We start from the raw sequence: 224,912 nt of genomic DNA, 5'->3' as shown, positions 1-224,912 counted from the left end.
GGCTTCCACAGCGGATCCTTGAGGGTGGGGTCGTCCTGGTTGGGGAACAGCTTGTTCAGGTCGACCGTGGTGCCCGCTGCGGCCACCGCCCAGCGGGACGGCATCAGGAACGAGAACTGGTTGACGCCGACCGCGCCGTTCAGCGTGAAGAGGCAGCCGGTGAAGACGACCTGGATGATCGCGAACATCACCAGGAGCGGCATGGTCTTCTCGGCGGTCTTCACCAGCGAGGAGATGACCAGGCCGAACATCATCGAGGTGAAGCCGAGCGCCATGATCGGCAGTGCGAGTTCCAGCTTCACGGACGAGCCGAGGATCAGGCCCTCCTTGGGCACCTCGCGCACACCGAAGCCGATGGCCGCGATGAGGGCGCCCTGCAGCGCGGTGATCACGCCGAGGACGATCACCTTGGACATCAGGTAGGCCGAGCGGGACAGGCCCGTGGCCCGTTCCCGTTCGTAGATGACCCGTTCCTTGATCAGCTCACGCACCGAGTTGGCGGCACCGGCGAAGCAGGCGCCGACGGCGAGGATGAGCAGGATCGTGGAGGCGTTGCCGTTCGGGCCCTTGGGGCCGGGGTTGAGGCCGTCGTCCGAGCTGATCAGCGTGGAGACGATGCCGAGGACCGCCGGCAGGATCACCATCAGGGCGAGGAAGCCCTTGTCGGAGACGATCACCGAGACATAGCGGCGGGTCAGCGTCAACAGCTGCGAGCCCCAGCCCTGCGGCTTCGGCGGGCGCATCTCGCGCGGCGGCGGCATGTGCACCGACTGCGCGGCGACGGCGTCGATGTCCGCGGCGTACATCTGGTAGTGCTGCGAGCCCTTCCAGCGGCCCGCCCAGTCGTAGTCGCGGTAGTTCTCGAACGCCGAGAAGACGTCGGCCCAGGTGCTGTAGCCGAAGAAGTTGAGCGCTTCCTCCGGCGGACCGAAGTAGGCGACGGACCCGCCCGGCGCCATGACCAGGAGCTTGTCGCAGATCGCGAGCTCGGCCACGGAGTGCGTGACGACGAGGACTGTACGGCCGTCGTCGGCGAGGCCTCGCAGGAGCTGCATCACGTCACGGTCCATGCCCGGGTCGAGGCCGGAAGTCGGCTCGTCCAGGAAGATCAGCGACGGCTTGGTCAGCAGCTCCAGGGCGACGGAGACGCGCTTGCGCTGGCCACCGGAGAGAGAAGTGACCTTCTTTTCCTTGTGGATGTCCAGCTTGAGCTCGCGCAGCACCTCGTCGACCCGGGCCGCGCGCTCGGAGGCGGCGGTGTCACCGGGGAAGCGGAGCTTGGCCGCGTACGTGAGGGCCTTACGGACAGTCAGCTCCTTGTGCAGGATGTCGTCCTGCGGGACCAGACCGATGCGCTGGCGGAGCTCGGCGAACTGCTTGTACAGATTTCGGTTGTCGTAGAGCACGTCGCCCTGGTTGGCGGGCCGGTAGCCGGTGAGCGCCTTGAGCAGGGTGGACTTGCCGGAGCCTGACGGGCCGATGACCGCGATCAGCGACTTCTCAGGGACGCCGAAGGAGACGTCCTTGAGGATGTCCTTGCCGCCGTCGACCGTCACCGTGAGGTGGCGGGCCGAGAAGGAGACCTCGCCGGTGTCGACGAACTCCTCGAGCTGGCCGCCGACCAGGCGGAAGGTCGAGTGGCCGACGCCCACGATGTCGTTCGGACCGAGAACCGCGGCACCGGACTTCGCGAGCGGCATGCCGTTGACGTACGTGCCGTTGTGCGAGCCAAGGTCACGGATCTCGAAGCGGCCGTCGGGCGTCGCGTGGAACTCGGCGTGGTGGCGGGAGACCTGCAGGTCGGAGACGACCAGCTCGTTCTCCAGGGCACGGCCGATGCGCATGACGCGGCCGAGCGCCAGCTGGTGGAACGTGGTCGGGCTGCGGTCGCCGTAGACCGGCGGGGCCCCCGCGGCACCGCCGGCGACGGGTGACTTCTGCACGGGCTGCGGGGCCGGGCGCTGCTGCTGCGGCGGCACCTGCTGGGCCACCGGCTGCTGCGGGACCTGCTGCTGCCCGGCCTGCGGCCAGGCCTGCTGCTGCGGCTGCTGCTGCTGGGGCCAGCCGGGCGCGCCCTGCTGGCCGGCGTGCGGCTGCTGCGGTGCGTGCTGGGGCGGGGCCTGCTGGGCCCCCGCCTGCGGTGCCTGCTGGGCGACGGCGGCAGCGGCGGCGCCGCTGAGCTTCACCCGCGGGCCGTCGGTGGCATTGCCGAGGTGCACGGCGGAGCCGGGGCCGATCTCCATGTGGTGGATCCGCTGGCCCTGCACGAACGTGCCGTTCGTGGAGCCGTGGTCCTCGATGACCCAACTGCGGCCGCCCCAGCTGATGGTGGCGTGCCGCCACGAGACCCGCGCGTCGTCGATCACCACATCACCCCCGGGATCGCGCCCGAGGGTGTACGACCTGGACGGATCAAGCGTCCAGGTCCGTCCATTCAATTCCAGTACGAGTTCCGGCACTCCATGCCCCACTACGTTGTCCCCCGAGCTAGCCCCCATGCATGGGGAGTCTAGGGATGTCGAACATCGTGGGGAACTATTTCAGGCTCAGCCCCCTGTCCGAAAGTCGGGCCTTGTGAAGAGTGCGTACGCGCCCTGGTGCACGCCCCGTTGACTGCCTTGAAACCGCCCCGGAGAGTGGTAAGCGCCCATGAGTGCATACGGATCATGCGCGAACGGGACAATGCGTCACGGATCGGGGGATCCAGATGGAGACGGGCAATACCGGGTCAACTCAGGGCGTTCGGTGGGGGGATGTGCTGCTCTCCGCCATCGCCGCGGTGAGCTGGGCCCTGATCGGCATGGCGGGCGTCGCGGCGCTCGGCCTGCATCTGCTCGGGGCGGACGCGGCGGCGGACCTCGGGCCGATGACGGCTGCCGCGGTGGTGCTCGGCGCGGGCGGCTCCGTCACCCCGTCCGGCGATGTCTCGGCGTTCGGCCTGGAGGGGGCCGAGGCCACGACCGCGATCGATGTGGCACCGCTGGGTGTCGGCCTGGTCGGCGCGCTGTTGCTCGCGTGGTTCTTCCTGCGTTCCCTGCGCGGGGCCGGCGTGGTGATCGCTCCAGCCGAACTGGCCGCACGCGTGGGGTCGGTGGTGACGCTGTTCCTCGCGATGCTGTGGGGGCTCGCCTGGGCCGGTCACGACCTCATCACGATTGACGGCGCCTCGCTCGGGCTCGACCAACTGCCGGGCGGTGGCGGCCTTCCGGACGACATCAAGGACAAACTGCCCGGCGGGCTCGGCGACATCGGAGGACTGCTTCCGGACAAGATCGCCGACTTGGCGGACGCCGAGGCGAAGGTCGGCTTCACCGTCGACACCGGGGCCTCGCTGGCGGGCGGGGCGCTCTGGGTGATCGGGGTGCTGCTCATCGCGCTGCTCGCCTCGCGCCGGACACCGCTGCCGCGGGCGCTCGACGGGCTGCACCGGATGGTCAGGCCCGCGGCATCGGCGCTGCTGACGGTGGTCCTGGTGGCGGTGGCGGCGGGGCTGGCGGCGGCCGCGTACGCGATGATCGGCGACGACCATCCGAAGCGGATAGCGGGAGCCGCCCTGCTCGGAGCGCCCAACGGCGTGTGGCTCGGCATTCCGCTCGGCCTGCTCGTGCCGTTCGACGGCGAGGCGAGCGGTGAGCTGGCGAAGCTGCTGCCCGATCCGATCGACGAGCTGCTTGCGCTCTCGGCCGACAAGCCCGTGACCCTCGGGCGGCTCGCGGAGCTGGACGGACGGGTGTGGCTGCTCGGCGCCGCGGTCGCGATGATGATGCTGTTCGCGGGGGTGCTGACTGCGGTGCGTACGCCGCTCGTACGGGACATGAGCGTGCTCGGCTTCGCGGGGCGGTGTGCGCTGCGGCTGGGCGCGGTGACCGCGCTCGCGTTGCCGCTCATGGTGTGGCTGACCGGGGTATCGGCCGATGCCTCGCTCTCCGTGCTCGGCTTCGACGCCTTCGGGGCGGGGATCGAGCTGCACGGGCAGGCCGGGATGGCGCTGCTGCTCGGGGCGGCGTGGGGTGCGGGGGCGGGGGCCTTGGGGGCGCTGCTCGCCCGGGCTTCGGGGGCCGCGGGTGGGCGGGCGTCGAAGCTTGCGGTGGGGGCGGGGGCCGAGGGGACCGTCCTCCGGTCGCAGGAGGCTTCGGGTGCTGCGCAGCCGGGGCGGCAGGCGGGGCCCTATGATCCGGCGCCGCCCTCTTATCGGCCTCCTAGGGAGGAGACCAATCCCTATTTGCGGCCTTTGGGCGATCGGTCTTCGGGTGAACGGCCTTCAGGCGATGTGTACAGCGCGCCCACTGTGGTGGGGCCGGTGGCTCCGCCTCCTACGCCGCCACCGCCTCGGTCGCGGTCGCGGGAAGGTGGGAGCGAGTGGCCGGTGCCGCCTCCTCCGCCGCCTCCGCCTGACCGGCCGCCGCCTCCGCCTCGTAAGGGGCCGCGGGGTCGGGGCTGAGGCTTCTTTTCTCCCCGCCCCGCCCCTTCCCGAAAGTCCTGCGGACGGCCTGGGGCTTCGCCCCTAGACCCCCGAATCGGCCTTCGGCCTCTGTCCTCAAACGCCGGACGGGCTGATTTGAAGGGAAGCGCGGAGCGTCCGGCACGCGGGACAGGTCGTCGAACGTTCATCTGTGCCCGATACGGTGGGGGCACCATGAGCGCATCTCAGCCCCCTCAGCATGCCGATGTCCCCACTCTTCTCGTAAAGATCTTCGGTAAGGACCGGCCCGGCATCACCGCCGGGCTCTTCGACACCCTCGCCGCCTTCTCCGTGGACGTAGTGGACCTGGAGCAGGTGGTCACGCGGGGGCGCATGGTGTTGTGCGCGCTCGTCACCGCGCCGCCCGCCGGGTACGAGGGCGAGCTGCGGGCCACCGTGCACAGCTGGGCCGAATCCCTGAAGCTGCAGGCCGAGGTCATGTCCGGCATAGGGGACAACAGGCCGCGTGGCGAAGGCCGTTCGCACGTCACCGTGCTCGGGCATCCACTCACCGCCGAGTCGACCGCCGCGATCGCCGCCTGCATCACCGGGACCGGCGGCAACATCGACCGGATCTTCCGGCTCGCCAAGTACCCGGTCACCGCGGTCGAGTTCACCGTGTCCGGTGCGGAGACCGAGCCGCTGCGCACCGCGCTGGCCACGGAGGCCGCCGCCCGTGGCGTCGATGTCGCCGTGGTCTCGGCCGGGCTGCACCGGCGTGCCCAGCGGCTGATCGTCATGGATGTCGACTCGACCCTGATCCAGGACGAGGTCATCGAGCTGTTCGCCGCCCATGCCGGCTGCGAGGACAAGGTCGCCGAGGTGACCGCGGCGGCGATGCGCGGAGAGCTGGACTTCGAGCAGTCGCTGCACGCGCGCGTGGCGCTGCTCGAAGGGCTCGACGCCTCGGTGGTCGACAAGGTCCGCAGCGAGGTGCGGCTCACGCCCGGCGCCCGCACCCTGATCCGTACGCTGAAGCGCCTCGGCTACCAAGTGGGCGTCGTCTCGGGCGGGTTCACGCAGGTCACGGACGATCTGATGGAGCGGCTCGGGCTGGACTTCGCCCATGCCAACACCCTGGAGATCGTGAACGGCAAGCTCACCGGCAAGGTCACCGGCGACATCGTCGACCGCGCGGGCAAGGCCCGTCTCCTGCGCCGCTTCGCGGACGAGGCGGGGGTGCCGCTGGAGCAGACGGTCGCGATCGGCGACGGCGCCAATGACCTCGACATGCTGAACGCGGCCGGTCTCGGGGTCGCCTTCAACGCCAAGCCGGTGGTGCGCGAGGCCGCGCACACCGCAGTGAACTTCCCCTTCCTGGACACCGTGTTGTATCTGCTCGGCGTCACGCGCGAAGAGGTCGAGCTGGCGGACACGCACAGCGACTGACCGGCCGCCGCTGTCGTACGTAAGGAGGGTCCCGGTGCCGCTGCGGCGCCGGGACCCTCCGTCGCGTACAAGGTGGATGAACCAGATGAACTACTCGTGCGGAGCCCAGAAGTCGAAGAGGGTGGCCACTCCCGGCTCCAGCCCCTTCCAGGAGCCGGCGAACGACAGCATCGCGATCGCCGACGTCGGGAAGCCGCGCCGTTCCATCCGGGTCTGCGCGTCGCCCTCGGCGCTGCCCGCGAGGACGTCGGCGAGGCCCTGCATGCCGGGGTTGTGGCCGATGAGGAGGACGTCGGAGACGTCGTCCTGAGTTTCGTTGAGCACGGCGATCAGCTCGCCCGGCGAGGCCTCGTACAGCCGCTCGTCATAGACGGTGCGCGGGCGCTCGGGCAGTTCCTGGACGGCCAGCTTCCAGGTCTCGCGGGTGCGCTCCGCGGTGGAGCAGAGGGCCAGATCGAAGGCGATGCCGGAAGCAGCCAGTCTGCGCCCTGCGACGGGAGCATCCTTGCGGCCGCGCTCGGCGAGCGGTCGCTCGTGGTCGGACACCTGGGGCCAGTCGGCCTTCGCATGCCTCAGTAGGACGATTCTGCGGGGTGCTTCGACACTCATGCGTTCCAGCTTCGCATGAAACGCGCCAACGGGCGCAAGGAGTTGACGGGGTCTGCCCCTATGGGTGACCGGTGGGTGGCCAGTCGTTCGAGCGCTCCCGAAAACGGCCGACGAGGCAGCGGTCAGACAGGCTCTCAGGGAGCCTGGAACAGCAGGGATTCCTGTACGCGGTCGAAGAAGTCCGCCACCCCGGGGTGACCGCTCGCGGCCTGTGCCTCGGCCGGGTTGAGGATCAGCATGAGGAGCACCACGAAGGCGATCGTGGGCAGCGCGACCGCCCACCACGGCAGCTTGACCTCTACGCTGCCTCGCGACTGCTCCGGGGACCGGGTGTGCGTGCGGGCCGGCATGGTCGCCTCCGTGGCGTTTCGAGAGCGGGGCACCGCGAGAGTTCGCGGTACTTCTCGAACGTACGGAATCGGCGGCCCTCAACCCATCCGGAGATCCACCCACTTACCCCTGACACTGACCCCCTAGGGGATGGGGGGCTAACCCCACCATCGCCGAAGACGGACCGGTCAGCGGCGGGCGTCAGGGTGAGGCGATGGACGCGACGATGCCGATGATCACGGTGATGGCCAGCATCGCGCCGAGCACGATCATCAGCTTCTTCTGGCCGTTCTGGGGGTTCGGGTCAAGCACAGGCATGCGGTCAGTCTCGCACCCTTTGCCCGCTGTGCGACCCGGGGGGTCAATTGGCCCCGCGGGCAGCGCACTCGTCCTCGATCGTGCGGTTGCGGCCGGCCAGGACGCCGACCACGATCTGCGGCACCAGGATGGCGCCCATCAGCGCGATGGGCAGCGTCCAGCCGCCGCTGTGCTGGTAGAGCACGCCGACGAGGAGCGGGCCCGGGATCGACAGCAGATAGCCGGTGCTCTGCGCGAAGGCGGACAGCTTGACCACGCCGGTCCCGGTCCTGGAGCGCATGCCGACCATCGTGAGGGCGAGCGGGAACGAACAGTTGGAGACGCCGAGCAGCAGCGCCCACACCCACGCGCCGCCGGCCGGCGCGAGGTAGAGCCCCGCATAGCCGATCAGCCCGCACACGCCGAGCGCCGCGGCGATCGGGCCCTGGTGCTTCATCCGCGCGGCCATGCGCGGGATGACGAAGGACAGAGGTACGCCCACCGCCATGGTCACGGCGAGCAGCACGCCCGCGGTGGACGGGGACACCCCGGCGTCGCGGAAGATCTGCGGCATCCAGCCCATCGTGATGTACGCGCCCGTGGCCTGGAGCCCGAAGTAGACGGCGAGCGCCCACGCGGTACGGCTGCGGGTGATGCGCAGCCCGTCGGTCGCCGCGGCGGCGGTCGGGGCGGCGCTCGCGGTGGGGCCCGCACCCCGGTCGCGTACGAGCGGAATCCACGGCAGTACGGCGGCCACGGCGAGCACCGCCCACACCGCGAGCCCGGTCTCCCACTTGCCGCCGAGGGCGTCCGTGAGCGGCACCGTGACGGCGGCCGCGGCGGAGGTGCCGAGGGCGAGGGCCATCGAGTAGAGGCCGGTCATCGAGCCGACCCGGTCCGGGAACCAGCGCTTGACGATCACCGGCATCAGGACGTTGCTGACCGCGATGCCCATCAGCGCGAGCGCGCTGGCCGCCAGGAATCCGGCCGTGCCGCCCATGAAGGGCCGGATCAGCAGGCCCGCGGTGATCGCGACCATGCCGGCGCAGACCACGGCGGCCGGGCCGAAGCGGCGTGCGAGGCGGGGCGCCATCACGCCGAACGCGGCGAAGCACAACGGCGGTACGGAGGTGAGCAGTCCGGCGACGCTGCCGCTCATGCCGAGCCCGTCGCGGACCTCTTCGAGGAGGGCGCCGAGGCTGGTGATGGCGGGGCGCAGATTGAGGGCGGCCAGGACGATCCCGACGACGACCAGGCGCGTCAGCCACGCGCGCGTGGCGGGCGGTTCGACCGCGGCGCCTGCGCTTGACGCGTGTATCCGGGGCGGGGTGGTTGTCTGGAGTTCCTCACTGGCCATGGGCACCATCATAGAATCATGGGATGATTGGTTGTCCAGTCGGTCGCGAAGTCGAGCCCGTTCCTGTTCCGAACCGTTGAAGGAAGCCCATGGCCCTCACGTCCCCCCGGCGCTCCGCCCTTGCCGACCAGGTCATCGCCGAGCTGCGGAATCAGATCACTTCCGGCGAGTGGCCGGTCGGCACCCGCATTCCCACGGAGCCGGAGCTGGTCGAGCAGCTGGGCGTCGCGCGCAACACCGTGCGTGAGGCGGTGCGGGCACTCGCGCACAACGGGCTCCTGGACATCCGGCAGGGCTCGGGCACATACGTCGTGGCGACCAGTGAGCTGGCCGGTGTGATGCACCGCCGGTTCGCCGACGCCGACCCCCGGCACATCGCGGAGCTGCGCTCGACGCTGGAGTCCAGGGCGGCGCAGCTGGCGGCCGAGCGGCGCACCGAGCGCGAGCTGAAGCAGTTGGACGCGCTGCTCGTACGGCGCGAGGAGGCCTGGACGGCCCGGGAACGGGACGCCTTCATCGAGGCCGATGCCACCTTCCACCTGGCGGTGGTCGCGGCGGCGCACAACGACGTCCTCACGGAGCTCTACGCGGACCTGGGCGACGTCCTGCGGGCGTGGCTGCGGGACGACGTGGACGAGGAGCTCAGCCCCGAGACGCACATGGACCACGGGCGGCTCGTCGACGCGATCCGCGACGGCGACGCGGCGGCGGCCGCGGCCGAGGCGGGCGGCTATCCGTTCATGTGCCGGCCCGAGCTCTTCACGTAGTTCGGGCCGAGGGAAGTCGGGCCAAGGGCGGTCGGCCGGGGACGGGTCAGACCGGGCTGTGGCTCACCCAGACCGTGCCGATCTCCTTCCAGCACCGGCCGCTGAGGCGCACGGTCATCGACGGGCCGACCTCGACGTCCTTCGCGTCCGAGTCGATGTCCCACCACTGCTCGCACTCCACGTGCAGCCGGACCCGGTCCGTCTCCGGGTATGGGTTGTGGCAGTACGCGACCACCTGCGAGCCCGACACATCGGTGCGGCACACCGCGCCGAAGGGCCGGGGAGCGGGATCGGGCGCCACGCGCGCGTGGCGGTGGGTGACCGCCGCGGAGGCCTGCGGAGCGGTGTCGTACGGGAGGACCGCGAGCAGGAACAGACCGCCGGCCAGCATCGGGGCGAACCGCCGTGTCCTGCGCACCTGGGACCTCCTCGGCCGTACTGCGGCAAGGCGGAAGTCGGCCGCCGCGGCTGCACCACAAGGGGGGAACTGGCTTCCAGGATGCGCAGTTTGAGCTGTGCCTGCCCGGCCAGGGGGCCGAATGGGCGACTGCAGACAATCACCCTCCACGGTCCGCAACCATCAATTGAGAACCCCGACGGCGACCAGCCAGGTCCGCGAGAGCGGCGCCGGTTTAGGCGCAAAAAGCAGCCGCCCCGGTCCCCCGCGAGATGCGGGGAACCGGGGCGTCGGCCGCGTAGAACTACAGGCGCTCAGGCACCCACGGCGTGCAGACCGCCGTCGACGTGGATGATCTCGCCGGTGGTCTTCGGGAACCAGTCCGACAGGAGCGCCACGACGCCCTTGCCCGCGGGCTCCGGGTCGGCGAGGTCCCACTCCAGCGGGGAGCGGTTGTCCCACACCGACGCGAGCTCCGAGAAGCCCGGGATGGACTTCGCGGCCATCGAGCCGATCGGGCCCGCCGAGATGAGGTTGCAGCGGATGTTCTGCTTGCCCAGGTCACGGGCCATGTAGCGGGAGGTCGCCTCGAGGGCGGCCTTGGCCGGGCCCATCCAGTCGTACTGCGGCCAGGCGTACTGCGCGTCGAAGGTGAGGCCGACGACCGAGCCGCCCTCGTTCATCAGCGGCAGGCAGGCCATGGTCAGCGACTTCAGGGAGAACGCCGAGATGTGCATGGCCGTGGCGACGGACTCGAACGGCGTGTTCAGGAAGTTGCCGCCGAGCGCGTCCTGCGGGGCGAAGCCGATGGAGTGGACGACGCCGTCCAGGCCGCCGAGCTCGTCACGGACCAGGCCTTCGAGGCGGGCGAGGTGCTCGTCGTTGGAGACGTCCAGCTCGATGACCTTGGCAGGCTTGGGCAGCTTCTTGGCGATGCGCTCGGTGAGCGTGGGCCGCGGGAAGGCGGTGAGGATGATCTCCGCGCCCTGCTCCTGCGCCAGCTTGGCGGTGTGGAAGGCGATGGACGACTCCATGAGCACACCGCTGATCAGGATGCGCTTGCCGTCGAGAATTCCGCTCATGGTTGTCAGTGACCCATGCCCAATCCGCCGTCAACGGGGATGACGGCACCAGTGATGTACGAAGCGTTGTCGGAGGCGAGGAACTGGACCGCCGCGGCGATCTCCTCCGGCTGCGCATAACGGCCGAGCGGCACCTGGGACACGATGGCCTTCTGCTGCTCGTCCGTGAGCGCCTTGGTCATGTCGGTGTCGACAAAACCGGGCGCGACTACGTTGAAAGTGATGTTCCGCGACCCGAGCTCACGGGCAAGGGAACGCGCGAAGCCGACCAGGCCCGCCTTGGAGGCGGCGTAGTTGGCCTGGCCCGCGGAGCCGAGCAGACCGACCACCGAGGAGATCAGCACGACGCGGCCCTTCTTGGCGCGCAGCATGCCGCGGTTGGCGCGCTTCACGACACGGAAGGCGCCGGTGAGGTTGGTGTCGAGGACGGACGTGAAGTCGTCCTCGGACATGCGCATCAGGAGCTGGTCCTTGGTGACACCCGCATTGGCGACCAGGACCTCGACGGGACCGTGCTTGTCCTCGATCTCCTTGTAGGCCTGCTCCACCTGCTCGGTGTCGGTGATGTCGCACTTGACGGCCAGGAGCCCTGCTTTTTCGAGCTCAGCGGGGTCACCCGAGCGGTACGTGATCGCGACCTTGTCGCCGGTTTCGGCGAAAGCGCGGGCGATGGCGAGGCCGATGCCCCGGTTTCCTCCGGTGACGAGAACCGAGCGGCTCAACGGATCACCCTTTCGATGTGCGGTCAGGTATCTCGAAAACCTATCGGTACCGGGCCGCTGTCGGAGAATCGGGCACCGACAGTGGGACCGAGCAGTCACTGTCGGGTCCCTACAGAAAGCTCTGGCCCCGGCCCCCCTGCCCGCGACATGATCGACCCTGATCAGGTCGCTTTCCGGAAAGCCGACTGAGCCGACAGGAGACATCTGTGCCTCATTCCATCGACGAAGCCTTCACGGCGTTGCCCCTGCGGGCCCTCGCCGACGCGGCGCTGGCCCGCGCGCGGGCGCTGGGCGCCGACCACGCGGACTTCCGCTTCGAGCGGGTACGCAGCGCGGCCTGGCGGCTGCGGGACGCGCGGCCCTCCGGGTCGTCCGACACCACGGATCTGGGGTACGCGGTCCGGGTGGTGCACGGCGGGACCTGGGGGTTCGCCTCCGGGGTCGATCTGACGATGGACGCCGCGGCGAAGGTCGCGAGCCAGGCCGTGGCGATGGCCAAGCTGTCGGCCCAGGTGATCGCGGCGGCCGGGTCCGACGAGCGGGTGGAGCTCGCGGCCGAGCCCGCGCATGCGGACAAGACCTGGATCTCGGCGTACGAGATCAATCCCTTCGAGGTGCCGGACGAGGAGAAGACCGGGCTGCTGAGCGAGTGGAGCTCGCGGCTGCTCGGGGCCGACGGGGTCGCGCATGTCGACGCCTCGCTCCTGACGGTGCAGGAGAACAAGTTCTACGCGGACACCTCGGGCACCGTCACCACGCAGCAGCGGGTCCGCCTTCACCCGCAGCTCACCGCGGTCGCCGTGGACGCGACCACCGGCGAGTTCGACTCGATGCGGACCATCGCGCCGCCGGTCGGCCGGGGCTGGGAGTACCTGACCGGGTCGGTGTGGGACTGGGACGCGGAGCTCGCGCAGATCCCCGACTTCCTGGCCGAGAAGATGCGGGCGCCGAGCGTCGAGGCGGGGGCGTACGACCTGGTCGTCGACCCGTCCAACCTGTGGCTGACCATCCACGAGTCGATCGGGCACGCCACCGAGCTGGACCGGGCCCTCGGCTACGAGGCGGCGTACGCGGGCACCTCCTTCGCGACGTTCGACCAGCTCGGGAAGCTCAAGTACGGCTCCGAGATCATGAACGTCACCGGTGACCGCACCGCCGAGCACGGCCTCGCGACCGTCGGGTACGACGACGAGGGCGTCGAGGGCCAGTCCTGGGACCTGGTGAAGGACGGCACCCTGGTCGGCTATCAGCTGGACCGGCGCATCGCGAAGCTCACCGGCTTCGAGCGCTCCAACGGCTGCGCCTTCGCCGACTCCCCCGGCCATGTGCCCGTGCAGCGGATGGCGAACGTGTCGCTGCAGCCGGCGCCCGACGGCCCTTCGACGGACGAGCTGATCTCCGGGGTCGACCGCGGCATCTACGTCGTCGGCGACCGCTCGTGGTCGATCGACATGCAGCGCTACAACTTCCAGTTCACCGGCCAGCGCTTCTTCAAGATCGAGAACGGCCGGCTCGCCGGGCAGCTGCGCGACGTGGCGTACCAGGCGACGACCACGGACTTCTGGGGCTCGATGGCGGCGGTCGGCGGTCCGGAGACGTACGTCCTCGGTGGCGCGTTCAACTGCGGCAAGGCCCAGCCCGGGCAGGTCGCCGCGGTCTCGCACGGCTGCCCGTCCGCGCTCTTCCAGGGCGTCAACATTCTCAACACCACGCAGGAGGCCGGGCGATGAGCTCTCGTACACCCAAGCCGCACGAGATCGTCGAGCGTGCCCTCGAGCTGTCGCAGGCCGACGGGTGCGTCGTCATCGCGGACGAGGAGTCGACCGCCAATCTGCGCTGGGCGGGCAATGCGCTCACCACGAACGGCGTCACGCGCGGGCGCACGCTGACCGTGATCGCGACGGTCGACGGCAAGGAGGGCACCGCTTCCGGCGTCGTGTCCCGCTCCGCCGTCACCACGGACGACCTGGAGTCCCTGGTACGCGCCGCCGAGGCGGCCGCCCGGGGTGCCGAGCCCGCCGAGGACGCGCAGCCGCTGGCCACGGGGGTAGCCGCGGCGCCGGACTTCACGGACGCGCCCGCCGAGACCTCGTCCGCCGTCTTCGCGGACTTCGCCCCGGCGCTCGGCGAGGCCTTCGCCCGCGCACGCGACGGTGGGCGTGAGCTGTACGGCTTCGCCAACCACGAGATGACTTCCAGTTATCTCGGTACGTCGACGGGTCTGCGGCTCCGTCATGACCAGCCCAACGGCACGCTCGAGATCAACGCCAAGTCGCCGGACCGCAAGCGTTCGGCCTGGGCGGGCCGGTCCACGCGGGACTTCAAGGACGTGGACCCGGCGGCCCTGGACGCGGAGCTGGCGACGCGGCTGGGCTGGGCCGAGCGGCGGATCGACCTGCCGGCCGGGCGGTACGAGACGCTGCTGCCGCCGACCGCGGTGGCGGACCTGCTGATCTACCAGTACCGGTCGGCCTCGGCCCGGGACGCCGCCGAGGGGCGGACCGTCTTCAGCAAGCCGGGCGGTGGCACCAAGGTCGGCGACAAGCTGTCCGAGCTGCCGCTCACCCTGCGCAGCGACCCGAACGAGCCGGGCCTGGAGTCCGCGCCGTTCGTGCTCGCGCACTCCTCGGGCGGCGACTCCTCGGTCTTCGACAACGGCCTGCCGCTGACCCCGACGGACTGGATCCGGAACGGTGAGCTGGCCCACCTGATCACGTCCCGGCACAGCGCGAACCTGACCGGGCTCCCGGTCGCGCCCGCCCTGGACAACCTGATCCTGGAGGGCGGCGGCGAGCGGTCCCTGGAGGAGATGGTCGCGCACACCGAGCGCGGGCTGCTGCTCACCTGCCTCTGGTACATCCGCGAGGTCGACCCGGCGACGCTGCTCCTCACGGGGCTCACCCGGGACGGCGTCTACCTGGTCGAGAACGGCCAAGTGGTCGGCGAGGTCAACAACTTCCGGTTCAACGAGTCGCCGGTCGACCTGCTGAGCCGGGCCACCGAGGCGGGCCGCACGGAGAAGACGCTGCCGCGTGAGTGGGGCGACTACTTCACGCGGGCCGCGATGCCCGCGCTGCGCATCCCCGATTTCAATATGAGTTCGGTCAGCCAGGGCGTATAACCTCGTAGTCGGCTGCCCGCACGCAGTCACCAAGATCACCCAAGGAGATACGAGAACCGTGACGGACATCGTCGACGAGCTGAAGTGGCGCGGCCTTTTCGCCCAGTCCACTGATGAAGACGCACTGCGCAAGGCGCTCGCAGACGGTCCCGTCACGTATTACTGCGGCTTCGACCCGACCGCGGCGAGCCTGCACGTGGGTCACCTCGTGCAGGTCCTCACCCTGCGCCGGCTGCAGCAGGCCGGGCACAAGCCGCTCGCCCTCGTGGGCGGCGCGACCGGCCAGATCGGCGACCCCCGGCCGACCGCCGAGCGCACCTTGAACGACCCGGCGGTCATCGCCGAGTGGGTGGGCCGGCTTCGGGCGCAGATCGAACCGTTCCTGTCCTTCGAGGGCGAGAACGCCGCGCAGATGGTGAACAACCTGGACTGGACCGCGGGCATGTCCGCGATCGAGTTCCTGCGCGACATCGGCAAGCACTTCCGGGTCAACAAGATGCTCACCAAGGACTCGGTGGCCCGTCGCCTCGAGTCCCAGGAGGGCATCAGCTACACGGAGTTCAGCTACCAGCTCCTGCAGGGCATGGACTTCCTGGAGCTGTACCGGCGCTACGGCTGTGTCATCCAGCAGGGCGGCTCCGACCAGTGGGGCAACCTGACGGCGGGCATCGACCTGATCCACCGGATGCACCCGGAAGCCGTCGTGCACTGCTACTCGACGCCGCTGATGGTCAAGTCCGACGGCACCAAGTTCGGCAAGTCCGAGGGCGGCGCCATCTGGCTCGACCCGGAGATGACGACGCCGTACGCGTTCTACCAGTTCTGGCTGAACACGGACGACCGCGACATCTCGACGTACATGCGCATCCTCAGCTTCAAGTCCCGCGAGGAGCTGGAGGAGCTGGAGAAGCTCACCGAGGAGCGTCCTCAGGCCCGCTCGGCCCAGCGTGCGCTCGCCGAGGAGCTGACCGCCCTGGTGCACGGCGCCGACCAGTGCGCGGCGGTCATCGCCGCGTCGAAGGCGCTGTTCGGTCAGGGCGAGCTCGGTGACCTGGACGAGGCGACACTGGCGGCCGCCCTGTCCGAGCTGCCGCACGCGAAGGTGAGCGAGCTCGGAACCGTGGTGGACCTCCTCGCGGAGGTCGGCCTGGTGGCGAGCAAGTCGGCCGCGCGGCGCACGGTGAAGGAGGGCGGGGCGTACGTGAACAACGTGAAGGTCGCCGCCGAGGACGCCGTCGCCACCGGCGAGGAACTGCTGCACGGGCGCTGGCTGGTGCTGCGGCGCGGCAAGAAGAACCTGGCGGCGATCGAGGTCGTCGCGGGCTGATCACACGCATCGCATGCCGAAGGGGGCCGGTCACCATCGACCGGCCCCCTTCGGCGTACGCGCTGTCAGGTCATCTCGCGTTTGTTGCCCCGCACCATCTTGTAGACCAGGTCGCCGAGGAACACGAGCACCACCGCCGCGGCGATCTGCAGCGCGTGCCGACCCCAGTCGATGCCCTTGGTCTCGTCGATCCCGAAGGACGCGGCCAGCGAGTTGCCGGCGACGCCACCGATGATGCCGAGCACGGTGGTCAGCCACAGCGGCATGTGCTGCTTGCCGGGCAGGATCGCTTTCGCGAGCAGACCCAGCACAAAACCAACAATGATCGCCCACAACCAGCCCATGGCTGCCTCCTCGTACGGCTCGGGTGAGCAGTTAGGGCCAGTCTCTGTCCATCCGCCATACGGCGCATGTCGGGCACCGCCATACGCGGTACGGCGCAGGCCGTACGCGCAGGTGGGACGTGCCCCGGTCTCGTAGACGACGCAGGCCCGGCGTAACGTGTAAAGCGTTCGGGCCGGGGAGCGCCCGATACACAGGCGGGGCGGTGGATTGTGATGCGGAAGCAGCGCGCAGGCAGCCAAGCGGAGGTCTTCCGGATCACCGGGGCCAGGCAGGGGCTCACGGACGATGTCCGGGGCAGACAGCGCCGCTATGTGATTTCGATGTCGGTACGCACCCTCTCGGTGATCCTCGCCGCGACGCTGTGGAACGTCGAACGGCACGTCGCGATTGTCGCGCTCGTCCTCGGCGTGCTCCTCCCCTACGTCTCCGTGGTGATCGCCAACGCGGGCCGGGAGAACGTGCCTTCACTGCCGTCCACCTTCGTGCCCGCCCCCGGGCGGGCCATGCTCCCGCCGCCGGCGCGGCCGGCTCCGGCGGAATCCTCGGCGGAAGCGCCCTTCGTGGACGGTGCTGATCAGCGGCGGGACGGGAGCTGACCTGCACCGGTCTGCAAAGCTCAAGAAAAGCTCAGATCAATCATGTAGTTCCGGTGCCGGGCACCGGGTCCCCCGTGACATACTTCGTACGCGCTCCGCATCCCCCGTCGGAGCGACGGACCGACGCCGGGCAGCTCCCCCCGTGGCTGCTCGGCGTCGCCTTTTCTCCGGCCGGTTCCGGGCCGTTTGTGAGTGCGTTTTCCGGTCGGTTTGTGAGCGCGTTTAGGGTTGAGCCGTGAACCTTCCCGGCATGTCCCCCGAGTCCCCCGCCACCGCGCAGTGCTCCGCCAAGGGCTGCCGCACCGAAGCGGTGTGGGTCCTTGCCTGGAACAACCCGAAGCTGCACACGCCGGACCGGCGCAAGACCTGGCTGGCGTGCGAGGAACACCGCGAGCATCTCTCGCAGTTCCTGGGCGTACGCGGCTTCCTGAAGGACGTCGTGCCCTTGGCCGAATGGGATGCGGCGCAGGGCGCGAGCTAGCCGGGCAGTCGGCCGCGAGCCGGCCGAACGGCCGGCCTGCGGCCGCGGACTAGGGCGTGTCCGGCGGATCTTCGCGGAAGAGCCCGCGGCGTCTGGTGCGTGCTCTCGGCGTGCGCCCGGATCGCCCTCGTACTGGACGTACTTGGGTGATTCGGGCGTGCGGCGAGAGTGCGTGCCAGGCGTCGTGGGCCCGCGAAGATCCGCCGGACAGGCCCTAGCCGCCGATCGCCGACATCGGGCGGGCGGGCTGCAGGAACGACGGGTCGTCGAGGCCCGAGCCGGCCTTCTTGCCCCACATCGCCAGCTTCCAGAGCCGGGCGATCTCCTCGTCCGTGGAGTCCTCGGCCCGCAGCGCGGCCCGCAGGTCGGTCTCCTCGGTGGCGAACAGGCAGGTGCGGACCTGTCCGTCGGCGGTGAGCCGGGTGCGGTCGCAGGCGGCGCAGAACGGGCGGGTCACGGAGGCGATGACGCCCACCGTGTGCGGGCCGCCGTCCACCACCCAGCGCTCGGCCGGGGCGGAGCCGCGCTCGTCCTGGCCCTCCTCGGTGAGCGTGAAGCGGGTGCGCAGCGACTGCAGGATGTCACCGGCGGTGATCATGCCGTCGCGCTTCCAGCCGTGCTGGGCGTCCAGGGGCATCTGCTCGATGAACCGGAGCTCGTAGTCGTGCTCCACGGCCCAGGCCAGCAGGTCCGGGGCCTCGTCGGCGTTCAACCCCGGCATCAGTACGGCATTGACCTTGACCGGGGTGAGGCCGGCCTCACGGGCCGCGGCCATGCCGTCCAGGACGTCCTGGTGGCGGTCACGGCGGGTGAGGGTCTTGAAGACGTCCGGCCGCAGCGTGTCCAGGGAGACATTGACCCGGTCCAGGCCCGCGGCCTTCAGGGCCTGCGCGGTGCGCTTGAGGCCGATGCCATTGGTCGTCAGCGACATCTTGGGGCGGGGTTCGAGGGCCGCGCAGCGCTCGACGATCCCGACCAGGCCGGGCCTCAACAGCGGTTCGCCGCCGGTGAAGCGGACCTCGGTGATCCCGAGTTGGGTGACGGCGATGCGGACGAGCCGCACGATCTCGTCGTCGGTGAGCAGATCGGGCTTGGCCAGCCACTGCAGGCCCTCTTCGGGCATGCAGTACGTGCACCGCAGATTGCACCGGTCCGTCAGTGAAACCCGCAGGTCAGTGGCGACTCGGCCATAGGTGTCGATGAGCACGAGGCCCCCTCCCCGGTATGTGAGCGTCCGGATCAATACACATTCGAGACTACGTGACGCCACTGACAACGACAGCGCCCGATTCCCACGAGGAGCGGCGCGGCCGTGTCGTAGGGACCTACGACACGGCCGCGACCTGCGGTTCTGCCGATTCTCAGTGTGCTCCGGTACCCGTGAGCGAACGGACCTCAAGCTCCGCGTACTTCCCGGTATCGGGCTTCTCCTTCGACAGGACGGTGCCGAGCCAGCCGAGCAGGAAGCCCAGCGGGATGGAGATGAGGCCCGGGTTCTCCAGCGGGAACCAGTGGAAGTCGACGCCCTTGAACATGGACGTCTTCGGGTTTCCGGAGACGACCGGCGAGAACAGGACCAGGAACACCGAGGCGAACAGACCGCCGTAGATCGACCACAGCGCGCCCTGGGTGGTGAAGCGCTTCCAGAAGAGGCTGTAGAGGATCGTCGGCAGGTTGGCCGACGCGGCGACCGCGAAGGCCAGGGCCACCAGGCCCGCCACGTTCAGGTCGCGGGCGAAGATGCCGAGCACGATGGCCGCGCCGCCGATGAGGACGGTGGCGAGGCGGGCCGCGCGTACCTCTTCCTTCTCGGTGGCCTGCCCCTTGCGGATGACATTGGCGTAGATGTCGTGTGCGAAGGACGAGGACGAGGCCAGCGTCAGACCCGCCACGACGGCCAGGATGGTGGCGAAGGCGACCGCCGAGATCACGGCGAGCAGGATCGCGCCCCAGGCCGAGTCGGGTCCGCCGATCTCCAGGGCGAGCAGCGGGGCCGCCGTGTTGCCCGCCGGGTTGGACGCGGTGATCTTCTCCGGGCCGACGAGGGCCGCAGCGCCGAAGCCGAGGGCGATCGTCATCAGGTAGAAGGCGCCGATGATGCCGATCGCCCAGTTCACCGACTTACGCGCGGCCTTGGCGGTCGGCACGGTGTAGAAGCGGATCAGGATGTGCGGCAGGCCCGCGGTGCCCAGGACCAGGGCGATGCCGAGCGAGATGAAGTCCAGCTTGTGGGTGGCGTCGGCGCCGTACTTGAGGCCCGGTTCGAGGAACTTGGAGGGCGCGCTGCTCTTTTCGGCGGCCTGGCCGAGCAGGTCCGAGATGTTGAAGTTGAACTTCAGCAGTACCAGGAAGGTGATCAGGATGGTGCCCGCGATGAGCAGGACCGCCTTGACCATCTGCACCCAGGTGGTGCCCTTCATGCCGCCGATGGAGACGTACACGATCATCAGCACGCCGACGGCGGCCACGACCGCGATCTTCCCGGCGTCATTGGTGATCCCGAGGAGCAGCGAGACGAGGACGCCCGCGCCCGCCATCTGCGCGAGCAGATAGAAGATGGACACCACGATGGTGGAGGTGCCCGCGGCGGTGCGCACCGGACGCTGGCGCATGCGGTAGGCGAGGACGTCGCCCATCGTGTAGCGCCCGGAGTTGCGCAGCGGTTCGGCGACCAGGAGCAGCGCGACCAGCCAGGCCACCAGGAAGCCGATCGAGTACAGGAAGCCGTCGTAGCCGAAGAGCGCGATGGAGCCCGCGATGCCGAGGAACGACGCGGCGGACATGTAGTCGCCGGAGACCGCGAGGCCGTTCTGGAAGGCCGAGAACTGGCGGCCGCCCGCGTAGAAGTCGGCGGCGTCCTTGGTCTGGCGGCCGGCCCAGATCGTGATGATCAGGGTGGCCACCACGAAGAGCGCGAACAGCGAGATGATCAGCGGCCGGTGCTCGGTGGTCTCGGACGCCGCGAGGAGGACGTGCTGGCTCATGCTTCGGCCTCCATACGGGACTTGATCGCCTCGGCCTTGGGGTCGAGCTTGGCCGCGGCGTGCCGCGAGTAGAGCCAGGCGATGAGGAACGTCGTGACGAACTGCAGGATGCCGAAGACGAAGGCGACGTTGATGTTGCCGAACAGCTTCGTGCCCATGAAGCCGCCCGCGTAGTTGGACAGCAGCACGTACAGCAGGTACCAGGTGATGAACGCGATGGTCAGCGGGAAGGCGAAGGAGCGGTGCGCACGGCGCAGTTCGCCGAATTCAGGGCTCTCCTGCACCTCGAGGAACGCTTCCGTCGACGGCATCGCTCGAGCGCCGTCGGAACCGCCCTTCGACGGGGGTGGTACATCGGTGGCCACGGAATCTCCTAGGGACACAGGTGTGGCGGTGTTTGACATGCGACCTCACAGTGACGGGGATCACGTGAGTCGGGGTGATGCTAGGCCCTCGGGTACGTGATCCAACAGGGGGCTGATGCTTGCTTCTCCCCCTTGCAACCGCACGGCGGCGCGCACGTTCCGCCCAACGCCCCACCTTTTAGCCGGAAGTCATTGCCGGTCAGGGATCTTCAGCGCTAGTTTCGGCGGGAACTTGGCAGCATGTCCGCGAAGTTCCGCGACGTTCCGCCCGGGCACGACTTGTGTTCGGGCCCTTTTGGTTTTTTTACGGATGAAGTTGGAGATCCCATGACTCATCTGCGCTCCAGACACCGTCGCCTCGCCGCGCCGGTCGGTCTGGCGCTGGCTCTGTCGACGGCCGCCCTGGGTCTGCTCCCGGGCGCCGCGAACGCCGCTCCGCAGCAGGCCGCACCGGCCTCCGCTGCCGCGGCCGCCGAGGGCACGTTCGTCTACGCGGTCAACACCAAGACGGACCACAAGACGCTCCAGGCCGTGAAGAAGGCGATAGCCAAGGCCGACGGCTCCATAGTGGCCGCGTACGACCGAATAGGCGTGATCATCGTCAAGTCGGCGAACCCGTCGTTCGGCCCGCAGCTGCGCGCCGTCAAGGGTGTGCAGTCCGCGGGTGCGACCCACACCGCGCCGCTGAAGGCGGCGGGCACCACCGAGGTCGGCGCGCCCCAGATGGTGGACGCGCCGGCCGTGAGCACCAAGTCGGCCGCGGGCGACGCCGAGCCGATGGAAGCCGACCAGTGGGACCTGCGGGCGATCGGTGCCGACAAGGCAGCGAAGATCAACCCGGGCAGTTCCAAGGTCACCGTCGGCGTGATCGACACCGGTGTCGACGACACCCACCCGGACCTGGCGCCCAACTTCTCGGCGGCGCAGTCCGCCAACTGCGTGGGCGGCACGCCGGACACCTCCCCGGGGGCCTGGCGTCCGTACACCGTGGAGGACTACCACGGCACCCACGTGGCGGGCGAGATCGCGGCGGCGCGCAACAACATCGGCGTCGCCGGTGTGGCACCCGGCGTGAAGGTTGCCGGGATCAAGGTGAGCGACCCGAAGGACGGCCTCTTCTACCCGGAGAGCGTGGTCTGCGCCTTCGTGTTCGCGGCCGACAAGGGCATCGAGATCACCAACAACAGCTACTACGTGGACCCGTGGCTGTACAACTGCCTCGACGACCCGGACCAGAAGGCCATCGTCGACGCGGTCAACAGGGCCCAGCTGTACGCCAAGAGCAAGGGCACTCTGAACCTCGCCTCGGCGGGCAACTCCAACCACGACCTCGACTCGGACGCGATCGTGGACGACTCGAGCCCGGACGACGTCGAGACGCCCGTCACGCGGACGATCGACCCGCACAAGTGCTTCGACGTCCCGACCCAGCTGCCGGGTGTCGTCACGGTGAGCGCGACGGGCGTCAAGGGCGCCAAGTCGTACTACTCGACGTACGGGAACGGTGTCATCGACATCGCGGCCCCGGGCGGCGACAAGTACCAGATCCCGGACACCCCGTCGAAGAACGGGCGGATCCTGTCCACCATGCCGGAGGGCAAGTACGGCTACCTGCAGGGCACTTCGATGGCGTCCCCGCACGCCGCCGGTGTGGCCGCGCTGCTGAAGTCCACGTACCCGAAGGCCAGCCCGGCCATGCTGCAGGCGCTGCTCAAGGCGCAGGCGGACAACCCCGGTTGCCCGACCGAGCCGTACGACGGTGACGGCGACGGCGTCGTGGACGCGTGGTGCAAGGGCGGCAAGCGGATCAACGGCTTCTACGGCTTCGGTGTCGTGAACGCCCTGGACGCGGTCCGCAAGTAACGCAATGGCACGATGCACGGGCCGCCCTGTCCAGCGAGGGGCGGCCCGTGTTCGTCTTCCCGAGTCCCGTCCGAAGCCCTGCCCGAAGTCCTGTCCGAAGTCCTGTCCGGGGGAATCAGCATGTACCGCGACCCGTCCTGGGATCCGCTGCCCGTCCGGGGACCCGGTCGGCTGTGGCTCCAGTTCCTGCTCACCACGGTGTACGCGCCGGTGCACTGGGCCCTGTTCACGGTCCTCCTGCTGGCGGTCGTCGCGCTGGGCTTCGTGCTCGAACTGATCAGCTGGATACCCGGCGTGGAGGCGGGCCTGATGAAGCTGATCGACCTGCTGTTCAAGGTCTGCCCGCCGTGGCCGCGCTGGTTCGTGACCCTGCCGGAGCTGCGGCACGAGGGGGACACCGCGTTCTACCGGGCGCGCGTCGACCATCGACTGACGGCGTCCAAGCAGGCCGCCGACCCCAAGACCAGGGAAATCGACGTACCGCTGCGCAAGTACCGCGCGGTGGGCGCGGGTTACGTGGCGCACGCGGCCGCCGCGCACGGCTGGGAGCTGCACCCGGACACGCCGTACGACATACGGCGTGAGGTGAAGCTGCTCCGCCCGCCCCAGTGCGCGAGGCAGCCGGTCCAGGGTGCAGGCTAGGCGCATGAATCTTGTGAACTCCCGTGCCGCGGCGCCGATCTGGGCCGCGTTGGGTGGCGATCCCGCCCTGCTGTCCCGGGTGACGTACGACGGCCCGCAGGGCCTGCTGCCGTCCCGGCTCCCCGTACTCGAGGCGGCACGCGCGTGCGTGACGGTCTGCTCGCTGGCGGCCGCCGAGTTCGCGGCCGACGGGGGCCCGGTGCCGGGGGTCCGGGTCGACGACGGAGCCGTCGCCACGGCCTTCGTCAGCGAGCGGCATCTGCGCGTGGACGGGCGCGCGCCCGAGAACTTCGCCCCCTTGTCGCGCTTTTGGCGCACGGCCGACGGCTGGGTGCGTACGCATGCCAACTACCCGCACCACCGGGCGGCGTTGCTCGCCGCGCTCGGCGTTCCCGAGACCGAGGTCGAGGCGGAGCTGGCCCGGCGCCCGGCGCTCGCGGTGGAGGACGCGGTGTACGCCGCCGGAGGCCTGGCCGTCGCGCTGCGCACGCCCGAGGAGTGGGCCGCGCACGAGCAGGGCGCGGTGGTCGCCGCCCGGCCCCTGCTGGCCGTGGACCGGCTCGACGAAGGGCCGGCACGCGCGCGTGGCGGCCGTTTTCGCGTGCTCGACCTCACGCGCGTGCTCGCGGGCCCGGTCGCGACCCGCACGCTCGCCCTGCTCGGGGCCGATGTGCTGCGCATCGACGCGCCCGGTCTGCCCGAGCTCGCCGACCAGCACGCGGACACCGGCTTCGGGAAGCGGTCGACCCTGCTCGATCTGGGCCGGCCGGCCGACCACGCCACCTTCGAGGAGCTCCTGGCCGGCGCCGATGTCGTCGTCACCGGCTACCGTCCGGGCGCGCTCGACCGCTTCGGCCTCTCCCCCGAGGCGCTGGCCGAGCGCCGGCCCGGTCTGGTGGTCGCCCAGGTGTCGGCGTGGGGCGAGGAGGGGCCGTGGGCCGGGCGCCGGGGCTTCGACAGCCTGGTGCAGGTGGCCACGGGCATCGCGGCGACCGAAGGGGACATCGCAGGTGACAGCGACCGGCCCGGCGCGCTGCCCGCGCAGGCGCTCGATCACGGGACCGGCTATCTGGTGGCGGCGGCCGTGCTGCGGGCCCTCACCGAGCAACGCGCCCAGGGCGGCACCCGGCACATCGGCGCCGCGCTCGCCCGGACCGCGCACTGGCTGACCGGGCTGGACCGCGAGGGCACGGCGTCCACGGCGTCCACGGCGTCCACGGCAACGTACGACCCGGAGAAGTACCTGACGGACACGGACAGCCCGCTCGGGCGGCTGCGTCACGCGCTGCCGCCCGTGGCCTTCGAGGGCGGGCCCGGGAACTGGTCGACCCCGCCCGGCCGGTGGGGCTCGGATCGCCCGCAATGGCGCGCGTAGGGAGCGTCTGAGCATGCAGAGGGAGCAGGTGCACCTCTCATGACCGCGCACTCGGTCATACGTCGCCGAAATGCAGCACACATGCGTCTTCGAGTCGTCCCAGTGGACGGCCGAGGCTTGCTGGACCTGTCCATTCCGGTCAAGCTCGGTCAATGAGCGTATCCCGCCCATCTGTTGCGAGTTCACCGGACGCCCCTGACGGCGCCAGGCGGGCCGCTCTGTGGCGGGCGTCGGCCGTCCTGGTGCTGATCCTGGCGGCCGCGCTCGTGCCGCTCCTCGGGCCGTCGACAGCCCTCGACGGCACGGGCGAGGTGGCCGCCCCCGGCGTCGGTCTGATCACGCTGCTGCGGACCGTGACGTTCGGGGCGCTGTGCGTCCTGGTGGGCCAGGCGGCCGGCGGATGGCTGGCCCGGCGGGTGCCGGACGCGCCGGCGCAGCGGCCGGCCGGCTGGGCTCTCGTCGCGGCCTGCGCGGGGGCCGCCGCGGCCGTGGGGCTCGCGCTCATCGTGGCCAACGGCAACTGGGTGCCGGACGGCCTCGCCGAGATCCGCCCGGGCCGGCTCTACCAGACGACCGACGGACGGCTCGCGCTCCTCGAGATCAATGCGTTCATCGCCGCCGGGTTCTGCGCCCAGTCACGCCGCCCGGGCACCGCCGCGCTCCCGCTCGCCGCGGTCATCGTCGCCGAGGCGCTGCGGGCCCATCCCGCGGTCGGCCCCGAGGAGGACCCGCTGGTCGGCAGCGTGCTGACCCTGGTCCATCTGACCTGCGCCGCGCTGTGGGCCGGAGGGCTGCTCCAGGTGCTGCGCACGATGTGGGTATGGCGGCCCTGGCCCGATGCGGCCGCCGCGCTGCTTGGCCGCTACGCGCGCGTGGCCGCGCTTCTGTTCGCGGCGATCACCGCGTCCGGCATCTGCTCGACGTTGCGGAAGCTGCCGCTCGAATCGGTGTTCACGACCGCCTATGGCCGTGTACTTGTCGCCAAACTGCTGCTCGTCGCCGTCGTCGCGGCGCTCGCGCTGATCTCGCGGATCCGGCTGCGCCGGGTGCGCGAGGGCGCCCCGTGGGCCGCGCTGGTGCCGGCGCGCGCCGAGGTCGTGGCCCTGGGTGTGGTCGTCGCGGTGTCGGCCCTGCTCACGGCCGTGCCCGCACCGATCTGGTGGGCACGGCCGCTGTGGGGCTGAGCCCCACTCGATGTCAGGGCTTGACCAGGACCTTGAGCGCGGTGCGCTCGTCCATCGCCTTGTAGCCGTCCGGCACTCCGTCGAGCCCGACGGTCAGGTCGAAGACGGGCGAGGGGTCGAGGCGGCCGTCGAGCACGTCGGGCAGCAGCTCCGGAATGTACGTCCGCACCGGGGCGACGCCGCCGCGCAGCGCGATGTTCCGGTCGAACATGACGCTCAGGTCGAGCCCGGTGCCGCTGCCGTGCGGGACGCCGACGAAGCCGATGGCGCCGCCGTCGCGCGTGATGTTCACGGCCGTCCGCATGGACTGCTCGGTGCCGACCGCCTCGATGACGGAGTGGCAGCCCTGCCCGCCGGTGAGCTCCCGGATCGCGGCCTCGGCGGCCTCTCCGCGCTCGGCGACCACGTCGGTGGCACCGAAGCGCTTGGCGATGTCCGTACGCACCTCATGGCGGCCGAGCGCGATGATCCGCTCTGCGCCCAGTCGCCGGGCCGCGAGAACGCCGCACAGACCCACCGCACCGTCACCGACGACCGCGACCGTCTTGCCCTTGCCGGCGCCCGCGCCGAGCGCCGCGTGGTGCCCGGTGCCCATGACGTCGGAGAGCGCGAGCAGCGCGGTCAGCAGGTGGTCGTCGCCCGCGGCATCGGCCGGGAGCTTCACCAGGGTTCCGTCGGCGTGCGGCACTCGCACCGCCTCGCCCTGGCCGCCGTCGTGCCCGACCGAGCCCCAGAACCCGCCGTGCACACAGGAGGTGGTCAGCCCCTCCGTGCAGTAGTCGCACGTGCCGTCCGACCACATGAAGGGCGCCACGACCAGGTCACCGGCCTTGAGCCCGCCGACCTCCGAGCCGGTCTCCTCGACGATGCCGAGGAACTCGTGCCCGATCCGCTGCCCCTTCTCGCGGGCCGCCTCGCCGCGGTACGCCCACAGGTCGCTGCCGCAGATGCAGGCACGCAGGACGCGCAGGACGGCGTCGGTGGGCTGCTGGATCTTCGGGTCCGGCACGTCCTCCACGCGCATGTCGAAGGGGGCGTGGATGGTGGTGGCGCGCATGACAGAGGTTTCCTCAGCAGGTCAGACGGTGGTACGCCCTTCACCGTACGCCTGCTCGGCGGGCTCGCACGCCAGGGCCGAGCCCCGCACCCCGTGGGCGAGGAGCACCTGCGCGGCCACGTACGTGAGCATGATCCAGAAATCCGGCCGGGGCAGCTGCGGCCACTCGGCGATCCCGGTGGCGATGAGGGTGTCCGAGAGCAGGAAGAGCGCCCCGCCGATCCCTCCCACGAGCCCGACCCGCAGGGAGCGGAACGCCATCGTGGTGAGCAGCAGGCTGTACCCGGCGACGGGGACGCGCAGCTCCGCCGGCAGGTCGGACCAGAGCAGCGCCACGGTGCCGACGAGCGCGACGGCGTACGCGGCCCCGAAAAGCCCTGCACGCGCGCGTGCCTGCCCATGGCGGGCGAAAAGCACCAGATAGCAGACGTGCCCGGCCGCGAACGACCCCATCCCGGCCAGGAACGCCGGATCGGCGTCGAAGAGCAGCAGGGTGTCCCCGCCCCAGCCGAACAGCAGGGCAACGACCAGGAGTCGGGGCCCGCCGCGCACGGCGACGTACGCGGCGAGCAGCGGCATCAGCAGTGGCTTGCAGAGGGTGTGACCGAGGTCGGCGCCGGCGAGCAGCGAGCCGAGGTCCCCGACGGCGGCGAGGCCGAAGGCGGCGAGGAGCAGTCGTTCGGTGCGGGTCACGCCGCGCCTTCGGTCACGGGGTCCGGCGCCCGGTCCTGCGCCTCCGCCTGCACCGGCAGCGCCGGCTTCGGCGACCAGCCGGGCCCGCGGAAGACCCGACCCGCCCGCTCGCGCCAACTCTCCGCCGCCTTCAGGTCCTTGGCGATGGCGACGTACTCGTGGGTGGCGACCTTGATCGGGTTGTACGTCTCGATGTTCTTGGTGAGCCCGAAGACGGGCCGCTCGACCTCGGGCACGAAGGACCGGAACAGGCGGTCCCAGACGATGAGGATGCCTCCGAAGTTGCGGTCCAGATAGCCGCCCTGCGAGGCGTGGTGCACCCGGTGGTGCGAGGGGGTGTTGAAGACGAACTCGAAGGCGCGCGGCAGCTTGTCGATGCGCTCGGTGTGGATCCAGAACTGGTACACGAGGTTCGCCGAGGAGCAGAACGCGAGCGCGGCCGGGTGCACGCCGAGCGCGATCAGCGGGACGTAGAACGGCCAGACCGTGAGGCTCGTCCAGGGCTGCCGCAGTGCGGTGGAGAGGTTGAACTTCCGGCTGGAGTGGTGCACGACGTGGCAGGCCCACAGGATCCGGATGACGTGGTGTCCGCGGTGCGACCAGTAGTAGAAGAAGTCCTGCGCGAGCAGCATCAGCGGGATCGTCCACCACAGGACGGGCACGCTCAGCGGTGTCAGCTCGTAGATCGCGGTGTAGATCGCGACGATCGGGATCTTCCACAGCAGATCGAAGGCGAGACTGCCGAGCCCCATGCCGATGCTGGTGGCGGCGTCCTTGGTCTCGTACCCGGCGGCATCCTCGTCGGGATGCAGGCGCACGCTCACGATCTCTATGACGGTGAGCAGCACGAATGCGGGTATCGACCACAGCACTACATCGGGCAGATTCGGCGGCATGCGTGCACCGTAGGCGCGATTCGCGGTCGCGGCTAGACGTTGTTACCGACAAGTATTACCCGGGGTACGGGGGGTGATCCTTGTCGATCTCCGCCAATGGCCATGGGGCGTCAGTCCCCGTACGTGCGCATCACCTCGCTCAGCCGTGCGTCCAGGTCGGCCAGGGCGATGATCTCGGCGAGCACTTGCGTGGGGACCGAGTCGGGGTCGCGGAGGATGGCGAGGAAGAGATGCTCCACGCCTACGTAGCCGTGGCCGAGGTCGGCGGCGATGCGGGACGCCTCGGCGACCACTCGCTCATATCGCGGCGTCGGTACGGGAGTTGCGGGTACGGGAGTTCGGTCGTCCGGCATACGATTCAGGGTCCATGGATGGGCGCGCCGGGAGGAACACCCTTGCAGGGACTCGAAGTTGCGCTGGCCAAGCTGGCGGGGTCGGTGGTGTCGGCGGTGGCCAAGTCGCTGCTCGCCCCTCGGGCGGGGGCGGGGCTCGTGCGGGATCCGGTGCGGCGTGCGCCGGGGCCTCGCGGTCGGCGGGCGGCCTCGGCCGAGGTGGATGCCGGGCGGCTGGTGAAGGTGCTGGCGGGGCGGCTGGCTCACGGGTACTCGGGGCTGCCCGAGCACGAGCGGCTTGCGGCGGTCGCGGCGGTGGGGGATGCGTTTGCCTCGGCGGGGTCCATTGATGTCTCGCGTGTGTTTGCGGTGGACCTTGATCCGGGGCGCTTGCGGGGTGAACTGCGTTCGGTTGATGCGGGGTTGAGCGAGCGGGGGCAAGCCCTTTACGAGGAGCTGTTGCTGTTGTGCTGCGCGCACGCGGTGGAACAGGTGACCGCGGATCCGTCGTTTGCGGGGCGGGCGGTGGTGGAGCAGGCTCGGCGGGTGGGGCGTACGCAGGAGCTGCTGGAGGGGCTGCGGAGGTCGACGCCCGATGCCGTGGCGCTGGACTTCGAGCAGCGGTACGCGGACTTCGTCGCGCAGACTCATGGGCGGCTTGAGCTGTTCGGGCTGACGCTCGGCGGGCGGGCGCGGGCCGAGTGGTCGCTGGATACGGCGTACATCAGCCTGGGGGTGAGCAGCGAGCGGGACAGCCCCGGCCTGGAGGGCGGCCTCGAATCACCGCGCGCCATACCGACGATGACCAGGATCGAGGAGGCCTTCGCCGACTCCGAGCGGCTGCTGCTGCATGGCGGGGCAGGCTCAGGCAAGAGCACCCTCGTGCAGTGGCTCGCTCTGAACGCCGCGCGCCGAAGCTTCGGCCCCGAACTGGCAGACTTGAACCGGTACGTCCCCTTCGTCCTGCAGCTCCGCTCGTTCACCGCGTCCGCCGATCTCCCCATGCCGGAGGGGTTTCTGCGGGCAGCCGGAGTTCCGCTGCACGGCTCCGCACCCGGCGGGTGGGCCGAGGAACTGCTGGCCAACGGGCGGGCGTTGGTCCTCATCGACGGTGTCGACGAAGTGCCGATGCGACTGCGGAGCCGTACGGAGAAATGGCTCAGATCTCTCATCGCGGCCTTTCCCCGGGCCCGTTATGTCGTCACCACCAGGCCGGCCGCAGTGCCCGAAGGCTGGCTGTCCGGCGAGGGATTCGTGGCGCACTCGCTGCTGCCCATGGAGCGCGACGACATCCGGGCCTTCATCGGACGCTGGCACGACGCCGCGCGCCAGGAGTGCGCCGTCGAGCGGGAACAGGAACTGCTCGACACGTACGAGGCCGCCCTGGGCCAGGCGGTGGCCACCCGCCAGGACCTGGGGCGATTGGCCACCAATCCGCTGATGTGCGCGCTGCTGTGCGCCCTGAACCGTGACCGGCGCATGCAGCTGCCACGGGCGCGCAAGGAGCTGTACGACGCGGCCCTGGACATGCTGCTCGTACGCCGCGATACCGAGCGTGAGATCACCGCTGTGGAAGGCGTCTCACTGACCCGAGAGGAGCAGACGGCGCTGCTGCAGCGGCTCGCGTACTGGCTGATCCGCAACGGACAAGTGCAGGCCTCGCGTGCGGAGGCCGTCGAGATGATCGATGAGTGGCTCGATGCGATGCCGCAGGTGCGGGCGCAGGGCGACGCGGAGCAGGTTTTCGCCCACCTGCTGATCCGCAGCGGCCTGCTGCGCGAACCGGCACCAGGTGCCGTGCACTTCGTACACCGGACGTTCCAGGACTATCTGGGCGCCAAGGCGGCGGTCGAAGCCCGCGACTTCGGGGTCCTGGTGCGGAACGCGCACGACGACTCGTGGGACGACGTCGTACGGATGGCTGTCGGGCACGCGCGCGTGGAGGAGCGGTCACGGTTGCTGCGGCAGTTGTTGCGACGGGCGGACAAGACGCAGCGGTGGCGGCATCGGCTGGTGTTGCTTGCCGCGGCCAGCCTGGAGCACGCGCCGGAGCTGGACCCCAAGGTGCGGGCCGAAGTTGAGGATCGAACCGAGGAGTTGGTGCCGCCGCGCTCCCTGGCGGAAGCGGATCAGCTGGCAGCTGTCGGCGAGCTGGTGCTGGAACTGCTGCCAGGCCCGGACGACCTCGACGAGTTCTCGGCCGAGGCGGTGGTCAAGACCGCCGGGCTGATCGGCGGGGATGCAGGACTCGCGGTGATCTCCCGGTACCGGCAGGACGAGCGGCATCGGGTGGCTAGGCAAGTGTCGTGGGCCTGGGGGGAGTTCGAAGCCGACTCATATGCGCGGGACGTGCTGGCCGCCGGCAATTGGACGGACACGTACCTACATGTACGAACCGCACAGCAGTTGCGGGCGCTGCGGTTCACACCGCAGGTCAAGTGGGTGCAGGTGAGCGGGGACCACACGGACCTGACGCCGATGCGACCGCTGCGAGAGCTGGATGCACTGGCTCTGGCGAACAACTCCGCACTCACCGGCCTCGGGCCACTGGCTGGTCTCGCCCCGCTGCGGTCGGTCTCCCTCCTCGGGTGCTCCGCCCTGCGCGACCTGTCCCCGCTGGCCGCGAGTGAGGTCAAGCATCTGAGCCTCGTCGCGCTGGAGCCGGAGCTCTCGTTGGCACCCCTGTTGGACATGCGGTCCCTGCGGTCCGTGGGCCTCAACTACCCGGCTCCGGTACGCAGCGTCGGCGAGCTCCCGTTCGGTCCGGACCTCAGTCGCCTGTCGCTCTACTCGGGCACACAGCACATCGCGCTCGAAGGGATCGCAAGCTGGGCGCAGTTGGGCCGGCTGTCGGTCTCCGGACCGTTACAGAACTCTCAGCTCGGCCTGGTGCCCGAGACGATGCCTCTCACATTCCTGCGCATCCAGTACGCGACCTCAGACCTGGGCCGCCTCGGCAATCTCAGTTCCCACCTCAAGGAACTCGACCTGTGGCGCTGCGAGATCCCGCACGGCCTCGGTCCGTTGCGGGACTGGCCAGCTCTGGCAAGCGTGTGGATCGCGGAGTGCACGCAGGCCGGAGAACCCGTCGACCTGAGCCCCTTGGCAGGCCTGGATCACATCACCGTCAACCTGTCGGGCGAGGCTCCCGTGCTCGGCGAAGACCTACTCCCCGCCCACCGCCTCATCAGACGCTGAGCCCCCTCACACCCCCACCGCCCCCAACAAAGCCCCCACCCCATAAGTAACAGCCATGGCCAACGCACCCCCCACCACATTCCGCACCACCGCCCCCCGCACCGGCGACTGCCCGAGCCGCGCACTCACCCACCCCGTGATCACCAGCGCGACCAGCACGGAGACCACCGTCACCGGCACCCGCCACCCCGCCCCCGGCAGCACCATCGCCAGCAACGGCAGCAGCGCCCCCGCCGTGAAGGCCAGGAACGACGCCCATGCCGCGTGCCACGGGTTCATCAGCTCGTCCGGGTTGATGCCCAGCTCCACGCGCGCGTGCGCACGAAGGGCGTCCTTCTCCGTGAGCTGCTGAGCCGCCTCCCGGGCCACCGAAGCGCTCAGCCCCCGCGCCTCCAACAGCCCGGCCAGTTCGTCCAGTTCGGCATCCGGCTGCTCCCGGAGCTCGCGCCGCTCCAGCGCCAGCGCCGCCTTCTCCGAGGCCCGCTGCGTCGAGACCGACACGTACTCCCCCGCCGCCATCGACATCGAGCCGGCCAGCAGACCCGCGAGCCCGGCCGTCAGGAGCGTGCCCCGGTCCCCCGTCGCGCCCGCCACACCGACGACGAGGCCCGCCGTGGAGACGATGCCGTCGTTGGCCCCGAGCACCGCCGCTCGCAGCCAGTTCAGGCGCGTACTCATGTCTCCGTCGTGGGCCTCGCCGCCGTGCGGTGCGGTCTGATCTCCGTCGTGGGCCTCGCCGCCGTGCGGTGCAGTCTCAGTCACGCGGGGAGGGTCTCACGCGAGCCCCTCCCCGCCCGGGCATCGACTCACCAGACGCGTACCTTCCCGCCCCGCGCGAACACCGGCGACGTGGCGTCCTCGGGGGCCTTCTCCAGCGGCTCCGATAGCTCCGCCACCGTGGGACCGACCTTCGCGGCCAGGGTGTCCAAGTAGGCCAGGTCGAAGCCGTAGACCCGCGCCGTGTTGCCGCCCACCATCGCCGCGATCTCCGCAGGCGGCAGCCCTGCGTACGCGATGCGCAGGCCTTCGCGCGAGTACGGGTACGTTCCCTCGTCGTGCGGGTAGTCGCTGCCCCACATGATCTTGTCGAGGCCGATCCGGTCGCGCAGCGGCACCTCGTGCGGGCGCATGAAGCTGGCGCCGACGTAGCAGTTGTCCTGCCAGACCGCCGACGGCCCCTTGCCCATCGACTCCGCGAGCCCGGCGCCGAACTTGGACTCCGCCGTCCCGGCCCGCTTCGACGCGGCCGCGACCAGGCGCCCGTGGTAGTAGTCCAGCATGTCGAGCACGCCCGGGATCCAGCCGGAACCCTGCTCGGTCAGCACGAACTTGAGGGAGGGGTGGCGGCGGAAGGCGCCGCCGAAGATCAGGTGCCAGAGGGCCCGGTGCGAGAACCAGGTGGTCTCCACCATGAAGACCGCGCGTGCGGCCGGTTCGTCACCGAGGGGCGGGGAGGCGGAGCCCGCGTGGTGGTTGACCGGGACGCCGAGCTCCGCGCAGGTCGCCCAGATGCGGTCGTACGTCGCCGAGTACAGCTCCGGCAGACCCGAGCCCGGCGGCGTACCGGGCAGCAGCAACCCGCCCGTCAGGCCCGCCTCATGGGCCCAGCGGATCTCCTTCACGGCCTCGTCGACGTCGTTGAGGAGGATCTGGAAGACGCCCGCACGGCGCCCGGGCGCGGCCGCGCAGAAGTCGGCGAGCCAGCGGTTGTGCGCGCGCAGCCCCGCCCACCGCTGCTCGAACTCCTCGCTGGTCGGGGCCGGGGCCATCAGGGACGCGGTGGGGAAGAAGGGCGGGATGGTGTTGGGGAACACCACCTCCGCGACGATGCCGTCCTCCTCCAGCTCGGCGATGCGGCGGTCCGAGTTCCAGTTCTTGTCGGCCGTGTCGGCGAGCAGGTCCTCGTACGGATTGACGTACGTGGCCGCCCACGCCTCGAACGCGTCGTGGTGCTTGGACTCCAAGTAGGGCTTGTAGTCGAGGAGATCGGCCCCGGCGTGGCAGTCGGCGGAGACGACCGTGTAGCGGTCGCCGGGCTCCTTCGGCGCGAAGGGCTGTGTCATGGGTTCACCCCCAGGTCGGCAGCAGGCGCCGGGCCCATCACCGGGAAGTCGTTGTCCGTCAGCCAGTGCCGGCCCACCTCGCGCGAGCGCGCCCAGGACGCCTCGACGGCCGCCTGGTCGTCGCTCTGGCCGAGGTCGGCCGGGGTCGGGCCGATGCGGCGGGCGAGCGGGGCCAGCGCCTCGGTGTCGAAGCCGAACACGTCGGCGGCCGCGAGGCCGAGCATGCGGCGAGTCTCGGCGACCGGGATGTCATGGAAGGTTTTCCGCAACCACGCGCGCGTGTCGGGCCAAGTGCCTTCCGGGTGCGGGAAGTCGGAGCCCCACAGGATGTTGTCGACGCCTATCTCGTAGCGCTGGGCGAGCTCGCGGCGCTTGGTATTGGTCGCGCAGATGAAGATCTGGCGGTCCAGGTACTCGCTCGGCGGCCGCTTCAGCTCGGCGAACGGCGAGAGCTTCTTGCCGCCGTGCGCGCCCAGGTAGAGGCGGTCCATGAACCACAGGAGGTTCGGCAGCCACCAGCAACCCGACTCCGCGACCCCGAACTTGAGCCCCGGGTGGCGCTCGAAGACGCCGGACCAGAGCAGGAAGTGCAGCGGGCGGGCCGGCCACCAGGTGACCTCGGAGACGTAGATGCCGAGGTGGTCGCCGTACTCGTGGCGCGGGGCCGCGCCCGAGTGCGTGACCATCGGCATCCCGGTCTCGGCGGCGGCCGCCCAGATCGGGTCGTAACGCCGGTCGTGGTAGGGCGCCTTGTCGACCCACATGGACGGCACCATCAGGGCGCCGAGGCCGGACTCCTTGGCCCGGTGGATCTCCGCGACCACGCGGTCGACCTCGCCCGTGATGGGCAACAGGGCGACTCCGCAGTGCCGTTCGGGGTTCTGGCCGACGAACTCCGCCAGCCAGCGGTTGTGCGCCTGCGCGCCCGCCATGCCCAGCTCGGGGTCCTGGTCGCCGGAGAGCCCGAGGCCGACGCCGAAGGGCGCGGCGGTCTGGCTGTCGACGGCGTCGGCGTCCGGGAAGACGACCTCGGCGGCCACCCCGTCGCCGTCCAGCTCCTTGAGCCGCTGGGCCACGTCCCAGCCGCCCTTGAGGCCCTCCTCGTTGTCGCTGAACCACTTGTCGGCGAAGGCCTCGTTGCGTACGCCGAGCCGCGTCATCTCCTCGCGACGCCGGTCGCGGCCCGCGAGGAACTCGTCGAAGTCCCGGTGGAAGCGGGAGTCCAGATAGGGCCGGTACTCCTCGGTGGGCAGCCCGGCGTGGCAGTCCGAGGAGATGATCAGGTACGGGTCCTGCGCATTGCGTACGTCTTCAGTCATGGCGGCTCCTCAGTCCAGGATGAAGCTCTCGAGGTACCCGGGATTGGCGCGGTCGAGCATCGACTGCGACCTGGCCTTGATCTGCCGGTCGCTGTGCTCGCTGTCGGGCAGCAGCCAGAAGCGGTCCGCGCGGATGCCCTCGGCGACGAAGTCCGCGACCTCCTCGACCGGCGTGAACTGCACCTCCTGCCCCGCCTCCTTCATCGCGGCCTCCCACTTGTCGAGGCTGCGGTAGGGGGTCTTGCGGGGACGTTCCTTCGCGTACCGGTCGGGCCGGTTGCGGTGCGACTCCCACAGGCCGGTACGGAGCATGTGCGGGCCCGGGAACAGCACGGACGCGCCCACGCGCGCGTGCTCCGCCTTGAGATGCGCGTACAGCGACTCGGTCATCGTCACCACCGCCGCCTTGGTGACGGCGTACACGGAAGCGGTCGGCAGTGGTGCGATCCCGCCGTCCCCGGACGAGGTGTTGACGACGTGCCCCCGCTCACCGCTCGCGATCATGCGCGGCAGGAACGCCTGGATGCCGTGGAAGACGCCCCATACGTTGACGGAGAAGGCCCACTTCCAATCGTTCGGCTCGTGCTCCCACATGCGGCCCTCGGCACCGGATCCGACACCGGCGTTGTTGCACAGCACATGCACACCGCCGTACGTCTCGTACGCGGCGTCGGCAAGCGCCATGACGGAGTCCCGGTCGGAAACGTCGACCACGCGCGCGTGCACGTCGGCGCCGTCCTCGCGGAGCTCGGCCGCCGCCTTCTCCAGGGCGCCCTCCTCGACATCGGCGAGGACGACCTTCAGCCCGTCCGCCGCGAACCGCCGCGCCATCGCGAGCCCGATGCCGCTGGCCGCCCCCGTGACGACGGCCACCTGGCCTGCTTTGAGCTCCATTACGCGCTGCCCTCCGGGGGTCCGTCGAGGATCTGCTGCGGGTCGTCGTAGCGCTGGTGGATGTACGGCAACAGGGCCTGGGCGCTGACCCGTTCGACGACCTTGCCCTGCTGGTCGGTGGTCTTCTCGCCGATGGTGAGCTCGACGAGGGTGCGTACCGGGAGATCGGCCACGGGATCGAACATCGACTCCCGAAGGACCACATCGCCGGTGATCTTCTCCAGCTTGCGCACCTTCTCGTTGCGTACGCAGTGCACCAGGACCGGATCCGCGTCGAAGCCCGAACCGTCCACCGCGGGAAGGAACTTGAAGTAGAAGTCGGTCTTCTGCTTCGGCTCCGGCGGCTCCAGCACCTCGCTCACCGCGCCCCGCACCTCGACGAAGGCGATGCCGTGCCGGGCCAGGGCGGCGCGCACCACCAGGCCGTTGCGCTCGACGGTGACCTCGCCCAGCTTCTTCGGCTCGCCGAACACCTCGCGGCCGCCGATCAGGGCCCGCTCGTGGGTCATCGGCATGACGAGGGGGTACCAGCCCTCGACGCCGTTGTGCTCCGCGGCCACCGCGACCGAGCCCGCGCCGAGCGGGTAGCCCGGCAGGTCGACCTTGCTGATGTTGGCCCGCACCAGGGGCCGCCCGGTGGGCTTGAGAGGCGGCGGGAGCACCGCGGCCACCGCGTCCGGATCGCTCTCCCAGACGGCGACGACGCCCGTGGACCAGATGTCCGGAAGCTTGGAGTTCTTGGTGCGCGCCGCATTGATTTCCGCCTCGGTGCGGGCGCCGTACCGTACACGTGCCATGACGTACCACCCTTCGTTCGCTGCGTCGGGGGTCGGTTCTGTAACACAGTTACACGGGCTCCGATGAAGGGTAAAGAGCCGTGCACGGAACGGAATCGGCAACGGAGCAGACAGCCGTCGAGGGGGCACGATGTCCAAGCAGGCACGCGCAGCACTGACCCGCGAAGAAGTCCTGGACACCGCCGCGAACCTCGTCAAGCAGCACGGCCCCGCCGCCCTGACCATGCGCAAGCTGGCCGCCGAGCTCGGCACCGCGGTCACCTCGATCTACTGGCACGTCGGCAACCGCGAATCACTTCTGGACGCCCTGGTGGACCGCACCCTCGACGACCTCGGCGCGATCAGACCGGTCGGCCGTACGCCCGCACACCGCATCGTCTCCGTCGCCCGCACCCTGCGCCGCCAGCTGCGCGAGCACCCCTACCTGGTGGCGATGGTCCATGAACGCGGCCTCACCGAGCGCATGTTCCAGCCGGCCCGGCAGGCCCTGGTGCACGAGGTGCACGCGGCAGGCCTGCGCGGCGCCCGGGCGGCCGAGGTCGTACGGGCCGTCCTGTTCCAGGTGGTCGGGTTCGTACTGGTCGAACGCAACCGGGAACGGGCGCCGGTACAGCGGCCGGGCGAGGAGGAGTTGTGGGACGTGAAGACCGCCGAACACGACCCGGCACTCGCGCGCGCACTGGCGACGCCGCCACAGCCGGACAAGCTGTTCACGGCGTCCGTACGCGCCCTCGTCGAGGGCCTGCTCGCGGACTGAGGTCCGCGGCGGTCCAGAAGTCCGGAAGTTCCAGAAGTCCACAGAGGTTCCGCGGTCGGCGTCCTGGCGTCGTATGTGACCTGCCCCCGGGCCGAGTTGACATCGCCCGGCCCAGCGGGGTAACGACGCCCGCGCCGGGCCGCCCCGGAACCGGCCCGTGTGTCCGCGCTGTCAGTCCCGGGTCGTATCCTCAGTGACCATGCTCGAAGACCGCACGACCGCAGCGCCATGGCCGGCCGCGTATCCGTCGGGGTACGCGGTCGTCGACGTGGAGACCACCGGCCTCGCCCGCGACGACCGGATAGTGTCCGCTGCCGTCTACCGGCTCGACGCCCGCGGTGAGGTCGAGGACCACTGGTACACGCTGGTCAACCCCGAGCGCGACCCCGGCCCGGTCTGGATCCACGGCCTGACGAGCGACGTCCTCGAGAGTGCCCCGCTCTTCCCGGAGATCGCCGAGGAGTTCGCGTCCCGGCTCGACGGCCGCGTCCTGGTCGCGCACAACGCGGTCTTCGACTGGTCGATGATCGCCAGAGAATACGCGCGCGCGGAGCGCACCGCCCCGGTCCGCCAGCGCCTGTGCACCATCGCGCTCTCCAAGGAGCTGCGGCTCCCGCTGCCCAACCACAAGCTGGAGTCCCTCGCCGCGCACTTCGGCGTCGTACAGCAGCGCGCGCACCACGCGCTCGACGACGCGCGCGTGCTCGCCGAGGCCTTCAGGCCCAGCCTGCACGCGGCGGCGGACACCGGCCTCAGGCTCCCGCTCCTGGAGTGCCTCCCACTGACCGAGTGGAACCGGAGCCCCAGCTCCCCGGGCATCGGCCGGCAGTCCTCGTACGGCCAGTCGTCGTACGGCCAGGGCAGCTGGCGACCCTCGCGCAAGCGGCCGCCGTGCCCCTACCCCAACCCCGGGCGGTACGAGGACGGCAAGCCCCTCCAGCAGGGCATGCGGGTCGCCTTCTCGGGTGACACCTCCGTCGACCGCGAGCTGCTGGAGGACCGGGCGGTCGAGGCGGGGCTGCACGTCGCGACGAGTGTGTCGAGGCTCACCAGCCTGCTCGTCACCAATGATCCGGACTCGAGCACGTCCAAGGTCGTCAAGGCCCAGTCGTTCGGCACCCCCGTGCTGGACGAGGCGGCCTTCGGTCAGCTGCTGCGGGATGTGGCCCCGGCGTCAGCCGGCTGACCGACGTGCCCCCCCGGCGTCAGACGGGTGATTTGTCGGGCCGCGCCCCGCATGCCGCGCGCGTGCGGGCACGGCCGCGTCCCACCCTGTGGCGCATGGCAAGTTGCGAGGTCTGCGGAAACGACTACGGCATGTCCTTCGAGGTGCACGCGCAGGGCGCGGTGCACGTCTTCGACTGCTTCTCCTGCGCCATTCACCGCATGGCGCCCATCTGCGAGCACTGCCGGTGCCGGATCATCGGCCAGGGCGTCGAGGTCGACCAGCAGTGGTACTGCGGCGCCCACTGCGCCCGGTCGGAGGGGAAGGTGGGCATCGTCGACAAGGTGTGAGCACCCCTTGCCGCCCGGCTGAGGCGACCCCCGGACCTTTCACCCCATGGCCGAGTTGTACGGTCATGGGGTGTACCGCTTCCTGTTGTCCCGGCAGTGGGTCCTCGTCACCCTCCTCGCCCTCGTCCTCATCCCCGTGATGATCGAGCTGGGCTTCTGGCAGCTGCACCGCCACGAGCACCGCGTCGCGCAGAACTCCCTGATCGCCGACAACCTCGAGGCCGACCCCGTGCCCGCCGAGCAGCTGACGAAGCCGGGCCACACCGTGCCGCGGGCCGAGTACTGGCGCCGGGTCACCGCGACGGGGACGTACGACACCGCACACGAAGTCGTCGTACGCCGCCGCACCAACGGCGACGACCAGGTCGGCTTCCACGTCCTGACCCCGCTGGTCCTCGACGACGGCAAGGTCCTGCTCGTCAACCGCGGCTGGGTCGCGTCGAGTGGCGACCAGAAGGCCTTCCCCAAGGTCCCGGCCCCGCCGCAGGGCAAGGTCACGATCACCGGCCGGCTGATGGCCGACGAGACCAGCGGCGCCAGCGGCATCAAGGACCTCAAGGGCCTGCCCGACCGCCAGGTCATGCTGATCAACAGCGCCCAGCAGGCCGAGCTCATCGGCAAGCAGGTCCTCGGCGGCTACGCCGAACTCACCGCCCCCGAGCCGCCGTCCGGCAAACCCGAACCGATCGGCGCCCCCGACCACGATTCGATCGGCCCGCACATGGCGTACGCGATCCAGTGGTGGCTGTTCTGCGCGGGCGTCCCGGTCGGCTGGGTGGTCCTGGTCCGCCGTGAGCTGCGCGAGCGCCGCGAGCGCGCCGCCGCCGACGCCCCGTCTCAGGAGCCGGCCTCGGCCGCCGTCTGACCGGACCCCCTGCACGGGCTCGCCCCGGCCGGGGCGGACGCGGCAGGATGGGGCCATGGATCTTGGATTGAAGGACCGCGTCTACGTCGTCACCGGAGCCACCCGTGGTCTCGGCCACGCCACGGCCGAGGCGCTGGTCGCCGACGGCGCGAAGGTGATCATCACGGGGCGCGAGGAGAAGTCCGCCGCCGAGGCGGCCGCCGCGCTCGGCGAGAACGCGGTGGGGGTCGCCGCCGACAACGCCGACCCGGCCGCCGCGGCCCGCCTGATCGAGACCGCGCGCTCCCGCTTCGGCCGCTTCGACGGGGTGCTGATCAGCGTCGGCGGGCCTGCGCCCGGCTCTGCCGCGAGCAACACGGACGAGCAGTGGCAGTCGGCGTTCGAGTCGGTGTTCCTCGGGGCGGTGCGGCTTGCGCGGACGGCGGCGGCGTCGCTCGGCGAAGGCGGGGTGATCGCGCTCGTCCTGTCCGGTTCGGTGTACGAGCCGATCGCTGGGCTCACGATCTCCAACGGCCTGCGGCCGGGGCTTGCCGGTTTTGCGAAGTCCCTTGCGGACGAGGTGGGTCCGCGGGGCATCCGCGTGCTGGGGGTGCTGCCGGGGCGGATCGGTACGGATCGGATGCGCCAGCTCGACGGGCTCTCGCCCGACCCCGAGGCCGCCCGTGCGGCGAACGAGGCGAAGATCCCTCTTCGCCGCTATGGGACTCCGTCGGAGTTCGGCCGCACGGCTGCGTTCCTGCTGTCGCCGGCCGCGTCCTACATCACGGGCGTGATGGTGCCGGTGGACGGCGGGGCTCGGCGCGGGTTCTGACCTTCTTTTCCCCACCCCGCCCCTTCCCGAAAGACTGCCGTCGGCTTCAAAGAAAGTCCTCAAGCGCCGGACGGGCTGATAAATCAGCCCGTCCGGCGCTTGAGGACTTTCGGGAAGGGGCGGGGTGGGGAAAAAATCAGTTCACCCGAGCCGCCCGATGCCGAACCGCCCGCATCCGCACCTCCGCCGGCAACCGCTCCAGCCCAGCAGAGTCCCGCGCCTGCGCCACCGCTTCGGCGCTGACGCGGTACAGCACATCCGCAGGCTCCGCATGAGCCTCGAGCCACAGGCTCACTCCGGCCTCGGGGGCACTGCGCCTACCCGTGAGCGCGACCTGGGCCCGCCGGACCCCGTCCAGCCCCTCGGCCTCCCCGGCCAGCACCCCCTCCAGCGCAGACCCGCGCAGCAACGCCCCCTGCCCGTCCCCGCTGTCCACAAGCACCTCCGCCAGCCGCCCCCGCCGAACCTGCGCCACCACCCACCACACCGCGAGCAACAGCACCGCCCCGAGCACCGCGAACACCACCGGCCACCACCAGCCGCGCCCACTCAGGCTCGCCCGGTCCGCAGCGCTGAGCAGCACATCGCCCTGCCCGTCCCACGCCCACCAGGACGGCACCGCCACCCCGAGCCCGGCCGCGAGCGCCGCCCCGCCGAGGACGACCAGCGCGAGGCCCAACAGACCGAGCAGGACCCGGTTCACATACGTCAGCATCAGCTCAGCCCCTCTTCCCGGGCCGGGACACCCGCACCGACAGGCCCGGCGCCTGCGCCAGACCCAGCCCGCGGATGCCCTCGCCGAGCGTCGCGTCCAAGTCGGCGCGTACGTCGTCGAGTTGACGGAAGTGCGCCACCGCCCGTACGTCGACCGAGTGGCGCCGCATCCGGACGCGTACCGACTGCACCCCGGACACCTCCATCGCCCGGTCCCGCAGCACGAGCGCGGCCGCCCCGGTGTCCAGCCAGGCCCGCACCTCGGGGTCGCCGGCCCGCATCGCGAGGAAGGACCGCCGGCCCGGCGTGGCCGCGAGAACGAGCAGCCACACACCAAGGGCCACGGCGGCGCCCGCGCCGAGCAGCACCCAGACGTCGTCGAGCGGTCGCGCGGCGAGCGTCCGCGCCAGCTCGCGCCGCCAGTCCACCGCGGTCCGGTGGGCACGTACGGCGGCGAAGTCGTACAGCAGCAGCCCCGCCGCGCCCGCGCCGAGAACCCCGACCACCGCGGCGGGCACGCGGCGCACGGACCACATCCACGGCCCCGAACCGTCCTCGTCCGGCGTGGGCACCGGCTTGTAGGACGCCGCCGACGCCGACTGGTCGAGCTCGCTCGGGGCCGCCCTCTCGCCCTTCTCGTCCTTCTCCAGGACGGGCAGCCGCTGGGTGCCGCCCCCTTGGAAACCCTCGTCACCTTCGTTCATCGTGCCCTCCCCTGTGCCGCCGCGCGCGACCGCGCCGAGTACAGACGCTCCACGCGGACCGTCACCTCGGGCACCGCCATCCCCGCCAACGCCCTTACCCGCTGGACGACTTGGCGACGCACGGCACCGCACTGGCGACCGATGTCGCCGGGGTAGCCGAGTTCGAGCCGGATGCGGACCCGGGCGGTGTCATGGTGCACCGTGACGGTGGCCTGCGGAAGCTCTGCGCCCGAGGGCAGCTCGACGGCCTCGCGCGCGGCCCGTGCCGCGATCTTCGCGACGACCCGGTCGGCGATGCGGGTCGCCCCGCGTTCGCCCGGCTCGACGGGCGCCGCGCCCATCATCGTCGCCGGTCGCCGCGCGGCTTGAACAGGTCACCGGGCTCGAGGTCGCCCTCGGCATACCGCCCGACCAGAAATCCGATCGCGCCGAGCGCCGCCACCAGGAGAAACGCCCCGAACCCGCCGAAGTACGCGGCGAATCCGAGCGCCATGCCCGCCATCAGGCCGACCACCGCCATGCTCATCGCGGGCTCCTCACTGCAGTCGTCCCTGCTCTTCTTCCTCTTCGTCGGGGAGCTTCACATCGCCGACCGCGATGTTCACCTCGACGACTTCGAGGCCCGTCATGCGCTCGACTGCCGCGATGACGTTCTCCCGTACGGCCTTGGCGACGTCGGCGATGGAGACGCCGTAGTCGACGACGATCTCCAGGTCGAGCGCCGTCTGCACCTCGCCGACCTCGGCCTTCACACCTCTGGCCACGGCCTTGGCGGAGCCGGGCACCCGGTCGCGGACGGCGCCGAAGGTGCGCGCGATGCCGCTGCCCATGGCATGCACACCGAGCACGTCACGGGCGGCCAGCCCGGCGATCTTCTCCACGACTCCGTCGGAGATGGTGGTACGCCCCCGGGTGGCGGGGTCCCCGCCACCGCGCCTGGTCGGGCCGCTCTTCGCCAACTCCGTTCCGGACAAGCTCTGTTCGGCTGTCTCGGTCATCGCATTCGCCCCCATCGAGGTGAGTTGCGCTCCTGTGACCACAGTAAGTGCGGTTGCCCGGCAGCGCGCCGGGCCGGATACGGGGCAGTCTGGAGAGATGACGGCTGACGGGTGGGTGCGGGAGGTACGCCGAAGTCTCGGCCTCGGCCGGCTTCTTCCGCTGGGCGACGCGCGGGACGGCGCATGGATCACGGAACACGCGGCCCGCGCGGTGCTGTCCGCCGCCGCTTCAGGGGTACGCGGCGTACGGCTGGGTCCCCTTCGCCTCGGCCTGGCCGACCCGGCAGAGACGGGCGAGCCCGCGGTGCCCCCGCCGCCGAGCGCCTTGCCGCCGGGGGCGCTGCGCATCGAGGCTGACTTCGAAGCGATCGCGACGACTCCGTTGCCGACCACGGCGGACCGGTTGCGCGCGCAGCTGTGGGAGTGCGCAACGACCCAACTCGGGCTCGCGGTCAGTGCAGTTGACCTGCGCGTGACGGGGCTCCTCGACCACGAGCCCGAACCCGACGACGTACAGCGGAAGCCACCCGCGTCGGCCGGCCGCGCACCGAGGCCCGGCACCGACGAGGCAAGAGCGGCAGCGGCCGCGCGGTCCGTACTCGGGGTGGCGGGCCTGACGGAGGATCTGGGTCGTGCGGTGCACATCGAGCAGCGCGACACCCCGCCCGGAGCGGCCGCGCTCGCCGGACGCCATGTCCGCATCGAGCTGGCCGTCCGGACCGGGTATCGCGCTGTGGATGTTGCCCTGTCAGTACGCCGCGAGGTGTCGCGGGAACTGCCCGGGCTGCCGAGCGTGGCGGTGCTCGTCACGCGCATCGGGCCCTGATTCAGCCCGAGCCCGTCCGACATGCGGAAATCGAGGCCCAGCCTCAGTCGCCAAGCCCCGCAAGATCCCGCAGCCGCCGCGCCTGAGCGGAACGTTCGGCCACGCGCTGCTCCTCGTACGACCGTCCCGAGGCACCCTGAAGCAGCGCCTTGGTCTCGATCACGGCATCGCGCGGCGCGGCAAGGAGCGCGCCGGCCAAGTCCCGTGCGGCGGCGTCGAGTTCGGCGCCGGGCACGACGAGGTTGGCCAGCCCGATACGCTCGGCCTCCGCCCCGTGGACGAAGCGTCCGGTGGCGCAGATCTCGAGCGCGCGGGCATAGCCGACGAGGCTCACCAGCGGATGCGTACCCGTCAGATCGGGCACGAGCCCGAGGCTCGTCTCGCGCATGGCGAATTGCACGTCGTCGGCCGCCACGCGCAGGTCGCAGGCGAGCGCGAGCTGGAAGCCCGCACCGATCGCATGCCCTTGAACTGCGGCGATGGAGACGATGTCGCTGCGCCGCCACCAGGTGAATGCCTCCTGGTACTCGGCGATGACCGCGTCGAGGTCGGCGTCATTGCCGCGGGCCAGGTCGAGGAAGGACGGCTCTCCCTCGAAGCCCTCGGGCGTGAACGCCTGGCGGTCGAGCCCCGCGGAGAAGGACTTGCCCTCACCGCGCAGCAGCACGACGCGGACGCTGCCCGGCAGTGACCGACCCGCTTCCGCCAACGCCCGCCAGAGTGCAGGACTTTGAGCATTGCGCTTGGCCGGGTTGGTCAGGGTCACCGTGGCGATCGCGTCGTCGACGGTGAGCCGAACGCCGTCCTTGTCGAATACGTCCGTTACCTCAGGTACAGCCATGGGGCGCCTCCGGTGGCACTGCAGCCGCTATTAAGTGACTGCACAGTAACCACCCGGCCGATCATGGGATCGACCGGGTGGCCACCATCGAAGACGGTGAGCCGCCCGATCAGCCGGCGGCGGCCTTCTTGCCCCGCGTGGCCCCACCGCGACCGCGCAGTGTGACACCGGATTCGCTGAGCATCCGGTGGACGAATCCATACGAGCGGCCGGTCGATTCGGCCAGCGCTCGGATGCTCGCACCGGAGTCGTACTGCTTCTTCAGGTCTGCCGCGAGCTTGTCGCGCGCGGCGCCGGTTACCCGGCTGCCCTTCTTCAGAGTCTCGGCCACCCGTGCCTCCTCATGGGAAGTGCGCTCTGGACTTCTCATGATCACCCCTCAGGGGCTTCCTGGCCACCCATTCGGCAAGGTCCGTCCCACAAGGTTTGCGGCCGAATGGGCGGTCATCACGAGCGGAATCTCTGCTTCCGCTGACCTCTGAACGTACGACCGAACGGGTTCATCGACTAAGGGCCAGGTCAGCGCCCGAACGGGACGCGTCAAGGGCGCACAGCCGATACAGCCCCAGATTCCGTGTACGACACACCCTGGTACGAGGCGCTCTCACTCAGATGAAGGATCACCCATAAGGCGAATGATCCATACGGAGTTGATCAGGCCTCGACCAGGGCCGGGAATCCTCTGCAGGGGCAAAGGATCAGGGCGGAGGATCAGGCGAGTGCGACGAGATCCGCGTAATCCGGACCCCACAGGTCCTCCACACCGTCCGGCAGCAGAATGATCCGCTCCGGCTGCAGCGCCTCGACGGCGCCCTCGTCGTGCGTGACGAGGACGACCGCTCCCTTATAGGTACGCAGCGCGCCGAGGATTTCTTCCCGGCTGGCCGGGTCGAGGTTGTTGGTGGGCTCGTCGAGGAGCAGCACGTTCGCCGACGAGACGACGAGGGTCGCGAGCGCGAGCCGGGTCTTCTCGCCGCCGGACAGGACGCCGGCGGGCTTGTCGACGTCGTCGCCGGAGAACAGGAACGAACCGAGCGTCTTGCGTACGGCGACGAGATCCAGGTCGGGCGCGGCGGAGCGCATGTTCTCCAGGACCGTGCGCTCCGGGTCGAGGGTCTCGTGCTCCTGTGCGTAGTAGCCGAGCTTGAGGCCGTGGCCCTCGATGACCTCGCCCGTGTCGGGCTTCTCGGCGCCGCCGAGGAGCTTCAACAGGGTGGTCTTTCCGGCGCCGTTGAGTCCGAGGATGACGACCCTCGAACCCTTGTCGATGGCCAGGTCGACATCGGTGAAGATCTCGAGCGAGCCGTACGACTTCGACAGGCCCTCGGCCATGAGCGGTGTCTTGCCGCAGGGCGAGGGGTCCGGGAAGCGGAGCTTGGCGACCTTGTCGCTGACGCGCACCGCGTCGAGTCCGGCGAGCAGCCGGTCGGCCCGCTTGGCCATGTTCTGCGCGGCCACGGTCTTGGTGGCCTTGGCACGCATCTTGTCGGCCTGCGAGTTGAGGGCCGCGGCCTTCTTCTCGGCGTTCTGCCGCTCGCGCTTGCGGCGCTTCTCGTCGGCCTCGCGCTGCTGCTGGTAGAGCTTCCAGCCCATGTTGTAGACGTCGATCTGGGCGCGGTTGGCATCCAGGTAGAACACCTTGTTGACGACGGTCTCGACGAGCTCGACATCGTGGGAGATCACGATGAAGCCGCCGCGGTACGTCTTCAGGTACTCGCGCAGCCAGACGATGGAGTCGGCGTCGAGGTGGTTGGTGGGCTCGTCGAGGAGCAGGGTGTCGGCGTCCGAGAACAGGATCCGGGCGAGCTCGACGCGGCGGCGCTGACCGCCGGAGAGGGTATGCAGCGGCTGGCCGAGCACGCGGTCGGGCAGGCCGAGCGCGGCGGCGATGGTGGCGGCCTCGGCCTCGGCGGCGTACCCGCCCTTGGTGAGGAACTCCGTCTCCTGGCGCTCGTACTGCTTCATCGCCTTTTCGCGGGTGCCGCCCTGGCCGTTGGCGATGCGCTCTTCGTTCTCACGCATCTTGCGGATCAGGGTGTCCAGGCCGCGGGCGGACAGGATGCGGTCGCGGGCGAGCACGTCCAGGTCGCCGGTGCGCGGGTCCTGCGGGAGATAGCCGACCTCACCGGAGCGGGTGATGGTGCCGCCGGCCGGGGTGCCCTCGCCGGCCAGGCACTTGGTGAGGGTGGTCTTTCCCGCGCCGTTGCGGCCGACCAGGCCGATGCGGTCGCCCTTGGCGATACGGAAAGAGGCGTTCTCGATGAGGATGCGGGCTCCGGCGCGCAGCTCGATGCCGGTTGCGGTGATCACGGTCAGACTCCAGGCAGAGGGGGGAGGGACGGCGGACGGGGTCAGGCGGTGTCGTCGCCGTCTAATGCGCGAGGAGAATGGCCATGGGGCCAATTCTAACGGGGGTACGCAACCCGTTTGTTCTGGGCTGATCCGTGCGGACTGCCGCCGGGGACCGCTAACGCGGGCGGGTCGCGGCGCCGGGCAGGGCGTTGCCCAGGGGCTTGCGGTGCGGGGTGATGTGGCCGAGGCCGTCCACGGCGACCAGGTCTCCGGGCCAGGCGGCCTTCGGGCCGGTGCAGGGCTGGGCGACGATCAGGGCGTGGCCGTGGCGGACGGCCCTGGCCGGCTCGAAGGCGCAGCCGCGGCGGGCGGGCAGCACCCAGCGCAGGTCGCCGTCGGCGGTGCGGTAGGCGGAGATCCGGTGGGGCGTGACGACGGCGATCATGTGCGCGTCGCGGTCCAGGTGCCGGAGCACGCCGGTGCCCGCGCGGGCGGCGGGCGTGGCCAGCCAGGCCCGGCCGGCCGGGATGGCGCGGTGCCAGCGCACGGCGCTGCCGTCGGCGCGGACCGTGTCGGTGACCAGGCCGTCGTCCCAGAGCGTGAGGGCGTGTCCGGGGGCCGGAAGCAGGGCGAGCGGGCGGCGGTCCTCGCGGGTGTAGGTCCAGCTCGGACGGCCGGTGGCGGGGTCGTACGCCTCGACGGCCGCTCCCCTCTTACGCAGCCGGGGTTCGGGCCGGCCGTCGCCCGCGCGCGCGTGGGCCTCTTGATCGGGCACGCGCGCGTGCGCCGCGTCGTCGTCCACGCGCGCGTAGGACGTGAGGTGGTCGCCGTACGGGGCGGGGCGCGCCTCGTGGGCGGCGGTCGCGAGCGGGAGTGCCAGCAGGGCCACGGCCACCGGCAGCATCAGGCGGCCGCGGCGGCGCGGCGGCCGCGGGGGGCGCGACGGGCGGGTGGGCCCCGGGACACCGGGGGGTCGCACCCCGGTCATCTCGATCGACGACAGTGCCGTCACCTTGCCCCCCCTTTCCACACTTCTTCGGCGCTTGCGGGCATTGGGCCCCCGGATCAGGCGCAGAGCGTAGCGGCGGCCCGCGCGGCGGGCGGCGCGGGCGGGGACGACACGGCGGAGGAGGCCGAGGCCGTTCCCCCGTTCAGCCCTCCGCCCCACGCCACGCGTCAAGGGGCAAAGCAGGATGAAGTGGCCGATACTCGGCGGAAGGGCGGCGGGCCGTCGCCCGGGATGTGGAGCAGAGGGTGGTGCGCCCATGCAGTTCGACGACGACGCCAATCTGGACACGTCCGAGGTCCAGGACGTCCGGGGCAGCCGGATTCCCGGCGGCAGGGCGACCATCGGCGGTGGCCTGGCGGGCATCATCGCGCTGTTCATGGGGCTCTTCTTCGGCGTCGGGCCGGAGAACCTGGGCCTGACGTCCGGCAACGACCAGCCTGCGACGTCCGCGTCGAGCGCGGCGCAGGTCCAGCAGACCTGCAAGACCGGGCAGGACGCGAACACCAAGGAGGATTGCCGCCTGGTCGCGGTGGTCAACAGCGTCCAGGACTTCTGGCGGGCGGAGTTCCCGCGCCGCAACGGCCGCTACACCGACGCGCAGACGGTGTTCTTCACCAACCGCGTGGGCACCGCGTGCGGCACGGCCACCTCGGCGGTCGGCCCCTTCTACTGCCCCGGCGACCAGAAGGTCTACATCGACCTGGGGTTCTTCAACGAGCTGCGGACGAAGTTCGGCTCCAGCGGCGGCCCCTTCGCACAGGCCTACGTCGTGGCACACGAGTACGGCCACCACGTACAGGACCTGATGGGCACGCTGAAGCGCTCCCAGGACGGCCGCACCGGCGAGAACAGCAACGCCGTGAAGGTGGAACTCCAGGCGGACTGCTACGCCGGGGTGTGGGCCCACCACGCGACGACGACGCCCGATCCGGCGACCGGCAGGCCGCTGATCACCCAGCTCACCGAGACCGACATCCGGGACGGCCTGGACGCGGCGGCCGCGGTGGGCGACGACCGGATCCAGGAGAAGTTCCAGGGCCGGGTCACCCCCGAATCCTGGACGCACGGCTCGGCCCAGCAGCGGCAGCAGTGGTTCTACCAGGGCTATCGCTCGGGCGACATGGCGCAGTGCAACACCTTCCGGTGAGCGCTCGGCCGGGATTGTCAGACCCTGCTGCAAGACTGTGCCGCAGGTCACAATCCGCTGGCCGGATCCTGGAAGGGGAGAGCGTCATGGCACAGACACCGAGCATCACCCCGACACTGCTGTACGCGGACGCCAAGGCCGCGATTCTGCAGCTCACGGAGGCCTTCGGGTTCACCGAGATCGCGGTGTACGAGGGTGAGGGCGGCCTGGTCGAGCACGCCGAGCTGTCGTACGGGAACGGCATGGTGATGGTGGGCTCCAAGGGCCGCGGCGGGGCCTTCGCCAAGGCGATGGCGGACGCGGGGCCCGCGGGCCTCTTCGTGCACGTGGACGATGTGGACGCACACCACAAGCAGGCCGTCGAGCACGGCGTGGAGATTCTGATGCCCCCGACGGATCAGGACTACGGGGCGCGGGACTACATGACGCGGGACATCGAGGGCAATGTGTGGAGCTTCGGGACGTACGCCCCGGCGGTGGGCGGCTAGCGCCGGCCACGGGACGGGGGCACGGCGGCGGGCCCCGTCGGCAGGGCTCGTCGGTGGTGCCCGTACCGCTGTGCGGGACACCGGGGTTGACCGTCGCCCCGGCGGACGGCGGGGCGCCCGGGAAAGCGCGGCACACCCCTCCGTTTGGGCTTTCGCGGCAGAAGCGGCAAGACTGCCCTCGTGACGTCCCGTACCCCGCGCGACTCCAGGCTCCGACTCGTCCGCCCGCGCACGCTCACCGCCGCCCCCCGCGCGGTGGCGAAGCCGCGCCGACCTGCCCCCCGGCCCCCGGAGGGCACCCCCGCGCCCGCGGTCCTGGCCGGCCTGGCACGGAGCTGTCTCGCGGGGGCCGCGCGGATCGCCCGCTGGGCCGATGCGGTGGGCGTCCGCGACATCACGCTGCGCCCCGGACCGGGCGGCATCCTGTCCGCGGCCACCTCCGAACAGGCCGCCGCCGACCTGGACTTGACGCTCAAGGAGGTACGTACCGACTGGGACACCGCCCGGCTCGCCGGCCTCGTCGAGGTGCACGACAGCGCCGCCCGCCCCGGCTGGCGGCTGCGTGCCTGGGACCGGGACGACTCCGCCGTGCTGCGCGGCTGGGTCGCGCTGTTCGACGCCTGGTCGCTTGTGCATCCCGCGCCGGTCGCGCTGGCCCCGGCGTCGATCGCCGAAGTCGTCGAGGCCGTGCCCCAGTTGCTGTCCTTCCTGCAGCTGTCGGCCGGGCCGGTGCCCGTGCCCCAGCTTCTGGACCTCCTGGAGCAGCGGGTCACCGAACTGCGGGACGAGCGCTGCGAGATCCCGTACGGCCCGCAGCCCGAGCCGGTCGATCCCGCCCTGCCGCTGCTGCCGTTCCTGGAGTGGGCCCTCGACGGCCTCGCCGCCGTCGGCGCGCTGACCCTCGGCGAGGGCCAGGCGACCCTCACCCCGCTGGGCAGCTGGGCGGTCTGGGTGAAGCTCGAGCAGATCATCGTCGCCGCGCAGAGCCCCGCCGGGAACATCGAGCAGTCCGCCGACGGCATGCTCCGCGGCTGCGCCCGGCTCCGGCCGAACGCGGCCCGTGCCGAGTACCGGGCCTGGCTCGCCGCCCGGCCGGTCGGCAGCGCCGTCTCCGAGCTCCTCGACACCGCGCGCGGCGACGACGCGCTCCTGCGCGGCCTGGCCTTCGAGGCGCTGCGGGTCGTCGGCGCCCCCGCCGAGCCCGACGTCAGGGTGGCCCTGCACGAGCCGTCGCTGCGGCCCTATGCGCTGATGTGGCTCGCCGAGCACGAGGGTGCGGATCCCGAGGACGTGCACGCCGTGCTGACCCGGGCCGAGTCGACCTGGCTGTGGGTGGACACGGCCGCGGCGGTCGCCGACCACGGTGAGGCCCAACTCCTCGTCCGGCACCTGGAGTCCGCGGTCCAGCCGACGGTTCCGGCGCTGCTCCAGGAGGTGCGCTCGGTGGGGCATCCCCGGACCGTGCAGGTCCTGGTCGCGCTGGCCGCGGCCCATCCGGATCCGGCCCTTGCGAAGGCCGTGCGGCGGGCGGCGTTCCAGGTCCACACGGGAGGTTAGGGCGTGTCCGGCGGATCTTCGCGGAAGAGCCCGCGGCGTCTGGTGCGTGCTCTCGGCGTGCGCCCGGATCGCCCTCGTACTGGACGTACTTGGGTGATTCGGGCGTGCGGCGAGCGTGCGTGCCAGGCGTCGTGGGCCCGCGAAGATCCGCCGGACAGGCCCTAGGGCCTGGGTTGTCGGCGGCCGGACCTGAGCAGCTACATCAGCGGGGTGAGGAAGCGGCGGAGGGTTTCCTCGTACGTTGCCGGGTCGGCGTTCCACATTGCCGCGTGCGGGGCCTCCGGGACCGTGTGCAGGGTGACCAGGTCGGGGCGGGCCGCGGCCAGTTGGCGGGAACGGGTCCAGGGTGCGAGGGCGTCGTCCGGGCCGTGGAAGATCAGGGTCGGGACCTTCAGGGAGTCCGGGTCCGCCGCCTGGGCCATGCGGTCGCCGCGCAGGCCGGCGCGGCCCTGGGCGGCGCGTACCGCCAGCGGGAGCAGGGCCGTGGGGGTGCGGCGGGCCGCGGCGAGCGCCCGGAGCGTGGCCTCCCAGTCGAGTACCGGCGAGTCCAGGACGAGGCCGCTGATCCGGTCCCGCAGTGCGGAGTTCGCGGCGGCGTGCAGCGCCATCGAGGCGCCGGTGGACCAGCCGTGCAGGACCACGTTCTCGGCGCCGTACCGGATCGCGTAGCGGATCGCCGCGTCCAGGTCGCGCCACTCCGTCTCGCCGAGGTGGCCGAGGCCGTCCGGGGAGCGCGGGGCGCCGAGGTCGCCGCGGTAGGCGAGGTCGAGGACCGGGAAGCGCTGGGCGTGCAGGAAGTCCATGACGACCATGGGGTGCTCGCGGGTCGTGCCCAGGCCGTGGACCGTGATCACCCAGGTGTCGCGGATGCCCGGCACGAACCAGGCCGGCAGGCCGCCCAGTTCACCGGGGATGTCCACGTCGGCGTGGTCGAGGCCGAGGGCGTCGCGGGGGTTGCCGAGGTGGACCTGGGGGGTGAGCCAGACCCGGTCGCCGGCGGTGAGGGTGCCGTGGGTGACCCCTTCGAGGCGGCGTACCACCGTGTCCGCGGCGTGCGGGGCGCTCTCGATGACGGGGCCGACGACGGCGTGGCAGCCGTCGCCGCTCAGGCCGTAGACGCCTGGGCGCTGGGAGGCCAGGGAGCGGGTGAGGGTGATCTGGCCCGCGGCCGTGGCGTGCACGGTGAGGGCCGGGTCGCTGGGGAGCGGGCGGCCCGGGGGCGTCTTGAGCGCGGCGTCGCTGGCGAACCTTCCGGCGGCGATCGCGGCCGCGCCGGCGCCGAGGACGGCGGAGAGGGCGGCGGCTGTTGCGGTGGCGGGGCGCACGGGTTCAGTTTCGTGGGCTTTGGGCCTACCGGCCAGTGGGCGGGGGCGTTTGGGCGCACGGGTTCGGTCGGGCCCTGCCTTGCGAGCATCCCGCGCCCGCTTGGCCGGGGCCCGCGTCTATCGGCATCCGGCGCCGACTGGACCCGGGCCCCGATCTACCGGCGTCCGGCACCTCCGGGCTGTGCCCACCCGTGCCGCCCTGCGGCACGCCTGCCCACAGCAGGAACAGGGTGCGGGTGGGCAAGGGCCTGCGGAACGCCTGCCCATAGCGGAAGCGGAACGGCAGCGCGCACCCCTACCTCTGCCCATACCCCCGCAGCCTCTCCCCCGCCTCCCCCAACTCCCCCTCCGACAGCACCCTCGGTGTCAGGCCCGGTACCGAGTGGGACATGAGCCAGACGCGGCACATCCATTCCAGTTGGGCCGTGCGGTCGTAGGCCGTGGGCAGGGTGTCGGCGTAGGTGATCGTGCCGTGGTTCTGGAGAAGGCAGGCCGTGCGGTCGAGCAGAGCGTTGCGTACGTTCTCGGCCAATTCGGGGGTTCCGTACAGGGCATAAGGGGCCACTCGGACGGGGCCGCCGAGGGCCGCTGCCATGTAGTGGATCGGGGGCAGCTCGTCCACCAGCGTCGATACCGCCGTGGCGTGGGCCGCGTGGGTGTGGACCACGGCGCCGGCGGAGGTGGTGCGGTAGATCTCCAGGTGCAGGGGCAGCTCGCTGGTGGGCTTCAGCGTGCCGATGAGCTGGTTGCCCTCCAGGTCGACGGCGACCGCGTCGTCCGGACCGAGGCGGTCGTACGGCACTCCGCTCGGAGTGGCCAGAATCAGACCGTCGGACCCCCCGGTCCGCACCGACACATTGCCCGACGTGCCGACGACAAGGCCGTCCGTCACCGTCCTGCGGGCCGTCGCGACCAGCTCGTCCCACGCCCGCCGCATGTCCTCATCCATGGCAACCATGGCCGCGATCCTGCCAGCGGGCAGCCGCCGGGGCACTGTAGTGCGGAGCGTAGGAGTCCGTAAGGCCGCATATGGGGATAGATACTCCCGTACCGATGATTGGCTGGAGATCGATGGGCATCAGCGGGCATGACGTGAGCTTCCGGTAATCTCGGGGAGATTTGTCATGCACGTCGCCATCCGGGGGGAAATATGGCTCGTGATCACAAACCGTCCCACCGTCGCTTCCACCTCAGCAGGCGCCGCGCCCTCGCGGCTACCGCCACGGTCGCGGCGCTGATCCTGGGGGAAATCGCCCTCGCCGAGATCCCGGCGCACGCGGCGGGCAAGCCGCGGGGGCACGACGTCTCCTCGCACCAGAAGAACGTCAACTGGCAGAAGGCCAAGAGCAAGGGCGCGCGGTTCGTCTACGTGAAGGCCACCGAGTCGAACTGGTACAAGAGCCCCTACTTCTCGCAGCAGTACAACGGCTCGCGCAACGCGGGCATCATCCGGGGCGCGTACCACTTCGCCGTGCCGAGCGAGTCGTCCGGCAAGTCGCAGGCCGCCTACTTCCTGAGGAACGGCGGCAGGTGGTCGCGCGACGGGTGGACGCTGCCGCCCGCGCTCGACATCGAGTACAACCCGTACAGCTCGAAGAAGTGCTACGGACTGAGCAAGTCCGAGATGGTCGGCTGGGTCGCGTCCTTCAGCAACGAGATCAAGCGGCAGACCGGCCGCCGGCCCGTGATCTACACCAACACGAACTGGTGGAAGCGGTGCACCGGGAACTACGCGGGCTTCGGTGACAATCACGCGCTGTGGCTGGCCCGCTACGGCTCCTCGCCCGGCGAGCTGCCGAAAGGCTGGGGCTACCTGACCTTCTGGCAGTACGACAACGGCAGCGGCCGGCTGCCGGGTGATCAGAATCTCTTCAACGGGTCGATGACCCAGCTCAAGCGGTTCGCCCGGGGCTAGACCGGGGGGCGGATCGCCGGGATCCCCGGGCGGGTGCCGCCGCTTTCGAACCGAAGGGAGAGGCGGCCTCCCGCTTTGGGACACCACACCGCCCGCCCCAGTTCATCTTCCGTTCACTCAGGTTGCTTACGTTCGTCCAGCCACTGACATCGAGCGATTGCCTGGGTAAATGGAACACATAACGCTGCTGCTCGCGATTGTGATCGTGACAGCTCTCGTGTTCGATTTCACGAACGGTTTCCACGACACCGCCAACGCGATGGCGACGACCATCTCGACCGGCGCACTCAAGCCCAAGACCGCGGTGGCCATGTCCGCGGTGCTGAACCTCGTCGGAGCATTCCTGTCCGTCGAAGTCGCCAAGACGATCTCCAGCGGTCTGGTGAGTGAAGACGGCATCAAGCCCGAAGTCATCCTTGCGGCGCTCGTCGGCGCCATCCTGTGGAATCTGCTGACCTGGCTGGTCGGCCTTCCCTCCAGCTCCTCGCACGCCCTCATGGGCGGTCTGATCGGCGCCACGGTCGCGTCCATCGGCTTCTCCGGTGTCAACGGCGGTGTCGTCGTCACCAAGGTGCTGATCCCCGCGCTCGCCGCTCCGCTGGTCGCCGGTCTCGCCGCGTACCTGGCCTCCCGGCTGACGTACAAGCTCGGCAAGAACATCACCGCGAAGTCCTCCGCGAAGGGCTACCGCGGCGGCCAGATCGCCTCTGCCGGCCTCGTCTCGCTCGCGCACGGCACCAACGACGCGCAGAAGACGATGGGCATCATCACCCTCGCCCTGGTCGCCGGCGGCGCGCTCGCGCCCGGCTCCAACCCGCCGGTCTGGGTCATCGTCTCGGCCGGTCTGGCCATCGCGATGGGCACCTACCTCGGCGGCTGGCGCATCATCCGCACCATGGGCAAGGGCCTCACCGATCTGCAGCCGCAGCAGGGCTTCGCCGCCCAGACCTCGGCCGCCTCGGTCATCCTGGCCTCGTCGAACCTCGGCTTCTCCCTCTCCACCACGCACTCCTGCTCGGGTGCCGTGATGGGCGCGGGCCTCGGCCGCAAGGGCGGCGTGGTGCGCTGGTCGACCGCGACCCGGATGTTCGTCGCGTGGGGTCTGACCCTGCCGGCCGCCGGTCTGGTCGCCGCGGGCGCCGAGTTCGTGGCCCGGCAGGGCGACTGGGGCATCGCGGCCGTCGCGGTCTTCCTGGTCGCGTCCTGTGCCGCGATCTGGTTCATCTCGCGCCGCCAGGTCGTCGACCACACCAACGTCGTGAACGACGAGATCACGGATGTCGCCGAGGCCGAGCCCGCGGGCGTCGTGACCACCGCGATCGCCGCGGTCACCCCGCCGCCGGCCGGTATGGCCGCCGCCACCGTCGAGACGTCCGAGGACGTCAAGACGACCATCCCGGCCCCCACCGCCCCCGCCGTCGCGGATCCCGCGCGCCCGGCTACGGCGACGGTCTGAGCCCCCGGGCTCGGAGAGTAAGGACAGCAGCATGAACATCGACTGGGCAGCTCTCGGCTCCGTCTTCGGCGTCAGCCTTCTGGCGACCGTCTCCCTGGTGGCCCTGTTCACCCTGGGCATCCTCGGTCTCTCCAAGCAGGAGGAGGCCGCGGCTTCCGGCGGCTCCGCGGCGCTCGCGCGCTCGGGGGCGTACGCCTGCTTCGCACTGTGCGCGGCGGCGGTCTCGTACGGAATCTTCCTGATCGTCACCTGACGGCGGCGATCGACGGATTCGTCACCTGACGGTACGGATCCGGAGCACCGCGACGCGAGCGGCGTCCGGCGACTTTCCGAGGTCGCCGGGCGCCGCTCTCGTGTGTCCTCGTGTGGGCCTCGGCACACTCTTTAGCCGCAGGTCAAAGCCGAGTTGACGGGCCTCGCGGAGCGTGGTGGACTTCCGGAGCCAATTACGGCGGCAGCAGAGGAAGCCGGTGCGAATCCGGCGCGGTCCCGCCACTGTCACCGGGGGTTCACTCCCCCGGAAGCCAGGAACTCTCTCCGCCGGTCACGTCGAACCAGGGCGCGGACCCTGAGTGAGGACATTCGCCATGCGCGGCTGCCGTTCAGCTGTCCCTGTGCCCCTGCGGGCACCCAGTGCGTCAAGTGCTTCCTGTTTCAGGGTCCTTCGAGGCGTAGCGGCGGGCTGAACCGTGCCTGCCGATCGCGACTTCGCGTACGGCGCCGCCGCCGGACTGTTCGGCGACCTGCTGCTCGGCGATCCCCGCCGTGGGCATCCGGTCGCCGCTTTCGGGCGCGCGGCGGGCGCCGTCGAGCGGGTGCTGTGGCGTGACCACCGTGGGTGGGGCGCGCTGCACACCGCTGTGTGCGTGGGGGGTGCCGTGGGCGCCGCCGCGCTGGTTTCGCATGCCGTACGTGCCTCTCGTCGCGCCTCTTTCGCGCTGACGGCCGCCGCCACCTGGGCGGTGGTCGGCGGGACTTCGCTCGGCCGGGAGGCGCGGGCCATCGGGGGCGCGCTGGCCGCGGGTGACGTGGACGTGGCGCGGGAGCGGCTGCCCCATCTGTGCGGGCGGGACCCGCAGGCCCTGGACGAGGACGGGATCGCGCGCGCGGTCGTGGAGTCCGTGGCCGAGAACACCTCCGACGCCGTGGTCGGGGCGCTCGTGTGGGGAGCTGTCGGCGGGGTGCCGGGGCTTGTCGGGTTCCGGGCCGTGAACACCCTCGACGCGATGGTCGGGCACAAGTCGGTCAAGTACCGCCGCTACGGCTGGGCTTCGGCCCGGCTCGACGACGTGGCCGGCTGGCCTGGGGCCCGTCTGACGGCGGCGCTCGCGGTGGTCGCGGGCGGGGACCGGCGCGGTGCGGCCAAGGCCTGGCGCGAGGACGCGGACCGGCATCCGAGCCCCAACGCGGGCCCCGTGGAGGCGGCCTTCGCGGGCGCGCTCGGGGTGCGGCTCGGCGGGACCCTGTCGTACGGCGGACGCGTCGAGCACCGGCCGGTGCTCAACCCGGCCGGGCGCAAAGTGGGGGTCGACGACATCGAGCGGGCCGTGCGGCTTTCGCGGCGGGTGAGTTGGGGGGCGCTCGCCGTGTGTGCGGCGGCGCGGATCCTCGTACGGAAGAAGAGGTGCAGGTCATGAGCGGTGGACTGTTGGTGGCCGGGACCACCTCCGATGCCGGGAAGAGCGTCGTCACGGCCGGGATCTGCCGCTGGCTGGTCCGCCGTGGCGTGAAGGTCGCGCCCTTCAAGGCGCAGAACATGTCGCTGAATTCGTTCGTCACGCGCGAGGGCGCCGAGATCGGCCGTGCCCAGGCCATGCAGGCGCAGGCCGCCCGCGTCGAGCCGACCGCGCTGATGAACCCGGTGCTGCTCAAGCCGGGCAGCGACCGCTCCAGCCAGGTCGTCCTGATGGGCAAGCCGGTGGGCGAGATGAGCGCGCGCGGCTATCACGGGGGACGCCAAGAGGCGTTGCTCGGGACGGTCGTGGACTGTCTTGAGCAGTTGCGGGGCAGCTATGACGCGGTGATCTGCGAGGGGGCGGGCAGTCCGGCCGAGATCAATCTGCGGCGTACGGACATCGTGAACATGGGCATCGCGCGGGCCGCGCGGTTCCCCGTCGTCGTGGTCGGCGACATCGACCGGGGCGGGGTCTTCGCGTCCTTCTTCGGTACGACGGCGCTGCTCAGCGCGGAGGACCAGGCGCTGGTGGCCGGGTACTTGGTGAACAAGTTCCGGGGCGATGTGTCCCTCCTGGAACCCGGCCTCGACATGCTGGAGAACCTCACCGGGCGGCGTACGTACGGTGTGCTGCCCTTCGCGCACGGGCTCGGCATCGACGAGGAGGACGGGCTCCGGGTGTCGTTGCGCGGCACCGTGCGGGAGTCGGTCGTGGCTCCCCCGGTCGGCGAGGACGTGCTGCGGGTCGCCGTGTGCGCGGTGCCGCTGATGTCCAACTTCACCGATGTGGACGCGCTCGCCGCCGAGCCGGGTGTGGTCGTACGTTTCGTCGACCGCGCCGAGGAACTGGTGGACGCGGACCTGGTGATCGTGCCGGGGACGCGCGGGACGGTGAAGGCGCTTCAGTGGCTGCGCGAGCGCGGGCTCGCGGACGCGCTGGCCCGGCGGGCCGCCGAGGGGCGTCCGGTGCTCGGCATCTGCGGCGGCTTCCAGGTGCTCGGCGAGCACATCGAGGACGACGTCGAGTCGCGCGCGGGCGCCGTGGACGGGCTCGGACTGCTGCCCGTACGCGTCCGGTTCGCGCGCGAGAAGACCCTGGAGCGGCCCGTGGGCGAGGCCCTGGGCGAGCCCGTCGAGGGGTACGAGATCCATCACGGCGTCGCCGAAGTCCTCGGCGGCGAGAGCTTCTTGGACGGTTGCCGCGTCGGCGCTGTGTGGGGCACGCACTGGCACGGGTCGCTGGAGAGCGACGCGTTCCGGCGGGCCTTCCTGCGCGAGGTCGCGGCCGCCGCGGGGCGGCGCTTCGTGCCGGCCCCGGACACGTCGTTCGGCGCGCTGCGCGAGGAGCAGCTCGACCGGCTCGGCGACCTGATCGAAGAACACGCGGATACGGATGCGCTTTTGCGCCTGATCGAGACCGGCGCACCCGCCGGCCTCCCGTTCATTGCTCCGGGGGCACCTTCATGACCGTCCTGCTTCTGTCCACCGCCGACACGGATCTGCTCGCGGCGCGCGCCTCGGGCGCCGCGTACCGCATCGGCAACCCCACCCGGGTCGATGTCACCGGTGAACTGCCGGGCCTGATCGAGGGTGCGGACATAGCCGTCGTACGCCTCCTCGGCGGCAAGCGCGCCTGGGAGGACGGGCTCGCCGCGCTCAAGAAGTCCGGCATCCCGACCGTGCTGCTCGGCGGCGAGTCCGTGCCGGACGCGGAGCTGATGGCCGAGTCGACCGTGCACGCCGGGTCCGTGGCCGAGGCGCTGCGGTACCTGGTGGAGGGCGGCGCCGGGAACCTCCGGGAGCTGGCGAAGTTCCTCACCGAGGACGTACTGCGCCCCGGAGTGTCCGACGGCGACCGGCGCAGCGCCGAGCCCCTGAAGATGCCCGAGTTCGGGGTGCACGGGGACCGGGCGGCCGACCCTTCGCGGCCGACCGTGGGCGTGCTGTTCTACCGGGCGCACGAGCTGTCCGGGAACACCTCCTTCGTGGACACCCTGTGCGACGCGATCGAGGCGCGCGGCGTCAACGCCCTTCCCGTGTACTGCGGTTCACTGCGGGGCGCCGACCCGGCGCTGTACGAGCTGATCGGGCAGGCCGACACGCTCATCGCCACCGTCCTCGCGGCCGGCGGGGCGCATGCCTCGGAGGCTTCGGCCGGCGGTGCCGAGGAGGCCTGGGACATCGGGGCCCTGGCCGACCTCAACATCCCTGTCCTGCAAGGGCTTTGCCTGACCTCCTCGCGCAGCGCCTGGGACGCGTCGGATGCCGCGCTCTCCCCCATGGACGCGGCGATGCAGGTCGCGATCCCCGAGTTCGACGGGCGCCTGATCACTGTCCCGTTCTCCTTCAAGGAGCAGGGCCCGGACGACGTCCCGGTGTACATCGCCGACCCCGAGCGGGCCGCGCGGGTCGCCGGAATCGCCGTGCGGCACGCCCTGTTGAAGCACAAGCCGAACGCCGAGAAGAAGCTGGCTCTCGTCTTCACCGCGTACCCGACCAAGCACTCACGGGTCGGCAACGCGGTGGGGCTCGACACCCCGGCGTCGGCGGTGCGGGTCCTGGACGCGCTGCGGGACGCGGGCTACGTCGTCGAGGGCCACCCCGCCGAGGGCGACGAGCTGATCCACCGCCTCATCGCCGCCGGTGGCCACGACGTCGAATGGCTCACCGAGGAGCAGCTGGCCGCCGCCCCGGCGCGGGTGCCGCTCGCGGACTACCGGGCCTGGTTCGACAAGCTCGACCCGGAGCTGCGGGACGGGATGCTGGAGGCGTGGGGCGAGCCTCCGGGCCAGCTGTACGTCGACGGCGACGAAATCGTCCTCGCCTCCCTGCAGTTCGGGAACGTCGTCGTGATGATCCAGCCGCCGCGCGGCTTCGGCGAGAACCCGATCGCGATCTACCACGACCCGGACATGCCGCCGTCGCACCACTACATGGCGGCGTACAGGTGGCTGGAGAATTCCTTCGGCGCCGACGCCGTCGTGCACATGGGCAAGCACGGCACGATGGAGTGGCTGCCGGGCAAGGGGCTCGGGCTCAGCGGGGGCTGCGCGCCCGATGCGGTCCTGGGTGAGCTGCCGCTGATCTATCCCTTCATCGTCAACGACCCCGGCGAGGGCACCCAGGCCAAGCGCCGCGGGCACGCCACGGTGGTCGACCATCTGGTGCCGCCGATGGCGCGGGCGGACACGTACGGGGATCTGGCGAAGCTGGAGCAGCTGCTCGACGAGTACGCGCTGGTCAGCGACCTGGACCCGACGAAGGCGCCGGCGGTGCGGGCGCAGATCTGGACGCTGGTCAAGGCCGCCGAGCTCCATCACGACCTGCATGTCGACGAGCAGCCGGACGACACCGCCTTCGACGAGTTCGTCATGCACATCGACGGCTATCTGTGCGAGATCAAGGACGTGCAGATCCGCGACGGTCTGCATGTGCTGGGTGGCGGGCCGGAGGGTGAGCCTCGGGTAAACCTGGTGCTTGCCGTCCTGCGGGCCTCGCAGGTGTGGGGCGGTACCGCGAACGCGCTGCCGGGGCTGCGGGCCGCGCTCGCCGAGCACTTCGGGCTCGACGAGAAGGAGCTGCTCGGGGAGCCGGGGGCTGCGGTCAAGGTCGCCGACGGGCTGACCGCTCTGGTGGACGGGCCCGCCCGGACCGCCTCCGATGCGATCGATCTGCTTGAGCTGCTGTGCCGGCGCCTTGCCGAGGGCATGGAGGCTCGGGAGTGGGCGCTGGAGGCGGTGCGTCCCCTCGTACGGGAAGTGCTCGGCGTCGAACTGCCGCCCGCCGTGGCCGTGTTGGGGTTCGCCTGCGAGGAGGTCGTGCCCCGGCTCGCGCGTACCACCGATGAGATCGGGCACATCCTGCGGGCGTTGGACGGCGGGTACGTTCCGGCGGGTCCGTCCGGGTCGCCGACCCGTGGGCTCGTGAATGTGCTGCCTACCGGGCGCAACTTCTACTCCGTCGACCCCAAGGCCATTCCCTCACGGCTGAGTTGGGAGGTCGGGCAGGCGCTCGCCGACTCGCTGGTGGGCAGGTATCTGACCGACACCGGGGAGTACCCGAAGTCGGTCGGGCTGACCGTGTGGGGCACCTCGGCCATGCGTACGCAGGGCGACGACATCGCGGAGATCCTGGCGCTCCTCGGGTGCCGGCCGGTGTGGGACGACGCGTCGCGGCGGGTCACCGGGTTCGAGATCGTGCCGGCCGCCGAGCTCGGGCGGCCGCGCATCGATGTGACCGTGCGTATCTCCGGGTTCTTCCGGGATGCGTTCCCGCATGTGGTCGGGCTGATCGACGACGCCGTGCGGGCGGTCGCGGAGCTCGACGAGGATGCCGACGTCAACTACGTGCGGGCGCACGCCGATGAGGACACCGCCACGCACGGCGACCGGCGCCGGGCCACCTCCCGGATCTTCGGGTCCAAGCCGGGGGCGTACGGGGCCGGGCTGCTGCCGTTGATCGACGCACGCAACTGGCGTTCCGACGCGGATCTCGCCGAGGTGTACGCGGTGTGGGGCGGCTATGCGTACGGCCGTGGGCTCGACGGGCGGGCTGCTCGCGGGGACATGGAGACCGCGTTCCGGCGCATCGCCGTCGCCGCGAAGAACGTCGATACGCGCGAGCACGATCTCGTCGATGCCGACGACTACTTCCAGTACCACGGGGGGATGGTCGCGATGGTGCGGCATCTGACCGGGGAGTCGCCCGAGGCGTACGTGGGTGACAGTGCCGTGCCGGAGCAGGTCAAGACGCGGACGCTCGGGGAAGAGACCCACCGGGTGTTCCGGGCCCGTGTCGTCAATCCTCGGTGGATGGCGGCGATGCGGCGGCATGGGTACAAGGGGGCGTTCGAGATGGCCGCGACGGTGGACTATCTGTTCGGGTACGACGCCACCGCGGGTGTGGTGGATGACTGGATGTACGAGAAGCTCTCGGCCGAGTACGTGTTCTCCGAGGAGAACCGGGAGTTCATGCAGAAGTCCAACCCGTGGGCCTTGCGGGGGATTTCCGAGCGGCTGCTCGAGGCGGCTGAGCGGGGGCTTTGGGCTTCGCCGGACGAGGCGACGCTTGAGCGGTTGCGGGCGACGTATCTGGAGCTCGAGGGTGATCTGGAGGGGGACGCGTGAGCGCCGTTGCGCCTGCGGCGGGCTTTCTTCCCCACCCCGCCCCTTCCCGAAATCCTGCGGAGCTTTCCGCCCTCCGGGCGGGTCCTCAAACGCCGGACGGGCTGAATGATGCCCACTGCCCGCACCCGCAAGTGGAGGCCTTCGTATGACCACGCCCTATCCCTTCACCGCTCTCGTCGGCCAGGACGACCTGCGGCTTGCACTGCTGCTCAACGCCGTCTCCCCCGCCGTCGGCGGCGTGCTCGTGCGTGGTGAGAAGGGGACCGCCAAGTCCACTGCCGTACGCGCCCTTTCCGCCCTGCTGCCCGAGGTGGACGTCGTCTCCGGGTGCAGGTTCTCCTGTGATCCGGGGGCGCCCGATCCGCAGTGCCCGGACGGGCCGCACGAGGTCGTGGGGCAGAACTCGCGGGCCGCGCGCATGGTCGAGTTGCCCGTCGGGGCCTCCGAGGACCGGCTCGTCGGGGCGCTCGACATCGAGCGGGCGCTCGCCGAGGGGGTCAAGGCCTTCGAGCCCGGGCTGCTCGCCGACGCGCATCGCGGGATCCTGTACGTCGACGAGGTCAATCTGCTGCACGACCATCTGGTCGACCTGCTGCTCGACGCCGCCGCCATGGGCGCCTCGTACGTGGAGCGCGAAGGCGTGTCCGTACGGCATGCCGCGCGGTTCCTGCTCGTCGGGACCATGAATCCCGAAGAGGGCGAGCTGCGGCCGCAGTTGCTCGACCGGTTCGGGCTGACCGTCGAGGTGGCGGCCTCGCGCGAGCCCGATCAGCGGGTCGAGGTCGTGCGCCGGCGGCTCGCCTATGACGACCGGCCGGAGGAGTTCGCCGCCCGGTGGGAGGCCGACGAGCAGGCGGTGCGGGCGCGGATCGTGGCCGCTCGAGCGCTGCTGCCGCAGGTGCGCCTCGGCGACGGTGCGCTGCGACAGATCGCCGCGACGTGTGCCGCGTTCGAGGTGGACGGCATGCGTGCCGACATCGTCATGGCGAGGACCGCCACGGCGCTCGCCGCCTGGGCCGGGCGCAGTGATGTCATCGCCGAAGATGTGCGGCAGGCCGCGCTGCTCGCCCTTCCGCATCGGCGGCGGCGTAATCCCTTTGATGCTCCGGGACTTGACGAGGACAAGCTCGACGACACCCTGGAGGAGTTCGCGGGCGAGGACGAGGACCCCGACCCCGATCCGGACGGTCCCGGTGGTGGGCAGCCGCCGCAGGACGGGCCGCCCGACGACTCCCCCGCCGAAGGCGGTGCGGGGGACGACGGGGACGTACAGCCCGAACCGTCCGACGAACAGGGCGCTGCCCAGGCTCCCTCCGGGCCCGGCGAGCAGCAGGCCGTGAGTGCCGGCGAGCCCTTTCGTGCGAAGACGCTGAGCGTTCCCGGTCTGGGTGAGGGTGCCGCCGGGCGGCGGTCCCGGGCCCGCACCGAGCACGGGCGGACCACCGGGTCCAGGCGACCCCAAGGGGCCCTCACCAAGCTGCACTTGGCGGCGACCGTGCAGGCCGCCGCGCCGCATCAGCGGGCGCGGGGGCGGTCCGGGCGGGGGCTCGTCATACGCCGGGACGATCTGCGGCAGGCGACGCGGGAGGGGCGCGAGGGAAATCTCGTCCTCTTCGTCGTGGACGCCTCCGGGTCGATGGCGGCCCGGCAGCGGATGAGTGCCGTCAAGGGTGCCGTGCTTTCGCTGTTGCTGGATGCCTATCAGCGGCGGGACAAGGTGGGGCTCGTGACCTTCCGGGGGGCGGGGGCCGATGTCGCGCTGCCGCCCACGTCGTCCGTGGACGCGGCCGCCGCCCGGCTCGAATCGCTGCCGACGGGTGGGCGTACGCCGGTCGCGGCGGGGCTGCTCAAGGCTCATGAGGTGCTGCGGATCGAGCGCTTGCGGGACCCCGCCCGGCGTCCGCTGGTCGTGGTCGTCACCGACGGGCGGGCCACCGGCGGGGTCGAGCCGGTCGCCCAGGCCGCGCGTGCGGCGGGGCTTTTCGCCGCCGAGGGCATCGCGTCCGTGACCGTCGACTGCGAGTCGGGGCCCGTACGGCTCGGGCTCGCGGGGCAGCTCGCGCAGGGGCTCGGCGGGAGCGTCGTCACGCTGGACGAGCTGCGGGCGGATGCGATTGCCGGACTCGTCCGGGACGTACAGGGAACTCATCAAAGCCAGAGGAAGCAGAGGGCCGCCTGATGCCCCAGGGACAGCCGACCGTCGTACCCGAGGACGGTCTCACCACCCGCCAGCGCCGCAACCGGCCGCTGGTCGTCGTGCACACCGGCATCGGCAAGGGCAAGTCGACGGCCGCGTTCGGGCTCGCGCTGCGCGCCTGGAACCAGGGGTGGCCGATCGGGGTGTTCCAGTTCGTCAAGTCCGCCAAGTGGAAGGTCGGCGAGGAGCGCGCGCTGCGGGTCCTCGGGGACTCCGGCGAGGGCGGGACCGTCGACTGGCACAAGATGGGCGAGGGCTGGTCGTGGGTGCAGCGGGACGCGCAGCTCGACAACGAGGAGAAGGCGCGGGAGGGCTGGGAGCAGGTCAAGCGGGACCTGGCCGCCGAGACGTATCAGCTGTACGTGCTGGATGAGTTCGCCTATCCGATGCACTGGGGGTGGGTCGACACCGAGGAGGTCGTGTCCGTCCTGCGGGACCGGCCCGGGCAGCAGCATGTCGTCATCACCGGGCGCAACGCCCCGGCGGGGCTTGTGGAGTTCGCCGATCTGGTGACGGACATGGGCAAGGTCAAGCACCCGATGGACGCGGGGCAGAAGGGGCAGCGGGGCATCGAATGGTGACCGCCGTCCCCCGATTGGTGATTGCCGCCCCCTCCTCGGGCAGCGGCAAGACCACCGTGGCCACGGGCCTGATGGCCGCCTTCGCGGAGGCCGGGCTTGCCGTGTCTCCGCACAAGGTGGGGCCCGACTACATCGATCCGGGCTATCACGCGCTGGCGTGCGGCCGTCCCGGGCGGAATCTGGATGCGTATCTGTGCGGGCCGGAGCTGGTTGCTCCGCTCTTCGCGCATGGTTCTTCCGGGTGTGACCTTGCGGTCGTCGAGGGTGTGATGGGGCTGTTCGACGGGGCGTCGGGGCAGGGGGAGTTGGCGTCCACGGCGCAGGTCTCGAAGTTGCTGCGGGCGCCGGTGGTGCTGGTCGTCGACGCGTCTTCGCAGTCGCGGTCCGTGGCGGCGCTTGTGCATGGGTTTGCGTCTTGGGATCCGGAGGTGCGGATCGGCGGGGTGATCCTCAACAAGGTCGGGTCCGACCGGCATGAGGAGTTGTTGCGGGAGGCTCTGGACTCGTCCGGGGTTCCCGTGCTCGGCACTCTGCGTCGGCTACGTCAAGTCCGTACGCCCTCACGGCACTTGGGGCTTGTGCCGGTTGCCGAGCGGCAGGCGGAGGCGGTGGACGCGGTCCGTGCGCTGGCCGAGCAGGTGCGCCAGGGGTGCGACCTGGAAGCGCTGCTTGCGCTGGCGCGGAGTGCGCCGTCGTTGGACGTCTCGCCGTGGTCGCCGGGCTTTTCCCCCACCCCGCCCCTTCCCGAAAGGCTGCCGCCGGCTTCAAAGATGTCCTCAATCGCCGGACGGGCTGATGAATCAGCCCGTCCGGCGATTGAGGACACAGCTCCGCAGGATTTCGGGAAGGGGCGGGGAGGGGAAATCGTCGTTGCCCTGGCCGCCGGCCCCGCCTTCACCTTCTCCTACGCCGAGCACGCCGAAATGCTCACGGCGGCCGGGGCCGAAGTCGTGCCGTTCGACCCGCTCAGGGACGAGCAACTTCCCGACGGGACCGCGGGGTTGGTCATCGGTGGCGGGTTCCCGGAGGTCTACGCCCCGGAGCTGTCCGCCAACGAACCCCTGCGCGAGGCAGTCGCGAAGCTCGCGCAGAGCGGCGCCCCCGTGGCGGCGGAGTGCGCCGGGCTTCTCTATCTCGCGCGCTCCCTGGACGGGAAGCCGATGTGCGGTGTGCTGGACGCGGACGCGCACATGTCGGAGCGGCTGACCCTCGGCTATCGCGAGGCCGTCGCCCTCTCCGACAGCGTGCTCGCACAGGCGGGGACCCGGGTGCGCGGGCACGAGTTCCATCGGACCGTCCTCGAGCCGGGCGCGGGCAGCATGCCCGCGTGGGGGCTTCACCAGCCGGAGAAGCGTGTCGAGGGCTACGTACAGGACGGTGTGCATGCGAGCTATCTGCACACGCATTGGGCGGCCGTGCCCGACACCGCCCGCAGGTTCGTCGAAAGGTGCAGGACGTCATGAGCGGCAGCAGCAAGCTGATAGGTGTCGGAGTCGGCCCGGGCGACCCGGAGTTGGTGACCGTCAAGGGCGTCAACGCGCTGCGTGACGCCGAGGTCGTCGTCGTGCCTGTGATGGACACCGGCGAGCGCGGGCGGGCCGAGGCGACCGTGCTGCACTACGTCCCGCAGGACAAGGTCGTACGCGTCGTCTTCGCGCTCAACGAGCGGTCCGACCGGGCCCGCCGCGAGGCCGCCTGGGACGCCGCCGGCGGGCGCGTGGCCGAGCTGCTGCGGGCGCACGGCAGCGTGGCGTTCGCGACGATCGGGGACCCCAATGTGTACTCGACGTTCACCTATCTCGCGCAGACCATCGGGGAGTTGCTGCCGGGGACGGTCGTCGAGACCGTGCCGGGCATCACCGCGATGCAGGATCTCGCCGCCCGCAGTGGCGCCGTACTCACGGAGGGCACCGAGCCGCTGACGCTGGTGCCGGTGACGGCCGGGGCTGCCGTCCTCAAGGACGCGCTCGACGGGCCGGGCACGGTCGTCGCGTACAAGTTCGGGCGGCTCGCGCACGAGGTCGCCGCCGCGCTGCGGGAGACCGGGCGGGCCGAGGGTGCCGTGTGGGGGTCGGCGCTCGGGCTGCCCGAGGAGTCCATCCGGCCGGCCGGTGAGCTCGGCGAGGAGCCGCTGCCGTATCTGTCGACGCTCATCGCGCCCGCGCGCCGTGACGGCGGCCGCGGCGGCAAGCTGTGACCGGGCCGGGCGCCGCGGGCTCAGCCCGCGATGCCGACCACCACCCAGATGAAGCCCACTCCGGCGGCCGTGCACAGCAGGGTCGAGCGGGCCGGGTGGTCGTGGTGGGCCTCGGGCAGGATCTCGGCGGCCGCGAGATAGAGCAGGGCGCCGCCGAAGAAGCCGAGATAACTGCCGAGCAGTTCCTCCGGCAGGGTGAAGAGGAGGGTCGAGGCGGCGCCGATCACCGGGGCCGCGGCGTCGGCGAAGAGCATCATCAGGGCCTTCTTGCGCTCGTTCCCGTACAGGCTCGTGATCGTGTACGTGTTGAAGCCGTCCGCGAAGTCATGGGTGATGACGGCGAGCGCGACGGTCAGTCCCATGGCGCCGCCCGCCTGGAAGGCCGCGCCGATCGCGATGCCGTCCATCAGGCTGTGCCCGACCATGGCCGCGGCCGCGGTGAGTCCCACCTGCGGCACCCGCTCGTCGGAGCCGTGCCCCGCCTGACGTACCGCGAGCAGTCGCTCCAGGACGTGCGCCGCCAGGAAGCCGCCCACGAACAAAAGCAGCGCCTGCGGCACCCCGAACACCTCGTCGCCCGCCGCGTGCAGCGCCTCGGGCAGCAGGTCGAGGCCCACGACGCCGAGCATCAGCCCGCCCGCGAGGCCGAGCACCAAGTGGCGGCGGTCGGTGACGCGCTGCGCCGTCCACCCGCCGACCAGCGTCATCAGGAACGCGCCGAGCGCGACGAACACCGCCATGGGCTCTTGCTAGCCGATTGACCTGCCGTCCGCACATTCAAGATCCACCCGTTTGAGCTGCTGTACGACCGAGAGGACCCCATCCCATGGCCGATGCCACGACCGGCAAGGTGACCATCGTCGGCGCCGGACCCGGCGCCGCCGACCTGCTGACCTTCCGCGCCGCGCGCGCCATCGCGGACGCCGACATCGTGATCTGGGCGGCCAGCCTGGTGCAGGCCGAGGTCCTTGAGCACGCGAGGGAAGGGGCCGAGATCCTGGACTCCGCCACGATGTCGCTCGAGGACGTCATGGCCGTGTACGAGCGGGCTCAGGCGGAAGCCCTGCGGGTGGCCAGGATCCACTCCGGCGACCCGGCGCTGTGGGGCGGCACCCAGGAGCAGGTCGACCGGTGTGCGGAGCTCGGCATCGAGGTGGAGATCATTCCGGGTGTCTCGGCGTTCTCGGCCGTCGCCGCCCTCGCCCAGCGCGAGCTGACCATCCCCGAGGTCGCGCAGTCCGTGATCCTGACGCGCCTGGGCGGCGGCAAGACGCCGATGCCGCCCGGCGAGGAGGTCCGCGAGTTCGCCAAGCACGGCACGACGATGGCGCTCTTCCTGTCCGCCGCACGCTCCGGGCAGCTGGCCCGTGAGCTGCTCGAGGGCGGCTATCCGACGTCGACGCCCGTCGTGGTCGCGTACCAGGCGACCTGGCCGGAGGAGCTGCTCGTGCGCTGCACGGTCGGCACGCTGGAGGAGACGGTGAAGGAGCACAAGCTCTGGAAGCACACCCTCTTCCTGGTCGGCCCGGCCCTCGGCGCCTCCGGGACGCGTTCGCACCTGTACCACCCGGGGCACTTCCACGGCTTCCGCAAGGCCGATCCCGAGGCCCGCAAGTCGCTGCGCAGTCAAGGCGCGAAGCCATGACCGGCCTGACCGGCATGACCGGCGTCACGAGCATCAGTGTCGTCGGTACGGGGACGGGGGCGCCCCTCGAACCGGCCGCCCTGCGCCTCCTCGACGCCGCCACGCTCGTGGTGGGCGGGCGGCGGCATCTGGACGCGGCCGCGCAGCTGTGCACGCGGGTGGAGCAGGTCGAGCAGGTCGTACTCGGGCCGCTCGCCCCGGCGTTGGAGACGATCGCCAAGCATCTGGCCGCAGCTGCTTCCGGGGATTGCGGGCATTCCGGCGATCCCGGCGATTCCGGCGATTCCGAGGAGCGGGCGCGAGTGGTCGTGCTCGCCTCCGGGGATCCCGGGTTCTTCGGGATCGTGCGGGCGCTGGCGGAGCGTTTCGGTGCGGACGCGCTGGACGTACGTCCCGGAGTGTCGTCCGTCGCCACCGCGTTCGCGCGGGCCGGGCTGCCCTGGGACGACGCCGTCGTGGTGAGCGCGCACGGCCGTGAGCTGCGTACGGCCGTCAACGTATGCCGTGCGCATCCGAAGACCGCGATCCTGACCGGTCCCGGGGCCGGGCCCGCGGAGCTCGGTGCGGAGTTGGTGCACCGGGCCGCGAACCGGACGCTGGTCGTGGCCAGTTCGCTCGGCGATCCGGAGCACGAGCGGATCGAGCGGGTGACCCCCGCGCAGGCCGCAGAGCGCGACTGGGGCCCCGCGGTCAGTGTGGTCCTCTGCCTGGACGAGGCGAGGACCCTCTCGCCGGTACGTACCGTCGCCGGGCCGCGGCCCACTCCTGGGCGGTGGGCCCTGGACGAGGACGAGTTCGGGCATCGCGACTCGATGATCACCAAGTTCGAGGTGCGGGCGCTGGCGCTGGCCCGGCTCGGACCCCGGCTCGGGGACTTCGTGTGGGACGTGGGCGCCGGGAGCGGGTCGGTGGCCGTGGAGTGTGCGCGGTTCGGGGCGGCCGTCGTGGCCGTGGAGAAGACCGGCGACGGGATCGAGCGGATCCGCGCCAACGCGGCCGCTCATGGGGTCGATGTGCGGACCGTGCACGGGTCGGCGCCGACGGTGCTGTCCCATCTCGCGGATCCGGACGCGGTGTTCATCGGCGGTGGGGGCGCCGAGCTGCCCTCGATCGTGAAGGTGTGCGCCCGGCGGGCGCGCCGGACCGTGGTGGTGGCGCTGGCCGCGCTGGACCGGGTGCCGGCGGTGCGGGGCGCTCTCGCGGAGGCGGGGTTCTTGTGTGACGGGGTGCTGCTGCAGTCTTCGCGGCTGGCGCCCTTGCCGGGGGATGTGACGCGGCTCGCCGCGACCAATCCGGTGTTCGTGTTGTGGGGCGATCGCCCCACAACTCCCTTGCAAGAAGGAGCAGTTGAGTGATCGGCCTCATCTCCGCCACCGCGGCGGGTGCGCGTGCGCGGGCTCGGCTCGTGGCGGCTTGGCCCGGCCGGGTCAAGGCGTACGACGGGCCCGTCGGGGATGCCGTGCGGCTTGCCTTCGGCGAGTGTTCGCAGGTGGTGTGCTTCTTGGCCACCGGGGCGACGGTTCGGCTCGTCGCGCCGCTGCTCTCGGACAAGGCTTCCGATCCCGGTGTCGTCTGCGTCGACGAGGGCGGGCGGTTTGCGGTTGCCCTGCTGGGCGGGCATGGGGGTGGGGCCAATGCGCTGGCCCTGGCCGTCGCGGATGTGCTGGGGGCGCAGGCCGTGGTGACCACGGCGACGGACTCCGTCGGTACGGCTGGGCTGGACATGCTCGGGCTGCCGGTCGAGGGGGATGTGGCTGGGGTCGGGCGGGCCATCCTGGACGGGTCGGAGGTGGTCCTGGACGCCGAGGCGTCCTGGCCTCTGCCACCGTTGGCGCCGAACGTACGGCATGCGGCACCTTCGCCTGCGCCCACCCTCCCCCAGGGCGCACGGGAGCCCGGGGGCGTCGGGGTGCCGCGCATCAGGGTCACCGATCAGGTCGTCCCCCTCGCCGACCGTGAAGTCGTCCTCCGCCCGCCCTCCCTCGTGGTCGGCGTGGGCGCCAGCAAGAATGCCCCCGTCGAGGAAGTGCTCGGGCTCGTCCGGGGGGCGTTGGCTGATGCGGGGCTCTCCTCCGCCTCCGTCGCCGAGATCGCCACCGTCGAGGCCAAGGCCGAGGAGCCCGGGATCGTGGCGGCCGCCGAGGCCTTCGGTGTGCCCCTCGTGACGTACGCCGCCGAGGAGTTGGCGGGTGTCGACGTGCCGAATCCGTCCGGTGCTCCTCTCGCAGCCGTGGGTACGCCCTCCGTCGCCGAGGCCGCTGCGCTCGCGCGAGGCGGCGAACTCATCGTCCCCAAGCGGAAGTCGGCCCCCGAAGGCCGGGCCGCCATGGCCACCTGTGCCGTCGTGCGGCGGGCCCCGCGTGGCCGCCTTGCCGTGGTCGGGCTCGGTCCGGGTGCGAGGGATCTGCTCACGCCCCGCGCCAAGGACGAGCTGCGCCGGGCCTCGGTGCTCGTCGGGCTCGATCAGTACGTGGACCAGATCCGGGACCTGCTCCGGCCGGGCACGAGGATCCTGGAGTCCGGCCTGGGCGCCGAGGAGGAGCGGGCCCGTACCGCCGTCGCCGAGGCCGCCAAGGGGCAGGCCGTCGCGCTCATCGGCTCCGGGGACGCGGGCGTGTACGCCATGGCCTCGCCCGCCCTTGCCGAGGCAAGCGACGACATCGACGTCGTCGGGGTGCCCGGCGTGACCGCCGCGCTCGCCGCCGGGGCCATCCTCGGGGCACCCCTCGGCCATGACCACGTGTCGATCAGTCTCTCCGACCTGCACACCCCGTGGGAGGTCATCGAGCGCCGGGTCAGGGCCGCGGCCGAGGCGGACATCGTCGTGACGTTCTACAACCCGCGCAGCCGCGGCCGCGACTGGCAGCTGCCCAAGGCCCTCGGCATCCTCGCCGAGCACCGCGAGCCCGGCACTCCCGTCGGAGTCGTACGCAACGCCTCGCGCCCTGACGAGAGTTCACGGGTCGCGACGCTCGGCACGCTGGACCCGGCCATCGTCGACATGATGACCGTCGTCACGGTCGGCAACACCGCGACCCGGAACATCGCCGGCCGCATGGTGACCCCGCGCGGCTACCGCTGGCAGCACGGCGAGACGGGCCGCGAGACCCCCGAGGAGTCGGCGTGAACCGCATCGTCCACCCCATCGAGCAGGAGTCCTTCCGCCGGCTCCGCACCCGCCTGGACACCTCCCACTTCGCGCCCATGACGAGGGCGGTCGTGGAGCGGGTCATCCATTCCGCGGCCGACCTGGAATACGCGGACGATCTCGTGACCGACGAGGACTCCCTCGTACGCGGCCACAAGGCGCTGCACGCCGGCGCCCCCGTCGTGGTCGATGTCGAGATGGTCGCCGCGGGCATCACCAGGCGCGAGACCGTCTGTCACCTCAAGGACGCCAAGTCCGGCCCTGGGCTGACCCGTTCGGCACACGCGATCCGGCTCGCGTACGAGCAGGTCGGGCCCGGAGCGCTCTGGGTGATCGGCTGTGCGCCGACCGCCCTGGAGGAACTGCTCACCCTCGATGCCGAGCCCGCGCTCGTCATCGGCCTGCCGGTCGGCTTCGTCGGCGCCGCCGAGTCGAAGCTGGCGCTGCGCGAGAGCGGACTGCCCGCCGTCAGCAACGTATCCGAGAAGGGCGGCTCCGCCGTCGCCGCGGCGGCGCTCAACGCCCTGCTGTACCACCCCACTTCCGAGGAGAACGCGTGACCACCGCACCGGCCCTGTTGATCGCAGGCCACGGCACCAGGGACGAGGCGGGCGCCGAGGCCTTCCGGGACTTCGTCCGTACGTTGGGTGAGCGTCACCCCGAACTGCCCGTCGCGGGCGGCTTCATCGAGCTGTCGCCGCCGCCGCTGGGCGAGGCCGTGGCCGAGCTGGTGGAGCGGGGCGTGACGCGGTTCGCCGCGGTGCCGCTGATGCTGGTGTCGGCGGGGCACGCCAAGGGCGACATCCCGGCGGCGCTGACCCGCGAGAAGGAGCGGCACCCGGGGATCTCGTACACCTACGGCCGCCCCCTTGGCCCGCACCCGAGCCTGCTGAAGGTCCTTGAGCGGCGGCTCGACGAGGCGCTCGGCGAGAGCGTCCGCTCGCCCGAGGACCGGGCCGACGTCACGGTCCTGCTGGTGGGGCGCGGCTCGACCGACCCGGACGCCAACGCCGAAGTACACAAGGCGGCAAGGCTGTTGTGGGAGGGGCGTGGGTACGCGGGCGTCGAGACCGCGTTCGTGTCGCTCGCGGCGCCGGACGTGCCGAGCGGGCTCGACCGGTGCGTGAAGCTCGGGGCCAAGCGTGTCGTCGTCCTGCCGTACTTCCTGTTCACCGGGATCCTGCCGGACCGCGTACGGCAGCAGACCGAGGGCTGGGCGTCCGCGCACCCGGAGGTCGAGGTGCGGTCGGCGAACGTCATCGGCCCCGAGCCGGAGCTCCTGGACCTGGTGATGGAGCGCTACCGGGAGGCGGTCAAGGGCGATCTGCGGATGAACTGCGACTCGTGCGTGTACCGCATCGCGCTGCCCGGCTTCGAGGACAAGGTGGGCCTGCCGCAGCAGCCGCACTTCCACCCGGACGACGACGGGCACGACCACGGACACGGACACGGACACGGCGGGCACGGTCACCACGGACACCACCACGGCGGTCATGCACACGCACACTGAACCGGCCGGGGCCCCTCAGGCGCATGACCTGCGCCACCACGGGGACGCCGAAGTCCGGGGCACCGGCGCGGCGTTGACCGATCTCGCGGTCAACGTCCGCGCGGACACTCCCCCGCCCTGGCTGCGCGAGCACATCGCCGCCTCGCTGACCTCCCTCGCCGCCTACCCGGACGGCCGGGCGGCGCGGGCGGCGGTGGCGCGGCGACACGGGCTCGCGCCGGAGCGGGTGCTGCTCACGGCGGGGGCGGCGGAGGCGTTCGTGCTCATCGCGCGGGCGGTGCGGGCGCGGCGGCCCGTGGTCGTGCATCCGCAGTTCACCGAGCCGGAGGCGGCGCTGCGGGACGCGGGGCACGAGGTCGGGCGGGTGCTGCTGTGCGCCGAGGACGGCTTCCGGCTCGACCCGAAGGCCGTGCCCGAGGACGCCGATCTGGTCGTCATCGGCAATCCGACCAACCCGACGTCGGTGCTGCATCCGGCCGCCCTCATCGCCGAACTCGCCCGCCCCGGGCGGGTGTTGGTGGTCGACGAGGCCTTCATGGACGCGGTGCCGGGCGAGTGCGAGGCGTTGGCCGGGCGGGTGGACGTGCCGGGTCTGGTGGTGCTGCGGAGCCTCACCAAGACGTGGGGGCTTGCGGGGCTGCGAATCGGATACGTTCTCGCCGCCCCGGAGATGATCGCCACCCTTGAGCGGGCCCAGCCGTTGTGGCCGGTGTCGACTCCGGCGCTCGCGGCGGCCGAGGCGTGCATGACGCCGCGCGCCCTCGCGGAGGCGGGGCATGCGGCGCATCGGGTGGCCGCCGACCGGGCCCATCTCCTCGCCGGGCTCGCGGAGTTCGACGAGGTGACTGCCGTGGCGGACGCGGCGGGCCCGTTCGTGCTGATCCGGCTGCGCCGCGCGGACGACGTACGGGAACGGCTGCGCCGGCTCGGGTTCGCGGCACGGCGCGGCGACACGTTTCCGGGCCTCGGCCCCGAGTGGCTGCGGCTCGCGGTGCGGGACCGGGCGACCACGGGGCGGTTTCTGCAGGCCCTCGACCAGGCGCTGTGCCTGACGAGCCGCTGAGCGCCCGCCTCCCGGTGCGGCTCAGCCGGTGACGATGGCGCCCTTCAGCGGCACCAGCGCAAGGGCGATGTCGGCGATGGTGGCCTGGTCCACTCCGCAGTCGGCGAGGGCGACCGCGAGGTGGCCGACGACCCGGTCGAAGTCGCCCTCGGTGATGTCGAGTTCGGCGTGGGCGTCGCCCATGGCGCGTCCGTCGTAGGACGTGGTGGCACCGAGGGCGTGGCCGATGAAGCTGCGCTGGTGCGCCTTGAGCGCGGCGAAGTCGGTGTCGGCGAAGTAGCGGGCCAACTGCTCGTCCGCGAGGACCCGTTGGTAGAAGACGTCCACCACCGCGGCGACGGCGGGCTCACCGCCGATGCGCTCGAAGATGCTCAGCTTGTCCATGGGGCCGAAGATAACTGCTGAATCCCTCATTCAGAACACACATACGAAACGTATGTACGAGGGGGAGGCGGCACAGGGATTTCCGCCTCCCCCTCGCGTTCATGAGCCGGGCATCAGCCCCGGCTGCGGCCCCGCGCCAGCATCAGCGCCCCGCCGCCCGCCGCGAGCAGCACCACGGCGCCGCCCGCGAGGTACGGCGTCATGGAGTTGCCGCCGGTCTCGGCGAGGTTCTGCTCGGCGGCGGGCACCGCACCCCCCTGGGGCTTGACCACGGGCTCCTTCTTCGGCGGCGCGGCGGGCGACTCGCAGGTGGCGCCGGCGAGCGTGACGGTGCCCTCGACCTCGGCGACGTTCAGCTTCAACGGGTTGATGGACACCTTGAGTTCGAGCGCGGCGGCCGCGGCCGTGCGCGAGGTGGTGTGGGTCTTGGACAGGTCGAGGCGGACCTCGCCGACGCCGGGGACCTCGACCCGGGTCGTGCCGCCGGTGGAGAGCGTGACCTTCTTGCCGAGGACGGTCACGGCACCGAGCAGGTTGGACTCGGCGACGGGCCGCTTGCCCGCCTCGCAGACCGCCTTGGAGGTGACCTTCTCGACCTCGATGACGGAGAGCAGGGGCAGGCCGGGCACATGGACCTTGGCGTGCGCGAGGTTGCTGTAGCCCTCCGCCCGGTGCTTGTCGACGGTGGCCTTCGCGGTGGCGACGTCGGCCCGCAGCAGGCTGAACGGGCGGCCCTGGTCGACCCCGTCGAGCTTGACGGTCAGGGCGGTCCGCTCCGAACTCCTGGGCGCCTGCACCTCGTTGAGCGAGGCGTTCAGGGGGACCTGGACGGTCTTGTTGAGCAGGGAGACGTCGAGCCCGGCGCGGAGCACGACCGCGCTCGCCTTGCCCTCGCCGTGGCCGCCCGTGGCATGGGCGGAGCCGGCGCCGAGCAGTACCGCGGGCCCTGCGGCCATGGCCGTCGCGGCCGCGGCGGTCACGAGGCGGCGTGCGGGCATGCGGCGTGCGGGCATGCGGAAGGTGTTGCTGTTCATGGTGGTGGGACCCCCACTGGAGACAGAACGCGTGGAACGCGAAACGCGTGAGACGCGAAGAACACAGGACAGGTGAAGACACGAGTCGCCGACACCCCGCACGGGGACATGTGCGGGCGCCGACGATCTCGACACCGGGAAGTTTTACGCACAGAGAGTGAACTGGCAGCTTCACGGCGTGAGTTCACCCCAACGTGGGGTTTCCGCCCTCGCATTCGAATCTTTCGGCACGGGTGTTCCCTCACGTCACCCGAGCCACCGCTTCTGTCCGAATGCGCCGGTTGACCTCACCGGAGCACGGAAATTCCTGAACAACGAGCCGGCACCCTCTGGCGTTACGCTCCGTCAACCCGAGGCCCCTCGGGTCGAACCATGCACCGCCTCAGGCGAGTTGGTTGTACACCTCGTCCGGGTCCTGCTGGGCCTCGTACCGGAAGTGCAGCCGCACCACCTGACCCCGGAAGGTCCGCCTGGAGTCCGCGAGGAAGCGGGGCATGCCCCACTCCTGGGCGATGACCGCGAGGGTCTCCGCACCTTCGTAGAGGACCCAGGTGGCCCGGCCGCCCGCGATCGAGGCGAGGTAGCGGTGGGTACGTACGTCGGAGAGGAAACCGGCGAGCGTCAACTCGCCGTCGCTCTCGATCACTTGCTCATGCGGGGCGTCGGCGTCGTCACCCATGGCGACGCTGTCCCGGGTCAGTACGAGTCTCATCAGCCGACGACCCTACCGTTGAGGACGATGCGCCGGGGGTCCGCAAGGACGCGCACATCGGCGCGCGGATCGGCGTCGTACACCACCAGGTCGGCCGGTGCGCCCTCCTCCAAGCCGTGCCGTCCGAGCCACTGCCTGGCCCCCCAGGTGGTGGCCGAGAGGGCGTCCAGGGCGGGGATCCCGGCCTTGGTCAGCTCGGCGACCTCCGCCGCCGCGAGGCCGTGGGCGAGGGCGCCGCCCGCGTCCGTGCCGACGAAGACCGGGACGCCCGCGTCGAAGGCCGCACGGACGGTGTCGTAACGGCGGTCGTACAGGCGGCGCATGTGGTCGGCCCAGATCGGGAACTTGGCGTCCCCGGCCTCGGCGAGCCTGGGGAAGGTCTGGATGTTCACGAGGGTCGGCACGATCGCCACGCCCCGCTCGGCGAAGAGCGGGATGGTGTCCTCGGTCAGGCCGGTCGCGTGCTCGACGCAGTCGATGCCCGCCTCCACCAGGTCCCGCAGCGAGTTCTCGGCGAAGCAGTGCGCGGTGACCCGGACGCCGAGGCGGTGCGCCTCGGCGATGGCGGCCTCGACCTCGGCGCGCGGCCAGCACGCGGAGAGGTCCCCGGTGCCGCGGTCGATCCAGTCGCCGACGAGCTTGACCCAGCCGTCGCCGCGCCGCGCCTCCTGGGCGACGTACGCGACGAGGTCCTCGGGCTCGATCTCGTACGCGTAGTTGCGGATGTAACGGCGGGTGCGGGCGATGTGCCGCCCGGCCCTGATGATCTTCGGCAGGTCCTCGCGGTCGTCGATCCAGCGGGTGTCGGAGGGCGAGCCCGCGTCGCGCAGGAGCAGGGTGCCGGCCTCCCGGTCGGTGAGCGCCTGCTTCTCGGCGACATCGGGCGCGACCGGGCCGTGCTGGTCGAGCCCCACATGGCAGTGCGCGTCGACCAGGCCGGGCAGCGCCCAGCCCTCGACGGTCGTCACGTCGCGGGTGCCTGCGGGCCGCTCGTACGAGATCCGTCCCCCGATCACCCACAGTTTGTCCCGTACGTCCTCGGGCCCGACGAGGACCCGCCCCTTCACCCGCAGCACGCCCTGATCGCTCATGTGACGAAGCGTAGAACCCTCTGGGTACGCTCGTGGGTGCAGCCCACAACCATCTCGCCGGTACCACGCACGAGTACCTCGCAAGTGAAGAGAGCACCGCCGTGACGCACCCCTTCCTCGACCTGCCCCCGATGACCGCCGCGCAGTTCGCCGCGATCGAGGACCGGGTGGCCCGGCTGCTCGCCACCGAGCAGGACGTCGTGATCATGCAGGGCGAGGCGCTGCTCCCCCTGGAGGGCTGCATCCGCTCGGCCGCCCGGCCGGGGACGGTGGCCCTGAACCTGATCACCGGGCCGTACGGGCAGACCTTCGGCAACTGGCTGCGGGACTGCGGCGCCGAGGTGATCGACCTCGCCGTGCCGTTCCACACGGCGGTCACCGCCGCGCAGGTCGAGGAGGCCTTCGCGGCCCGCCCGGACATCGACTTCGTCTCCCTGGTGCACGCGGAGGCCGCGACCGGCAACACCAACCCGGTCGCGGAGATCGGTGCGGTCGTACGCACCCACGGCGCACTCTTCTACCTGGACGCGGTCGCCTCGGTGGGCGCCGAGCCGCTGCTGCCCGACGCGTGGGGCGTGGACCTGTGCGTGATCGGGGCGCAGAAGGCGATGGGCGGTCCGGCCGGGGTGTCGGCCGCGCTGGTGAGCGAGCGGGCCTGGCAGCGGTTCGCGGACAGCCCGCAGGCGCCGCGCCGTTCCTACCTCTCGCTCCTGGACTGGAAGGAGCGCTGGGTCGACGGCGGCCGCAAGGCGCTGCCGCACGCCCCGGCGCAGCTGGAGATGCTCGCCCTCGACGCCTGCCTGGAGCGGATCGAGGCCGATGGCCTGGATGCCGTGATGGCGCGGCACGCGAGCGCCGCCGCGGCGACGCGGGCCGGGGCGGTGGCGCTGGGCAAGGGACTCGAGCCGTATGTGTACGAGGAGGCGGACGCGGCACCGGTCGCGACGACCCTGCGCACCCCGGCGGGCATCGATGCGTCCGAGCTCGTGGCCAAGGCCCTGAGCGGGCATCCCGGACTGCCGCTGGTGGCGGGCGGGGGCGCGCTGGCCAAGGAAATGATCCGGGTGAATCACTACGGGCCCGACGCGAGCCTCGAGGTCGTGCGGGACAGCCTCGCGGCCCTTGCCGCCGCCCTCGACGCCACGGCGTAAGACCATGGCGTAATTCCATAAAGAATTCGTTAAACGGGAAGCTGCTTTATCGAGCAGCTTCCCGTTTGGCTTCTGCCCGGTTTCCCGGAACCTAAACGCAAAGATTCTGCGAACGCCAAACGCCTAATTCGGGCAGATCTCGACGGAGTTACGAGTCTGTGACCGACCCCACATCGCGCCCACTTCATCCCGTAATTCCCGGACAGATCGGCGCTTTTCAGAGGCGGCTCGCGCGGGCGCACACCCCCGCGGGATAACACAACGAGTGCGTTCGCGTAACCCCATCCCGCGATGCAATTTTGATTTTTGCTCTGTAAATTCAATCCGCATGACCGCTGGACAAGCAGAATTGCTTCTGGACATCCCGAAGGTGGAGGACGGAGCCGCGCTGTGGCGCATTGCGCGTGACTCGAAGACCCTCGATCTGAACTCTTCGTACAGCTATCTCCTGTGGTGCCGTGACTTCGCCGGCACCTCAGTGGTGGCACGCGACGAGCAGGGCGAGCCGGTCGGGTTCATCACCGGCTACATCCGACCCGAGCGCCCGCAGACGCTCCTGGTCTGGCAGGTGGCCGTGGACTCCGAGTACCGCGGCCGGGGCCTCGCCGGCTCCATGCTCGACGGGCTCGCGCAGCGGGTCGGCATCACGCACGGCCTGCGGACGATCGAGACCACGATCACCCCGGGCAACACCGCCTCCGAGCGTCTGTTCACCTCGTTCGCCGAACGGCACGGCGCCCCCTGCGCCCGCGAAGTCCTGTTCGGCGTCGAAGACTTCCCCGACGGCGCGGCACACGACCCCGAAGTGCTGTACCGCATCGGCCCCCTGACCTCCCCCGCTGCCTGAGGAGTTTGCTGTGACCATCACCCAGCCTGATCTGAGCGTCTTCGAGACCCTTGAGTCGGAGGTGCGCAGCTACTGCCGCGGTTGGCCCACCGTCTTCGACCGTGCGCAGGGCTCCCGCATGTACGACGAGGACGGTCACGAGTACCTCGACTTCTTCGCCGGCGCCGGTTCGCTCAACTACGGACACAACAACCCGGTCCTCAAACGCGCGCTGATCGACTACATCGAGCGGGACGGCGTCACGCACGGCCTGGACATGTCGACCACGGCCAAGCGGGCGTTCCTGGAGTCCTTCCAGAACTCGATCCTGCGCCCGCGCGACCTGCCGTACAAGGTCATGTTCCCGGGCCCGACGGGCACCAACGCCGTCGAGTCGGCGCTGAAGCTGGCCCGCAAGGTCAAGGGCCGCGAGTCGATCGTGTCCTTCACCAACGCCTTCCACGGCATGTCGCTCGGCTCGCTCGCCGTGACCGGCAACGCCTTCAAGCGGGCCGGCGCGGGCATCCCCCTGGTGCACGGCACGCCGATGCCGTTCGACAACTACCTCGACGGGCAGACCCCCGACTTCATCTGGTTCGAGCGGCTGTTGGAGGACTCCGGCTCCGGCCTGAACCAGCCCGCCGCGGTGATCGTCGAGACGGTGCAGGGCGAGGGCGGCATCAACGTCGCGCGCGTCGAGTGGCTGCGCCAGCTCGCCGATGTCTGCAAGCGCTGGGACATGCTGCTCATCGTCGACGACATCCAGATGGGCTGCGGCCGTACCGGTGCGTTCTTCTCCTTCGAGGAGGCGGGCATCGTGCCGGACATCGTCACCGTCTCGAAGTCGATCAGCGGCTACGGACTGCCCATGTCGCTCTGCCTGTTCAAGCCGGAGCTCGACATCTGGGAGCCGGGCGAACACAACGGCACCTTCCGCGGCAACAACCCCGCGTTCGTGACCGCGGCCGCCGCGATCGAGGCCTACTGGGCCGACGGCCAGATGGAGAAGCAGACCCTCGCCCGTGGCGAGCAGGTCGAGGCCGCCCTCAAGGCGATCCGCGCCGAGCACCCCGAGGCGTCCAAGGAGTACCGGGGCCGCGGCCTGGTCTGGGGCCTGGAGTTCCACGAGAAGGACCGCGCGAACCGCATCGCGGCCCGGGCCTTCGAGCTCGGTCTGCTGATCGAGACCTCCGGCCCGGAGAGCGAGGTCGTCAAGATGCTGCCCGCCCTCACCATCACGCCCGAGGAGCTGGACGAGGGTCTTCGGATCCTCGCCCGCGCGGTGCGCGAAACCGCCTGAGGCTTCGGGCCACCGCACCGCCCGAGGCCCCGCGCCACCGCCGGGCCGGGGCCCGCACACCCCGGCCCGGCACCGCAAGACACGTAAGAGGAAGGGAACCAACTCACCGTGATCGTCCGTTCGTTCAAGGACATAGAAGGCACCGACCGGCACGTCAAGGCGGCGTCCGGCACCTGGGAGAGCAAGCGCATCGTGCTCGCCAAGGAGCGGGTCGGCTTCTCGCTGCACGAGACCGTGCTCTACGCGGGCACCGAGACCTCGATGTGGTACGCGAACCACATCGAGGCCGTCGTCTGCACCGAGGGCGAGGCCGAGCTGACCAATGACGAGACCGGCGAGAAGCACACCATCACGCCGGGCGTCATGTACCTCCTGGACGGGCACGAGAAGCACACCATGCGGATCAAGCAGGACTTCCGCTGTCTGTGCGTCTTCAACCCGCCCGTCACGGGACGCGAGGACCACGACGAGAACGGCGTATACCCGCTGCTGACCGAACCCGAGCCCGAAACTGCTGCCAAGGAGGCCTGAGCCATGGCGACCGCCACCCGCACCGACCTGTACCCGACCCGGGGCGCTGCAGAGGTGTTCACGGACCGCAAGGACCCCGTGGTGTGGTCCGCGCCGGATGCCCAAGGCCCCTTCTCCACGCAGGAGTTGGCCGGATTCGAGCGCGACGGCTTCGCCGCGGTCGAGCAGCTCATCACGCCCGAGGAAGTGGGCACGTACCACGCGGAGCTGGAGCGGCTGATCAACGACCCCGCGATGCGGGCGAACGAGCGCTCCATCGTGGAGCCGCGCTCCCAGGAGATCCGCTCGATCTTCGAAGTGCACAGGATCAGCGAGCTGTTCGGCAGGCTCGCCGCCGACCCGCGCGTGGTGGGCCGGGCCCGGCAGATCCTCGGCTCGGACGTGTACGTCCACCAGTCGCGGATCAATGTGAAGCCGGGCTTCGGCGCCTCGGGGTTCTACTGGCACTCCGACTTCGAGACCTGGCACGCGGAGGACGGGCTTGCGAACATGCGGACCGTGTCCGTGTCGATCGCGCTCACCCGGAACTACGACACCAACGGCGGGCTCATGATCATGCCCGGGTCGCACAAGCGGTTCCTGGGCTGTGAGGGCGCGACGCCGAAGGACAACTACAAGAGGTCGCTGCAGATGCAGGACGCGGGGATCCCTTCGGACGAGGCGCTCAAGTCGCTGGCGTCGCAGCACGGGATCCGGCTGTTCACCGGCGAGGCGGGCGCGGCGACCTGGTTCGACTGCAACGCGATGCACGGGTCGGGGGACAACATCACCCCGTATCCGCGGTCGAACTTCTTCCTCGTGTTCAACAGCGTGGAGAACGCCGCGGTGGAGCCCTTCGCGGCGCCGATCCGGCGGCCCGAGTACATCGGGGCGCGGGACTTCACCCCCGTCGGCTGAGTCTGCGGCTGCGCCTTTCCGTAACGGAACGGGCTTCCGCGACGGAACGGGCGGCGTCCTTGGTCTGGCTCACAGCCAGGCCAAGGACGCCGCCCGTTCCAGTACGCCCTGACCTGCGTCGGGGTCGCCGGCGAGGCCGCGCGGTACGTCGGCCGGGGCGTACCGGCCGCCGATCAGGAGACAGAAGTCGACCGGGTCCAGGACGAGTTCGGCGGCCACCGGGTCGGCCTCCGAGCCGAGCACCCACTGGGTCTCGCCGCCCGCGCCGGACACCGTGAGCAGGACGGGCGGGGCGGTGCTGCCGAGGGCGAGGTCGAGGATGCGTACGGCGAGCGTCACCAGCTGCCACAACTGGGGGTCGGGCGGCGGCGGTACGGACCGTCCCAGTGCCCGGCCGATGTCGTCGGTGTGCACCCAGGTCTCGAAGGCCCGCACCAGATAGTGCTCGGCGACGGGCATGCGCACGCCGAGCAACGTCGCGGCGGGCGCGGCGAGTTGCGGGTCCAGGGCTTCCGGGGCGGCGAGCAGCCGGGCGGTCCGTTCCTGCCAGGTGGCGACGGTGGCCCCGGGGGCGCGCCGGTGCTCATGGGCGATCACTTCACCGGTGCGCGCCGCCCAGGCGTCCTGCCAGGGCGCATCGCCCCGCACGACGGAGCGGGGCTTGCACGGGGGCAGGCCCAGGTGCAGGCCGAGGGGTTCGTCGGCGGCGACGAGGTGGGCGAGGGTGGCGTGAACGTCCCAGTCGTGGACGACAGGGGTGCTCCAGGGACCCTCCTCCCCCAACTCCCGCAACAGGGCCAGCAGTCCGGACACGGCGGCGGCGTAGGGCGCGGCATGGGGGGCGACCCGGGGTGTGGCGGGGCGGGAGCGTAGGGCGGTGGCGAGGATGCTTGCGACAGGGGTGGTCCGGGTCGGGTCGACCGGCATGGCGTGCGCACCTTCCCCGGAATCGGCGGCCCCCGGCACCCCCGATGCCTGCGGCTCACCGTCCAACAGCCTTACGGCTTCCCGCAATTGATCGGCCTCCGCAGCGCACCGCTCGCACTCCGCCAGGTGTGCGAGGAGGCGGGGCTCGTCCGTCGGCAGGGTCGCGCCGAGGGTCCAGGCCGCGATGAGGTCGCGTACGCCCTCGTGGTCCACCGTCATCAGGCTCCCTTCTCCACCGACTCCGACGCCGACGAGTCCGGCGGCTCTGCAAGGAGTTCGGCCAGTCGGCGCAGGGCGGATCGCAGTCGGGTCTTGGCAGTTCCCTCGGGGATGCCAAGCTCGGTCGCGACCTCACGATAGGTTCGGCCGCCGAAGTAGGCCAAGTGCACCGCCTCCCGCTGGGGCAGCGGGAGTTCGGCGACGGCGCAGTGCAGCAGGAACGCCCGCTCCATGTCGAGGACGACCTCGTCCGGCGCGGGACCGGGCGCCGGGATGGCGTACAGCGCGTCCTCGTCCGTGTGCGCCGCCTTGCGGTGCCGCTCCTCGCTGCGCACCCAGTCCACGGCCCGCCGGTGGGCCAGCATGGACAGCCAGGTGCGCAGCGTGCCGCGGCCCGTGTCGAAGGCGTAGGGCCTCGACCACAGATGGGCGAAGACCTCCTGCGCGACCTCCTCGGCGGCGCCCGGCGAGCGCGTCACCCGCAGGGCCACCCGCCGGACCAGACCGCCGTAGGTGCCGTACGCCTCGGCCAGGGCGGACTCGTCCCCGTACACCAGACGCCGGTGCAGTTCGGCGTCCGGGGGTGCGTTGCTGAGCTCCACCGGCACCACCCCTCAGTGGTGCATTCCTAGCGCTCCGCCGCGCCCCGCGCCAGGGGTTGAGAGCCTGTCTTTGAACCCCCGCCTGCGCCCCGACGCCCGGCACGCACCCTCACCGCACGGCGCCCCAGGACAGGTGGCTCCTTCCCCAAGCTCTCGACTTCGCTCGAGCAGGGGAGACCCCATTCATGACCTGCGACGCCGCACGCCGATCGCACGCACCGACCGCCGCTACGCCCGCGCTCCGCGCCGACGACAGGGGTTCAAAGACAGGCTCTCAGCGGGATGCGTCCGCGAGAACCCCGAGTAGCCGGTCGACGTCCGCCGCCGTGTTGTAGACATGGAACGCGGCCCTCAAGTTCCCTGCCCGGTTGGAGAGTTCGAGCCCGGCGCGGCTCAGCTCCGGCTGGAGTCGGCCGAGTCCGGGCACGGAGACGATCGGGGATCCGGGCGACGGGACCGGCGTGATGCCGAGGTCCGCGAGCCCCGCGCGGTAGCGGTCCGCGAGGGCCACGTCGTGTTCCCGTACGGCGGCCGCGCCAAGCTGCTCGATGAGCGCGAGACCGTGCCGCGCGGCGACGTAGGAGAAGAGGCTGGGGCTGATGTCGAAGCGGCGGGCGGAACGGGCGAAGTCCTGGACCGGGCCGTAGCAGCTGTCCCAGGGGTTCTCGCCGGCCACCCAGCCCGACAGCAACGGATTGAGCCCGGCGAAGAGTTCGGGGTCCTCGGGGGCGATGAAGAACGCGATGCCGCGCGGGCAGAGCAGCCACTTGTAGGTCACGGCCACGGTGTAGTCGGCGTCCGTCACCGGCAGCCAGCCGGCGGACTGCGAGGCGTCCACGAGCGTACGGGCGCCGTGCCTGCGCGCCGCCTCCCGGATCGCGGCCAGGTCCGCGATGCGGCCGTCCGCGGACTGGGCGGCGCTGACCGCGACCAGGGCGGTGTCCGGACGCACCTCGTCGGCGAGGGATTCCAGGGGCGCGGTGCGGATCTTCAGGTCGCGCCGCATGTGGAAGGGATTGACCAGGGAGGCGAAGTCGGCCTCGGCGAGCAGGACTTCGGCGCCCTCGGGCAGCGCGGCGGCGATCAGCGCGGTGTACTCGGTGATCGAGGAACCGGCCGCGACCCGCTCCACCGGGACCCCGGCGATCCGGGCGAAGGCGGCCCGGCAGGCCTCCACGTCGGCGAACATGTCCGTCGGGCGACCGGCGGCCGCAGCCGCGACCGCCTCCTGCAGGGCGCGTACCCCGGACTGCGGCAGCAGCCCGAAGCTCGCGGTGTTCAGATGCGTCGTCTGCGGCGCGAAGGCGCCCTCGGGGAGAGAGTCCATGCGCCCACTGTGCGGCAACCGCCAACTATCCGTCTATTGCATAAAGTTGGCGGTTACCGCTAAGCGATGCTTATACGTCGCCCTTGACCTGCGGTACCTCACAGCCGTCCGGCCCACAGGTCTCCCCGTCGCCGAGCGTCTGCAGCGGCGCCCGGTCGCCCCACGCCTGCTGGAGGGCCTGGGTGAAGACCTCGGCGGGCTGCCCGCCGGAGACCCCGTACTTGCGGTCGAGGACGAAGAACGGCACGCCGGTGGCGCCCAGTTCGGCGGCCTCCCGCTCGTCGGCCCGTACGTCGTCGGCGTACGCGGACTCGTCGGCGAGCACCGCCCGCGCCTCGGCCTCGTCGAGCCCGGCCTCGACGGCCAGCGTCACGAGGACCTCGGGGTCGAAGACGGACCGCTCCTCGGCGAAGTTCGCGCGGTAGGCGAGGGAAAGCAGCTCGTCCTGCCTGCCGCGGGCCTTGGCCAGGTGCAGCAGGCGGTGGATGTCGAAGGTGTTGCCGTGGTCGCGGCCCTCGGTGCGGTAGCCGAGCCCCTCGGCGCGCGCGTTGGACGCGACGTGCTCCTCCATCGCCGTGGCCTCCTCGACGGTGCGCCCGTACTTCTTGGCCAGCATTTCGATCACCGGTGCGGTGTCGCCCTTGGCGCGGTTCGGGTCGAGCTCGAAGGAGCGGTGGACGACCTCGACCTGCTCGCCGTGGGCGAAGGCCGCCAGGCCCTCCTCGAAGCGGGCCTTGCCGATGTAGCACCACGGGCAGGCGATGTCGCTCCAGATCTCGACGCGCATATCAGGGCTTCTTTCCGGGTCGGTCCAGGTCGGACGGGGTGCGGGCGGTGGTTTCCGCCCTCTGTTCAATGGTTGTTCTGCGGTCAACCAAAAATCGGGGCCAGACATTCCGCCCGGCTGGTGCTGGCCGGATCGCGCCCTGTCCGCCCCTCCCCCCGGGCCCCACGATGACCCCATGACCGCAGGCGAGGACACTTCCCAGGCGCCGCCTCCGGGCTTCGAGGCTCTCGACGCCCTGCAGCGCGACCCGTACCCGCGCTACGCACAGGCCCGCGACGCGCAGGGGCTCACCTTCGTGCCCGAGCTGGACGCGTGGCTGGTGACCCGGTACGCGGAGGTACGGGAGGTGCTGCGCCGCCCGGAGGACTTCTCGTCGGCCAATGTGCTGCGCCCCGACGTGCTGCCCGCGCCGGAGGCGATGGCGGTGCTCGCCGAGGGCGTCCGGGGCGGCCCCGTCGTCGTCACCTCGGACGGCCGGGTCCACCAGGACCTGCGGGCGCCGCTGGTGCGCGGGCTGTCCGCGGCGCGGGTCGCGCAGACGGTGCCGTTCGTACGGGAGCGGGCCGAGGCCCTGATCGACGGCTTCGCGGGGCGTGGCCGGGCCGAGCTGATGGCGGACTTCGCGCGGCCGCTGCCCGGCGAGGTGATCGGCCGCATGCTGGGGCTCGCGGGGGACGCGCTGACGGTCGCGCTGCACGGCAGCCTCCGCGCCGAGCAGTTGCTCTTCCGCCCGCTGCCGGTGGCCGAGCAGGTGCGGGCGGCACGGGACGTGGTGGCGATGCAACGGGCCCTCGCCGCTCATGCGGTACGCCCCCGGGCTCGCGCGGGAACCGACCTGACGGCGGAGACCCTGCGGGGCCTCGTACCGGACGGCGGGGAATCGGGGGCGCGGCCGGACGGCGGGAAGTCGGGGGCAGAACCGTTCGCCGGGGAACGGGATGCGCGGCCGGGCAGCAGGGAGGCAGGAGCGGAACCGTTCGCCGGGGAACCGGGAGCTGAACCGGACAGCTGGGAATCGGGTGCGGAACCGAGCGGCGGCGGGTCGGGCGCGGTGCCGGACGGCGGGGAGTCGGGCGCGGTACCGGACGGCAGGAAGTTGGTCGGTGAGCGGCTCGGCCAGGTCGTCTCGAATCTGCAGAACCTCCTGATCGCCGGCCACCTCACCACCACCGCGCTGATCGGCACGGTCCTGCACCGGCTGCTCCTGGACCGCGAGGGCTGGGAACTCCTGTGTGCCAAGCCGGAGTTGATCCCCGCCGCGATCGAGGAGGCGGCCCGCTGGGGCGCGCCCGTGCAGGGGTTCCGCCGGATCACCACCCGCCCGGTCACCCTGGGCCGCACCGAACTCCCGGCGGGGACCGCCCTGTTCGTCGCGTACGCCGCCGCGAACCGGGACCCGGCCCTCACCCCGGACCCCGACACTTTCGACCCGGCCCGCCCGCCGGCCCGCCATCTGGGCTTCGGCCACGGCACGCACGGCTGCCCGGGCGCGACGCTGGCCCGCGAGGAGCTGCGCATCACCCTCGAGCTGCTGACCCGGCGGCTGCCGGCGCTGCGGCTCGTGGCGGACGAGAAGGCGGAGATGCTGCCCACACTGATCCACTGGTCGCCTGCGGCGCTGTGGGTGGAGTGGGACGGCTGAGTGCTCCCGGGGCAGCCCCCCTTCTCGCGGAGCGCTTCGCGGCCGGGCCCCGTCAGCCGACCGACTCCACGTCCAGGTGGAGAAGCACCTGGTCGGGGTCGGTGTCGAGCGAGAACCAGCCCTGGCTCAGATAGAACTCCCGGGCCCGGTGGTTGTCCCGGTCCACGAACAGCTGGGCCTGCACGATCAGTTCCGCCCGCCAGTGCGCGAGACACGCCGCGTGCAGCCGCGAGCCGATGCCGCGCCCCTGATGGGCCGGGTCGACGTGGAGCTCGGTGAGCGTCACCGTGTCCTCGAGCCGGCCCTCGCCCCGGGAGAAGGCGGCCACCGCGACGACGGCCTCGTCCAGGGCCGCGCACACGACACGGCCGTTCCCGTCGAGAATGGCGCGCTCCCAGGAGTGCAACCCCTCCATGCCGTCGTCGGGCCGGCCGGCGGCCCGGGCGTGCAGCGCGGCGACGGCCGGGGCGTCCGCAGCCCCGGCCCGTCTGATCTCCACCCGCCCGTGGCCCGCTCCGGTCACGCCACTCATGACGCGGTGGCGAGCCGGCTGAAGGTCGCCCGGTACCCGCTCGGCGTCAGCCCGGTCCGGCGGTGCACATGCTGGCGCAGCGAATCGGCCGTGCCGAGGCCACAGGCCCGCGCCACCTGGTCCATGGGCAGGCTGGTGGTCTCCAGGAGTTCCTTGGCCCGCTCGATGCGCTGGTGAAGGAGCCACTGCAGCGGGCTCACCCCGGTCTCGGCGTGGAAGCGCCGGGTCAGGGTGCGCACGCTGACGCCCGCGTGCCGGGCGAGGTCCTGGAGCGTGAGTGTCCGGTCCAGGTTCTGCATGGCCCAACCCCGGGTGTCCGCACAGGCGTTGCCGCGCTCGGGCGGCAGCGGGGTCTCGGTGAACTGGGCCTGCCCGCCCGGCCGTACGGGTGCGACCAGGGTGGCCCGGGCCACGGCGTTGGCGATCGCGGCGCCGTAGTCGTTGCGGATGAGCTGCAGACACAGGTCGATCCCGGCGGCGTACCCGGAGGAGGTCATGATGTGCTCGTCCTCGATGTAGAGGACGTCGCCCCGTACGTCGACGGACGGATAGCGCTGCCGGAGTTCGTCGACGAGTCCGTGGTACGTCGTCGCCGCACGGCCCTGAAGGAGTCCGGCCTCCGCCAGGACGAAGGCGCCGCTGCAGATCGACGCGATCCGCTTGCCCGCGTCGGCGGCCTCGCGCACCGCGACGACGGTGCGCGGATCGGGCTCGTAGCGGTGCCCGGTGCCCGCGATGAGCACGGTGTCCGCGTCGGCCACCGCCTCCAGGCCCCGGACGACCTGCATTTCCAGACCGCTCGTGGTGACGATGGCGCCGGGCTCCGGGGTGCAGAAGACCACTTCGTAGCCCGGCCGGCCGTCCACCTCGACCCGCGCGAAGAGCAGGTCGGGGACGGACAGGTTGAACAGCGAGACGGGCGAAGGCGCGATTACGGCGATCCTGTGCGGCCGCACGACGGACTCCTTCGGGGCGGGCACCTGCGGCATGGCCAGAACCTCCGGACGTATGGCATTCAGGCCACTACTGTAACCCGCCGAAGATCGCCAGGCTGAGGGGCATGGCAACGAAAGACCTCACCCCGGTCCAGACCTTGGGTGCCGCCCCGGTCAAGCCCACCGGCGGCTCCGGATCCCCCGGCCTCACCCTCTTCGCCGCACTCCTCGGCATCGCCCTGATGACCCTGGACGCCTCGGTCGTGAACGTGGCGCTCCCGGCGATCGCCGACGACCTCGGCTCCGGCATGGCCGGGCTGCAGTGGGTGGTGGACTCCTACACCCTGGCGTTCGCCTCCCTGATGCTGTCCACGGGCGCCTTCGCGGACCGCACCGGGGCGACCCGGGCGTACGCGATCGGCATCGCGCTGTTCACGCTGGCCTCGGCGGCGTGCGGCTTCGCGCCGTCGCTCGGTGTGCTGATCGCGGCCCGCGTGGTGCAGGGCGTCGCGGCGGCCGTGGTGCTGCCCGCCTCGCTCTCGCTGGTCCGGCAGGCCTACCCGGACGCCGCGCAGCGGGCCCGCGCGGTGGCGCTGTGGGCGGCGGGCGGCTCGGTGGCGCTTGCGCTCGGGCCGGTCGCGGGCGGGGCGTTGATCACGTGGTGGGGGTGGCCCGGGATCTTCTTCATCAACCTGCCGCTCGGTGCGCTCACGCTCGTCCTGCTGGTACGCGCCCCTCGTTCGCTGCCCCGCCCCGCGCCCCTCGACCTGCCGGGCCAGCTCACCGCGGTGGTCGCGCTGACCGCTCTGACCTTCGCGGTCATCGAGCGCGGCACGACGGGTCTGATCTCGCTGGCCGTGGCGGTGGCTGCCGCGCTCGCGTTCGCGGTGATCGAGAGCCGGCAGCCGCACCCGGTCGTGCCGCTCGGCCTGTTCCGCAACCGCACCGTGGCGATCGTCGTGCCGACGGGGGTGGCGATCAGCGTGACCTTCTACGGCATGATCTTCGTCTTCAGCCTCTTCTTCCAGCAGGAGCAGGGCAGTTCGGCCCTGATGGCCGGTCTTCTCTTCCTGCCCATGACGGCCCTGATCGTGGTGGCGAACATCGTCTCCGGCAAGCTCGCCGGCCGCTTCGGGCCCCGGCTGCCGATGCTGGTCGGCCAGTCCCTGGCGATCGCGGGGCTGCTGCTCCTGGTCGCCTTCGCGTCCGCGGACCGGTCCCCGTGGGGCCTGGCCTTCCTCATGCTGCCGATGGCGGTGGGGTGCGGGCTGACGATTCCGCCGCTTACTGCCGCGATGATGGAGGCGGTGCCGGCTTCCCGTGCCGGGACTGCGGCAGGGGTGCTCAACTCGGCCCGTCAGGTGGGCGGGGGGCTCGCTGTCGCGGCGTTCGGTTCCCTGATCGCAGGCGACTTCGAGGCGGGGATGCGGGTTTGCCTGCTGGTGAGTGCGGGGCTGCTCGCGGTGACGGCCGCGGGTACGGTGCGGCTGCGCACGCGGTGAATTTTCCCCTACCCGCCCCTTCCCGTAAGGCTGCCGCCGGCTTCAAAGCGACTGTCACAGATGTCCTCAAACGCCGGACGGGCTGATTCATCAGCCCGTCCGGCGTTTGAGGACCTTCGGGAAGAAGCCTCAGCTCCCGTCCCGCAGCCCCTTGGGCCAGTTCGGCCGGAACTCGATGTGGTCGTACGTCACCACGCAGCCCTCCCCTACCGGGGACTGGGCCATGAAGCCGACAAGGGCCGACTCGGCCTCCGGCTCCGTGCCGAGGGCGAAGATCCGGACGAAGGTCCAGGTCTTGCCGTCGAGCGAGGCGTGGAAGGCGAAGGCCTTCCCGGTGCGGCTGATCCGGAGCCAGGCCGAATCGCCGTCCACCACGAAGGAGTTGGCGTCGTCCGAGTGCCCGCGCGTGACGACCGTGCAGATCGTCGGCTCGTCCGGAGACCGCTCCAGGCACAGCTTGGCCCAGTCGCGGTCGGCGACATGGACGTACAGCACACCCGCGTCGAAGGCGGCCTGGAACCCGACCTTGACGCGGGCGATCAGCTGGAAGTCACCCTGCGGAGCCCCGAGCAGCCGGGGCGCGTCGGACGCCGTGTCCTGCGCCTCCCCGGTGGGCGGCACGAAGCGGTCCTGGCGGGGACCCGCCCAGCCGGTGAGGACGCCGTCCTCGTGGGACCAGTTGCCGTCGGGGCCGTACGGGCGCAGCGGGAAGGGCAGTTCGGGGAGCTCCAGGTTCACGGAGTGACCTTCCGCGGCAGCCCGAGCGGGTTGTCGTCGCGCAGCTCCGGCGGCAGGAGCGCCTCGGGCGTCGACTGGTACGCCACCGGACGCAGCCAGCGCTCGATGGCCGTGCCGCCCACGGACGTCGAGGTGGACGTCGTGGCCGGGTAGGGCCCGCCGTGCTGCTGGGCGGGGGCGACGGCGACACCGGTCGGCCAGCCGTTGACGAGGACGCGTCCGGCGAGCGGCGTGAGCTCGGCGAGCAGGGCGGCACCGCGCCCCGCGGGGTCGGCCGCCTCCGCGTCGGAGAGCTGCAGCGTGGCCGTGAGGTTGCCGGGCAGCCGGGACAGTACGGCGCCGATCTCGGCCTCGTCCGCGTACCGGGCGACGACGGTGACCGGGCCGAAGCACTCCTCGATGAGGAGGTCGTGCTCCCCGGAGGAGGCCAGTCGGGCCGCCGGGACCGTGAGGAATCCGGCACCCACCGTGTGCTCACCGCCCGCACCCGGCGTCACCGGGGCCTCCACGTCCGGGAGTTCGGCGCGGGCCGCGACTCCGTCGACGTACGCCTGACGCATCCGGTGATCGAGCAGTACGCCCGCCTCGACCTCGCTGACGGCGTGCGTGAGGGACTTGACCAGCGCGTCCCCCGCGTCCCCCAGCGGCGCGAGCACGAAGCCCGGCTTGGTGCAGAACTGGCCGGTGCCGAGCGTCATGGAGCCGGCGAGGCCCTCGCCGATCTGCTCGGCCCGCTCGACGGCTGCGGCCTCGGTGATGACGACGGGGTTGAGCGAGCCCAGCTCGCCGTGGAAGGGGATGGGCTGCGGTCGGGCCGCGGCCGCGTCGAAGAGCGCCCGGCCGCCGCGTACCGAACCGGTGAACCCGGCGGCCGCGACCAGCGGATGGCGCACCAGCTCGACCCCCGCGTCGAAGCCGTGCACCAACTGCACGACTTCGGCGGGCAGTTCGAGGCGTACGGCGGCCCGGTGCAGGGCGTCGACGCACAGTTCGGAGGTGGCCGGGTGGTCGGGGTGCGCCTTGACCACGACGGGGCAGCCCGCGGCGAGCGCGCTCGCGGTGTCGCCGCCGGGGACGGAGAAGGCGAGCGGGAAGTTCGACGCGGCGTACACCGCGACTACGCCCAGCGGCACCTTGTAGCGGCGCAGATCCGGCCAGGGCGGCGTCTGCGTCGCATCGGCGTGGCTGATGATGACGTCGAGATACGAGCCTTCGTCCACTATGTCCGCAAAGGAGCGCAACTGGGTGGTGGTGCGGGCAAGTTCACCGGTGAGGCGTCCCGGGCCGAGCGCGGTCTCGGCGTCCGCCGCCTCGATCACATGCTCCGCCGACTCGTCGAGCAGGTCGGCGGCGGTGCGCAACAGGGCGGCGCGCACGGTGCGATCGGCCAGGCTCGCTCGCGCGGCATGCGCGGCACGGACGATCTGGTCGACCTCCTGGGCCGTCGCCTCCACGGCAACCTGCTCGCGCTGCTTCCCGGTTCGGGGGTCGACGCTCCAGACTGGTGCTGCTGCCACGGCCGGTTTCCTCCAGATGTGATGTCACCGATCTGATGCCGCCCACCAGGCTCGTTCGATATGCTGAACGCTGTCTCCGATGGTGAACGATCGCAATGATCCGGAGGCTATGTGCAGGCGAACGAAGGGGTCAAGGGCGATGTCGGCTGCCGATACGGGCGGTGGGGCGCAGGTCAAGTCCGCAGTGCGGACCGTGGAATTGCTCGAGTACTTCGCCGGCCGGCCCGGTATGCACTCTTTGGCAGCCGTACAGGAGGCCGTCGGGTACCCCAAGTCCAGTCTGTACATGCTCCTGCGCACTTTGGTAGAGCTTGGCTGGGTAGAGACGGACGCCACAGGGACGCGGTACGGCATCGGCGTACGCGCCCTGCTCGTCGGCACCTCGTACATCGACGGTGACGAGGTGGTCGCGGCCGCCCGGCCCACCCTGGACCGGCTCTCCGACGACACCACGGAGACCATCCACCTGGCCCGTCTGGACGGCGTGAACGTGGTGTACCTGGCCACCCGCCAGTCCCAGCACTATCTGCGGCCCTTCACCCGCGTCGGCCGCCGCCTTCCCGCGCACTCCACATCACTGGGCAAGGCACTCCTGGCGACGTACACGGACGAGCAGGTCCGCAAGATGCTCCCCGAGACCCTCGCGCCGCTCACCGAGCACACCCTCACGGACCGCGAGGCCCTCATCGAGGAGCTGCACCTGGTGCGCGAGCAGGGCTTCGCCGTGGACCGCGAGGAGAACACCCTCGGCCTGCGCTGCTTCGGCATCGCGATCCCGTACCGCACCCCGGCCCGGGACGCGATCAGCTGCTCGGTGCCGGTGGCCCGACTGACGCCCGCGCACGAGCAGATGATCAAGGATGCGCTCTTCGATGCGCGGGACCGGCTGACGCTCGCGACGCGGCGACTCTAGGGTCGGGGCCATGACTGCCCCGAACGCCATGGACGTCTCCCTGCGCCCCGTGCACCCCAGCGATCTGCCCGTGTTCTTCCGGCACATGAGCGACCCCGAGTCGAATCAGGTCGCCGCCTTCACTGCCAAGGACCCCACTGACCGGGCCGACTTCGACGCGCACTGGGAGCGGGTGCTCGCCTCGCCCGACAACGTCACGCGCACGGTCCTCGCGGACGGGGACGTGGTCGGGCACGCGGCGGTGTACGGGGATCCGGGCGAGCGTGAGGTCACGTACTTTATCGACCGCTACTACTGGGGGCGGGGCATCGCGACCTCCGCCCTGCGGGCGCTGCTCATGGAGGTCCCGGAGCGGCCCCTGCGGGCCCGCGCCGCGGCGGACAACACCGGATCGATCCGGGTCCTGGAGAAGTGCGGCTTCGCGGTGACCGCCCAGGACCGGGGGTATGCGAACGCGCGGGGCGAGGAGATCGACGAGCTTGTGCTGCGGCTGGACGGATAGATTCCCCTCCCCGCCCCTTCCCGTAAGGCTGCCGCCGGCTTCAAAGACTGTCCTCAAACGCCGGACGGGCTGACTTTGTCAGCCCGTCCGGCGTTTGAGGACTTTCGGGAAGGGGCGGGGAGGGGATCAAATCCTTCTCCCCCACCCGGCGGAGGCGGATCAGCATCACGCACGACGTGCAGAGACCCCCCACGGCGGCAGCGTGGAGCCATGACCCGCGCAACCACCGCCCTCCGGGCAACAGCGATCGCCGCCTGCCTCCCCTACCTCGCCCTCAAGGTCACCTGGATCACAGGCAGCCACCTCGGCATCCCCGAGAACAGCACCCTCCTCGACCACCGCTCCGCGATGATCGTGGCCAACACGGCCACCGTCCTCATGGACGCCTGCGTCATCGTGCTGGCCCTGCTCCTGACCCGGCCCTGGGGCCAACGGGCCAAGGCCTGGCTCCTCGTGATCCCGGTCTGGGTCGCCGGCGGCCTGCTCACCCCGATCATGACCGGATTCCCGGTACAGCTCCTGGTGCGCGCCCTCGGCGGAAGCGTCAAGACCGACGACCCGGCCGGCAAGGCCTTCCTCGACGGCTGGGTCTTCGGCGTCGTCTACACCGGCTTCATCGTGCAGGGCCTGGCCCTGGGCGCGCTGTTCGTGGCGTACGCACGCCGCCGCTGGGGCCACCTGTGGCAGGGGCGGGTCTGGGAGCTGCCCGGCAGCCCGACCCGGCCCGCACAGCAGACGGTCGCCGTGGCCGCGGCCGTGTTCGCGCTGCTGCCGCTTGTCGTGCATGTGCAGTGGGCCCTCGGGTCGACCGCGGGTCTCAGCGAGGGGCGGGCTCAGGAGCGTACGAGCGACTTCTACGTCCTCGAAGCGCTCGACGTCGCCTTCGTCGCGCTCGCCGTCGCGGGCGCCTTGATGCTCGCCTTCCGGATCGGCCGCCCCTTGCCCGTGAAGGTGCCGCTCGCCATGGCGTGGGTGGGGTCCGCGGTGCTCGCCTGCTGGGGCGGCTGGCTGAACATCGCCTCGCTGACCGGTGTGGACGACCCCGCCGACCGGCCGACCGCGCTGATGAACCTGACCTACTCTGGGCAGATGATCGTCGGGATGCTCGTCGCCGCCATCGGCGCCTACTTCTTCGCTGAGCGCACTGCCGGGCGCACCGCCGACCGCGTCGCGGCCAAGTCCCGCGCATGAGGCGCGTGTCGAGGTTCCTGTTCGGGCGGGTGGCCCGGCTCCGGTGGATCCATCTGGTCCTGGGCGGCGCCCTGTTGATGCCGTTCTGGCTGGTCGGGACGGTGGTGTTCGGTCCGGTCAGCGACAGCGGGAGCCTGTTCACCAACTCGCTCGGCGTGCAGTTCGGCGCGTACGCCGTCGCGTTGCCGCTCGCCTGGGTCGCCGGGCTCTTCCCGCTCACCCGGCCGCTGTGCGTGGCGATGGCGCGGGCCCTGTGCGGGGTGCCGGGCGACCGGTTCGCGGAGGGTCCCGCCAGGTCGCGGGCCGCGAAGGGGCGTACGGCGGGCTGGTTCACGCTGCACGTGGGGGTCGGCGGGCTGCTCGCCGGGGCGATGCTGGCGCTGCCGCCGTTCGCGGTGGTGGTGACGCTGCTGCCGATTCCCGCAGTACGGGAGTGGGTGGATCGCGAGGGGGCCCGGCTGCCCCAACAGCTCGACCAGGCCTGGGTGTTGACGCTGGCTCCCTTCGCCGGCCTCGCGATGCTCGTCGCCCTCGCGGCCTGCGCGAGCGCGGCAGGCGCGCTGCTCGCCCGGTACGCGCCGGTGCTGCTCGGGCCGACCCCGGCGGACCGCCTCGCCGTCGCCGAGGAGCGGGCCGCGGAGCTCGCGGTGCGCAACCGCCTTGCCCGGGAGCTGCACGACTCGGTGGGGCACGCGCTCAGCGCCGTCACGCTGCAGGCGAGCGCCGCCCGCCGGGTCCTCGACTCCAACCCCGACTTCGTACGCGAGGCCCTGACCGCGATCGAGGACACCACCCGCCGCACGGTCGGTGAACTCGACGCGGTGCTCGGCCTGTTGCGCGAGGGCGACGAGTCGGCGAAGGCGCCCGCGCCCACCCTCACCGACGACCTGGAGGGCCTGCTGGCCCGCACCCGCGCCACCGGTACGCCGGTGACGGCGAAGGTCGACGTGGAGGTGGCCGCGCTGCCCCAGCTGGTGTCGCGGGAGGCGTACCGGATCGTTCAGGAAGGGCTGAGCAACGCCCTTCGGCATGCCGGGAGTTCACCGGTTACCCTGCGGATCGCCAGGGTCGGCGAGGAGTTGGAGATCGTGATGGAGAACCCCTTGCCGAAGGGCGGCGCACTCGCGGCCACCCGGCCCGGCGGCGGCAGCGGCCTCAAGGGCGTGGCGGACCGGGCCCGGCTGCTCGGCGGCCGCTCGGGGGCCGGCCCGGACGGCGACCGGTGGCGGCTCGCGGTGCACCTCCCGGTCGCCGCGGGAGGCCCCCGATGAACGAGACCGCACAGACCCGGCCGGACGAGACCGCACGGAGCCCCATGAACGACAGCGCGCACAGCCCGATGAGCGAGACCCCGCGCAGCCCGATGGGCGAGACCGTACGGATCGTCCTGGCCGACGACGAGCGCATGGTGCGCACCGCCCTGCGCGTCATCCTCGAGGCCGAGCCGGGCCTGGAAGTGGTGGGCGAGGCCGCGACCGGCGCCGAGGCGGTGTCGGTGGTGCGGGAGCTGCGACCCGACGTGGTGCTCATGGACGTACGGATGCCGGAGATCGACGGCATCCGCGCCACCGAGCAGATCCTCGCCTCGATGCCCGAGCCGCCGCGGATCGTCGTCGTCACGACCTTCGAGAACGACGCGTACGTCTACGACGCGCTGCGGGCCGGCGCCTCCGGGTTCCTGCTCAAGCGCGCGGACGCCGACCACCTGGTGCAGGCGGTCCGCACGGTCGCGCGCAGCGACTCGCTGCTCTTCCCCGCGGCGGTCCGCGCCCTGGCCACCGAGCATGCCCGCGCCAAGCCGGCCGCCCCGCCCTGGGTGGCCCGGCTCACCGAGCGCGAGGCAGAGGTGCTCCGCCTGATGACGACCGGCCTGACCAACGCGGAGATCGCCGGGCGTATGGGGGTCGGCGCCGCCACCGTGAAGTCGCATGTCGCGGCGGTCCTGGCCAAGACGGGCGCACGGGACCGGACACAGGCGGTGATCGCCGCGTACGAGGCGGGCTTCGTCGGCAGCGCATAAAGAATTCGTCGGCGGCGCATAAGGAATCCGGCCGCAATATGAAGACTCTCTAAAAAGGCGCGCCAAAAGGAACGATGCCCTCCGCCCGGTTCGTCCCTCTCAGTGCGATGAACAAGACGATCAGGCGCGCCTCGGTCTTCACGCTGCTGCTCGTGCTCGCCCTGCTGATCAGGGCGACCTGGGTGCAGTTCTACGAAGGTCAGGCCCTCGCGGACAACAAGAACAACCGGCGGAACGCGATCTCGCAGTACGCGTACCCGCTCGGGAACATCATCGTGGCCGGCGAGGCGGTCACCGGATCGGAGAGGACGAAGAGCGGCGACCTCGCGTACAAGCGCACGTACAAGGACGGCAGCCTCTACTCGGCGGTGACCGGGTACAGCTCGCAGGTGTACGGGGCGACCCAGCTCGAGGGCATCTACCAGAAGCTCCTCGACGGCACGGACAACCGGCTGAAGAACCCGCTCGACACCCTCGCCAACAAGCGCGCCGACCCCGGCGACGTACTGACGACCATCGACCCGGCCGTACAGAAGGCCGCGCAGAAGGCGCTCGGCGACAAGAAGGGCGCGGCCGTCGCCATCGACCCGGCGACCGGCAAGATCCTCGGCGTGGTCTCGACGCCGTCGTACGACCCCTCGAAGATCAGCGGCAGCTCGGACGGCGACGCCTGGAAGAAGCTGTCCGGGGACGAGGACAAGCCCCTGGTCAACCGGGCGCTGCGGCAGCCGCTGCCGCCGGGTTCGACCTTCAAGCTGGTGGTCGCGGCGGCCGCCCTGGAGGACGGGCTCTACTCGTCGGCGGACGAGAAGACGAACAGCCCGAACCCCTACATGCTGCCCGGCACCACGACGCCGCTGAAGAACGAGAGCGCGTCGGCGCCGTGCGAGAACGCCTCGATCCGGACCGCGCTGCAGTACTCCTGCAACAACGTCTTCGGCAAGATGGCGGTCGACCTCGGGCAGGACAAGCTCAAGGCGATGGCGGAGAAGTTCGGCTTCAACGACAAGAAGCAGGACGTCCCCGTGCGGGCCTCGGAAAGCGTCTACCCGTCGGGCATGGACAAGGCGCAGACCGCGCTCTCGGGCATCGGGCAGTTCGACGTGACGGCCACGCCGTTGCAGATGGCGATGGTGACCGCGGCGATCGCGAACGGCGGTGAGCTGAAGGACCCGCACATGGTGTCCCAGATCAACGACGCCGACGGCAACTCGCTGCAGAACTTCGACGGGGACGCGTCCTCGAAGCGCATCGTCGGCGAGCAGACCGCCAAGGAGCTGCAGTCGGCGATGGAGACGGTCATCAAGGAGGGCACCGGCACCAACGCGCAGATCTCCGGTGCGACGGTGGGCGGCAAGACGGGTACCGCGCAGCACGGCGAGAACAACAGCAAGACGCCGTACGCCTGGTTCACGTCCTACGCGAAGGGTTCGGACGGCAAGCAGATCGCGGTCGCCGTCCTGATCGAGGACTCGGACGCCGCGCGCTCGGAGGTCAGCGGCAACGGGCTCGCGGCGCCGGTCGCGAAGGCGATGATGCAGGCCTACCTCAAGGGCTGACCGTTCAGAGCGCCTTGCTCATGAACAGCGCGATCTCGCCCTCCGCGGGCGTGCCGGTGTAGAGCGTGGTGTCGAGCCCGCTCAGGGCGAAGCCCAGGCGCCGGTACGCCCTGACGGCGGGGGCGTTGACGCTGGTGACCTCCAGCCAGAGCGTACGGGCGCGCAGTTCACGCCCGTACGCCTCGGCCCTGGCCATGAGTTCCCGGCCGATGCCCCGCGCCCGGTGGGCGTCGGCGACCGTGATCTGCCGGACGGCGAGGCGGCGGTTCCACTCCTCGTGTCCGAGCGCGACGAACCCGACGATCCGCCCGCCCTCGACGGCGACGACGGTGTGCTCGGCCTCGTCCAGGTCGTCGTCCTGCGGGTACTTCTTGTGCAGCGGCGGGTCGACGGGGACGGGGCGCAGGTCGAAGCCGTCCTCGCGGGCGGTCACGACGAACACCTCGGCGGTGCGGAACGAGTCGTCGAGGCCGTCGAGCTGCGGCCGGTCGGCGGGGCGGGCGGTGCGGTACTCGATGGTGCCGCCGTTGCTGCTGCCGTTGCTGCTGCCGTTGTCGATCACCTGGCCGAGTCTGGCACGACGGGCTGGGCGAGGGTCACCGTGTTCCCCGACGGGTCGGCGAGCGTGCTGACGCGGTAGCCGCCGTCGGTGTTCTCCGGCTCCTCGGGGTCGAGGCCGTTGCCCGCGATGACCTTGGCGTACTTGTCCACGTCGCTCACGGAGAGCGTGAGCAGCGAGTCCCCGGCCCGGTCCGGGTCCAGATACACCTGGATCGCGGCGTGCCCGCCCAGGTGCCACTCGGCGAGACCATCCGCGGGGGCGTGGTCGGGACTGCGGCCGAGGAGGCCCTCGTACCAGCGGAGCGCCGCCTCGAAGTCGGCGACACAGACGACGGCGTAGACCTTCTCAATGCCTTTGTTGGGCATGGGTGTTCACCCCAGTCGATAGTGGACGGCGCAGGACGTCTTCCCGACGACCACCCCCTTCATGCTCGTGGCGGGTGGGACCGTGCCGCAATGAGTGAGGTGACGATTCACCCACTCGATCCGGGGGTTTCAGCGCCGCCGCTCCTGCCCGGGGATTCAGCGTCGCCGCCGCTCCCGCAGCACCCGCACCCCGACCACCGCGCCCAACGGCACCGCCGCCCCCGCCAACAGCCCCGTCGCGAACCCGAGCCCCGTGCTCGCCTCACCCTCGGACAGCGCGACCGCGAACCCGGCCACGATCACACCGACCACGATCGCCGCGATCAGCGCATAGAAGCGGCGACTGAAGAAGGACGACCGCGCAGGCGCGGGCGGCACGGGCGCGGTGAGCTGCGCCGCCGGGCCGAGGCTCGCCGCCCTGGGGCGCTTGAACCAGGCGTACACCACCCAGGTCCCGCACTCCTCCCAGCCGTCCGGCGCCAGCTTCTCGTCGATGCCCTCCCGGCCCCGCGTGATCAACTCGCGCCGGTACTCCCAGCGTTGGGGCTGCTCCGGGTCGCGGTGGCTGACGAAGCGGCCGAGCGCGTCGACCCGGTCGACCTCCCAGCCCTCGTCGCCGAAGCGATTGAGCAGCGCCTCGTCCACGAAGGTGTCGGCGGTCCAGCGCCAGGTCTCGACCCGCCCCTCGGGCGCCTCGGCCCGCTCCCCGCCCTCGGGCGCGAGCTGCGCGGCGAACTCGCCGGCCGGCCCGAACTCGGCCTCCGCGTCCCCGCCGGACTCCTCCAGGTGCGCCGCCAACTCGCCGACGGTCGCCGCCACATGGTCGTCGGGCAGGCCCTTGTCCCGCAGCAGGGCGGCCAGTTCGTCGAGGTATCCCCCGCTCCTGCCATCCCTGCTCATGCCATCCCCGCTCATGCCACTCCGCCCTTGGCCAGGACGGAACGTACGGACTCGTCGAACGCCAGCCACAGCCGCCCCTGTTCGCCGAGCGTCGCCCGGCCCTCGTCGGTCAGCGCGTAGTAGCGCCGCCCCGGCCCCTTCTCGGTCGCCCGGAACTCGGCGGCCACCAGGCCGGCCTCCTCCAGGCGGTTGAGCACGGGGTACAGGGTGCCGCCCTTGATCTCGCCCAGGCCGGCAGCGGCCAGCTGCTTGGCGATCTCGTAGCCATAGCTCTCACCGCCGGTGAGGCCGGCGAGGACCATCAGGTCGAGGACGCCCTTGAACCAGCTGGCCCGGCGATCGGTGGTCACGGTGTTCTGCCTTTCACCTGTACACGGGTACGTTCAGACCGTACGCGGCGCCGCGGAACGTCCGCCTGCGACCACCGGGATCAGCACCAGGTCCCGCAGGGCGAGCGCCACGTTCGCGACGATCGGCACGGCGAGGCTTCCGGTGACGAGGTAGAGCCCGGTCATCAGCCCCCCGTACAGACCGAAGAGCAGCACGCCCTTGCCGCCCTGGTACCACCCGGCCGCCGCGTAGATCACCAGCGAAATGCCCGCCGCCACATAGAGGTTGAGCCCGAGCACGCCGACGCCGAAGGCGATGAGCAGGCCCCGGTAGACGAGTTCGGCGCAGATCCCGGAGGCCACGGCCATCCCGGCCGCGTACCGCCGCTCCCGCTCGGTGCGCGGGAGCATCGCGTCCAGGGTGTCCAGGCCGGGGACGTGCTTGCCCTCGACGGCCATCTTGTGGAACGACCGGCCGGTGGCGAGCGCAAGCACCACGAACAGCGCGCCGAAGAACACCGCGTACCCGGGCTGCTCGGGCGCCCCGAACCCGAGGTCGGCGGCCGCGAAGCCGTCCGACAGGGCGAAGGCGAGCAGGGCGAGGGCCGCGAAGCCCGCCCAGCACGCCACCCCGAGGAGGTAGTAGCGGATCAACGCCTGCGGCTCGCTGTCCCTGCGGGCCTTGAGCGAGGCGAACATCCGCCGCCCCAACCACGGCTCGCCGACGGCGAGATACGTGGCCAGAGCGGCCGTGATGATCGTGGACGCCGTCGCGAACTCCGGCGAGATGGTGAAGCGGTCCATGAGGTCCCCCTATCTGAAGCTACCTAGACGGTAGAGCCATCTAGTCAGGATTACAACCTATCTCGCTTCACCAAGTCCCAGGCCGTGCCGGAGTCCCCGCCGGGAGGTCACTTCACGCCGAGCAGCTGCTCCAGCGGATCGATCGCGAAGTACACGAGGAACAGCGCCGCCGCGCCCCACAGCAGCCAGTGGATGTCCCGCACCTTCCCGAGCACCGCCTTGATGACGACGTACGCCACGAACCCGGCCCCGATCCCATTGGTGATCGAGTACGTGAAGGGCATGACGACGATCGTCAGGAAGGCCGGGATGCCGATCTCCCAGCGGCCGAAGTCGATGTGCTTGACCTGCGTCATCAGCAGGAACCCGACCGCCACGAGCGCGGGCGCGGCGGCCTGCGCGGGCACCACCGTGGCCAGCGGCGCGAAGAACAGCGCGAGCGCGAAGAGCCCGCCGGTGACCAGGTTGGCGAACCCGGTCCTGGCCCCCTCGCCGACGCCCGCCGCCGACTCGATGTACGAGGTGCTGGACGAGGCGGAGGCCGCACCGCCCGCGGCGGCCGCCACCCCGTCGATGAGCAGGACGCGCCCGAGGCCCGGCACCTTGCCCTGCTCGTCGAGGAGCCCGGCCTCGCTGGAGATGCCGACGACCGTGCCCATCGTGTCGAAGAAATCGCTCAGGATCAGCGTGAAGATGAGCAGCACGACGGTGACGACCCCGACGCCCGCCGCACCGAACGCCCCGAACGGGCTGAAGGCGCCGAGCAGTCCGAAGTCGGGGGTGTCGACGACCTTGTCGGGGAGGGCGGGCACGGTCAGGCCCCAGCTCTCCGGCTTGATGTCGGCGAGCTCGTTGATGACGATCGCGACGGCGGTGGCGGCGACGATCGAGATCAGGATCGCCCCGCGCACCTTGCGCGCCATCAGCGCGACGGTGAGCAGCACGCCGACGCAGAAGACGAGGATCGGCCAGCCCATCAGCCGCCCGCCTGCGCCGAGTTGGACCGGCACGGACCCGGTGTCGCCGGGAATCCTGGTGGCGAAGCCCGCGTCGATGAAGCCGATGAACGCGATGAACAGCCCGATCCCGACGCTGATGGCGTGCTTGAGCTCCTGCGGGATGGCGTGCATGACCGCCTCGCGCAACCCCGTCAGGACCAGGACGCAGATCAGCAGGCCCTCGACGAAGATCAGGCCCATCGCGTCGGGCCAGCTCATCAGCGGCGCGATCTGGAAGGCGACCACGGCGTTGAGGCCGAGGCCCGCCGCGATGGCGAGCGGGAGGTTGCCGCCGATGCCCATGACGACGGTCATCACGGCGGCCACCAGGGCGGTGGCGGTGACCAGTTCGGCGCCGTCGAGCCGGTGCCCGAACTTGTCCTCGGCGCTCCCGAGGATGATCGGGTTGAGCACCAGGATGTAGGCCATGGTGAAGAACGTGGCGAAGCCGCCGCGTATCTCACGGGCGTACGACGATCCCCTGTCGCTGATCCTGAAGAAGCGGTCGACGGGGTGGCGGGGTGGCGCGTCCGCCTTGCCGAGCTCCGGTCCTGCTGATGCCGATGGTCCTGACGATCCCGATGGTCCTGACATGGCTCTCCTCGCGGGCGGGAATCCGGTCGTGGTGGCCGGATTCTGCCCGCGGGAGAGCCAGTTCAGGTTTTCGTCTTGTTACGTCTCTACTGGCCGGCCCAGCGCTTGATCGTCGCCTCGGCCGCAGCGCGCTCGTCGGCGGGCAGGTTCGCGATGCGGGCGCCGTGGTTGGAGCCGGGCACCTCGTACAGGTACGAGTCGTGCTTGCTGGGCTTGAAGCGCTCGGCGCTCCACGGATCGTTCTGGCCGTACACGAACATGATGTGCTTGCCGCGGGTGGAGACCCAGCGGTCGACGTCCTTGATGGCGCGGCCGTCGTACTCGGTGCGCAGATCGGCGGGCAGCACCGAGTTGGGCTGGTAGATGTCCGGGTAGTGGCGGACGTCCTTGAGGTGCTTGAACTTCAGGTCCGCCCAGCCGAGTTGGGCGGCGGCCTGCCGGTAGTAGGGCGCGGAGGTGGCGTCGCCCGGGTCCTGGTCGGAGTAGGGGGAGAAACCGTGCTCCGAGGACCACTTGTACAGCTCGTCGTCGCTCACGGTCTTGGCGTCGGGGATCGTCGGGCAGTCGGCGGCCGTCCCGCTCTGCCAGAAGTTCCACACCTGGTCGAGGACCGCGAACTCATAGGCCCGGTCGGTCGATCCGAGGTTGTTGAAGGTGAGGCCCTGCTCCTTGGCCATCGCCTCGAACTTCGGCAGCATCGCCTCGCGGCGCACCAGCATCTCGCGCTGTACGGCGTTGAGCGCGGCCCGGCACTCGGGGGTGCCGACGGTCTTGAAGAACTTCTCGTAGCCGCGGTCGTCCTTGTTGTTGGCGTCGTTCGGGGCGACGTACGCGACGACGGCGTCCAGGTCGTCCGGGTAGTAACGCTCGTGGTACGTCTGCGTCATCCCGCCCTTGCTGCCGCCGGTGCCGATCCACTTGGACTTGCCGTAGATCGGCTTGATGGCCTCGACGATGGCGTGCTCGTCGCTCGCCTCCTGCCAGACGGTCAGGTCGTCCCAGTCGAGGACGGCGGGCGCGGGCCGGGAGTCGATGAAGTAGCGGTGCTCGACGCTCAGTTGGTTGGCGTCGAGGATGGTGGTGGGCTCGCGGGTGCTGGAGGAGAGGTTGTAGCCGCCGGTGTAGTGGACGACCGGCTTGGCGGTGGCCTTGTGCCAGAGCGTGAATCTCTGCTGGAACGTGCCGCGCCAGGGCTTGTTGTGGTCCACGGGCTGGGTCAACGACAGGGTGTAGAGGGGGAATCCGCCCTTGTCCTCGACCTTGACGATCGTGAGCCCGGGTATCTTCTCCAGCTGGTCGCGGATGTCCTGGGCGGCGGCGGTGCTCGCACGTTCCGCGGCGGCGGCGGGGGTGATGCCGCTGAGCAGGGTGGCGGATATGACTCCGGCGCAGAGCAGCGCGGGTATGGCCTTGGTGCGCACGTATGGGCCCCTCGTGGTGAGTGACGGATCACGCATGACGGATATGGATATCGCCTGACGGATATCGCCTGACGGATGCGATGCCGCATCGTATGCGGTGATCCCTCAACCCGCGTAGGGGTGGGGTGCGTTGCCGGACAGGTCCGGCCGACGTGCCGTCAGCCCACCTGGTGGCGCTGCCCGGGCCGCGCCGTCAGGGTCCGTCCGCCGAACACCGCCGCGGCCCGTTCGGTTGCCGCTTCGGGGGTGAGCGTCGGCCCGACGTGGGTGACGAGCAGCTCGGCCACCCGTGCGTCGCGGGCGAGCCCGCCGGCGTCCTCGGGCGTGAGGTGGACGCCTCTCGCGTCCTGCCGGTCGAGGTAGGCCTCGCAGAGCAGCGTGTCGGCGCCCTCGGCGAGTTGCCGCAGGGCGTCGCACGGGCCGCTGTCGCCGGAGTACGCGAGCACCGCGCCGTCCGCCTCGGCGCGCAGCCCGTACGCCTCGACGGCGTGGTCGACCGCGCGGCTGGTCAGCCGCAGCCCGTCCAGGTCGAGATGGAGCCCGTCGGCGAGTTCCCGGAAGTCGAAGACCGGGTCGAGCAGGTCGGGGTCGGTCTGCCCGAAGAACCCGACGAGGCGCCGGGCGCATCCGGCGGGCGCGTACAGCGGGATGGGCCGCTCGACGGTGAGCCCGCCGTCGCCGATCCCGGCCTCGGCGGCGATCAGGTCGGCCCAGTGGTCGGAGTGCAGATGGGAGATCCAGACCGCCGTCAACTCGGCCGGGCGGACGTGCCGCTGGAGCTCGGCGAAGGTGCCGGGCCCGGCGTCCACCCACACCTTGGCCCCGCCGCCCTCCAAGAGATAGCCGGAGCAGGGGCGGTCGGGGCCGGGGTGCGGGGCCGCGGTGCCGAGGACGGTGAGGGTGAGGGCCATGCGGCGAGGTTAGCTGGGCGTCCAGCCCGGCTCGCGCCCGCTCAGCCCCAGCACTCGGTCGAGCAGCGGCGCCCCGTCGGGGACCGGGACGACCGGACCGAACAGGCCGCCGCGGGCGGCGGGGTCGTCGGGGGTCGCGGCGACGAAGGCGTGTGCCGCCGCGAGGCTCGCCCCGTCCGGCGCGTACTCCTGGCCGGTGGCCCGGGCGAGGTCCCAGCCGTGCAGCACGAGCTCGTCCATGGCGACCTGCCCCGCGACGGCCGCCGGCAGGTCGATGCCGCCCGCCCTGGTGTCGCCCTCCCAGGCCTTCGGGTCGCGCCAGGCCTCGGCCAACTCGGCCAGGACCTCGGGCAGTTCACTGCGCCATGTGGCGTCGATGTCCGGCAGCGTGTCACCGGGGTTGGTGTCGGTGGTCGGCCCGAGATCCTTCCGCGCCGCATCGCGGAAGGCGACGCTGAGGCCGGTCAGATGGCCGAGGAGGTTGCGTACCGCCATCTCGGGGCAGGGTGTGGGGCCCGCCAGCTGGTCGTCGCGGACGTGTTCGGCGAGCCGGGCGACGAGGCGGGTCTGGGCGGTGAAGTCGAGGACGTCGGTCATGGGGTGGGCTCCCTTTCCTGCGGGGCGTACGCGTCTCTCGCACACGTCTGTCGTACGTATCTCACGAAGGCAGACTCCCGGCGTCCCCGAAACTCATCGCCCCGGCCGGGACGTTCACACGGCCGCGACGACGAGGCGGGCCTCGGCCGGGTCGCGCCTCGACTCGACGGGCCGGACCGGCACCGCGGTCGCCTGCACGGTCGGCGTCTGTGCGGCCGTCGTCTGCGCGGTCGGCATCTGTGCAGCCGCCGCCTGCCGGCTGAGCAGCGCCACCCCCGCCACGGCCACGAGCGCGGCGGCCACGGCGAGCAACGGGGCGGCCCCGCCGCGCAGTTGCTCGCCGAGGAGTACGAGGCCGATGACGGCGGACGCCGCGGGGTTGGCCACGGTCACGGTGGCGAGGGGAGCGTCCAGGCCGCCGCGGTAGGCGCGCTGCGAGAGCAGCAGGCCGATCGACGAGGCGGGCACGATCAGCAGGGCCGGCAGCCAGGTGGCCGCCGAGAGGAGGGCGTGCGGGCCGTGCTCGGCGAGGCGCACGCTGACGGTCTGGGAGAGCACGGAGCCCAGCGCGAAGACCAGGCCGGCCGCCGTCGCGTGGGCGATCCCGGTGATCACCGGGCGGGGGTGGACCAGCCGGGACAGGGCCAGCGCGAGACCTGCGATCACGGACGTGAGCAGCACGGTCGCCGGCAGGCTGAGCGCACGGGCGGCGCTCGACGGGGCCAGGGTCTGGGTGAAGGCCAGGAGTCCGAGCGTGGCGAGCGCGGCACCGTACCGCTCATGACGGCCGGTCCGGCGCCGTGCCACCGCCGCCCCGAGCAGCACGGCGAGCACGACGGTCAGGATGCCGAGCGACTGGACCAGGGAGAGCGGGCCAAAGCGCAGGGCCACGACGTGCAGTGCGGCGCCGATCCCGTTGAAGGCGAGCGCGCAGAGGCCGGGTCCGCGCGAGAGCAGCGACTTCGCGGCCGAGCCGGCGGGGGCGCGGGCGGCGAGCCGCTCCTGCAGCACCGCGGCGCCCGCGTAGGCGGCGGACGAGACGGTGGCGAGGGCCGTGGCGGTGACTATGGCGCTCATCGGGAACTCCATGATCCGGGCGAGGGGTGGGACCGGCAGGCCCCACAGTTAGGAACGTACAGCAGATTCACACATTTATGAATCTACGGAAACATTCCAACTATGTGAGCGCTGCCACTCTGGATTCATGAAGTAGGACCGCGCCGGACGCGCTAACTCATCGCAGGCTCCCGCTAACTCATCACAGGCTCCCGCTTCCCGGCGGCGGACTCCCGCTCACCGGCGGTCGAGAGCCAGAAGTAGACCGGGGGCAGGGCGAGTTCGATGGCCATCAGGACCAACTGGAACCCGTCGGGCCGCCCCTCGGCGGCCCAGGACGCGAGTCTGCTCACGCCGCCGAGCAGGAAGATCCCGGCGAGCAGGCGCACCCCCTTCGAGGGGATCGGCGACTGCCGCGCCACCCAGATCCAGGCCAGTCCGTAGCCGAGGAAGATCGCGCTGAAGAACCGGACCAGGCTGTCCACCGTCGCGCCGGACACACCTGAGGATTCGGCGCCGGGCACCGAAGCCATGCCCGTACAGAGGTGGACGACGCCGATCGCCACGCAGGCGACCCCCATGATCCAGGAGAGCCACTGAAGGAGCCTGGTCCTCGCCATGTCGTACGGTCACCCCTCGCCTAGTAGGCAGATGTCCAATAAGGCGACCGTAGGGCTCTTAGTAGACACGCGTCAAGTAGTGTTGGGGGGTGACCACGCCTGCCGCCGGACCTCGCCGCAGACTCGACCCCGCCGAGCGCCGCAACGAACTGCTCGACGTCGGATCCCGGCTGTTCGCGGCGAAGCCGTACCAGGACGTGCGGATGGAGGACGTCGCCGAGCGGGCCGGCATCTCACGGGCCCTGCTCTACCGCTACTTCCCCAACAAGGGCGTCCTGTTCGCGGCGGTCTACGAGCAGGCCTCCGCCCAACTCCTCGCCGATACGCGGATCGACGCGTCGGGTTCCCTGCTCGACCAGCTCGCCGCCGGACTCGACGTCCACTTCGACTACTTCGCCGCGAACCGGAACACGGTGCTCGCCGCGAACCGGGTGCTCGCGGGCGACCCGGTGATCCAGGCGATCATCAACGACGAGCTGTCCGAGCTGCGCCGCCGCACGCTGGAGGCGACCGGGCTGCGCGGCAGGGCGAGGGAGACGGTGTCGGCGGCGCTGACGAGCTGGCTGGTGTTCGTCCGCTCGCTGTGCGTGGAGTGGCTGGCGAACGACACGTTCTCGCGGGCCGAGCTGCACGCCATGAGCATCGGGGCGCTGCGCGGAGCGCTGGGCGCGGTCACGGATGTGGACGGGCTGCTCGGTCAGGCCTGACCCGGGCAGACATGACTGAGGGCGACCCCCGCGTGTACGCGGAAGCCGCCCTTGACCAGCCGTGTCGTCGGCCGTGCCTACAGCGCCTGCGCCGCCGGCTTGACCATGCCGCGCACGGTCCGCGACTTCACGAAGTCGCCGATCGCGGTCATCTCCCACTCACCGCTGAACTGCCTGATGAGCTTGGCCATCATCACGCCGGTCTGCGGCTCGGCGTTGGTGAGGTCGAAGCGGACGAGCTCCTCGTTCGTCGCGGCGTCGATCAGGCGGCAGTACGCCTTCGCGACCTCGTTGAACTTCTGCCCCGAGAACGAGTTGACCGTGAAGACGAGCCCGCTGACCTCCTGCGGAAGCCGGCCGAGGTCGACCACGATCACCTCGTCGTCACCGCCGCCCTCGCCCGTGAGGTTGTCGCCGGAGTGCTTGATCGCGCCGTTCACGATCGAGAGCTTGCCGAAGTAGCAGCTGTCGATGTGATTGCGGTTCGGGCCGTACGCGATGACCGAGGCGTCCAGGTCGATGTCCTTGCCGCGGAACGCGGGCTCCCAGCCGAGGCCCATCTTGACCTGGGAGAGCAGCGGTTGGCCGCCCTTAACCAGGGACACCGTCTGGTTCTTCTGCAGGCTGACCCGGCCCTTGTCCAGGTTGACCTTCCCGCCCGGTTGGGCCGGACCGGCCGCGGGGGCCGGCGGGGCGGGGGGCGGCGGGGTCTGCGCATAGCCGGGCGGCGGGGTCTGGGCATAGCCGGGCGGCGGCGGGGTCTGGGCGAGCGAGCGCGGGTCCGCCTGGGGGGCCGCAGGGGCGGGCGGAGCCTGCACCGGCGGGGCCTGCACGGGCGGGGCCACCGGAGCAGGGGCCGGGGCTGCGGGAGCCTCGGGCTCGTCGACCGAGACGCCGAAGTCGGTGGCGATCCCGGCCAGGCCGTTGGCGTACCCCTGACCGACGGCACGCGCCTTCCACGCGCCGTTGCGCAGATAGATCTCGACGACCACCAGGGCCGTCTCGGTGCCCAGCTGCGGCGGCGTGAAGGTGGCGAGCACGCTGCCGTCGTCCGCGTTACGAATCGTGGCCGTGGGCTCGATGCCCTGGAAGGTCTGCCCGGCCGCGTCCGGGCTGGCGGTGACCACGATCTTCTCGATGCCGGCGGGCACGGCCGCGGTGTCCACCGTGATCGCGTCCGGCGCCGTACCCCCGCCGGAGCGGTAGGTCACGCCGGGTCCCTGCGGCTGGTTGTAGAAGATGAAGTCGTCGTCGGAGCGCACCTTGCCATCGGCGGTGAGCAGCAGGCCCGAAACGTCGAGCCGCACCGGAGCGGCGACGTCCACCGCCACGCGCGCGACGGGGAGGGGGATGTTCGAGCCGGGGGTCATAGCTGTCATGCCCCTAGTAACGCACGACCCCCGCTTTACCGTTCCCTTACCTGCGAGCCGAGTTGAGCACGGTCCAGGAATGCACCATTTGCACCCCTTCCCCTCAGCCCTGATTCCGCGGATGCCGCCGAGCCACCCGCTCGTTCCCGTGCTTGTACGCCCCCGTCCAGCGCGCCATCACCAGCTGCTGGTCCCCCGAAGCCGCTTCCGCGAGGAACTTCGCCGCCCGGGCGCCCCGCAGCGTCCCCGCCGCGCGGCCCTGGTGGGTGATGGTGACGGAGCCGTCGGCGTGCTCGTCGTAGGTGAAGCCGTGAGGTCGGGGCATGGGCCGGAGCGTACGGAGCCCCGGCCGGGACGGAAACCGAATTACCCGGGCCGGGCGGAAAGAGGACTGGGCAGCGCGCCTAGTAGGGCCACATCGGCGGGTTCGTGCAGAAGTGGCCGCCCAGGTGGGCGTGGTCCGGGTTGGCGTCGTCCAGGGGGCCCAGTTCGGCGATGAGCTTCTCCGCGTACTGCTCGGAGTCGTCCTGCGGTGCGTAGCCGAGGGAGCGGGCGGTCGAAAGGTCCCACCACAGGCGGGTGTTGGCGGAGGAGCCGTAGACGACGGTGTGCCCGACGTCCGGGGCGGTGAGCGCGGCGTGGAAGAGGCGGGCGCCGTCGCCGGGGCTCATCCAGACCGAGAGCATCCGTACGGAGGTGGGCTCCATGAAGCAGGAGCCGATGCGGACGGAGACCGTCTCCTGGGCGAACTTGTCCCAGTAGAGCTGGGCCAGGTCCTCGCCGAAGGACTTGGACAGGCCGTAGAACGTGTCCGGCCGGTGCGGGACGTCGATGGGGATCAGCGGGTCGCCGGCCTCGGGGCGCGGGCGCGGGGTGTAGCCGACCGCGTGGTTCGAGGACGCGAAGACGATGCGCGGGGCGCCTCCTTCGCGCTCCGCGCCCTCCTCGCGTACGGCCTCGTACAGGTTGTACGTCCCCTCGACGTTCGCCTTGAGGATCTTCTCGAACGGGGCTTCCAGGGAGATGCCCGCGAGGTGGATGATCGCGTCGACGCCGCGCACCGCCTCGCGCAGCGCCTCCTTGTCCGCGAGGTCGGCGGCGATCGCGTCGGGCTCGCCCTCGATGGGCGTGACGTCGAACAGCCGCAGGTCGTAGCCGTAGGCCGGCAGCAGCCCCCGCATCAGGGTGCCGAGGCCGCCTGCGGCGCCGGTGAGCAGGACGGTGCGGGGTGCGGGCATGGGCAGGGTCTCCTCAAGCCTGGGTCCGGCCGTATTCGTGGCCGCTATTCACATGCGTGGACAAGCTAGAGAGCGCCGCCGCACCCGGTCAAGTGTCCTGCGGAACGCCGTACTCCGCCGGTGAGTTGGGCGAACGGTCGCTTGACCTGCGGCCGCGGGCCGCCTTAGCGTGAACGCGTCCAGAGTTGTTCAGAAATATGGACGCGGATCAGAAACGTGTACCTCTTTGCTCGCTGCCAGGGAGAGCCCGTGACGCCAGCCCCGCTCGCCGCCCGACTCAGCGTCCCCAGCGGACCGCTGTTCTTCCCCGTGACCGCGTACGGACCGGGCGGCTCGCTCGACCTCGACGTCTATCGCGCGCACGTGCGCGCGGGGATCGAGGCCGGCGGCGCCGCGGTGTTCGCCGTCTGCGGCACCGGCGAGTTCCACGCCGTGACGCCCGAGGAGTTCCGGGCGTGCGTCGCGGCGGCGGTCGAGGAGGCGGCGGGCCGGGTCCCGGTCGTCGCGGGCGCCGGCTACGGCACCGCGCTGGCCATCACGTACGCGAAACTCGCCGAAGAGGCGGGCGCCGACGGGCTGCTCGCGATGCCGCCCTATCTGGTGGTCGCGGGGCAGGAAGGGCTGCGCCGGCACTACACCGCGCTCGCCGACGCCACCGCGCTCGACGTCATCGTCTACCAGCGCGACAACGCCGTCTTCACCCCCGAGACGGTCGTCGAACTGGCCCGGCACCCGCGGATCATCGGCTTCAAGGACGGGCTCGGCGACCTCGACCTGGTGCAGCGCACGGTGAGCGCCGTGCGCGCGGCCGGGATCGAGGACTTCCTCTACTTCAACGGCCTGCCCACCGCCGAACTGACCGGCCTCGCCTATCGCGGGATCGGCGTGACGCTGTACTCATCGGCGGTCTTCTGCTTCGCCCCGGACATCGCCCTCGCCTTCTACCGGGCGCTCGGCGAAGGCGACGACGCCACGGTGAACCGTCTGCTCGACGGCTTCTACCGGCCGTTCGTCGAACTGCGCAACCAGGGCCGCGGCTTCGCGGTCGCCCTGGTCAAGGCCGGGGTCCGCCTCACCGGTCTGGACGTGGGCGAGGTGCGGCCGCCGCTGCACGAGCCGGGCCCCGACCAGATCAAACAGCTCGCCGAACTCGTCGAGCACGGCCGGACCCTGCTGACGGAGGGCGAGTCAGCGTGAAGACGTCCGCCTTCCTCTACCCCTGGGACGTCGTCGGCGACCCGGCCGCCCCGGCCCGCATCGCCGCCCTCGGCGTCCAGCAGGTCACCCTCGCCTCCGCCTACCACTCCACGCGCGCCCTGACCCCGCGCCACCCCCGCCACCGCATCGTCACGGCCGGGCACGCCTCGGTCCTCTACCCGCCGGGCAAGGGTTGGGAGGGCCAGGAACTGCGGCCTTACGCGGCTGGGGACTGGGCCCCGGGTGACACCTTCGGCGAGGCGGCCGAGACGCTTGTCGAGGCCGGGCTCGAAGTCCACTCGTGGGTCGTCCTCGCCCACAACTCCCGTATGGGCGCCGACCATCCGGCCACCTCCGTGGTCAACGCGTACGGCGACCGCTACCCCTGGGCCCCCTGCATCGCACAGGCCGCCACGCGCGCGTACCTGGTCGCGCTGGCGGCGGAGGCGGGCGCCCGGCCGGGGGCGCGGGGCGTCGAGCTGGAGTCCTGCGGCTGGTACGGCCTGGCCCATCTGCACGCCCACGACAAGATCGGCGGGGTGGGGCTCGGCGACGCGGGCCAGTACCTGATGTCGCTGTGCTTCTGCGGGGCTTGCGCGGACGGATATACGTCCCTTGGACTCGACCCCGCCGACCTGGCGTCGTCCGTGCGCCGCGCGCTGGAGCCGCTGTGGCAGGGCGCGGTCCCGCCGGACTCGCCCGTCGAGAAGCTTCTGGGCGAGGAACTGGCCGCCGCCACCCTGGAGTTCCGCGTCCGCACCGCCCAGACCCTGCAGGCCGCGGCGGTCGCGGCCGTACGCGCCGCCGCACCGGAGGGCTTCCAGGTGCTGCTGCACGCGGACCCGGTGGCCCACCACTGCGGGGCGAACGCCGGGGTCGTGCCGGGGCATGTGCTGTCCCTGGCGGACGGTGTGGTCGTGCCCTGCACGGGTTCCCCCGGCCTCCTCGCCCCCTTCGCCGCCGAGGGCGTGGAAGGCAAGGTGATCGCGGCCAACCTCACGGTGGTGAGCGGGATGGGCGGCAGCCCGGCCACGCTGGCGAAGGACGCGGCCCGGGCGGCGGAGCTTGGCGCGAGCGAACTACGGCTCTACCACGCGGGGTTGGCGTCGGACGCGGACCTGGCGGGGGTGCGGGCGGCGCTGCGGTGAGGCGACCCCGGCAACGTACGCCCGTTCACCGGGCCTTCGTTCAGGGAGCAATCTCCGACAGTCCAACAACCGGCCACGCGAAGTCCAAGGACCCGTCACCCAGCGGGAGTTACCTTGCGCCCCATGACTCCCCCCACCCGTAGGATCAGCAACGGAACCAGCCGCCGAACCTTCCTCACCGCCTCAGGACTCGCCCTGGCAACCGTCCCGCTCGCCGGCCTCACCGCCGCCCAGGCCGCGGCCCGCCCGAAGCCCGCCGCGCCGGCCGCGACCCTCGACGTGATCAGCGACGTCCAGGGCGACCTCGGCGACCTCGGCAAGGCGCTCGACAACCTCGCCTCGCTCGGCACCTCGCAGGCGCTCGTCATCGCCGGTGACCTGGTGGCGCAGGGCACGCAGCAGCAGTACGAGGACCTGTACGGCACCCTCGCCGACCACGCTCACCCGGAGCGGGTGCTTGCCGCGCTCGGCAACCACGAGCAGTACAACTCCGACCCGTTCGACACCCAGGTCGACCGGTTCCTGCGGTACACGGGCATGCCCGAGGTGTACTCGCAGACGACGGCCGCGGGTCTGCCGCTGCTCTTCATCGGCACGACGGCCCCCGCCGTGAACGGCACGAACCCGCCCTTCGTGACCCTCGGCGCCTCCCAACTGAGCTGGCTGGACAGCACGTTGAAGTCGCACGCCGACAAACCGTACGTCCTGGTCTTCAGCCATCACGTGCTGCCCGGCTCCGTCTCCGGCAGCACCGGCGCGGACAAGGCCCGCTTCTACGACCAGGACTTCGTCGACGAGACCGAGCTGCTCACCATCCTCGGGCAGCACAAGAACGTGGTCTTCTTCTCCGGCCACACCCACTGGGACCTGGGCCGCGCCGACTGGGCCGCCAAGAAGATCGTCGCCGGTGGCGACCCGGCCGGCTTCACGGTGGTCAACACCGGCTTCATCCAGACCATGTTCGGCCCCGACGGCAACGGCGGCGAGAAGGCGCTCTCCGGCGCGGAGTCCCAGGGCCTGCGCGTCCTGGTCTCCGCGGACGGCAAACTCACCGTGGAATCACGGGACTTCCGGCGCGGCAAGCTGATCCGCACGCTGGCGATCTGACACCACGGACAGCAAGGAGGGGCGCCCGCCGCCACCCCCGTGGACGACGGGCACCCCTGCCCCACTTGCTCAACCGCTCAACTCAACGGACCCAGGGCCAGTCGGCATTCCGACCGCTCTCCAGGAGCGGAACCATCCGGAACGCCGCATCCGAAAGCCCCCCGAAGACATGCCTGTTGGGCTTCCCGGACTCCCCGTGACCCGCCCGGTATCCGGCCAGGTTCCAGGTGTAGACCGGGACGTCCGCAGGCACCTGCTGGGTCGGGTCCCCGTAGGTGCTCGGCGCGTACTGCTCGTCGGTGACGATCAGCACCCGGTCGTGCTTGTCGTAGAAGCGGCGCACCGCCTCCGTGGTGTTGGTGCCGCCGAGGTCGCCGAAGCGCGTCAGCACCTTGAGCACCGACTCGCCCTTGCGGCAGGTCACCGACGAGCTGGTCGATCCGAACTGCACCAGCTCGGCACGCTCCGCCCGCATCGCCACCGCCGCCCCGAAGACCGCGGCCGCGTCCGCCCGGGTGAGCTCGGACCGCTCCGAGACCCGCGAGAAGAACATCGAGCCCGACCGGTCCACCAGGATCAGCGTCCGCCCCGGCAGCTCGGGCACATTGGCCAGCGAGTGGCCGAGCGCCTGCTCCAGCGGGTACGCCCAGCGCAGCGAGGGCGCGTGCTGGTACGCGGCCAGGTAGCGGAACGGGAACTGCCGGGAACGTACGACCTGCTCCGGATCCGAGATCTTGGTCGCGACCTGCGCCGCCACCGCGTCCGAGACACCGGCCTCGTCGAAGTTCCGCAGATTCCGTACGAGCGCCATCGCCCCCATGCTCGGAATCACGGCCTCCCACGCCGCCTTGTCCATCGGCCCCTGCAGCCAGCCCGCCAGGGCCTCCCAGGTCATCCCCGCCTCGGCGAGCCGCGCCGCCCCGTCGGGAGCGGTCACGATCGCGCGGCGCTCCTCGACCGGCACCGCCATCAGCTCGCGGTGCGCGGTGAGCACACGGTTCGACGCGGGCGGCACGGCCGTGTCCGGGTTGTGCCGACGGTCGAGGGCGTACTGGAAGAGCTCGCCCTGCCACGGCTTGTCCGGGTCGGGCGCGGCGTGCACCAGGTTGAGGATGTCGCCGAAGCGGTAGCCCTTGGAGGCCGTGTCGTACTTGAGCAGGGACTTGCCGTGGTAGAGGCGACGGACCGCGTCCGCGATGCCGCGCTTGACGGGCTTGGGCACGCTCCGGCCGTACGTCGACGTCCAGTAGCCGAGCAGCTCGCCGGGCTCGTCCGGGCGCTGCAGCACGGAGGCGATGACCTGGCGGTTGCTGGGTCCTGCGTCAACTCCCGCGTCCAGGCGCGCCTTTACGTACTCGGCGGCACCGACCAGCGAGGCCGTCCGCATGTTCCCGTCGCCGCGCAGCCAGCCGAGCAGGCCCGCGGTCCACTCGGGGTCCTCGACGGCGAGCTCGCGCACGAGCGTCGCGAAGCGGTCGTCGCGGGTCTCGCCCGACTCGTAGAAGGTCTTCTGCGAGACGAAGTTGGCGACCGCCAGCAGGAAGAGCTCGGAACGTGCGTCACGCTCGACACCGCGGCCGCCCTCGAAAGTGCGGAGCGTTGTGCCGGTCGACGTGATCCGCGAACGACCCTTGATCGTACGGAACTTGGTGTTGAAGCGTGCCATGAGAATTCCCCCGAATTCATTGAGCCGATGAGAGACAGGGGAGGCTTTCGGCATGGGGGTGCCCGAGATCAAAGTCGGCGACGGACTTTTCCGAATGCTCTACCGATTGAGCTACACCGGCCCGTGGCCGGATGACGGGACTCGAACCCGCAACCCTTCGATCAAATGAAGTAACCGCTGCCTGCGCACCGGGCACCCCCAAGCTGAGCCTCCCGAGATCAAATTGGCGACGGCGTGATTTCTTGAAAGGAAGTAGCCGCTTGCCGAGCGCACCGGGAGGTGCAAGAAATGCATGAAGTTGTGGCGTCCAGAGGTCAAGGCCGGCGGAACCGACATTAGGTGCTCTAGCCACTGAGCTACACCGGCACGAGTACCGGCGGCGGGAATCGAACCCGCGACCTCCCCATTAGGAGTGGAAGTAGGTCCTGCCTTCGCACCTGGACACGTCCATGACTTTAGAAGACCAACAGGCGCGGCCGCCAAGGGTTTTTCCCCCGGCGGCCGCGCCCGACAAGTACCGCGTACTGCGTACTACCGCTGCCTCTTCCAGGGCCCGGTGATCGCGAGCATGATCCCCGGCTGCTGGATGTTGGCGTACAGCGTTTTCCCGTCGGGCGAGAACACGACGCCCGTGAACTCGCTGAACTCGGGCTTCTCCGGGGTGCCGATGTTCAGGTCGTTGCGTGCGATCGGGTACGTGCGGCCGCGCTCCGTCGCCCCGAAGAGGTGCGAGACGCCCTCGCCGTCCTCGGCCAGGATCAGGCCGCCGAACGGGGAGACGGTGATGTTGTCGGGGCCGTCGAAGGCGCCGTCCTTCGACGGGTCGGGGTTCACGCCGAGGAGGACCTTCAGGGTGAGGGTCCGGCGGCGCGGGTCGTAGAACCAGACCTGGCCGTCGTGCGGGGTGCCGGGGCTCTCGGCGCGGGCGTACGAGGAGACGACGTACGCGCCGCCGTCCGCCCACCACATGCCCTCGAGCTTGCGGGCGCCGGTGACCTCGCCGGGCTTGAACTGCTTGCGTACGTCCACGGTCTTGGCGTCGCGGTCGGGCACGTCCACCCAGTCCACGCCGTACACCGTGCCGATCTTCGTGGCGCGCGAGAGGTCGTCGACGTAGCGGCCGCCCGAGTCGAAGCACTGCGGCGCCTGCAGCACGCCCGCGTCATCGGCGAGCTTGCGGTACTGGCCTCGGCCGTGCTCGAAGCCCTTCGGCGGGACCCAGCGGTAGAGCAGGCCGTTGGGCCCCGAGGCGTCCTCGGTGAGGTAGGCGTGGCCGCGCTTGGGGTCGACGACGACGGCCTCGTGGTCGTAACGCCCGAAGAACTTCAGGGGCTTGGGGTCCCGGTTGGCGCGGCGGTCGTGCGGGTCGACCTCGAAGACATAGCCGTGGTCCTTGGTCATGCCGTTCTTGCCGGCCCGGTCGGAGTTCTCCTCGCAGGTCAGCCAGGTGCCCCAACGGGTGCGCCCGCCCGCGCAGTTGGTCGACGTGCCCGCGATGCCGACCCACTCGGCGACCTCGCCGCCGCGCCGCACCTCGACGACCGTGCAACCACCGGACGCGGCCGGGTCGTAGACGAGGCCCTCGGTGAGCGGGACGGGGTACTTCCAGTTGGCGCGGGGGCCCTTGAGCTCGTGGTTGTTGACCAGCAGGGTCACCCCGCGGGCGCCCTCGAAGGTCGCGGTGCCGTCGTGGTTGGAGGGCGTGAACTCGCCGGACTCCAGCTTGGTCTTCCCGCTGTACGTGATGATCTTGTACGTGAATCCGGCGGGCAGCGCGAGAATGCCGGCCGGGTCCGGGACGAGCGGCCCGTAGCCGGGGCCCGCGTGGCTGCCTTCGGGAGCGTCCTCCGGGGCCGCCGGGTCTTCGGCGGCGAGGGCTCCGTCGGTGGTGGCGAGCACGCCGGCCGTACCGATCAGGGCGACCCCCGCGCCGGTGAGCGCGGATCGTCTGGCAAAGTCCCTGCGAGTGAGCGGCATCGTTTCTCCTGAGTGGCCAAAAGAGCGCGTCGACTGCGGTGCGGTGCGGCCATACGGTCCCGCTCGCGTACGAACGGAACCTGAACGACGTACGACATCAAGGGGCTTGCTTCCATGACAGTGCCGACTCCCCCGCCCGTCCGCCACCCTCTTGCCGCCTCCGGCCGCCGTGTTCTCGTCTCCGGCGCCTCGCGCGGGCTCGGGCGCGCGGTCGCGCAGGCCTTCGCCGCGAACGGGGACCGGGTCGCCGTGCACTTCGGCTCGCGCCGCGAGGACGCGGAGGAGACCCTGGCGTCCCTGACCGGGGACGGGCATGTGCTGGTCGGCGGGGATCTGTCGGACCCGGCCGGCGCCCGGCAGGTCGCCGACGCGGCCGCGGCGGGGCTCGGCGGCATCGACGTACTGGTCAACAACGCGGCCGTGAACATCAAGCACCCGCTGCCCGAGACACCGTACGAGGAGTGGGCGGCGCTTTGGCAGCAGCACGTCTCGGTCAATCTCCTCGCCACGGCGAATCTCAGCCATCTCGCGGGGCGCCGCATGATCGAGCAGGGCACGGGCGGCCGCATCGTCAACATCGGCTCGCGCGGCGCCTTCCGCGGGGAGCCGGACCACCCGGCGTACGGGGCGACGAAGGCGGCGGTGCACGCGCTGGGGCAGTCCCTCGCGGTCTCGCTCGCGCCGTACGGGATCGGGGTCGCGTCCGTCGCGCCGGGGTTCTTCGACACCGAGCGGGTCGCTCATCGGCTGAGCGGGGCGGAGGGCGCGGCGATCCGGGCGCAGTCGCCGTTCGGGCGGGTGGCGGGCGCGGACGAGATCGCGGCGGCGGTGCTGTGGCTGGCTTCGCCGCAGGCGGAGTGGTCCTCGGGCGCTGTGCTCGACCTCAACGGTGCTTCGCATCTGCGTACTTGACCCTCAAAGCCCCTCAGCCGCCCCATGAAGAATCTTCGTAAATAAGGTCAACAGGCGTGGATCCTCTATAAAACGAAGATTTAGTGCAGAATGCCTTGACCTACCCTGCGGGCGGCAATAGACAGGGGCTACACCGGAAATACCGCGGAGGCGAGCCCTGTGGAAGCACATGAGGCACGCGCCCTCCATGAGGGCCGGCTGATGAAGCTGGCCAACGTAACCGGTGTCGGCACCGGGAAGGACGAGCACTCGGGCGAGGACGTAGTCATCGTTTTCGTGACCCGAAAAGTGCCCCGTGTCCGACTCCGGAGCGAAGACGTGGTTCCCGAGGAACTCGAAGGCGTGCCGGTTCGCGTGCTCGCGATCGGCCATGTCGATGCCCAGGGCGAGAAATAACCGCAACGCCCGACCGGACACATAACCACCCGGAATTGCGAGTTCAGCGGAAACCCCCGCGCTTCAAGCAGTAGGGGAAGAGGTGGTCTGGCGTGACGAGCCAGCCCGAACTGATGCGAGGTCCCACCGGCGGTCAGCTGACCGACAGCTCCCGCCAGCAGGCGATGTCCGACTTCCTGCGGCCCCAGCAGCCGCTCGCGAACGTGGTCGGCTTCGGCCAAGGCGTGAAGTGGGTCGAAGGCCGGCCCACGGGTGAACAGGCCGTACTGGTCTTCGTGACCCAGAAGGTTCCCGAGTCCATGCTTCCGGAGCGGGATGTCGTCCCGCGCCAGATGGACGACGGCACCCCCACCGACGTGGTCGCGGTCGGCCATGTCGCGGCCCAGCGCTCCCAGGGCAAGCGGATGCCGGGCGCCAGGTCCGGCTCCGAGCAGGAGAGCTCCTACAAGCCCGATGGCAGTGTGGCCGAGCAGCTCGCGCAGCTGTCGCAGCCGCTGCTCGAAGAGCTGGGCGGGCTCGGCGCGTTCGAGCCGCAGCTCCTCAAGCGCAAGATGCGTCCGTGCCCCTCCGGCTTCTCGGTGGGCAACGTACGCGTGACCGCGGGCACCCTCGGCAGCGTGGTGTACGACTTCCTGCCGGGCGCCACCGTCGACCCGCCGGGCTCCGGCCTCGGCGTGCCGTCGAAGTTCTACATCCTCTCCAACAACCACGTGCTCGCCGACTCCAACCGGGCGCAGCTGGGCAGCTCGATCGTGCAGCCCGGTGTGTTCGACGGCGGGCAGGACCCGGGCGACCGGATCGGCACGCTGGAGAGGTTCATCACGATCCAGTTCGCGCCGCAGATTCCGCTCGAGCGGCAGAACAACGTGGTGGACGCGGCCCTCGCGTCCGTCGACTTCCAGGACGCCACGCGTGAGCAGTACTTCAGCGGCGCGCCGCGCGCCTGGCGGCGCAAGGCCAATGTGGCGGTCGGCGACCTGGTGAAGAAGACCGGCCGGACCACCAACATCAGCTTCGGCCGGATCATCGCGGTCGACGCGACCATCGACGTCAACTACGGCACGGCGGGGACGGCCCGGTTCAAGGACCAGATCCTCACCACGAACATCTCCGCGGGCGGCGACTCCGGTTCGCTGATCACCTCGCAGGACAATGTCGCGCTCGGTCTGCTCTTCGCGGGCTCCTCGGTCGTGACCGTGGGCAACCACATCGAGAACGTCCGCTCGCTGCTGCGCGTCGAGATCTCCGAGCAGCTGGCCTGACGCGAGTAACCCAGGAAGGAGGCACCATGACCACTCAGGCACGTAAGCAGAAGGGTCAGACCCGCGCCGAGCACCGCTTCCACAACCCCCAGGGCGCCGAGGTCAAGACGCGTGACGAGGCGTTCGCCACGCAGCAGTTGGACATCACCGACCAGTCGGTGTCAGCGGACTCCAAGCTGACGCTGCACAACGGCGCGACGACCTTCACCATCGAGGTGAAGTACAACCCGAACACCTACCCGCACGTGGTGACGGGCGGCCGGATCACGGCCGGTATCTGCGGCGCTCCGTGGGACATCACCGGTGGCTTCGTCGGCGAGACGATCCGCCTGGACGCGAAGCGGGCCGGGCAGGGGTCCTGCGCCAACACGATCACGATCGTGGGCGAGTACCAGAACCCGCCGGCCTACCGGGGTACTTACGGCTTCGACGGGTCCACGTCGTCGTTCAAGCACACGACGAGGTATGAGTGCTGAGACGCTGCGCTCGCTGAGCGTGATCCGCACATGAAGGTTGGCCGGAGCCTGCGAGGGCTCCGGCCAACCTTGTTCAGCCCTGCCGGGACCGGGCCTTGAACGCGGCCTTACGCGCCTCCTTGGCGACCTTCTTGTCGGGGTGCAGCCGCCCCATCGCCTCCAACACCTCGGCCGTGGCCGGATGTTCGACCCGCCACGCAGCCTCGAAGAACCCGGCGTTCTGCTGCGACAAGCCCTCGACCAACCCTTGGAGCTCGTCCGAATTGCCCTCCACCGCCAGCTGCGCCGCAATCGTGTCGACGGTCAGCCAGTACACCATCGCCTCATCGGGCGGCGGCACGTCCGAGGCCCCCTGCTCGGCGAGCCACACCCGGGCAAGCCCGCCCAGCTCGGCATCGTCGAGCACCTCCCGCAGCGCGGGCTCGGCGTCGGAGCCGACCAGGGACAGCGCCTGCTGACACCGCAGCCGACGCAACGGCGCAGCCTCGTCCGAGCCCCGTGCGGCGGACAGCAACTCCCGTGCGGCAGCCAGGGGTTCACGACGAGTCAGCCACAACTCGGTCTCGGCCTGCGCGGCAGGCTGCGGGAACTCCGCGGTCGCGTCGAGCAGGACATCGGCGCCCTTCTCCGCGAGGTCGCCCACCGCCGGCGCGTCGAGCCCGGCCTCCAGCATCCGCGCCCGGATGCCGTAGAGCCCGAGCGGGGTCAGCCGCACCATGCCGTACCGCGTGATGTCCTCGTCGTCGACCGGGGGCGCCGGTTCCTCCCCCGCCTCGGCCATCAGCTCCTCGTCGACCGGCTTGAACTCGACGAGCCCCACCGGCTCAAGGATCCGGAACTGGTCGTCGAGCCGCATCATCGCGTCCGACACCTGCTCCAGGACGTCGTCGGTGGGCTCCCCCATGTCGTCGGGCATGATCATCGACGCGGCGAGCGCGGGCAGCGGCACCGGCTCGTCGCCCGCGCCGCCCTCGCTGACGCTGAGCAGATAGAGGTTGCCGAGCACGCCCTCCAGGAAGTCGGCCTCGGCCTCCGGGTCCCAGCCGAGCGCGTCGAGGTCGAGCTCGCCGCCCTCCTGGATGGCGTCGACCAGGTCGCCGAGGTCGGGCACGCTCGCGTCGGCGAGCACGGTGTCGAGGGCGCCGAGCCAGATGTCGAGGACGTCCTCGGGGCTGCCCGCCGTGATCAGCGCGAGCTCCTCGCCCTGGCTGACCGTGCCCTCGGCGTCCTCCTCATCCGCACCTTCTGCGGATTCCGCGGATTCGCCGTCGACGATCTCCACCAGACCGGTGTCGACCGCGACCCGCCACGCCTCGCCGGCGTACGCGGGTCCGTCCTCGTGCTCCTCGGAGTCCGGGCCGAAACCGAGCAGTTCGGCCGCGGCCGGCAGCTGCTCGTCGACTAGTTCGCCGCCCGCGCCGACCCGGGTGTCCGGGCCCGCCCAGCGGGCGAGCCGCACGGCGCGGGCGAGCAGCGGGCTGGCGAGCGCGTCCCGCGCCAGCTCCGCCTCGGAAGGCAGCCGCACCGGCGGCAGGGTGGAGCGTTCTGAGGACATCTGCTGGGTTCTCCTCGGCGAAACTCGGGGTCGGGCGGGGCCTGGGCGGTCTCGGGGAAGTGGGGCACACTCCCACGCCGCCCGGCACGTGCTCTCGCCGCACCGACCGAAGACCCAAGTACTCCAGCACGAGGGCCTCCGGCCGGCACGCCGAGAGCACGCACCGAACGACGCGGAAGTGCACCCCACCTCCCCGAGACCGCCCAGCGTAGACGGATTTCACCCCACACGGCCCGGTTCATGTACCCGTCAGACGGCGTACACCGACCGACCCTTGACAACTCCCCTGCTCAAGCAAGAGATTGACGCGCGTAGAACCGCACCGCACCACGTGGAACCGCACCGCACCACCACCTCCTTTCACCCTCACTCACCTCCCGGAGTGCTCGATGCCACCCCGAATAGCTCCCCGCGTCCCTCGCTCTGCCGCTGTCGCGACCGTCGTCACCACCGCCCTCGCCGCGGGGCTGCTCGCCGCCACCTCGGCCGGCTCCGCCTCGGCCGCCGAGGTCGGCATCCATGACATCCAGGGCAGCACCCGCCTGTCGCCGCTCGCCGGCCAGCAGGTCAGCGATGTGTCGGGCATCGTGACGGGCGTACGCACCTACGGCTCGCGCGGCTTCTGGATCCAGTCCGCCGACGCCGCGGCCGACGACAACCCCGCGACCAGCGAGGGCGTCTTCGTCTTCACCTCCACCGCGCCCACGGTCAAGACGGGCGATGCGGTACGGGTCACCGGCACGGTCGGCGAGTACGTCCCGGGCGGCACCAACTCCGGCAACCAGTCGATCACCCAGATCAGCAAGCCGACCGTGACGGTCGAGTCGTCGGGCAACGCCCTGCCCAAGTCGGCCGTGATCGACGCCAAGTCCGTGCCCGCCGCGTACACGTCCGCGGGCGACCCGGCCGACGGGGGCAGCGTCAACAAGCTGCCGCTGAACCCGTCGGCGTACGCCCTGGACTTCTACGAGTCCCTGGAGGGCATGAACGTCCGCATCGGCACCTCCCGCGTGGTCGGCGCCACCGACCCCTACTCCGAGCTGTGGGTCACGGTGAAGCCGGGCGAGCACCCCACCCGCCGGGGCGGCACGCTCTACAACTCCTACACCGCGCAGAACACCGGGCGCCTGCAGATCCAGTCGCTGACGCCGATCGCCGAGCAGCCCTTCCCGAAGGCCGACGTCGGCGATGTCCTGTCGGGTCCGACCGAAGGGCCCCTGGACTTCAACCAGTTCGGCGGCTACACCCTCGCCGCCCGCACCCTCGGCACGCTCACCGACAAGGGCCTGGCCCCCGAGAAGACCCGCAAGCAGGACCGGGACGAGCTCGCGGTGGCGACGTACAACGTCGAGAACCTCGACCCGAAGGACCCGCAGGCGAAGTTCGACGCGCTGGCGGCCGCCGTGGTCACGAACCTCGCGAGCCCCGACGTCGTCGCCCTGGAGGAGATCCAGGACAACAACGGCGCCACGAACGACGGCACGGTCGCCGCCGGCGAGACCCTGAAGAAGTTCACCGACGCGATCGCGGCGGCGGGCGGCCCGAGCTACGAGTGGCGGACGGTCGACCCGGAGAACAACAAGGACGGCGGCGAGCCCGGCGGCAACATCCGCCAGGTCTTCCTCTTCAACCCCGAGCGCGTCTCCTTCAACGACCGCGCCCCCGGCGACGCGACCACGGCGACCGGTGTCGTACGTGCCCAGGGACGCGCGGCGCTCACCCACTCGCCCGGCCGCATCGACCCGGCCAACGCCGCCTGGGCGGACAGCCGCAAGCCTCTCGCGGGCGAGTTCACCTTCCGGGGCCGCAAGGTCTTCGTGATCGCCAACCACTTCGGCTCGAAGGGCGGCGACGAGTCCCTCGTCTCGCACCACCAGCCGCCGACCCGCTCCTCCGAGGCCAAGCGGCTGCTGCAGGCGCAGGCCGTGAACGCCTTCGTGAAGGGCATCCTCAAGGTCCAGAAGAGCGCGGACGTCGTGGTCCTCGGTGACATCAACGACTTCGAGTTCTCGGCGACGACCAAGGCGCTCACCGACGGCGGCGCCCTGCGCGCGGCGGTCAAGTCGCTGCCCAGGCCGGAGCGTTACTCGTACGTCTTCCAGGGCAACTCGCAGGTCCTGGACCAGATCCTGACGAGCCCTTCGATCGACGACTTCGCCTACGACAGCGTGCACATCAACGCCGAGTTCGCGGACCAGAACAGCGACCACGACCCGCAGGTGCTGCGCTTCGAGCCGTAGCCACTGTCGTTACGCGGCTCAGGGGTCCGGCGCTTCAGGCGCCGGGCCCCACTGGCGTGACAGGCCCCAGCTCGGGCCGCTTCGCGCTGCGGCCGTCACCGGACGAACGGCCCCTGATCCGGCGCCAGATCCAGGGCCCCATGAAGCCGGCGACCCAGCGCACCTCGGTGACCCCGGCCCGCCACGTCGGCACCGGCGCGAGCGGCGGCAACGGCTTCGCCCAGTCCGCGTGCCCGGGCAGGCCGAGAGCGTCGGCCATGGCGGACGCGATGAGGGCGTGCCCGTACGGACTGGCGTGCAGCCGGTCGCTGCTCCACACCCGCGCGTCGGTGGTGGAGACATGCGGGAACGTGTCGACCAGCGCGATGCCGTGCCGCTCCGCCATGTCCCTGATCCGGGCGTTGAAGTCGACCACGCGAGGCACCAGGCGCCTGGCCGCCGGGGCGATCAGGCCCAGGTCGGGGTAGGTGACGGTGGCCACGCGGGCGCCGGACGCGGCGAGTTCGGCGCACATCTCCTCGACGTCGGCAGCGATCCTCGCCGGGTCGGCGCCGGGCCGGATGAGGTCGTTCATCCCGGCCACGACCGTGGCGACATCCGGCTTCAGCGCGAGGGCCGGGGCCAGTTGCCCCTCCTTCACCTGCGCCGCGAGCCGCCCGCGTACGGCCAGATTGGCGTAGGTCAGACCGGGGTTGGCGGCAGCGAGCAGCTCCGCGAGCCGGTCGGCCCAGCCCCGATAGCCGTTCACCTCATCGCCGTCACCGATGCCCTCGGTCTGGCTGTCGCCGATGGCCACATAGCGCGTGTACGGGTGCGGGTGCGGATCCGGCTGCGTGTGCTGGGGCTTCATGCGCCAAGAGTCCATCAAGCCGTGCCGAGAATCCATGCCGTTCCGGTACGGGCGCCCGCACGCTGAGTGACAGGAAAGGTCCATGTACTGCTCGTCCGCTCGTCCCGGTCCGACGATGGAGGCACACATGCACCACCCCCTCAGCAGACTCAGAACCCTGGCCGTGGCGGCCGCCCTTGCCCTCTGCGCCACCCTCGGCCTCACCTCCCCCGCACAGGCCGCGGGCCAGACCCCCGGCACCTACACCAACTACGGCTTTCCCTCCGGCACTTCGGCGCTCACCGAGGCCACCTTCGGCACCACCGTCCAGAGCGACCCCGGACGCGGCAACGTCTACTGGGCCCACCAGTTCGGCTTCACCAACAGCGTCGGCGGCTACGTCGGCATGCAGCGCTGGCGCACCGGCACCGGCATGTTCCTCTTCTCCCTCTGGGACGCCACGGCCGCCCGGCCGGGCTCCGGCGGCACCTACTGCCAGCCCTTCGAGGAGGGCGGCACCGGCTACACCTGCCGCTACCACCAGGCCTTCGCCGCCGGGCACGGCTACCGCTACCGCCTCTCCCCGGACGGCGACGGCTGGTACAAGGCGACCATCACCGACACCACCACCGGCTCCTCCTTCGTCCTCGGCTCCCTGCAGACCGGCGCCGGTTCCCGGATCTCGGCGTCCGGAATGGTCGACTGGGTCGAGTACTTCGACTGGAACAACAACGCCGCGACCTGCCTGGACGAGCCCTACTCCAAGGCCCGCTTCGACGTCCCGACCGGCGTCTCCACGGCCGGCGCGAGTGTGACCGCCTCGATCACCTCCACCTCCACCAGCTCCACCTGCACCACCTCCGCCAAGGTCACTTCGTCCGGCGGCTACAGCACGCACGAGGACGGCATCGGCAACTCCTCCTCCGGTTCGATCACGGGCATCGGCGGCAAGTGCGCCGACGTGAGCGGCGGCGGCTCCGCGGACGGCACCCCGATCGTGCTGTGGGGCTGCTCCGGCGGGAACCACCAGAACTGGGTGCGGGCCGGCGACGGAACCGTACGCGCCCTGTTCAAGTGCCTGACGGTGAGCGGCACGGACATCCAGCTGCGCACCTGCTCGGGCGCCGCCGCCCAGAAGTGGCAGCGCGACGGCAGCGCCCTGGTCAACCCGGCGACGGGGAAGTGCCTGGACGCCGCGGACGGCAACAGCACGGACGGCACCCGCCTCGTCCTTTACGCCTGCCACGGCGGCGCCAACCAGCAGTGGCAGACGCCTGCTTGACGCCTGAGCGCGTGCCCGCCGAAGCCGACGGCGGGCACGCGAGCACCGGCTGCAGACAGCGGCCGGGCACGCGCGCACCCGTCACACACAGCAGGCAGGCGCACGCAGCCGTCACACAGCAGGCAGGCACGCGCGCACCCGTCACAGCAGGTGCCCACCGCCGTCCACGAGCAGCACCTCGCCCGTGATGTACGAGGCGTTGGCGAGATCGCAGACCGCCTCCGCGATGTCCTCCGCCGTGCCGACCCGGCGCATCGGCAGCCGCTCGGCGACCTCCTCCATCGCCTTGTCCATGCCTTCGAGGCCGTTGTACCAGGGGGTGTCGATCAGTCCGGGCGCCACCGCGTTGACCCGGACGCCGACCGGGCCGAGCTGCTTGGCGAGCAGCCGCGTCATGTGGTTGAGCGCGGCCTTGCTGACGGCGTACGGGATGGAGCTGCCGTTGGCGTAGATGCCCGCCTGCGAGGACACGTTGACGACGCTGCCGCCGCCGTCCGCCTTCAGGTGCTCGATCGCGGCGACCGTGGTCTGCCAGGCCGCGATGACATTGACCTCGTTGATCTCCCGCCACACCTCGGGGCTCGCCGCCTCGAAGTCGCCGTGGTCGATGAACCGCGTGATCCCGGCGTTGTTGACGAGGATGTCGAGCCGCCCGTACGTGTCCACGGCAGCCTGCACCAGCCGCTTGGCGTCGGCCTCGTCCGCCACGTTCGCCCGGACGTAGACCGCGTCCGGCAGGTCGGCGGCCAGCTTCTCGCCCGCTTCCACGGAGTTGGCGGAGTTGACCACCACCCGCACTCCCGCGGCCGCCAGCCGTCGGGCCACTGCGGCCCCGATGCCCGACGAGGACCCGGTGACCAGGGCGACCCTCTGTTCCTTGCTCATTGCAGCAGTGCCTCTCACTCTTGGCCCTGCCGCGCCCGCCCTGATCATGCCAGACGACAAAACACCGCAAGCTGCCCCTCAAGGCTTCCCCTGGCCCGCCCCTATCGCCCCTCCCTTCCTGTCAGTCGCGCCAACTGCCCCTGGAACCAGTCGAGTCTGGCCTGCAGCAGCGCCGCCTCGGCCCGCAGCTCGGGCACACCCATGTCCTCGGTCCCGGCCGGCTCCATCGGCCCGGCACCGGCCGCGGCCCCGACCCGCACCCCCTCGCCGCCCAGCTGTCCGAACCGGGGCAGCCCCACCGCCGTCAACGAAGCAATGCCGTCAGGCACGCGCCCCACCGCACACCCCACGCACGCCGCCTCCAGCGCCCGCCAGCCCGCCCGGCCCCACCCCGCATCGGCGAGGACCACCGCCGTCGCGCCGCACGCGCACGGCCCGACGGTGACGGAACGCACGCGCTGACGGGCGTACCGGAAGCCCCGCTCGAAGCGGATGTAGGCGCCGAGGACCGCCACTTCGAGCAGTACGGCCTTGCGGTGCTCGGCCGTGCACAGCAACCCCTCCGCCTCCGCGCGCTCATGCACACAGTGGAAGCCGCAGTCGCAGCGCCGGTGCGGGGCCCGGTGCCTGCGGCCGTAGACGCAGCGGGCCTCGTCGAGCACGCCGTACGGCAGCGCGGCGCCGAGCGAGACGCCGGTGAAGCCCGCGCGGGTGCCGTCCTGGGACAGCATCGGGTGGGCGATCTTGAATCCGGTGGGCGGCTCCTTGGGTCGTTCCTCGGGGAGCCGGTGCCTCATCGGGTGGCCGGAACCTCTGTCCGGGCCTCGACGGATATCGCTTCCGCGGCCTCGGTATCACGCGCCGCGGGTTCGCTCTCCGGCTCCGGGGCCTCGTACGAGAGCGGCTCTTCCTCGGCGTAACCGGTGGCGACTGCCTTGCCCAGCCTCATGACGACCTCCACATGAGTCCACGTGACGGACCTTGCGACTGCCACCATCGTGGCCCATTCCCACGGGAGTTGGCACTAGTGCCTGCACTACCCTCCCCGCTATCCGTAGCACTACTAACCGATACCCTGAAGCAGAATTAAGTGGAGCTTCACCGATTTCGCACCGACACTGCAGACATGACCTCAGGCACGCCCGCACGCCCCGCCCCCTTCGGCCGCGCCGTCTGCGCGATGATCACGCCCTTCGCCGCCGACGGAGCCCTGGACCTCGACGGTGCCCAGCGCCTGGCCGAGCGCCTCGTGGACGAGGGCTGCGACGGCATCGTCCTGTCGGGCACCACCGGCGAGTCCCCCACCACGAGCGACGCCGAGAAGGCGGACCTGGTCCGGGCCGTGGTGGAGGCCGTGACCGGGCGGGCCAAGGTCACGGCGGGCGTCGGCACCGCGGACACCGCGCACACCACGGAGCTGGCCCGAGCGGCCGAAAAGGCGGGCGCGGACGGCCTGTTGGTGATCCCGCCCTACTACAGCCGGCCCCCGCAGGACGCCGTCGAGGCGCACTTCTGGGCGATCGCCGACTCGGTCGGCGTACCCGTGATGCTGTACGACATCCCGGGCCGCACCGGCGTCCGGATCGAGCCGGAGACCATGCTGCGGCTGGCGGACCATCCGCGGATCGCGGGCGTCAAGGACTGCGCGTACGACCTGCTCGGCAGCCAACGGGTACTGGCCCGCACGGAGTTGGCGTACTACGCGGGATGCGAGGAGTTCATCCTGCCGCTGTACGCGGTGGGCGGCACGGGGTTCGTCAGCACGGTCGCCAACGCCGCCCCGCGCCAACTGCGTTCGATCCTGGACGCGTTCGACGCGGGCGACACGGACGGGGCCGCCCGGGCGCAGCGCCGCGCCCTGCCCCTGATCGAGCTGATGATGGCGTCCGGCCTGCCCGGCGCGGTCACCGCGAAGGCACTGCTTGCCGCGCTCGGCCGGCCCTCGGGTCCGATGCGGGCACCGCTGCTGCCCGCGGGCCTGGAGGAGGCCCGCGGGCTGCTTGCGGAGTACGAGCGGCTGGCGGCTGCCTGACCGGCGGCCTCCGGCGCCTGGTGGCCGTCCGGCGCCTGGTGGCTGTCTGGAACGACTCCCAGGAACAGCTGCCTAGCGTGTGGCGAAGACCGGCTGCCAGCGGCCGTCCGCGCCGTCGTTCCCCTTGCGGGAGCCGCTCAGCGGAACGGTCTTGTCGCTGCCGATCGTGACGAGCACGAGCCCGTTGTGGAACTCGTTGTCGCCCTGCGCGATGTCCCAGGCGATGAGCCGCTTGTTGTCGACCCAGGCGAGCAGCTGCTGGCCGCGGATCTTGTGCAGGTGCTTGCCGGTGACCGGGTCGTTGATCCAGGAGGCCGTCGTCTTGGCACCGCCCGCGAAGTCGCCCGCCGCGAGCTTGCCGTTCGGGGACAGGCCGGCCTCGACGTACCTCAGGTGCTTCTCCTTCTCCGGCACGGCGGCCTCGTTGCCCTCGAAGTCGTAGTACTGCCTGCCGGGATTCGAAGCGACCCGGGAGTAGACCAGTTTGTCGTCCTCGCTGAAGGCGAAGTCCTCGCGGACGTTGATCCCGATGCCGAAGCCCTCGTCGTCCTCCGGGACCGCGACCTGGCTCCAGGAGCCCTCGCCGGAGCCGACGTCGATGACGTAGAAGCCGGTCCGGTCCGACTTCTGGTAATCCGGCATCCAGTCGTTCGGATTGTCGTCGCCGTCCGCGTCGCGGTCCTGCCGGAACCTCAGATCGGGGTTCTTGCTGTACGTCGTCGCGACCAGCTTGCTGCCGTCGGGCGAGAACTCGACGCCCGCGACGCCCCGGTCGACCGGGATCCAGCGCTCGACCTCGCCGGTGAGCAGGTTGAGCAGACCGATGCGCTTGGCGGGCAGGCCCTGTTCCAGGACGGCGGCGGTGCGCATGCCGGGGGCGACGTCGAGGAAGGACCACTTGGTGGTCTTCACGTACTTGCCGGTCTTCTGGTTCAGCAGGTGGTAAGTGCGCTTGGAGACACCCCGGTCGGCGGTCTCCTTGACGGTGGCCTGGGTGTAGTACGCGGCCAGCGCGGTGCTCCCCGCGGCGATCAGGTCGCGCGGCGGCGTCTGGTCCGGGTGGGCGATGATGTCGCTCCGGTCCAGCTGGCTGGCGAGCTTCGGCTCGTCCTTGCCGTCGTTCATGGCCGGCCCGGCCACCCCGACGGCGACGGCCACGGCGGTGGCCAGGGCGGCACCGGCGATGGTGCTGTTCCTGCGGCGGCGCCGGACCGCGAGCACACGGTTCGCGAAGTCGGGCGGCGCTGTCGTGGCCTGTGCGGCCTGCTCGCGCAGGGCGTCGCGTACGAGCTGATCCATGTTCACGGTCGTACCTCCACAGGCGAGAAGTCACGGGACGAAACGGGCTGTTCGTTCGCGCCGGGATCGAGCGCGGACAGCTCCGGCGCGAGGGCGCGCAGCTTGGCGAGCGAGCGGTGCGTGGTGGACCGCACCGTCCCCACCGAGCAGCCGAGGATCCGGGCCACGTCGGCCTCCGGCAGGTCCTCGAAGTAGCGCAGCACCAAAACGGTGCGCTGGCGCGCGGTGAGCCGGGCGAGGGCGCCGCGCATGACGAGGCGCAGCTCGACCGCGCCCGTCCCGTCCGCCTTGCCGTCGCGCTCCGGCAGCTCGGGGACGCTGAGTTCGCGCTTGCGCCACTTCAGCCGCCATCGGCTGACCTGCTGCCGGTAGAGGATCTGGCGTACGTACGCCTCGGGGTCGTCGATACGACGCCACCGCCCGGCGGCCTTGATCAGTGCGTTCTGCAACAGGTCCTCGGCGGCGTGCTGGTCTCCCCCGCTGAGCAGCACGGCCGTCTTCAGAAGCGCACTCGATCTGCCTGTCACGAACTCCCGGAAGCTTTCCTGGCCTTCCGCATCCATCTGCACCTTCAGTTGCTCAAGGGCCCCTTGCTTCCGGGACCCGCTACTCCTGGAGACGCGTCCGACGGCGCCCCGCTATGCCTGTGCCGGGCAATGTACTTACGGGCCCCGTACAACGAATGAGCGCCCTCCCCGAAGGGAAGGCGCTCAAATCGGTACAGATATGGATCAGTTGTGGCTGTGCAGCACGTCGTTCAGGCCGCCCCACACCGCGTTGTTCGGGCGGGCCTCGACCGCGCCGCTCACCGAGTTGCGGCGGAACAGGATGTTGGACGCGCCGGAGAGCTCGCGGGCCTTCACGATCTGGCCGTCGGGCATGGTCACGCGCGTACCGGCGGTGACGTACAGACCGGCCTCGACCACGCACTCGTCGCCGAGCGCGATACCGACACCGGCCTCGGCGCCGACCAGGCAGCGCTCGCCGATGACGATGCGGACGTTGCCGCCGCCGGACAGGGTGCCCATGGTGGAGGCGCCGCCGCCGATGTCGGAGCCGTCGCCGACCACGACGCCCGCGGAGATGCGGCCCTCGACCATCGACGTACCGAGCGTGCCGGCGTTGAAGTTCACGAAGCCCTCGTGCATGACCGTCGTGCCCTCGGCGAGGTGCGCGCCGAGCCGGACGCGGTCGGCGTCGGCGATGCGGACGCCCTTGGGGGCCACGTAGTCCGTCATGCGCGGGAACTTGTCGATGCTCGTCACGGCGAGGTGCAGGCCCTCGGCGCGGGCGTTGAGCCGCACCTTCTCGACGTCGTCGACGGCGACCGGGCCGAGCGAGGTCCAGGCGACGTTGGCGAGGAGGCCGAAGAGGCCGTCCAGGTTCTGGCCGTGCGGCTTGACCAGGCGGTGCGAGAGGAGGTGCAGGCGCAGGTACGCGTCGTGCGCGTCCAGCGGCTTGTCGTCGAGCGAGGCGATGACCGTACGGACGGCGACGATCTCCACGCCACGACGGGCGTCGGTGCCGAGGGCCTTGGCGGCGCCCTCACCGAGCAGCTCGACGGCGCGCTCGGCGCTCAGCTTCTCGGTGCCGGCGGGGCCCGGCTCGGCGACGAGCTCGGGGGCGGGGAACCAGGTGTCGAGAACGGTGCCGTCGGCGGTGATGGTGGCGAGGCCTGCGGCGACGGCGCCGGTGGTGCGTGTAGCAGTCGTGTCGGTCATGGGTGAAACCTAACCGGCCCGGGGCCGGGGAGGCGAACCGGTCTCATGGTGCGGCCAGGTGAGACGCGCCCGGCCGGGGCAATTCGGGTCAGGCACGTGCGATGCGAGCCTGCGGGAAGCCGGGCCGCACGCACACGACGGCCGATGCGTATGCGCCAGGCGCTCACCGCACGCGCGCGTGAGCCGCGATCCAGCACGGCCCGACCCGTACCCGCCAAGCACCACACCGCCCACGAAGAACCTCGCCGCGCACACGCGCAAGACCGCACGCACGCGCGGGCGCACACGCGTGGCCGCACACGCAGGGGTCGGGGACTGCGCTCCCCGCGCAGTCCCCGACCCCTGCACCCCCCGTCCCCCGTCCCCCGTCCCCCGCTACGCGGCCATCCGGCTCCCCCGTGGCCGCGCCCCGCTCGTGCCGTGTCGCCCGCCTCCCCCGGGCGCGGGCCACACGGCACGGGCCCGTCAGCTGCGGTCGCCCTTCTTGTCCACCACGCTCACGCCGGTGGATGCCGAGCTCGAGACGATGTCGCCGGCCTTCCACGGCCGGTCGGGGAGGTCACTGTCCGGGTACTTCTCGCTGTAGTCCTTGGCCACGACCCACCGGCTGCCTGCGTAGAAGTACGTCTCGGGGTACAGCAGGATCTCGTCGCGCATGACGGCCTGCTTCCCAAGGTTCAGGCCGACGGCGATGACCTTGCGCCCCGCCGCGTCCTTCACCAGGTGGTCGGTGACCTCGATGCCCGGCAAGGTGGCCAGCGCCCGGTACAACTTGGCGAGACCCGCCCCGTCCAGGCCGGACACCGGCGACCCGATGAGCACGCTCAACGCGCGGAAGTTGTGCGCCGCCTCCGACTTATGAGACCTCTTGTCGCTCGGATAGGCCTTGCGGACCGCGGCCAGGATCGCCTGGGGATCGTCCGGCAACTCGGTGATGATCTTGTACTGCTCCCGCATCGAGCGGTCGTCGCCCTCCTTGCCGTTCTCGAAGTCGGGGTCGGCCCAGCGGTACCAGCTCTCGCTCTTCTCGGGCTTGACGGGCACCCCGTCGTCGGGCCAGCCGCCCGAACCGGCGTCGACCTGCTCGACGTAGAGCCACTGGTCGTCGCGCGGGACACCTTCCTTGAAGCCCTGCACGGACCGGGCCGCCCGCTCGAGCACCTCCGCCGTGTCACCCAGGCCCGCGGTCTCGCTCGCCGCGACATCCGACTTCCCGGCGGGCGGCGCGGCGCCGTCACCGAGGTTCACGGCGAGCAGCGCCGCGGCGGTCACGGCCGCGGCCGCGCCTGCCGCCGCGAGCCGCCAGTCGAGCCGCATCCGCCGGGCCCGGGAGGGCTTGGCCGTCGCATCGGTGAGCCGCTTGCGGCCCGCCGCGAGCCGGGCCCGGTCCGGGGTGGGCGCATCGGCGCGCAGCTCACGCACCTTCGTCAACTCGTCCATGACTACGCCACCTCCGTGGTGTCGACGACGAAAGCGGGATCGGCACCGAGCGCGCTGCGCACCTTGCGCCGTGCCCGGTTCAGCCGCGACCGCACGGTCCCGAGGGGAATGCCGAGCGCCTCGGCGACTTCCGGATAGGTGAGATCGGCCCACGCCACGAGCAGCAGCACATGCCGGTCCCCGGCGGAGAGTTCGGCGAGCGCGCCCGCGAGCGGCGCCTGCGCGGCCTCGGCGACGACCCGGCTGTCGGCCCGCTCGACCCAGGATTCGGCGACCGGGTCGGTGCCGGTGCGGGCCAGCGCCCGGAGCGCCCTGACCTCGGAACGCCGTTGCTTGCCGATGAGGTTCGCGGCTATCCCGTACAGCCAGGGCCTGGCGTTGTCGCGCGCCAGGTCGTAGCGGGCCCGGGTGCGGAAGGCGATCAGGAAGGTCTCGGCCGTGAGGTCGTCCGCGCTCCCGTCGCCGAGCCGTCGCGCGGCATAACGGTGGATGTCGGGCGCGTAGAGGTCGTAGAGGCGCGCGAAGATCTCGGGCTGCTCCAGCGACTGACGGACGACATCCGCGTCGCCCACCACCGTGGGTGGTCCGTTCACTTGGCCTCCGTAGACGTGCGTGGAGTGTGGTGCACACCCCCTGTTACCCGCACGGCGCCGAGCAGTTCACGCGGTACGCCCCGGGACCGGCCGAGGCAGGCCGGCCCCGGTCAGGCCCGCCCCATCAGCCGGCCGATCATCTCCCGCGTATACGCCTCGTCATACGTCCCCCCGGTCAGCAGCACCTGCAGACAGACCCCGTCGAGCAATGCCACCACCGCCCGGGCCGTGACCGCGTCGGTCCGCCGTTCCAGCAGCTCCGCGACGCCTTCGCACCACTCGGCGGCGACCGGCCGCAGCGCGGGCCTGCGCAGGGCCGCCAGATAGAGCTCGTACTCGAGCTCCACGCCCGTGCGGTCCCCGCCGAGCCACTCCCCCGTGACCGCCGCCAGCTCTGCCGCGAGATCCGCCTGCGGGTCCTCCAGCGCGCCGTGGTTCTGGACGGCCTTGGCGAAGCCCTCGTTCGTCTGCCGCAGCGCCGCGACCATCAGGTCGTCGAGGGTCTTGAAGTGGTACGTCGTCGAGCCGAGCGGCACATCGGCCTCGGCCGCCACCGAGCGATGGCTCAGCCCGGCGATGCCCTTGCGGCCCACCACCCGGATCGCCGCGTCGATGATCCGCTGCTGCCGCTCGGGGTCGTACCGCCGTGCCATCAGCGCGCTCCGCCCGGGTTGTCCATCAGTGTGCTCCGCCCAGATTGAGAAGGATGACGCCGGCGATCACGAGCACGATCCCGGCGAGCTTGGCGGCCCCCATCGACTCGCCCAGGAACAGCATGCCGATCGCCGCGACGGCCGCGGTACCCACCCCGGCCCAGATCGCATAGGCGGTCCCGACCTGCATGGACTTCAGGGTCTGCGCGAGCAGCGTGAAGGCGAGCAGATAGCCGGCGACCGTGCCGAGCGAGGGCCACAGCCGGGAGAACCCCTCGCTGTACTTCATGGCCGTCGTCCCGGCCACCTCCGCCGCGATGGCCGCGGCCAGCAGTCCATATCCCATGTGTACGAGTGTACGCATCGTTGCGTACGCCCGTACACAGAACGGATCAAGAAGCCGCGCACGGGACTTAGGAATCCGCAGCGAGGGACCTTCGCCCCGCGCCCCCGAGCACCGCGCCCTGCCTACCGTTGAACGATTTGCCCGAATCCCACCCTCGGGCAGGAGAACTTCCCTCGCGATCAAGGACGGACCGGACCTCATGGCGTACGACACCGGGCAGAGCGGCACGGCACAGTGCGGGGTGATCCCGCTCCGGCCGCTCGCGTTCGCCGATGTGCTGCGCGGCATGTTCCGGACGGCCGTCGGCTACTGGCGCCAGCTGATCGTGCTGAGCCTGGCCGTCTTCCTCGTGTCGTACGCGCTCATCCACGGAGCCGTCACCGTCGCCTTCCACTCCGTCGGCGACCAGGCCCAACTGCTGCTCGAGGACGGCACGGTGGGCGGACCGCTCCTCGTCGTCGGCGGTGTGGTCCTCCTCGGCACCATGGCCGTCACCGCCTTCGCCGTCACGCTGGTCCACTCGATCTGCGCGGTCGTGGTGCGGCACGCGGTCCTCGGCGGCCCGCTGACCGTGCGGGAGACCTGGAGCCGTGCGCTGGTCCGGCTGCTCGCTGTGTTCGCCGCCCTCTCGGCACCGATGCTGACGGCGTTCGTCGTGCTGGTCGCCGTGTTGGTCCTCGTCCTGTACGCGGGCCCCGGCGGCCTGGTCCTCCTGCCGCCCGCCGTGCTGTTCCTGGTCTGGATCTGGGCCCGCTGGAGCCTGGCGCCGGCCGCCGTCGTCTTCGAGGGAGCCGGGCCGCTGACCGCGCTGCGGCGCTCCGCCCGTCTGGTGCGCGGGTCCTGGTGGCGGGTGTTCGCGATCAGCCTGCTCTTCCTGGTCGTCGCGAACGTCGGGGCCTACGCCATCGGCCTGCCCTTCGAAATGGCCCAGTCGGCGACCACACTGGTGGACGGGGCGGACGGGGCCGGGGTGCCGGCCGACGACGGCCTCTGGCTCACCCGGGACTTCGGCGTCGGCGGGCTGCTCACCCTGCTCGGGCCCGCCGTGGCCGCGACGCTCAGCACGCTCCTCCCGCAACTGGCGTCCACCCTGCTCTACGTCGACCGGCGCCTGCGCACCGAGAGCCTGGCGCCCGTGCTGGCCGCTGCGGCGTACGTACCGCCGGAGCCCGTACGCGACCCAGAGCCCGCGCACACCGCCTGACGCCCGCCTCAGGAGGCCGCTGTGGCCTGGGCTAACGTATGCCGGTCACAAGGGGTGAGGGAGGGGTCGAAATGTCTCACACAGGGTGGGGACCTCAAGGTCAGCAGGGTCCGCACGCAGGCCCGCCGGGCTGGGGCTGGGGCCCTCCGCCGCCACCTGCCGCTCCGCAGCCAGGCGTCATACCCCTGGCCCCGCTGGATCTCGGCGGGATATTCAACGGCGCGTTCCGCACGATGGGCCGCTACGCCAAGCCGCTGTTCGGCGTCCTCGGCGCGGCCTGCGCCGTGCTCGCCGTCCTGGTCGCGGGCGCGCTGACCGCCGCCTACCTCGCGGTCAGTGACGAGCTCGACGTCATCGCCCGGCTCGACGAGGACAGCACCTGGCCGAGCGAGGCCGGCAGGTCCGTCGTCATAGCCTTCGCGATCGCCGGGGCGGTGTGCCTGCTGGCCGCGATCGTGGTCAACTGCTTTGTCTCTGCGGCCGGTCCGGCGGTCCTGGAGAACGCGGTGCTCGGACGTCCGGTGAGCTTCAGGGTCATCTGGCGGCGGGCCTGGGCGCGGACGCCGTCGGTGCTCGGCGTGGGTGTGCTCCTCGGCCTGCTGATCGCCGGTCCGGTCGCACTGCTCGCGGGCCTCGGCGTCCTCATGGTCCTCCTCAACGCGGCGGGCGGCGGCAGCCCGCTCTGGGGGATCGTCCCGTTCGTTCTGCTGCAGATGGCCGCGGTACCGCTCGCGGCCTGGCTGGCCGTGCGTTACAGCCTCGCGCCCTCGGCGGCCGTCCTGGAGTCGGCGGGGCCCGTGACGGCGATGCGCCGGTCGGCCCGGCTGATGCGCGGGGCCTGGTGGCGGACGTTCGGCATTCTGGCGCTCAGCGGGCTCGTGGTGGGCACGGCCTCGACGGTCATCCGGCTCCCGCTCCAGATCGTCACCATGCAAGGCGCGCTCGCCGGCATCGGCACCCCGGACGAAGCAAGCCGGACGCTCGTCGAGGTGCTGCCCCAACTGGGCGTGCTCCTGGTGGTGTCCGCCGTCCTCAACGTCCTCATCCAGACCGCGGCCACGACGTTCATGCAACTGGTCGCGGGACTGCTCTACATCGACCGGCGCATCCGCAACGAGGGGCTTGCCGACACCCTCGCCCAGGCGGCCGACCGCTGAGACAGCGCAAGTTGGGCCCCGCACCAATCCGGTGCGGGGCCCAACTCACTTGCGTACAAAGAAAAGTACGGCTGCGTACAACGAACTCAGACGTTGAACCCGAGCGCCCGAAGCTGCTCCCGGCCCTCGTCCGTGATCTTGTCCGGGCCCCACGGCGGCATCCAGACCCAGTTGATCCGGAGCTCGTTGACGATGCCGTCGGTGGCTGACTTCGCCTGGTCCTCGATGACGTCGGTCAGCGGGCAGGCCGCGGACGTGAGCGTCATGTCGATCGTGGCGATGTTGGCGTCATCGACGTGAATGCCGTAGATGAGGCCGAGGTTGACGACGTCGATGCCCAACTCGGGGTCGACGACGTCGTACAGCGCCTCCCGCACCTCTTCTTCGGAGGCGGGCTTCAGCGTCGCGGTCTCGTTCTCGCTCATGCGGTCTTCCTCTCGGACTCGCCCAGCGCCTGGGCGGTCGCGTCCTTCCACGCCATCCAGCTCAGCAGAGCACACTTCACACGCGCGGGGTACTTGGAGACACCGGCGAACGCGACGGCGTCCTCCAGGATCTCCTCCATCGCGTCGTCGGGCTCGATCTTGCCCTTGGACTGCATCAGTTCCAGGAAGGTGCCCTGGATCTTCTGCGCCTCGGCGAGCTCCTTGCCGACCAGGAGGTCGTTGAGGACCGAGGCCGAGGCCTGGCTGATGGAGCAGCCCTGGCCCTCGTACGACACGTCCGCGACGCGGTCGCCGTCGTACTTCACGCGGAGCGTGATCTCGTCGCCGCACGTCGGGTTGACGTGGTGCACCTCGGCGTCGCCGTCCCGCAAGCCCCGGCCGTGCGGGTGCTTGTAGTGGTCCAGGATGACGTCCTGGTACATCGAATCCAGCTTCACGTTCTCAGCCAGCCCTTCAGCCGAAGAAGTTCCGTACGTGCTCCAGGCCGTCGACCAGGGCATCGACCTCGGCCTGCGTGGAGTACAGATAGAACGACGCTCGCGTGGTCGCAGGAATTCCGTACCGCAGGCAGACCGGCCGCGCGCAGTGGTGTCCCACGCGCACCGCGATGCCCTGCTCGTCGAGGACCTGGCCCACGTCGTGCGGGTGGATGTCGCCGAGCGTGAAGGAGATCGCCGCGCCGCGGTCCTCGGCCGTGACGGGGCCGATGATGCGCAGGTCCGGCACCTCCAGGAGGCGCTTGACGGCGTACTCGGTGATCGCGTGCTCGTGGCGCGCGATGTTCTCCATGCCGATCGAGGTGAGGTAGTCCACGGCCGCGCCGAGGCCGACGGCCTGGGCGATCGGGGGCGTACCCGCCTCGAACTTGTGCGGCGCGGGAGCGTACGTCGACGAGTGCATCGACACGGTCTCGATCATCTCGCCGCCGCCGAGGAACGGCGGCAGGTCCTCGAGGAGCTCCTGCCGTCCCCACAGGACACCGATGCCGGTCGGGCCGCACATCTTGTGGCCGGTGAAGGCCACGAAGTCGGCCTGCAGCGCCTGCACGTCCAGCGGCATGTGCGGCGCGGCCTGCGAGGCGTCGAGCAGCACCAGGGCGCCGACCTCCTGGGCGCGGCGCACGATGGCCTCGACCGGGTTGACGGTGCCCATGATGTTGGAGACCAGCGTGAAGGAGACGATCTTCGTCTTCTCCGTGATGATCTCGTTCATGTTGGAGAGGTCGAGACGGCCGTCGTCCGTGAGGCCGAACCACTTCAGCTTCGCGCCGGTGCGCTGCGAGAGCAGCTGCCACGGAACGATGTTGGAGTGGTGCTCCATCTCCGTGATGACGATCTCGGTCTCGTGGTCCACGCGGTAGGGCTCGTCGGCCCAACCCAGCATGTTCGCCACGAGGTTGAGCGACTCCGAGGCGTTCTTGGTGAAGATGACCTCGTTGCGCGAGGGCGCGTTGATGAACTCCGCGACCTTGTCACGGGCGCCCTCGTACAGCGCCGTGGCCTCCTCGGCGAGGACATGCACGCCACGGTGGACGTTGGCGTTGTGCTGCTCGTAGTACTCGGTGAGTGCGTCGAGCACCTGGCGCGGCTTCTGGGAGGTCGCGGCGTTGTCCAGGTAGACGAGCTTCTTGCCGTCGTGGAGCACCCGATCCAGGATCGGGAAGTCCTTGCGGATTGCCTCGGTGTCGAGGAGGCCAGGCAGCTGTGTCACGCAGATACGCCGCCCTTCGTGTACTTCTCGTAGCCCTCGGCCTCGAGGGTGTCGGCCAGCTCGGGGCCGCCGGACTCGACGATCTTGCCCGCCGAGAAGACGTGCACGAAGTCGGGCTTGATGTAGCGCAGGATGCGGGTGTAGTGCGTGATCAGCAGGGTGCCGACCTCACCGGTCTCGCGGACGCGGTTGACGCCCTCGGAGACGGTGCGCAGGGCGTCGACGTCGAGGCCGGAGTCGGTCTCGTCGAGGATCGCGATCTTCGGCTTGAGGAGCTCCATCTGCAGGATCTCGTGGCGCTTCTTCTCACCGCCGGAGAAGCCCTCGTTGACGTTGCGCTCGGCGAAGGCCGGGTCCATCTGGAGCTGCTCCATCGCACCCTTGACCTCCTTCACCCAGGTACGCAGCTTGGGGGCCTCGCCGCGGATCGCCGTCGCCGACGTACGCAGGAAGTTGGAGACCGAGACGCCGGGGACCTCGACCGGGTACTGCATGGCGAGGAACATGCCGGCGCGGGCGCGCTCGTCGACGGACATCTCGAGGACGTCCTCGCCGTCGAGGGTCACGGTGCCGCTGGTGATCGTGTACTTCGGGTGACCGGCGATGGAGTAGGCGAGCGTCGACTTGCCGGAGCCGTTGGGGCCCATGATGGCGTGCGTCTCGCCCTGCTTCACGGTCAGGTCGACACCCTTGAGGATTTCCTTGGTGCCGTTCTCGACCTCGACGGTGACGTGCAGGTCGCGGATTTCAAGCGTTGCCATGGTGCCTCAGGACTCCTGTGTGACGGAGACGAGCACATCGTCCCCTTCGATCTTTACGGGGTATACGGGGACGGGGCGCGTCGCGGGAAGGCTGTCGGGCTTGCCGGTACGCAGGTCGAAGCTGGAGCCGTGCAGCCAGCACTCGATGTGGCAGTCTTCGACCTCGCCCTCCGAGAGCGACACGTTCGCGTGCGAGCAGATGTCGTTGATCGCGAACACCTCGCCCTCGGTCTTGACGAGGGACACCGGCGTGCCGTCGAGTTCCACCCGCTTCGGGGTGTCCTCCTCCAGCTCGCTCAGCGCACACGCCTTGACGAAGTCCGACATCAGACGGACGCCTCCAGCTCGGCCTCGATCTTGGCGATGAGGCGCTCCTCGATGTCGGGGACACCGATCTGCTGGACCAGCTCGGTGAAGAAGCCACGGACCACGAGGCGGCGGGCCTCGTCGGCCGGGATGCCTCGGGCCTGCAGATAGAAGAGCTGCTCGTCGTCGAAGCGGCCGGTCGCGGAGGCGTGGCCCGCGCCGACGATCTCGCCGGTCTCGATCTCCAGGTTCGGCACGGAGTCGACGCGGGCGCCGTCGGTCAGAACCAGGTTGCGGTTCATCTCGTACGTGTCCGTGCCCTCGGCGGCGGCCTCGATGAGGACGTCGCCGATCCAGACGGCGTGTGCCTGCTCGCCCTGCAGTGCGCCCTTGTAGACGACGTTGGACTTGCAGTTCGGGACGTTGTGGTCGACCAGGAGGCGGTGCTCCTGGTGCTGGCCGGCGTCCGTGAAGTACAGGCCGAGCAGCTCGGCCTCGCCGCCGGGACCCGCGTACGTGACGCGCGGGTGGATGCGGACGACGTCGCCGCCGAAGGTCACGACGACCGACTTGAAGGTGGCGTCGCGGCCGATCTTCGCGTTGTGCTGGGAGCAGTGGACGGTGGTGTCGTCCCAGTCCTGCACGGACACGAAGGTGACCTTGGCGCCGTCCCCGATGTTGAAGTCGAGGTTGGCGGCGCGCACCGCGTCACCGGTGTGGTCGATGACGATGACGACCTCGGCGAAGGCGCCGATCTCGAAGACGGTGTGGCCGAAGGTGGTGCCGCCCTCGCCGTGCAGGGTGACCCGCACCGGCTCGGTCAGCACGGCCTCCTTCGGGACGGTGATCACCGTGGCCTTCTCGAAGGACGAGAACGCCTGCGCGGCGACGCGGTCCACCGGGGTGCCCGCCTTGCCGATGCGCTCGTCGTCGCGGGAGACGGCCTCGACGGTGACGCCCTCGGGGGCGTTGATCTCCGCCTTCATCGCGCCGTCGGCCTTCGCGGTGCCGTCGTGCAGCCCCTTGAGGCGCTCGAGCGGGGTGAACCGCCACTCCTCCTCGCGGCCGTGCGGGACCGGGAAGTCCGCGACGTCGAAGGACGGGGGCGCGCTCATGCGGGTGGCGACGGTGGACTCGGCGGCCACCGCGACGGCGCCTGCCGTCGTGGAGCCCCCGGGGATGTTCTGAGCCTCAGCCATGGCTGTCGTAGTGCTCTCTTCCTGGATAAGACGTGTAGCTGCTGGTACTTCGGGCGGCCGGCCAGTCGGGATTGGCCGGCCCGGGCCGGTGTTAACCGACCGCGCCCTCCATCTGCAGCTCGATCAGCCGGTTGAGCTCAAGGGCGTACTCCATGGGCAGCTCCTTGGCGATCGGCTCGACGAAGCCGCGCACGATCATGGCCATGGCCTCGAACTCGGTCAGACCGCGGCTCATCAGGTAGAAGAGCTGGTCGTCGGAGACCTTGGAGACGGTGGCCTCGTGCCCCATGGACACGTCGTCCTCGCGGACGTCCACGTACGGGTACGTGTCCGAGCGGGAGATCGTGTCGACGAGCAGCGCGTCACAGAGCACGTTGGACTTCGAGCCGTGCGCGCCCTCGCCGATCTCGACCAGACCGCGGTACGAGGTACGGCCGCCACCACGGGCCACCGACTTCGACACGATGTTGGAGGACGTGTTCGGCGCCATGTGGACCATCTTGGAGCCGGCGTCCTGGTGCTGGCCCTCGCCCGCGAAGGCGATGGACAGGGTCTCGCCCTTGGCGTGCTCGCCCATCAGGTAGACGGCCGGGTACTTCATGGTGACCTTGGAGCCGATGTTGCCGTCGATCCACTCCATGGTCGCGCCCTCGTACGCCACGGCGCGCTTGGTGACCAGGTTGTAGACGTTGTTCGACCAGTTCTGGATGGTCGTGTAACGGCAGCGGGCACCCTTCTTCACGATGATCTCGACGACCGCGGAGTGCAGCGAGTCCGAGGTGTAGATCGGCGCGGTGCAGCCCTCGACGTAGTGGACGTAGGCGTCCTCGTCGACGATGATCAGCGTCCGCTCGAACTGGCCCATGTTCTCCGTGTTGATACGGAAGTAGGCCTGAAGCGGGATCTCGACCTGCACGCCCTTCGGCACGTAGATGAAGGAGCCGCCGGACCAGACCGCGGTGTTCAGCGACGCGAACTTGTTGTCGCCGACCGGGATGACCGTGCCGAAGTACTCCTTGAAGAGCTCCGGGTGCTCCTTGAGCGCGGTGTCGGTGTCGAGGAAGATGACGCCCTGCTCCTCCAGGTCCTCACGGATCTGGTGGTAGACGACCTCCGACTCGTACTGGGCCGCGACACCGGCGACGAGGCGCTGCTTCTCCGCCTCCGGGATGCCGAGCTTGTCGTACGTGTTCTTGATGTCCTCCGGCAGGTCCTCCCACGACTGGGCCTGCTTCTCGGTGGACCGCACGAAGTACTTGATGTTGTCGAAGTCGATGCCCGACAGGTCGGAGCCCCAGTTCGGCATGGGCTTCTTGTCGAACAGCCGCAGCCCCTTGAGGCGCAGCTTCAGCATCCACTCCGGCTCGCTCTTCTTGCTGGAGATGTCGCGGACGACGTCCTCGTTCAGTCCGCGCTTGGCGGCCTGACCGGCGGCGTCGGAGTCGGCCCAGCCGTACTCGTAGTTGCCCAGACCCTCGAGCTCAGGGTGAGCGGTCTCCTCGATGGGCAGAGTCATGCGGGGTTCCTCCCGGCCGTGCTTGCAGATGCTGTGGTGGGCTGTGATGGATCGGGGCTGGTCTCTTTGCGGGGAATGAACGTCGTGCAGACGCCGTCCCCGTGAGCGATGGTGGCCAGTCGCTGCACATGGGTGCCGAGCAGACGGCTGAAGAACTCCGTCTCCGCCTCGCAGAGCTGCGGGAACTGCTCGGCGACATGAGCGACCGGGCAGTGGTGCTGACACAGCTGCTCGCCGACCGGTGCGCTACGCGCTGTAGCAGCGTACCCGTCGGCCGTCAGAGCCTTGGCCAGGGCCTCTGCCCGCCGGTCGGGGGCCGCGGCGTCCAGGGCCTCCTGGTATCCGGCGGCCTGCGAGGCGAGCCGGGCCCGGGCGAAGGCGGCGACGGCGGCCTCGCCGAGCTCTCCGCCGCCCGCGGACTGGGAGATCCAGCGCAGGGCCTCGGCGGCCAGCTTGTCGTAGGACTGGTCGAAGGCGTCCCGGCCGCAGTCGGTCAGGGCGAACACCTTCGCGGGGCGGCCACGGGTGCGGGCGCCGTAAACGCGCTGTTCACGGGGTTCTACGACATCGTCGGCGGCCAGTGCGTCGAGGTGCCGGCGGACGGCTGCCTGGGTCAGGCCGAGGCGGCCCGCGAGATCGGCGACGGTGGACGGGCCGTGGTCCAGGATGGAGCGCGCGACGCGGTTGCGCGTGCTGCGCTCACCGGTCGCGAGTTCCTCCTGCGGGGCACCCGAGGGAGCCGCCTGAGCCTCGCCAACGTTTTTCACAACGCCATTGTTGCGTAATTCTTCTGGCCCCGACAACCCGCGATCGAGGCCACCGGCGGTGGCCTCGATCACTAAGGGTTACCTAATATGCGTACGTTTCTACGGCGTGCGCAGGGCCTCGCAGGTCAGCGGTGGTGCGAACCCACCAGCTCGCGCTCGGGGGCGATCTCCGCGGTCTCGGCAACCGGCTCGATGACCGGCTCGCCCTTGGCCAGGGCGTCCCGGCGGCGGAAGTCGGAGCGCTTGGCCCCGGTGGTGAACCAGTACACGGCGCCGACCAGGAGACCGCCGCCGACGATGTTGCCGGTAATGGTGAAGGCAAGGTTGTGGAAGAGCTCGCCGAAGGTGGCGCTGCCCTCGAAGATGCCCATGCTGAACAGGGCCATGTTCGCGACGCAGTGCTCGAACCCGGCGGCCACGAAGACGAACACCGGCATCCACAGGACCATCGTCTTGGCGCCGTCGCCCTGGGCCCGCGTGAACATCCAGATGCCCAGGCAGACAAGGAAGTTGCAGAGCACCGCGCGCCAGAAGAGCTGGCCCCCGTCGAGTGCCACCTTGGCGTCGAGCAGTTCGTGCAGCATCGCGGCGGCGGGCTTGGCGGACAGGACGCCGGAGGCGTGCACCATGCCGCCGAAGGCGAGGGCGCCGAGCAGGTTGCCGGTGAGGGAGAGCACCCAGGAGGCGACGAGGTCCTTGACACCGGTCCGCCCGGACAGGGCGCCGACGAGCATCACCATCACATTGCTGGTGAACAGCTGGGCCCCGGCGAACATCACCATCGTGATCGCGAGCGGGAAGGCCAGGCCCTCCACCAGCTTCGCGGCCCCGCTGTGACTCGCGACCAGCGGCGAGGCGGCGGTGAGGAGCAGCACCTCACCCACGCCGATGAAGGCACCGGCCATCATGGCGGAGACGAGGTAGCGCGGCGGCTTCCTCAGCTCGTGTGCCTTGTGCACCGCCTGCAGAGTCGTCTCGTCGAGGTTCTTCTCCATGCTGATCACCCTTCAACGTTAGGCTCGCGAAGGACCGGTATCTGCCGGTAAATGTCAGCAATTTCCAGGCCCCCCGGACCCCTGTCCCCAGGACCTATGCCCCCTCTCTAGACTTCCCGCCATGCGTGATGAGCCCGTCGTCCAGGTACGCGGCCTGGTGAAGCGGTACCGATCAAAGACCGCGGTCGACGGCCTCGACCTGACTGCCCAAGCGGGCATCACCGCCGTCCTCGGCCCCAACGGCGCGGGCAAGACGACCACCGTCGAGACCTGCGAGGGCTACCGGAGGCCGGACGCCGGCACGGTCCGCGTCCTCGGCCTCGACCCCGTCGCCCAGGCCTCGGCCCTGCGCCCCCGGATCGGCGTGATGCTGCAGTCCGGCGGCGTCTACTCCGGCGCCCGCGCCGACGAAATGCTCCGCCACAAGGCCAAGCTGCACGCCCACCCGCTGGACGTGCCCGCCCTGATCGAGCGCCTCGGCCTCGGCAGCTGCGGCCGCACCACCTACCGCCGCCTGTCCGGCGGCCAGCAGCAGCGCCTCGCCCTCGCGATGGCGGTGGTCGGCCGCCCCGAGCTGGTCTTCCTGGACGAGCCGACCGCGGGCCTGGACCCGCAGGCCCGGCGGGCGACCTGGGATCTCGTACGCGACCTGCGCCGCGACGGCGTCTCGGTGATCCTCACCACGCACCACATGGACGAGGCCGAGGAACTCTCCGACGACGTGGCGATCATCGACGAGGGCAAGGTCGTCGCCCAGGGCAGCCCCGAGGCCCTGTGCCGCGGCGGTGCCGAGAACACCCTGCGCTTCGGCGGCCGCCCCGGCCTCGACATCGCCTCCCTGCTCAAGGCCCTGCCGACGGACACCGCGGCGGCCGAGCTCACCCCGGGCGCGTACCGCGTGACCGGAAAGATCGACCCCCAGCTCCTCGCCACGGTCACCTCCTGGTGCGCCCAGCACGGCGTGATGCCGGAGAAGATCTCGGTCGAGCGGCACACCCTCGAGGACGTCTTCCTGGAGCTGACCGGTAAGGAGCTGCGCGGATGAGCGCCGGCACGTATACGCCCGAGCCCGGTGCGGCTCCCGTGGGACGCATGATCGCGGCGCAGACCGCGCTCGAGACGAAGATGCTGCTGCGCAACGGCGAACAGCTGCTGCTCACCGTGGTGATCCCCTCCCTCCTCCTGGTCCTGTTCTCGACGGTCGACATCATCGACACGGGCTCCGGAAAGGCCGTCGACTTCCTGACGCCCGGCGTCCTCGCGCTCGCCGTGATGTCCACGGCCTTCACCGGCCAGGCCATCGCGACCGGCTTCGAGCGCCGCTACGGCGTCCTGAAACTCCTCGGCAGCTCGCCGCTCCCGCGCTGGGCCCTGCTCACCGCCAAGACCCTGTCCGTGCTGGTCACGGAGGTGCTGCAGGTCGCCCTGCTGACGGCGATCGCGTTCGGGCTCGGCTGGTCGCCCGAGGGAAACCCGCTCGCCGTGCTGCTGCTCCTGGTGCTCGGTACCGCCGCCTTCTCCGGGCTGGGTCTGCTGATGGCCGGGACGCTGAAGGCGGAGGCGACGCTGGCCGCCGCGAACCTGGTCTTCCTGCTCCTGCTCGTGGGCGGCGGGGTCATCGTGCCGCTGGACAAGTTCCCGGACGCGGCACAGTCGGTGCTCGGGCTGCTGCCCATCTCTGCGCTCTCGGACGGGCTGCGCGACGTCCTGCAGCACGGGGCTTCCCTGCCGTGGGGGAACCTCGGGATCCTGGCCGTCTGGTCCGTCCTCGGACTCGGTGCCGCCGCCCGATTTTTCCGCTGGGAGTGATCTCGGCGCGATTTGGCCACCCCTCGTGAACGGATGCACAAGCCTCCTCCTAGGATGGCCCCCGTGCCCCACGTGACCCGAGCCGAACTGGCCCAAGCCGCGCGCAATCCGCTGGCCTTCATCGCCGAGCGCTGGACCCCGGCGCCCCGGACGGTCCGCCGAGCGGTCCTCGCCTCACTGCTGATGAACATCGCCATCGTGGTGACCGGCGGCGCGGTCCGCCTGACCGGGTCCGGCCTCGGCTGCCCGACCTGGCCCAAGTGCACGAGCGACTCGCTCACCACGACCTCCGAGATGGGCTTCCACGGCTACATCGAGTTCGGCAACCGCCTGCTGACGTACGTCCTGTGTGCGGCCGTCGGCTGGGCGATCATCGCGGTGCGCTCCGAGAAGCCGTACCGGCGCAGCCTGACCCGGCTCGGCTGGCTGCAGTTCTGGCTCGTCATGGGCAACTCGATCCTCGGCGGCATCGTCGTCCTGGTCGGCCTCAACCCCTACACGGTGGCCGCGCACTTCCTGCTCTCCACGTCCCTGATCACGGTCGCCACGATCATGTTCACGCGGCTGCGCGAGGGCGATGCCGAGCCGCGTCCGCTGGTCGGCAAGGCCGTGCAGCAGCTGGTGTGGTTCCTCACGGTGGCGGCCGGGCTCCTGGTCGCGGTGGGCACCGTCGTCACGGGTGCGGGCCCGCACGCCGGCGACTCGAGCGAGGTCAAGCGCATCCCCCTGAACTGGGAGGACGTCACCAAGCTGCACGCCGTCCTGGCCTGGATCGTGGTGTCCCTGACCTTCGCCCTGTGGTTCGTCCTCAAGGCCGTCGACGCACCGGTCGGGCCGCTGCACCGCACCCGCGCACTGTTCCTGATCCTGCTCGCCCAGGGCGGGATCGGTTACGTCCAGTACTTCACCGAGCTGCCCGAAGTCCTGGTGGGCGCCCACATGTTGGGCTCGTGCATCATGTGGGTCGCGGTGATCCGGGTCCTGCTCTCGCTGCGCGAGCGGCCGCTGGAAGCGGTGGAGGTCCCCGCCCAGGCGGACCCGGCACTGACCAAGGTCTGACCGACCGGTCACCGCCCCGCCCACCCGGCGTCATCCGTCCGCCCCGCTCACACCCCATCGGCAGCCACCCCACGCACCTCGCGTCAGCCGCCGCCCGGCTCACACCGCGTCCAGCACGGCGAGCAAGTGGGCGGCGTACGCCCGTGGATGCGTCAAATTGCCGTTGTGCCCGCCCGGGAACTCCACGGCCGGCACGCCGAGCAGCTCCGCCAGGCCACGTCCGCACTGCCCCACGAACACCGACGGCGCGGTGGTGCGACCGTTCGCGGGCACGATGCGCACCGGTGCACGGCGCACCGCGTCGAGGTCCAGGTCGTCGTCGATGACCCCGGTGAAGTCCTCCCTGATGAAGAAGTCGAAGTTCGCGACGCGGGTCGGCGTGAACGGTATCGGCGTCAGGTCCGGCTCCACGTCCTGGTGCGTGGGGTCGATGGCGAGGGTCCGGGCTATCTCTGGAAGGGCCGCACTCAGACCGCCCTCGCGGTACACCTGCTGCAGCTGGGCGAGCTGCTCTTTGTGCTCCGCCTCCCGGCCGGCGGGCAGCAGCTTCGGCACGATCGGGTCGTGCGCCACGAGGGTGCCCAACTGCTCGGGGTGTGTGGCCGCGAGGTGCAGCCCGATCGCGCCGCCCATGCTGCACCCGAGCATTGCCACGGGCTCATCGGTGAGCGCGGCCAGGAGCCGGTGCACGTCGTCGGCGTGCGCCGCCATCGTCACGCCCCGGGCCGGGTCGTCAATGGTGCTGCGGGACAGGCCGCGGCGGTCGTAGGTCACCACGGTGTACCGGTCGGTGAGCCGGTCGACCAGATCCGAGCTGCGCTCCGCGCCACCCTCGCCGCTCTGCGAGATGAGCAGCGTCGGGCCGCATCCGCGGACTTCGTAGTAGAGCTTGGCGCCATCGGTGGTGAGGAACATCGGGACTCCCAGCGTTGGTCGACCGGGCGACGCCCGCACGGCGTCTCCTCGCACCCCATAAGTTAGTGCATCTTTTTCGATACATCAAGAGTGATGCATCATTCTTGATGTATCACTCTTGATGGAGCCCCTTGTAGCATGAGGCCCATGAGCTCATCGATGACCGGCGTCGAGCTGTTCCTCCTCGGCCGCACCCTGATGAAGATCGGCGAAGAGGCCCTGCCCCAGCCCGAAGTCGGAGCGGCAGCCGGAAGCGGAGCCGACGGGCAGCACAAGGGCGGCACCCGAGCCGTCATGATCGTCCTCAGTGACGTGCTCACCCACCCGGACACCTCGGTCAGCGCCATCGCGTCCCGCACCGGTCTCCCCCAGAGCCAGGTGTCCGGCGCCGTGGCCCGCCTGAAGGAGGCGGGTTCCATCGAGACGGCGCCCGACCCCTCCGACGGCAGACGGCAGTTGATCCGCCAGGCCGCCGCGGTCTCCAAGCGCGTGGCCGAAGTCCGCTCCAGCCGCATCGAGGAGGCCCTCGCCACCGCGCTCGGCACCCATGACGCGGACCGGCTGCGCGAGGTGTCCGATGCGCTGGACGTACTGTCCCGGCACCTCACCCCCGAGGCGATCAGCCGCCTCCGCGTATAACCCCGGCGGCACACTCTCCCGGGCGCTCGGCACACCCCCGCCGGGCAACCCCATCGCCCGGCACCCCACCGCCCTGCACACCCCCACCACGCACCCCGCCGCGCCCTCAACCGTCCCCGTCCAGCCCGTACACCCGCCGAGCGTTCCCCGCCCCGATCAACTCGGCCACCCGATCCGCATCCCCCCGCGACCAGGCGCCCTCGGCCACCCATCCCCCGAGCACCCGCCCCATCGCCTCGAGGAACAGCCGGGCCCCCACCACATGCAGCTCGGGCAGTCCGTGCGCCCCGCTGGAGAACAGCAGCTTGCCGAACGGCGCGAGCTCCAGGATCTCCGCGAGTACGGCGGCCGCCCGCGCCCCGCTGCGCACGAGCGCCGGCCCCAGGTCCGCGTAGACGTGCGGGAAGACGGCCGCGAGCTGGGCCGCCTGCCGGTGGTACGGATAGCCGTGCAGCAGCACCACATCGGTGCCGAGCCCCGCCGTCGCCCGCGCGAATTCGGTCGCGTACGCCCCCGGATCCGTGGCCCCCGAGTGCAGCTGCAGCGGCAGCCCGCTGGCCACCGCGATCCACAGCAGATGGCGCAGGAGCACCGGATCGGTGAGCACGCCGCCCACCTGCCGCCCCGCCAGCCACCGGGCCGCGGCGCCCCGCACCTCGCCGGCGCCGGGCGGCTCCGGGGCGAGCGCGTCGCCGTGCCGTACGCCCGCCACGGACGAGAAGGCGACCGCGCCCGCTGCCGCTCCGTGCACGGATTCGGCGAGGTTGGCGAGGAACGACTCGACGGTGCCGGAGGTGTCGGCGACCTGCTCCGCCAGTAATTCCAGGCGGACGATCTCATGCGCCTCGGCGGCGCCCGCGGCGGCCAGTTCGAGCGGCGGGGTCAGATCGCCGGGCAGGCCGGTGTCGACGAGGTACGTCTCGATGCCGGAGCCACGAAGGAGCCGCCGTCCCGACTCGATGACGCCGAGCTCCCGGCGTCGCGCCAGATAGCGGGCCGGCGGGCAGTGCGGCTCCAGACCGAGCAGGGGCGGACACCAGCGGCGTACCGCGAAACCCGTCTGGGTGTCGAAGAAGGTGGTGCCGGGGGCGGGCGGTCCCTCGCCCCGGCCCAGATGGGCCTCGAACGTGCCGAGGCCCAGTTCCGTGCGGAGCACGCCGTGGCAGTACTGATCCACCAGGGTCGGCGTTTCGATCATCCGGGCTCCCGTGCGTGGACCGTGCAGGGCGTTCGCCCCACGGTGCAACGAGTTGACCCGGCCTCAGGTGTTGCTCACGCCCCTGACCTCAGGTGTTGCGCGGCCCACCGACCTGGATGCCCGCCATGCGCGACCACTCGTACGGGCCGGTGCGCACCTTCGATGCGAACTCCCCGTCGAAGTCCTCGTGCACAGTGAGGCCGGCCTGCTCGACGGCGCTGCGCGCGATCGCGTCGGTCCGCGCCACCAGGTTGCCCCACTCGCCGTCCTCGCCGACGAGGGCGATGCGGGTGCCGCGCTCCCCGATGTACGCGAGCTGCGCCTCGGCCCCGCCGTGCTTGCCCGCGAAGGCACCGATCTGCTTGGCCAGCTTGGCGGCCTGGCGCTGCGCGCGCGGCTCCACGGAAGCGGACGGAGTGTCTTCGGCCTGGGTGGTCTCAGCCTTGGTGTCTGCCATGAACAGGATGCTACCGACGGGTAGATCATTCGGCGACGCCCGGGGTGCGTGGTCTGGGCCACGGTGCCGGAGCCGTTCCCCCTTCCACCTCCCCGTGATAGGACCTGCCTCGGGGAGGCGCCATGGACGAGTTGGTGGTCGGGATCTGCTATCCGCCCAAGTGGGATGTGCGGCCGGCCGAGGCGGTGGCGGCCGATCTCGCGGCGGTCCGGGCGCTGGACCCGCGGGTACGTCTCGTCGACTGCCGCTACGTCGAGTCGGACACGCTCCGCGCCGCCCGGGGCACTCCCCCGCTCCACGACGACCTGCGCTCCCTCGCCCCCGAACTCACCGCCGAACAGCGCGCCCTGTTCGCCGAGGCCAAGGTGGTCCTGACCGCCGATCTGCCCTTCGACGTGCGGGGCCTCGCGCCACGGCTCCGCTGGGTGCAGGGGATCGGGGCGGGCATCGGGCATCTCCTGACGGCCGGTCTGGAGGGCGTACGGCTGACCACCGCGGCCGGCATCAACGGCGCCTCGGTCGCCGAGTTCGCGCTGGCCCGCCTGCTGGAGCACGCCAAGCGGCTGCGCGAGATGGACGAGGTGCAGCGCGCGCGGGACGCCAGGCGGCCGTTCGGCGAGCAGTTGGCGGGGCGGACGCTGGGCGTGATCGGTCTGGGCCACATCGGGTCACGGCTCGCGCGGTTCGGGAAGGCCCTGGACATGGGGGTCGTGGCGATGCGCCGCGATCCGTCGCTGCCCCGTCCTTCGTACGTCGACGAGGTCTTCGCCCGCGACCGGCTGAAGGACTTCCTGGGCGCCTGCGACGCGGTGCTCGCGGCCGCGCCCGAGACCCCTCAGACGGCGAACCTGATGGACGCCGACGCCTTCGCGGCGATGCGGCCGGGCGCGTTCTTCTGCAATGTGGGCCGCGGCTCGCTGGTCGACGAGGACGCCCTGATCGAGGCGCTGCGCGGCGGGCGGCTCGCGGGGGCGGCGCTCGATGTAACCCGGGTCGAGCCGCTGCCGGCCGACAGCCCGCTCTTCGAGGCCCCGAACCTGTGCCTGTCACCCCATGTGGCGACCGCGGCGGGCGAGCACTTCACGGGGGTCTTCACGCTGTTCCGGGACAACCTGTCCCGCTATCTGGACGGACGGCCCCTGGTCAACGAGGTGGATCCGGGGCGCGGCTACTGAAGGCGTCCGACCGCCATCCGACGGAGGGAAGCAGGCATGAGCGAGCCGGAGCGGGTCCTCGGCGGCGTGGGCACCAAGGTGCTCTTCGAGAACGACCGGGTCCGGGTGTGGGAGCTGCGTCTCGCACCGGGCGAACGCAGCGACGTACACCGCCATGAGCTGGATTACGTACTGATCCAGATCGCGGGAGACCGGGTCGCCGTACAGCCGGAGCCCGACACGGAGGGGCCGTACAAGGACTGTCTGGCGGCCGACATCGAGCCGGGCATGGTGGTGCCGATCGATCGCGGAGGCATCGAAACCGCGATCAATGTGGGGGCAAAGCCCTACCACGAGATCATCGTCGAGTTGAAGGACTGAGGGCCAACAACCAGCCCCTCCGGCGTTTGAGGAGCGGGGGCCCGGGGGCAGCGCCCCCGCGACGACACGTGGGATGACCCACGCGCATCAGCCGGGCTGAAGCACTGACCCGCCGCGCCCCGCAGGACTCAGCGCAGGAACGGGTCCACTGCGATCGCCACGAACAGCAGCGACACATACGTGATCGACCAGTGGAAGAGCCGCATCTCCTTGAGCTTGCCGCCCGTCACGCCCGACTTGGCGCGGGACTGCAGGCTGTGCGCCTCCCAGAGCCAGAAGCCGCCGGTCAGCAGGGCCACCGCGGTGTAGAACCAGCCGGTGTAGCCGAGCGGGGTGAGGAGCAGCGAGACGCCGACCATGACCCAGCTGTAGATGACGATCTGCCGGGCCACGACCTTGTTGGAGGCGACGACCGGGAGCATCGGGACGCCGACACGCGCGTAGTCGTCCTTCACCTTCATGGACAGCGGCCAGTAGTGCGGCGGCGTCCAGAAGAAGATGACCAGGAAGAGGATGACGGCGGCCCACGACATGGAGTTGGTGACCGCGGACCAGCCGATGAGGACCGGCATGCAGCCGGCGATGCCGCCCCAGACGATGTTCTGCGCGGTGCGGCGCTTCAGGATCATCGTGTAGACGACCACGTAGAAGAGCAGCGCGCCGAGCGACAGCCAGGCGGACAGCCAGTTGACCACCAGGCCGAAGAAGACCGTGGAGATCACACCGAGCGAGATGCCGAAGACCAGGCATTCGCGGGGCGAGACCATGCCGGTGACCAGCGGCCGCTGCGAGGTGCGGTCCATCAGGGCGTCGATGTCGCGGTCGATGTACATGTTGAGCGCGTTGGCACCGCCGGCCGACAGGTAGCCGCCGAAGCAGGTCGCGAGGACCAGCCACAGGTTGGGCACGCCTTGTTCGGCGAGGAACATCACCGGAACGGTCGTGATGAGCAGCAGCTCGATGATCCGCGGCTTCGTGAGCGCCACGAACGCCATGACACGGGCCCCGAACGGCCGGTGGCCTGAGCTGGTCCCGAGCACACCCGCAGGACGGGATTCAACGGCCGTCACGCACACCCCTGACAGAGACTCCCAGCAAGCCTCCAGGTGTGAACACCGGGTAAAGGCTCGCGCGTACCACGCCACTGTAGAGGTTGCCCATACCTCGTCCTTCGCGGGGGTGGGTCGTGTTGTCCGTGGCGTCCTGAGCGGGGGCCGACACGGGTGAGCGCACCTCCCTGAGCAGGGGTCGGCACGGGTGAGCGCGCCCTCCGGAGGCGAACTTCGGCAAGTCCCTGCAGTCTGGAATGAGTCGAATAGGTGCACGCCATTCCAGCGGTAGGCTCGACAACGCCCGGTGGGCGCACCGCTTGCAAAGACGCAGCGCACGGACAGCACCGGATTCGACATGTGCAGCATGTGGAGAGGAGCCCTGACCCAGGGTGAGCACCAACGCAGACCTCCAGTGGACCGACCTTGACCAGCGGGCCGTGGACACCGGCCGCGTTCTGGCCGCGGACGCCGTACAGAAGGTCGGCAACGGCCATCCCGGTACGGCGATGAGCCTGTCCCCGGCCGCGTACACCCTCTTCCAGAAGGTGATGCGCCACGACCCCGCCGACCCCGAGTGGGTGGGCCGGGACCGCTTCGTCCTGTCCGCCGGACACTCGTCCCTCACGCTGTACGTGCAGCTGTACCTGGCCGGGTTCGGCCTGGAGCTGGACGACCTGAAGGCGTTCCGCACCTGGGGTTCGAAGACCCCCGGTCACCCGGAGTACGGCCACACCGCGGGCGTCGAGACGACCACCGGTCCGCTGGGCCAGGGTGTCGCCAACGCCGTGGGCATGGCGATGGCCGCCCGGTACGAGCGCGGTCTGTTCGACCCGGCCGCAGCCGCCGGCGAGAGCCCCTTCGACCACTTCGTGTACGCGATCGCCGGTGACGGCTGCCTCCAGGAGGGCATCTCCGCCGAGGCGTCCTCCCTCGCGGGCCACCAGAAGCTCGGCAACCTGGTCCTGCTGTGGGACGACAACCACATCTCGATCGAGGGCGACACCGAGACCGCGGTCTCCGAGGACACGGCTCTGCGGTACGAGGCGTACGGCTGGCACGTCCAGCGCGTCGCCGCGAAGCCGGACGGCGACCTGGACCCCGAGGCGCTGTTCAACGCGATCGAGGCCGCCAAGGCCGTGACGGACAAGCCGTCCTTCATCGCGATGCGCTCGATCATCGCCTGGCCCGCGCCGAACGCGCAGAACACCGAGGCCGCGCACGGCTCGGCGCTCGGCGACGACGAGGTGGCCGCCACCAAGCGCGTCCTGGGCTTCGACCCGGAGAAGTCCTTCGAGGTGTCGGACGAGGTCATCGGCCACACCCGCAAGGCTCTTGAGCGCGGCGCCCAGGCCAAGGCCGAGTGGGACAAGAGCTTCCAGGAATGGCGCACCGCCAACCCGGAGCGTGCCGCGGAGTTCGACCGGATCAACGCGGGCGAGCTGCCGGCCGGCTGGGAGGCGAAGCTCCCCGAGTTCGAGACCGGCAAGGGCGTCGCCACGCGTGCCGCCTCCGGCAAGATCCTGCAGGCGCTCGGCGCGGTGATCCCCGAGCTGTGGGGCGGCTCCGCCGACCTCGCGGGCTCGAACAACACCACGATCGACAAGACGAGTTCGTTCCTCCCGGCGGGCAACCCGCTGCCGGAGGCCGACCCGTACGGCCGCACGATCCACTTCGGCATCCGCGAGCACGCCATGGCCGCGGCCATGAACGGCATCGCGCTGCACGGCCACACGCGTATCTACGGCGGCACCTTCCTGGTGTTCTCCGACTACATGCGCAACGCCGTGCGCCTGTCGGCACTGATGCACCTGCCGGTGACGTACGTCTGGACGCACGACTCCATCGGTCTCGGCGAGGACGGCCCGACCCACCAGCCGGTCGAGCACATCGCCGCGCTGCGCGCCATCCCCGGCCTCAACCTGGTCCGCCCGGCCGACGCCAACGAGACGGCGATCGCCTGGCGCGAGATCCTGCGCCGCGGCAAGCGCGAGTACCCGGTCAGCGCCCCGCACGGCCTGGCGCTGACCCGCCAGGGTGTGCCGACGTACGAGCGCAACGAGGATGCCGCCAAGGGCGGTTACGTCCTGTTCGACGCCGAGGGCGGCAACGCCCAGGTCGTCCTCATCGGCACCGGCTCCGAGGTCCAGCTCGCCGTCGAGGCGCGCGAGCAGCTGCAGGCCGCGGGCGTCCCGACCCGGGTCGTCTCGATGCCGTGCGTCGAGTGGTTCGAGGCGCAGGACCAGGCCTACCGGGACAGCGTGCTGCCCCCGTCGGTGAAGGCTCGAGTCGCCGTCGAGGCCGGGATCGGTCTGACCTGGCACCGTTTCGTCGGCGACGCCGGCCGCATCGTCTCGCTGGAGCACTTCGGTGCTTCGGCGGACGGCAAGGTCCTCTTCCAGGAGTTCGGCCTGACCGCCGACGCGGTCACGGCCGCCGCCAAGGAATCTCTCGAAGCCGCTCAGCGCTGACGCCCGTAGACGCTCATTCACGCAACGTAGGAGATGCAATTTCCATGACAGACGCACTCAAGCGCCTCTCCGAGGAAGGCGTCGCGATCTGGCTGGACGACCTGTCGCGCAAGCGGATCACGTCCGGCAATCTGGCCGAGCTCATCGACCAGAGCCACGTCGTGGGCGTCACGACCAACCCGTCGATTTTCCAGAAGGCGATCTCGTCGGGCGACGGTTACGAGCAGCAGCTCGCCGACCTCGCCGCCCGCAAGGTCACCGTCGAGGAAGCCATCCGCATGATCACCACGGCGGACGTACGGGACGCGGCGGACATTCTGCGTCCGCTGTACGACGCCACCGGTGGCCAGGACGGCCGGGTCTCCATCGAGGTCGACCCGCGCCTGGCGCACAACACGGCGGCTACCGTCGCCGAGGCCAAGCAGCTGGCGTGGCTGGTGGACCGGCCGAACACGCTCATCAAGATCCCGGCGACCAAGGCGGGCCTGCCCGCGATCACCGAGACCATCGGCAAGGGCATCAGCGTCAACGTCACGCTGATCTTCTCGCTGGAGCGCTACCGCGAGGTCATGGACGCCTACCTGGCGGGCCTGGAGAAGGCGAAGGCCGCGGGCCTCGACCTCTCGCAGATCCACTCGGTGGCGTCGTTCTTCGTGTCCCGCGTGGACACCGAGATCGACAAGCGGCTCGACGGCATCGGCACGGACGAGGCCAAGTCCCTCAAGGGCAAGGCCGCGCTCGCCAACGCCCGTCTCGCGTTCGAGGCGTACGAGGAGGTCTTCGCCACGGACCGCTGGGCGGCCCTCGACAAGGCGCAGGCCAACAAGCAGCGTCCGCTGTGGGCTTCGACCGGCGTCAAGGACCCGGCGTACAAGGACACCCTGTACGTCGACGACCTCGTCGCACCCAACACGGTGAACACCATGCCGGAGGCGACCCTGGACGCCACCGCCGACCACGGGCAGATCACCGGCAACACCATCGCCGGCACGTACGAGCAGTCGCGCGCCGAGATCGCCGCCGTGGAGAAGCTCGGCATCTCGTACGACGACGTGGTGCAGCTGCTCGAGGACGAGGGCGTCGAGAAGTTCGAGGCGTCCTGGAACGACCTGCTCAAGTCCACGGAGGCGGAGCTCAAGCGCCTCACCCCTTCGGAGGCCTGACCAACTTGACCCCCGTTTCCGCAAGCGGCGCAAACCCGCTGCGTGACGCACTGGACCGACGGCTCCCGCGTATCGCGGGGCCGTCGGGCCTGGTGATCTTCGGCGTCACGGGCGATTTGTCCCGTAAGAAGCTGATGCCTGCCGTGTACGACCTGGCCAATCGCGGCCTGTTGCCGCCGGGCTTCTCGCTCATCGGCTTCGCGCGCCGCGAGTGGCAGGACGAGGACTTCGCGCAGGAAGTCCACGACGCCGTCAAGGAGCATGCCCGCACCCCCTTCCGCGAGGAGGTCTGGCAGCAGCTGGTGCAGGGCTGCCGGTTCGTACAGGGCGACTTCGACGACGACAACGCCTTCGAGACGCTGAAGGCGACCATCGAGGAGCTCGACAAGGCACAGGGCACGGGCGGCAACTTCGCCTTCTACCTGTCGGTGCCGCCGAAGTTCTTCCCGAAGGTCGTCCAGCAGCTCAAGGAGCACGGCCTGGCCGACCCGAAGGAAGGCGCCTGGCGCCGCGCGGTCATCGAGAAGCCCTTCGGCCACGATCTCGCCTCCGCCAAGGAGTTGAACGCGATCGTGCACGAGGTGTTCGACCCGGACCAGGTGTTCCGGATCGACCACTACCTCGGCAAGGAGACCGTCCAGAACATCCTGGCGCTCCGCTTCGCCAACACGCTCTTCGAGCCGATCTGGAACCGGTCGTACGTCGACCACGTGCAGATCACGATGGCCGAGGACATCGGCATCGGCGGCCGCGCCGGCTACTACGACGGCATCGGCGCCGCCCGTGACGTCATCCAGAACCACCTGCTCCAACTCCTCGCCCTGACCGCGATGGAGGAGCCCGCCTCCTTCGACGCGGACGCCCTCGCGGCCGAGAAGACCAAGGTCCTCGGCGCCGTGAAGATCCCGAAGGATCTGGCCGCGGACACCGTGCGCGGCCAGTACGCGGCCGGCTGGCAGGGTGGCGAGAAGGTCATCGGCTACCTCCAAGAGGACGGCATCGACCCCAAGTCGAAGACCGACACCTACGCCGCCGTGAAGCTGGAGATCGACAACCGCCGCTGGGCGGGCGTGCCGTTCTACCTGCGTACCGGCAAGCGTCTGGGCCGTCGCGTCACCGAGATCGCGGTCGTCTTCCAGCGCGCCCCGCACTCCCCCTTCGACCACACCGCCACCGAGGAGCTGGGGCAGAACGCCCTGGTCATCCGGGTGCAGCCGGACGAGGGCGTGACCATGCGGTTCGGCTCGAAGGTGCCGGGCACCTCGATGGAGGTGCGGGACGTCTCCATGGACTTCGCGTACGGCGAGTCCTTCACGGAGTCCAGCCCGGAGGCGTACGAACGCCTCATCCTCGACGTCCTGTTGGGCGACTCGAACCTCTTCCCGCGCACCGAGGAGGTCGAGCGCTCCTGGGAGATCCTCGACCCGATCGAGCAGCACTGGGACACGCACGGCAAGCCCGCCCAGTACCCGTCCGGGACCTGGGGACCTGTCGAGGCGGACGAAATGCTCGAACGAGACGGACGGAGCTGGCGTCGGCCATGAAGATCGACCTTACGGACACCACGGCCAGCAAGATCAACAAGGCCCTCGTGCAGGGCCGCCGGGCCATCGGCTCGCCGGCCGTCGGCATGGTGCTCACCCTGGTCATCGTCACGGACGAGGAGAACGCCTACGACGCCCTGAAGGCGGCCGGCGAGGCATCGCGCGAGCACCCCTCGCGCAAGCTGGTCGTCATCAAGCGGGTCTCCCGTTCTCCCCGTGACCGCACCAACTCGCGCCTCGACGCCGAGGTACGGGTGGGCGCGGACGCGGGTACCGGCGAGACGGTCGTCCTGCGGCTGTACGGCGAGGCCATCAACCACGCCCAGTCCGTGGTGCTTCCGCTGCTCCTGCCGGACGCGCCGGTCGTCGTGTGGTGGCCGGTGAACGCGCCGATCGACCCGGCGAACGACCCGCTGGGCGCGCTCGCCCAGCGCCGGGTGACCGACACGTACGCGGCCGAGCAGCCCATCCACGAGCTGGCCGCGCGCGCGGAGACGTACACCCCGGGCGACACGGACCTCTCGTGGACCCGGATCACCCCGTGGCGGTCCATGCTGGCCGCCGCGCTGGACCAGGTGACCTGCCAGGTCACCGCGGTCGGGGTGGAGGGCGAGGAGTACAACCCGAGCGTCGAGCTGCTCGCCATGTGGCTGGCGGACCGCCTCGGTGTGCCGGTCAACCGCAGCGTGTCCACCGGTCCGGGGCTGACCTCGGTCCACATGGAGACCAACTGCGGCCCGATCGTCCTCGACCGCGCCGACGGCTCGCTGGCCACGCTCTCCATGCAGGGCCAGCCGGACCGCGCGGTGGCGCTGAAGCGGCGCGAGACGGCCGAGCTGATCGCGGAGGAGCTGCGCCGCCTCGACCCGGACGACACGTACGCGTCGGCGCTGAAGTTCGGCGTGGACCGGCTCGGCGAGGCCGCCGAGGTGCAGACCGTGCCCGAGACGGCTTCGGCCCCCGAGGAGGCTGCCGTTCCGGCGAAGAAGGCGGCCAAGTCCCCCGCCAAGAAGGCGACTTCGAAGGCGGCGGCAGCGAAGTGAGTACGTCATGACCTCGTCCCCGCAGCTCGTCGTCCACCGCGACAAGGAGCTGATGGCCCAGGCCGCCGCGGCCCGCCTGATCACCAAGATCGTGGACGCCCAGGCGGCCCGTGGCTCGGCCTCGGTCGTGCTCACGGGCGGCCGGAACGGCAACGGCCTGCTTGCCGCGCTCGGTTCGTCCCCCGCGCGGGACGCGATCGACTGGGCCCGGCTCGACCTGTGGTGGGGCGACGAGCGGTTCCTGCCCGAGGGCGACCCGGACCGCAATGTCACCCAGGCCCGCGAGGCGCTGCTCGACTCGGTGCCGCTGGACCCTGCCCGGGTGCATGCGATGCCGGCGTCGGACGGCGCGTACGGCAACGACGCGGATGCGGCGGCGGAGGCGTACGCGGCCGAACTCGCGGGCGCCGCACGGCCGGAGAACCACGCGGAGGTCCCGTCCTTCGACGTGCTCCTCCTCGGCGTCGGCCCCGACACCCACGTGGCCTCGCTGTTCCCCGAGCACCCCGGCGTCCGGGAGACCGAGCGCATGGTGATCGGCGTGCACGGCGCACCCAAGCCCCCGCCCACCCGCATCTCCCTCACGCTGCCCGCGATCCGCGCGGCACGTGAGGTGTGGCTGCTCGCGGCGGGCGAGGACAAGGCGAAGGCGGCGGCGATCGCACTGTCGGGCACGGGCGAGATCCAGGCCCCGGCGGCGGGCGCGTACGGCCGCGTCCGGACGCTGTGGCTGCTCGACTCGGCGGCGGCCTCGCAGCTGCCGTGGGATCTGTATCCGCCTGCTTCACCCTGACCGGACACACCGGTTGACGGCCCGGCCCGCTCAGGCGGACCGGGCCGTCATGCTTTCAGCGGCTGGAGTGACCAGGCGACGAGGCAGTCCACCTCGATCAGTCCGGGGCCGGGCACCTTCAGCGTGCCCCTGAAGGGCCCCTCGCCGACGTAGCGCACCTCTTCGCGCCGGGCACCGCTGAGCGCACAGTGGTGCACACGGGCATAGCCCTTCCCCACCTCCAGGGCCAGCTCGGCCGGACCACCGCTCCACCTCAGCACATCCGGGTGACTGCCGCGGACCGGGTCCTCGCCGGTCAGCTCGCGGATGCCGTCCCCGGGGCGGAAGCCCAACTTCCAGCGGACGATCCCCGCGCTGTTGGAGGGAGGTGAGATCTTCACATGCGTGTACTCGCGCGGTACGACGGCCCGCAGGCGTTCACCGCTGAAGCAGACCGAGGCGAGCATGCCTCCCTGCTCGAGACTGGTGGCGGTTTCCACCAGTCCGTACACGTAGTAGTTGGAGAGCCGACTGCCCTGGATTTCCAACACGGTCGCCGTGCCGACAGGGGCGTGTGCGACGCGCACACTGCCCTTGCCCCACCCCTTGTGCGGCAGAGATATGTCATCCATGCGCGCAGTGTGCCAAAGAGCGACCAATCGGGGAGCGCTTCTGACAGCAGCTCCTCACCTGCCTACTTGATGGCGGAGACCCCGACCTTCGCAACCGCCCGCACCCCGTCCCCGGCCCCCGAACTCAGCCTGACGGCCCCGGCCGTGGCCGTCAGAGCGAGCCCGGCCAGGAGCAGGAAGGCCGTCGCGTACGCACCCGCCGGGCTGTCCGTCACGGCCGTGCCCACATGCAGCGCCACGGTCGCGGCCGCGACCCCCAGCCCGGCGGAGAGCTGCTGTGCGGTGGCCGACAGAGCGTTGGCGTCCCGCAGTTGCCCCGGCGGCGTCTCGCTGAAGGCCAGCGTCGAATAGCCGGTGAGCGCCAGCGAGCGGGCCGCGCCACTGGCCAGCGACACCACGGCGATCAGCGCGAGCGGCGTACCGAAAGCGAGCAGGGCGCAGGCTGCCATGGTGACGGCGAGCCCCGCCGTGGAGGCGACCAACAGAGGCCGGAATCCGAACCGGTTGAGCAGATACGTCGTCGCGGGCTTGATCCCGATGTTGCCGACGAACACGAAGAGCACCACCGCACCGGACTTCACCGCACTCCAGCCGAACACCTCCTGGAAGAGCAGCGGCAGCAGGAACGGCACGGCACCCACGACCACCCAGAACAGCGACCCCCCGGTCACCGTCGCCCGGAACGAAGCGACCCGCAGCGTACGGAGGTTGAGCAGCGGGTGCGGGGCGCGCCCCAGATGACGTACGGCAAGCACCAGAGCGGCCGCGGAACCGGCGGCGAGCACCCCGACCACGCTCCATCCGGCGCCCTCGGTGAGCAGATGCGCGGTCCAGGTCAGGGCGCCGAGCCCGGTGCAGGTCAGCAGCACCCCGGCGATGTCGAGCGGCGGGGGCGCGCCCGCGGGCCCCGCCTCGATGAGCCGCCGGGCCACCGCGAAGGCCAGCACCCCGAGCGGCAGGTTGATCAGGAACATCCAGTGCCAACTGGCGTACGTGACAAGGAAACCGCCGAGCAGCGGCGCGAGGACGGGTGCGATCAGCGCGGGCCACACGATGTACGCCATGACCTTCGGAATGTCCCGCTTCTCGGTCCGCGCGAGCACGACGAGCCGTCCGACCGGCACCATCATCGCGCCGCCGGCGCCCTGCGCGATCCGCAGGGCGACCAGCGTGCCGAGGTTCTCGCTGAGGGCGCAGCCGAGCGAGGCGAGGGTGAACAGGGTGATGGCGGACAGCATCACGCGCCGTGCGCCGTAACGCGCGGTGAGCCAGCCGCTGAGCGGTATGAGGACGGCCAGGGTCACCAGATAGGCGGTGACGACCAGGCCGACGGCGGCCGGTGTGCTGTCCAGGGCGGCCGCGATCTGCGGGGTCGCGGTCGTGACGATGGTGCCGTCCAGGTTCTCCATGAAGAAGCAGCCGGCGACCAGGAGCGCGATGCTCCGCTGCCGTGAGTCGATCATGCGTGTCCCCCTCGGGTCCGAAGATGCGGGATACGCGGGCCGGGGCGGGCCCTGCGCTGCTTTCAGCCTGAGCGCTAGGATTGCTGCACACAAGTTCCGATTGGTCAGCCGAGGAGTGCATGGCATGCAGCTGCCGGACATGAATCTGCTCCCCGCCCTGGACGCCCTGCTGCGCGAGGGCAGCGTCGCGGGGGCCGCGGCCGAGCTCCAGGTGTCACCGTCGGCGATGAGCCGCACGCTGGGGCGGCTGCGTCGGGTGGTCGGCGATCCGCTGCTCGTCCCGTCGGGCCGGGGCCTCGCCCTGACCCCACGGGCCCGTGAGCTCCAGCCGCAGGTCCAGTCGGCGCTGGCCGGCGCGCTCACGGCGCTGCGTCCGCCACAGCCGGTCGAACTCGCCACGCTGGAGCGGGAGTTCATGATCCGCACGAACGACAGCATGGCCGTCTCGCTCGGCTCGGCACTGGTCGCGGAGGTCACCCGACAGGCCCCCGGGGTGCGGCTGCGGATGCTGCCGGAGGGCGACGAGAACATCTCGGACCTGCGCACCGCCATCGACCTGGACCTGGGCCCCCTGCCGCAGCCGCTGCCCCCGGACTTCCGCAGCAGCACCCTCGGTCATTGCCGGTACGTCGCCGTCACGCGCGCCGATGCCCCCTTCGCGGCCCGCCCGCTCACGGCCAAGCGCTTCGCCGCGCTGCCGCACATCACGGCGACCCGGCGCGGGCAGACCCGTACGGTGGTCGACGAGGCGCTGGCCGGACTGGGGCTGGCCCGCGACGTCCTGGCCACGGTGCCGACGTATATGACGGCGTGCCTGTTCACGCTGGACACGGACGCGCTGGCCCTCGTGCCGGAGGAGTTCGCCCACGAGGCGGCCCGGACGCTGCCGCTCACGGTCCTGGAGATCCCCCTGGAGCTGCCCACCGTCCGCGTCGACCAGACCTGGCACATCCGGGTCGACACGGATCCGGGCCACCAGTGGCTGCGCTCCCTGGTGGCCCGGCTGTACGACGAGATCAAGGCCGGTCAGGCGGCCCGCTGATAGCTGCTGCCGTCCTTGGCCCGGACGAGCAGCCCGGCTTCGGCGCAGTAGCGGCGCAGCATCGCGCTGTCGTCATGGACCGTGCGGAAGGCCGCGTTGACCTCCGGTTCGGTGTACGTCCTGGCCGCCTCGAACAACGTGTGGGTGAGGTGGGCCAGGAGGGCCTGCCGCACGGCGGGGCGCATGGGCATCGACCTCAGTCGCCCCTGCTCGAAGAACGGCTTCAACTGCTGCGGTACGTCGCCGTCCGCCTCGGTCTTCGGGGCGGCCGCGAGGGCCTTGCGGAACACCTCCGCGTCCGCCCTGAGCGTCCCGTCGGGCAGTGCCTGCACGAGTCCGGCCTTGACCAGCCGCGCGAGGTGCTTCTGTCCGGCCTTCCCGGCGGGCGCCTCGGCCGCGTCGCCGAAGCGCACGATGCTGGCGTACAGCTTGAGGCGTTCGGGATCGGCGAGGGCGGCGAGCAGCTGCTGGCTCATGACGGGCCTTCCTGGGGGTGACTGGGCCGCCTGGCAGTGTCACCCCCAAGAAGGCGGCCGCGCATCCCATTTACGGGTGCGCGGCCTCAGGAACCTCAACGACCCCGCAGCTCCCGGTACTTCGCCACCAGCGCCTTGGACGAGGCGTCCAGGCCGGGCACGTCCGCACCCTCGGTGAGCGCCGGCTCCACCCGCTTGGCGAGGACCTTGCCGAGCTCGACGCCCCACTGGTCGAAGGAGTCGATGTTCCAGATGGCGCCCTGCACGAACACCTTGTGCTCGTACAGCGCGACCAGCTGGCCGAGCACGGACGGCGTGAGCTCGCGCGCCAGGATCGTGGTCGTCGGGTGGTTGCCCTGGAACGTCTTGTGCGCGACCAGCTCCTCGGGCACCCCTTCCGCCCGCACCTCGTCCGGCGTCTTGCCGAAGGCGAGTGCCTGGGTCTGGGCGAAGAAGTTGGCCATCAGGAGGTCGTGCTGGGCGACCAGGCCCGGCAGCAGATCGGCGACCGGCTCGGCGAAGCCGATGAAGTCGGCCGGGATGACCTTCGTGCCCTGGTGGATCAGCTGGTAGTAGGCGTGCTGGCCGTTGGTGCCCGGGGTGCCCCAGACGACCGGCCCGGTCTGCCAGTCCACCGGAACGCCGTCCCGGTCCACGGACTTGCCGTTGGACTCCATGTCCAGCTGCTGCAGGTACGCGGTGAACTTGGAGAGGTAGTGGGAGTACGGCAGCACCGCGTGCGACTGCGCGTCGCGGAAGCCGCCGTACCAGACGCCCAACAGGCCGAGCAGCAACGGCACGTTGGCCTCAGCGGGGGCCGTACGGAAGTGCTCGTCGACCAGCCGGAAGCCGTCGAGCATCTCGCGGAACCGGTCAGGGCCGATCGCGATCATCAGCGAGAGACCGATCGCGGAGTCGTACGAGTAGCGGCCGCCGACCCAGTCCCAGAACTCGAACATGTTGGCCGTGTCGATGCCGAACTCCGACACCTTCTCGGCATTCGTCGACAGCGCCACGAAGTGCTTGGCCACCGCGCTCTGGTCGGCGCGCAGGCCGGTGAGCAGCCAGTCCCGCGCGGAGGTGGCGTTGGTGATCGTCTCGATCGTGGTGAAGGTCTTGGAGGCGATGACGAAGAGCGTCTCGGCCGGGTCCAAGTCCCGTACGGCCTCGTGCAGGTCGGCCCCGTCGACGTTCGACACGAAGCGGACGGTGAGGTCGCGCTGGGTGTAGGAGCGCAGCACGTCGTACGCCATCGCCGGGCCGAGGTCGGAGCCGCCGATGCCGATGTTGACGATGGTGCGGATGCGCTTGCCGGTGTGGCCGGTCCACTCGCCGGAGCGGACCTTGTCCGAGAAGGCGCTCATCTTGTCGAGCACGGCGTGCACGTCGGGTACGACGTTCTCCCCGTCGACCTCGATCACCGCGTCCCGCGCGGCACGCAGCGCGGTGTGCAGGACGGCGCGGTCCTCGGTGGTGTTGATCTTGTCGCCGCGGAACATGGCATCGCGCAGCCCGAAGACGTCCGTCGCCGCGGCCAGTTCACGCAGGAGCGTCAACGTCTCGTCGGTGACCAGGTGCTTCGAGTAGTCGATGTGCAGATCGCCGACCTGCAGCACATAGCCGGTCCCGCGCCCGGGGTCCGTCTCGAACAGTTCCCGCAGATGCGCGTCGCCCAGCTGCTCCCGATGCTTGGCGAGCGCCGCCCACTCGGGCAGTTGGTTGAGCCTGGTGCGGCTTGCTGCGTTCATCTCGGCCTTCAGCCTTCTCTCTTACCTGAGTCTGCAGAACTTCCCCGCTGCCAAGGACCAACTTAGTTGATCAGGGCGGGTTGGCGCGTTCTGTCCGCTTCCGGCAGAGGAGAGCCTCCGTCCGAGAAAAGCCGCGCAACTCCGCACAAAGGCAAGAGCCGCACAACGAGTCCGGCCGGACACCCAGGGGTGTCCGGCCGGTGTTCAACAGCTAGATTTCGCCGCGCAGTTTGGCGAGTGCCTCCGCGAGGATCGCCTCGCCGTCCGCGTCGCTGCGCCGCTCACGTACGTACGCGAGATGCGTCTTGTACGGCTCGGTGCGCGGCGGGTCCGGCGGATTGTCCCGGTCCTGACCTGCGGGGAAGCCGCAGCGCGGGCAGTCCCAGGTATCGGGGACCTGCGCGTCGCTGGCGAAGCTGGGCTGCGTCTCATGCCCGTTCGAGCACCAGAAGGAGATGCGCAGGCGGGGCGCGGACTCGCCCCGCTCGGCCTCACCCATCGGCCCCGCTCCGACCCGGCTTCCACGGATCGCGTTGCCACTTGCCACGGTCGTAACTCCCTGCGTAACGGTGCTGCACAGCGTTGCTCACCGACGGCTGCGCCGCGGGTGCCCCAGTCTACGTAAGGCCCAACGCGCGTCCAGTGATTGGAGTTACACCCCCACCCCCGAGACGTACGCCCCATATTAAGTCAGCGTAAGTCCCGTTGCGGAAAGAGGGCGTCAGCTGTCCAACTTCATTAGAAGGCCGAGCACGACAATGCAGGCGAACCAGAGCAGACCGACCACGACCGTAATGCGGTCGAGGTTGCGCTCGGCGACCGAGGAGCCGCCGACCGAGGACTGCATTCCGCCACCGAACATGTCGGACAGACCGCCGCCCTTGCCCTTGTGCATCAGCACAAGAAGCATCAGCAGGCCGCTGAAGACGAGCAGGGCGATCGAGAACCCCATAACCACGGCTGGACCAACTTCCTCGGACTTTTACGGACGAATCAAAACGAGACAAAGACTGCGGGGGCCGGGGCTCGAGAATCCGAGCCGTCCGGCCCCCGCAAGGGTACGACGTATCGCCGCCACCGCATACTCACTGCTCGCGGAACCGGGCGATCACTGGTCGATCATTGGTTCCACGCCGGTTCCTACTGGTCGCGGAACCGAACGATCTTGACGAATTCATCGGCGTCAAGAGCGGCGCCGCCGATCAGCGCGCCGTCCACGTCGGGCTGAGCCATGATCGCGGCGACATTGCCGGACTTCACGGAGCCGCCGTACTGGATGCGGACCTTGTCGGCCAGCTCCTGCGAGTACAGCTCGGCGAGCCGGCCGCGGATCGCACCGCAGACCTCCTGGGCGTCCTCGGGGGTCGCGACCTCGCCGGTGCCGATGGCCCACACCGGCTCGTACGCGATCACGATGGACTCGGCCTGCTCGGCCGGGAGGTCCTTGAGGGCGCCGTCGAGCTGGGCCAGCGTGTACTGGACCTGCTGGCCGGCCTTGCGGATGTCGAGGCCCTCGCCGACGCAGAGGATCGGGGTCAGGCCGTGCTTGTACGCGGCCTTCACCTTGGCGTTGCAGATCTCGTCGTTCTCGGCGTGGTACTGGCGGCGCTCCGAGTGGCCGATGGCCACGTAGGTGCACTTCAGCTTCGAGAGCATCGGGCCTGCGATCTCGCCGGTGTAGGCACCGGAGTCGTGCGCCGAGATGTCCTGGGCGCCGTACTTGATCTTGAGCTTGTCGCCGTCCACCAGGGTCTGCACGGAGCGCAGGTCGGTGAAGGGCGGCAGGACGGCGACCTCGACGGCCTCGTAGTCCTTGTCGGCGAGCGCGAAGGCGAGCTTCTGGACGTGGGCGATGGCCTCGAGGTGGTTGAGGTTCATCTTCCAGTTGCCCGCCATAAGCGGCGTCCGGCCCTGGCCAATAGCAGTCATGCGGGGTCAGTCCTCCAGTGCGGCAAGGCCGGGGAGCGTCTTGCCCTCGAGGTATTCGAGGGAGGCGCCGCCGCCGGTCGAGATGTGGCCGAAAGCATTCTCGTCGAAGCCCAGCAGGCGCACGGCCGCGGCACTGTCGCCACCGCCGACGACCGTGAAGGCCGGGCTGTCGAGGAGCGCCTGGGCGACGGCCTTGGTGCCCTCGGCGTAGTCGGGGTGCTCGAAGACGCCCATCGGACCGTTCCAGAAGACGGTCTCGGCGTCGGCGAGCTTCGAGGCGTACAGCTTGCGGGTCTCCGGACCGATGTCCAGGCCCTCCTGGTCGGCCGGGATGGCGTCCGCGGCGACGGTGCTCGGGTTGGCCGGGGCCTTGGTCTTCAGGTCCGGGAACTCGGTCGAGATGAGGACGTCGACCGGGAGCACGAACTCGACGCCCTTGGCCTTGGCGCGCTCCATGTACTCGGTGACGACCGGGACCTGGTCCTCCTGGAGCAGCGAGATGCCGACCTCGTGGCCGAGGGCCTTGAGGAAGGTGTACGCCATGCCGCCGCCGATGAGGATGCGGTCGGCCTTCTCCAGGAGGTGGTCGATGACGCCGAGCTTGTCGGAGACCTTGGCGCCGCCGAGGACGACGGCGTACGGCCGCTTGACCTCGTCGGTGAGCTTCTTCAGGACGCCGACCTCGGTGGCGATCAAGTAGCCCGCGGCGTGCGGCAGTCGGGCCGGGAGGTCGAAGACCGAGGCGTGCTTGCGGTGCACGGCGCCGAAGCCGTCGCCGACGTACACGTCCGCCAACTCGGCGAGCTGGTCCGCGAAGGCGCCGCGCTCGGCGTCGTCCTTCGAGGTCTCACCGGCGTTGAAGCGGAGGTTCTCGATGACGGCGACCTGGCCGTCGGCGAGGCCCTCAACGGTCGACTTGGCGGACTCGCCGACCGTGTCGGTGGCGAACTCGACCTTGGTGCCCAGGAGTTCACCGAGGCGCGCGGCGGCCGGAGCCAGCGAGAAGGCCGGGTCCGGGGCGCCCTTGGGGCGGCCGAGGTGGGAGGCGACGATGACCCGGGCGCCCGCGTCGGCGAGCGCCTGCACGGTGGGCTGCACGGCGCGGATGCGGCCGTCGTCGGTGATGGTGGTGCCGTCGAGCGGCACGTTCAGGTCGGCGCGGACGAAGACCCGCTTGCCGGCGACCCCTTCGGCGAGAAGTTCGTCGATCGTCTTCATGAGTGGCTTTCTCCTTGGAAGAGTTCCGAAAGGCCCGGAGGGCTCGCACAAGCAACAGGGGCCGGAGAGCGCTGCGTTGCGCTTCCCGAGCCCCTGTCACTCACATCGAGCTGCCTGCGGTGCTGATCAGAGCTGGCCGCCGACGAAGGTGGTGAGGTCCACCAGACGGTTGGAGTAGCCCCACTCGTTGTCGTACCAGCCGAGGACCTTGACGGTCTTGCCGTCGGCCATGGTCAGGCTGGAGTCGAAGGTGCAGGACGCCGGGGTGCTGACGATGTCCGAGGACACGATCGGGTCCTCGGTGTACACCAGGATGCCCTTGAGGTCGCCCTCGGAGGCCTTCAGGAACGCGGCGTTGACCTCGTCCTTGGTGACCTCGCGGCTCAGCTCGATGACCAGGTCCGTGATGGAGCCGGTCGGGACCGGGACGCGCATGGCCATGCCGTCCAGCTTGCCCTTGAGCTGCGGGAGGACCAGCGCGGTGGCCTTGGCGGCACCCGTGGTGGTCGGAATGATGTTCTGCGCGGCCGTGCGGGCGCGGCGCAGATCGGAGTGCGGGAAGTCCAGGATGCGCTGGTCGTTGGTGTACGCGTGGACCGTCGTCATCAGGCCCTTGACGATGCCGAAGTTCTCGTCGAGAACCTTGGCCATCGGCGCCACACAGTTGGTGGTGCAGGAGGCGTTGGAGATGACGTGGTGGTTGGCCGCGTCGTACTTGTCCTCGTTGACGCCCATCACGATGGTGATGTCCTCGTCCTTGGCCGGAGCCGAGATGAGGACCTTCTTGGCGCCACCGGCGATGTGCTTCTCGGCGTCGGCCTTCTTGGTGAAGATGCCGGTCGACTCGATGACGACGTCGACGCCCAGCTCACCCCAGGGGATGTCGGCCGGGTTGCGCTCGGAGAGCACCTTGATGGTGTGGCCGTCAGCCGTGATGGTGTCGGCGGTGTGCGACACCTCGCCCTGGAACTGGCCGAGGATGGTGTCGTACTTAAGAAGGTGCGCGGTCGTCTTGGTGTCACCCAGGTCGTTGACGGCAACGACCTCGATGTCCGCGCCCTGGGCCTTCAGTGCCCGAAAGTAGTTGCGGCCGATACGACCAAAGCCATTGATGCCTACGCGGATCGTCACGAACCGATCTCCTCGTTGGTGCGCCGGTCTGTCCGCCGGCGAGCTGTATGGGATGTCCCCGACCGCCTCCGACCCTACCTCTCCGAGGGCGTTCGAGTGACATCGAGCAGGGCCGTACGAGTACCGACGGCCCGTATCCCAGCGGGAATACGGGCCGTCGGGACTTACGTCCTGACTACGGAGAGTCAGCGCCGCAGCGAGGCAAGGGCCTTGCCCAGGAGCGCTGTGCGCTCCGCTGCGCCGGGGATGTGTTCCAGGCCGAAACCGACCAGCACACTGTCACCCGTTGTAACCGCCGCGAAGGGCTTGTAGAGCTCGCCGGTCCTGGTCCAATCTCCCGTGATGTTGGGACTTCCGGCAGGGGCGCCGGCGGCGGTCCAGGTACCCAGGGAGGCCTCGAAGCCCTCGGTCTCCCGCGCGGTGCCGCCGACGACCAGGGAGGCGTTGTCCGCGAAGACGCCGCGGCCGCCGCTGCCCGGGTCGGTGATCGAGCTGAGCGACACCTCGACCTTCTTGCCCGCGTAGGCGGCCAGGTCGAAGGAGACCTGCGTCCAGCCGTCGGACGCTCCGGTGAAGGCGTTCCAGGCGCCCGAGGTGCCGCCGGGCGTGCAGCCGTCCGCCGACCGCGTCAGATAGCGGCCGAGGAAGGGGTGGGTGCGCATGTAGAACCCGGCTCCGCACTCCTCCGGTACGGCCTGCGATGTCCTGCCGCCCTTGTCCGGGAGCGTGGTCCAGTCGTCGGCGCCCGCCGTGTGCGCCTCGAGCACCGCGTGGTCGTAGCCCGGCTCGGTGTTCCAGTTGACCGCGAACTTCAGCTCGGGCGCGTCGGCCGCGGTGACCCCGGTGAGGTCGAGGGTGCGGGTCAGCCGCTTCCAGTCGCTGTCGGCGTGGGTCGCCGAGGCCATCCCGGTGCCCTCAAAGGGCGCGTAAGGATTGGCGACTCCGGGGTATTCACCGGCCGCCGCGCTCTGGAACTGCGGGAACTGCGCGGGCGGCAGGTTGTCGGAGGTCACCGTGTAACGGCCCGCGCTGTCCAGCGGGTTGCCCTCCGCCGCGCCGATCGGCGTCTGTACGCCGCCGAGTTTGCCGGTGCCCTTGAAGGTGGTCGCTCCGGGCGCCGCGAGCCGCTCGTACGCGCCCAGGTAGTACTGCCCGAAGTCGTCGGACAGTGCCCGGCCCACGCGGACCCGGCCGCCGGCCCGTTCGCCGGCCTCGATCAGCTTGCCGCCCTCGTTGAGGTAGGCGCGCAGGGCGAGCAGGGTGGGCCCGCCGGGTGCCGGGTCGCCGGTGTAGTGCACCACCGTCTTGAAGTGGCTCAGTACGCCCAGCGGGTGCGGGGCGCCCTGGGTCGCGACGTCCCAGACGACGGCGCTGCGGCCGTTGGCCTTGAGCGCGTCGACGTACTTCTGGGCGTGCTTGGCCGCCGCGCCCTCTTCGGCGACGACGAGCGTGGAGGCCTTGGCCCGCTCGGCGACGGTGTAGGTGAAGTGCTCGCTGGCGACCTTGCCCTTCTTCGTGCGGCCCGTGTACCAGACCTCGACCTTGTCGCCGGGTTCCGCGTCCTCGATCTCGGCGCGGTACTCGTCGAAGCTGATGTTGTCCTCGCCGCCGAAGGTCTCGCCGCCCTTCCAGGCGTCCAGGTCCTCGTCATGCGTACGACCGCCGTTGATGCGGTAGTTGAGCTCCTTGTCGCGCACCGACTTGCGGACGGTCACGGCGACTTCCTGGTCGCCGCCGCGGGCGTACGAGGTGGTGATCGGGTCGACCGTGAAGTCGGGGTCGTCGATGCCGACCGGCGACGACGCCTTGTCCGGGTGGTGGGCGGTCTCGGCGACGGCCAGCGCGAACGGGATGTTCTTGGCGAACTCCTGCTGTATCAGCTTCTCGTCGTCCGGGAAGGTGAAGACGGAGGCGCAGTCCTCGGGCTTCCAGGGGTCGTTCGGGTCCAGGTTGGAGATCGTCTGGCAGGTCGACATCTCGGGGGTGAACATCGCGAGCCCGTTGACGTTGCCCGCGTGTCCGTCGGCCTCGCCGTTGGTGGTGTAGAGCTCGGAGGAGACCTGCGGGCGGTAGCCGGGGATCGCCGAGTTCTCCGGCGTACCGGCAAGTGCCTTGTAGAGCACGTCGTCCGGGGTGGGCGTGGCGACCTGCCAGCCGACGCCGTACAGGAGGAGTTCGGCCGCCGAGTGGTAGTTGATGCCGTACGTGAAGCCGATGCGCTTCTCGAACGCGTCGAGGGCCTTCGTCTCCGGCTCGGAGGACGGGCTCGCGCCGCGGTAGGTCTCCGAGGACGGATCGGGGGACGAACCCTCGTTGTCGTAGCCCCACTTGTAGGCGAAGTTGCGGTTGAGGTCGACGCCGTCCGCGGCGGTGTGCGTGCCGTCGCCGTCCACGTCGCGCATGTTCTTGCGCCACTGCCGGTCGCCGTTCGCGGCGTGCGTGTAGTCGTAGCCGTCGGGGTTGGCGGAGAGGACGAACCACAGCTCGGTCGTGTCGACCAGCTTGGTGATCCGCTGGTCCTTGCCGTAGTTGTCGAGGTAGTGGTGCATCAGGCGCCGGGTCATCTCGGGCGTGATCCACTCGCGCGCGTGCTGGTTGGACATGTACAGGACCGAGGGCTTGGCGCCGTCCTTGGACTTCTTGGCGCCCTTGCTGAGCTTGAGCGCGAGGATGTCCTGGCCCTTGACCGTCTTGCCGATGGAGACGACCTTGGTGAGGTCCGGGTGGGCCTGCCCGGTCTTGACGATCTCCTCCTTGAGGCCGCCCGCCCCGCTGTAGGGCCGGAACACCCCGTCGCCTGCGGCGGCCAGTCGCTTCTCGGCCGCGGCGGAGACCTTGTGCTCCTCCAGGTCGACGCCCTGCCGCTCCAGCTTCTTGGCCTGGCTGTCGGTGAGGTAGACCTCGACGCTCGCGGTGCCCTTCTCCGGCGCCTGCTCGGCCAGTTCATGACCGTCCTGGCCCGCCTTGAGGAGCAGGGGTATCTGCTCCTTGGTGACCTCGGCCCGGAACACCTTGACGGCGTCGGCGCCCGGATCGTCCGCCCCCGGCGCCTTCGCCTGCGCCAGTGGTGCGGCGACCAGGCCGCCCACCAGCAGAGCACCCGTAGCGAGGATTGATCTCGCTCTTCGTCTCATGAGCCCCCCTTGCAGTTGTCCGGCACGTGTGTGCGCAGACGCCAGGCTCGTGACACCGCATGATCATGTCAATACGGCGTGAGGGGTTACGGGATACACAAAAGCCGCTGGTGTCCGGACGGATCCGGACACCAGCGGCTTTTTGGTGCGTACGCCGGCCGATACGTCGGCCCTGCGCAGGCCGATCGCTCAGCCGACCATGTTGTCGGCCATCTCCTCGGTGATGCTGGACTCCGTGCCCGGAATCCCCAGGTCCTGCGCGCGCTTGTCGGCCATGGCGAGCAGCCGGCGGATCCGCCCGGCCACCGCGTCCTTCGTCAGCGGCGGGTCGGCGAGCGCGCCCAGCTCCTCCAGGGAGGCCTGCTTGTGCTCCATCCGCAGCCGGCCGGCCGCGGCCAGGTGCTCCGGCACCTCGTCGGCGAGGATCTCCAGCGCGCGCTGCACCCGGGCCCCGGCGGCGACCGCGGCCCGCGCGGAGCGGCGCAGGTTGGCGTCGTCGAAGTTGGCCAGGCGGTTGGCGGTGGCCCGCACCTCCCGGCGCATCCGGCGCTCCTCCCAGGCGAGCACCGACTCATGGGCGCCGAGCCGGGTCAGCAGGGCGCCGATCGCGTCGCCGTCCCGGACGACGACCCGGTCCACACCGCGCACCTCGCGGGCCTTGCCCGCGATCTGCAGCCGCCGGGCGGCGCCCACCAGGGCGAGGGCCGCCTCGGGACCCGGGCAGGTCACCTCCAGGGAGGAGGAGCGGCCCGGCTCGGTGAGCGAGCCGTGCGCGAGGAACGCGCCGCGCCAGGCGGCCTCCGCGTCGCAGGTCGCGCCGGAGACCACCTGCGGGGGCAGTCCCCGGATGGGACGGCCGCGGCCGTCCACCAGGCCGGTCTGGCGTGCGAGTTGATCGCCGCCGGCGACCACGCGTACGACATAACGCGAGCCGCGCCGCAGCCCGCCCGCGGCCATCACCATCAGCTCCGAGCTGTGCCCGAAGATCTCCAGGATGTCCTTCTTCAGGCGGCGCGCCGCCATCGCGGTGTCCAGCTCCGCCTCGATCACAATCCGGCCGCTCACCAGGTGCAGCCCGCCCGCAAACCGCAGGATCGACGAGACCTCGGCCTTCCTGCAGCAGGTCCGGGTGACGGGGAGCCGGGAGATTTCGTCCTTCACCGCTGCCGTCATCGCCATGGGCCGATCCTTCCATGCATCCGAAAAATACGGTCGTACGCGGCGGCCAACAGCTCCGGATCATGCTTCGGAGAACCATCGGTCCTGGCCACAGGGGCCAGCTCGACCGCGGCTCCGAGCCTCTTGGCGGCATCGGTCAAAGACTCCGGGTCGCGCACGGCTGCCTCATCGGCCAGCACCACGTCCAGGGCGAGTTTAGGGGCGTGTCGTCCCAAAACCTCCAAATGACGCTGCGGTGAGAAGCCTTCGGTTTCTCCGGGTTGTGGGGCGAGGTTGAGCGAGAGGACCTTTCGGGCCTTCGTCTCGGTGAGCGCGTCGAGCAGTTCCGGCACCAGCAAGTGCGGGATCACGGACGAGAACCAGGAGCCCGGACCGAGCACCACCCAGTCCGCGTCGCGCACCGCGGCGACCGCCTCGGGGACAGCCGGCGGGTCGTGCGGGACCAGGTGGACGGACTGCACCTCGCCCGGGGTCAGGGCCACATTGGCCTGGCCACGGATGGTGTCCACGGCGTCCGGACTGGCCTCGTCGTGCCCGCGTACCAGCGCCTGCAGCTCCAGCGGGACGGCCGACATGGGCAGCACCCGGCCCTGGGCGCCGAGCAGCTTGCCGACCAGGTCGAGGGCCTGGACGTGGTCGCCGAGCTGCTCCCAGAGGGCGACGATCAGCAGATTGCCGACCGCGTGCTCGTGCAGCTCGCCCTTGGACTGGAAGCGGTGCTGGATGACACGGGCCCAGGTCTGGCCCCAGTCGTCGTCGCCGCAGAGCGCCGCGAGCGCCTTTCGGAGGTCGCCGGGCGGCAGCACCCCGAGCTCCTCGCGGAGCCGGCCGCTGGAGCCGCCGTCGTCGGCGACGGTGACCACGGCCGTGAGGTCGCCGGTGATCCGGCGCAGCGCCGCCAGCGAGGCGGACAGGCCCATGCCGCCGCCGAGGGCGACGACCTTGGGCTGGGCGCCCCGCTTGCGGCTCAGCCGGGTCAGCCGGCTACGACGGGGCATGTGCTTCACTCACGCCCCATGTCGCGGTGGACGAGGACGGTCTCGACGCCCTCGGCGGCCAGGCGCGCGGAGAGCTTCTCCGACATGGCGACGGAGCGGTGCTTGCCGCCCGTACAGCCCACGGCGATGGTCACGTAGCGCTTGCCCTCGCGGCGGTAACCGGCGGCGATCAGCTGGAGCAGCTCGGAGTACTGGTCGAGGAATTCCTTGGCGCCCGGCTGGTTGAAGACGTAGCCCGACACCTCCTCGTTCAGACCGGTGAAGGGACGCAGCTCAGGGACCCAGTGCGGGTTGGGCAGGAAGCGGCAGTCGACCACGAGGTCGGCATCGACGGGCAGGCCGTACTTGTAGCCGAACGACATGACGGTGGCGCGCAGTTCGGGCTCTTCGTCGCCCGCGAACTGGGCGTCCATCTTGGCGCGCAGCTCGTGCACGTTCAGGCTGGAGGTGTCGATCACCAGGTCGGCGTCGCCGCGCAGCTCGCGCAGCAGGTCGCGCTCGGCCGCGATGCCGTCGGTGATGCGGCCGTCGCCCTGAAGGGGGTGCGGGCGGCGGACCGACTCGAAGCGGCGGACCAGGGCGTCGTCGGAGGACTCCAGGAAGACGATGCGCCGCGTCACGTTCTTCGACTCCAGGTCCGCGAGGGAATCCCGGAGGTTGTCGAAGAAGCGACGGCCGCGTACGTCCACGACGACGGCGATCCGCGCGACATTGCCCTGCGAGCGCGCGCCGAGCTCGACCATGGTGGGGATCAGCGCGGGCGGCAGGTTGTCGACGACGAACCAGCCGAGGTCCTCCAGGCACTTGGCCGCGGTGGAGCGGCCCGCGCCGGACATGCCGGAGATGATCACCAGCTCGGGGATGGCGGCCTCGGCCGCCTCGCCGGGCTCTATGGTCGTCCCGTTGGCCGTGGCAGGGGTGCCGTTGCTGCCGGCCGTGGTGCCGGTGCTGCCCGTACTCACCTGTGCTCCGTCCTCGTCGCGCTCGGTCATGTCTGAAGCCCCCGTTCGTCCGAGGTGCCCGCCGTCGCGGGCTCCTCCGCGGCGCCCGCCGCTGCGGGTGCCTCGTCCTCAATGATCTCTCCGGTCGCGGTGTTGACCGCAGGGGCGGCGGGTGCCGCCTGGGCGAGGGCCACGGCAATGGTCTCGGCCGTCTTGCGGCCTATCCCGGGCACCTCACAGATCTGCTCAATTGTGGCGGATCGCAGCTTTTTCACCGAACCGAAGTGCTTGATGAGTGCCTGCTTGCGTGTCTCGCCCAGTCCTGGCACGGAATCCAGGGGGCTCGCCTTGAACCGTTTGGCACGCTTGGCGCGCTGGTACTGGATGGCGAAACGGTGCGCCTCGTCTCGCACGCGCTGCAGCAGATAGAGGCCCTCGCTGGAGCGTGGCAGGACGACCGGGTCGTCCTCCTCGGGCAGCCAGACCTCCTCCAGGCGCTTGGCCAGGCCGCAGACCGCGATGTCGTCGATGCCCAGCTCGTCCAGGGCCCGCTTGGCGGCGGCGACCTGCGGCTGGCCGCCGTCGACGACGAGCAGCTGGGGCGGGTAGGCGAACTTCTTCGGACGTCCGTCGTCCTCGGGGGTCTGGGCCGGGACCTCGGTGGCACGCGCGGCGGGGTCCTGGCCGTCCTGATCGGACCACTCCCCCGTCTTCTCCTTGTCGGCGAGGTAGCGCCTGAAGCGGCGCGTGATCACCTCGTGCATGGAGCGGACGTCGTCCTGCCCCTCGAAGCCCTTGATCTCGAAGCGCCGGTACTCGCCCTTGCGGGCCAGGCCGTCCTCGAAGACGACCATGGACGCCACGACGTCGTCGCCCTGGAGGTGCGAGATGTCGAAGCACTCGATGCGCAGCGGGGCGCTGTCCAGGTCGAGGGCGGCGGCGATCTCCTCCAGGGCCCGGGAGCGGGTGGTCAGGTCGGAGGCGCGCTTGGTCTTGTGCAGGACGAGCGACTGCTGGGCGTTGCGCTGCACGGTCTCCATGAGGGTGCGCTTGTCGCCGCGCTGCGGGATGCGCAGGCTGACGTTGCTGCCGCGGCGGGTGCCGAGCCATTCCTGGACGGGCGCCAACGGCTCCGGCAGGGCGGGGACGAGCACCTCCTTGGGGACGGCGTCGCCGCTCTCCTCGCCGTACAGCTGCTGCAGGGCGTGCTCGACCAGGTCGGCCGTGGTGACCGCCTCGACCTTGTCGGTGACCCAGCCGCGCTGGCCGCGGACCCGGCCGCCGCGTACGTGGAAGATCTGGACGGCCGCCTCCAGCTCGTCCTCGGCGAGGGCGATGAGGTCGGCGTCGGTGTCGTCGGAGAGGACGAAGGCGCTCTTCTCCATGGCACGTCTGAGCGCCTCTATGTCGTCACGCAGCCGGGCCGCCCGCTCGTACTCCATCTCCTCGGCCGCCTCCGTCATCTCCTTTTCGAGACGACGCAGGTACGCGCCCGTGCGGCCGGCCATGAAGTCGCAGAAGTCCTCGGCCAGTTCACGGTGTTCCTCGGCGTCGACGCGGCCCACACAGGGTGCCGAGCACTTGCCGATGTAGCCGAGCAGGCAGGGCCGCCCGGTGCGCGCGGCGTTCTTGAAGACACCGGCCGAGCAGGTGCGTACGGGGAAAACACGCAACATGAGGTCGACGGTTTCGCGGATCGCCCACGCGTGACCGTACGGACCGAAGTAGCGCACGCCCTTCTTCTTGGCGCCGCGCATCACCTGGACCCGCGGAAAGTCCTCGTTCATGGTGACCGCGAGATACGGATAGCTCTTGTCGTCGCGGTACTTGACGTTGAACCGCGGGTCGAACTCCTTGATCCAGGTGTACTCGAGCTGCAGCGCCTCGACCTCGGTGTTCACCACCGTCCACTCCACGGACGCGGCGGTCGTCACCATGGAGCGGGTGCGCGGGTGCAGGTTCGCCAGGTCCTGGAAGTAGTTGGCGAGCCGCTGGCGCAGGCTCTTCGCCTTCCCGACGTAGATCACCCGGCGGTGCTCGTCGCGGAATTTGTAGACCCCCGGCGAGTCGGGGATCTGCCCCGGCTTGGGGCGGTAGCTGGAAGGGTCGGCCATGGGAATCACCCTACTTGCGGGGACCGACAACCGGGGCTCACCGCATGGGCAGCTCGAACTCGTGCACGGTGCGCCAGTGCTGGCCCGTGACCAGGGACACCTTGCCGGTCTTCAGTCCGTAGACCACGGACCAGCGGGTGTGCTGCTGCGCCACGTCTTCGAGGAGTTGCAGGGCCCCCGGTGTGGAGAGCGCTCCGTCGGTGGCGGTGAGCCGGGCGCCGAGGGTGCGATAGCGGTCGTCGGCCTGCTGCTCGGCGCGGTCGGAGCCGGTCATGATGAAGTTGACCGCCGCGTTCCAGGTGGCCTCGCCGCGGTGGACGACGACCTTTCCGTCCACGTACTCGACGAGCGCGGAGCGCCCGGCCGCGTCGGCGACCACGTAGTGCAGTGGCGGGCCTCCGGTGAAGTCGGGTGCGTACGTCTTGAAGAGGCGCAGCGCCTCGGGGACCGAGTCGGCCCGGTCGAGGACCAGGCGCTGGATGCGGACGCTGCCGATCGGCTTTCCGCCCGGGGGCGGCTCGGCGGAGGTGACGGACGCCATGCCGATGGCGACGCCCTTGTCGTTCATGCCGTCGAAGGGCAGCAACGGCGCCTTGAGGAGCCGGTCGCGGTGCTTGGTGAAATCGCTCGCCGCGTTCACGCCGAGATACGAGGTGTCGACCACGGAGACCGAGGCGTGGCCGCCGGGCGGGTCGGTGAACAGGAGCAGCGCGGGGTGCTCGTCCCAGTCGAAGTTGCGGCCGAAAAGCGGGGCGCTCTTGTCGCCCGCGGCGAGGAACAGGGAGCAGGCGAAGGGGCGTCGGGCCACGGCCGGGGTGGGCTCGGCGGGGGTGGGGGGTGCGGTGATGTCGCCGTATCCGCCTTGGTAGGTCATCGTCCACAAGGGGTGGTCGTCGACCTTGGTGAGGGTGGCGAGGGTGGCTTTCGCGGTCGGCGGCGGGGCTGCGGTGGAGGGGGCGACCGAGGAAGGGCCGGGGTCGATGTCGACCTGGCCGACCGTGCCCGAGCAGCCGGCGAGCAGGGCGCAGACGGCCGTGAGTGCCGCGGCCGCTGTGCGTCGGTGGTTTCGGGTGGGCATCGCGGGCTCCCTGCTCAGGGCTGATGTCCAGCGCTTGTCCAGCACTGATGTCAGCGTCGCGCGCGTGCCGGCCGGAGGAAAGGGTTCCTGCCGCACATCGCCGGATCAGGTCCGCCCAGTGGTAGAGGGCGGACCTGACCAGGGCCGGTCGGTAGGGCCCCGAAGGGGCGCGGGGAACTGCGCGACCAGCCACGACGCCCGCGGGTGACTTACCGGAGATAGCGGAGTTGCCGGAGATCCCGTAGCCCCCGCGGAGCGCTCAGCGCCGCTTCCTGAGCGCGCGAGCCGCGACGAGGACGAGGGCCAAGAGGCCGCCGAGGCCCGCCGCCGTGGAGGCCACGGTGACCGCGGGGTCGGTGCTCGCCGGGGCGGCGGCAGCCTGCGGGGCGGCGGCCTTCCCGGACTGCTTCCCGTACCCGCCCGCCTTGCCCGACTTGGCATAGGCGGAGCCCGGCAGCTTGTCGCCGTACGCCTCCTCGACGCGGTCCTGGTAGGCGGTCAGGGAGGTGCCGCCGGCGCCCACCGCGCGCTTGGCGTCCGCGTCCAGCGGCAGCACGCGCGTGCCCTGCTGTACGTACCAGGCGTCGATCTGCGGCTCACGGAAGACGGTGCCTCCGGGGAGCTTGTCGGCACCCACGCGCGCGTAGTGCGATTCGTCGTCCCCCGTGGCGATGTTGACCACCTGCCACTTGGCGCCCTGCTTGACGGTCCACAGCGAGGCCTCCTGGCCGTCGGAGGCGACCGCCTTGCTGGCGAGGAACTGCAACCGCCCTATCGGGGCACCCTTCTTGCCTGCGACGAACTCCGGCGACAGGTAGTACACGGGGACGGCCGCGCCTTCGATCCTCGGGTCCACGGCGGCCTTGGTGAGGGCGCCGTCACGGGCGAAGAAGCGGGACAGGGTGTCGAGCGTCCCGGGCGCGGCGGCGGCCTTGTGGGCGGCGGCCCGCGAGGCGTCGGAGGCGGTGGTCGTGCCGTCGGCGGCGACGGCCGGACCGGAGTCGGCCAGGGCGTGCGGGGCGCCGAGGCCGAGCAGCAGGGCGGCAGTTGTGCCTGTGAGCGCCGCTTTCACAGTGACGGGGATGCTCATCGCGCTCACGCCCCGATCCGGTAGAGCGAGTGGGTCCAGGAGAAGGAGTTGTTGTTGGTGTACCAGGAGTGCGAGGCCCAGTTGTAGCGGTCGCTGGAGGGCCAGGGGTCGCCCCAGTAGACCCAGCTGTTGGCATCGTCGTAGCCGTAGATGACGTGCATGTGGCCGCCGCCGTTGGACCATTGGATGCGGGTCTCGATGGGCCGGTTGGAGTTGATCTCGGTCTGCACGGTCGCGTAGCGCAGCCAGCCGTTGACGTACGAGCCGGGGTTGATGCCTGCCCAGTCGAGGCCGTCCTGCACATTGCCGAGCGTGGCCTGCGAGTTGGGGCAGGTGCTGCCCTGGGCGCGGCCGAACGCGGCGTTGCAGAACTGGTTCTGCGAATAGGTGCGGCCGAACCAGGTGGCGATGGTGTTGCCGCCCGCGGCCCAGCACCAGTTGGAGTTCTGCTGCGCCTGCATGGTGATGTTCAGGCGCTTGGTGGCGAGTGCGGAGACGTCGCCGGGGCCTGCCTTCGACGTCCCGGTCGTGGTCGCGGTGTCGGTCGTGGCCGTGGGGGCGGCCCGGTCGATCGGGGCGGTCGCCGCCGTGGCGGTCGCCGCCGGCGCGGCGAACAGGGCCGCCGCGACCAGGGCTGCCGCCGACAGCAGCTGTCTCTTTCGGTTGCGCATCGCGTTCCTCCCGAAGCGGGGGGTGGGTGGAGGAGCGCGTCCGGACGCTACTGAGGAGCATCAGGGAGTTGTCGCGTCCAGGTCAACACGCTTCAATGCGGAGGGAGATGGGGCGTGAACGCTTGCGTACAGATGTGAACGCGGACTGCACCCCGACCAGGAAACCGCGCCGACCAGCGCAGGAAGGCCGGGCGTCGGCTGTGAATTTTCACAGGGAGGGGGCCGCCGCGATGCGGAGCGGCACAGAACACGCGCGGGCCGCCTTGGCCCCCACCCGGACGGCACCGGGGAGCGCCCGGGGCGGGGCGGGGCATCCGGGCCAATCCGCCCTGGTGGCCGATGATTTGGTGGCAGCACTACGGAAGGGGCCCTTCCATGTCGCGCTGCGCGCGGCCATCAGCGTACGCGGACTGCCCCTCCACCGGGTCCAGCATCATCTCGCGAGCCACGGCGTCAAGGTCGGGGTGACCAGCCTGAGTTACTGGCAGCAGGGTGCACGCCGCCCGCAGCGTCCCGAGTCGCTGCGGGCCGTCAGCGCCCTGGAGCAGGTGCTGGAGTTACCCGCGGACTCGCTCCTGCGGCTGCTCAGCCCGGGCGGCACGCACGCCGACTCCGAGCGCCCTGCGACGCGTTCGTACCGGTCCCTCATGGAGGTTGCCGGCGCCGTGGAGTCGCTGCTCGGCGAGCTGGAGTCGCCGCTCGACGGAGGGCTGCACACTGTCGGGCACCACGAGCGGGTGCGGATCGGCGCGGAACGCGAGATGCTCGGCCGTGACTCGCACCATGTGGTGCGCGCACATAGAGAAGGCATCGACCGCTATGTCGCCATCCACCATGGCGACCCGGGCTGCGCGCCGGAGCGCGTGGTCGTGCACGCACTGGAGAACTGCCGTACCGGACGGGTGCGTTGGCACGCCCCGACGGGCGTCCTGGTCGCCGAGCTGCTCTTCGACGCGCGCCTGCGCGCCGGCGAGACCCATGTGTTCCGCTACGGCTTCGACGACGGTACGGCCGGGCCGAGCGCGGAGTACGTACGCGGCTTCAGCTTCACGGGCGGGCAGTACGTACTGCAGGTCCGGTTCGCGGAGGAGGCCCTTCCGGTACGTTGCCACCGCTTCGCCCAGCGCTCCGCCACGTCCGCGCGTGTGGCTCGGGAGGAGCTCACACTGAGCGGACGGCACCGGTCGGTGCATCTGGTGGAGCCGCAGGTGCGGGCGGGGATTCTGGGGATCGGGTGGGACTGGGACTGAGCGGGCTGCGCGTCCGGGCTCGGGCTCGAGGGCTTGAGGCTTCGGGGCTCGGGGCTACAGCCCTCGGGGCTCAAAAAGCGTGCGGCGGAGCCTCAGGCCTTCGGGCCCGCGATCAGCTTGCCGCCCTCTTCGCGGACGTCGACCTTGGGCAGCGGCACGGTCGCCGGGCCCTCGAGCACCTCGCCGGTCCGCACATCGAACCTGCTGCCGTGGCAGGGGCAGTGCCCCCCGTCCTTGTCGATCTTGGTCAGGACGCAGCCCGCGTGGGTGCACTGCGCGCTGAACGCCTTGCACTTCCCCTTGTCGTCGCGGCTGACGACGAGCCGCTCCTCGCGGTAGAGCTTGACGCCGCCGGCCGGCACCGCGTCCGCGGCGCCCAGGTCGACAGGGGCGGTGGGGACGGGGTTCTCGGCGTGCCCGACCTTCGATTCGGTCGAGCAGGCCGCGAGGCCGAGGCCTGCCGTGCCCGCGAGGGCGGCGCCCTTGAGGACGGTGCGACGGGCGGCGGGCTGGCCGGACATGGGAACTCCCCTGGTGAACGCGCGTGGACGACGTGAACGGCGATGACGGACCCGACGATACCGGCACAGATCATCAAGCTTGCGGTGCGGTGGCGGCTCAGCCATGTGCTGCGGTGGCGCCCTGCCTTCGGCGGTCGCGGATCAGTAGGGAGCCTTGCGTCCCTCGATGTGCTTCCGCAGCTGCCGGGTGTCCTTTTCTGTCCAGCCGGGCGGCGCGAGAACCGCCGCCCAGCCGTCCACCGGGCCCGCCCCGTAACGGTGGCCGTGCGGCGCGTCCACGCCGTACGAGACCGCCATGTCGACGGTGGTCTGCCAGAACCCGACGAACGGGAACCAGTCGATGTCCGGGCTGATGTCCGGGCCGAGCGGCTTGTCCAGCCACTGCGGGCGCTGGAACAGCAGGTCGGGCGACCACCAGACGACCGCGTCCGAGGCGTTCTGCAGATAGACGGCGCGCGGCTGCCCCCAGGTCGCAGGCGGCCGCTTGAGGTCCTTCTCGGGGAACTGGGCGAACCGGATGTTCCTGCCGTCCTCGAACTGCGGCCGCCACATCGGGCTGCCCTCGTCCCGCCGTTCCCGTAGCTCCCGCGCGACGGGCGAGAAGTTGGGCACACCGATCAGTAGCGCCGCGTCGGTGTTGCCGAGGAGCCTGTCGACGCTGCCGTACGACGCCTCGATCGCGTAGCCGCCGAGGCTCTCCCCGGTCACCACGAGCTTGGGCCTGCGGTCCGCGGGCAGCTTGTGCACCTCGGCCTGGACCGCCTCGACCAGGGCGCGGGTCGTCTGCCCGGCCTTCTCCTTGTCGACGAGGAAGGACACCCAGCTCGGCAGGTACGAGTACTGCACGGCGACCATGGCGGTGTCGCCGCCGTACATGTACTCGAGGGACTCCACGATGCCCGAGTCGATCCAGCCCGATCCCGTGGTGCCCGCGATGGCGAGGACCTTGCGGTCGAAGGCGCCGGTCCGCTTGAGCTCCCGGACGGCCAGCTGGGCCTGGGCCTTGAACGGCTCGTGCTCGCTGAATGCCTCGGGTGCCGAGGAGCTGATGTACACCCGTACCGGGTCCTTGGCGGCCCGTCCGGTGAAGGCGGAGATCTTCTCACTGCTGAGCACGGATCCGGTGAAGTTACGTCCTTGCAGGCCCAGGTCCTTCCAGCTGATCAGCGAGTCCGGGCCGCCGGAGACAGAGCGGGACGTGGGCTTGGTGATGCCTTCCGTGGTCCCGAAGTTGGTGGCCTTGGCGATGCGGTCGGCGACGTCGATGACGCCGCGGTCGAAGACGACGTCCCGCAGTCCGGTCACCACGATCATCGTGGTGAGCAGGAGTCCGAGCCCGATGGCCACGGGCCGTGGCAGGTGTCGGTCCAGCCAGTGGATCAGCTTGCTGGACCCGAGCCGGACGGAGCGTGCCGCCGCGAGGATCAGCAGCCAGAGCGCCACGGCGACGATCCCGATCAGCGGGCTGTGCCACCAGGCCGACGTGGGTGCCAGGCCCTGCAGCGCACGGAGCTGGCGCTGCATATGGGCGCTGTGCCAGAGCAGCAGGACGGAGCCGACCAGGCTGAGCACCCAGAACACCTGCCAGCACCGGGCCCTGGCCCGTGCCCCGGCATGCCGTCGCACGACGGCACGGAAGAGGGCGGCGAACACCGAGCCGACCGCGTACCCGATCGCGGCGGTGATCCCGCCGATGACGCCTTGGAGCAGCCAGGGCCTGGGCACGAGGGAAGGGGTCAGCGAGGTCCAGAAGAACAGGATGGCCACGCAGGTGGCAAAGAGATCGGGCCAGCGCCGCACCAGGTAGTTGCGGCTCGGCCGCTCCCAGTAAGGCTGCTTGGCTGCGCCCTTCAGCCACTCGACGGCAGGCATGGGGCCACGCTAAGTGAATCTTCCCCTCCCCGCCCCTTCCCGTGATTCCGCGAAGCCTTCCGCCCTTCGGGCGGTGTCCTTAAACGCCGGACGGGCTGGCAAAGTCAGCCCGTCCGGCGTTTGAGGACAATCTTTGAAGCCGTCCGCAGAACTTTCGGGAAGGGGCGGGGTGGGGAGGAACTACGCCTTCTTGGCCCGAGCTGCCTTCTTCGCCGGCGCAGCCTTGCCCGCCTTCTTGACCGCCCCGGCCTTGGCCGTGACCGCCTTCTTCGCCGGCGCAACCTTGGCCGCCGCAACCGTCTTCTTGGCCGCAGCCTTCTTCACCGGCTTACGCGCCGCAGGCACCCCGGCGTCGCTGACCCGGTCCGCCCCCAGAATGTCCCGCAGGAACTTCCCGGTGTGGCTGGTCCCGACCCCGGCGACCTGCTCGGGCGAGCCCTCCGCGATGACGAGCCCACCCCCGCTGCCGCCCTCGGGGCCCATGTCGACGACCCAGTCCGCGGTCTTGATCACATCGAGGTTGTGCTCGATGACGATCACCGTGTTGCCCTTGTCGACCAGGCCGGAGAGCACCTTGATCAGCTTGCTGATGTCCTCGAAGTGCAGACCCGTGGTCGGCTCGTCGAGCACGTACACGGTCCGCCCCGTCGACCGCTTCTGCAGCTCGCTCGCCAGCTTCACGCGCTGCGCCTCACCACCGGAGAGCGTCGGCGCGGACTGGCCCAACCGGACGTAGCCCAGGCCGACTTCGTTCAGCGTGCGCAGATGCCGGGAGATGGTCGGCACGGCCTCGAAGAAGTCGAGCGCCTCCTCGATCGGCATGTCCAGGACCTCGGCGATGGACTTGCCCTTGAAGTGGACCTCGAGGGTCTCCCGGTTGTAGCGCGCGCCGTGGCAGACCTCGCACGGCACGTACACGTCCGGCAGGAAGTTCATCTCGATCTTGATGGTGCCGTCACCGGAGCAGTTCTCGCAGCGGCCGCCCTTGACGTTGAAGGAGAACCGGCCGGGCATGTACCCGCGGACCTTCGCCTCCGTCGTCTCCGCGAAGAGCTTGCGGACGTGGTCGAAGACTCCGGTGTACGTCGCCGGGTTGGAGCGCGGCGTACGGCCGATCGGTGACTGGTCGACGTGCACCACCTTGTCGACGAGGTCGTCGCCGTCCACGCGCGTGTGCCGGCCGGGGACGCTGCGGGCGCCGTTCAGCTCGCGGGCGAGGTGGGTGTAGAGGATGTCGTTGACCAGCGTCGACTTGCCCGAGCCCGAGACGCCCGTGACGGCCGTGAGGACGCCGAGCGGGAAGGAGACGTCGATGTCCTGGAGGTTGTTCTCCCGGGCGCCGTGCACGGTGAGCCTGCGGCTCGGGTCGACGGGCCTGCGGATGTCCGGGAGCGGGATGGACTTCTTTCCCGAGAGGTACTGACCGGTCATCGACTCCGAGTTGGCGAGCAGCTCCTTGAGCGAGCCGCTGTGCACGACCTTGCCGCCGTGCTCACCGGCGCCGGGGCCGATGTCGACGACCCAGTCGGCGACCTTGATGGTGTCCTCGTCGTGCTCGACGACGATGAGGGTGTTGCCCATGTCGCGCAGCCGGACCAGCGTCTCGATGAGGCGGTGGTTGTCCCGCTGATGCAGGCCGATGGACGGCTCGTCCAGGACGTAGAGCACGCCGACCAGGCCGGAGCCGATCTGGGTGGCGAGCCGGATGCGCTGGGCCTCGCCGCCGGAGAGGGTGCCCGCGGCGCGGTTCAGCGACAGGTAGTCCAGGCCGACGTCGACGAGGAAGCGCAGCCGCTCGTTGACCTCCTTGAGGACGCGCTCGGCGATCTTCTTGTCGCGGGCGTTGAGCTTCAACTCGCCCAGGAAGTCCGCGCAGTCGGCGATGGACATCGCGGAGACCTCGGCGATGGACTTCTCCATGACCGTGACCGCGAGGACGATCGGCTTGAGACGGGTGCCCGCGCAGGTGGGGCAGGGCACCTCGCGCATGTAGCCCTCGAAGCGCTCCCGGCTGGCGTCGCTGTCCGCCTCCGAGTGCCGCCGCTTGACGAAGGGCACCGCGCCCTCGAAGGGCGTGGTGTAGACCCGCTCGCGGCCGTACCGGTTCCGGTAGCGGACCTCGATCTGGGTCTTGTGGCCGTGCAGCAGGGCCTTCTTGGCGCGCTGCGGCAGGGCCGCGAAAGGCGTGTCCGTACTGAAGCTGAGGGCGTCGGCGAGGGCGGTGGTGAGTCGGCCGAAGTATTCCTTGGTGTGGCCGTGCGACCACGGGTGGATGGCGCCCTCGTCGATCGACTTGTCCTCGTCCGGAACGATCAGCTCCGGGTCGACCTCCATGCGGGTACCGATGCCGGTGCAGTCCGGGCAGGCGCCGAAGGGCGAGTTGAAGGAGAAGGAACGGGGCTCGAGCTCCTCGAAGGACAGGTCGTCGTACGTGCAGTAGAGGTGCTCGGAATACATCCGCTCACGCTCGGGGTCGTCCTCGGGGAGGTCGACGAAGTCGAGCACGACCATGCCGCCGGAGAGACCGAGCGCGGTCTCCACGGAGTCGGTGAGGCGGCGCTTGGCGCTGTCCTTCACCGTGAGGCGGTCGATGACCACCTCGATGGTGTGCTTCTCCTGCTTCTTCAGCGTGGGCGGCTCGGACAGCTGGATCGTGGTGCCGTCCACCCTGGCGCGGCTGTAGCCCTTGGTCTGCAGGTCGCTGAAGAGGTCGACGAACTCGCCCTTGCGCTCGCGCACCAGCGGCGAGAGCACCTGGAAGCGGCTGCCCTCGGGCAGCTCGAGCACCTTGTCGACGATGGCCTGCGGCGACTGGCGGGCGATGGGCCGGCCGCACTCGGGGCAGTGCGGCTTGCCGATGCGGGCGAACAGCAGGCGGAGGTAGTCGTAGACCTCCGTGATGGTGCCGACCGTCGAGCGCGGGTTGCGCGAGGTCGACTTCTGGTCGATGGAGACCGCCGGGGACAGGCCCTCGATGAAGTCGACGTCCGGCTTGTCCATCTGGCCGAGGAACTGGCGCGCGTACGAGGAGAGCGACTCCACATAGCGCCGCTGGCCCTCGGCGAAGATCGTGTCGAACGCGAGCGAGGACTTGCCGGAGCCGGACAGCCCGGTGAAGACGATGAGCGAGTCGCGCGGGAGGTCGAGCGAGACATTTTTGAGGTTGTGCTCGCGCGCGCCACGGACGATGAGACGGTCGGCCACGCCGGTCCGCACCTTTCTTGAGAAGAGTGACAGGGGCGGGGCCCCGGTCATCTTTCACAGACTAGGGGGAGCCACTGACAGCGCCGTTCGGATTCCTTGGTTGGTAACAATCCGGGGCCTTCAAGCATGCCCGACGCCGCGCCCGACTCTATAGCACGCGCATTCGATTTACGGGTCTGGTCCGCCGCCTTCACCCGAATGAGTGGCGGCGCTATCGTCGACGCCATGAGTGATCATGTGCGCGACCTGGTTCTTGTACGTGAAGCGACCGAGCGGCTGCTCACCGCTGCCGCCAAACTGGACAACGCGGCAGTGGCCGGTCCGTCACGGCTGCCGAGCTGGTCCCGGGGCCACGTCCTCGCCCACCTCGCCCGGAACGCCGATGCGCTCGTCAACGTCCTCGCAGGCCGGCCCATGTATACGAGCGCCGAGGCGCGGGACTCCGACATCGAGCGGGACGCCCCGCGTCCCCTCGCCGAACAGCTGGACGACATCCGCGACAGCGCCGCCCGCTTCCAGGCCGTGGGCGAGGAGCCCGCCGACTGGTCGCGCACGGTCGAGCTGCGCAACGGCGTCACGGACTCGGCGTCCCGGGTGCCGTTCCGCCGCCTGATCGAGGTCGAGCTGCACCACGTCGATCTGGGCATCGGCTACGAACTCGAGGATCTGTCGGCCGACTTCACGGGCCGCGAGATCGCCTTCCTCACGGACCGCTTCGCCGGCAACGCGGCGGTCCCCCGGATCCAGCTCACCGCCACCGACGGCAGGCAGTGGTCCACCGGCCGCGCGGACGGCGAGCCGGTCTCCGTCATAGGTGCCGCCCCCGCCCTGCTCGGCTGGCTCTCGGGCCGCCGTGAGGGTGCCGGACTGGACTGCGACGACGCCCTGCTGCCCGTACTGCCCGCTCTGTAGGCTGCGGCGTATGACGTACACAGGAGCGGTGAAGGTCGGCGGACCTGCGGATGTGCATGAGCTCGAGGGCCTGATGATCTCCAAGGTCGCCGTGGGCCCGATGAACAACAACGCCTACCTGCTGCGCTGCCGCGCCACCGACGAGCAGCTCCTCGTCGACGCGGCCGCCGAGGCCAGGACCCTGCTCACGCTGATCGGTGACGGCGGCATCGCGTCCGTCGTCACCACGCACCGGCACGGCGACCACTGGGGCGCGCTGCAGGAGGTGGTCGACGCGACCGGCGCGCGTACCTATGCGGGCCGGTACGACGCGGAGGGCATCCCGGTGCCGACCGACGTGCCCGTCGAGGACGGGGACACGATCCGCGTGGGCCGCGTCGAGCTCACCGCTCGCCATCTGGTCGGCCACACCCCCGGTTCCATCGCGCTGGTCTACGACGACCCGCACGGGCCCCCGCACGTCTTCACCGGCGACTGCCTGTTCCCGGGCGGCATCGGCAACACCTGGGGCGACCCGAAGGCGTTCACCTCGCTCATCGACGACGTCGAGACGAAGATCTTCGGCACGCTGCCGGACGAGACCTGGGTGTACCCGGGCCACGGCGACGACACCACGCTCGGCGCGGAGCGTCCGCAGCTGGCCGAGTGGCGCACGCGCGGCTGGTAGACGCACCGCACGCGCGCGTGCCTCGTCCCAGGAGACGCGCGCGCGTGCGGCCATGGGGCGGCCGGCACGCCCCCGCGGCGCGACCCGTTCACGATCATGCGCCCCCGTAACCGCTGGTCGCAGCGGGTAGTTGACGCGTCATGCGCGACGTGTCGACACCCTCCGAGTCCCCCGCCCCCAAGGCCCCGCCCCAGGCCTCCGCCCCGTCCATGGCCCGGCTCGCGGCCGCCTCGCTCGCCGGGACCGCCATCGAGTTCTACGACTTCTTCATCTACGGGACCGCGGCCGCCCTGGTTCTGGGCCCGCTCTTCTTTCCCACGTTCTCGCCGCTGGCGGGAACCCTCGCCGCCTTCGGGACATTCGGGGTCGGGTTCATCGCGCGGCCGCTCGGCTCGGTGCTGTTCGGGCACATCGGGGACCGGCGCGGGCGGCGCCCGGTACTGATCGCTTCCTTGTTGCTCACCGGGGGCGCGACGGTCGCCGTCGGTTGTGTGCCCACCTACGGCTCGATCGGAGTGGCCGCCCCGCTCCTGCTCCTCGCGCTGCGCTTTCTGCAGGGCCTCGGGCTCGGCGGTGAGTGGGGCGGCGCCGTGCTGCTCACCGCCGAGCACGCGCCGGCCGGGCGGCGCGGCCTCTGGGCGAGCTTTCCGCAGATCGGGCCCGCCGTCGGGTTCCTGCTCGCCAATGGCGTGCTGCTCGCCCTGTCGACGACGCTCACCGACGCGCAGTTCACGTCCTGGGGATGGCGGGTGCCGTTCTGGGTGGCCGGAGTCCTTGCCGTGGCCGGGCTGTGGCTGCGGCACTCGCTGACCGAGACCCCGCAGTTCCTCGACGTCACCGAGCACGCGCGCGTGCCGCTCGTCGAAGTGGCGCGCGAGCACTGGAGGTTGGTGCTCCTGACGGCCGGGGCGATGGCCGCCGGATACGCGATCTTCTACACGGTCTCCACCTGGTCACTGTCGTACGCGACCGAGCACCTGGGCGTGAGCCGGACCGTCATGCTGACCTGCATCATGGCCGCCGTCGCCGTGAAGGGGATCACCACGCCGTTCGCAGCCATGCTGGGCGACCGCTTCGGGCGGCGGCCGGTCTGCCTGGTGGGAGCGGCGGCTGCCGCACTGTGGATGTTCCCGATGATCGCGCTGCTGCACACCGCGCAGCCGCTGCTGATGTTCTCCGGCTTCCTGCTCGCGCTGCTCGCGTTCATCGCGATGTTCGCCGTACTGGCCGCGTATCTGCCGGAGTTGTACGAGCCCCGGGTCCGCTGCACGGGCGCGGCGGTCGGCTACAACCTGGGCGGGGTGCTCGGCGGCGCGCTCACCCCGATGGTGGCCACGGCGGTGGCGGGGCGCACCAGTGGCGTGCCGTGGGGTGTGGCGGCGTATCTGACGGCCGTATGCCTGCTGAGCCTGGGCTGCTTCGCGCTCCTTCCGGAGACCCGGCCGGTGACGGTGACGGAGCCCGCAACGGCCTGAGCGGACGGCCCGGACGGGCTGCGCGGGCCGTGCGGGACCGACCGATTGTCAGTGCCTGCCTCGACAATGGTCTGGTGACCCACCGCTACCTCGTACTCGGCACCACCCAGGCCCTGCGCCGGGACGGCACGGCCGTTCCGCTGGGCGGGGCCAGGCTGCGTGCCCTGCTGGCCGCCCTGGCCGTGTCCTGCGGGCGGGCGGTGCCCCTGGAGCAGTTGGCCGCGCAAGTCTGGTCCCCGGAGGAGGAGCCGCCCGCGGACCAGGTGAAGGCGCTGCAGGCGCTCGTGGGGCGGCTCCGCAGGGTGCTCGGGACGCAGGCGGTGGCCTCGGTGCCGGGCGGTTACCGGCTGGTGGCCGAGCGGGACGACGTCGATCTGTTCCGCTTCGAGCGCCTTGCCGGGGAGGGGACTCGGGCGCTCGACGGAGGTGAGGCAGGCCCGGCGGCCGGGCTCTTCGAGGAGGCGCTGGCGCTGTGGCGGGGGCCCGCGCTGCTCGATCTGCCGGGCCGGGCACAGGATCCGGCGGTCGTCCGGGCCGAGCGTCGGCGCTTCGAGGCGAGGCGGGGCAGGCTGGCGGCCGAGGTGGCCCTGGGCCGCGCCGAGGCCGCCCTCGACGAGTTGGCGGCGCTTGCCGCCGAGGCTCCGCTGGACGAACCGGTGCAGGCGCTGCGGCTGCGGGCGTTGCGGGACGCGGGCCGGTCGGCGCAGGCCCTCGCGGCGTACGAGGAGACGCGACGGCTGCTGGTGGCGCGCCTCGGGGCGAATCCTGGGCCTGAACTGCGGCAATTGCACGCCGAGTTGCTGAACCCGACAGCCCGTCCCGCACCGGAATCGACCGGTCCGCGATCGAGGACTCCCCACACCAGGGCCGTGCGCGGCAACCTGCGCGCCCGGCTGAGTTCCTTCGTGGGGCGCGAGACGGAACTGGCCGCCGTGGCACAGGAGTTGAGACAGCAACGCCTCGTGACCCTGCTCGGCCCAGGCGGCGTGGGCAAAACACGCCTCGCCCTGGAAGCCGCCGAAGCCGTGCGCGAGGCCTGGCCCGACGGCGTATGGGTGGTCGAACTGGCCGCAGTACAGCCGGAGAAGGACGCGCCGGGGACCGCACCGCGCTCGACGGAGGCTGTGCAGGGCGTGGCAGAGGTGGCACTCACCGCGCTCGGCGCCCGTGAGACGGCGGTGCGCGGCGCGGGGGCGGCCGACGAGCTGGCGACGGCCGCGGTCCGCGACCCGCCGGCCCAGCTGGTGGAGCAGTGCGGGCGGCGCCGCATGCTCCTGGTCCTGGACAATTGCGAGCATGTCATCGGCGCCGCAGCCGAGTTGGCGCAGGCCCTGCTCACCTCCTGCCCCGGGGTGACGGTCCTGGCCACCAGCCGCGAGCCGCTCGGCGTGCCCGGCGAAATCGTGCGCCCCGTGGAGCCGTTGCCGAAGGACGTGGCACTGCTGCTGCTCGGCGAGCGCGGGGCCGCCGCGCGCCCCGGGTTCCGCATCGAGGACGATGCCGAGGCGTGCGCCGAGATCTGCGTACGCCTGGACGGGCTTCCGCTGGCCGTCGAACTGGCCGCGGCGCGGCTGCGGGCGCTCACCGCCCGCCAGCTCGCGGACCGGCTGGACGACCGGTTCCGGCTGCTCGCCGGCGGCAGCCGGACGGCGCTGCCCAGGCAGCAGACGCTGCGCGCGGTGGTCGACTGGTCCTGGGATCTGCTCGACGCCGCCGAGCGCACGGTGCTGCGGCGGCTCGCGCTGTTCTCGGACGGGTGCGCCCTGGAGCAGGCCGAAGAGGTGTGCGGGGCCGGGGCGGATGTCGTGCAGGCACTGGCCTCCCTTGTCGACAAGTCGCTGGTGATCGCCGTACCGGACGGACCGGACGGCATGCGGTACCGGCTGCTCGAGACCGTCGCCGAGTACGCGGCCGAGCGCCTGGCCGAGGCCGGGGAGCGGGAGGCCGTGGCGCGGCGCCATCTCATCGCGTACCGGGAACTGATGCGTACGGGCGAGCCGGAGCTGCGCGGCCCGCGGCAGGCACGGTGGCTGACCCGCTTCGAGGCCGAGCACGGGAACGTGAGGGCGGCGCTGCGCACAGCAGTTGAGCTGCGCGAGGAGCAGGAAGGATTGTGTCTGGCGCTGTCCATGAGCTGGTTCTGGCAGCTGCGCGGGCATCAGGCGGATGCCCTCCAGTGGTCGGGCGCGGTCGCCGGGCTCGGGCCCGATCCGTTCGCCGAACCCCTGCGGGTCGCCGCACCGCTGGGCGCCAGATGCACGGACGAACCACCGCCTTGGGACGAGGAACAGCTGTGGGAGGCGCGGCGCGGGGTGCACCTCGTGGTGCGCGCCACCAGCCACGCGGGTGCCGGCGACGCCCTGGCGGACCCGGGAGCGCAGGCCGAGTTGGGCCGGATCGTCGCTGCGTACCGGCGAGGGCAGCCGCAGACCTGCCGACAGCCGGGCTCCATGTGGTACTTCGCGCGGCTGATGACGGGCGGGCTCACCGGGCTCGAGGAGACGATGGACGCCGTCGTCGCCGACTGCCGTGCACTGGTCCTGACCTCGGGGCAGGCCGACGGCGCCCGGGACTTCGGCTGGGATCTGGGCTACGCGCTGTTGATGCGCGCGAAGTTGCTGTACGACCGCCCGGATGCGCTGGACCGCGCCGGGCGAGACGCCGATGAGGCGCTGCGGGCCTTCGAGCGGGCCGGGGACCCTTGGGGCATCGCCGAATCGCTGTCCGCGCGTGGCGAGGCGGCCGTGCGGCACGGTCGGTACGCGGACGCGGCGCGGGACTTCGAGGGCGCGCTCGAAGGCGCCGCACGCATCGGCGCGCACAGCCAAGTACCGGCTTTCCAGGCCAGATTGGCGCAGGTCCGACTGCGTACCGCCGTCGACAGGGCCGGCCGGGACGGCGCCGAGCGGCTGCTGCTCGATGCGGCCCGGGATGCGGACCGGTTCGGGGGCGAGCCGTTCAGCACCGCCCGGCTGCTCCTCGCCCAGCACTACGGCGGCAGCGGGCGGACCGGCGCCGCCCATGAGCAACTGGACGCACTGGAGCGGGCCTTCCCGCCCGACTCGCCCGAGCTGTTCGTCGGCGCGCTGGCCGGTGTGCGTGGCTGGCTGGACTGCCTGGACGGGGAGTTCGCGCGCGCCGAGCGGCGCCTGAAGGAGGCCGTGCGCCGGATGTCGAGCGTGACGTATCTTGTCGCGCCGCACCTCGTCATCGACCAATTCCTGTGCGCCGCCTGGGCAAAGGCGGCGCTCGGCACGGGCGAGGACGGGGCACGACTGCTCGGGGCGTTCGACCGCGGCACGGCCGGCGGGGGCCTCGGGTTCCGGCCGTTCCCCGATCAGGCGGAGCCACGGGAGCGGGCCGAGGCGGCGCTGCGGGCGGCGCTCGACGAGGGGACGTACCGCCGCACCTATGCGGAGGGCGGCGACCTGTCCGTGCGGGAGGCCGCCGACCTGGTGTGACACCTACTGCTGGCACCTACCGCCGGCGGCTGTCGCTGACGGCTACTGCTGGCGGGCCTGCGCCAGGAGTTCGGCCACATCGGCCAGGTCGGCCTCGGTGGGGGCGTCGTCCTGGGTCAGTCTGAGCCGCCAGTAGCCGGCGAAGTCGATCGACGGCTTGGCGAGGCCGCGTTCGTCGACCAGATGCCGACGCAGAGCACGCACGGACCCCGACTCCCCCGCCAGCCAGGCGTACACCGAGCCCTCGGGAAAATCCGCGGCGCGTACGGCTTCCAGGAGTACGTCGCTGCGGCCGGGCGGCGTACCGCCGCGGTGCAGCCAGTGCACGGTGAGGTCGGCGCGCGTCTCGAAGCGCAGCTGCTCGGCGGCGTCGGCGACCTCGATGAACGCGACCGCGCGGGCCGCTTCGGGCAGGGCCTCGATGATCGTGCCGAGCGCGGGCAGCGCAGTCTCGTCGCCGGCGAGGAGCGTCCAGTCGGTGGTGCCGAGGGGCAGGTCCTTGGCGAAGTAGGCGGAGGGGCCGAACATGCCCAGCCGGTCGCCCGGCCGGGCGGTCTGGGCCCAGCGTGTGGCGGGTCCTTCGACGGTGTCCGCACCGTCGCCGTGCGGGCCTTCGCCGTGCGGGCCTTCGCCGTGCGGGCCTTCGCCGTGCGGGCCTTCGCCGTGAAGGACGAAGTCGATGTCGATCGTCGCTTGCTGCGGGTCGTGGGCGCGCACGGTGTAGCTGCGCATCCAAGGGCGTACGTCTTCGGGGATGGCGTTGTACGCGGCGTACCAGCGCATCAGATCGCCGTCGGCGTCCGGCTCCGGGAGGCGCGGGACGGTCTGGCCCGGCTTGGGGAAGTACAGCTTGACCTGCTGGTCGGGTGCGTCGAGGCGGAAGTCCGCGAGGTCGGGTCCGGTGAAGGTGACACGGGCCAGGCCTGGGGTGATGCGGCGGGTCCGGGCGACCTCGATGAGGCGGAGCGGCAGGCCGGAGGTGCGGGGTGCGGTGTCGTCGTACGTCATGCGGAGGACGCTCTCAGTGGCCGTCGACAAACGGTCGACAGCCCGCCTACACGCGGGGGCGTGTGGGCGGGCTGCCGGGTGGGGACGGGGTGAGTCCCGGGTGGGTCAGGCCTCTATGCGGATCAGGCCTCTATGTCGTCCTTGGGCCGGTCGGCGACAGCTTCCGCCTCGGCCTGCTTCTTGGAGGCGATCAGGCTGGTGATGGTCGTGATGACCAGCACGCCGCAGATGACGCCCAGGGAGACCGGAATGGAGATCTCCGGGACCCCCACGCCGTTCTCGTGCAGGGCGTGCAGCACCAGCTTGATGCCGATGAAGCCGAGGATGACCGACAGGCCGTAACTGAGGTGGACCAGCTTCCTGAGCAGGCCGCCGATGAGGAAATACAGCTGTCGCAGACCCATCAGGGCGAACGCGTTCGCGGTGAAGACGATGTACGGGTCCTGGGTCAGGCCGAAGATCGCCGGGATCGAGTCCATCGCGAAGAGGATGTCGGTCATGCCGATCGCCAGCATGACGACGAGCAGCGGCGTCATGACCTTCTTGCCGGCCTGGACCACGAACAGCTTGGTGCCGTGGTACTTGTCCGCGACGCCGAACTTCTTCTCGATCGACTTGAGGATCTTGTTCTCCTCCCAGCCCTCTTCCTCCTCGTCGGCCCGCGCCTCCTGGATGAGCTTCCAGGCGGTGTAGATCAGGAACGCACCGAAGATGTAGAAGACCCAGGAGAAGCTGGCGATGATCGCGGCACCGGCGGCGATGAAGATCGCACGCAGGACCAGGGCGATCAGCACGCCGATGAGCAGCACCCGCTGCTGCAGATGGGACGGCACCGAGAACTTCGCCATGATCAGGATGAAGACGAAGAGGTTGTCGACACTGAGCGACTTCTCGGTGATGTAGCCCGCGAAGAACTCACCCGCGGCCTGACTGTTGCCCCAGATCAGCAGGCCGATACCGAAGAGTGCGGCCAGCACGATCCAGACAACCGTCCAGATCCCGGCTTCCTTGATGGACACGTCATGGGGCTTACGCCCGATGAAGAAGTCGGCACCAATAAGGGCACACAGGCCCACGATCGTGATGACCCACAGGGTCAGGGAAACATCCACTGCGCCTCCGGCAGTACGTAACGGCACAAATACCAGCGTCGTCGCTGCCGGAGGTCTCTTCCACCCGAGGCTTCGTCACCTCTCGCTCGGGCCGATGTCCCGGGACCCGAACAGGTCCGTATTGACGGGCACATCGCAGTCGGGAGTACTCCCCTCCGCACCGCGAACATTACCCGGTAGCTAAAGAAAGGTAAAGGGAAAGGTAAAGCGCAGCCCAAGTTCGCAGCTCAGGGCGCCAGGGTCAAAGCTCCGGAGCCGAAACGCCAAAGGGCCCCTCGTAGGCCGAGGAGCCCTTCGCGGTCGAACTGGATCGGGCGCGCGTCAGCGGCGCCACTCCCGGCGGGCCGCGGCCAGCTGGTTCAGGACCTGCTGCAGCACCTGGCTGCCCGGCGGGGTGAGCGCGGGCTCATACGTCCAGGCGTGTCCGATCCACGGGTCCGCCAGGTGGTCGTCGGGTACCGGGGTGAGGCGGAGCAGGGCGCGCCACAGCGGGTCGAGGACGGGGCCGTACTCCGCGGCGTCCTCACGGTCGGCGACCATCAGCAGGTGTACGCCGACGCTGGGCCCTTCGTCGGCCAGATAGCGCAGCTGGGTCACGGCCCGGTCGTCGAAGCCGTGCGGGAAGTCATGGACGATGAGCAGCTGCTCGGCGGTGTCGAGGTCCGGCGGGAGCGAGTCGGTCGCCCCCGCTCGGATGGCCATCTGCACCAGGTCGACGCGCTCGGTGAGCTTCGCCAGAACGTCCGTGACCCCGGCGGCGCCCGCGGCGGGCGGCGTGGTGAGCGCGCCGGACTGCAGCAGCGGGGCGAGCGAGCCCGCGGCCGTACCGGCCGGGTCGATGACGTGGAGCGTGAAGTCGCCGGGCGGGTAGACCGCGAGCAGGCGCGCGGCGATGGCCACGGCGGTGTCCATGGCGAGGCGGCGCAGCTCGTCGCTGTCGGCGATGGAGGCGGTGGCCGACGACGCGGAGCGACCGCTGTCGATCCACAGCCCGCGCTCAAGGGGCAGCCTGACCAGCATCGGGATGCGCAGCTCGGGGCTCTCGGGCAGATGCAGATCGCCGAGGCGCAGGGCCATCGGGACCTCCATGGGAACGCGGTACGCATGCCAGACCGGGTTGTCCCAGGAGGCGAAGGCCGCGGGCAGGGCGGGCTCGACGACCTGGACCTCGGCGGTGAGCTGGGCCAGGTCGCGGTCGAGGGCCTGCCTGGCCTGGTCGACCAGCTGGGTGCGCTTGGCCTGGGCGGCCTCGCGGGCCGCGTCGCCCTGGTTGCCGATACGGCTGCGCGGGTCGGACAGGACCTTGTCGAGCTCCTGCTCCATGCGGGACTCGGCGAAGTCGACGGCACTGCGGTAGGCCGCGGTGGTGCGGGCCAGGTCCTCGAACATGCCCCAGACCTGGTTGTAGAGCCGCTCCTCCATGGACCAGCCGGTGGCATCGCCCGCGACGGGCTGGGCGGGCTGTCCGGGCTGGGCCGGGGGCGCGGTGGGCGCGGGCGGCGGGGGTGCGGTGGTCTGGCGGCCGGGGTGCGCGTAGCTGATCGGGCCCGTCGCGGCCGGGGCGGGCTGCTGGGGCGGCACGTTGGGCGACTGCGGGGGCGGTACGTCGCCGGCTCCGGGTGTGCCGGACCCCGCCGGGCCGCCGATGCCCTGCGGGCCGGGGGCGGGCTGGGTCGCCTGGCCGCCCGGGGTGGGCTCGGAGCCGTGGGCCGGTGCGCCACGGCGCACCCTGTCGCCGTCCGCCGTGCGCGGCGGCGGGGCGGAGACGGAACGGGCCATCCCGCCGGCCACGGCGTCCAGGATCTGTCCGGCGATCTCGCGGGCGCCGGGCAGGCCCTGGTCGTTGAGCATCTCGGCGAGGCCGCCCGCGTACCCCTGGCCGACGGCGCGCACCTTCCACGCGGCCTGCCTGCGGTAGAGCTCGATGGCGACGACCGCGGACTCGGAGTCCAGGTCGGTGATGGTGTAGCTGGCGACCTCGGAACCGTCGAGTCCGGTCACGGCGACGAAGGGCGCGGCAATGGCCCCGAAGCGGACCGGGCCGCCGACCCCGACGGGCAGGGCGAGCAGCACGTTGACGCGGTCCACCGTGTCCGGCAGCGCGCCCAGGTCGACGGCCAGCCGGTGGTCGGCCGCCGCCTGTTTGGACACTTCGAGGCCGGGCAGCTGGGGCGAGGCGGGATGGGCGATCCACTCGGTGCCGCGCACCTTGCCCTGCTCATCGCTGAGCGTCGCGCCCGCCACGATCGGCTGACCCGCCGACACCCGGATCTCCAGACGGGTCTGGGGCAGGGCGTGGTTCTGCCCCCTGACCAGCTCGGCCGTCATCGCCTTCGTCCCCCTCGTAGTGCTGTGCTCACCACGCGCGTGGTGCTGTGTTCACCAGGGCTCGCGGTGCTGCGTTCGCCGTGGTGCGGCACAGCTCCCGGGTGGCGCCTGCCTCCGGGAGCTGCGTACGGACAACTGCCAACTGTCTTACAGGTGCGGCAGGATCGACGGCATCAGGTCCTGGAAGGTCCGGCCGTTGGCCGGGGTGCCCAGGGCCGTCATGTTCCAGCCGCTGCCCGCGCGGTGCACCTTGGCCATGATCTGGGCGGTGTACTGGCCGCCGCCGTCGAGCGTGTAACGGGCCATCTCCTGGCCGTTGGTCTCGTCGACGATGCGGCAGAACGCGTTCTGCACTTCCTGGAAGGTCTGGCCGGTGAAGGAGTTCACCGTGAAGACGATCTGGTCGATGTGCACCGGGACGCGCTGCAGGTCGACGAGGATCGCCTCGTCGTCGCCGCCCTGGCCGACGCCGCCGACCAGGTTGTCACCGGTGTGCCGGACCGAGCCGTCGTCGCTGACGAGGTGGCGGAAGAACACGACGTCCACGGGCTGCTTGTCCGCGAAGAGCACCGCCGAGGCGTCGAGGTCGACCTCCCGGGTGCGCGAGCCGAAGAGGCCGCGGCGCGGAGCCGCCTGCCAGCCGAGCCCCATGCGCACCGCGGTCAGGGTGCCCCCGTCGTTCTTCTGCAGGCTGATGGCCTGACCCTTGGTCATGTTGACCGTCACGCGCTGTCCCCTCTCGAACAATCCCCAACAACCGCCTGTGTATGCGGTTGTCCTGCACCCTACGCAGTGCCACTGACAGTGCCGCACCCCGGTCCGGGATTTGTGGCGGTCTTGCAACACACCGCCACGTCCCTTCGGCCGCAGGCTGATCCACGACGAGCGGGGAGGCAATTCCTGGCGTCAGGCCAGGCCGGCTTCCTTCATCTGACGCAGTTCCTTCTTCATCTCCGACACCTCGTCACGCAGCCGGGCGGCCACCTCGAACTGCAGGTCGGCGGCGGCGGCGCGCATACGGTCGGTCATCTCCTCGATCTGCTCGGCCAATTCAGCGGCGGGGCGGTCGGTCGGCACGGTCTCCTTCGCCTTGCCCTTGGCGGACTTGGCGGATCCCGCCTTGGGGTTGCCGAGCGAGGGCACCGGGGCCTTGGCGCTCTTGCCGTCCTTGGACTTGCGGTAGCCGCTGCCGAGGAGCTGCTCTGTGTCGACCTCTTCGCGGGCGATCGTCGCCACGATGTCGTTGATCTTCTTCCGCAGGGGCTGCGGGTCGATCCCCTTCTCCTTGTTGTACGCGATCTGCTTCTCCCGGCGCCGGTTGGTCTCGTCGATGGCCTTCTCCATCGCCGGGGTGATCGTGTCCGCGTACATATGAACCTGGCCGGAGACATTGCGCGCGGCGCGGCCGATGGTCTGGATCAGCGAGGTACCGGAGCGCAGGAAGCCCTGCTTGTCGGCGTCGAGGATGGCGACCAGTGAGACTTCGGGCAGGTCGAGGCCCTCGCGGAGAAGGTTGATGCCGACCAGTACGTCGTACTCACCGGCGCGCAGCTCGCGAAGGAGTTCGATCCGGCGCAGCGTGTCGACGTCGCTGTGCAGGTACCGCACCTGGATGCCGAGTTCGAGGAAGTAGTCGGTGAGGTCCTCCGACATCTTCTTGGTGAGCGTGGTGACCAGGACCCGCTCGTCCTTCTCGACGCGGGTGCGGATCTCGTGCACCAGGTCGTCGATCTGCCCCTCGGTGGGCTTGACCACGACCTCGGGGTCGACGAGCCCGGTGGGGCGGATGATCTGCTCCACGAAGCCGTCGCCACGAGAGAGTTCGTACTTGCCCGGGGTCGCCGACAGATAGACGGTCTGGCCGATGCGCTCCTGGAACTCCTCCCACTTCAGCGGGCGGTTGTCGAGCGCGGACTGCAGCCGGAAGCCGTGGTCGACGAGGGTCCGCTTGCGGGATGCGTCGCCCTCGTACATGGCGCCGATCTGCGGCACCGTGACGTGCGACTCGTCGAGGACGAGCAGGAAGTCGTCCGGGAAGTAGTCGAGGAGAGTGTGCGGCGGGGTGCCGGGCTCACGGTCGTCGAAGTGCATCGAGTAGTTCTCGACGCCGGAGCAGGAGCCGATCTGGCGGAGCATCTCGATGTCGTACGTCGTGCGCATGCGCAGCCGCTGGGCCTCAAGCATCTTGCCCTGCTTCTCCAGCTCGGCGAGGCGCTCCTCGAGCTCCTTCTCGATGCCGTTGACCGCCTTCTCCATGCGCTCCGGGCCTGCCACGTAGTGCGTGGCCGGGAAGACGTGCACGGACTGGTCGTCGCTGATGATCTCGCCGGTGAGCGGGTGCAGCGTGGACAGCGCCTCGATCTCGTCGCCGAACATCTCGATGCGGACCGCGAGCTCCTCGTACACCGGGAAGATCTCGATGGTGTCGCCGCGGACCCGGAAGGTGCCGCGGGTGAACGCCAGGTCGTTGCGCGTGTACTGGATGTCGACGAAGCGGCGCAGGAGCTGGTCGCGGTCGATCTCGTCGCCGACCTTGAGCTGCACCATGCGGTCGACGTACTCCTGCGGCGTGCCGAGGCCGTAGATGCAGGAGACGGAGGCGACCACGACGACGTCCCGGCGGGTGAGCAGGGAGTTCGTCGCGGAGTGGCGCAGGCGCTCCACCTCCTCGTTGATCGAGGAGTCCTTCTCGATGTAGGTGTCCGACTGCGGAACGTACGCTTCCGGCTGGTAGTAGTCGTAGTACGAGACGAAGTACTCCACCGCGTTGTTCGGCAGGAGTTCGCGGAATTCGTTCGCCAGCTGGGCCGCGAGGGTCTTGTTCGGCGCCATGACCAGGGTCGGGCGCTGGAGCTTCTCGATCATCCACGCGGTGGTGGCCGACTTGCCCGTGCCGGTCGCACCGAGCAGGACCACATCCCTCTCACCTGCGCGGATGCGTCGCTCCAGGTCGGCGATGGCCGTCGGCTGGTCGCCACTGGGCTGGAAGGGGCTGACGACCTCGAAAGGCGCCACCGAGCGTTCGATCTTGGTTTCGGGCCGCATGGAACCACCGTACGACCCCCCACTGACAACGGGGTCGTGATCACCACTCCTGGCGGTGACCGGCGCCTCTCGGCGGCGGCGACGTCCGCGCCGGAGCGGGGGCCGGGCCGCGCTGCGCGGGTACGTCGCCGCGCTGCCAGTCCGGCTTTCCCATCACCATGAGCGGGTCGAACATCACGACGACTCCGGCGAGGAGCAGGAAGGCGAGCGGCCCGATCATCATGGGCGCGAGGAGCTCGGCCGGGGAGTCCCCCGACGTGGAGCCCACCGAGCCGTGCAGCTGGACCTTGAGGGCCGCCATGCCCATGTAGTGCATGCCGCTCACCGCCAAGCCCATCACAAGACTCGCGCCCAGGCTCCAGAGGATGCCGCGAACCTGGGCGGCGGCCCACAGGGCGGCCGTCGCGGCGACCACGGCGATCACCACGGACGCGGCAACCGTGAGGGTGTCGTACTGGAGCGTGCCGCGCAGACGCATTCCAGCCATTCCCAGATAGTGCATGGAAGCGACGCCAAGGCCGGTGATCGTGCCGCCGGTGAACAGCGCCATCACGGTCGCCCCGCGGTATCCCACGATGAAGATCCCGATGCCCACCATGACGATCGCGACGCCCAGGCTGGCGAAGGTGGTGGGGGCGTCGTAGTGGACCGGCGCCTCCTTGACCTTGAAGCCCATCATCGCGATGAAGTGCATGGTCCAGATGCCGGAGCCGATCGCGGCAGAACCGAGCGCGAGCCAGCCCGGCCGCCAGGAGTGCTCCACGAGCAGCGACCTGGTGGTGCAGCGCAGACCGAGAGCACCCCCCAGGCAGGCCATGAGGTACGCCACCACCGGCGTCACCAGGCCATAACTGAATCCGTCGACCGTGCCCTGCATGCGCGGTATGCCCTTCCACCCTGATTCGCCCTGGAATGCCCCTGAGCCCCCGTGCAACCGCCGCCGTAGCGGACATGGTTGAGCCGAGATTAGAGCGCCCTGAGGAACGTACGACCGATTATTCGGCAAAGAATCCTAGGCGCGCGACATCCTCGGTCTCGGTTGGGCAACTCCGTTCAACGTGTGTCCATCCTGCCCCTATGTTCCGTTGGCCCACGGCTGACACCCTCGATCGGTCCGCGCACCTGTCGACGCGAGGAGTTCACGTGTACGCACGCTCTGCCGCAGCAACCGCCGCCGCAGTCATGGGAGTCTGCGCCTTCCTGCTCCCCACCTCCGCCGCCCACGCCTCCACAGCCACCGCACAGACCGCCACCGACACCGACAGACCCCTGGTGGTCGCGCACCGCGGCGCCTCGGCGTACGCCCCGGAGAACACCTTCGCGGCCATCGATCTGGCCGCCGACATGGGCTTCCGCTGGGTCGAGAACGATGTGCAGCGCACCAAGGACGGCGAGCTGGTCATCGTCCACGACGACAACCTGAAGCGCACGACGAACGTCGAAGAGGTCTTCCCGGACCGCGCCCCCTGGAAGATCAAGGACTTCACGGCGGCTGAGATCGCGCAGCTGGACGCGGGCAGCTGGTTCGATCCGAAGTTCGCCGGCGCGCGCGTGCCGACGCTCACCCAGTACATGAACCGCGTCCGGCACAACCACCAGAAGCTCATCCTGGAGATCAAGAAGCCGGAGCTCTACCCGGGCATCGAGACGGACACGCTCCGCGTCCTGAAGAAGACCGGCTGGCTCGACCCGCACCACATCAAGAGCAAGCTGGTGATCCAGAGCTTCAGCGCGGACAGCGTGAAGGAAGTGCACAAACAGCGCCCCGACATCAAGACCGGCTTCCTCGGCACCCCGGCGGTGGCGGATCTGCCCAAGTACGCGGAGTTCGCGGACCAGATCAACTCGACCCACACGACGATCTCCGCGGATTACGTGGCCGCGATCCACGCCCTGAAGGGCCCGCGCCACAAGCCCCTGGAGATCTTCACCTGGACGGTCAACGACGCCCCCAGCGCGGTGCGCGCGGCGGGGTTCGGGGTGGACGGGATCATCACGAACACGCCGGACGTGGTGCGCAAGGCCGTGAGCGGCGAGGACGACTGACGCTCCTCTGCGGCGAGGTCCCTCCCCATGAGGCGTGTTGCCGACGGTTTCGCCCGGTGAAGGGCGATGCCGGCGGTTCCTCCTGGTGAGGAGCTTTGTCAGTGCTCGGTCGTACGGTGGTCTGCGTGAACACTCCTCGTGATCCGCGTGATCCGCAGACCACCGGCCAGGGCGCCGAGTGGGCCGTCGTCGACAGCGACATCGGTCCCCTCCTTCTCGCCGCGACGCGCGACGGCCTGGTCAAGGTGGCCTTTCACGCCGACGCGCGCGTGCGCGACAAGACCCTCGAGCAGTTGGCGGCCCGGCTCGGCTGCGACCCCGTCGAGGCTCCCGGCTCACCACGCCTCGCGGAGCCGATACGCCAGTTGACAGCCTACTTCGCGGGCGAGCTGCGCGAGTTCACGCTCGACCTCGACTGGACGCTGATCACCGGGTTCAACCGCGAGGTCCTGCGCGAGCTGGCGGCCGGCGTGCCGTACGGCTCGGTGGTCGGCTACGGCGACCTGGCCGCGCGCGTGGGTCAGCCCGGCGCCGCCCAGGCGGTGGGGGTCGCCATGGGCGCGAACCCCCTGCCGGTCGTGGTGCCCTGCCACCGGGTGGTGGAGAGCGACGGAGGGATCGGGGGCTTCGGCGGCGGCCTGGAGACGAAGCGGCAACTGCTGGCACTGGAAGGGGTGCTGCCGCAGCCGTTGTTCTGAGGGCGCGGCAGCGGTTGTCCGGAGAGGACGCAGCCGCTGTGCCGAGGGGACGGCAGCTTCTGTGCCGAGGGGACGGCAGCGGCAGTTCTGAGAGGGCGGCAGCTTCTGCGCCTAGGGGCGGCCGCAGTAGCCCTTGCCGTACCTGGGCGGTGCTGCACCGCGCCGCCGGGCCGGACCGCAGTGCGTGGCGCTCACCGACAGGCGGGAGACCGGCCCCGCTCTCCCAGCCCTCCGCGAAACCCCGTTTCCTTCGCCCGTACCCCCTGACACACTGCGCCGGTGACCTCCACCCCCTCCGGACCGGCCCGCTGCGGGACCCGCACCCGATGACCGCCACCGACCGCCCCCTCATAGCCGTCGAGCCGGACCGGCTGCCCGCGCTCCGCCGACGTACCAACGCCGTGCTGATCGCCAGCCAGATACTCGGCGGTCTGGGCGTCGCCACCGGCATCGCCCTGGCCGCAGTCCTCGCCACGGAAGTGAGCGGCACCGAAGCCCTTTCGGGCCTCGCCCCGACGGCGACCGTGGCCGGCACCGCTCTCCTGTCGGTCCCGCTGGCCGCCCTGATGACCGCGCGGGGCCGCAGGCCGGGCCTGGTCCTCGCCTACCTGATCGGCGCGCTCGGCGCGGGTGTTGTCGTCGTGGCGGCGGTGCTCGGGAGCTTTCCGCTCCTCCTGATCGGCATGGCCGGATTCGGAGCCGCCTCCTCCGCCAACCTGCAGGCCCGCTTCGCCGCCGCCGACCTCGCCGCGCCGGAGCGCCGCGGCCGCGCCATCTCCACGGTCGTCTGGGCCACGACCATCGGCGCGGTCCTCGGCCCCAACATCGCCGCCCCTGCCGGCGACAGCGTCTCCGGCCTTGGCATCCCGCAGGCCGCGGGGCCCTTCCTCTGGGCGTCGGGGGTGTTCCTCGTCGCGGCCGTCACCGTCGCCGTACTGCTGCGTCCTGATCCCCTGCTGACCGCGCGTGCGCTCGCGCCCGCCGACGAGCAGTCGGCCGAAGGCCGCTCCCTGCGCGCGGGATTCGCCGCGGTGACCGCGTCGCCGCGCGCCAGACTCGCGCTCACCACGGTCGCCGTCTCGCACACCGCCATGGTCTCGATCATGTCGATGACGCCGGTCCACCTCGGCCACCACGGGGCGAGCATCGATCTGATCGGCCTGGTCATCAGCGGCCACATCCTCGGCATGTACGCGTTCTCACCGGTCATGGGCTGGCTGTCCGACCGGCTCGGCCGCCTCGCGGTGATCGGCCTGTCCGTCGGCCTGCTCGCCTGCGCGGCGGCCCTCGCGGGCACCGCGGGGCCCAGCCACGCCCAGACCGCCGTCGGACTCTTCGTGCTCGGACTCGGCTGGTCGGCCGGCCTGGTCTCCGGCTCGGCGCTGCTCACCGACTCCGTGCCGCAGCAGGCCCGCGCCGCCGCCCAGGGCCTCTCCGACCTGACGATGAACACCGCGGCGGGCATCGGCGGAGCGGTGGCGGGCCTGGTGGTGGCGCAGGCCAGTTACGGCTGGCTCAACCTGATCGCGGCTCTTCTGCTGCTGCCGCTGGCCGGGTTCGCGCTGCGCTCCGCACGCCCCCAGAAGGGCCCGGAGGGCGCTAAAGGCTGATGTGGTAGGCCTTGCGCAGCGTCTCGTGCACGGTCCACGTCGTACGGTCGCCCTCGCGCAGGACCGCCGCGTCGCCCGGCCCCACCTCCAGTACGTCGCCGCCCTCGACCTCGATCGTGGCGCGCCCGCTGACGACCACGAAGAGCTCATTGGCCTCGGTGTCGGTCACCACGCCGGGGGTGATCTGCCAGATGCCGCGCAGCTGTCGGCCGTCCGCCGACTCCCACAACACCTTGCCGGTCACCTCGGGGGTGCCGGACACGATCTGTTCCGTAGCGAGCGGCTCCGGCTCGAGTTCGGCGTCGGGGATGTGCACGACGAAGGAAGCGGGGGCGGCGGGTTCGACAGGTGCGGCAGGGGCTGCCTGCCCGGCCGGAGCATGATCAGTTGTCATGGCCGGTCACTCTAGGGGGCGCCGTCGGGCCGGCCCTCGCCGGGCGGTCAGTAGCGGCTGGAAGAACCCGCTGCGCTCAGGCTCGTGCCAGGTGACCCCGGTGAACCCCGCGTCCCTCGCGAGGCGGCTCAACTCCTCCCGGCCGAGCGCCCAGTAGGTGGTGCGCAGCGAGCGGGTGATCCAGGCGTCCCCGTCGGCCAGCAGACGGAAGTGCTCGAGGTCGTAGCGCTCGGCGTCCTCGTGCCAGTGCCACAACTGGAAGGTGACCACCCGGCCCTCGGGCCGCGAGCTGACAGCCGGCGGCGTGGCGAGCGGCCGCTCACGCAACATCGCGTCGTACGCGCGTGTGGAGACCAGCAGCAGCCCCTGGGGGCGCAGCAGCCGGTGCATCTCCCGCAGGGCGGCCAGCACGTCCTGCGCCGTGAGCAGGTGGGGCAACGAGTTGTCCGCGCAGACGACCACGTCGAAGGAGCCGTCCCGGAAAGGCAGTTCACGCATGTCGGCGGCCGCCGTCGGCAACGTGAGACCGCGTCGTGCCGCCTCGGCACGCGCGCGTGCGGCGGCGACGGGGCTCAGATCGGTGCCGGCCACCCGGTGGCCACGCAGGGCGAGCCCCACCGCCTGGGTGCCGATGCCGCAGGCGCAGTCGAGGACGTCGTACGCGCCACCGCGTGTGCCGTCGATTGTATTGTACGTCCCCTCTGTGCCGTACATCCCCTCTGTGCCGTACATCCCCTCGCCCGCGCATTCTGCGCGGATCAGCGCGTCGAGCGCGACGCCCTGGCGGACCGTGCTCGCCTCCCAGTCGGCGTAGTTGAGGTGATAGTCGGCGGCCAGCTCGTCGTAGAAGGACCGCACCGTGGGCTCGGGCTCGGGCAGGGGCAGGGGCAGGGGCTCGGGCATGAGCTCACGCTAGCTCGTACGCGCCCCCTGGCCGGACCCCGTGGGCGGTAGCAGACTCCGCCGTGCGAACAGGCCGAGCATCCGCTGCCGACAGCCGAAGGGACGGCGAGCGAGCCATGAGCGGAAACAGGGCAGTCGCATATCTCAAGCCGGGAGCCGTAGAGGTCAGGACGATCGACTACCCGACGCTTGAACTCCAGGACGGACCAGGTGTCGCACCCGACAATGTCGGCAGGAAGTGCCGGCACGGTGTGATCCTCAAGGTCCTCGCCAGCAACATCTGCGGCAGCGACCAGCACATGGTGCGCGGCCGCACCACCGCACCCGAGGGGCTGGTGCTCGGGCACGAGATCACCGGTGAGGTGATCGAACGCGGCCCCGATGTCGAGACCGTGGAGACCGGGGACATCGTCTCGGTTCCGTTCAACATCGCCTGCGGCCGCTGCCGCAACTGCAAGGAGCGCAAGACCGGCATCTGCCTGAACGTCAACCCGGCGCGCCCCGGGGCAGCTTATGGCTATGTCGACATGGGCGGCTGGGTCGGCGGGCAGGCCGAGTTCGCGATGGTGCCGTACGCGGACTTCAATCTGCTGCGCTTCCCCGACCGGGAGGCCGCGCGCGCCAAGCTCCTCGACCTGACCATGCTGTCCGACATCTTCCCGACGGGTTTCCACGGCGCCGTGACCGCGGGCGCCGGGGTGGGGTCCACGGTGTACGTCGCCGGGGCGGGCCCGGTCGGTCTGGCGGCCGCCGCCTCCGCGCAGCTCCTCGGCGCAGCCGTGGTCATCGTGGGCGACCTGAATGCCGAACGCCTCGCGCAGGCACGGAGTTTCGGGTGCGAGACGGTCGACCTGCAGCGCGGGAACCTGGACGAGCAAGTGGCCCAGATCCTCGGCGAGCCCGAGGTGGACGCGGCGGTCGACGCGGTCGGCTTCGAGGCACGGGCGCACGGGCCGAGCGCTCCCGAGGCCCCGGCAACCGTGCTCAACGCCCTGATGGGCGTGGTGAAGGCAGGCGGCGCCCTCGGCATACCCGGGCTCTACGTCACCGACGACCCCGGTGGCGTAGACCAGGACGCGCGCACCGGGACGCTGAAGGTGCGCCTCGGGCTCGGCTGGGCCAAGAGCCATCGCTTCACCACGGGGCAGTGCCCGGTGATGCGCTACCACCACGCGTTGATGAAGGCGATCCTGCACGAGCGCGTGCACATCGCGAAGGCCGTGAACGCGACGGTGATCGGCATCGAGGACGCGCCGCGCGGCTACGCGGAGTTCGACCAGGGGGCGAGCCGCAAGTATGTGCTCGATCCGCATGGTGCGCTGGACGGGGTGCGCCCCGTCTGAGTGCGGCTGGGCGTGCTCGGGTCGTACGCGTTGATCGCGCTCCACGCGCGCGTACGCGTGCGTGCCCGGCTTTCACGCTTCACGCGTGTGTGCCCGCGCCTCGGTCGAGGCGCGGGCACGCACGATCGCCGGCTCAGTCGTAGTGCCGGGCCTCGAAGATGTTGCCGTCCGGGTCGCGGAAGTAGAAGCTGCGCCGTGCCGCACCGCAGGCGCCGAAAGCGCCGTGCCCGAGGTCGGACAGGGGCACGCCGTGGTCACTCAGCCGGGCGTGCAGAGCGTCGAACTCCTCGGCACCCAGGGCGATGCAGACATGGTTGACGGGATGCCCGGCGGCGGCGTCCGCGCCCGGGACGACGTTCATGCGCGGCGCCATCTCCCGGGGCGCAAGATCGAAGATGGTCTCCTCATTGAGCCGCACCGAGGGAAACGCCACCTCCTTGTCGGCGAATTCGGCAACCCTCAGCGGTGTCAGGCCGACCGACCTCTCGTAGAACTCCGCGGCGGCGAGCGGATCGCCCACCCATAGGACGACATGGTCGAGGCGTGTGGTGTCCGTCATGGGACCAAGGCTGCTGCTCGTCCGGTCCCGCTCGCAAGGGTTGGTCCGCCGAGTGGGTTTGGGCGGCGGTCGTCCTCGCCAGGGATGAGGAGAACCGCGGCGATGGGAGGCGTACACGTGCTGGTGGTGTCGGACGAGGTTCGCGAGGCCGTGGAGGAGCGGCGCCCGGTGGTCGCCCTGGAATCCACGATCATCGCGCACGGGCTGCCACGCCCGGACAATCTGCAAGTCGCCCTGGAACTGGAGACGTTGGTGCGCGGGCAGGGCGCCGTCCCCGCGACGATCGCCGTCCTGGACGGGCGGGCGCGGGTGGGGCTCGACAAGGAGCAGCTCGAGCGGGTCGCCAACGACGAGGGCATGCGCAAGCTGGGACACCGCGATCTGGCACCTGCCGTGGCGGCAGGTGCGAGCGGGGCCACGACCGTGTCGGGGACGGCGTTCCTCGCGGCCCGCGCGGGCATCAGGGTGTTCGCGACCGGGGGCCTCGGCGGGGTGCACCGGGAGTGGACCACGACTCAGGACGAGTCGGCGGACCTGGGGTTGCTCGCCCGGACCAGGATCGCGGTGGTCTGCGCGGGAGTGAAGTCGATCCTGGACGTCCCGGCGACGCTGCAGCGCCTGGAGACGCTCGGCGTTGCCGTCGCCGGTTACGGTACGGACCGCTTTCCCGGCTTCTATCTCGCCGACTCGGGGCATCCGGTGGACTGGACGCTGTGCTCCCCCACCGAGGTCGCCGTGGTCCTGCATGCCCAGGACCGGCTCGGCGGACCCGAGGCGGCACTGATCGTCGCCAACCCGGTGGCCGAGGACGAGCAGCTCGATCCCGCGCTGCACGCACGCGTGCTGGACGAGGCGCTGCGCGCGTGCGCGGAGCGGGGCGTCACAGGACAGGCAGTGACCCCGTTCCTCCTGGACCACTTGGTGCGGCATACCGACGGGGCATCGCTGCGCGCGAATCTGGCAGCCGTACGCGGCAACGTACGCCTTGCCGCCCGGATCGCCGCGGCCTGGTCGGCGTCATGACCTCGGGGGCCGCACCGGGCGGGGCGCTCCTTGTCGTCGGAGACGTCGTCACGGACGTGGTCGCCCGGCACCGTCAGCCGCTGGCACCCGGCACCGACACGGCCGCCGCGATCCGTCTCGTCCCCGGCGGCGCGGGCGCCAACGTGGCTTGCTGGGCCGCCCGTTGGGGTGCCCCAGAGGTGCGCATGCTGGGGCGGGTCGGGGCCGAGTCGGCGTCGTGGCACGAGGAGGCGTTGCGCTCGGCCGGGGTGCGTACGCAGCTCGTCGTCGACCCCGAAGCGCCGACCGGGACGGTGGTCTGCCTGGTGGATGCCACCGCGGAGCGTACGTTCCTGACCGACAGCGGTGCCGCGTTACGGCTGTCGCCCGACGACTGGTCGCCGGACCTGCTCGACGGCGTCGGGCATCTGCACCTGTCCGGCTATCTCTTCTTCGCCGAGCCGAGTCGGGCGCTCGCCGGGCTGGCCCTTTCGCAGGCACGCGCGCGTGGGGTGCCGGTGAGCGTGGATCCGGCTTCGGCGGGGTTTCTCGGCGAGTGGGGCGTGGACCGTTTCCTGGCGGCGACCTCGGGGGTCGAGGTGCTGCTGCCCAACCGTGACGAGGCCGCGCTGCTCACCGGGTTGCCGGATGCCGAGGACGCGGCGGCGAAGTTGAGCCGGGTCTTTCCGCTGGTCGTGGCCAGCCAGGGCGCGGAGGGTGTGCTGGTGTCCCGCTCCGGCGCGGTGTGCGAGCGCGTCCCCGCGGTGCCCGCGACCGCACGGGACACGACGGGGGCGGGCGATGCCTTCACCGGCGCCTTCCTGGCGGCGCGGCTGGCGGGTGCGACGGATGTGCAGGCAGCGGCAGAGGGGTGCCGGGCGGGGGCTTCGGCCGTCGAGCGGGTGGGGGGCCGGCCTGCATAGGGGCCCCCGGTCCACGTACCGTCAACGGCCTTACGCCGAGGTGGGGATGGGCGGCGAGCCGATGTCGACGCACCTCGCCGCAGCCATGCCCCGCGACCCCGCTGTCACGCCTTGCGACCCCACGCCGAGATCATCGGCGCCAGGGTCAGGTCCATGGAACCGCTCGCCACATGCGCGAGGTGCCGGTCGATGTCCGCGTCGGAGGCGAACCCGCCGGCCACGAGATGCTCACGCACCTGGTTGACAGTCGCGGTCTCCAGGGCGGCGCACGTCGGTGAGGTCATCGGGAAGTGGCCTTCGGCCTCGACCTGCACCAGACCGGCCGCACGCAGCAGGCGCGGGAGCTTGCGGCCGTAGGCCAGGTCCGCGCCGCGCTCGGCGAGCAGGGCACGGAAGCCGTGCCGCAGCCTGTTTGCCAACTGCTGCGCGGGGCCGTGCTCGTCGGGGCAGACCAGCGGTTGCAGAGCGGTGTCGGCGTCCTCGACGAGAAGTCGGCCGCCGGGGCGCAGCGACTTGATCATCGAGTGCAACGCCCGGTCCCGGTCGGCTACATGGACCAGGACGAGCCGGGCGTGCACCAAGTCGAAGCCCTCGCCGGGCGGTTCCTCCGCGCCCACGTCGTGGCGCAGCACCTCGACGGGTGGCCGGGCGGCGGCCGTCGCATGCAAGGTGTCGATGTCGGTGGCGACCACTCGCCCGGTCGGCCCGACCTTCTTGGCCAGCCAGCTGAGTACGGAGGTACCGCCCACGCCCACTTCCCAGCAGCGCCAGCCGGGTCCGACACCGAGGCGTTCCAGGTGCCGGAAGGTGGTCGGGTCGAAGAGGGTGGCAAGGGCGTCGAAGCGCTCGCCGGCCTCGGTCTGGCGGTTGTCGAGGAGGTAGCCGTCGGTTCGCGTCATGCCGCGATCATTCCAGTTGATCCGCATTCGCTCCGCATTTCGCGGGGTGATCGGCGAGGAAATTGCCTCGCCGGAGACTCGCGGAAGAATCGTGGAAAGTCTCGCGGAAAAGGGGAACCCGGACGGACCGAGCGGTGTACCAGAGACATGAACACAAACTCTCGCCCCTCGCACACCCTCGTACGACGACAGGCGCAGGCGTCTTCGGTTCCGACTCCGAATTCGCCTTCGGCGCAGGCTCCGGCTTCGTCACGGGATCGGCTCACCCGCCACGTTCGCTCCGCACGCACGCTGTCGGTCGGCGTTCTCGGCGCCGCCCTGGTGCTCTCGGGGTGCTCCGACCCTCCCTCGCCCCACGACCGCGAGCGGGCGGACGGCAAGGGAACAGCCGGGACAGCGTCGACTGCGCAAGCCGTGTCCGGTGGCTGCGGCCGGACACCCTTGCTGCGGGGCGCACCACCCGACTGGAATCCGAAGCCCGCGGGCTTCCCCCGGGGCCCGGGCAAGCTGCCGTATGTGCGGGGCACGCACGATGCGTTGATGGGCTACGTCTGGGCGCAGCCCCTGCGGGCCGGCAGTGGGGACGACTCGGGGAACAAGGTCCTTTGGTTCGTACGCCACCCACGCGAGGGCGATCCACTGACCGTCCGCGCACACCCGCGCGACGCGGAGCGGCCAGTGGTCAAGTCGACCGAACCGGCCGATTCGGGGCCCGGTGAGATCTATCCGTCGGGCATCAATGTGCCGGATCCCGGCTGTTGGACCCTGGAGCTCTCCTGGGGAGTCCACCGGGACGAGGTCGACCTCAAGTTCGCACCGCCTGTCGCTTCACGGGAGGCGGGATGAGGAGGTCAGCTCCATCAGCACTGCCAACTCCACCAGCGCTGCCAGGTTCGCCAGTTCCGTCAGGTCGGACAACCCCGTCAGGATCGTCAGCCCCGTCAGCTCTTGGCGTAGACGCTCTCGACCCAAGTCGCGATCTGGTCCTCGGACAGGTGCTTGGCGAGGTCGGCCTCGCTGATCATGCCGACGAGCCGCTTGTTCTCGATCACCGGCAGGCGCCGGATCTGGTGGCCCTGCATCTCTTCGAGCACCTCGCCGACATCGGCGCCCGCGTCGATCCAGCGGGGGGTGCCCTTGGCGAGGTCGCCGGCCGTGGTCTGCGCCGGGTCGTGCCCGAGGGCCACGCATCCGACGACGATGTCACGGTCGGTGAGGATTCCGCAGAGCCGCTCGTTCTCGTCGCTGATCGGCAGGGCGCCCACATTGAGCTGACGCATCAGCTCGGCGGCCCGGTCCAGGGTCTCGTGTGCGGGGATCCACTGGGCACCGGGGTGCATGATGTCTCCGGCTGTGGTCATGGTGTACCTCCCGATGGCCGGGTGGCCGGCACGGCGCGGTCGGCGCCGCTGGGACCGGCTGACCCATTCTCGCCGCCCGGATCACGGCCCGCACCCGCGAGCCGATTCCCGTCACCCTCCGTAAGCGCAAGGCGAAGAGCCTGCTCGCAAGCCATGCCGGAGGTCGGTTCAGGGCGAGAAGGTGATGACCTTCTTCGCGGTCACCCGGATGATCAGCCGTTGCTCCTCTTCCTTCTCGTTGGGCGGGTCGATGCCGAGGTATTTGTGCGACAGCTCGTGGGGCAGCCTCTTGTCGTCATCGGGGATGATCTCGGCGACGCCGCGAATCTCCACCGAGCTGTAGGGGTTGGCGAGGTCGAAGACCGACACGCTGACGCGGGGATCCCGCTCGACGTTGCGTGCCTTCTGCCGGCCTGCGGTGGTGGAGAACAGGACGGTGTCGCCCTCGCGCTTGATCCAGACGACGGAGTTGTGGGGTGTCCCGCCGGGGCCCACCGTCGCGACGCTCGCGAAGTTCTTGCCGTCCAAGAGGGTGCGGACCGGCTCGGTAAAGGTAGTTGTCATGGCACGCACCTTAACTTCATGCACGTGCATATAACAGTGATTACGGAAGTTCGAAGTGTGAACTCCCCTCGCCCGTTGCCGTGTTGCCGTGTTGCCGTCACGAGCCCGCCAGACACCTGGCGGGACCTGGGCCATCAGTCGAGGCCGGACCACGCCGGGTGCCGGGGGTCGTCGGCGCGGACGACCACATCGGCCGACCCGACCGGATCCACCTCGCTCTCGTACCGCTCGAAGGCCGGCAGCGCCCATCGCTCGTCGTCCGCCGTGCGGCGCTGCAGCGCACCCGGCGACAGGCGCAGGTGCACCGTCAAGTCGAAGGGAAACCACCGCCCGAGAAGCAGCGGACCGTGCAGCAACAGCACCCCGCCTGGGGGAAGTTGCATATACGGGCTACGGGTCGCACGGTCGGCCACCGGGTCCCACAGGTCGGGCAGCACGCGCCCTGTTCCGTCCGGGTCGAGCGGACCGAAGACCTCACGCCACAGTGCGCCGGTGTCGAACCAGCCGTCGTAGTAGGACTCGACGTCGTGGTGCCCGTACTCGAACCGCAGGGAGGCGGGCCGCAGGAACCCCTGCTCGGCGACGACGAGCGAGGGCCGCCCCTGCAGGGCAAGCGCGTCGGACAAGCGCTCGGCCAGCTCGGCCGTCCCGGCAGGAGGGGCACCGTCGACGGCCACCCGCAGCCAGGGGCTCCCGTCGTCCGCCTTCAGCTGGAGCAGGCGGTCGGTGAGGGCATGGGTGAGCCGCTCCCAGGTGATCGGTTCCAGTCGCACGGCGCCCATGATGCCTGGTCCGCCGTCGAGCGACGGGGGCGACCGACGACGGGTGGGCGTGTGCTGTGCAGCATCGGCAGCCCGTTGCCGGTAGCGGTAACCAGTAACCGGTAGCCCACAACCTGCACGGCCAGAGCGTCCAGATGGCCACAAGACGCCTGCGCATGCGGGTGCGCGCATCGGCCATGGCCTCGGCGGACGTACGGGATTTGACTTGTGGTGTCAGCGGACGCCGTGCAGGATCTTGCTCAGGCGAGCGAGCCGAGCGGGCCCAGAGAGCCCAACGAGCCGATCGAACCGAGCGATCCACCCGCACTGCGGCCACTGGCGCCCACCACTCCACCCGGACCCGGGAGTTGTCATGATCGACGGACCCTATTTCGTGCTGACCTTGCTGGCGGCGCTCGGCAGCGGACTGATCGCCGGAGTCTTCTTCGCCTTCTCCACCTCGATCATGCGGGCGCTGGCCGCTCTCCCTCCCGCGCAGGGCATAGCCGCGATGCAGAAGATCAACGTCGTGATCATCAACCCCTGGTTCCTCGGCGCCTTCATGATCACGGCGGTGCTGGCGGCCGTGGTGGCCGTGGTCACCTTCGTGCTGTGGCCGGACCACGGCCGGATCGAGCTGCTGCTCGGCTGTGCGCTGTACCTGGTGGGTTCGTTCGGCGTCACGGCAGCCGCGAACGTCCCGCGCAACGACGCGCTGGCGAAGCTCGATCCGCAAGCCCCGGAGAGCGCCGAGAAGTGGAAGACATACGTCGCCGAGTGGACGTCCTGGAACCACGTGCGGACCGGTGCGGCGGTGGCCGCGTGCGTGTCGTTCATACTCGGCCTGGCCGCCTGAGGAGCGCAGGCAGCGGGTAGTTCACCGGCATGCCAACTCCCCGCGCAGACAGGGATCTTGTCGCCGTGGAGCCGCGCGGCCCGCGGTACTGCGCCGAGTGCCGCACCGGCCCGCTCGCCCTGCTGGTCATGGCCGACGGCGGGCCGCACTGCCTCGACTGCGCGGACCTGGGCCACCTGGTCTATCTGCCGCGCGGCAGTACCGCGCTCACCCGCCGGGCGCGCGAGGGCAGTTCGCTGTCCGTGGTCGTGGTCCGTCGCAATCACCGGCGCAGGCGGTACGAGCGTCAGGGCGTGCTGGTCGAGGAGGCTGCCCTGGCCCTGGCCGAGCAGCGCTGTCTCGCAGATGCCGAGGCGCGGGCCCGGCGCCGGCAGCGGGATGCGGTGCGGCGGGCCGCGGAGGACGTGCGGTTCACGGCAGACTTCTCACAAGAGATCCGACGGCTCTTCCCCGGCTGTCCGGCGGAGCGCACCCGGCGCATCGCGGAGCACGCGTCGCTGCGCGGCAGTGGGCGGGTGGGGCGCAGTGCGGCGGGGCGAGCGTTCGACGAGGGGGCCGTCACGGCTGCCGTACGGGCCGCTGTGCGGCATGACGACACGGAGTACGACGCGCTGCTGATGGCCCGGGTGCCGCGGGCCGAGGCACGGCGGCAGGTGACGGCTGCGGTCGAGCGGATCCTGGCCGAGTGGCGGTCGGGGGCGGGCTGACGGTTCGCCTGCCGTGTGTGTGCCGACTTCGCTTGCCGCCCGTGCGCCGAGGCCGAGTGCCGCGTGTGCGCCGAGATCGCTGGCCGTGCGTACACCGAGGCCGATTGCGGTCTGGGCACCAAGGTCGCTGACGTGCGTACGCCCAGGCCGCTGCCGTCCGTGCGCCGAGGTCGAGCAGGCCAGGCCGTACGGAAACCGCATCGCCCCGGCCTGCGCGGAGACGGCCGACCCGCCCTCGCGCGGACACTGTCAACCCGCCCTGCGCGAAGGTCCGTCCCCGCACCGAGCCCGCGCCTGCAGGTCTGCAGGTCTGCAGGCCCAGAGCGTTCAACTCATGGCCGCATCTGCAAGTTGATCCCTGTCGCCGGCGGCGCGCCTGACCACACCCGCCCACTGCCGCTCAGCGACTCGCGCCTCCCCTGAGCCGGGCAGGCGACCCCCGCCCACCGCGGCACGGGCGTCTCGCCAGCACGCGCAACGGCCCTGCTCGCCAGAGCACGACCATCACCCCAGCACGCGCAGCGGCTCCCCCGCCAGGTACGCCGCGATGTCTTCCACCGCCCCCTGGAAGTAGCCCTCGTAGTTGCGGCGGGTGACGTAGCCGAGGTGGGGCAGGCCGAGGAAGTTCGGGGCGGTGCGCAAGGGGTGGGCGGCCGGGAGGGGTTCGGTGTCGAAGACGTCGGCGCCCGCGCCCGCGATCCAGCCCTCCTGCAGGGCCTGGACGAGGGCGTCCTGGTCGACGATCGCGGAACGGGAAGTGTTGACCAGGTAGGCAGTGGGGCGCATCAGCTTGAGCTGAGGTGCGCCGATCAATCCGCGGGTGCGGTCGCCGAGTTGGACGTGGATGGAGAGGAAGTCGCTGGTCTCGAGGAGTTCGTCGAGGGAGGCGGCGAGGTGCACGCCCTCTTCGGCCGCGCGCTCGGCCGTGAGGTGCCGGCTCCACGCCGACACCTCCATCCCGAAGGCCTGCCCCACCCGTGCCACCTTGGCCCCGATCCTGCCCAGGCCGAGGAGGCCGAGGCGCTGCCCGTACAGGTCGGCGCCGAGGGTGCGCTGCCAGGGCCCGCCCTCGCGCAGCGCAGAGCCCTCCTCGACGACGTGCCGGGCGAGCCCCAGGATCAGGGCCCAGGTCAGCTCGGCGGGCGGCTCGGAGTTGCTGGGCGTACCGCAGACGGTGACGCCGTGCCGGGCGGCCGCGGCCAGGTCGATCGAGGCGTTGCGCATGCCGGAGGTGATCAGCAGTCGCAGCCGCGGCAGGCGGGCCAGGAGCGATGCGGGGAACGGCGTCCGCTCGCGCATGGCCACGACGATCTCGCAGTCGCCGATCTCGGCGACGACCGCGTCCTCGTCGCCCAGGTGGCGGCGTACGACATGAAGGTCCACGGCATGCGCCAGCGGCGACCAGTCGGCCGTCGAGAGGGCGACACCCTGATAGTCGTCGAGCACCGCACACCGCAGCTTGCCCGTCTCTCCCCCTGCCACAGCCACTCCCTCTGCCGGCCCCCCGGAGTCAGTCTCCGAGGGGCTCCGATGATCTCCACAAGCAGCGTAATGGCAGGCTGCGAGCCCGCACCGGCCGCCCCGAAGCAGGGGTGCGCGCACCCGGTCGCCGGGCGCATTGACCCGACGTATGGTGACGAGAAGGACCGTCGGGCGCCCCCTCGCACGGACTACACAGACCACACAATCCGCGCAGGCCACACAGGTGACACTGACCTCGCAGGCACCCAGGGCGCCACGTCACCACGGCACTCAGGAGACGGGCCATGGGCGATCCCAAGGGCTTCCTCACCACATCCCGCCAGGACTGGCCGCGTCGGCCGGTCGAGCAGCGGGTCAAGGACTGGCGCGAGGTGTACGTCCCCGGGGCGCTGCTGCCGATCGTCTCCGAGCAGGCCGACCGGTGCATGGACTGTGGCATTCCGTTCTGCCACGACGCCTGTCCGCTGGGCAATCTGATCCCGGAGTGGAACGACCTGGTCGCGCGCGACGACTGGCGCGCGGCGAGCGAGCGGCTGCACGCGACCAACAACTTCCCCGAGTTCACCGGCCGGTTGTGCCCCGCGCCCTGCGAGGCGGGCTGTGTGCTCGCCATCAACCAGCCCGCCGTCACCATCAAGAACGTCGAGGTGGCCATCGCCGACGCCTCCTGGGAGCGCGGCCTCGCCCCGCCGCAGCCGCCGGACCGGCTCTCCGGCAGCACCGTCGCGATCGTCGGCTCGGGCCCGGCGGGCCTCGCCGCGGCCCAGCAGCTGACCCGGGCCGGACACACGGTCGCGGTGTACGAGCGGGACGACCGGGCCGGTGGGCTCATGCGGTACGGCATCCCCGAGTTCAAGATGGAGAAGCACCATCTCGACCGGCGGCTCGCGCAGATGGAGGCGGAGGGCACCAGGTTCCGCACCTCGGTGACCATCGGCCAGGACATCACGGCCGCCGAGCTGCGGGCGCGCTACGACGCCGTGGTACTCGCCGTCGGCGCCACCGCGTGGCGGGAACTACCTGTTCCGGGGCGGGAATTGGCGGGCGTGCATCAGGCGATGGAGTACCTGCCGCACGCCAATCGCGTCTGTCAGGGCGACCTGCCGTCCTCGCCCCTGTCGGCCGCGGGCAAGCACGTCGTGATCATCGGCGGTGGCGACACCGGCGCGGACTGTCTGGGCACGGCCGTTCGCGAGGGCGCGGCCTCGGTGACCCAGCTCGACATCTATCCGCAGCCGTCCGCCGAGCGCGACGAGGAGACCGAGCCCTGGCCCGTCTACCCGAAGGTCTACCGCCTGTCCGCGGCGCACGAGGAGGCCCGCGACCTGGTCTTCGCCCCGCTCGCGGACGCCGACGCGCGGCTCTTCTCCGCCTCCACACTGCGTCTCACCGGGGACGCCGAGGGGCAGGTGCGCGCCCTGCACCTGGTCGAGGTCGCACCCGAGGGCCGACGCCCGAAGCCCGGCACGGAGCGGGTCATTCCGGCAGATCTGGTGCTGCTGGCGCTGGGGTTCTCCGGGCCGGTCCGTTCCGACGGCCTGGTCGACCAGTTGGGTCTCGCCCTGGATGCGCGCGGGGTCATCGCCCGTGACGCGGGCTTCGCCACCAATGTGCCGGGGGTGTTCGCGGCCGGGGACGCGGCACGCGGCCAGTCGCTGATCGTCTGGGCGATCGCGGAGGGCCGCTCGGCCGCGGCGGCCGTGGACCGCTACCTCACGGGCCGCACCCACCTTCCGGCACCGATCGGCCCGGAGGACCGACCGCTCACCGCCTAGTCCAGGCATTGACCGCCGTGTGAATCTTCGACGAAGAATCGCCCCGAACCCTTCAAGAACTCTCATACGCCCGCCCCTTGGTATGACGATGAGGGGCACACAGATCTTGCGACGAGAGCAAGGACCCGGACGACCCGGGTCCCGGAAGCCAAAGGTGTCGGCACAGGTATGCGGAGCAACCGCACACGGTGGCTGTTCGCGATGGCGGCACTGGCCTCCGCGCTGACGGCGGCCTGGTACCTGTTCCTCAGGGAGACACCCCTGTCCAGCACGACGGACAACGCCCTCCAGGCGAAGCTGGACGCGGCGGCGGGGACCCCGAAGGCGGTGCCGCTGTCCGGTCTGACCGAGTTCGACTGGGACCGGGTGCAGGTCTTCGCGTACGGAACCGACAGCGATGACATCTCCGACGCGGTGGGCGACCCGGTAGAGTGGTCGGTCTCCGCGACGTCGTACTCAGGCCCTTCGCTCTGGGTGTTCAGCGAGAACGGCGAGGCGGTGCGCGCGGTGCAACTCGACGCGAACGCTCCGAAGGGCGGCCCGAATTGGCCGCGCGGGGTCAAGGTCTCCGGTGGCCCGGACGCGAATGTGGTGACGCTGGATCGGTGAGCACCCACCGGCGCGGGGGCCCAGGCTCTGTCGCCCCGACCACTGCGGGCCGGACTCACGGCCCCCTCACGCGGCAGCAAGAGATCGGCTCGGCGCGATCACCCGCCCGTCGGGAAGCAACTCACCCGTATCGTCGAAGACGATCGCTCCGTTGCACAGCAGACTCCAGCCCTGCTCGGGGTGGGCGGAGACGACACGTGCGGCGTGGTGGTCGGCACGGTCTGCGGTCGGGCACTGAGGCTGGTGGGCGCACATCGCGCACCTCCTGGTCGGAATTTTGGAGGCGGCCGGTGCCGGCCGTCCCGGTGTCCTCTTATTCGTTAGGTACGACTCCAAGGACGTTCGCAACTCATCGTCCAGGACATCGATTTCACGCCAATCCCTGCCCCGGCCCACCCGCACCTTGCCACCGACCACGCGCGCGTGGCGCGCAATTCCTGTCACGCACGCGTCTAGACGTCTGCGCCTTCGCAAGCCACCGTGGTGCGCTCACATCCACGTGAGTCGTGTGCACTGTGTGGGAGGCGTGAAGTGACCGTTCGACAACGGCAGTTCGCGAGACCCCTCGGGGTCCTCGTGGTGCTCGCGCTCCTCGCTGCGGGAGTGCTTGCCTGGCGTTTGATGGTCGACTCGGATCCATCCGGCGCGGCCGCCGCTCCCCCACCGGACACCACCAGATCCACCGCCCCCGGCACGAAGGAGCCACAACCCAAGCCCGGCCGCCCGGACCGCACCAGCGAGCCGCGCACGCCCGCGGCGCGCGCCGTCTACCTCGGCGACTCCCTCGCCATGGAGAACCAGGAGGTCCTCGCCGGCCTGCTGGAGAAGTCGGGCAGCGCCAACCTGCGCAGCGCCCCGCATTCGGGGACCACGCTCTGCGACTACCTGGAAGGGGACCGCGAGCGCTCCCTCGTACCGCCCGAACACAAAGCGGCCGCCCTGGTGCGCGAGGAGCGGCCCAAGGTGGTCGTGCTGCAGTTCTGGGGCAACTCCTGGGGCTATACGCCCTGCATGGGCAAGGTCGGCTCGGGCACGCCCGCGTACTACGAGCGGTACGCCGCCGATGCCCGCGCCCTGACCGGACAGATCGAGCGGGCGGCGCACGACGCGGGCATCCCCCGCCCGAGAATCGTCTGGGTACTGCAGGGCCCCGACGCCATGGCCCCCGACCGCATCCGCCAGGTGAACCAGATCTACGAGGCGCAGGCGAAGGCCGCGAGCGACCTCACGGCCGACGCGGGTGCCCGGGTGACCCGGGCGGGCGATCGCTACCGCTATGTGCAGCGGCTGCCCTGCACCGCGTACGAGCAGGCACACCCGGCGTACTGCACCGGGCAGGGCAGCACCGATCTGCACCGCGACGACGACTATCT

General features: G+C 70.8%; 214 protein-coding genes and 1 riboswitch (2 of these 215 only partly in view). Of the genes, 93 read left to right on the top strand and 121 right to left on the bottom strand.

All coding sequences use genetic code 11. The features are described 5' to 3' along the window. Positions 1–2,459, bottom strand: partial view of an ABC transporter ATP-binding protein/permease gene (locus OG430_RS37455; protein ID WP_327357109.1) — the 5' portion only. 115 nt of this gene lie to the left of the window's left edge; only the first 2,459 of its 2,574 coding nucleotides appear in the window; it begins with the start codon at positions 2,457–2,459; its stop codon lies off the left edge, out of view. Between the two features lie 248 nt (positions 2,460–2,707). Between OG430_RS37455 and OG430_RS37450 the strand changes: the two genes are divergently transcribed. Continuing rightward, positions 2,708–4,441, top strand: a complete 1,734-nt coding sequence (locus OG430_RS37450; RefSeq protein WP_327357108.1) for a streptophobe family protein — start codon at positions 2,708–2,710, stop codon at positions 4,439–4,441. 195 nt (positions 4,442–4,636) lie between these two features. Next, complete coding sequence (gene serB / locus OG430_RS37445; protein WP_327357107.1) at positions 4,637–5,851, top strand: phosphoserine phosphatase SerB; 1,215 nt, start codon at positions 4,637–4,639, stop codon at positions 5,849–5,851. A 90-nt stretch (positions 5,852–5,941) separates the two neighbouring features. Here the strand turns inward: serB and OG430_RS37440 are convergent, their stop codons facing one another. The 4 genes from OG430_RS37440 to OG430_RS37425 all read right to left on the bottom strand — a co-directional run bounded on the left by OG430_RS37440 (position 5,942) and on the right by OG430_RS37425 (position 8,456). Continuing rightward, the gene (locus OG430_RS37440; protein ID WP_327357106.1) at positions 5,942–6,460 is read right to left on the bottom strand and encodes a SixA phosphatase family protein; all 519 of its coding nucleotides are present in this window, start codon (positions 6,458–6,460) and stop codon (positions 5,942–5,944) included. Between the two features lie 134 nt (positions 6,461–6,594). Beyond that, positions 6,595–6,810: a hypothetical protein gene (locus tag OG430_RS37435; RefSeq protein WP_327357104.1), complete on the bottom strand. Its 216-nt coding sequence runs from the start codon at positions 6,808–6,810 to the stop codon at positions 6,595–6,597. 181 nt (positions 6,811–6,991) lie between these two features. Further along, positions 6,992–7,108: an SGM_5486 family transporter-associated protein gene (locus OG430_RS37430; RefSeq protein WP_327357103.1), complete on the bottom strand. Its 117-nt coding sequence runs from the start codon at positions 7,106–7,108 to the stop codon at positions 6,992–6,994. A 43-nt stretch (positions 7,109–7,151) separates the two neighbouring features. Then, positions 7,152–8,456, bottom strand: a complete 1,305-nt coding sequence (locus tag OG430_RS37425; RefSeq protein ID WP_327357102.1) for a CynX/NimT family MFS transporter — start codon at positions 8,454–8,456, stop codon at positions 7,152–7,154. Positions 8,457–8,533: 77 nt separating this feature from the next. On the opposite strand from OG430_RS37425, the gene OG430_RS37420 reads away from it, so the two are divergent. Continuing rightward, the gene (locus tag OG430_RS37420; RefSeq protein WP_327357100.1) at positions 8,534–9,211 is read left to right on the top strand and encodes a FadR/GntR family transcriptional regulator; all 678 of its coding nucleotides are present in this window, start codon (positions 8,534–8,536) and stop codon (positions 9,209–9,211) included. A gap of 46 nt (positions 9,212–9,257) precedes the next feature. On the opposite strand, the gene OG430_RS37415 is transcribed toward OG430_RS37420, so the two are convergent. From OG430_RS37415 to fabG, 3 genes are all read right to left on the bottom strand, one after another. Next, on the bottom strand, positions 9,258–9,629 hold the full coding sequence (locus tag OG430_RS37415; protein ID WP_327357099.1) for a hypothetical protein: 372 nt from the start codon (positions 9,627–9,629) through the stop codon (positions 9,258–9,260). A 293-nt stretch (positions 9,630–9,922) separates the two neighbouring features. Next, on the bottom strand, positions 9,923–10,690 hold the full coding sequence (gene fabI, locus OG430_RS37410; protein ID WP_327357098.1) for an enoyl-ACP reductase FabI: 768 nt from the start codon (positions 10,688–10,690) through the stop codon (positions 9,923–9,925). A 5-nt stretch (positions 10,691–10,695) separates the two neighbouring features. Continuing rightward, positions 10,696–11,412, bottom strand: coding sequence for a 3-oxoacyl-[acyl-carrier-protein] reductase (gene fabG, locus OG430_RS37405; RefSeq protein WP_327357097.1), 717 nt, complete (start codon positions 11,410–11,412; stop codon positions 10,696–10,698). 206 nt (positions 11,413–11,618) lie between these two features. Here fabG and OG430_RS37400 point away from each other — a divergent pair, with 206 nt between their 5' ends. The 3 genes from OG430_RS37400 to tyrS are packed head-to-tail and all read left to right on the top strand — an operon-like array spanning position 11,619 to position 15,860. Next, a complete protein-coding gene (locus OG430_RS37400; protein ID WP_327357096.1) occupies positions 11,619–13,142 on the top strand; it encodes a TldD/PmbA family protein in 1,524 nt (507 codons plus the stop codon). Continuing rightward, positions 13,139–14,533: a metallopeptidase TldD-related protein gene (locus tag OG430_RS37395; protein WP_327357095.1), complete on the top strand. Its 1,395-nt coding sequence runs from the start codon at positions 13,139–13,141 to the stop codon at positions 14,531–14,533. The genes OG430_RS37400 and OG430_RS37395 overlap by 4 nt, the downstream gene beginning before the upstream one ends. A 58-nt stretch (positions 14,534–14,591) precedes the next feature. After that, complete coding sequence (gene tyrS / locus OG430_RS37390) at positions 14,592–15,860, top strand: tyrosine--tRNA ligase (protein ID WP_327357094.1); 1,269 nt, start codon at positions 14,592–14,594, stop codon at positions 15,858–15,860. 65 nt (positions 15,861–15,925) lie between these two features. Here tyrS and OG430_RS37385 read toward each other — a convergent pair whose 3' ends face one another. Next, positions 15,926–16,204 carry a GlsB/YeaQ/YmgE family stress response membrane protein gene (locus OG430_RS37385; protein ID WP_327357093.1) on the bottom strand — a complete coding sequence of 93 codons (279 nt, stop codon included), beginning with the start codon at positions 16,202–16,204 and terminating at the stop codon, positions 15,926–15,928. 213 nt (positions 16,205–16,417) lie between these two features. On the opposite strand from OG430_RS37385, the gene OG430_RS37380 reads away from it, so the two are divergent. Next, positions 16,418–16,801 carry a DUF3099 domain-containing protein gene (locus OG430_RS37380; RefSeq protein ID WP_327357092.1) on the top strand — a complete coding sequence of 128 codons (384 nt, stop codon included), beginning with the start codon at positions 16,418–16,420 and terminating at the stop codon, positions 16,799–16,801. A gap of 250 nt (positions 16,802–17,051) precedes the next feature. Beyond that, positions 17,052–17,282, top strand: a complete 231-nt coding sequence (locus tag OG430_RS37375) for a hypothetical protein (protein WP_327359393.1) — start codon at positions 17,052–17,054, stop codon at positions 17,280–17,282. Between the two features lie 214 nt (positions 17,283–17,496). Here the strand turns inward: OG430_RS37375 and moaA are convergent, their stop codons facing one another. From moaA to OG430_RS37360, 3 genes are all read right to left on the bottom strand, one after another. Continuing rightward, the gene (moaA, locus tag OG430_RS37370; protein ID WP_327357091.1) at positions 17,497–18,489 is read right to left on the bottom strand and encodes a GTP 3',8-cyclase MoaA; all 993 of its coding nucleotides are present in this window, start codon (positions 18,487–18,489) and stop codon (positions 17,497–17,499) included. A gap of 154 nt (positions 18,490–18,643) precedes the next feature. Beyond that, the gene (locus tag OG430_RS37365; protein WP_327357090.1) at positions 18,644–20,266 is read right to left on the bottom strand and encodes a solute symporter family protein; all 1,623 of its coding nucleotides are present in this window, start codon (positions 20,264–20,266) and stop codon (positions 18,644–18,646) included. Further along, positions 20,263–20,631, bottom strand: coding sequence for a DUF485 domain-containing protein (locus tag OG430_RS37360; RefSeq protein WP_327357089.1), 369 nt, complete (start codon positions 20,629–20,631; stop codon positions 20,263–20,265). The genes OG430_RS37365 and OG430_RS37360 overlap by 4 nt, the downstream gene beginning before the upstream one ends. A 327-nt stretch (positions 20,632–20,958) precedes the next feature. On the opposite strand from OG430_RS37360, the gene OG430_RS37355 reads away from it, so the two are divergent. From OG430_RS37355 to OG430_RS37340, 4 genes are all read left to right on the top strand, one after another. Further along, a complete protein-coding gene (locus OG430_RS37355; RefSeq protein WP_327357088.1) occupies positions 20,959–22,494 on the top strand; it encodes a S8 family peptidase in 1,536 nt (511 codons plus the stop codon). Between the two features lie 120 nt (positions 22,495–22,614). After that, positions 22,615–23,136 carry a hypothetical protein gene (locus OG430_RS37350; protein ID WP_327357087.1) on the top strand — a complete coding sequence of 174 codons (522 nt, stop codon included), beginning with the start codon at positions 22,615–22,617 and terminating at the stop codon, positions 23,134–23,136. 4 nt (positions 23,137–23,140) lie between these two features. Then, positions 23,141–24,511, top strand: a complete 1,371-nt coding sequence (locus OG430_RS37345; RefSeq protein WP_327357086.1) for a CoA transferase — start codon at positions 23,141–23,143, stop codon at positions 24,509–24,511. Between the two features lie 152 nt (positions 24,512–24,663). Next, positions 24,664–25,695 (top strand): CopD family protein, encoded by a 1,032-nt coding sequence (locus tag OG430_RS37340; RefSeq protein ID WP_327357085.1) that lies wholly within the window; start codon positions 24,664–24,666, stop codon positions 25,693–25,695. A gap of 13 nt (positions 25,696–25,708) precedes the next feature. On the opposite strand, the gene OG430_RS37335 is transcribed toward OG430_RS37340, so the two are convergent. The 4 genes from OG430_RS37335 to OG430_RS37320 all read right to left on the bottom strand — a co-directional run bounded on the left by OG430_RS37335 (position 25,709) and on the right by OG430_RS37320 (position 28,694). Next, complete coding sequence (locus OG430_RS37335; protein WP_327357084.1) at positions 25,709–26,752, bottom strand: zinc-dependent alcohol dehydrogenase family protein; 1,044 nt, start codon at positions 26,750–26,752, stop codon at positions 25,709–25,711. 21 nt (positions 26,753–26,773) lie between these two features. After that, entirely contained in the window at positions 26,774–27,445 is a 672-nt protein-coding gene (locus tag OG430_RS37330; RefSeq protein ID WP_327357083.1) for a lysoplasmalogenase, read from the bottom strand. After that, on the bottom strand, positions 27,442–28,341 hold the full coding sequence (locus tag OG430_RS37325; protein ID WP_327357082.1) for a sterol desaturase family protein: 900 nt from the start codon (positions 28,339–28,341) through the stop codon (positions 27,442–27,444). The genes OG430_RS37330 and OG430_RS37325 overlap by 4 nt, the downstream gene beginning before the upstream one ends. 110 nt (positions 28,342–28,451) lie before the next feature. Beyond that, a complete protein-coding gene (locus OG430_RS37320) occupies positions 28,452–28,694 on the bottom strand; it encodes a Clp protease N-terminal domain-containing protein (protein ID WP_327357081.1) in 243 nt (80 codons plus the stop codon). 42 nt (positions 28,695–28,736) lie between these two features. Between OG430_RS37320 and OG430_RS37315 the strand changes: the two genes are divergently transcribed. Then, on the top strand, positions 28,737–31,871 hold the full coding sequence (locus OG430_RS37315; protein WP_327357080.1) for an NACHT domain-containing protein: 3,135 nt from the start codon (positions 28,737–28,739) through the stop codon (positions 31,869–31,871). 6 nt (positions 31,872–31,877) lie between these two features. Here the strand turns inward: OG430_RS37315 and OG430_RS37310 are convergent, their stop codons facing one another. The 5 genes from OG430_RS37310 to OG430_RS37290 all read right to left on the bottom strand — a co-directional run bounded on the left by OG430_RS37310 (position 31,878) and on the right by OG430_RS37290 (position 36,944). Beyond that, positions 31,878–32,549, bottom strand: a complete 672-nt coding sequence (locus tag OG430_RS37310) for a VIT1/CCC1 transporter family protein (protein WP_327359392.1) — start codon at positions 32,547–32,549, stop codon at positions 31,878–31,880. A gap of 128 nt (positions 32,550–32,677) precedes the next feature. Next, the gene (locus tag OG430_RS37305; RefSeq protein WP_327357079.1) at positions 32,678–33,934 is read right to left on the bottom strand and encodes an amidohydrolase family protein; all 1,257 of its coding nucleotides are present in this window, start codon (positions 33,932–33,934) and stop codon (positions 32,678–32,680) included. Continuing rightward, positions 33,931–35,253, bottom strand: coding sequence for an amidohydrolase family protein (locus OG430_RS37300; protein ID WP_327357078.1), 1,323 nt, complete (start codon positions 35,251–35,253; stop codon positions 33,931–33,933). The genes OG430_RS37305 and OG430_RS37300 overlap by 4 nt, the downstream gene beginning before the upstream one ends. Positions 35,254–35,262: 9 nt before the next feature. Beyond that, entirely contained in the window at positions 35,263–36,147 is an 885-nt protein-coding gene (locus OG430_RS37295; RefSeq protein WP_327357077.1) for an SDR family NAD(P)-dependent oxidoreductase, read from the bottom strand. Beyond that, the gene (locus tag OG430_RS37290) at positions 36,147–36,944 is read right to left on the bottom strand and encodes an acetoacetate decarboxylase family protein (protein ID WP_327357076.1); all 798 of its coding nucleotides are present in this window, start codon (positions 36,942–36,944) and stop codon (positions 36,147–36,149) included. Before OG430_RS37290 ends, OG430_RS37295 begins: the two co-directional genes overlap by 1 nt. 130 nt (positions 36,945–37,074) lie before the next feature. Between OG430_RS37290 and OG430_RS37285 the strand changes: the two genes are divergently transcribed. The 5 genes from OG430_RS37285 (at position 37,075) to OG430_RS37265 (ending at position 40,892) form a co-directional block, all read left to right on the top strand. Then, positions 37,075–37,701: a TetR/AcrR family transcriptional regulator gene (locus OG430_RS37285; protein WP_327357075.1), complete on the top strand. Its 627-nt coding sequence runs from the start codon at positions 37,075–37,077 to the stop codon at positions 37,699–37,701. A 199-nt stretch (positions 37,702–37,900) separates the two neighbouring features. Further along, positions 37,901–38,887, top strand: a complete 987-nt coding sequence (locus tag OG430_RS37280; RefSeq protein WP_327357074.1) for a DEDDh family exonuclease — start codon at positions 37,901–37,903, stop codon at positions 38,885–38,887. A gap of 95 nt (positions 38,888–38,982) precedes the next feature. After that, positions 38,983–39,216, top strand: a complete 234-nt coding sequence (locus OG430_RS37275; protein WP_327357073.1) for a hypothetical protein — start codon at positions 38,983–38,985, stop codon at positions 39,214–39,216. Between the two features lie 70 nt (positions 39,217–39,286). After that, positions 39,287–40,081 (top strand): SURF1 family cytochrome oxidase biogenesis protein, encoded by a 795-nt coding sequence (locus OG430_RS37270; RefSeq protein WP_327359391.1) that lies wholly within the window; start codon positions 39,287–39,289, stop codon positions 40,079–40,081. Between the two features lie 55 nt (positions 40,082–40,136). Beyond that, positions 40,137–40,892: an SDR family oxidoreductase gene (locus OG430_RS37265; protein ID WP_327357072.1), complete on the top strand. Its 756-nt coding sequence runs from the start codon at positions 40,137–40,139 to the stop codon at positions 40,890–40,892. 136 nt (positions 40,893–41,028) lie between these two features. Here OG430_RS37265 and amaP read toward each other — a convergent pair whose 3' ends face one another. The 5 genes from amaP to OG430_RS37240 are packed head-to-tail and all read right to left on the bottom strand — an operon-like array spanning position 41,029 to position 43,308. Then, entirely contained in the window at positions 41,029–41,607 is a 579-nt protein-coding gene (gene amaP / locus OG430_RS37260; protein ID WP_327357071.1) for an alkaline shock response membrane anchor protein AmaP, read from the bottom strand. Between the two features lie 4 nt (positions 41,608–41,611). Beyond that, complete coding sequence (locus tag OG430_RS37255) at positions 41,612–42,310, bottom strand: DUF6286 domain-containing protein (protein ID WP_327357070.1); 699 nt, start codon at positions 42,308–42,310, stop codon at positions 41,612–41,614. Further along, positions 42,307–42,651 (bottom strand): hypothetical protein, encoded by a 345-nt coding sequence (locus tag OG430_RS37250; protein WP_442816624.1) that lies wholly within the window; start codon positions 42,649–42,651, stop codon positions 42,307–42,309. Before OG430_RS37250 ends, OG430_RS37255 begins: the two co-directional genes overlap by 4 nt. Next, positions 42,651–42,836 (bottom strand): hypothetical protein, encoded by a 186-nt coding sequence (locus OG430_RS37245; protein ID WP_327357068.1) that lies wholly within the window; start codon positions 42,834–42,836, stop codon positions 42,651–42,653. Before OG430_RS37245 ends, OG430_RS37250 begins: the two co-directional genes overlap by 1 nt. A gap of 10 nt (positions 42,837–42,846) precedes the next feature. Continuing rightward, complete coding sequence (locus OG430_RS37240) at positions 42,847–43,308, bottom strand: Asp23/Gls24 family envelope stress response protein (protein ID WP_327357067.1); 462 nt, start codon at positions 43,306–43,308, stop codon at positions 42,847–42,849. 97 nt (positions 43,309–43,405) lie between these two features. Here OG430_RS37240 and OG430_RS37235 point away from each other — a divergent pair, with 97 nt between their 5' ends. Next, positions 43,406–44,134 carry a nucleopolyhedrovirus P10 family protein gene (locus OG430_RS37235; protein WP_327357066.1) on the top strand — a complete coding sequence of 243 codons (729 nt, stop codon included), beginning with the start codon at positions 43,406–43,408 and terminating at the stop codon, positions 44,132–44,134. A 43-nt stretch (positions 44,135–44,177) separates the two neighbouring features. Here OG430_RS37235 and OG430_RS37230 read toward each other — a convergent pair whose 3' ends face one another. From OG430_RS37230 to OG430_RS37215, 4 genes are all read right to left on the bottom strand, one after another. Continuing rightward, entirely contained in the window at positions 44,178–44,975 is a 798-nt protein-coding gene (locus tag OG430_RS37230; RefSeq protein WP_327357065.1) for an enoyl-CoA hydratase/isomerase family protein, read from the bottom strand. Positions 44,976–45,084: 109 nt separating this feature from the next. Further along, positions 45,085–45,306, bottom strand: a complete 222-nt coding sequence (locus tag OG430_RS37225; protein WP_327357064.1) for a helix-turn-helix domain-containing protein — start codon at positions 45,304–45,306, stop codon at positions 45,085–45,087. Between the two features lie 380 nt (positions 45,307–45,686). Beyond that, complete coding sequence (locus OG430_RS37220; RefSeq protein WP_327357063.1) at positions 45,687–47,285, bottom strand: ABC-F family ATP-binding cassette domain-containing protein; 1,599 nt, start codon at positions 47,283–47,285, stop codon at positions 45,687–45,689. Between the two features lie 157 nt (positions 47,286–47,442). After that, positions 47,443–48,279: a hypothetical protein gene (locus OG430_RS37215; protein ID WP_327357062.1), complete on the bottom strand. Its 837-nt coding sequence runs from the start codon at positions 48,277–48,279 to the stop codon at positions 47,443–47,445. Between the two features lie 253 nt (positions 48,280–48,532). Here OG430_RS37215 and ypfJ point away from each other — a divergent pair, with 253 nt between their 5' ends. The 3 genes from ypfJ (at position 48,533) to OG430_RS37200 (ending at position 51,468) form a co-directional block, all read left to right on the top strand. After that, positions 48,533–49,423, top strand: coding sequence for a KPN_02809 family neutral zinc metallopeptidase (ypfJ, locus tag OG430_RS37210; protein ID WP_327357061.1), 891 nt, complete (start codon positions 48,533–48,535; stop codon positions 49,421–49,423). Positions 49,424–49,509: 86 nt separating this feature from the next. Next, entirely contained in the window at positions 49,510–49,911 is a 402-nt protein-coding gene (locus tag OG430_RS37205) for a VOC family protein (protein ID WP_327357060.1), read from the top strand. A 180-nt stretch (positions 49,912–50,091) separates the two neighbouring features. Continuing rightward, positions 50,092–51,468: a hypothetical protein gene (locus OG430_RS37200; RefSeq protein ID WP_327357059.1), complete on the top strand. Its 1,377-nt coding sequence runs from the start codon at positions 50,092–50,094 to the stop codon at positions 51,466–51,468. 197 nt (positions 51,469–51,665) lie between these two features. On the opposite strand, the gene OG430_RS37195 is transcribed toward OG430_RS37200, so the two are convergent. Both OG430_RS37195 and OG430_RS37190 read right to left on the bottom strand, forming a co-directional pair. After that, positions 51,666–52,793: an alpha/beta hydrolase family protein gene (locus tag OG430_RS37195; protein ID WP_327357058.1), complete on the bottom strand. Its 1,128-nt coding sequence runs from the start codon at positions 52,791–52,793 to the stop codon at positions 51,666–51,668. Between the two features lie 295 nt (positions 52,794–53,088). After that, positions 53,089–53,751, bottom strand: a complete 663-nt coding sequence (locus tag OG430_RS37190; protein WP_327357057.1) for a class II aldolase/adducin family protein — start codon at positions 53,749–53,751, stop codon at positions 53,089–53,091. Between the two features lie 192 nt (positions 53,752–53,943). Between OG430_RS37190 and OG430_RS37185 the strand changes: the two genes are divergently transcribed. The 10 genes from OG430_RS37185 to cobI all read left to right on the top strand — a co-directional run bounded on the left by OG430_RS37185 (position 53,944) and on the right by cobI (position 67,940). Next, entirely contained in the window at positions 53,944–54,708 is a 765-nt protein-coding gene (locus OG430_RS37185) for a lysozyme (protein WP_327357056.1), read from the top strand. A 169-nt stretch (positions 54,709–54,877) separates the two neighbouring features. After that, positions 54,878–56,164: an inorganic phosphate transporter gene (locus OG430_RS37180; protein WP_327357055.1), complete on the top strand. Its 1,287-nt coding sequence runs from the start codon at positions 54,878–54,880 to the stop codon at positions 56,162–56,164. 31 nt (positions 56,165–56,195) lie between these two features. Further along, positions 56,196–56,417 (top strand): hypothetical protein, encoded by a 222-nt coding sequence (locus tag OG430_RS37175; protein WP_327357054.1) that lies wholly within the window; start codon positions 56,196–56,198, stop codon positions 56,415–56,417. A gap of 179 nt (positions 56,418–56,596) precedes the next feature. Next, positions 56,597–56,768, top strand: a riboswitch (cobalamin riboswitch). A gap of 85 nt (positions 56,769–56,853) precedes the next feature. Next, positions 56,854–57,801 carry a cobalamin biosynthesis protein gene (locus OG430_RS37170; RefSeq protein WP_327357053.1) on the top strand — a complete coding sequence of 316 codons (948 nt, stop codon included), beginning with the start codon at positions 56,854–56,856 and terminating at the stop codon, positions 57,799–57,801. Further along, a complete protein-coding gene (locus OG430_RS37165; protein ID WP_327357052.1) occupies positions 57,798–59,306 on the top strand; it encodes a cobyric acid synthase in 1,509 nt (502 codons plus the stop codon). The genes OG430_RS37170 and OG430_RS37165 overlap by 4 nt, the downstream gene beginning before the upstream one ends. Next, a complete protein-coding gene (gene cobN, locus OG430_RS37160) occupies positions 59,303–62,965 on the top strand; it encodes a cobaltochelatase subunit CobN (RefSeq protein ID WP_327357051.1) in 3,663 nt (1,220 codons plus the stop codon). Before OG430_RS37165 ends, cobN begins: the two co-directional genes overlap by 4 nt. A gap of 145 nt (positions 62,966–63,110) precedes the next feature. Continuing rightward, positions 63,111–65,144 carry a putative cobaltochelatase gene (locus OG430_RS37155; protein WP_327357050.1) on the top strand — a complete coding sequence of 678 codons (2,034 nt, stop codon included), beginning with the start codon at positions 63,111–63,113 and terminating at the stop codon, positions 65,142–65,144. After that, positions 65,144–65,743: a cob(I)yrinic acid a,c-diamide adenosyltransferase gene (cobO, locus tag OG430_RS37150; protein ID WP_327357049.1), complete on the top strand. Its 600-nt coding sequence runs from the start codon at positions 65,144–65,146 to the stop codon at positions 65,741–65,743. Before OG430_RS37155 ends, cobO begins: the two co-directional genes overlap by 1 nt. After that, a complete protein-coding gene (locus tag OG430_RS37145) occupies positions 65,740–67,206 on the top strand; it encodes a cobyrinate a,c-diamide synthase (protein ID WP_327359390.1) in 1,467 nt (488 codons plus the stop codon). Before cobO ends, OG430_RS37145 begins: the two co-directional genes overlap by 4 nt. Next, positions 67,191–67,940, top strand: a complete 750-nt coding sequence (cobI, locus tag OG430_RS37140; RefSeq protein WP_327357048.1) for a precorrin-2 C(20)-methyltransferase — start codon at positions 67,191–67,193, stop codon at positions 67,938–67,940. Before OG430_RS37145 ends, cobI begins: the two co-directional genes overlap by 16 nt. A gap of 20 nt (positions 67,941–67,960) precedes the next feature. Here the strand turns inward: cobI and OG430_RS37135 are convergent, their stop codons facing one another. Beyond that, complete coding sequence (locus tag OG430_RS37135) at positions 67,961–68,680, bottom strand: ZIP family metal transporter (RefSeq protein WP_327357047.1); 720 nt, start codon at positions 68,678–68,680, stop codon at positions 67,961–67,963. 86 nt (positions 68,681–68,766) lie between these two features. On the opposite strand from OG430_RS37135, the gene cobM reads away from it, so the two are divergent. The 6 genes from cobM to cobC are packed head-to-tail and all read left to right on the top strand — an operon-like array spanning position 68,767 to position 75,306. Then, on the top strand, positions 68,767–69,585 hold the full coding sequence (gene cobM / locus OG430_RS37130; protein WP_327357046.1) for a precorrin-4 C(11)-methyltransferase: 819 nt from the start codon (positions 68,767–68,769) through the stop codon (positions 69,583–69,585). After that, positions 69,582–70,940, top strand: a complete 1,359-nt coding sequence (cbiE, locus tag OG430_RS37125) for a precorrin-6y C5,15-methyltransferase (decarboxylating) subunit CbiE (protein ID WP_327357045.1) — start codon at positions 69,582–69,584, stop codon at positions 70,938–70,940. Before cobM ends, cbiE begins: the two co-directional genes overlap by 4 nt. Further along, a complete protein-coding gene (cobJ, locus tag OG430_RS37120; RefSeq protein WP_327357044.1) occupies positions 70,937–72,712 on the top strand; it encodes a precorrin-3B C(17)-methyltransferase in 1,776 nt (591 codons plus the stop codon). The genes cbiE and cobJ overlap by 4 nt, the downstream gene beginning before the upstream one ends. Next, a complete protein-coding gene (locus OG430_RS37115; protein WP_327357043.1) occupies positions 72,709–73,293 on the top strand; it encodes a precorrin-8X methylmutase in 585 nt (194 codons plus the stop codon). Before cobJ ends, OG430_RS37115 begins: the two co-directional genes overlap by 4 nt. After that, positions 73,290–74,243 carry a sirohydrochlorin chelatase gene (locus tag OG430_RS37110; RefSeq protein WP_327357042.1) on the top strand — a complete coding sequence of 318 codons (954 nt, stop codon included), beginning with the start codon at positions 73,290–73,292 and terminating at the stop codon, positions 74,241–74,243. The genes OG430_RS37115 and OG430_RS37110 overlap by 4 nt, the downstream gene beginning before the upstream one ends. Then, a complete protein-coding gene (gene cobC / locus OG430_RS37105; protein WP_327357041.1) occupies positions 74,227–75,306 on the top strand; it encodes an Rv2231c family pyridoxal phosphate-dependent protein CobC in 1,080 nt (359 codons plus the stop codon). The genes OG430_RS37110 and cobC overlap by 17 nt, the downstream gene beginning before the upstream one ends. A gap of 21 nt (positions 75,307–75,327) precedes the next feature. Here cobC and OG430_RS37100 read toward each other — a convergent pair whose 3' ends face one another. From OG430_RS37100 to OG430_RS37085, 4 genes are all read right to left on the bottom strand, one after another. Then, positions 75,328–75,690 (bottom strand): group I truncated hemoglobin, encoded by a 363-nt coding sequence (locus OG430_RS37100; RefSeq protein ID WP_327357040.1) that lies wholly within the window; start codon positions 75,688–75,690, stop codon positions 75,328–75,330. 113 nt (positions 75,691–75,803) lie between these two features. Beyond that, positions 75,804–76,724, bottom strand: a complete 921-nt coding sequence (locus OG430_RS37095) for an SCO1860 family LAETG-anchored protein (RefSeq protein ID WP_327357039.1) — start codon at positions 76,722–76,724, stop codon at positions 75,804–75,806. 382 nt (positions 76,725–77,106) lie between these two features. Continuing rightward, positions 77,107–77,436, bottom strand: a complete 330-nt coding sequence (locus OG430_RS37090; protein ID WP_327357038.1) for a hypothetical protein — start codon at positions 77,434–77,436, stop codon at positions 77,107–77,109. After that, complete coding sequence (locus OG430_RS37085) at positions 77,436–78,527, bottom strand: amidohydrolase family protein (RefSeq protein ID WP_327357037.1); 1,092 nt, start codon at positions 78,525–78,527, stop codon at positions 77,436–77,438. The genes OG430_RS37090 and OG430_RS37085 overlap by 1 nt, the downstream gene beginning before the upstream one ends. Positions 78,528–78,628: 101 nt before the next feature. Here OG430_RS37085 and OG430_RS37080 point away from each other — a divergent pair, with 101 nt between their 5' ends. From OG430_RS37080 to thpD, 5 genes are all read left to right on the top strand, one after another. Beyond that, positions 78,629–79,678, top strand: coding sequence for a pyridoxal-phosphate-dependent aminotransferase family protein (locus OG430_RS37080; protein WP_327357036.1), 1,050 nt, complete (start codon positions 78,629–78,631; stop codon positions 79,676–79,678). Positions 79,679–80,006: 328 nt separating this feature from the next. Further along, complete coding sequence (gene ectA / locus OG430_RS37075; protein ID WP_327357035.1) at positions 80,007–80,525, top strand: diaminobutyrate acetyltransferase; 519 nt, start codon at positions 80,007–80,009, stop codon at positions 80,523–80,525. A gap of 10 nt (positions 80,526–80,535) precedes the next feature. Then, a complete protein-coding gene (ectB, locus tag OG430_RS37070; RefSeq protein ID WP_327357034.1) occupies positions 80,536–81,804 on the top strand; it encodes a diaminobutyrate--2-oxoglutarate transaminase in 1,269 nt (422 codons plus the stop codon). Positions 81,805–81,912: 108 nt separating this feature from the next. Next, complete coding sequence (locus OG430_RS37065) at positions 81,913–82,335, top strand: ectoine synthase (RefSeq protein WP_327357033.1); 423 nt, start codon at positions 81,913–81,915, stop codon at positions 82,333–82,335. 3 nt (positions 82,336–82,338) lie between these two features. Further along, positions 82,339–83,232 (top strand): ectoine hydroxylase, encoded by an 894-nt coding sequence (thpD, locus tag OG430_RS37060; protein WP_327357032.1) that lies wholly within the window; start codon positions 82,339–82,341, stop codon positions 83,230–83,232. Positions 83,233–83,301: 69 nt separating this feature from the next. Here the strand turns inward: thpD and OG430_RS37055 are convergent, their stop codons facing one another. The 4 genes from OG430_RS37055 to OG430_RS37040 form a co-directional block, all read right to left on the bottom strand. Next, positions 83,302–84,378, bottom strand: a complete 1,077-nt coding sequence (locus tag OG430_RS37055; protein ID WP_327357031.1) for a maleylpyruvate isomerase family mycothiol-dependent enzyme — start codon at positions 84,376–84,378, stop codon at positions 83,302–83,304. Further along, positions 84,378–84,986: an RNA polymerase sigma factor gene (locus OG430_RS37050; RefSeq protein WP_327359389.1), complete on the bottom strand. Its 609-nt coding sequence runs from the start codon at positions 84,984–84,986 to the stop codon at positions 84,378–84,380. Before OG430_RS37050 ends, OG430_RS37055 begins: the two co-directional genes overlap by 1 nt. Positions 84,987–85,254: 268 nt before the next feature. Continuing rightward, positions 85,255–86,307, bottom strand: a complete 1,053-nt coding sequence (locus OG430_RS37045; RefSeq protein WP_327357030.1) for an aminotransferase class V-fold PLP-dependent enzyme — start codon at positions 86,305–86,307, stop codon at positions 85,255–85,257. Between the two features lie 70 nt (positions 86,308–86,377). Beyond that, positions 86,378–87,094: a DsbA family oxidoreductase gene (locus OG430_RS37040; protein WP_327357029.1), complete on the bottom strand. Its 717-nt coding sequence runs from the start codon at positions 87,092–87,094 to the stop codon at positions 86,378–86,380. A gap of 175 nt (positions 87,095–87,269) precedes the next feature. Between OG430_RS37040 and OG430_RS37035 the strand changes: the two genes are divergently transcribed. Next, positions 87,270–88,736 carry a cytochrome P450 gene (locus OG430_RS37035; protein WP_327357028.1) on the top strand — a complete coding sequence of 489 codons (1,467 nt, stop codon included), beginning with the start codon at positions 87,270–87,272 and terminating at the stop codon, positions 88,734–88,736. A gap of 52 nt (positions 88,737–88,788) precedes the next feature. Here the strand turns inward: OG430_RS37035 and OG430_RS37030 are convergent, their stop codons facing one another. Continuing rightward, entirely contained in the window at positions 88,789–89,268 is a 480-nt protein-coding gene (locus tag OG430_RS37030) for a GNAT family N-acetyltransferase (protein WP_327357027.1), read from the bottom strand. Continuing rightward, positions 89,265–90,257, bottom strand: coding sequence for a GlxA family transcriptional regulator (locus tag OG430_RS37025; RefSeq protein ID WP_442816623.1), 993 nt, complete (start codon positions 90,255–90,257; stop codon positions 89,265–89,267). The genes OG430_RS37030 and OG430_RS37025 overlap by 4 nt, the downstream gene beginning before the upstream one ends. Positions 90,258–90,328: 71 nt before the next feature. Between OG430_RS37025 and OG430_RS37020 the strand changes: the two genes are divergently transcribed. Continuing rightward, positions 90,329–91,705, top strand: coding sequence for an MFS transporter (locus OG430_RS37020; RefSeq protein ID WP_327357025.1), 1,377 nt, complete (start codon positions 90,329–90,331; stop codon positions 91,703–91,705). A 129-nt stretch (positions 91,706–91,834) separates the two neighbouring features. On the opposite strand, the gene OG430_RS37015 is transcribed toward OG430_RS37020, so the two are convergent. Together OG430_RS37015 and OG430_RS37010 are read right to left on the bottom strand one after the other, a co-directional pair. Further along, complete coding sequence (locus OG430_RS37015; RefSeq protein ID WP_327357024.1) at positions 91,835–92,443, bottom strand: DUF1349 domain-containing protein; 609 nt, start codon at positions 92,441–92,443, stop codon at positions 91,835–91,837. Continuing rightward, positions 92,440–93,960 carry an aldehyde dehydrogenase (NADP(+)) gene (locus OG430_RS37010; RefSeq protein WP_327357023.1) on the bottom strand — a complete coding sequence of 507 codons (1,521 nt, stop codon included), beginning with the start codon at positions 93,958–93,960 and terminating at the stop codon, positions 92,440–92,442. The genes OG430_RS37015 and OG430_RS37010 overlap by 4 nt, the downstream gene beginning before the upstream one ends. Positions 93,961–94,099: 139 nt before the next feature. Between OG430_RS37010 and OG430_RS37005 the strand changes: the two genes are divergently transcribed. The 6 genes from OG430_RS37005 (at position 94,100) to OG430_RS36980 (ending at position 100,145) form a co-directional block, all read left to right on the top strand. Continuing rightward, positions 94,100–94,873 (top strand): IclR family transcriptional regulator, encoded by a 774-nt coding sequence (locus OG430_RS37005; protein WP_327357022.1) that lies wholly within the window; start codon positions 94,100–94,102, stop codon positions 94,871–94,873. A gap of 28 nt (positions 94,874–94,901) precedes the next feature. Further along, positions 94,902–95,375, top strand: a complete 474-nt coding sequence (locus tag OG430_RS37000) for a GNAT family N-acetyltransferase (protein WP_327359388.1) — start codon at positions 94,902–94,904, stop codon at positions 95,373–95,375. Between the two features lie 210 nt (positions 95,376–95,585). Next, on the top strand, positions 95,586–96,566 hold the full coding sequence (locus OG430_RS36995) for a hypothetical protein (RefSeq protein ID WP_327357021.1): 981 nt from the start codon (positions 95,586–95,588) through the stop codon (positions 96,564–96,566). Further along, positions 96,563–97,837, top strand: coding sequence for a sensor histidine kinase (locus OG430_RS36990; RefSeq protein WP_327357020.1), 1,275 nt, complete (start codon positions 96,563–96,565; stop codon positions 97,835–97,837). The genes OG430_RS36995 and OG430_RS36990 overlap by 4 nt, the downstream gene beginning before the upstream one ends. Positions 97,838–97,929: 92 nt before the next feature. Beyond that, positions 97,930–98,586 carry a response regulator transcription factor gene (locus OG430_RS36985; protein ID WP_327359387.1) on the top strand — a complete coding sequence of 219 codons (657 nt, stop codon included), beginning with the start codon at positions 97,930–97,932 and terminating at the stop codon, positions 98,584–98,586. A gap of 107 nt (positions 98,587–98,693) precedes the next feature. After that, the gene (locus tag OG430_RS36980) at positions 98,694–100,145 is read left to right on the top strand and encodes a peptidoglycan D,D-transpeptidase FtsI family protein (RefSeq protein ID WP_327357019.1); all 1,452 of its coding nucleotides are present in this window, start codon (positions 98,694–98,696) and stop codon (positions 100,143–100,145) included. 4 nt (positions 100,146–100,149) lie between these two features. On the opposite strand, the gene OG430_RS36975 is transcribed toward OG430_RS36980, so the two are convergent. The 11 genes from OG430_RS36975 to OG430_RS36925 all read right to left on the bottom strand — a co-directional run bounded on the left by OG430_RS36975 (position 100,150) and on the right by OG430_RS36925 (position 109,302). Then, a complete protein-coding gene (locus OG430_RS36975; RefSeq protein WP_327357018.1) occupies positions 100,150–100,707 on the bottom strand; it encodes a GNAT family N-acetyltransferase in 558 nt (185 codons plus the stop codon). Then, positions 100,704–101,072, bottom strand: coding sequence for a VOC family protein (locus OG430_RS36970; protein WP_327357017.1), 369 nt, complete (start codon positions 101,070–101,072; stop codon positions 100,704–100,706). The genes OG430_RS36975 and OG430_RS36970 overlap by 4 nt, the downstream gene beginning before the upstream one ends. A gap of 156 nt (positions 101,073–101,228) precedes the next feature. After that, a complete protein-coding gene (locus OG430_RS36965; protein ID WP_327357016.1) occupies positions 101,229–101,972 on the bottom strand; it encodes a hypothetical protein in 744 nt (247 codons plus the stop codon). Between the two features lie 11 nt (positions 101,973–101,983). After that, entirely contained in the window at positions 101,984–102,322 is a 339-nt protein-coding gene (locus tag OG430_RS36960; RefSeq protein WP_327357015.1) for a PadR family transcriptional regulator, read from the bottom strand. Between the two features lie 33 nt (positions 102,323–102,355). Then, entirely contained in the window at positions 102,356–103,105 is a 750-nt protein-coding gene (locus OG430_RS36955) for a CPBP family intramembrane glutamic endopeptidase (protein WP_327357014.1), read from the bottom strand. Between the two features lie 107 nt (positions 103,106–103,212). Continuing rightward, positions 103,213–104,697 carry an NCS2 family permease gene (locus OG430_RS36950; RefSeq protein WP_327357013.1) on the bottom strand — a complete coding sequence of 495 codons (1,485 nt, stop codon included), beginning with the start codon at positions 104,695–104,697 and terminating at the stop codon, positions 103,213–103,215. 86 nt (positions 104,698–104,783) lie between these two features. Further along, entirely contained in the window at positions 104,784–106,118 is a 1,335-nt protein-coding gene (locus tag OG430_RS36945) for a S28 family serine protease (RefSeq protein ID WP_327357012.1), read from the bottom strand. Positions 106,119–106,276: 158 nt separating this feature from the next. Then, entirely contained in the window at positions 106,277–107,029 is a 753-nt protein-coding gene (locus OG430_RS36940; protein WP_327357011.1) for an MBL fold metallo-hydrolase, read from the bottom strand. 9 nt (positions 107,030–107,038) lie between these two features. Next, positions 107,039–107,626 (bottom strand): TIGR03086 family metal-binding protein, encoded by a 588-nt coding sequence (locus OG430_RS36935; RefSeq protein WP_327357010.1) that lies wholly within the window; start codon positions 107,624–107,626, stop codon positions 107,039–107,041. A 114-nt stretch (positions 107,627–107,740) separates the two neighbouring features. Beyond that, entirely contained in the window at positions 107,741–108,703 is a 963-nt protein-coding gene (locus OG430_RS36930; protein WP_327357009.1) for a DMT family transporter, read from the bottom strand. 173 nt (positions 108,704–108,876) lie between these two features. Next, complete coding sequence (locus OG430_RS36925) at positions 108,877–109,302, bottom strand: DUF4345 domain-containing protein (RefSeq protein ID WP_327357008.1); 426 nt, start codon at positions 109,300–109,302, stop codon at positions 108,877–108,879. A gap of 89 nt (positions 109,303–109,391) precedes the next feature. Between OG430_RS36925 and OG430_RS36920 the strand changes: the two genes are divergently transcribed. Then, positions 109,392–110,009 carry a TetR/AcrR family transcriptional regulator gene (locus OG430_RS36920; RefSeq protein ID WP_327357007.1) on the top strand — a complete coding sequence of 206 codons (618 nt, stop codon included), beginning with the start codon at positions 109,392–109,394 and terminating at the stop codon, positions 110,007–110,009. A gap of 77 nt (positions 110,010–110,086) precedes the next feature. Here the strand turns inward: OG430_RS36920 and OG430_RS36915 are convergent, their stop codons facing one another. From OG430_RS36915 to OG430_RS36905, 3 genes are all read right to left on the bottom strand, one after another. Next, the gene (locus OG430_RS36915) at positions 110,087–111,379 is read right to left on the bottom strand and encodes a TerD family protein (protein WP_327359386.1); all 1,293 of its coding nucleotides are present in this window, start codon (positions 111,377–111,379) and stop codon (positions 110,087–110,089) included. A 103-nt stretch (positions 111,380–111,482) separates the two neighbouring features. Next, the gene (locus OG430_RS36910; RefSeq protein ID WP_327357006.1) at positions 111,483–111,704 is read right to left on the bottom strand and encodes a hypothetical protein; all 222 of its coding nucleotides are present in this window, start codon (positions 111,702–111,704) and stop codon (positions 111,483–111,485) included. Positions 111,705–111,783: 79 nt separating this feature from the next. After that, complete coding sequence (locus OG430_RS36905; RefSeq protein WP_327357005.1) at positions 111,784–112,617, bottom strand: NAD-dependent epimerase/dehydratase family protein; 834 nt, start codon at positions 112,615–112,617, stop codon at positions 111,784–111,786. A 249-nt stretch (positions 112,618–112,866) separates the two neighbouring features. Between OG430_RS36905 and OG430_RS36900 the strand changes: the two genes are divergently transcribed. From OG430_RS36900 to OG430_RS36890, 3 genes are all read left to right on the top strand, one after another. Further along, on the top strand, positions 112,867–113,814 hold the full coding sequence (locus OG430_RS36900) for a 5-dehydro-4-deoxyglucarate dehydratase (protein ID WP_327357004.1): 948 nt from the start codon (positions 112,867–112,869) through the stop codon (positions 113,812–113,814). Next, entirely contained in the window at positions 113,811–114,962 is a 1,152-nt protein-coding gene (locus tag OG430_RS36895) for a hypothetical protein (RefSeq protein ID WP_327357003.1), read from the top strand. Before OG430_RS36900 ends, OG430_RS36895 begins: the two co-directional genes overlap by 4 nt. Positions 114,963–115,085: 123 nt before the next feature. Beyond that, positions 115,086–116,069, top strand: a complete 984-nt coding sequence (locus OG430_RS36890) for a DUF4073 domain-containing protein (RefSeq protein WP_327357002.1) — start codon at positions 115,086–115,088, stop codon at positions 116,067–116,069. An 82-nt stretch (positions 116,070–116,151) separates the two neighbouring features. Here the strand turns inward: OG430_RS36890 and OG430_RS36885 are convergent, their stop codons facing one another. Both OG430_RS36885 and OG430_RS36880 read right to left on the bottom strand, forming a co-directional pair. After that, positions 116,152–117,735, bottom strand: a complete 1,584-nt coding sequence (locus tag OG430_RS36885; RefSeq protein ID WP_327357001.1) for a TROVE domain-containing protein — start codon at positions 117,733–117,735, stop codon at positions 116,152–116,154. A gap of 531 nt (positions 117,736–118,266) precedes the next feature. Then, positions 118,267–119,712, bottom strand: a complete 1,446-nt coding sequence (locus OG430_RS36880; protein WP_327357000.1) for an alkaline phosphatase PhoX — start codon at positions 119,710–119,712, stop codon at positions 118,267–118,269. A 114-nt stretch (positions 119,713–119,826) separates the two neighbouring features. Between OG430_RS36880 and OG430_RS36875 the strand changes: the two genes are divergently transcribed. From OG430_RS36875 to OG430_RS36860, 4 genes are all read left to right on the top strand, one after another. Beyond that, positions 119,827–120,624, top strand: a complete 798-nt coding sequence (locus OG430_RS36875) for an SDR family NAD(P)-dependent oxidoreductase (RefSeq protein ID WP_327356999.1) — start codon at positions 119,827–119,829, stop codon at positions 120,622–120,624. A 201-nt stretch (positions 120,625–120,825) separates the two neighbouring features. Continuing rightward, on the top strand, positions 120,826–121,020 hold the full coding sequence (locus tag OG430_RS36870; protein ID WP_327356998.1) for a hypothetical protein: 195 nt from the start codon (positions 120,826–120,828) through the stop codon (positions 121,018–121,020). A 113-nt stretch (positions 121,021–121,133) separates the two neighbouring features. Further along, positions 121,134–122,282 (top strand): hypothetical protein, encoded by a 1,149-nt coding sequence (locus OG430_RS36865; protein WP_442816756.1) that lies wholly within the window; start codon positions 121,134–121,136, stop codon positions 122,280–122,282. 26 nt (positions 122,283–122,308) lie between these two features. Further along, positions 122,309–122,758, top strand: coding sequence for a hypothetical protein (locus OG430_RS36860; RefSeq protein ID WP_327356996.1), 450 nt, complete (start codon positions 122,309–122,311; stop codon positions 122,756–122,758). Between the two features lie 73 nt (positions 122,759–122,831). Here OG430_RS36860 and OG430_RS36855 read toward each other — a convergent pair whose 3' ends face one another. Continuing rightward, positions 122,832–124,313 carry a hypothetical protein gene (locus tag OG430_RS36855; protein ID WP_327356995.1) on the bottom strand — a complete coding sequence of 494 codons (1,482 nt, stop codon included), beginning with the start codon at positions 124,311–124,313 and terminating at the stop codon, positions 122,832–122,834. 389 nt (positions 124,314–124,702) lie between these two features. Between OG430_RS36855 and OG430_RS36850 the strand changes: the two genes are divergently transcribed. Then, the gene (locus OG430_RS36850; protein WP_327356994.1) at positions 124,703–126,553 is read left to right on the top strand and encodes an endonuclease/exonuclease/phosphatase family protein; all 1,851 of its coding nucleotides are present in this window, start codon (positions 124,703–124,705) and stop codon (positions 126,551–126,553) included. Positions 126,554–126,587: 34 nt separating this feature from the next. On the opposite strand, the gene OG430_RS36845 is transcribed toward OG430_RS36850, so the two are convergent. Continuing rightward, positions 126,588–127,403, bottom strand: coding sequence for an SGNH/GDSL hydrolase family protein (locus OG430_RS36845; protein WP_327356993.1), 816 nt, complete (start codon positions 127,401–127,403; stop codon positions 126,588–126,590). 127 nt (positions 127,404–127,530) lie between these two features. Here OG430_RS36845 and OG430_RS36840 point away from each other — a divergent pair, with 127 nt between their 5' ends. Then, on the top strand, positions 127,531–128,664 hold the full coding sequence (locus OG430_RS36840; protein WP_327356992.1) for a ricin-type beta-trefoil lectin domain protein: 1,134 nt from the start codon (positions 127,531–127,533) through the stop codon (positions 128,662–128,664). 141 nt (positions 128,665–128,805) lie between these two features. Here the strand turns inward: OG430_RS36840 and OG430_RS36835 are convergent, their stop codons facing one another. From OG430_RS36835 to OG430_RS36825, 3 genes are all read right to left on the bottom strand, one after another. Then, positions 128,806–129,549: an SDR family NAD(P)-dependent oxidoreductase gene (locus OG430_RS36835; protein ID WP_327356991.1), complete on the bottom strand. Its 744-nt coding sequence runs from the start codon at positions 129,547–129,549 to the stop codon at positions 128,806–128,808. Between the two features lie 101 nt (positions 129,550–129,650). Beyond that, positions 129,651–130,346 (bottom strand): hypothetical protein, encoded by a 696-nt coding sequence (locus OG430_RS36830; protein WP_327356990.1) that lies wholly within the window; start codon positions 130,344–130,346, stop codon positions 129,651–129,653. After that, entirely contained in the window at positions 130,343–130,498 is a 156-nt protein-coding gene (locus OG430_RS36825; protein ID WP_327356989.1) for a hypothetical protein, read from the bottom strand. The genes OG430_RS36830 and OG430_RS36825 overlap by 4 nt, the downstream gene beginning before the upstream one ends. Before the next feature lie 177 nt (positions 130,499–130,675). On the opposite strand from OG430_RS36825, the gene dapA reads away from it, so the two are divergent. Then, the gene (dapA, locus tag OG430_RS36820; RefSeq protein ID WP_327356988.1) at positions 130,676–131,581 is read left to right on the top strand and encodes a 4-hydroxy-tetrahydrodipicolinate synthase; all 906 of its coding nucleotides are present in this window, start codon (positions 130,676–130,678) and stop codon (positions 131,579–131,581) included. A gap of 72 nt (positions 131,582–131,653) precedes the next feature. On the opposite strand, the gene OG430_RS36815 is transcribed toward dapA, so the two are convergent. The 7 genes from OG430_RS36815 to OG430_RS36785 form a co-directional block, all read right to left on the bottom strand. Then, the gene (locus OG430_RS36815) at positions 131,654–132,886 is read right to left on the bottom strand and encodes a WD40 repeat domain-containing protein (protein ID WP_327356987.1); all 1,233 of its coding nucleotides are present in this window, start codon (positions 132,884–132,886) and stop codon (positions 131,654–131,656) included. Next, positions 132,883–133,443, bottom strand: coding sequence for a SigE family RNA polymerase sigma factor (locus OG430_RS36810; RefSeq protein WP_327356986.1), 561 nt, complete (start codon positions 133,441–133,443; stop codon positions 132,883–132,885). The genes OG430_RS36815 and OG430_RS36810 overlap by 4 nt, the downstream gene beginning before the upstream one ends. A 168-nt stretch (positions 133,444–133,611) precedes the next feature. Then, positions 133,612–134,601: a 2,3,4,5-tetrahydropyridine-2,6-dicarboxylate N-succinyltransferase gene (gene dapD / locus OG430_RS36805; protein WP_327356985.1), complete on the bottom strand. Its 990-nt coding sequence runs from the start codon at positions 134,599–134,601 to the stop codon at positions 133,612–133,614. 465 nt (positions 134,602–135,066) lie between these two features. Continuing rightward, on the bottom strand, positions 135,067–136,041 hold the full coding sequence (locus OG430_RS36800; RefSeq protein WP_327356984.1) for a CU044_5270 family protein: 975 nt from the start codon (positions 136,039–136,041) through the stop codon (positions 135,067–135,069). A 2-nt stretch (positions 136,042–136,043) separates the two neighbouring features. Next, complete coding sequence (locus OG430_RS36795) at positions 136,044–136,634, bottom strand: RNA polymerase sigma factor (protein ID WP_327356983.1); 591 nt, start codon at positions 136,632–136,634, stop codon at positions 136,044–136,046. A 110-nt stretch (positions 136,635–136,744) separates the two neighbouring features. Then, a complete protein-coding gene (locus OG430_RS36790) occupies positions 136,745–137,287 on the bottom strand; it encodes a TetR/AcrR family transcriptional regulator (RefSeq protein ID WP_327356982.1) in 543 nt (180 codons plus the stop codon). A 25-nt stretch (positions 137,288–137,312) separates the two neighbouring features. Further along, entirely contained in the window at positions 137,313–137,633 is a 321-nt protein-coding gene (locus OG430_RS36785; protein WP_327356981.1) for a DMT family transporter, read from the bottom strand. A gap of 199 nt (positions 137,634–137,832) precedes the next feature. Here OG430_RS36785 and OG430_RS36780 point away from each other — a divergent pair, with 199 nt between their 5' ends. Together OG430_RS36780 and OG430_RS36775 are read left to right on the top strand one after the other, a co-directional pair. After that, positions 137,833–138,837, top strand: a complete 1,005-nt coding sequence (locus tag OG430_RS36780; protein WP_327356980.1) for a hypothetical protein — start codon at positions 137,833–137,835, stop codon at positions 138,835–138,837. Positions 138,838–138,908: 71 nt separating this feature from the next. Next, on the top strand, positions 138,909–139,994 hold the full coding sequence (locus OG430_RS36775) for a hypothetical protein (protein WP_327356979.1): 1,086 nt from the start codon (positions 138,909–138,911) through the stop codon (positions 139,992–139,994). Between the two features lie 86 nt (positions 139,995–140,080). Here the strand turns inward: OG430_RS36775 and OG430_RS36770 are convergent, their stop codons facing one another. The 9 genes from OG430_RS36770 to OG430_RS36730 form a co-directional block, all read right to left on the bottom strand. Further along, entirely contained in the window at positions 140,081–140,419 is a 339-nt protein-coding gene (locus OG430_RS36770; protein WP_327356978.1) for a metal-sulfur cluster assembly factor, read from the bottom strand. Then, positions 140,416–140,877, bottom strand: coding sequence for a Fe-S cluster assembly sulfur transfer protein SufU (sufU, locus tag OG430_RS36765; protein ID WP_327356977.1), 462 nt, complete (start codon positions 140,875–140,877; stop codon positions 140,416–140,418). Before sufU ends, OG430_RS36770 begins: the two co-directional genes overlap by 4 nt. Before the next feature lie 16 nt (positions 140,878–140,893). Then, positions 140,894–142,150, bottom strand: coding sequence for a cysteine desulfurase (locus OG430_RS36760; RefSeq protein ID WP_327356976.1), 1,257 nt, complete (start codon positions 142,148–142,150; stop codon positions 140,894–140,896). Continuing rightward, positions 142,147–142,911 carry a Fe-S cluster assembly ATPase SufC gene (gene sufC / locus OG430_RS36755; protein ID WP_327356975.1) on the bottom strand — a complete coding sequence of 255 codons (765 nt, stop codon included), beginning with the start codon at positions 142,909–142,911 and terminating at the stop codon, positions 142,147–142,149. Before sufC ends, OG430_RS36760 begins: the two co-directional genes overlap by 4 nt. A 6-nt stretch (positions 142,912–142,917) precedes the next feature. Next, positions 142,918–143,238 (bottom strand): non-heme iron oxygenase ferredoxin subunit, encoded by a 321-nt coding sequence (locus OG430_RS36750; RefSeq protein ID WP_327356974.1) that lies wholly within the window; start codon positions 143,236–143,238, stop codon positions 142,918–142,920. Beyond that, positions 143,238–144,416 (bottom strand): Fe-S cluster assembly protein SufD, encoded by a 1,179-nt coding sequence (sufD, locus tag OG430_RS36745; protein ID WP_327356973.1) that lies wholly within the window; start codon positions 144,414–144,416, stop codon positions 143,238–143,240. Before sufD ends, OG430_RS36750 begins: the two co-directional genes overlap by 1 nt. Before the next feature lie 91 nt (positions 144,417–144,507). Then, on the bottom strand, positions 144,508–145,932 hold the full coding sequence (gene sufB / locus OG430_RS36740; RefSeq protein WP_327356972.1) for a Fe-S cluster assembly protein SufB: 1,425 nt from the start codon (positions 145,930–145,932) through the stop codon (positions 144,508–144,510). Then, the gene (locus OG430_RS36735) at positions 145,929–146,699 is read right to left on the bottom strand and encodes a helix-turn-helix transcriptional regulator (protein WP_327356971.1); all 771 of its coding nucleotides are present in this window, start codon (positions 146,697–146,699) and stop codon (positions 145,929–145,931) included. The genes sufB and OG430_RS36735 overlap by 4 nt, the downstream gene beginning before the upstream one ends. A 125-nt stretch (positions 146,700–146,824) precedes the next feature. Then, positions 146,825–147,694 carry a formate/nitrite transporter family protein gene (locus OG430_RS36730; protein ID WP_327359385.1) on the bottom strand — a complete coding sequence of 290 codons (870 nt, stop codon included), beginning with the start codon at positions 147,692–147,694 and terminating at the stop codon, positions 146,825–146,827. Positions 147,695–147,815: 121 nt separating this feature from the next. Between OG430_RS36730 and OG430_RS36725 the strand changes: the two genes are divergently transcribed. From OG430_RS36725 to OG430_RS36715, 3 genes are read left to right on the top strand one after another with little or no spacing between them, the layout of a single operon-like run. Further along, the gene (locus tag OG430_RS36725) at positions 147,816–148,739 is read left to right on the top strand and encodes an ABC transporter ATP-binding protein (RefSeq protein WP_327356970.1); all 924 of its coding nucleotides are present in this window, start codon (positions 147,816–147,818) and stop codon (positions 148,737–148,739) included. Next, positions 148,736–149,503, top strand: a complete 768-nt coding sequence (locus OG430_RS36720; RefSeq protein ID WP_327356969.1) for an ABC transporter permease — start codon at positions 148,736–148,738, stop codon at positions 149,501–149,503. The genes OG430_RS36725 and OG430_RS36720 overlap by 4 nt, the downstream gene beginning before the upstream one ends. 54 nt (positions 149,504–149,557) lie before the next feature. After that, the gene (locus OG430_RS36715) at positions 149,558–150,562 is read left to right on the top strand and encodes a COX15/CtaA family protein (protein ID WP_327356968.1); all 1,005 of its coding nucleotides are present in this window, start codon (positions 149,558–149,560) and stop codon (positions 150,560–150,562) included. Between the two features lie 99 nt (positions 150,563–150,661). Here OG430_RS36715 and OG430_RS36710 read toward each other — a convergent pair whose 3' ends face one another. Beyond that, positions 150,662–151,477: an alpha/beta fold hydrolase gene (locus OG430_RS36710; protein WP_327356967.1), complete on the bottom strand. Its 816-nt coding sequence runs from the start codon at positions 151,475–151,477 to the stop codon at positions 150,662–150,664. A gap of 147 nt (positions 151,478–151,624) precedes the next feature. Here OG430_RS36710 and OG430_RS36705 point away from each other — a divergent pair, with 147 nt between their 5' ends. Next, on the top strand, positions 151,625–152,116 hold the full coding sequence (locus OG430_RS36705; protein WP_442816622.1) for a MarR family transcriptional regulator: 492 nt from the start codon (positions 151,625–151,627) through the stop codon (positions 152,114–152,116). A 106-nt stretch (positions 152,117–152,222) separates the two neighbouring features. Here OG430_RS36705 and OG430_RS36700 read toward each other — a convergent pair whose 3' ends face one another. Both OG430_RS36700 and OG430_RS36695 read right to left on the bottom strand, forming a co-directional pair. After that, positions 152,223–153,314, bottom strand: a complete 1,092-nt coding sequence (locus OG430_RS36700; RefSeq protein ID WP_327356965.1) for an amidohydrolase family protein — start codon at positions 153,312–153,314, stop codon at positions 152,223–152,225. Between the two features lie 88 nt (positions 153,315–153,402). Then, the gene (locus OG430_RS36695) at positions 153,403–153,771 is read right to left on the bottom strand and encodes a hypothetical protein (protein WP_327356964.1); all 369 of its coding nucleotides are present in this window, start codon (positions 153,769–153,771) and stop codon (positions 153,403–153,405) included. Positions 153,772–153,893: 122 nt separating this feature from the next. On the opposite strand from OG430_RS36695, the gene OG430_RS36690 reads away from it, so the two are divergent. Both OG430_RS36690 and OG430_RS36685 read left to right on the top strand, forming a co-directional pair. Then, the gene (locus OG430_RS36690; RefSeq protein ID WP_327356963.1) at positions 153,894–154,946 is read left to right on the top strand and encodes a D-2-hydroxyacid dehydrogenase; all 1,053 of its coding nucleotides are present in this window, start codon (positions 153,894–153,896) and stop codon (positions 154,944–154,946) included. A 36-nt stretch (positions 154,947–154,982) separates the two neighbouring features. Further along, positions 154,983–155,306, top strand: coding sequence for a hypothetical protein (locus tag OG430_RS36685; protein ID WP_327356962.1), 324 nt, complete (start codon positions 154,983–154,985; stop codon positions 155,304–155,306). Positions 155,307–155,434: 128 nt separating this feature from the next. Here the strand turns inward: OG430_RS36685 and OG430_RS36680 are convergent, their stop codons facing one another. Next, the gene (locus tag OG430_RS36680) at positions 155,435–156,382 is read right to left on the bottom strand and encodes a heme o synthase (RefSeq protein ID WP_327356961.1); all 948 of its coding nucleotides are present in this window, start codon (positions 156,380–156,382) and stop codon (positions 155,435–155,437) included. A 365-nt stretch (positions 156,383–156,747) separates the two neighbouring features. On the opposite strand from OG430_RS36680, the gene tkt reads away from it, so the two are divergent. The 5 genes from tkt to pgl are packed head-to-tail and all read left to right on the top strand — an operon-like array spanning position 156,748 to position 163,369. After that, the gene (gene tkt, locus OG430_RS36675) at positions 156,748–158,826 is read left to right on the top strand and encodes a transketolase (RefSeq protein ID WP_327356960.1); all 2,079 of its coding nucleotides are present in this window, start codon (positions 156,748–156,750) and stop codon (positions 158,824–158,826) included. Between the two features lie 44 nt (positions 158,827–158,870). Beyond that, on the top strand, positions 158,871–159,989 hold the full coding sequence (gene tal / locus OG430_RS36670) for a transaldolase (protein ID WP_327356959.1): 1,119 nt from the start codon (positions 158,871–158,873) through the stop codon (positions 159,987–159,989). A gap of 5 nt (positions 159,990–159,994) precedes the next feature. Beyond that, entirely contained in the window at positions 159,995–161,533 is a 1,539-nt protein-coding gene (zwf, locus tag OG430_RS36665; protein ID WP_327356958.1) for a glucose-6-phosphate dehydrogenase, read from the top strand. After that, entirely contained in the window at positions 161,530–162,576 is a 1,047-nt protein-coding gene (opcA, locus tag OG430_RS36660; RefSeq protein WP_327356957.1) for a glucose-6-phosphate dehydrogenase assembly protein OpcA, read from the top strand. The genes zwf and opcA overlap by 4 nt, the downstream gene beginning before the upstream one ends. Positions 162,577–162,583: 7 nt before the next feature. Further along, positions 162,584–163,369: a 6-phosphogluconolactonase gene (gene pgl, locus OG430_RS36655; RefSeq protein WP_327356956.1), complete on the top strand. Its 786-nt coding sequence runs from the start codon at positions 162,584–162,586 to the stop codon at positions 163,367–163,369. Between the two features lie 47 nt (positions 163,370–163,416). On the opposite strand, the gene OG430_RS36650 is transcribed toward pgl, so the two are convergent. Further along, entirely contained in the window at positions 163,417–163,980 is a 564-nt protein-coding gene (locus OG430_RS36650) for a hypothetical protein (RefSeq protein ID WP_327356955.1), read from the bottom strand. A gap of 62 nt (positions 163,981–164,042) precedes the next feature. After that, entirely contained in the window at positions 164,043–165,443 is a 1,401-nt protein-coding gene (locus OG430_RS36645) for an MFS transporter (protein WP_327356954.1), read from the bottom strand. A gap of 124 nt (positions 165,444–165,567) precedes the next feature. On the opposite strand from OG430_RS36645, the gene OG430_RS36640 reads away from it, so the two are divergent. Next, a complete protein-coding gene (locus OG430_RS36640; RefSeq protein WP_327356953.1) occupies positions 165,568–166,485 on the top strand; it encodes a LysR family transcriptional regulator in 918 nt (305 codons plus the stop codon). On the opposite strand, the gene OG430_RS36635 is transcribed toward OG430_RS36640, so the two are convergent. The 15 genes from OG430_RS36635 to OG430_RS36565 form a co-directional block, all read right to left on the bottom strand. Beyond that, positions 166,470–166,961 (bottom strand): DUF2087 domain-containing protein, encoded by a 492-nt coding sequence (locus tag OG430_RS36635; protein ID WP_327356952.1) that lies wholly within the window; start codon positions 166,959–166,961, stop codon positions 166,470–166,472. The genes OG430_RS36640 and OG430_RS36635 overlap by 16 nt on opposite strands. A gap of 95 nt (positions 166,962–167,056) precedes the next feature. Beyond that, positions 167,057–168,709: a glucose-6-phosphate isomerase gene (gene pgi, locus OG430_RS36630; RefSeq protein WP_327356951.1), complete on the bottom strand. Its 1,653-nt coding sequence runs from the start codon at positions 168,707–168,709 to the stop codon at positions 167,057–167,059. A gap of 211 nt (positions 168,710–168,920) precedes the next feature. After that, on the bottom strand, positions 168,921–169,256 hold the full coding sequence (locus tag OG430_RS36625; RefSeq protein ID WP_003957010.1) for an RNA polymerase-binding protein RbpA: 336 nt from the start codon (positions 169,254–169,256) through the stop codon (positions 168,921–168,923). A 174-nt stretch (positions 169,257–169,430) separates the two neighbouring features. Continuing rightward, a complete protein-coding gene (secG, locus tag OG430_RS36620) occupies positions 169,431–169,661 on the bottom strand; it encodes a preprotein translocase subunit SecG (protein ID WP_327359384.1) in 231 nt (76 codons plus the stop codon). Between the two features lie 188 nt (positions 169,662–169,849). Then, positions 169,850–170,638, bottom strand: coding sequence for a triose-phosphate isomerase (tpiA, locus tag OG430_RS36615; protein ID WP_327356950.1), 789 nt, complete (start codon positions 170,636–170,638; stop codon positions 169,850–169,852). Positions 170,639–170,644: 6 nt separating this feature from the next. Continuing rightward, a complete protein-coding gene (locus OG430_RS36610; protein WP_327356949.1) occupies positions 170,645–171,856 on the bottom strand; it encodes a phosphoglycerate kinase in 1,212 nt (403 codons plus the stop codon). A 126-nt stretch (positions 171,857–171,982) separates the two neighbouring features. After that, positions 171,983–172,987 (bottom strand): type I glyceraldehyde-3-phosphate dehydrogenase, encoded by a 1,005-nt coding sequence (gap, locus tag OG430_RS36605; RefSeq protein ID WP_327356948.1) that lies wholly within the window; start codon positions 172,985–172,987, stop codon positions 171,983–171,985. A gap of 185 nt (positions 172,988–173,172) precedes the next feature. Further along, a complete protein-coding gene (locus tag OG430_RS36600; RefSeq protein WP_327356947.1) occupies positions 173,173–176,121 on the bottom strand; it encodes a M14 family zinc carboxypeptidase in 2,949 nt (982 codons plus the stop codon). A gap of 189 nt (positions 176,122–176,310) precedes the next feature. After that, positions 176,311–177,300 (bottom strand): DNA-binding protein WhiA, encoded by a 990-nt coding sequence (whiA, locus tag OG430_RS36595; RefSeq protein ID WP_327356946.1) that lies wholly within the window; start codon positions 177,298–177,300, stop codon positions 176,311–176,313. Then, positions 177,291–178,298 (bottom strand): gluconeogenesis factor YvcK family protein, encoded by a 1,008-nt coding sequence (locus OG430_RS36590; protein WP_327356945.1) that lies wholly within the window; start codon positions 178,296–178,298, stop codon positions 177,291–177,293. Before OG430_RS36590 ends, whiA begins: the two co-directional genes overlap by 10 nt. A gap of 5 nt (positions 178,299–178,303) precedes the next feature. Further along, on the bottom strand, positions 178,304–179,290 hold the full coding sequence (gene rapZ / locus OG430_RS36585) for an RNase adapter RapZ (protein WP_327356944.1): 987 nt from the start codon (positions 179,288–179,290) through the stop codon (positions 178,304–178,306). Next, the gene (gene uvrC / locus OG430_RS36580) at positions 179,287–181,353 is read right to left on the bottom strand and encodes an excinuclease ABC subunit UvrC (RefSeq protein WP_327356943.1); all 2,067 of its coding nucleotides are present in this window, start codon (positions 181,351–181,353) and stop codon (positions 179,287–179,289) included. The genes rapZ and uvrC overlap by 4 nt, the downstream gene beginning before the upstream one ends. A gap of 37 nt (positions 181,354–181,390) precedes the next feature. Beyond that, a complete protein-coding gene (locus OG430_RS36575) occupies positions 181,391–182,431 on the bottom strand; it encodes a C45 family peptidase (RefSeq protein WP_327356942.1) in 1,041 nt (346 codons plus the stop codon). A 259-nt stretch (positions 182,432–182,690) separates the two neighbouring features. Next, positions 182,691–183,521, bottom strand: coding sequence for a hypothetical protein (locus OG430_RS36570; RefSeq protein WP_442816755.1), 831 nt, complete (start codon positions 183,519–183,521; stop codon positions 182,691–182,693). A 5-nt stretch (positions 183,522–183,526) separates the two neighbouring features. Next, a complete protein-coding gene (locus tag OG430_RS36565) occupies positions 183,527–184,192 on the bottom strand; it encodes a papain-like cysteine protease family protein (protein ID WP_327356940.1) in 666 nt (221 codons plus the stop codon). 230 nt (positions 184,193–184,422) lie between these two features. Between OG430_RS36565 and OG430_RS36560 the strand changes: the two genes are divergently transcribed. Continuing rightward, positions 184,423–185,442, top strand: coding sequence for a hypothetical protein (locus tag OG430_RS36560; protein WP_442816621.1), 1,020 nt, complete (start codon positions 184,423–184,425; stop codon positions 185,440–185,442). A 92-nt stretch (positions 185,443–185,534) separates the two neighbouring features. On the opposite strand, the gene OG430_RS36555 is transcribed toward OG430_RS36560, so the two are convergent. From OG430_RS36555 to uvrA, 3 genes are all read right to left on the bottom strand, one after another. Further along, positions 185,535–185,963 (bottom strand): Rieske (2Fe-2S) protein, encoded by a 429-nt coding sequence (locus OG430_RS36555; RefSeq protein ID WP_327356938.1) that lies wholly within the window; start codon positions 185,961–185,963, stop codon positions 185,535–185,537. 141 nt (positions 185,964–186,104) lie between these two features. Then, positions 186,105–187,835, bottom strand: coding sequence for an alpha/beta hydrolase (locus OG430_RS36550; RefSeq protein WP_327356937.1), 1,731 nt, complete (start codon positions 187,833–187,835; stop codon positions 186,105–186,107). A gap of 180 nt (positions 187,836–188,015) precedes the next feature. After that, positions 188,016–191,039 (bottom strand): excinuclease ABC subunit UvrA, encoded by a 3,024-nt coding sequence (gene uvrA, locus OG430_RS36545; protein ID WP_327356936.1) that lies wholly within the window; start codon positions 191,037–191,039, stop codon positions 188,016–188,018. Positions 191,040–191,264: 225 nt separating this feature from the next. Between uvrA and OG430_RS36540 the strand changes: the two genes are divergently transcribed. The 4 genes from OG430_RS36540 to OG430_RS36525 all read left to right on the top strand — a co-directional run bounded on the left by OG430_RS36540 (position 191,265) and on the right by OG430_RS36525 (position 197,554). Further along, the gene (locus tag OG430_RS36540; RefSeq protein ID WP_327356935.1) at positions 191,265–191,951 is read left to right on the top strand and encodes a maleylpyruvate isomerase family mycothiol-dependent enzyme; all 687 of its coding nucleotides are present in this window, start codon (positions 191,265–191,267) and stop codon (positions 191,949–191,951) included. Between the two features lie 10 nt (positions 191,952–191,961). Beyond that, positions 191,962–192,618, top strand: a complete 657-nt coding sequence (locus tag OG430_RS36535) for an MBL fold metallo-hydrolase (protein ID WP_327356934.1) — start codon at positions 191,962–191,964, stop codon at positions 192,616–192,618. A gap of 209 nt (positions 192,619–192,827) precedes the next feature. Beyond that, positions 192,828–194,093 carry an MFS transporter gene (locus OG430_RS36530; protein WP_327359383.1) on the top strand — a complete coding sequence of 422 codons (1,266 nt, stop codon included), beginning with the start codon at positions 192,828–192,830 and terminating at the stop codon, positions 194,091–194,093. Positions 194,094–194,167: 74 nt separating this feature from the next. After that, on the top strand, positions 194,168–197,554 hold the full coding sequence (locus OG430_RS36525; protein ID WP_327356933.1) for a BTAD domain-containing putative transcriptional regulator: 3,387 nt from the start codon (positions 194,168–194,170) through the stop codon (positions 197,552–197,554). A gap of 42 nt (positions 197,555–197,596) precedes the next feature. On the opposite strand, the gene OG430_RS36520 is transcribed toward OG430_RS36525, so the two are convergent. The 6 genes from OG430_RS36520 to OG430_RS36495 all read right to left on the bottom strand — a co-directional run bounded on the left by OG430_RS36520 (position 197,597) and on the right by OG430_RS36495 (position 205,924). Beyond that, a complete protein-coding gene (locus OG430_RS36520; RefSeq protein WP_327356932.1) occupies positions 197,597–198,562 on the bottom strand; it encodes a siderophore-interacting protein in 966 nt (321 codons plus the stop codon). 122 nt (positions 198,563–198,684) lie between these two features. Further along, positions 198,685–199,674, bottom strand: a complete 990-nt coding sequence (locus tag OG430_RS36515) for a TerC family protein (protein ID WP_327356931.1) — start codon at positions 199,672–199,674, stop codon at positions 198,685–198,687. Positions 199,675–199,995: 321 nt separating this feature from the next. Further along, on the bottom strand, positions 199,996–202,002 hold the full coding sequence (locus OG430_RS36510; RefSeq protein ID WP_327356930.1) for a TerD family protein: 2,007 nt from the start codon (positions 202,000–202,002) through the stop codon (positions 199,996–199,998). A gap of 147 nt (positions 202,003–202,149) precedes the next feature. Next, positions 202,150–202,728 (bottom strand): TerD family protein, encoded by a 579-nt coding sequence (locus OG430_RS36505; protein ID WP_327356929.1) that lies wholly within the window; start codon positions 202,726–202,728, stop codon positions 202,150–202,152. A 180-nt stretch (positions 202,729–202,908) separates the two neighbouring features. Continuing rightward, complete coding sequence (gene uvrB / locus OG430_RS36500; protein WP_327356928.1) at positions 202,909–205,047, bottom strand: excinuclease ABC subunit UvrB; 2,139 nt, start codon at positions 205,045–205,047, stop codon at positions 202,909–202,911. A gap of 40 nt (positions 205,048–205,087) precedes the next feature. Beyond that, complete coding sequence (locus OG430_RS36495; protein ID WP_327356927.1) at positions 205,088–205,924, bottom strand: MHYT domain-containing protein; 837 nt, start codon at positions 205,922–205,924, stop codon at positions 205,088–205,090. Positions 205,925–206,190: 266 nt separating this feature from the next. On the opposite strand from OG430_RS36495, the gene OG430_RS36490 reads away from it, so the two are divergent. The 3 genes from OG430_RS36490 to OG430_RS36480 all read left to right on the top strand — a co-directional run bounded on the left by OG430_RS36490 (position 206,191) and on the right by OG430_RS36480 (position 209,401). After that, the gene (locus OG430_RS36490) at positions 206,191–207,093 is read left to right on the top strand and encodes a glycerophosphodiester phosphodiesterase (protein WP_327356926.1); all 903 of its coding nucleotides are present in this window, start codon (positions 206,191–206,193) and stop codon (positions 207,091–207,093) included. Positions 207,094–207,218: 125 nt separating this feature from the next. Beyond that, positions 207,219–207,791, top strand: a complete 573-nt coding sequence (locus OG430_RS36485; protein ID WP_327356925.1) for a methylated-DNA--[protein]-cysteine S-methyltransferase — start codon at positions 207,219–207,221, stop codon at positions 207,789–207,791. Between the two features lie 326 nt (positions 207,792–208,117). After that, a complete protein-coding gene (locus OG430_RS36480; protein WP_327356924.1) occupies positions 208,118–209,401 on the top strand; it encodes an MFS transporter in 1,284 nt (427 codons plus the stop codon). On the opposite strand, the gene OG430_RS36475 is transcribed toward OG430_RS36480, so the two are convergent. Further along, the gene (locus OG430_RS36475; protein ID WP_327356923.1) at positions 209,391–209,795 is read right to left on the bottom strand and encodes a cupin domain-containing protein; all 405 of its coding nucleotides are present in this window, start codon (positions 209,793–209,795) and stop codon (positions 209,391–209,393) included. The two genes, OG430_RS36480 and OG430_RS36475, sit on opposite strands and share 11 nt — an antisense overlap. Positions 209,796–209,801: 6 nt before the next feature. After that, entirely contained in the window at positions 209,802–210,698 is an 897-nt protein-coding gene (locus tag OG430_RS36470) for a class I SAM-dependent methyltransferase (RefSeq protein ID WP_327356922.1), read from the bottom strand. Positions 210,699–210,814: 116 nt separating this feature from the next. Here OG430_RS36470 and fdhA point away from each other — a divergent pair, with 116 nt between their 5' ends. Then, positions 210,815–212,041, top strand: coding sequence for a formaldehyde dehydrogenase, glutathione-independent (fdhA, locus tag OG430_RS36465; RefSeq protein WP_327356921.1), 1,227 nt, complete (start codon positions 210,815–210,817; stop codon positions 212,039–212,041). A gap of 133 nt (positions 212,042–212,174) precedes the next feature. Here the strand turns inward: fdhA and OG430_RS36460 are convergent, their stop codons facing one another. Further along, positions 212,175–212,600: a VOC family protein gene (locus OG430_RS36460; protein WP_327356920.1), complete on the bottom strand. Its 426-nt coding sequence runs from the start codon at positions 212,598–212,600 to the stop codon at positions 212,175–212,177. Positions 212,601–212,717: 117 nt separating this feature from the next. On the opposite strand from OG430_RS36460, the gene OG430_RS36455 reads away from it, so the two are divergent. Next, positions 212,718–213,623, top strand: coding sequence for a pseudouridine-5'-phosphate glycosidase (locus OG430_RS36455; RefSeq protein ID WP_327359382.1), 906 nt, complete (start codon positions 212,718–212,720; stop codon positions 213,621–213,623). Beyond that, positions 213,620–214,525 carry a carbohydrate kinase family protein gene (locus tag OG430_RS36450; RefSeq protein WP_327356919.1) on the top strand — a complete coding sequence of 302 codons (906 nt, stop codon included), beginning with the start codon at positions 213,620–213,622 and terminating at the stop codon, positions 214,523–214,525. Before OG430_RS36455 ends, OG430_RS36450 begins: the two co-directional genes overlap by 4 nt. A 104-nt stretch (positions 214,526–214,629) precedes the next feature. Here OG430_RS36450 and OG430_RS36445 read toward each other — a convergent pair whose 3' ends face one another. Continuing rightward, positions 214,630–215,424 carry a methyltransferase gene (locus OG430_RS36445; protein WP_327356918.1) on the bottom strand — a complete coding sequence of 265 codons (795 nt, stop codon included), beginning with the start codon at positions 215,422–215,424 and terminating at the stop codon, positions 214,630–214,632. A gap of 540 nt (positions 215,425–215,964) precedes the next feature. Here OG430_RS36445 and OG430_RS36440 point away from each other — a divergent pair. Then, positions 215,965–216,270, top strand: coding sequence for a hypothetical protein (locus tag OG430_RS36440; protein ID WP_327356917.1), 306 nt, complete (start codon positions 215,965–215,967; stop codon positions 216,268–216,270). Positions 216,271–216,365: 95 nt separating this feature from the next. Here OG430_RS36440 and OG430_RS36435 read toward each other — a convergent pair whose 3' ends face one another. The 3 genes from OG430_RS36435 to OG430_RS36425 form a co-directional block, all read right to left on the bottom strand. Continuing rightward, positions 216,366–216,785, bottom strand: a complete 420-nt coding sequence (locus tag OG430_RS36435; RefSeq protein ID WP_327356916.1) for a CBS domain-containing protein — start codon at positions 216,783–216,785, stop codon at positions 216,366–216,368. A gap of 168 nt (positions 216,786–216,953) precedes the next feature. After that, positions 216,954–217,349: a PPOX class F420-dependent oxidoreductase gene (locus OG430_RS36430; RefSeq protein WP_327356915.1), complete on the bottom strand. Its 396-nt coding sequence runs from the start codon at positions 217,347–217,349 to the stop codon at positions 216,954–216,956. A gap of 134 nt (positions 217,350–217,483) precedes the next feature. After that, positions 217,484–218,122, bottom strand: a complete 639-nt coding sequence (locus OG430_RS36425; protein WP_327356914.1) for a uridine kinase — start codon at positions 218,120–218,122, stop codon at positions 217,484–217,486. 361 nt (positions 218,123–218,483) lie between these two features. Between OG430_RS36425 and OG430_RS36420 the strand changes: the two genes are divergently transcribed. Continuing rightward, positions 218,484–218,966 carry an anthrone oxygenase family protein gene (locus tag OG430_RS36420; RefSeq protein ID WP_327356913.1) on the top strand — a complete coding sequence of 161 codons (483 nt, stop codon included), beginning with the start codon at positions 218,484–218,486 and terminating at the stop codon, positions 218,964–218,966. Between the two features lie 29 nt (positions 218,967–218,995). Continuing rightward, positions 218,996–219,673, top strand: coding sequence for a DUF2293 domain-containing protein (locus OG430_RS36415; RefSeq protein ID WP_327356912.1), 678 nt, complete (start codon positions 218,996–218,998; stop codon positions 219,671–219,673). A gap of 504 nt (positions 219,674–220,177) precedes the next feature. Here OG430_RS36415 and OG430_RS36410 read toward each other — a convergent pair. Beyond that, positions 220,178–221,155, bottom strand: coding sequence for a D-2-hydroxyacid dehydrogenase family protein (locus tag OG430_RS36410; RefSeq protein WP_327356911.1), 978 nt, complete (start codon positions 221,153–221,155; stop codon positions 220,178–220,180). 284 nt (positions 221,156–221,439) lie between these two features. On the opposite strand from OG430_RS36410, the gene OG430_RS36405 reads away from it, so the two are divergent. Continuing rightward, complete coding sequence (locus tag OG430_RS36405) at positions 221,440–222,930, top strand: glutamate synthase subunit beta (protein ID WP_327356910.1); 1,491 nt, start codon at positions 221,440–221,442, stop codon at positions 222,928–222,930. 168 nt (positions 222,931–223,098) lie between these two features. Next, positions 223,099–223,539, top strand: coding sequence for a hypothetical protein (locus OG430_RS36400; protein WP_327356909.1), 441 nt, complete (start codon positions 223,099–223,101; stop codon positions 223,537–223,539). A 66-nt stretch (positions 223,540–223,605) separates the two neighbouring features. On the opposite strand, the gene OG430_RS36395 is transcribed toward OG430_RS36400, so the two are convergent. Continuing rightward, positions 223,606–223,794 carry a DUF5999 family protein gene (locus tag OG430_RS36395; RefSeq protein ID WP_327356908.1) on the bottom strand — a complete coding sequence of 63 codons (189 nt, stop codon included), beginning with the start codon at positions 223,792–223,794 and terminating at the stop codon, positions 223,606–223,608. Between the two features lie 276 nt (positions 223,795–224,070). Here OG430_RS36395 and OG430_RS36390 point away from each other — a divergent pair, with 276 nt between their 5' ends. After that, on the top strand, positions 224,071–224,912 hold the 5' portion of the coding sequence (locus tag OG430_RS36390) for an SGNH/GDSL hydrolase family protein (protein WP_327356907.1). The gene runs 118 nt beyond the window's last position; 842 of the gene's 960 nt are visible here — the first part of the coding sequence; its start codon is at positions 224,071–224,073; the stop codon falls past the right edge of the window.

Source organism: Streptomyces sp. NBC_01304 (assembly GCF_035975855.1).
Taxonomy (GTDB): Bacteria; Actinomycetota; Actinomycetes; order Streptomycetales; family Streptomycetaceae; genus Streptomyces.
This window is presented reverse-complemented; position numbering and strand designations above follow the sequence as displayed.

Bases quoted from the DNA above. Each gene is read 5' to 3' on its own strand.
- OG430_RS37450 (WP_327357108.1), top strand. From the start codon at position 2,708: ATGGAGACGGGCAATACCGGGTCAACTCAGGGCGTTCGGTGGGGGGAT.
- serB (WP_327357107.1), top strand. From the start codon at position 4,637: ATGAGCGCATCTCAGCCCCCTCAGCATGCCGATGTCCCCACTCTTCTC.
- OG430_RS37440 (WP_327357106.1), bottom strand. From the start codon at position 6,460: ATGAGTGTCGAAGCACCCCGCAGAATCGTCCTACTGAGGCATGCGAAG.
- OG430_RS37435 (WP_327357104.1), bottom strand. From the start codon at position 6,810: ATGCCGGCCCGCACGCACACCCGGTCCCCGGAGCAGTCGCGAGGCAGC.
- OG430_RS37430 (WP_327357103.1), bottom strand. From the start codon at position 7,108: ATGCCTGTGCTTGACCCGAACCCCCAGAACGGCCAGAAGAAGCTGATG.
- OG430_RS37425 (WP_327357102.1), bottom strand. From the start codon at position 8,456: ATGATGGTGCCCATGGCCAGTGAGGAACTCCAGACAACCACCCCGCCC.
- OG430_RS37420 (WP_327357100.1), top strand. From the start codon at position 8,534: ATGGCCCTCACGTCCCCCCGGCGCTCCGCCCTTGCCGACCAGGTCATC.
- fabI (WP_327357098.1), bottom strand. From the start codon at position 10,690: ATGAGCGGAATTCTCGACGGCAAGCGCATCCTGATCAGCGGTGTGCTC.
- OG430_RS37395 (WP_327357095.1), top strand. From the start codon at position 13,139: ATGAGCTCTCGTACACCCAAGCCGCACGAGATCGTCGAGCGTGCCCTC.
- OG430_RS37385 (WP_327357093.1), bottom strand. From the start codon at position 16,204: ATGGGCTGGTTGTGGGCGATCATTGTTGGTTTTGTGCTGGGTCTGCTC.
- OG430_RS37380 (WP_327357092.1), top strand. From the start codon at position 16,418: ATGCGGAAGCAGCGCGCAGGCAGCCAAGCGGAGGTCTTCCGGATCACC.
- OG430_RS37375 (WP_327359393.1), top strand. From the start codon at position 17,052: ATGTCCCCCGAGTCCCCCGCCACCGCGCAGTGCTCCGCCAAGGGCTGC.
- OG430_RS37365 (WP_327357090.1), bottom strand. From the start codon at position 20,266: ATGAGCCAGCACGTCCTCCTCGCGGCGTCCGAGACCACCGAGCACCGG.
- OG430_RS37355 (WP_327357088.1), top strand. From the start codon at position 20,959: ATGACTCATCTGCGCTCCAGACACCGTCGCCTCGCCGCGCCGGTCGGT.
- OG430_RS37350 (WP_327357087.1), top strand. From the start codon at position 22,615: ATGTACCGCGACCCGTCCTGGGATCCGCTGCCCGTCCGGGGACCCGGT.
- OG430_RS37345 (WP_327357086.1), top strand. From the start codon at position 23,141: ATGAATCTTGTGAACTCCCGTGCCGCGGCGCCGATCTGGGCCGCGTTG.
- OG430_RS37340 (WP_327357085.1), top strand. From the start codon at position 24,664: ATGAGCGTATCCCGCCCATCTGTTGCGAGTTCACCGGACGCCCCTGAC.
- OG430_RS37335 (WP_327357084.1), bottom strand. From the start codon at position 26,752: ATGCGCGCCACCACCATCCACGCCCCCTTCGACATGCGCGTGGAGGAC.
- OG430_RS37325 (WP_327357082.1), bottom strand. From the start codon at position 28,341: ATGCCGCCGAATCTGCCCGATGTAGTGCTGTGGTCGATACCCGCATTC.
- OG430_RS37320 (WP_327357081.1), bottom strand. From the start codon at position 28,694: ATGCCGGACGACCGAACTCCCGTACCCGCAACTCCCGTACCGACGCCG.
- OG430_RS37310 (WP_327359392.1), bottom strand. From the start codon at position 32,549: ATGAGTACGCGCCTGAACTGGCTGCGAGCGGCGGTGCTCGGGGCCAAC.
- OG430_RS37305 (WP_327357079.1), bottom strand. From the start codon at position 33,934: ATGACACAGCCCTTCGCGCCGAAGGAGCCCGGCGACCGCTACACGGTC.
- OG430_RS37300 (WP_327357078.1), bottom strand. From the start codon at position 35,253: ATGACTGAAGACGTACGCAATGCGCAGGACCCGTACCTGATCATCTCC.
- OG430_RS37295 (WP_327357077.1), bottom strand. From the start codon at position 36,147: ATGGAGCTCAAAGCAGGCCAGGTGGCCGTCGTCACGGGGGCGGCCAGC.
- OG430_RS37290 (WP_327357076.1), bottom strand. From the start codon at position 36,944: ATGGCACGTGTACGGTACGGCGCCCGCACCGAGGCGGAAATCAATGCG.
- OG430_RS37285 (WP_327357075.1), top strand. From the start codon at position 37,075: ATGTCCAAGCAGGCACGCGCAGCACTGACCCGCGAAGAAGTCCTGGAC.
- OG430_RS37280 (WP_327357074.1), top strand. From the start codon at position 37,901: ATGCTCGAAGACCGCACGACCGCAGCGCCATGGCCGGCCGCGTATCCG.
- OG430_RS37275 (WP_327357073.1), top strand. From the start codon at position 38,983: ATGGCAAGTTGCGAGGTCTGCGGAAACGACTACGGCATGTCCTTCGAG.
- OG430_RS37265 (WP_327357072.1), top strand. From the start codon at position 40,137: ATGGATCTTGGATTGAAGGACCGCGTCTACGTCGTCACCGGAGCCACC.
- amaP (WP_327357071.1), bottom strand. From the start codon at position 41,607: ATGCTGACGTATGTGAACCGGGTCCTGCTCGGTCTGTTGGGCCTCGCG.
- OG430_RS37255 (WP_327357070.1), bottom strand. From the start codon at position 42,310: ATGAACGAAGGTGACGAGGGTTTCCAAGGGGGCGGCACCCAGCGGCTG.
- OG430_RS37250 (WP_442816624.1), bottom strand. From the start codon at position 42,651: ATGGGCGCGGCGCCCGTCGAGCCGGGCGAACGCGGGGCGACCCGCATC.
- OG430_RS37245 (WP_327357068.1), bottom strand. From the start codon at position 42,836: ATGAGCATGGCGGTGGTCGGCCTGATGGCGGGCATGGCGCTCGGATTC.
- OG430_RS37240 (WP_327357067.1), bottom strand. From the start codon at position 43,308: ATGACCGAGACAGCCGAACAGAGCTTGTCCGGAACGGAGTTGGCGAAG.
- OG430_RS37235 (WP_327357066.1), top strand. From the start codon at position 43,406: ATGACGGCTGACGGGTGGGTGCGGGAGGTACGCCGAAGTCTCGGCCTC.
- OG430_RS37230 (WP_327357065.1), bottom strand. From the start codon at position 44,975: ATGGCTGTACCTGAGGTAACGGACGTATTCGACAAGGACGGCGTTCGG.
- ypfJ (WP_327357061.1), top strand. From the start codon at position 48,533: ATGCAGTTCGACGACGACGCCAATCTGGACACGTCCGAGGTCCAGGAC.
- OG430_RS37205 (WP_327357060.1), top strand. From the start codon at position 49,510: ATGGCACAGACACCGAGCATCACCCCGACACTGCTGTACGCGGACGCC.
- OG430_RS37190 (WP_327357057.1), bottom strand. From the start codon at position 53,751: ATGGTTGCCATGGATGAGGACATGCGGCGGGCGTGGGACGAGCTGGTC.
- OG430_RS37185 (WP_327357056.1), top strand. From the start codon at position 53,944: ATGGCTCGTGATCACAAACCGTCCCACCGTCGCTTCCACCTCAGCAGG.
- OG430_RS37180 (WP_327357055.1), top strand. From the start codon at position 54,878: ATGGAACACATAACGCTGCTGCTCGCGATTGTGATCGTGACAGCTCTC.
- OG430_RS37175 (WP_327357054.1), top strand. From the start codon at position 56,196: ATGAACATCGACTGGGCAGCTCTCGGCTCCGTCTTCGGCGTCAGCCTT.
- OG430_RS37165 (WP_327357052.1), top strand. From the start codon at position 57,798: ATGAGCGGTGGACTGTTGGTGGCCGGGACCACCTCCGATGCCGGGAAG.
- cobN (WP_327357051.1), top strand. From the start codon at position 59,303: ATGACCGTCCTGCTTCTGTCCACCGCCGACACGGATCTGCTCGCGGCG.
- OG430_RS37155 (WP_327357050.1), top strand. From the start codon at position 63,111: ATGACCACGCCCTATCCCTTCACCGCTCTCGTCGGCCAGGACGACCTG.
- cobO (WP_327357049.1), top strand. From the start codon at position 65,144: ATGCCCCAGGGACAGCCGACCGTCGTACCCGAGGACGGTCTCACCACC.
- OG430_RS37135 (WP_327357047.1), bottom strand. From the start codon at position 68,680: ATGGCGGTGTTCGTCGCGCTCGGCGCGTTCCTGATGACGCTGGTCGGC.
- cobM (WP_327357046.1), top strand. From the start codon at position 68,767: ATGGCCGATGCCACGACCGGCAAGGTGACCATCGTCGGCGCCGGACCC.
- cbiE (WP_327357045.1), top strand. From the start codon at position 69,582: ATGACCGGCCTGACCGGCATGACCGGCGTCACGAGCATCAGTGTCGTC.
- cobC (WP_327357041.1), top strand. From the start codon at position 74,227: ATGCACACGCACACTGAACCGGCCGGGGCCCCTCAGGCGCATGACCTG.
- OG430_RS37100 (WP_327357040.1), bottom strand. From the start codon at position 75,690: ATGGACAAGCTGAGCATCTTCGAGCGCATCGGCGGTGAGCCCGCCGTC.
- OG430_RS37095 (WP_327357039.1), bottom strand. From the start codon at position 76,724: ATGAACAGCAACACCTTCCGCATGCCCGCACGCCGCATGCCCGCACGC.
- OG430_RS37090 (WP_327357038.1), bottom strand. From the start codon at position 77,436: ATGAGACTCGTACTGACCCGGGACAGCGTCGCCATGGGTGACGACGCC.
- OG430_RS37085 (WP_327357037.1), bottom strand. From the start codon at position 78,527: ATGAGCGATCAGGGCGTGCTGCGGGTGAAGGGGCGGGTCCTCGTCGGG.
- ectA (WP_327357035.1), top strand. From the start codon at position 80,007: ATGACCGCTGGACAAGCAGAATTGCTTCTGGACATCCCGAAGGTGGAG.
- thpD (WP_327357032.1), top strand. From the start codon at position 82,339: ATGGCGACCGCCACCCGCACCGACCTGTACCCGACCCGGGGCGCTGCA.
- OG430_RS37055 (WP_327357031.1), bottom strand. From the start codon at position 84,378: ATGACGGTGGACCACGAGGGCGTACGCGACCTCATCGCGGCCTGGACC.
- OG430_RS37045 (WP_327357030.1), bottom strand. From the start codon at position 86,307: ATGGACTCTCTCCCCGAGGGCGCCTTCGCGCCGCAGACGACGCATCTG.
- OG430_RS37040 (WP_327357029.1), bottom strand. From the start codon at position 87,094: ATGCGCGTCGAGATCTGGAGCGACATCGCCTGCCCGTGGTGCTACATC.
- OG430_RS37035 (WP_327357028.1), top strand. From the start codon at position 87,270: ATGACCGCAGGCGAGGACACTTCCCAGGCGCCGCCTCCGGGCTTCGAG.
- OG430_RS37030 (WP_327357027.1), bottom strand. From the start codon at position 89,268: ATGAGTGGCGTGACCGGAGCGGGCCACGGGCGGGTGGAGATCAGACGG.
- OG430_RS37025 (WP_442816623.1), bottom strand. From the start codon at position 90,257: ATGCCGCAGGTGCCCGCCCCGAAGGAGTCCGTCGTGCGGCCGCACAGG.
- OG430_RS37020 (WP_327357025.1), top strand. From the start codon at position 90,329: ATGGCAACGAAAGACCTCACCCCGGTCCAGACCTTGGGTGCCGCCCCG.
- OG430_RS37005 (WP_327357022.1), top strand. From the start codon at position 94,100: ATGTCGGCTGCCGATACGGGCGGTGGGGCGCAGGTCAAGTCCGCAGTG.
- OG430_RS37000 (WP_327359388.1), top strand. From the start codon at position 94,902: ATGGACGTCTCCCTGCGCCCCGTGCACCCCAGCGATCTGCCCGTGTTC.
- OG430_RS36995 (WP_327357021.1), top strand. From the start codon at position 95,586: ATGACCCGCGCAACCACCGCCCTCCGGGCAACAGCGATCGCCGCCTGC.
- OG430_RS36990 (WP_327357020.1), top strand. From the start codon at position 96,563: ATGAGGCGCGTGTCGAGGTTCCTGTTCGGGCGGGTGGCCCGGCTCCGG.
- OG430_RS36985 (WP_327359387.1), top strand. From the start codon at position 97,930: ATGGGCGAGACCGTACGGATCGTCCTGGCCGACGACGAGCGCATGGTG.
- OG430_RS36980 (WP_327357019.1), top strand. From the start codon at position 98,694: ATGAACAAGACGATCAGGCGCGCCTCGGTCTTCACGCTGCTGCTCGTG.
- OG430_RS36970 (WP_327357017.1), bottom strand. From the start codon at position 101,072: ATGCCCAACAAAGGCATTGAGAAGGTCTACGCCGTCGTCTGTGTCGCC.
- OG430_RS36965 (WP_327357016.1), bottom strand. From the start codon at position 101,972: ATGAGCAGGGATGGCAGGAGCGGGGGATACCTCGACGAACTGGCCGCC.
- OG430_RS36955 (WP_327357014.1), bottom strand. From the start codon at position 103,105: ATGGACCGCTTCACCATCTCGCCGGAGTTCGCGACGGCGTCCACGATC.
- OG430_RS36950 (WP_327357013.1), bottom strand. From the start codon at position 104,697: ATGTCAGGACCATCGGGATCGTCAGGACCATCGGCATCAGCAGGACCG.
- OG430_RS36940 (WP_327357011.1), bottom strand. From the start codon at position 107,029: ATGGCCCTCACCCTCACCGTCCTCGGCACCGCGGCCCCGCACCCCGGC.
- OG430_RS36935 (WP_327357010.1), bottom strand. From the start codon at position 107,626: ATGACCGACGTCCTCGACTTCACCGCCCAGACCCGCCTCGTCGCCCGG.
- OG430_RS36930 (WP_327357009.1), bottom strand. From the start codon at position 108,703: ATGAGCGCCATAGTCACCGCCACGGCCCTCGCCACCGTCTCGTCCGCC.
- OG430_RS36925 (WP_327357008.1), bottom strand. From the start codon at position 109,302: ATGGCGAGGACCAGGCTCCTTCAGTGGCTCTCCTGGATCATGGGGGTC.
- OG430_RS36915 (WP_327359386.1), bottom strand. From the start codon at position 111,379: ATGACCCCCGGCTCGAACATCCCCCTCCCCGTCGCGCGCGTGGCGGTG.
- OG430_RS36910 (WP_327357006.1), bottom strand. From the start codon at position 111,704: ATGCCCCGACCTCACGGCTTCACCTACGACGAGCACGCCGACGGCTCC.
- OG430_RS36905 (WP_327357005.1), bottom strand. From the start codon at position 112,617: ATGCCCGCACCCCGCACCGTCCTGCTCACCGGCGCCGCAGGCGGCCTC.
- OG430_RS36890 (WP_327357002.1), top strand. From the start codon at position 115,086: ATGACTCCCCCCACCCGTAGGATCAGCAACGGAACCAGCCGCCGAACC.
- OG430_RS36885 (WP_327357001.1), bottom strand. From the start codon at position 117,735: ATGGCACGCTTCAACACCAAGTTCCGTACGATCAAGGGTCGTTCGCGG.
- OG430_RS36880 (WP_327357000.1), bottom strand. From the start codon at position 119,712: ATGCCGCTCACTCGCAGGGACTTTGCCAGACGATCCGCGCTCACCGGC.
- OG430_RS36875 (WP_327356999.1), top strand. From the start codon at position 119,827: ATGACAGTGCCGACTCCCCCGCCCGTCCGCCACCCTCTTGCCGCCTCC.
- OG430_RS36870 (WP_327356998.1), top strand. From the start codon at position 120,826: ATGAAGCTGGCCAACGTAACCGGTGTCGGCACCGGGAAGGACGAGCAC.
- OG430_RS36865 (WP_442816756.1), top strand. From the start codon at position 121,134: ATGCGAGGTCCCACCGGCGGTCAGCTGACCGACAGCTCCCGCCAGCAG.
- OG430_RS36860 (WP_327356996.1), top strand. From the start codon at position 122,309: ATGACCACTCAGGCACGTAAGCAGAAGGGTCAGACCCGCGCCGAGCAC.
- OG430_RS36855 (WP_327356995.1), bottom strand. From the start codon at position 124,313: ATGTCCTCAGAACGCTCCACCCTGCCGCCGGTGCGGCTGCCTTCCGAG.
- OG430_RS36850 (WP_327356994.1), top strand. From the start codon at position 124,703: ATGCCACCCCGAATAGCTCCCCGCGTCCCTCGCTCTGCCGCTGTCGCG.
- OG430_RS36845 (WP_327356993.1), bottom strand. From the start codon at position 127,403: ATGAAGCCCCAGCACACGCAGCCGGATCCGCACCCGCACCCGTACACG.
- OG430_RS36840 (WP_327356992.1), top strand. From the start codon at position 127,531: ATGCACCACCCCCTCAGCAGACTCAGAACCCTGGCCGTGGCGGCCGCC.
- OG430_RS36835 (WP_327356991.1), bottom strand. From the start codon at position 129,549: ATGAGCAAGGAACAGAGGGTCGCCCTGGTCACCGGGTCCTCGTCGGGC.
- OG430_RS36830 (WP_327356990.1), bottom strand. From the start codon at position 130,346: ATGAGGCACCGGCTCCCCGAGGAACGACCCAAGGAGCCGCCCACCGGA.
- OG430_RS36825 (WP_327356989.1), bottom strand. From the start codon at position 130,498: ATGAGGCTGGGCAAGGCAGTCGCCACCGGTTACGCCGAGGAAGAGCCG.
- dapA (WP_327356988.1), top strand. From the start codon at position 130,676: ATGACCTCAGGCACGCCCGCACGCCCCGCCCCCTTCGGCCGCGCCGTC.
- OG430_RS36810 (WP_327356986.1), bottom strand. From the start codon at position 133,443: ATGGATGCGGAAGGCCAGGAAAGCTTCCGGGAGTTCGTGACAGGCAGA.
- dapD (WP_327356985.1), bottom strand. From the start codon at position 134,601: ATGACCGACACGACTGCTACACGCACCACCGGCGCCGTCGCCGCAGGC.
- OG430_RS36800 (WP_327356984.1), bottom strand. From the start codon at position 136,041: ATGGACGAGTTGACGAAGGTGCGTGAGCTGCGCGCCGATGCGCCCACC.
- OG430_RS36790 (WP_327356982.1), bottom strand. From the start codon at position 137,287: ATGGCACGGCGGTACGACCCCGAGCGGCAGCAGCGGATCATCGACGCG.
- OG430_RS36785 (WP_327356981.1), bottom strand. From the start codon at position 137,633: ATGGGATATGGACTGCTGGCCGCGGCCATCGCGGCGGAGGTGGCCGGG.
- OG430_RS36780 (WP_327356980.1), top strand. From the start codon at position 137,833: ATGGCGTACGACACCGGGCAGAGCGGCACGGCACAGTGCGGGGTGATC.
- OG430_RS36775 (WP_327356979.1), top strand. From the start codon at position 138,909: ATGTCTCACACAGGGTGGGGACCTCAAGGTCAGCAGGGTCCGCACGCA.
- OG430_RS36770 (WP_327356978.1), bottom strand. From the start codon at position 140,419: ATGAGCGAGAACGAGACCGCGACGCTGAAGCCCGCCTCCGAAGAAGAG.
- sufC (WP_327356975.1), bottom strand. From the start codon at position 142,911: ATGGCAACGCTTGAAATCCGCGACCTGCACGTCACCGTCGAGGTCGAG.
- OG430_RS36750 (WP_327356974.1), bottom strand. From the start codon at position 143,238: ATGTCGGACTTCGTCAAGGCGTGTGCGCTGAGCGAGCTGGAGGAGGAC.
- sufD (WP_327356973.1), bottom strand. From the start codon at position 144,416: ATGGCTGAGGCTCAGAACATCCCCGGGGGCTCCACGACGGCAGGCGCC.
- sufB (WP_327356972.1), bottom strand. From the start codon at position 145,932: ATGACTCTGCCCATCGAGGAGACCGCTCACCCTGAGCTCGAGGGTCTG.
- OG430_RS36730 (WP_327359385.1), bottom strand. From the start codon at position 147,694: ATGGAGAAGAACCTCGACGAGACGACTCTGCAGGCGGTGCACAAGGCA.
- OG430_RS36725 (WP_327356970.1), top strand. From the start codon at position 147,816: ATGCGTGATGAGCCCGTCGTCCAGGTACGCGGCCTGGTGAAGCGGTAC.
- OG430_RS36720 (WP_327356969.1), top strand. From the start codon at position 148,736: ATGAGCGCCGGCACGTATACGCCCGAGCCCGGTGCGGCTCCCGTGGGA.
- OG430_RS36715 (WP_327356968.1), top strand. From the start codon at position 149,558: ATGGCCCCCGTGCCCCACGTGACCCGAGCCGAACTGGCCCAAGCCGCG.
- OG430_RS36710 (WP_327356967.1), bottom strand. From the start codon at position 151,477: ATGTTCCTCACCACCGATGGCGCCAAGCTCTACTACGAAGTCCGCGGA.
- OG430_RS36705 (WP_442816622.1), top strand. From the start codon at position 151,625: ATGAGCTCATCGATGACCGGCGTCGAGCTGTTCCTCCTCGGCCGCACC.
- OG430_RS36700 (WP_327356965.1), bottom strand. From the start codon at position 153,314: ATGATCGAAACGCCGACCCTGGTGGATCAGTACTGCCACGGCGTGCTC.
- OG430_RS36695 (WP_327356964.1), bottom strand. From the start codon at position 153,771: ATGGCAGACACCAAGGCTGAGACCACCCAGGCCGAAGACACTCCGTCC.
- OG430_RS36690 (WP_327356963.1), top strand. From the start codon at position 153,894: ATGGACGAGTTGGTGGTCGGGATCTGCTATCCGCCCAAGTGGGATGTG.
- OG430_RS36685 (WP_327356962.1), top strand. From the start codon at position 154,983: ATGAGCGAGCCGGAGCGGGTCCTCGGCGGCGTGGGCACCAAGGTGCTC.
- tal (WP_327356959.1), top strand. From the start codon at position 158,871: ATGACAGACGCACTCAAGCGCCTCTCCGAGGAAGGCGTCGCGATCTGG.
- opcA (WP_327356957.1), top strand. From the start codon at position 161,530: ATGAAGATCGACCTTACGGACACCACGGCCAGCAAGATCAACAAGGCC.
- pgl (WP_327356956.1), top strand. From the start codon at position 162,584: ATGACCTCGTCCCCGCAGCTCGTCGTCCACCGCGACAAGGAGCTGATG.
- OG430_RS36650 (WP_327356955.1), bottom strand. From the start codon at position 163,980: ATGGATGACATATCTCTGCCGCACAAGGGGTGGGGCAAGGGCAGTGTG.
- OG430_RS36645 (WP_327356954.1), bottom strand. From the start codon at position 165,443: ATGATCGACTCACGGCAGCGGAGCATCGCGCTCCTGGTCGCCGGCTGC.
- OG430_RS36640 (WP_327356953.1), top strand. From the start codon at position 165,568: ATGCAGCTGCCGGACATGAATCTGCTCCCCGCCCTGGACGCCCTGCTG.
- OG430_RS36635 (WP_327356952.1), bottom strand. From the start codon at position 166,961: ATGAGCCAGCAGCTGCTCGCCGCCCTCGCCGATCCCGAACGCCTCAAG.
- pgi (WP_327356951.1), bottom strand. From the start codon at position 168,709: ATGAACGCAGCAAGCCGCACCAGGCTCAACCAACTGCCCGAGTGGGCG.
- secG (WP_327359384.1), bottom strand. From the start codon at position 169,661: ATGGGGTTCTCGATCGCCCTGCTCGTCTTCAGCGGCCTGCTGATGCTT.
- tpiA (WP_327356950.1), bottom strand. From the start codon at position 170,638: ATGACTGCTATTGGCCAGGGCCGGACGCCGCTTATGGCGGGCAACTGG.
- OG430_RS36610 (WP_327356949.1), bottom strand. From the start codon at position 171,856: ATGAAGACGATCGACGAACTTCTCGCCGAAGGGGTCGCCGGCAAGCGG.
- OG430_RS36600 (WP_327356947.1), bottom strand. From the start codon at position 176,121: ATGAGACGAAGAGCGAGATCAATCCTCGCTACGGGTGCTCTGCTGGTG.
- whiA (WP_327356946.1), bottom strand. From the start codon at position 177,300: ATGGCGATGACGGCAGCGGTGAAGGACGAAATCTCCCGGCTCCCCGTC.
- OG430_RS36590 (WP_327356945.1), bottom strand. From the start codon at position 178,298: ATGCCCCGTCGTAGCCGGCTGACCCGGCTGAGCCGCAAGCGGGGCGCC.
- rapZ (WP_327356944.1), bottom strand. From the start codon at position 179,290: ATGACCGAGCGCGACGAGGACGGAGCACAGGTGAGTACGGGCAGCACC.
- uvrC (WP_327356943.1), bottom strand. From the start codon at position 181,353: ATGGCCGACCCTTCCAGCTACCGCCCCAAGCCGGGGCAGATCCCCGAC.
- OG430_RS36575 (WP_327356942.1), bottom strand. From the start codon at position 182,431: ATGCCCACCCGAAACCACCGACGCACAGCGGCCGCGGCACTCACGGCC.
- OG430_RS36570 (WP_442816755.1), bottom strand. From the start codon at position 183,521: ATGAGCATCCCCGTCACTGTGAAAGCGGCGCTCACAGGCACAACTGCC.
- OG430_RS36565 (WP_327356940.1), bottom strand. From the start codon at position 184,192: ATGCGCAACCGAAAGAGACAGCTGCTGTCGGCGGCAGCCCTGGTCGCG.
- OG430_RS36560 (WP_442816621.1), top strand. From the start codon at position 184,423: ATGCGGAGCGGCACAGAACACGCGCGGGCCGCCTTGGCCCCCACCCGG.
- OG430_RS36555 (WP_327356938.1), bottom strand. From the start codon at position 185,963: ATGTCCGGCCAGCCCGCCGCCCGTCGCACCGTCCTCAAGGGCGCCGCC.
- OG430_RS36550 (WP_327356937.1), bottom strand. From the start codon at position 187,835: ATGCCTGCCGTCGAGTGGCTGAAGGGCGCAGCCAAGCAGCCTTACTGG.
- OG430_RS36540 (WP_327356935.1), top strand. From the start codon at position 191,265: ATGAGTGATCATGTGCGCGACCTGGTTCTTGTACGTGAAGCGACCGAG.
- OG430_RS36535 (WP_327356934.1), top strand. From the start codon at position 191,962: ATGACGTACACAGGAGCGGTGAAGGTCGGCGGACCTGCGGATGTGCAT.
- OG430_RS36530 (WP_327359383.1), top strand. From the start codon at position 192,828: ATGGCCCGGCTCGCGGCCGCCTCGCTCGCCGGGACCGCCATCGAGTTC.
- OG430_RS36520 (WP_327356932.1), bottom strand. From the start codon at position 198,562: ATGACGTACGACGACACCGCACCCCGCACCTCCGGCCTGCCGCTCCGC.
- OG430_RS36510 (WP_327356930.1), bottom strand. From the start codon at position 202,002: ATGACGGCCGAGCTGGTCAGGGGGCAGAACCACGCCCTGCCCCAGACC.
- uvrB (WP_327356928.1), bottom strand. From the start codon at position 205,047: ATGCGGCCCGAAACCAAGATCGAACGCTCGGTGGCGCCTTTCGAGGTC.
- OG430_RS36495 (WP_327356927.1), bottom strand. From the start codon at position 205,924: ATGCAGGGCACGGTCGACGGATTCAGTTATGGCCTGGTGACGCCGGTG.
- OG430_RS36480 (WP_327356924.1), top strand. From the start codon at position 208,118: ATGACCGCCACCGACCGCCCCCTCATAGCCGTCGAGCCGGACCGGCTG.
- OG430_RS36475 (WP_327356923.1), bottom strand. From the start codon at position 209,795: ATGACAACTGATCATGCTCCGGCCGGGCAGGCAGCCCCTGCCGCACCT.
- OG430_RS36470 (WP_327356922.1), bottom strand. From the start codon at position 210,698: ATGCCCGAGCCCCTGCCCCTGCCCCTGCCCGAGCCCGAGCCCACGGTG.
- fdhA (WP_327356921.1), top strand. From the start codon at position 210,815: ATGAGCGGAAACAGGGCAGTCGCATATCTCAAGCCGGGAGCCGTAGAG.
- OG430_RS36460 (WP_327356920.1), bottom strand. From the start codon at position 212,600: ATGACGGACACCACACGCCTCGACCATGTCGTCCTATGGGTGGGCGAT.
- OG430_RS36450 (WP_327356919.1), top strand. From the start codon at position 213,620: ATGACCTCGGGGGCCGCACCGGGCGGGGCGCTCCTTGTCGTCGGAGAC.
- OG430_RS36445 (WP_327356918.1), bottom strand. From the start codon at position 215,424: ATGACGCGAACCGACGGCTACCTCCTCGACAACCGCCAGACCGAGGCC.
- OG430_RS36440 (WP_327356917.1), top strand. From the start codon at position 215,965: ATGGGCTACGTCTGGGCGCAGCCCCTGCGGGCCGGCAGTGGGGACGAC.
- OG430_RS36435 (WP_327356916.1), bottom strand. From the start codon at position 216,785: ATGACCACAGCCGGAGACATCATGCACCCCGGTGCCCAGTGGATCCCC.
- OG430_RS36430 (WP_327356915.1), bottom strand. From the start codon at position 217,349: ATGACAACTACCTTTACCGAGCCGGTCCGCACCCTCTTGGACGGCAAG.
- OG430_RS36420 (WP_327356913.1), top strand. From the start codon at position 218,484: ATGATCGACGGACCCTATTTCGTGCTGACCTTGCTGGCGGCGCTCGGC.
- OG430_RS36415 (WP_327356912.1), top strand. From the start codon at position 218,996: ATGCCAACTCCCCGCGCAGACAGGGATCTTGTCGCCGTGGAGCCGCGC.
- OG430_RS36405 (WP_327356910.1), top strand. From the start codon at position 221,440: ATGGGCGATCCCAAGGGCTTCCTCACCACATCCCGCCAGGACTGGCCG.
- OG430_RS36400 (WP_327356909.1), top strand. From the start codon at position 223,099: ATGCGGAGCAACCGCACACGGTGGCTGTTCGCGATGGCGGCACTGGCC.
- OG430_RS36395 (WP_327356908.1), bottom strand. From the start codon at position 223,794: ATGTGCGCCCACCAGCCTCAGTGCCCGACCGCAGACCGTGCCGACCAC.